General features: G+C 58.8%; 163 protein-coding genes, 5 tRNA genes and 1 riboswitch. Of the genes, 97 read left to right on the forward strand and 71 right to left on the reverse strand.

Features of this window, described 5'->3' with window-relative positions; all coding sequences use genetic code 11:
• Nucleotides 1-286 precede the first annotated feature (286 nt).
• From AB4Y89_RS16380 to plsX, 3 genes are all read left to right on the forward strand, one after another.
• Nucleotides 287-853 (forward strand): YceD family protein, encoded by a 567-nt coding sequence (locus AB4Y89_RS16380; RefSeq protein WP_442302014.1) that lies wholly within the window; start codon nucleotides 287-289, stop codon nucleotides 851-853.
• 79 nt (nucleotides 854-932) lie between these two features.
• On the forward strand, nucleotides 933-1,118 hold the full coding sequence (gene rpmF / locus AB4Y89_RS16385; protein ID WP_147646345.1) for a 50S ribosomal protein L32: 186 nt from the start codon (nucleotides 933-935) through the stop codon (nucleotides 1,116-1,118).
• Between the two features lie 32 nt (nucleotides 1,119-1,150).
• Nucleotides 1,151-2,179, forward strand: coding sequence for a phosphate acyltransferase PlsX (gene plsX / locus AB4Y89_RS16390; RefSeq protein WP_442302015.1), 1,029 nt, complete (start codon nucleotides 1,151-1,153; stop codon nucleotides 2,177-2,179).
• A 120-nt stretch (nucleotides 2,180-2,299) separates the two neighbouring features.
• Here plsX and AB4Y89_RS16395 read toward each other — a convergent pair whose 3' ends face one another.
• Entirely contained in the window at nucleotides 2,300-3,595 is a 1,296-nt protein-coding gene (locus tag AB4Y89_RS16395) for a diguanylate cyclase domain-containing protein (RefSeq protein ID WP_442302016.1), read from the reverse strand.
• A gap of 374 nt (nucleotides 3,596-3,969) precedes the next feature.
• Between AB4Y89_RS16395 and AB4Y89_RS16400 the strand changes: the two genes are divergently transcribed.
• From AB4Y89_RS16400 to AB4Y89_RS16415, 4 genes are all read left to right on the forward strand, one after another.
• Nucleotides 3,970-5,250 (forward strand): NAD(P)/FAD-dependent oxidoreductase, encoded by a 1,281-nt coding sequence (locus AB4Y89_RS16400; protein WP_442302017.1) that lies wholly within the window; start codon nucleotides 3,970-3,972, stop codon nucleotides 5,248-5,250.
• A gap of 11 nt (nucleotides 5,251-5,261) precedes the next feature.
• Entirely contained in the window at nucleotides 5,262-6,665 is a 1,404-nt protein-coding gene (locus AB4Y89_RS16405) for a serine hydrolase domain-containing protein (protein WP_442302018.1), read from the forward strand.
• Between the two features lie 244 nt (nucleotides 6,666-6,909).
• Entirely contained in the window at nucleotides 6,910-7,971 is a 1,062-nt protein-coding gene (gene mltG, locus AB4Y89_RS16410) for an endolytic transglycosylase MltG (protein WP_442302019.1), read from the forward strand.
• Nucleotides 7,972-8,086: 115 nt separating this feature from the next.
• A complete protein-coding gene (locus AB4Y89_RS16415; protein ID WP_442302020.1) occupies nucleotides 8,087-8,974 on the forward strand; it encodes a hypothetical protein in 888 nt (295 codons plus the stop codon).
• Between the two features lie 54 nt (nucleotides 8,975-9,028).
• Here AB4Y89_RS16415 and AB4Y89_RS16420 read toward each other — a convergent pair whose 3' ends face one another.
• Entirely contained in the window at nucleotides 9,029-10,003 is a 975-nt protein-coding gene (locus AB4Y89_RS16420) for a Gfo/Idh/MocA family protein (protein WP_442302021.1), read from the reverse strand.
• Between the two features lie 6 nt (nucleotides 10,004-10,009).
• Nucleotides 10,010-10,210 carry a hypothetical protein gene (locus AB4Y89_RS16425; RefSeq protein ID WP_442302171.1) on the reverse strand — a complete coding sequence of 67 codons (201 nt, stop codon included), beginning with the start codon at nucleotides 10,208-10,210 and terminating at the stop codon, nucleotides 10,010-10,012.
• 131 nt (nucleotides 10,211-10,341) lie between these two features.
• On the opposite strand from AB4Y89_RS16425, the gene AB4Y89_RS16430 reads away from it, so the two are divergent.
• From AB4Y89_RS16430 to AB4Y89_RS16455, 6 genes are all read left to right on the forward strand, one after another.
• Nucleotides 10,342-11,163 (forward strand): HipA family kinase, encoded by an 822-nt coding sequence (locus AB4Y89_RS16430; RefSeq protein WP_442302022.1) that lies wholly within the window; start codon nucleotides 10,342-10,344, stop codon nucleotides 11,161-11,163.
• Nucleotides 11,164-11,320: 157 nt separating this feature from the next.
• A complete protein-coding gene (locus tag AB4Y89_RS16435) occupies nucleotides 11,321-12,151 on the forward strand; it encodes a DUF3037 domain-containing protein (protein ID WP_442302023.1) in 831 nt (276 codons plus the stop codon).
• A 16-nt stretch (nucleotides 12,152-12,167) separates the two neighbouring features.
• Entirely contained in the window at nucleotides 12,168-12,398 is a 231-nt protein-coding gene (locus AB4Y89_RS16440; RefSeq protein ID WP_442302024.1) for a hypothetical protein, read from the forward strand.
• A gap of 120 nt (nucleotides 12,399-12,518) precedes the next feature.
• On the forward strand, nucleotides 12,519-13,016 hold the full coding sequence (gene purE, locus AB4Y89_RS16445) for a 5-(carboxyamino)imidazole ribonucleotide mutase (protein WP_442302025.1): 498 nt from the start codon (nucleotides 12,519-12,521) through the stop codon (nucleotides 13,014-13,016).
• The gene (gene purK / locus AB4Y89_RS16450) at nucleotides 13,013-14,167 is read left to right on the forward strand and encodes a 5-(carboxyamino)imidazole ribonucleotide synthase (RefSeq protein WP_442302026.1); all 1,155 of its coding nucleotides are present in this window, start codon (nucleotides 13,013-13,015) and stop codon (nucleotides 14,165-14,167) included. Before purE ends, purK begins: the two co-directional genes overlap by 4 nt.
• Before the next feature lie 30 nt (nucleotides 14,168-14,197).
• Nucleotides 14,198-14,395 carry a hypothetical protein gene (locus tag AB4Y89_RS16455; RefSeq protein ID WP_442302027.1) on the forward strand — a complete coding sequence of 66 codons (198 nt, stop codon included), beginning with the start codon at nucleotides 14,198-14,200 and terminating at the stop codon, nucleotides 14,393-14,395.
• A 146-nt stretch (nucleotides 14,396-14,541) separates the two neighbouring features.
• Here AB4Y89_RS16455 and AB4Y89_RS16460 read toward each other — a convergent pair whose 3' ends face one another.
• On the reverse strand, nucleotides 14,542-15,255 hold the full coding sequence (locus AB4Y89_RS16460) for a hypothetical protein (protein WP_442302028.1): 714 nt from the start codon (nucleotides 15,253-15,255) through the stop codon (nucleotides 14,542-14,544).
• Nucleotides 15,256-15,777: 522 nt separating this feature from the next.
• Between AB4Y89_RS16460 and AB4Y89_RS16465 the strand changes: the two genes are divergently transcribed.
• The 3 genes from AB4Y89_RS16465 (at nucleotide 15,778) to AB4Y89_RS16475 (ending at nucleotide 19,067) form a co-directional block, all read left to right on the forward strand.
• Nucleotides 15,778-16,173, forward strand: coding sequence for a putative quinol monooxygenase (locus AB4Y89_RS16465; protein ID WP_442302029.1), 396 nt, complete (start codon nucleotides 15,778-15,780; stop codon nucleotides 16,171-16,173).
• Nucleotides 16,174-16,428: 255 nt separating this feature from the next.
• Complete coding sequence (locus AB4Y89_RS16470; RefSeq protein ID WP_442302030.1) at nucleotides 16,429-17,538, forward strand: serine hydrolase domain-containing protein; 1,110 nt, start codon at nucleotides 16,429-16,431, stop codon at nucleotides 17,536-17,538.
• 167 nt (nucleotides 17,539-17,705) lie between these two features.
• Complete coding sequence (locus AB4Y89_RS16475) at nucleotides 17,706-19,067, forward strand: hypothetical protein (RefSeq protein ID WP_442302031.1); 1,362 nt, start codon at nucleotides 17,706-17,708, stop codon at nucleotides 19,065-19,067.
• Nucleotides 19,068-19,129: 62 nt separating this feature from the next.
• On the opposite strand, the gene AB4Y89_RS16480 is transcribed toward AB4Y89_RS16475, so the two are convergent.
• Complete coding sequence (locus AB4Y89_RS16480; protein WP_442302032.1) at nucleotides 19,130-19,954, reverse strand: abortive infection family protein; 825 nt, start codon at nucleotides 19,952-19,954, stop codon at nucleotides 19,130-19,132.
• Between the two features lie 130 nt (nucleotides 19,955-20,084).
• Between AB4Y89_RS16480 and AB4Y89_RS16485 the strand changes: the two genes are divergently transcribed.
• From AB4Y89_RS16485 to AB4Y89_RS16525, 9 genes are all read left to right on the forward strand, one after another.
• The gene (locus AB4Y89_RS16485; protein WP_442302033.1) at nucleotides 20,085-20,807 is read left to right on the forward strand and encodes an Abi-alpha family protein; all 723 of its coding nucleotides are present in this window, start codon (nucleotides 20,085-20,087) and stop codon (nucleotides 20,805-20,807) included.
• Nucleotides 20,808-20,951: 144 nt separating this feature from the next.
• Entirely contained in the window at nucleotides 20,952-21,470 is a 519-nt protein-coding gene (locus tag AB4Y89_RS16490; RefSeq protein WP_442302034.1) for a cupin domain-containing protein, read from the forward strand.
• 407 nt (nucleotides 21,471-21,877) lie between these two features.
• The gene (locus AB4Y89_RS16495) at nucleotides 21,878-22,975 is read left to right on the forward strand and encodes a LacI family DNA-binding transcriptional regulator (protein ID WP_442302035.1); all 1,098 of its coding nucleotides are present in this window, start codon (nucleotides 21,878-21,880) and stop codon (nucleotides 22,973-22,975) included.
• Nucleotides 22,976-23,120: 145 nt separating this feature from the next.
• Nucleotides 23,121-26,483, forward strand: coding sequence for a carboxypeptidase regulatory-like domain-containing protein (locus AB4Y89_RS16500; RefSeq protein ID WP_442302036.1), 3,363 nt, complete (start codon nucleotides 23,121-23,123; stop codon nucleotides 26,481-26,483).
• Between the two features lie 369 nt (nucleotides 26,484-26,852).
• Nucleotides 26,853-28,256 carry a glycoside hydrolase family 30 protein gene (locus tag AB4Y89_RS16505; RefSeq protein WP_442302037.1) on the forward strand — a complete coding sequence of 468 codons (1,404 nt, stop codon included), beginning with the start codon at nucleotides 26,853-26,855 and terminating at the stop codon, nucleotides 28,254-28,256.
• Between the two features lie 128 nt (nucleotides 28,257-28,384).
• Entirely contained in the window at nucleotides 28,385-29,905 is a 1,521-nt protein-coding gene (locus AB4Y89_RS16510) for a carboxylesterase/lipase family protein (RefSeq protein WP_442302038.1), read from the forward strand.
• 28 nt (nucleotides 29,906-29,933) lie between these two features.
• Nucleotides 29,934-32,219, forward strand: coding sequence for a beta-glucosidase BglX (gene bglX / locus AB4Y89_RS16515; protein ID WP_442302039.1), 2,286 nt, complete (start codon nucleotides 29,934-29,936; stop codon nucleotides 32,217-32,219).
• A gap of 13 nt (nucleotides 32,220-32,232) precedes the next feature.
• Nucleotides 32,233-33,987, forward strand: a complete 1,755-nt coding sequence (locus AB4Y89_RS16520; RefSeq protein WP_442302040.1) for a coagulation factor 5/8 type domain-containing protein — start codon at nucleotides 32,233-32,235, stop codon at nucleotides 33,985-33,987.
• Between the two features lie 631 nt (nucleotides 33,988-34,618).
• Nucleotides 34,619-35,728 carry an MFS transporter gene (locus tag AB4Y89_RS16525; RefSeq protein ID WP_442302041.1) on the forward strand — a complete coding sequence of 370 codons (1,110 nt, stop codon included), beginning with the start codon at nucleotides 34,619-34,621 and terminating at the stop codon, nucleotides 35,726-35,728.
• Here the strand turns inward: AB4Y89_RS16525 and AB4Y89_RS16530 are convergent.
• Nucleotides 35,725-36,705: a DUF2971 domain-containing protein gene (locus tag AB4Y89_RS16530; protein ID WP_442302042.1), complete on the reverse strand. Its 981-nt coding sequence runs from the start codon at nucleotides 36,703-36,705 to the stop codon at nucleotides 35,725-35,727. The two genes, AB4Y89_RS16525 and AB4Y89_RS16530, sit on opposite strands and share 4 nt — an antisense overlap.
• A 178-nt stretch (nucleotides 36,706-36,883) precedes the next feature.
• Here AB4Y89_RS16530 and AB4Y89_RS16535 point away from each other — a divergent pair, with 178 nt between their 5' ends.
• The gene (locus AB4Y89_RS16535; RefSeq protein WP_442302043.1) at nucleotides 36,884-37,756 is read left to right on the forward strand and encodes a hypothetical protein; all 873 of its coding nucleotides are present in this window, start codon (nucleotides 36,884-36,886) and stop codon (nucleotides 37,754-37,756) included.
• A 39-nt stretch (nucleotides 37,757-37,795) separates the two neighbouring features.
• On the opposite strand, the gene AB4Y89_RS16540 is transcribed toward AB4Y89_RS16535, so the two are convergent.
• Both AB4Y89_RS16540 and AB4Y89_RS16545 read right to left on the reverse strand, forming a co-directional pair.
• Nucleotides 37,796-37,872 (reverse strand) — tRNA-Pro (locus AB4Y89_RS16540).
• Between the two features lie 102 nt (nucleotides 37,873-37,974).
• Entirely contained in the window at nucleotides 37,975-38,247 is a 273-nt protein-coding gene (locus AB4Y89_RS16545; protein ID WP_147646369.1) for an oxidative damage protection protein, read from the reverse strand.
• A gap of 213 nt (nucleotides 38,248-38,460) precedes the next feature.
• On the opposite strand from AB4Y89_RS16545, the gene AB4Y89_RS16550 reads away from it, so the two are divergent.
• Nucleotides 38,461-38,661: a DUF3565 domain-containing protein gene (locus AB4Y89_RS16550; RefSeq protein ID WP_442302044.1), complete on the forward strand. Its 201-nt coding sequence runs from the start codon at nucleotides 38,461-38,463 to the stop codon at nucleotides 38,659-38,661.
• Nucleotides 38,662-38,928: 267 nt separating this feature from the next.
• Here AB4Y89_RS16550 and AB4Y89_RS16555 read toward each other — a convergent pair whose 3' ends face one another.
• From AB4Y89_RS16555 to AB4Y89_RS16580, 6 genes are all read right to left on the reverse strand, one after another.
• Nucleotides 38,929-40,818, reverse strand: coding sequence for a M61 family metallopeptidase (locus tag AB4Y89_RS16555; RefSeq protein WP_442302045.1), 1,890 nt, complete (start codon nucleotides 40,816-40,818; stop codon nucleotides 38,929-38,931).
• Between the two features lie 216 nt (nucleotides 40,819-41,034).
• Complete coding sequence (locus tag AB4Y89_RS16560; protein WP_442302046.1) at nucleotides 41,035-42,636, reverse strand: hypothetical protein; 1,602 nt, start codon at nucleotides 42,634-42,636, stop codon at nucleotides 41,035-41,037.
• 76 nt (nucleotides 42,637-42,712) lie between these two features.
• Nucleotides 42,713-43,834: a sensor domain-containing diguanylate cyclase gene (locus AB4Y89_RS16565; protein WP_442302047.1), complete on the reverse strand. Its 1,122-nt coding sequence runs from the start codon at nucleotides 43,832-43,834 to the stop codon at nucleotides 42,713-42,715.
• A gap of 196 nt (nucleotides 43,835-44,030) precedes the next feature.
• Nucleotides 44,031-45,092, reverse strand: coding sequence for a GTP 3',8-cyclase MoaA (gene moaA / locus AB4Y89_RS16570; protein WP_442302048.1), 1,062 nt, complete (start codon nucleotides 45,090-45,092; stop codon nucleotides 44,031-44,033).
• Nucleotides 45,093-45,161: 69 nt separating this feature from the next.
• Entirely contained in the window at nucleotides 45,162-45,446 is a 285-nt protein-coding gene (locus tag AB4Y89_RS16575) for a hypothetical protein (RefSeq protein WP_442302049.1), read from the reverse strand.
• Nucleotides 45,447-45,565: 119 nt separating this feature from the next.
• Nucleotides 45,566-45,841, reverse strand: a complete 276-nt coding sequence (locus AB4Y89_RS16580) for a hypothetical protein (protein WP_147646374.1) — start codon at nucleotides 45,839-45,841, stop codon at nucleotides 45,566-45,568.
• A gap of 74 nt (nucleotides 45,842-45,915) precedes the next feature.
• Between AB4Y89_RS16580 and AB4Y89_RS16585 the strand changes: the two genes are divergently transcribed.
• The 11 genes from AB4Y89_RS16585 to AB4Y89_RS16635 all read left to right on the forward strand — a co-directional run bounded on the left by AB4Y89_RS16585 (nucleotide 45,916) and on the right by AB4Y89_RS16635 (nucleotide 64,330).
• Nucleotides 45,916-46,101, forward strand: a complete 186-nt coding sequence (locus tag AB4Y89_RS16585; RefSeq protein WP_442302050.1) for a hypothetical protein — start codon at nucleotides 45,916-45,918, stop codon at nucleotides 46,099-46,101.
• Nucleotides 46,102-46,134: 33 nt separating this feature from the next.
• Complete coding sequence (locus AB4Y89_RS16590; RefSeq protein WP_442302051.1) at nucleotides 46,135-46,863, forward strand: SIMPL domain-containing protein; 729 nt, start codon at nucleotides 46,135-46,137, stop codon at nucleotides 46,861-46,863.
• A 54-nt stretch (nucleotides 46,864-46,917) separates the two neighbouring features.
• The gene (locus AB4Y89_RS16595; RefSeq protein WP_442302052.1) at nucleotides 46,918-47,463 is read left to right on the forward strand and encodes a hypothetical protein; all 546 of its coding nucleotides are present in this window, start codon (nucleotides 46,918-46,920) and stop codon (nucleotides 47,461-47,463) included.
• A 227-nt stretch (nucleotides 47,464-47,690) separates the two neighbouring features.
• On the forward strand, nucleotides 47,691-48,389 hold the full coding sequence (locus AB4Y89_RS16600; RefSeq protein WP_442302053.1) for a site-2 protease family protein: 699 nt from the start codon (nucleotides 47,691-47,693) through the stop codon (nucleotides 48,387-48,389).
• Nucleotides 48,390-48,530: 141 nt separating this feature from the next.
• Nucleotides 48,531-49,622, forward strand: coding sequence for a tryptophan--tRNA ligase (trpS, locus tag AB4Y89_RS16605; protein WP_442302054.1), 1,092 nt, complete (start codon nucleotides 48,531-48,533; stop codon nucleotides 49,620-49,622).
• Nucleotides 49,623-50,601: 979 nt separating this feature from the next.
• On the forward strand, nucleotides 50,602-51,546 hold the full coding sequence (locus AB4Y89_RS16610) for a hypothetical protein (protein ID WP_442302055.1): 945 nt from the start codon (nucleotides 50,602-50,604) through the stop codon (nucleotides 51,544-51,546).
• Nucleotides 51,547-51,595: 49 nt separating this feature from the next.
• Nucleotides 51,596-53,083: a pilus assembly protein TadG-related protein gene (locus AB4Y89_RS16615; protein WP_442302056.1), complete on the forward strand. Its 1,488-nt coding sequence runs from the start codon at nucleotides 51,596-51,598 to the stop codon at nucleotides 53,081-53,083.
• Nucleotides 53,084-53,347: 264 nt separating this feature from the next.
• Complete coding sequence (locus AB4Y89_RS16620) at nucleotides 53,348-56,887, forward strand: carboxypeptidase regulatory-like domain-containing protein (RefSeq protein WP_442302057.1); 3,540 nt, start codon at nucleotides 53,348-53,350, stop codon at nucleotides 56,885-56,887.
• Nucleotides 56,888-57,827: 940 nt separating this feature from the next.
• On the forward strand, nucleotides 57,828-59,432 hold the full coding sequence (locus AB4Y89_RS16625; RefSeq protein WP_442302058.1) for an ABC-F family ATP-binding cassette domain-containing protein: 1,605 nt from the start codon (nucleotides 57,828-57,830) through the stop codon (nucleotides 59,430-59,432).
• A 261-nt stretch (nucleotides 59,433-59,693) separates the two neighbouring features.
• Nucleotides 59,694-62,951 (forward strand): carboxypeptidase regulatory-like domain-containing protein, encoded by a 3,258-nt coding sequence (locus tag AB4Y89_RS16630; RefSeq protein WP_442302059.1) that lies wholly within the window; start codon nucleotides 59,694-59,696, stop codon nucleotides 62,949-62,951.
• Between the two features lie 176 nt (nucleotides 62,952-63,127).
• Nucleotides 63,128-64,330: a ComEC/Rec2 family competence protein gene (locus tag AB4Y89_RS16635; protein WP_442302060.1), complete on the forward strand. Its 1,203-nt coding sequence runs from the start codon at nucleotides 63,128-63,130 to the stop codon at nucleotides 64,328-64,330.
• Nucleotides 64,331-64,794: 464 nt separating this feature from the next.
• Here the strand turns inward: AB4Y89_RS16635 and AB4Y89_RS16640 are convergent.
• The 7 genes from AB4Y89_RS16640 to AB4Y89_RS16670 all read right to left on the reverse strand — a co-directional run bounded on the left by AB4Y89_RS16640 (nucleotide 64,795) and on the right by AB4Y89_RS16670 (nucleotide 70,413).
• A tRNA-Arg gene (locus tag AB4Y89_RS16640) sits at nucleotides 64,795-64,871 on the reverse strand.
• 153 nt (nucleotides 64,872-65,024) lie between these two features.
• Nucleotides 65,025-65,288, reverse strand: a complete 264-nt coding sequence (locus tag AB4Y89_RS16645) for a hypothetical protein (RefSeq protein ID WP_442302061.1) — start codon at nucleotides 65,286-65,288, stop codon at nucleotides 65,025-65,027.
• A gap of 1 nt (nucleotide 65,289) precedes the next feature.
• Nucleotides 65,290-66,834, reverse strand: a complete 1,545-nt coding sequence (gcvPB, locus tag AB4Y89_RS16650) for an aminomethyl-transferring glycine dehydrogenase subunit GcvPB (protein ID WP_442302062.1) — start codon at nucleotides 66,832-66,834, stop codon at nucleotides 65,290-65,292.
• Entirely contained in the window at nucleotides 66,834-68,159 is a 1,326-nt protein-coding gene (gene gcvPA, locus AB4Y89_RS16655) for an aminomethyl-transferring glycine dehydrogenase subunit GcvPA (RefSeq protein ID WP_442302063.1), read from the reverse strand. The genes gcvPB and gcvPA overlap by 1 nt, the downstream gene beginning before the upstream one ends.
• A complete protein-coding gene (gene gcvH, locus AB4Y89_RS16660) occupies nucleotides 68,159-68,536 on the reverse strand; it encodes a glycine cleavage system protein GcvH (protein WP_442302064.1) in 378 nt (125 codons plus the stop codon). Before gcvH ends, gcvPA begins: the two co-directional genes overlap by 1 nt.
• Nucleotides 68,537-68,590: 54 nt before the next feature.
• A complete protein-coding gene (gene gcvT, locus AB4Y89_RS16665; protein ID WP_442302065.1) occupies nucleotides 68,591-69,730 on the reverse strand; it encodes a glycine cleavage system aminomethyltransferase GcvT in 1,140 nt (379 codons plus the stop codon).
• 284 nt (nucleotides 69,731-70,014) lie between these two features.
• Nucleotides 70,015-70,413, reverse strand: a complete 399-nt coding sequence (locus tag AB4Y89_RS16670; RefSeq protein WP_442302066.1) for a hypothetical protein — start codon at nucleotides 70,411-70,413, stop codon at nucleotides 70,015-70,017.
• Between the two features lie 93 nt (nucleotides 70,414-70,506).
• On the opposite strand from AB4Y89_RS16670, the gene AB4Y89_RS16675 reads away from it, so the two are divergent.
• The 3 genes from AB4Y89_RS16675 (at nucleotide 70,507) to glgC (ending at nucleotide 72,779) form a co-directional block, all read left to right on the forward strand.
• Nucleotides 70,507-70,695 carry a hypothetical protein gene (locus tag AB4Y89_RS16675; RefSeq protein WP_442302067.1) on the forward strand — a complete coding sequence of 63 codons (189 nt, stop codon included), beginning with the start codon at nucleotides 70,507-70,509 and terminating at the stop codon, nucleotides 70,693-70,695.
• A gap of 294 nt (nucleotides 70,696-70,989) precedes the next feature.
• A complete protein-coding gene (locus AB4Y89_RS16680) occupies nucleotides 70,990-71,277 on the forward strand; it encodes a hypothetical protein (RefSeq protein ID WP_442302068.1) in 288 nt (95 codons plus the stop codon).
• A gap of 236 nt (nucleotides 71,278-71,513) precedes the next feature.
• A complete protein-coding gene (gene glgC, locus AB4Y89_RS16685) occupies nucleotides 71,514-72,779 on the forward strand; it encodes a glucose-1-phosphate adenylyltransferase (protein ID WP_442302069.1) in 1,266 nt (421 codons plus the stop codon).
• Between the two features lie 109 nt (nucleotides 72,780-72,888).
• Here the strand turns inward: glgC and AB4Y89_RS16690 are convergent, their stop codons facing one another.
• Nucleotides 72,889-73,656 (reverse strand): hypothetical protein, encoded by a 768-nt coding sequence (locus tag AB4Y89_RS16690; protein ID WP_442302070.1) that lies wholly within the window; start codon nucleotides 73,654-73,656, stop codon nucleotides 72,889-72,891.
• 110 nt (nucleotides 73,657-73,766) lie between these two features.
• On the opposite strand from AB4Y89_RS16690, the gene AB4Y89_RS16695 reads away from it, so the two are divergent.
• Nucleotides 73,767-73,964 carry a Sec-independent protein translocase subunit TatA/TatB gene (locus tag AB4Y89_RS16695; protein ID WP_442302071.1) on the forward strand — a complete coding sequence of 66 codons (198 nt, stop codon included), beginning with the start codon at nucleotides 73,767-73,769 and terminating at the stop codon, nucleotides 73,962-73,964.
• Nucleotides 73,965-74,119: 155 nt separating this feature from the next.
• Here the strand turns inward: AB4Y89_RS16695 and AB4Y89_RS16700 are convergent, their stop codons facing one another.
• The 3 genes from AB4Y89_RS16700 to AB4Y89_RS16710 all read right to left on the reverse strand — a co-directional run bounded on the left by AB4Y89_RS16700 (nucleotide 74,120) and on the right by AB4Y89_RS16710 (nucleotide 75,673).
• Nucleotides 74,120-74,590 carry a DUF6644 family protein gene (locus AB4Y89_RS16700; RefSeq protein ID WP_442302072.1) on the reverse strand — a complete coding sequence of 157 codons (471 nt, stop codon included), beginning with the start codon at nucleotides 74,588-74,590 and terminating at the stop codon, nucleotides 74,120-74,122.
• A gap of 125 nt (nucleotides 74,591-74,715) precedes the next feature.
• Nucleotides 74,716-75,207, reverse strand: coding sequence for a DUF6644 family protein (locus tag AB4Y89_RS16705; protein WP_442302073.1), 492 nt, complete (start codon nucleotides 75,205-75,207; stop codon nucleotides 74,716-74,718).
• 16 nt (nucleotides 75,208-75,223) lie between these two features.
• Complete coding sequence (locus AB4Y89_RS16710) at nucleotides 75,224-75,673, reverse strand: DUF6152 family protein (protein WP_442302074.1); 450 nt, start codon at nucleotides 75,671-75,673, stop codon at nucleotides 75,224-75,226.
• A 480-nt stretch (nucleotides 75,674-76,153) separates the two neighbouring features.
• On the opposite strand from AB4Y89_RS16710, the gene AB4Y89_RS16715 reads away from it, so the two are divergent.
• Together AB4Y89_RS16715 and AB4Y89_RS16720 are read left to right on the forward strand one after the other, a co-directional pair.
• Nucleotides 76,154-77,053, forward strand: a complete 900-nt coding sequence (locus AB4Y89_RS16715) for a hypothetical protein (protein WP_442302075.1) — start codon at nucleotides 76,154-76,156, stop codon at nucleotides 77,051-77,053.
• A gap of 15 nt (nucleotides 77,054-77,068) precedes the next feature.
• On the forward strand, nucleotides 77,069-77,458 hold the full coding sequence (locus tag AB4Y89_RS16720; protein ID WP_442302076.1) for a hypothetical protein: 390 nt from the start codon (nucleotides 77,069-77,071) through the stop codon (nucleotides 77,456-77,458).
• 185 nt (nucleotides 77,459-77,643) lie between these two features.
• On the opposite strand, the gene AB4Y89_RS16725 is transcribed toward AB4Y89_RS16720, so the two are convergent.
• Nucleotides 77,644-78,612 carry a threonine dehydratase gene (locus tag AB4Y89_RS16725; RefSeq protein ID WP_442302077.1) on the reverse strand — a complete coding sequence of 323 codons (969 nt, stop codon included), beginning with the start codon at nucleotides 78,610-78,612 and terminating at the stop codon, nucleotides 77,644-77,646.
• A gap of 127 nt (nucleotides 78,613-78,739) precedes the next feature.
• Nucleotides 78,740-81,073, reverse strand: coding sequence for a choice-of-anchor D domain-containing protein (locus AB4Y89_RS16730; RefSeq protein WP_442302078.1), 2,334 nt, complete (start codon nucleotides 81,071-81,073; stop codon nucleotides 78,740-78,742).
• A gap of 380 nt (nucleotides 81,074-81,453) precedes the next feature.
• Between AB4Y89_RS16730 and AB4Y89_RS16735 the strand changes: the two genes are divergently transcribed.
• From AB4Y89_RS16735 to AB4Y89_RS16745, 3 genes are read left to right on the forward strand one after another with little or no spacing between them, the layout of a single operon-like run.
• Entirely contained in the window at nucleotides 81,454-84,570 is a 3,117-nt protein-coding gene (locus tag AB4Y89_RS16735) for a response regulator (RefSeq protein ID WP_442302079.1), read from the forward strand.
• Nucleotides 84,567-85,526: a GGDEF domain-containing response regulator gene (locus AB4Y89_RS16740; protein ID WP_442302080.1), complete on the forward strand. Its 960-nt coding sequence runs from the start codon at nucleotides 84,567-84,569 to the stop codon at nucleotides 85,524-85,526. Before AB4Y89_RS16735 ends, AB4Y89_RS16740 begins: the two co-directional genes overlap by 4 nt.
• Before the next feature lie 21 nt (nucleotides 85,527-85,547).
• Entirely contained in the window at nucleotides 85,548-86,672 is a 1,125-nt protein-coding gene (locus tag AB4Y89_RS16745; RefSeq protein WP_442302081.1) for a sialidase family protein, read from the forward strand.
• 186 nt (nucleotides 86,673-86,858) lie between these two features.
• On the opposite strand, the gene AB4Y89_RS16750 is transcribed toward AB4Y89_RS16745, so the two are convergent.
• Both AB4Y89_RS16750 and AB4Y89_RS16755 read right to left on the reverse strand, forming a co-directional pair.
• Nucleotides 86,859-87,731: a hypothetical protein gene (locus AB4Y89_RS16750; RefSeq protein ID WP_442302082.1), complete on the reverse strand. Its 873-nt coding sequence runs from the start codon at nucleotides 87,729-87,731 to the stop codon at nucleotides 86,859-86,861.
• Between the two features lie 155 nt (nucleotides 87,732-87,886).
• Entirely contained in the window at nucleotides 87,887-91,201 is a 3,315-nt protein-coding gene (locus AB4Y89_RS16755; protein ID WP_442302083.1) for a choice-of-anchor D domain-containing protein, read from the reverse strand.
• 551 nt (nucleotides 91,202-91,752) lie between these two features.
• Between AB4Y89_RS16755 and AB4Y89_RS16760 the strand changes: the two genes are divergently transcribed.
• The 4 genes from AB4Y89_RS16760 (at nucleotide 91,753) to AB4Y89_RS16775 (ending at nucleotide 96,188) form a co-directional block, all read left to right on the forward strand.
• A complete protein-coding gene (locus AB4Y89_RS16760; protein WP_442302084.1) occupies nucleotides 91,753-92,520 on the forward strand; it encodes a prolipoprotein diacylglyceryl transferase family protein in 768 nt (255 codons plus the stop codon).
• Entirely contained in the window at nucleotides 92,510-93,682 is a 1,173-nt protein-coding gene (locus AB4Y89_RS16765; protein ID WP_442302085.1) for an RluA family pseudouridine synthase, read from the forward strand. The genes AB4Y89_RS16760 and AB4Y89_RS16765 overlap by 11 nt, the downstream gene beginning before the upstream one ends.
• 72 nt (nucleotides 93,683-93,754) lie before the next feature.
• Nucleotides 93,755-94,840 carry a VWA domain-containing protein gene (locus AB4Y89_RS16770; protein ID WP_442302086.1) on the forward strand — a complete coding sequence of 362 codons (1,086 nt, stop codon included), beginning with the start codon at nucleotides 93,755-93,757 and terminating at the stop codon, nucleotides 94,838-94,840.
• Between the two features lie 21 nt (nucleotides 94,841-94,861).
• Nucleotides 94,862-94,938, forward strand: a riboswitch (Fluoride riboswitch).
• A gap of 17 nt (nucleotides 94,939-94,955) precedes the next feature.
• Nucleotides 94,956-96,188 (forward strand): chloride channel protein, encoded by a 1,233-nt coding sequence (locus AB4Y89_RS16775; protein WP_442302087.1) that lies wholly within the window; start codon nucleotides 94,956-94,958, stop codon nucleotides 96,186-96,188.
• 310 nt (nucleotides 96,189-96,498) lie between these two features.
• Here AB4Y89_RS16775 and fdhF read toward each other — a convergent pair whose 3' ends face one another.
• Nucleotides 96,499-99,510, reverse strand: coding sequence for a formate dehydrogenase subunit alpha (gene fdhF, locus AB4Y89_RS16780; protein ID WP_442302088.1), 3,012 nt, complete (start codon nucleotides 99,508-99,510; stop codon nucleotides 96,499-96,501).
• A 216-nt stretch (nucleotides 99,511-99,726) separates the two neighbouring features.
• Here fdhF and AB4Y89_RS16785 point away from each other — a divergent pair, with 216 nt between their 5' ends.
• Nucleotides 99,727-100,653: a DUF72 domain-containing protein gene (locus tag AB4Y89_RS16785; protein WP_442302089.1), complete on the forward strand. Its 927-nt coding sequence runs from the start codon at nucleotides 99,727-99,729 to the stop codon at nucleotides 100,651-100,653.
• On the opposite strand, the gene AB4Y89_RS16790 is transcribed toward AB4Y89_RS16785, so the two are convergent.
• The 3 genes from AB4Y89_RS16790 to AB4Y89_RS16800 form a co-directional block, all read right to left on the reverse strand.
• Nucleotides 100,650-102,005, reverse strand: a complete 1,356-nt coding sequence (locus AB4Y89_RS16790; protein WP_442302090.1) for a flavin monoamine oxidase family protein — start codon at nucleotides 102,003-102,005, stop codon at nucleotides 100,650-100,652. The genes AB4Y89_RS16785 and AB4Y89_RS16790 overlap by 4 nt on opposite strands.
• Nucleotides 101,966-103,279, reverse strand: a complete 1,314-nt coding sequence (pelA, locus tag AB4Y89_RS16795; protein ID WP_442302091.1) for a pectate lyase — start codon at nucleotides 103,277-103,279, stop codon at nucleotides 101,966-101,968. The genes AB4Y89_RS16790 and pelA overlap by 40 nt, the downstream gene beginning before the upstream one ends.
• A gap of 333 nt (nucleotides 103,280-103,612) precedes the next feature.
• Nucleotides 103,613-104,992, reverse strand: a complete 1,380-nt coding sequence (locus AB4Y89_RS16800; protein WP_442302092.1) for a CCA tRNA nucleotidyltransferase — start codon at nucleotides 104,990-104,992, stop codon at nucleotides 103,613-103,615.
• Nucleotides 104,993-105,170: 178 nt separating this feature from the next.
• On the opposite strand from AB4Y89_RS16800, the gene tsaD reads away from it, so the two are divergent.
• Both tsaD and cysS read left to right on the forward strand, forming a co-directional pair.
• Nucleotides 105,171-106,307, forward strand: a complete 1,137-nt coding sequence (gene tsaD / locus AB4Y89_RS16805; RefSeq protein ID WP_442302093.1) for a tRNA (adenosine(37)-N6)-threonylcarbamoyltransferase complex transferase subunit TsaD — start codon at nucleotides 105,171-105,173, stop codon at nucleotides 106,305-106,307.
• Between the two features lie 50 nt (nucleotides 106,308-106,357).
• Nucleotides 106,358-107,839: a cysteine--tRNA ligase gene (gene cysS, locus AB4Y89_RS16810; protein ID WP_442302094.1), complete on the forward strand. Its 1,482-nt coding sequence runs from the start codon at nucleotides 106,358-106,360 to the stop codon at nucleotides 107,837-107,839.
• Nucleotides 107,840-107,888: 49 nt separating this feature from the next.
• Here the strand turns inward: cysS and AB4Y89_RS16815 are convergent, their stop codons facing one another.
• The gene (locus AB4Y89_RS16815) at nucleotides 107,889-108,515 is read right to left on the reverse strand and encodes an HAD family hydrolase (protein WP_442302095.1); all 627 of its coding nucleotides are present in this window, start codon (nucleotides 108,513-108,515) and stop codon (nucleotides 107,889-107,891) included.
• Nucleotides 108,516-108,692: 177 nt separating this feature from the next.
• On the opposite strand from AB4Y89_RS16815, the gene AB4Y89_RS16820 reads away from it, so the two are divergent.
• Nucleotides 108,693-109,739, forward strand: a complete 1,047-nt coding sequence (locus tag AB4Y89_RS16820; protein ID WP_442302096.1) for a 6-phosphofructokinase — start codon at nucleotides 108,693-108,695, stop codon at nucleotides 109,737-109,739.
• Between the two features lie 374 nt (nucleotides 109,740-110,113).
• Here AB4Y89_RS16820 and AB4Y89_RS16825 read toward each other — a convergent pair whose 3' ends face one another.
• The gene (locus AB4Y89_RS16825; protein WP_442302097.1) at nucleotides 110,114-111,451 is read right to left on the reverse strand and encodes an MFS transporter; all 1,338 of its coding nucleotides are present in this window, start codon (nucleotides 111,449-111,451) and stop codon (nucleotides 110,114-110,116) included.
• A 238-nt stretch (nucleotides 111,452-111,689) separates the two neighbouring features.
• On the opposite strand from AB4Y89_RS16825, the gene AB4Y89_RS16830 reads away from it, so the two are divergent.
• Both AB4Y89_RS16830 and AB4Y89_RS16835 read left to right on the forward strand, forming a co-directional pair.
• Nucleotides 111,690-112,091, forward strand: a complete 402-nt coding sequence (locus AB4Y89_RS16830) for a hypothetical protein (RefSeq protein ID WP_442302098.1) — start codon at nucleotides 111,690-111,692, stop codon at nucleotides 112,089-112,091.
• A gap of 288 nt (nucleotides 112,092-112,379) precedes the next feature.
• Nucleotides 112,380-112,658 carry a hypothetical protein gene (locus AB4Y89_RS16835; RefSeq protein WP_442302099.1) on the forward strand — a complete coding sequence of 93 codons (279 nt, stop codon included), beginning with the start codon at nucleotides 112,380-112,382 and terminating at the stop codon, nucleotides 112,656-112,658.
• 270 nt (nucleotides 112,659-112,928) lie between these two features.
• Here AB4Y89_RS16835 and AB4Y89_RS16840 read toward each other — a convergent pair.
• A tRNA-Ser gene (locus tag AB4Y89_RS16840) sits at nucleotides 112,929-113,021 on the reverse strand.
• 66 nt (nucleotides 113,022-113,087) lie between these two features.
• Here AB4Y89_RS16840 and AB4Y89_RS16845 point away from each other — a divergent pair.
• Together AB4Y89_RS16845 and AB4Y89_RS16850 are read left to right on the forward strand one after the other, a co-directional pair.
• Nucleotides 113,088-114,428, forward strand: coding sequence for an APC family permease (locus AB4Y89_RS16845; protein WP_442302100.1), 1,341 nt, complete (start codon nucleotides 113,088-113,090; stop codon nucleotides 114,426-114,428).
• A 107-nt stretch (nucleotides 114,429-114,535) separates the two neighbouring features.
• A complete protein-coding gene (locus AB4Y89_RS16850; protein WP_442302101.1) occupies nucleotides 114,536-115,402 on the forward strand; it encodes a dienelactone hydrolase family protein in 867 nt (288 codons plus the stop codon).
• Nucleotides 115,403-115,570: 168 nt separating this feature from the next.
• Here the strand turns inward: AB4Y89_RS16850 and AB4Y89_RS16855 are convergent, their stop codons facing one another.
• On the reverse strand, nucleotides 115,571-116,098 hold the full coding sequence (locus AB4Y89_RS16855) for an inorganic diphosphatase (RefSeq protein WP_442302102.1): 528 nt from the start codon (nucleotides 116,096-116,098) through the stop codon (nucleotides 115,571-115,573).
• 107 nt (nucleotides 116,099-116,205) lie between these two features.
• Between AB4Y89_RS16855 and purS the strand changes: the two genes are divergently transcribed.
• From purS to AB4Y89_RS16880, 5 genes are all read left to right on the forward strand, one after another.
• Nucleotides 116,206-116,451, forward strand: coding sequence for a phosphoribosylformylglycinamidine synthase subunit PurS (gene purS, locus AB4Y89_RS16860; RefSeq protein ID WP_442302103.1), 246 nt, complete (start codon nucleotides 116,206-116,208; stop codon nucleotides 116,449-116,451).
• Nucleotides 116,452-116,498: 47 nt separating this feature from the next.
• Nucleotides 116,499-116,864, forward strand: a complete 366-nt coding sequence (locus AB4Y89_RS16865) for a hypothetical protein (RefSeq protein ID WP_147646424.1) — start codon at nucleotides 116,499-116,501, stop codon at nucleotides 116,862-116,864.
• Nucleotides 116,865-117,124: 260 nt separating this feature from the next.
• Nucleotides 117,125-118,564: a hypothetical protein gene (locus AB4Y89_RS16870; RefSeq protein ID WP_442302104.1), complete on the forward strand. Its 1,440-nt coding sequence runs from the start codon at nucleotides 117,125-117,127 to the stop codon at nucleotides 118,562-118,564.
• A 35-nt stretch (nucleotides 118,565-118,599) separates the two neighbouring features.
• On the forward strand, nucleotides 118,600-120,102 hold the full coding sequence (locus AB4Y89_RS16875) for a hypothetical protein (protein WP_442302105.1): 1,503 nt from the start codon (nucleotides 118,600-118,602) through the stop codon (nucleotides 120,100-120,102).
• A gap of 470 nt (nucleotides 120,103-120,572) precedes the next feature.
• On the forward strand, nucleotides 120,573-121,172 hold the full coding sequence (locus AB4Y89_RS16880; RefSeq protein WP_442302106.1) for a histidine phosphatase family protein: 600 nt from the start codon (nucleotides 120,573-120,575) through the stop codon (nucleotides 121,170-121,172).
• A 61-nt stretch (nucleotides 121,173-121,233) separates the two neighbouring features.
• Here the strand turns inward: AB4Y89_RS16880 and AB4Y89_RS16885 are convergent, their stop codons facing one another.
• Nucleotides 121,234-124,920 carry a TonB-dependent receptor gene (locus tag AB4Y89_RS16885; protein ID WP_442302107.1) on the reverse strand — a complete coding sequence of 1,229 codons (3,687 nt, stop codon included), beginning with the start codon at nucleotides 124,918-124,920 and terminating at the stop codon, nucleotides 121,234-121,236.
• 244 nt (nucleotides 124,921-125,164) lie between these two features.
• Between AB4Y89_RS16885 and glmS the strand changes: the two genes are divergently transcribed.
• Together glmS and AB4Y89_RS16895 are read left to right on the forward strand one after the other, a co-directional pair.
• A complete protein-coding gene (glmS, locus tag AB4Y89_RS16890; protein WP_442302108.1) occupies nucleotides 125,165-127,042 on the forward strand; it encodes a glutamine--fructose-6-phosphate transaminase (isomerizing) in 1,878 nt (625 codons plus the stop codon).
• Nucleotides 127,043-127,388: 346 nt separating this feature from the next.
• Entirely contained in the window at nucleotides 127,389-128,723 is a 1,335-nt protein-coding gene (locus AB4Y89_RS16895) for a deoxyguanosinetriphosphate triphosphohydrolase family protein (RefSeq protein ID WP_442302109.1), read from the forward strand.
• Between the two features lie 9 nt (nucleotides 128,724-128,732).
• Here the strand turns inward: AB4Y89_RS16895 and thpR are convergent, their stop codons facing one another.
• The 4 genes from thpR to AB4Y89_RS16915 form a co-directional block, all read right to left on the reverse strand.
• Complete coding sequence (gene thpR, locus AB4Y89_RS16900) at nucleotides 128,733-129,269, reverse strand: RNA 2',3'-cyclic phosphodiesterase (RefSeq protein WP_442302110.1); 537 nt, start codon at nucleotides 129,267-129,269, stop codon at nucleotides 128,733-128,735.
• Nucleotides 129,270-129,274: 5 nt separating this feature from the next.
• Nucleotides 129,275-129,829 (reverse strand): HdeD family acid-resistance protein, encoded by a 555-nt coding sequence (locus tag AB4Y89_RS16905; protein WP_442302111.1) that lies wholly within the window; start codon nucleotides 129,827-129,829, stop codon nucleotides 129,275-129,277.
• A 63-nt stretch (nucleotides 129,830-129,892) separates the two neighbouring features.
• Nucleotides 129,893-130,186: a hypothetical protein gene (locus tag AB4Y89_RS16910; RefSeq protein ID WP_442302112.1), complete on the reverse strand. Its 294-nt coding sequence runs from the start codon at nucleotides 130,184-130,186 to the stop codon at nucleotides 129,893-129,895.
• A 249-nt stretch (nucleotides 130,187-130,435) separates the two neighbouring features.
• The gene (locus AB4Y89_RS16915; protein ID WP_442302113.1) at nucleotides 130,436-130,789 is read right to left on the reverse strand and encodes a DUF3175 domain-containing protein; all 354 of its coding nucleotides are present in this window, start codon (nucleotides 130,787-130,789) and stop codon (nucleotides 130,436-130,438) included.
• A 169-nt stretch (nucleotides 130,790-130,958) separates the two neighbouring features.
• Between AB4Y89_RS16915 and AB4Y89_RS16920 the strand changes: the two genes are divergently transcribed.
• Together AB4Y89_RS16920 and AB4Y89_RS16925 are read left to right on the forward strand one after the other, a co-directional pair.
• Nucleotides 130,959-132,032 (forward strand): glycosyltransferase family 87 protein, encoded by a 1,074-nt coding sequence (locus AB4Y89_RS16920; protein WP_442302114.1) that lies wholly within the window; start codon nucleotides 130,959-130,961, stop codon nucleotides 132,030-132,032.
• A gap of 72 nt (nucleotides 132,033-132,104) precedes the next feature.
• Nucleotides 132,105-132,180: transfer RNA gene (locus tag AB4Y89_RS16925), tRNA-Ile, on the forward strand.
• A 325-nt stretch (nucleotides 132,181-132,505) separates the two neighbouring features.
• On the opposite strand, the gene AB4Y89_RS16930 is transcribed toward AB4Y89_RS16925, so the two are convergent.
• The 3 genes from AB4Y89_RS16930 to AB4Y89_RS16940 form a co-directional block, all read right to left on the reverse strand.
• Complete coding sequence (locus AB4Y89_RS16930) at nucleotides 132,506-134,029, reverse strand: alkaline phosphatase family protein (RefSeq protein ID WP_442302115.1); 1,524 nt, start codon at nucleotides 134,027-134,029, stop codon at nucleotides 132,506-132,508.
• A 513-nt stretch (nucleotides 134,030-134,542) separates the two neighbouring features.
• Nucleotides 134,543-135,646 (reverse strand): fascin domain-containing protein, encoded by a 1,104-nt coding sequence (locus tag AB4Y89_RS16935; protein WP_442302116.1) that lies wholly within the window; start codon nucleotides 135,644-135,646, stop codon nucleotides 134,543-134,545.
• Between the two features lie 562 nt (nucleotides 135,647-136,208).
• Nucleotides 136,209-136,613, reverse strand: coding sequence for a hypothetical protein (locus AB4Y89_RS16940; RefSeq protein WP_442302117.1), 405 nt, complete (start codon nucleotides 136,611-136,613; stop codon nucleotides 136,209-136,211).
• Nucleotides 136,614-136,858: 245 nt separating this feature from the next.
• Here AB4Y89_RS16940 and AB4Y89_RS16945 point away from each other — a divergent pair, with 245 nt between their 5' ends.
• Together AB4Y89_RS16945 and AB4Y89_RS16950 are read left to right on the forward strand one after the other, a co-directional pair.
• Nucleotides 136,859-137,659 carry an SDR family NAD(P)-dependent oxidoreductase gene (locus AB4Y89_RS16945; RefSeq protein WP_442302118.1) on the forward strand — a complete coding sequence of 267 codons (801 nt, stop codon included), beginning with the start codon at nucleotides 136,859-136,861 and terminating at the stop codon, nucleotides 137,657-137,659.
• A 345-nt stretch (nucleotides 137,660-138,004) separates the two neighbouring features.
• Nucleotides 138,005-138,571 carry a DUF3011 domain-containing protein gene (locus AB4Y89_RS16950; protein ID WP_442302119.1) on the forward strand — a complete coding sequence of 189 codons (567 nt, stop codon included), beginning with the start codon at nucleotides 138,005-138,007 and terminating at the stop codon, nucleotides 138,569-138,571.
• Between the two features lie 164 nt (nucleotides 138,572-138,735).
• Here AB4Y89_RS16950 and AB4Y89_RS16955 read toward each other — a convergent pair whose 3' ends face one another.
• The 5 genes from AB4Y89_RS16955 to AB4Y89_RS16975 all read right to left on the reverse strand — a co-directional run bounded on the left by AB4Y89_RS16955 (nucleotide 138,736) and on the right by AB4Y89_RS16975 (nucleotide 144,451).
• Entirely contained in the window at nucleotides 138,736-141,489 is a 2,754-nt protein-coding gene (locus AB4Y89_RS16955) for a bifunctional YncE family protein/alkaline phosphatase family protein (RefSeq protein ID WP_442302120.1), read from the reverse strand.
• 437 nt (nucleotides 141,490-141,926) lie between these two features.
• Nucleotides 141,927-142,658: a YcbK family protein gene (locus tag AB4Y89_RS16960; protein WP_442302121.1), complete on the reverse strand. Its 732-nt coding sequence runs from the start codon at nucleotides 142,656-142,658 to the stop codon at nucleotides 141,927-141,929.
• 324 nt (nucleotides 142,659-142,982) lie between these two features.
• Entirely contained in the window at nucleotides 142,983-143,474 is a 492-nt protein-coding gene (locus AB4Y89_RS16965; RefSeq protein ID WP_442302122.1) for a hypothetical protein, read from the reverse strand.
• Between the two features lie 53 nt (nucleotides 143,475-143,527).
• Entirely contained in the window at nucleotides 143,528-144,010 is a 483-nt protein-coding gene (locus AB4Y89_RS16970; RefSeq protein WP_442302123.1) for a DinB family protein, read from the reverse strand.
• Nucleotides 144,011-144,013: 3 nt separating this feature from the next.
• Complete coding sequence (locus AB4Y89_RS16975) at nucleotides 144,014-144,451, reverse strand: YraN family protein (protein WP_442302124.1); 438 nt, start codon at nucleotides 144,449-144,451, stop codon at nucleotides 144,014-144,016.
• A 46-nt stretch (nucleotides 144,452-144,497) separates the two neighbouring features.
• Between AB4Y89_RS16975 and AB4Y89_RS16980 the strand changes: the two genes are divergently transcribed.
• Nucleotides 144,498-145,388, forward strand: a complete 891-nt coding sequence (locus tag AB4Y89_RS16980) for an EamA family transporter (RefSeq protein WP_442302125.1) — start codon at nucleotides 144,498-144,500, stop codon at nucleotides 145,386-145,388.
• 144 nt (nucleotides 145,389-145,532) lie between these two features.
• On the opposite strand, the gene AB4Y89_RS16985 is transcribed toward AB4Y89_RS16980, so the two are convergent.
• From AB4Y89_RS16985 to AB4Y89_RS16995, 3 genes are all read right to left on the reverse strand, one after another.
• Nucleotides 145,533-148,115, reverse strand: a complete 2,583-nt coding sequence (locus tag AB4Y89_RS16985; protein WP_442302126.1) for a glycoside hydrolase family 2 TIM barrel-domain containing protein — start codon at nucleotides 148,113-148,115, stop codon at nucleotides 145,533-145,535.
• The gene (locus tag AB4Y89_RS16990; protein ID WP_442302127.1) at nucleotides 148,112-148,819 is read right to left on the reverse strand and encodes a TetR/AcrR family transcriptional regulator; all 708 of its coding nucleotides are present in this window, start codon (nucleotides 148,817-148,819) and stop codon (nucleotides 148,112-148,114) included. Before AB4Y89_RS16990 ends, AB4Y89_RS16985 begins: the two co-directional genes overlap by 4 nt.
• A gap of 253 nt (nucleotides 148,820-149,072) precedes the next feature.
• Nucleotides 149,073-150,248: an acyltransferase family protein gene (locus AB4Y89_RS16995; protein ID WP_442302128.1), complete on the reverse strand. Its 1,176-nt coding sequence runs from the start codon at nucleotides 150,246-150,248 to the stop codon at nucleotides 149,073-149,075.
• 184 nt (nucleotides 150,249-150,432) lie between these two features.
• On the opposite strand from AB4Y89_RS16995, the gene AB4Y89_RS17000 reads away from it, so the two are divergent.
• The 5 genes from AB4Y89_RS17000 (at nucleotide 150,433) to AB4Y89_RS17020 (ending at nucleotide 158,712) form a co-directional block, all read left to right on the forward strand.
• Nucleotides 150,433-151,755 (forward strand): hypothetical protein, encoded by a 1,323-nt coding sequence (locus tag AB4Y89_RS17000; RefSeq protein ID WP_442302129.1) that lies wholly within the window; start codon nucleotides 150,433-150,435, stop codon nucleotides 151,753-151,755.
• A gap of 437 nt (nucleotides 151,756-152,192) precedes the next feature.
• Nucleotides 152,193-155,558, forward strand: coding sequence for a carboxypeptidase regulatory-like domain-containing protein (locus tag AB4Y89_RS17005; RefSeq protein ID WP_442302130.1), 3,366 nt, complete (start codon nucleotides 152,193-152,195; stop codon nucleotides 155,556-155,558).
• Nucleotides 155,559-155,638: 80 nt separating this feature from the next.
• Nucleotides 155,639-157,195, forward strand: a complete 1,557-nt coding sequence (locus AB4Y89_RS17010; protein WP_442302131.1) for a hypothetical protein — start codon at nucleotides 155,639-155,641, stop codon at nucleotides 157,193-157,195.
• A 114-nt stretch (nucleotides 157,196-157,309) separates the two neighbouring features.
• The gene (locus AB4Y89_RS17015) at nucleotides 157,310-157,405 is read left to right on the forward strand and encodes a translocated intimin receptor Tir (protein ID WP_442302132.1); all 96 of its coding nucleotides are present in this window, start codon (nucleotides 157,310-157,312) and stop codon (nucleotides 157,403-157,405) included.
• A gap of 20 nt (nucleotides 157,406-157,425) precedes the next feature.
• Nucleotides 157,426-158,712 (forward strand): GRP family sugar transporter, encoded by a 1,287-nt coding sequence (locus AB4Y89_RS17020; RefSeq protein ID WP_442302133.1) that lies wholly within the window; start codon nucleotides 157,426-157,428, stop codon nucleotides 158,710-158,712.
• 340 nt (nucleotides 158,713-159,052) lie between these two features.
• On the opposite strand, the gene AB4Y89_RS17025 is transcribed toward AB4Y89_RS17020, so the two are convergent.
• Nucleotides 159,053-159,955: a sigma-70 family RNA polymerase sigma factor gene (locus tag AB4Y89_RS17025; protein ID WP_442302134.1), complete on the reverse strand. Its 903-nt coding sequence runs from the start codon at nucleotides 159,953-159,955 to the stop codon at nucleotides 159,053-159,055.
• Nucleotides 159,956-160,068: 113 nt separating this feature from the next.
• Here AB4Y89_RS17025 and AB4Y89_RS17030 point away from each other — a divergent pair, with 113 nt between their 5' ends.
• Nucleotides 160,069-160,575: a carboxymuconolactone decarboxylase family protein gene (locus AB4Y89_RS17030; RefSeq protein WP_442302135.1), complete on the forward strand. Its 507-nt coding sequence runs from the start codon at nucleotides 160,069-160,071 to the stop codon at nucleotides 160,573-160,575.
• A 46-nt stretch (nucleotides 160,576-160,621) separates the two neighbouring features.
• Here AB4Y89_RS17030 and AB4Y89_RS17035 read toward each other — a convergent pair whose 3' ends face one another.
• Entirely contained in the window at nucleotides 160,622-163,177 is a 2,556-nt protein-coding gene (locus AB4Y89_RS17035; protein ID WP_442302136.1) for a polynucleotide kinase-phosphatase, read from the reverse strand.
• On the reverse strand, nucleotides 163,174-164,589 hold the full coding sequence (locus AB4Y89_RS17040; RefSeq protein WP_442302137.1) for a 3' terminal RNA ribose 2'-O-methyltransferase Hen1: 1,416 nt from the start codon (nucleotides 164,587-164,589) through the stop codon (nucleotides 163,174-163,176). The genes AB4Y89_RS17035 and AB4Y89_RS17040 overlap by 4 nt, the downstream gene beginning before the upstream one ends.
• An 85-nt stretch (nucleotides 164,590-164,674) precedes the next feature.
• Here AB4Y89_RS17040 and AB4Y89_RS17045 point away from each other — a divergent pair, with 85 nt between their 5' ends.
• From AB4Y89_RS17045 to AB4Y89_RS17095, 11 genes are all read left to right on the forward strand, one after another.
• On the forward strand, nucleotides 164,675-165,289 hold the full coding sequence (locus tag AB4Y89_RS17045; RefSeq protein ID WP_442302138.1) for a hypothetical protein: 615 nt from the start codon (nucleotides 164,675-164,677) through the stop codon (nucleotides 165,287-165,289).
• Nucleotides 165,279-165,662: a transcriptional regulator gene (locus AB4Y89_RS17050; protein WP_442302139.1), complete on the forward strand. Its 384-nt coding sequence runs from the start codon at nucleotides 165,279-165,281 to the stop codon at nucleotides 165,660-165,662. Before AB4Y89_RS17045 ends, AB4Y89_RS17050 begins: the two co-directional genes overlap by 11 nt.
• 63 nt (nucleotides 165,663-165,725) lie before the next feature.
• Complete coding sequence (gene creD, locus AB4Y89_RS17055) at nucleotides 165,726-167,120, forward strand: cell envelope integrity protein CreD (protein ID WP_442302140.1); 1,395 nt, start codon at nucleotides 165,726-165,728, stop codon at nucleotides 167,118-167,120.
• On the forward strand, nucleotides 167,117-167,833 hold the full coding sequence (locus AB4Y89_RS17060; protein WP_442302141.1) for a di-trans,poly-cis-decaprenylcistransferase: 717 nt from the start codon (nucleotides 167,117-167,119) through the stop codon (nucleotides 167,831-167,833). Before creD ends, AB4Y89_RS17060 begins: the two co-directional genes overlap by 4 nt.
• 29 nt (nucleotides 167,834-167,862) lie before the next feature.
• Complete coding sequence (locus tag AB4Y89_RS17065; protein WP_442302142.1) at nucleotides 167,863-168,360, forward strand: hypothetical protein; 498 nt, start codon at nucleotides 167,863-167,865, stop codon at nucleotides 168,358-168,360.
• Between the two features lie 103 nt (nucleotides 168,361-168,463).
• Complete coding sequence (locus tag AB4Y89_RS17070) at nucleotides 168,464-170,728, forward strand: winged helix-turn-helix domain-containing protein (protein WP_442302143.1); 2,265 nt, start codon at nucleotides 168,464-168,466, stop codon at nucleotides 170,726-170,728.
• 286 nt (nucleotides 170,729-171,014) lie between these two features.
• On the forward strand, nucleotides 171,015-172,538 hold the full coding sequence (locus tag AB4Y89_RS17075; protein WP_442302144.1) for a hypothetical protein: 1,524 nt from the start codon (nucleotides 171,015-171,017) through the stop codon (nucleotides 172,536-172,538).
• 103 nt (nucleotides 172,539-172,641) lie between these two features.
• A complete protein-coding gene (locus AB4Y89_RS17080) occupies nucleotides 172,642-174,051 on the forward strand; it encodes a hypothetical protein (RefSeq protein WP_442302145.1) in 1,410 nt (469 codons plus the stop codon).
• Nucleotides 174,052-174,063: 12 nt separating this feature from the next.
• A complete protein-coding gene (locus AB4Y89_RS17085) occupies nucleotides 174,064-174,321 on the forward strand; it encodes a hypothetical protein (protein ID WP_442302146.1) in 258 nt (85 codons plus the stop codon).
• 327 nt (nucleotides 174,322-174,648) lie between these two features.
• Nucleotides 174,649-175,365: a DUF305 domain-containing protein gene (locus AB4Y89_RS17090; protein ID WP_442302147.1), complete on the forward strand. Its 717-nt coding sequence runs from the start codon at nucleotides 174,649-174,651 to the stop codon at nucleotides 175,363-175,365.
• Nucleotides 175,362-177,380, forward strand: coding sequence for an LVIVD repeat-containing protein (locus tag AB4Y89_RS17095; protein ID WP_442302148.1), 2,019 nt, complete (start codon nucleotides 175,362-175,364; stop codon nucleotides 177,378-177,380). Before AB4Y89_RS17090 ends, AB4Y89_RS17095 begins: the two co-directional genes overlap by 4 nt.
• Before the next feature lie 272 nt (nucleotides 177,381-177,652).
• Here the strand turns inward: AB4Y89_RS17095 and AB4Y89_RS17100 are convergent, their stop codons facing one another.
• The 4 genes from AB4Y89_RS17100 to AB4Y89_RS17115 form a co-directional block, all read right to left on the reverse strand.
• The gene (locus tag AB4Y89_RS17100) at nucleotides 177,653-179,227 is read right to left on the reverse strand and encodes a hypothetical protein (RefSeq protein WP_442302149.1); all 1,575 of its coding nucleotides are present in this window, start codon (nucleotides 179,225-179,227) and stop codon (nucleotides 177,653-177,655) included.
• A 21-nt stretch (nucleotides 179,228-179,248) separates the two neighbouring features.
• Entirely contained in the window at nucleotides 179,249-180,706 is a 1,458-nt protein-coding gene (locus tag AB4Y89_RS17105) for a hypothetical protein (protein WP_442302150.1), read from the reverse strand.
• A gap of 328 nt (nucleotides 180,707-181,034) precedes the next feature.
• Nucleotides 181,035-181,838, reverse strand: coding sequence for a family 1 encapsulin nanocompartment shell protein (locus tag AB4Y89_RS17110; protein WP_442302151.1), 804 nt, complete (start codon nucleotides 181,836-181,838; stop codon nucleotides 181,035-181,037).
• Entirely contained in the window at nucleotides 181,831-182,916 is a 1,086-nt protein-coding gene (locus AB4Y89_RS17115) for a Dyp-type peroxidase (RefSeq protein WP_442302152.1), read from the reverse strand. The genes AB4Y89_RS17110 and AB4Y89_RS17115 overlap by 8 nt, the downstream gene beginning before the upstream one ends.
• Nucleotides 182,917-183,328: 412 nt before the next feature.
• Between AB4Y89_RS17115 and AB4Y89_RS17120 the strand changes: the two genes are divergently transcribed.
• Together AB4Y89_RS17120 and AB4Y89_RS17125 are read left to right on the forward strand one after the other, a co-directional pair.
• Nucleotides 183,329-184,582, forward strand: a complete 1,254-nt coding sequence (locus AB4Y89_RS17120) for a dipeptidase (protein ID WP_442302153.1) — start codon at nucleotides 183,329-183,331, stop codon at nucleotides 184,580-184,582.
• A gap of 440 nt (nucleotides 184,583-185,022) precedes the next feature.
• The gene (locus AB4Y89_RS17125) at nucleotides 185,023-185,661 is read left to right on the forward strand and encodes a class I SAM-dependent methyltransferase (RefSeq protein ID WP_442302154.1); all 639 of its coding nucleotides are present in this window, start codon (nucleotides 185,023-185,025) and stop codon (nucleotides 185,659-185,661) included.
• Nucleotides 185,662-185,719: 58 nt separating this feature from the next.
• Here the strand turns inward: AB4Y89_RS17125 and AB4Y89_RS17130 are convergent, their stop codons facing one another.
• Entirely contained in the window at nucleotides 185,720-186,169 is a 450-nt protein-coding gene (locus tag AB4Y89_RS17130; RefSeq protein ID WP_442302155.1) for an ester cyclase, read from the reverse strand.
• A 206-nt stretch (nucleotides 186,170-186,375) separates the two neighbouring features.
• Between AB4Y89_RS17130 and AB4Y89_RS17135 the strand changes: the two genes are divergently transcribed.
• From AB4Y89_RS17135 to AB4Y89_RS17150, 4 genes are all read left to right on the forward strand, one after another.
• Complete coding sequence (locus AB4Y89_RS17135; protein WP_442302156.1) at nucleotides 186,376-187,149, forward strand: 2OG-Fe(II) oxygenase; 774 nt, start codon at nucleotides 186,376-186,378, stop codon at nucleotides 187,147-187,149.
• 9 nt (nucleotides 187,150-187,158) lie between these two features.
• Nucleotides 187,159-187,812 carry a DNA oxidative demethylase AlkB gene (alkB, locus tag AB4Y89_RS17140; RefSeq protein WP_442302157.1) on the forward strand — a complete coding sequence of 218 codons (654 nt, stop codon included), beginning with the start codon at nucleotides 187,159-187,161 and terminating at the stop codon, nucleotides 187,810-187,812.
• Nucleotides 187,813-188,548: 736 nt separating this feature from the next.
• Nucleotides 188,549-189,016 carry an ester cyclase gene (locus tag AB4Y89_RS17145; RefSeq protein ID WP_442302158.1) on the forward strand — a complete coding sequence of 156 codons (468 nt, stop codon included), beginning with the start codon at nucleotides 188,549-188,551 and terminating at the stop codon, nucleotides 189,014-189,016.
• A 222-nt stretch (nucleotides 189,017-189,238) separates the two neighbouring features.
• A complete protein-coding gene (locus AB4Y89_RS17150) occupies nucleotides 189,239-189,970 on the forward strand; it encodes a hypothetical protein (RefSeq protein ID WP_442302159.1) in 732 nt (243 codons plus the stop codon).
• 81 nt (nucleotides 189,971-190,051) lie between these two features.
• On the opposite strand, the gene AB4Y89_RS17155 is transcribed toward AB4Y89_RS17150, so the two are convergent.
• The 7 genes from AB4Y89_RS17155 to AB4Y89_RS17185 form a co-directional block, all read right to left on the reverse strand.
• Nucleotides 190,052-190,128: transfer RNA gene (locus tag AB4Y89_RS17155), tRNA-Pro, on the reverse strand.
• Between the two features lie 340 nt (nucleotides 190,129-190,468).
• Nucleotides 190,469-191,002, reverse strand: a complete 534-nt coding sequence (locus tag AB4Y89_RS17160) for a DUF4112 domain-containing protein (protein ID WP_442302160.1) — start codon at nucleotides 191,000-191,002, stop codon at nucleotides 190,469-190,471.
• Nucleotides 190,999-191,868 (reverse strand): hypothetical protein, encoded by an 870-nt coding sequence (locus AB4Y89_RS17165; RefSeq protein ID WP_442302161.1) that lies wholly within the window; start codon nucleotides 191,866-191,868, stop codon nucleotides 190,999-191,001. Before AB4Y89_RS17165 ends, AB4Y89_RS17160 begins: the two co-directional genes overlap by 4 nt.
• Before the next feature lie 263 nt (nucleotides 191,869-192,131).
• Nucleotides 192,132-193,568: an Asp-tRNA(Asn)/Glu-tRNA(Gln) amidotransferase subunit GatA gene (gene gatA, locus AB4Y89_RS17170; protein WP_442302162.1), complete on the reverse strand. Its 1,437-nt coding sequence runs from the start codon at nucleotides 193,566-193,568 to the stop codon at nucleotides 192,132-192,134.
• Nucleotides 193,569-193,584: 16 nt separating this feature from the next.
• On the reverse strand, nucleotides 193,585-193,905 hold the full coding sequence (gene gatC / locus AB4Y89_RS17175) for an Asp-tRNA(Asn)/Glu-tRNA(Gln) amidotransferase subunit GatC (RefSeq protein WP_442302163.1): 321 nt from the start codon (nucleotides 193,903-193,905) through the stop codon (nucleotides 193,585-193,587).
• Entirely contained in the window at nucleotides 193,905-194,207 is a 303-nt protein-coding gene (locus AB4Y89_RS17180) for a DUF721 domain-containing protein (RefSeq protein WP_442302164.1), read from the reverse strand. The genes gatC and AB4Y89_RS17180 overlap by 1 nt, the downstream gene beginning before the upstream one ends.
• A gap of 3 nt (nucleotides 194,208-194,210) precedes the next feature.
• Nucleotides 194,211-194,768 carry a D-glycero-alpha-D-manno-heptose-1,7-bisphosphate 7-phosphatase gene (locus AB4Y89_RS17185; RefSeq protein WP_442302165.1) on the reverse strand — a complete coding sequence of 186 codons (558 nt, stop codon included), beginning with the start codon at nucleotides 194,766-194,768 and terminating at the stop codon, nucleotides 194,211-194,213.
• 52 nt (nucleotides 194,769-194,820) lie between these two features.
• On the opposite strand from AB4Y89_RS17185, the gene AB4Y89_RS17190 reads away from it, so the two are divergent.
• Nucleotides 194,821-195,018: a hypothetical protein gene (locus tag AB4Y89_RS17190; RefSeq protein ID WP_442302166.1), complete on the forward strand. Its 198-nt coding sequence runs from the start codon at nucleotides 194,821-194,823 to the stop codon at nucleotides 195,016-195,018.
• Between the two features lie 160 nt (nucleotides 195,019-195,178).
• Here the strand turns inward: AB4Y89_RS17190 and AB4Y89_RS17195 are convergent, their stop codons facing one another.
• Together AB4Y89_RS17195 and rpe are read right to left on the reverse strand one after the other, a co-directional pair.
• A complete protein-coding gene (locus tag AB4Y89_RS17195; protein WP_442302167.1) occupies nucleotides 195,179-196,921 on the reverse strand; it encodes an outer membrane protein assembly factor BamD in 1,743 nt (580 codons plus the stop codon).
• 135 nt (nucleotides 196,922-197,056) lie between these two features.
• Nucleotides 197,057-197,755 (reverse strand): ribulose-phosphate 3-epimerase, encoded by a 699-nt coding sequence (gene rpe, locus AB4Y89_RS17200; protein WP_442302168.1) that lies wholly within the window; start codon nucleotides 197,753-197,755, stop codon nucleotides 197,057-197,059.
• Nucleotides 197,756-197,942: 187 nt separating this feature from the next.
• On the opposite strand from rpe, the gene AB4Y89_RS17205 reads away from it, so the two are divergent.
• Together AB4Y89_RS17205 and AB4Y89_RS17210 are read left to right on the forward strand one after the other, a co-directional pair.
• On the forward strand, nucleotides 197,943-198,893 hold the full coding sequence (locus AB4Y89_RS17205) for a catalase family peroxidase (protein WP_442302169.1): 951 nt from the start codon (nucleotides 197,943-197,945) through the stop codon (nucleotides 198,891-198,893).
• Between the two features lie 303 nt (nucleotides 198,894-199,196).
• Entirely contained in the window at nucleotides 199,197-201,347 is a 2,151-nt protein-coding gene (locus tag AB4Y89_RS17210; RefSeq protein WP_442302170.1) for a putative bifunctional diguanylate cyclase/phosphodiesterase, read from the forward strand.
• A gap of 50 nt (nucleotides 201,348-201,397) precedes the next feature.
• Here the strand turns inward: AB4Y89_RS17210 and AB4Y89_RS17215 are convergent.
• A partial coding sequence (locus AB4Y89_RS17215; RefSeq protein WP_442301167.1) for an integrase core domain-containing protein occupies nucleotides 201,398-201,528 on the reverse strand: 131 nt, incomplete at its 5' end.

Raw genomic sequence — 201,528 nt, forward strand, 5'->3', positions numbered from 1 at the left:
ACAACGATGAAATTGGCGACGGTAAGCACCAAAGGTGCGCTCTATACCAGCCTAGGGTGAAGCCCTAGGTCTTCGGCCCATTGAAAAATAAGGGCTGAAAGCCCGCTCTATAGATCTTCAAACGCATCGAATTTGTCGATACACCCTAGTTGCTAGTTGCTAGTTGCTAGTTTCTAGTTGCTGGTTACTAGTTCCGAAACATCGTCGATGAGTGCGAGGCGTCGCGCTTACCCCCGCTGCCGAGCAACCAGGAACTAGCAACCAGTAACCAGCAACTAGGTGGATAATGGAAAAGGGAGAAACGCTGGTGCTCATTACGCCGCTGTTATTGGAAAAAGAGCCACTGGAACTGGACGAGAAGCTTCCCACCCTGGACTATGCTCCGGATGTCCGCCAGGTGGGTGTTCTGGCCGTAAACGGCCGGGCAGAGCTGCTGGCGGAGCACCGTGGCCCTCGCGAGATTGTGCAGGATATCCGCCTGCGGGCTAAATATTCCGGCGACTTCGAGGTACTCTGTGCCCGGTGTGTCGACCCGGTTCCGCAGCACATCGAGGGCGAGTTTGACCTCCTCTTCCGCCCGTCAGGGGTGGATGGCGAGCAGGGAGAACGATCCATTTCGGAGGCGGAGACCGAAATCGGGTATTATGAAGAGAGCGGCCTCGTGCTGGGGGACGTCGTGCGGGAACAGGTGTTGCTTTCCCTGCCCGGACGGACGCTCTGTCGCGAAGACTGCAAAGGACTTTGCCCGCGTTGTGGACAGAATCTGAACCAGGGAAGCTGTGACTGCGAGGACCGCACGGTCGATCCGCGGTGGAACGCTCTCGCAGATCTGGCCAGCCGGATGAAATCTTGAAAATCTCAAGGATTGTGCCGTAGAAGCGTGCGGAGAACTGATAAGCGCGCCACTGCGGTGATGTGAAAGGAACACTGCCATGCCGAATCCGAAACGGCGTCACTCCAAGCAGCGCACAGCGAAGCGCCGCAGCCACGACTTCCTCGTTCCCACGGGCGTTTCCGAGTGCCCGAACTGCCATGAGCGTAAGCTGCCCCACCGTGCGTGCCCCAAGTGCGGCACCTACAAGGGCCGCGAAGTTCTCGCAGTGAAGAGCGAAGCTTAACTCTGACATCTGAAAGAGACCCCTGGCGCTGAATGTTGATTGATATCGTTCTGGACGCGATGGGCTCTGATAAGGCCCCCGAGCCCGAGCTTCGTGGGGCCATCCTTGCCTGCCGTCATCTGCCGGTCAGGGTCCACCTCGTTGGGCCCGAGGATGTTCTGCGCCCTGCTCTTCACCAGCATCTGCGTGGCGAGAAGCTTCCGATCGAGATTGTCCACGCCAGTGAATGGATCAGCATGGAGGACAAGGCGGCGCAGGCCGTCCGCTCCAAGCGCGACTCCTCCATGCGTGTCGGTCTGAAGATGGTCCGCGAAGGCCGCGCCGCCGGTTTCTTTACCGCCGGCAATACCGGCGCCGCCATGGCGACCGCCAAGATGGTGCTGGGCAGCCTGCAAGGTGTCGACCGTCCGGCTCTGGCGACCATTCTGCCTACGCAGACCGGGCTCCCCTGCCTTCTGCTCGATGTCGGAGCGAATGTCGATTCGGAACCGAGAAATCTGCTGGACTTCGCCATCATGGGCAAGGTCTACAGCGAACAGGTGCTGAAGACCAGAGACACCTCCGTCGGCTTGCTGTCGATCGGCGAAGAGGACTCCAAGGGCAACTCGCTGACCCGCGAAACCCTGCCGCTGCTGCGCGATCTGCTGGGACGGAACTTCATCGGCAACGTGGAAGGCCGCGACCTCTACAACGGCCGCACCGACGTTGTGGTCTGCGACGGCTTTACCGGCAACGTAGCCCTCAAGACCAGCGAGGGCCTTGCCAAGCTGGTCTCGTCATCGCTCAAGAACGCATTGAAATCGACCGTAACCTCACAGGTCGGGGCTTTGCTCTCCCGTAAGGCCTTCAACACCTTCAAGCGCAAGCTCGACTACTCCGAGTACGGCGGGGCTCCGCTTCTGGGTGTACGCGGTGTCTGCACCATCGGCCACGGCAGCTCCAATGAGCGCGCGATCATGAACGGCATTCGTGTCACCGCCGAGGTCGCCCAGGCCAACGTCAATGCTCAGATCGAAGCGGCGCTCCGAAATAGCAATGACACCAGCGATATGACGCTGTAGCCGGTCCGTAGATTTCGCGGGGATCTAGACAAAGCGCACCCAGAAAGTCTGCTTTCTCCCAAATGCCGCATCATGGGTGCCATCGTTCTGAGCGCGCCTTCAGCGCTTTTTCCGAGTGCGCTATTTCGCGATCGGGATGCCCAGATCCCTGGAGCTTATGCCCCCTGTGATCGGCCGCAACGGCTTATCGCGATACATACGGTCATCGGCGATGCGCAAAAGCTCGGCTACCGTATCAGCGTCCTCGGGGAATACCGCCGCTCCCATCGCGGCTTCGACCGAAAACGTATGTCCCTGTACCTCATAGTTCCCGGCTCCGGCTCGCCGCATTGCCTCCACTAACCGGTCAGCAGGCTGGCCCCGGACGATATCGCCGACGACCACCACGAATTCGTCCCCGCCATACCGCGCCAGCGTATCGGCGGCCCGTACCGCCTTCTTCAGCTCCTCCACAAACTGACACAGGATCCGGTCGCCGGCGGCATGGCCGAGGGTATCGTTGACTCGCTTGAAGCCGTTCAGATCCAGCATGACGACAGCCGCGCTGCTTCCGTTTCTCTCAGCCCTCGCCATCGCCTGGGCCAGTCTGTCTTCCAGCAGGCGGCGATTGGGCAGACCGGTCAGGTCATCATGCAGTGCCAGCGAATGATTGCGGGCGATCTGTTCATCGAGCAGCACCATCAGCATGCCGACCATGATGATGAACTTCTGCAGATCCCAGAACCGGCTCATGATCGGCCCCCAGAACCCGGTGTCACTCACAAACGGATGCGTTCCGAAGCAGAAGGCCCACAGGGTGAATCCCGCCACGATGGCGAGTTTGCCGGCTCCGCTGCGCTCCAGCATCTGGTGCATGCTGATACCGGCGGCAAGAAAGAGCGTGGCCAGCAGCCAGTACACGGCTGCACGAACCTGTTGCGTATACAGAAAGCCGACCGCCGGTCCCCAGATGAGGATGCGGAAGACGAGATACGTTCCCAGCCGGCTGGACAGGCTGCTGCGAAAGACCGTCGCCATCAGGGCGCCCGTTACCAGCGCAAATGCGCAGCATACGTAATAGGGAGCCATGCTACCGCGATACTCGGCGCCGTACAGCGTTGCGATGACTGCCATTGGAAGTACGTTGACCGCGTGCACCACAAACCGGGTGATCCAGGGAATCGCGTTCCGGTGCGCGCTATAGACGAAGATCGTCCCGGCAATCACATACGAATCCAGCGCAACGACGTGAAGGAACCGGTGGTAGGGAGCGTGGCGCTCATAGAACATCCGTGCCACGCATTCAACGAAGATCCACAGCATGCCGATCAGCCACAGCCGCACCCGGTCCGCGGGATGGCGACGCCGAAAGACCTCCAGCAACGCGATCAGCGTTACCAGGGCAACCGTATCCGGAATGAGCTGGGCATTCAGCATCAGCACTGTGCTCAGCAGGTTGGTCCTGCTGTGCCATACCCGAAAAGCTTACCTCAGGCCGCATAGCCCAATCTTGCACTCCGCGGAAGCAATCTGGATCTCAATCCCCTTTAGGGAAGACAGGCTACGCTCAATCCCTTTTTCCAATGGGTCGTGTCGAGGGATTCATGCGCGGTCAACCTCGGCGCAATGGTACACGCCACCAAGAACGAACAAAGGACTGCGGTACTATGGGGCGGCTCTAGAGCAGTTCTCCTAAAGGTGTAGAGCGAAGCGTTTGCAGTTTGCGCCGTTTTCCTTCGAAGAAAACGGCATTCGCAGATTTCTCCAACACAGTATTAGGAGAATTGCTCTAGTAAGCTGGGAGCGCATTTATGAACAACATTGACGTGATTGTGGTGGGCGCCGGTCCGTCCGGATCCACAGCTGCCAAACGGCTTGGTGAGGCCGGCGTGCGTGTGCTCGTGCTGGAAAAAGCCGAAGTCTTCCCTCGTGAAAAACCCTGCGGAGGCGGCCTCTCCGCCCGCATGCTGACACGCTTCCCCTATGTCAGAGACGTCCTCTCCGAGATCGGCACCAATCCCGTCCGGCGCGTCTACCTGCAGTCGCCCGACGGCACCGGCGTGACTTGGCAGCAGGCCGATCCCATCATGTACCTGATCCGCCGCTGGGAGTTCGATGCCGCTCTCTTCCGCCGTGCCCAGGCAGTCGCCCCGGTGGAGCTGGGAGTCACTGTCCGCGCATTGCGCGTTTTGCCCGATGGCGTAGAGCTCGAAGCCACGGACGGACGCACCTTCCGCGCGAAGATGGTCATCGGCTGCGACTCAGCCAACTCCGTTATCGCCCGTCACAGCGGCCTGCGCGTCGGAGATATCCGCTCCGAATACGCCGTCGACATGATGGAGGAGACGCCGGTTGCCCGGCTGCAGGCAGCGCGGCCCGATACGGTTTCGCTCTTCCTCACGCTGACCAAAACCTTCGGCTACGGCTACATCTTCCCCAAGACCGACCACTGCAACCTCGGCTTCGGGTGCAAGCTCGATTACTACCTGGAAGAACTGCGCGGCAAGGGCAAAGAACATCATGCCGCCTGGGTGGAGGAGATGAAGCAGAAAGGTTTCGTCACCGGCGAGACACAGAAGGACGGCTATAAAGCATTCCCCATTCCCGTCGGCGGCCCGCTTGCGAAGACCTATACAGACCGGGTTCTGCTGGCCGGCGATGCCGGCGGATTCGTCAACGCCTTCACCGCCGAAGGCATCTTCTACGCCATGAGCTCGGGCTCGCTGGCTGCCGAAGCAGCAATCGCCGCCATCCAGGCAGGCGATTTCTCTGAGGAGCAGTTGAAGAGCTACGAGCGAGCATGGAAGGCGGAGATCGGCGGAGACCTCGAACACTCGGTCGATATTCAGCGCCGCCTCTTCAACGACTCCGGCCGCATCGACCAGATCGTGCGCGCCGCCGCACGCGATCAAGGCCTGCTGCGGCTCCTGATCGGCTACAGCATGGGCGCGGTCCGCTACGAAGAGCTGCGGAACTACATGGCAGCCTCGGCACTACCCAAGTGGGTGATGAGTAAGGTCATCTCGGTCTTTCGCTTCGGTTCGAAAGGTAAGGCAGCTCCTCAGGGCGCATCATCCAATTCCAGCGTCTAATGGAAAAACCGATGCGGATACAGACAAGAACCTACGGAACTCTCGCCGCTGTTGCGGCACTGTGGACATTCTGGGCGGCACTGCCCGCACAGGAGATCTCGCCGGAGCTCAAGCAGAAGGTCGACGAGACCGCGCAGAAGGTGCTGAAGGATACCGGCGTCCCTTCCGCCTCGGTTGGCATCGTGAAAGACGGAGCGATCGTCTACACGACTGCCTTCGGCAAATCGCGCCTCGATATCAGCGCCGACGCCATGCCGGAGATGGCCTACGCCATCGGCTCCATCAGCAAGCAGTTCACCGCGGCCTGCATCCTGCTGCTGCAGGAGGAGGGCAAGCTCAAACTCGATGATCCGGTGGCGAAGTGGTTTCCGGAGCTCACCCGCGCCAAGGACATCACCCTGCGCAACCTGCTGACCCATACCTCCGGTTACTCCGACTACGCTCCGCAGGACTACACCATTCCCGAATGGACCAAGCCCGGCGACCCACTCAAGCTGGTCCACACCTGGGCCGGCAAGCCGCTGGACTTCGAGCCGGGAACGAAGTGGCAGTACTCCAACACCAACTTCGTCCTCGCCGGTCTGATCGTGGAAAAGGCAAGCGGGATGAAGTTCGCCGACTTCCGCCGCCAGCGCATCCTGGAGCAGCTGCACATGCAGCATGTTCTGGATCTGAATACGGATCAAGCTCGGCTGCAGGTAGCCGGCTACTTCCGCAACGCCCTCGGCCCGCTGCGCAAGGCTACCCTGGAGGCTCCCGGCTGGTACTTCGCCGACGGCGACCTGGCGATGCCGGTGGAAGACCTGCTCACCTGGGATCTCAGCGTGATGAACCAGACGCTGCTCAAGCCGGAGAGCTATCGCGAGCTGATGACCAGCTTCAAGCTGAAGGACGGCGCCGACACCCACTACGGCCTCGGCATCGGTGTCGGCGACCGCAACGGACATCACGTCGTCTCGCACACCGGCGAGGTCGGCGGCTTCGTCGCCTCCAACAGCGTCTTCCCGGATGAGAAGGTCGCTATTGCCGTCCTCACGAACCAGGAGGCGAGCTCAGCCGCCGGTGCGATTGCGCGCGGTATCGCCGGCGCCATGCTGCCGCCGGGACCCAACGCCGCCGCCAGCCCCGAAACCCAGGCGAAGACCATCCTCACCGGCCTGCAGCAGGCCAAGATCGACCGCTCGCTCTTTACCGGCAACGCCAACTTCTACTTCAACCAGGAGGCGCTGGACGACTTCTCCTCCAGCCTGCAGCCCCTGGGTGAGGTGAAGTCCGTCGTCAAGCAGGATGAAAGCCTGCGCGGAGGCATGACCCTGCGCAGCTTCGCCGTGACCTTTGCCGGGGGCAAAGAGGTCAGGCTCTCTACCTTCACGACAACCGACGGCAAGCTGGAACAGTTCCTGATTGTTCCCTGATGCCGCCATCGATCTTTTACTGGATGGGAAGCATCAGGCAGGGAACGCCGGCCTGTGATCTTGAATCCAACATGTTGGAGCATTCTCCTTTGGAGCATTTCTCATAAAGTATCGCGCGGAGTATCGGGGTCCCCAGCGAACTCGTTCGCTGGGGTGAAGTGTTGGCTGTTTGCGCCGGAGAAAACGGCATTCGCAGATTTTTCCAAAGCTACAGTATTAGGAGAATTGCTCTAGAAGGAGCGGCGTGAAGGTACTCGGAGTCCTGATTCTTATTCTGTTGTTGGTCGCGGCCGCGGGAGCGTATCTCCTGCTGACGCCCTTCGGTCCTTCCACCGAGACCTTCGTCGATATCCCCGCCGGTACCGGCGTTCGCGGCATCGCCGGTTCCCTGGAACGCGCCGGCATGGTTCGCAGCCGCTACGCCTTCGAGGCCTGGCACACCTATCAGCACGGTACGCTGAAGGCCGGCGAGTACCGCTTCGACCATCCGGTGACCGTCCGCGAGATCTACGACCGCATGGCCCGCGGCGATGTCTACACCATCTCCGTCACCGTTCCCGAGGGCTACAACCTCTTCGATATCGCAACCACTGTGCAACACGCCGGGCTGGGCACAGCCGATGCCTTCCTCGCCGCCGCGCGTTCGAACACCGCCCTGATCAGCGACCTCTCGCCCGATGCCAAGTCACTGGAAGGCTATCTCTTCCCGGAGACCTACAAGTTCTCCCGCCATGCAACGCCGGAACAGATGCAGGCGGCGATGGTGAAACGCTTCCGGCGCGAGGCCACCTCCCTGGGTCTGACTACCGACGTCGCCCGCACCGTCACCATGGCTTCGCTGGTCGAAAAAGAGGTACGTGTCGATACCGAACGCCCCCTGGTTGCCGGGGTCTTCGTCAACCGGCTGGCCAAAGGCATTCCGTTGGCCACCGATCCCACGGTGATCTACGCCGCGCTTCTTGATAATCGTTGGCGGGGCACGATCTACCGGTCCGATCTGGACTACGACTCGCCCTACAACACCTATCGGCACACCGGTCTGCCGCCGGGGCCGATCGCCAGCCCAGGGGTCGCGGCGCTAAAGGCCGCGATGCATCCCGCCGAGACGAATTACCTTTATTTTGTTGCAGATGCAGCCGGTCATAGCGTCTTCTCCGCCGACCTGAAGGAGCACGCCGAACAGGTGCAGGCTTACCGCCGCGCCAGCGGTGAGGCTCCGGCGGCGCCCGCTCCGTCCAAGCAGGAAAGCAGATCGCCGAAACACGCCGTACCTGGCAGCGCTTCTGGCAGGAAACGACAGAAATAACGAATCTGCGCACCCTTGGCCGTGGATGGAACATCCAAGAGAAGTCTGCGTAAATTCAAGAACATGCGTTCGGGCGCCCAAAGTGCGACCCGATATACTTGGCAGGTTGGGTAGGATGACGAGAGTACGATGGCAAGCTGGAGTATTGCTGGCGGCAGTGTTGCTGACCAGCGGATGTTTCCGGCATACCTACCGCGTCCAGAAGGCACCGCCGGTCGCCAACGTCAAATCCGCCACGCTGGATGAGCTGATTAAACAGATTCAGGGCCGCTTCGACGCCGTCAAGACGATGAATGCGTCAGTGGATATCATTGCCAGCACCGGCGGCACTAAGCAGGGCAAGGTGACGGTCTATACGGCCTTCAGCGGTTACATCCTGCTCCGCAAGCCGGAAGACCTGCGGGTGCTTCTGCTGTTACCCCTGCTTCACACGACCGCTCTTGACATGGTTACGGACGGCAGAACCTTCAAGATGCGGATTCCACCGCAGGGCCGTGCGATCACGGGCAGCAATGAGCTGGCAACCCCGTCCAAGAACCCGCTCGAGAACCTTCGTCCGGGGGTCTTTTACGACTCACTGCTGATCAAGGGTGTGCAGCCGGGAGAGCTGGTTGCTATCACTTCGGACGAGCGCGTGATCCAGGTCGACGCCAAAAAGAAAGAGATGGTCTCGGAGCCGGACTACGACGTCAGCCTCTACGCCCAGAAGAACGGCGGCGTGGAGCTCGCGACCCACCGCGTGATCCACATAGGCCGCAGCACCCTGCTGCCCTACGCGCAGGACATCTACGACGGCGGGGGCCGGGTCGTCACCCGCGCCACCTACGATGGCTACCAGAAGTTCGGGGATATCGATTTTCCCACGCGCATCAACATCGAACGCCCACTTGACCAGCTCAAGATCGCGATGACCATCACCAAGCTTACCCCCAACCAGGAGATGGAGAACGACCAGTTCGAGCTGACCATCCCGCCGGGGACACAGGTTCAGCAGCTTCCCTGATCAACCACGAATCTGGGTGCCCCATCCATCGCATCGCGATGGGTGGGATATTCGCTACAACAATCCCGCCCGCATGGCATGCTGGGCGATCATCCGGTTAATCTCCAGGGCCAGCTCCAGTGCCTCGCGTCCCTGCTTCCCGGTCACACGCGGTTCCTGCCGTGTCTGTACCGAGGTCAGGAACGATTCGATCTCCAGCTTCAGCGGCTCACCATTCTCGACCGGCAGTTTGCTCAGCGAAAGCCCCGCGGAGGGATGCTGCAACCCGGCACCCTGAGTAAAGGCGGCAATGGCGGCTGCAGGGTCAGCGACATCGATCACCAGCAGGTCCTGCCGCGCGAAGTCGAGTGAGACATACTGGCGCGGCTGGAAGTAGCGCAGCTTACGCACGCGCTCCGTCGAGACGCGGCTGGCGGTAAAGTTCGCGACGCATCCGGTAGCAAACTCCAGACGGACGTTCGCGATATCGACCTTCGGCGACAGCACCGGCAGGCCGACGGCACGCACCTCCGTTACCGGCGAATTCACCATCGTCAGAACAATGTCGAGATCGTGGATCATCAGGTCCAGCACCACATCCACGTCCAGCGACCGCGGCGTAAAGATGCTCAGACGGTGCGACTCAAAGAACATGGGCTTGGTCAGGATCGGCATCGTCGCGGTTACCGCCGGGTTGAACCGCTCCAGATGACCGATTTGCACGATGCGGCCATGCTGCTCGGCGAGCGCCAGCACCTGGTCTGCCTCCGCGAGGGATGCGGCAAAAGGTTTTTCAATCAGGCAGTCGATGCCTGCGCGCAGAAGCTGCGATGCCACCTGCGCATGCGCCACGGTGGGGACACAGACCGACGCACAGTCGATGGGAATGCCGCTGGCCAGCAGCTCATCCACGCTGGCGAAGACAGGATTGTCTTCCAGGGTGACGGCCGGGTCAACCACGGCGGCGAGGTGAACCCCGGGAAGCTCGCGATAGATACGGATGTGGTTCTTGCCGAAGACGCCGGCGCCTATGACTGCGACCTGAAGCACGTGCTCTTAGCCTTCCACAGCCTTCTTGCAGCGGGCGTACAGCTCGAGAATCTGGTTGACCTGCTCGTCGATCTTATGCGGTGCTCCGGAGGCTCCGAAGCCGGTGGAGGCGGTAGCGGGCTTGGCGATTTGCACGGTGTTCGCGATGAACTTCATGAGGTCCAACGCGATGTCTTCGTTACGGCGGGCTCCAAGACTCTGTTCCATAGAAGTCAAGTGTAGAACTCCAAAAAGGAAATGCAAACCCGCTAGGGCGTGTCATTTATGTATGCTGGCGAAACACCTACGAGGGAGAGCGGATCGGGTTGGCGGTTCTGGCGGTGCAGGCGATACGACGAATGCGCGGAGGCGCCCAGAGCCAGCTCATGCTCGGCGCAGACGGCCGGCTCTGGGTCGTGAAGTTCCGCAACAACGCCCAGCACCTCCGCGTCCTGGTCAACGAGTTCCTCGCCACAAGGCTGGCCGCCCATGCCGGCCTCAGTGTTCCCACGTGCGAGGTCATCGAGGTCACGCCCTGGCTGGTCGAGAACTCGCCGCAGATGTGGATCGAGCTCGGCAGGAACAGACAGGAACGCTGCTGCGCCGGCCTGAACTTCGGCTCGCAGTTCGTCGGCGGCCTTCTGCCCGGGCAGGTCGTGGACTATCTGCCGGAGGAGCAGCTCCGCGAGGTGCGAAACCTCGACGAGTTTGCCGGCATGCTCGCCATCGACAAGTGGACCGGCAACATCAACGGACGCCAGGCCGTCTTTCATCGCAAACCCCGGGAGCGCAAGTACCGCGCCACCTTCATCGATCAGGGCTTCTGCTTCGGCGCCGGCGACTGGGTCTATCGCGATCCGCCGCTGCGAGGCGTCTATCTGCGCAACACCGTCTACGAAGGCGTGACCGGATGGCAGAGCTTCGAGCCCTGGCTGCATCGCATTGAGACCATGGACCCCAACACGGCCTGGAAGATCGCCGAAGAGATTCCGCCGGAATGGTACGCGGGCGACACCGATGCCCTGGAGGAGTTGATCGCCGCCTTGCTGGCACGGCGGGGACGGGTGCGAGAGTTGATCGTGCAGTTTCGGGAATCAGATCGGAAACCCTTCCCGAACTGGATCGAAGGCGTGAAGGTTCCCGTACCGAGACAGTTCTCGGAGTCCGGTTATGTCATGTGAGTTTTGTTCAGCAATGATGCGGGGATATCGAATGGCGCACACAGGCAGATGTCCCCGCGGGAATGATTTGGTCTTGCAGATGCAAAGGTTCAGTGCAAAAGGTTCAGAAGAGGACTGAAAAGGTTCTGACGAGGGCTGGAAAGTTCAGAAGAGGTAGATGATGGAGCGGGTTCCCTGCGAGTTCTTTCTGCTGCGCTATGTACCGGATGCGGTGAAGGACGAGTTCGTGAACATCGGTGTGTTGCTGCGTGAGGCCGCCCGGCCGGACGAAGCGGTGGTGCGTTTCACGCGCGACTGGAGCCGCGTGCGCTGCATCGATCCGGACGCCGATACCGCGATGCTGGAGGCGATGGAGGCTGAGATCGCACTTCGCCTGCGCACCAGCGCCACCGATCCCAAGCCGGTGATGACCGTTCTGGAGGACACCTTCTCCAACAGCATCCGCATCACCGAGGCCCGGGCGACGCTGGCCGAGAGTGTGCCTGCGGAGCTGGAGCAGTTGATGCAGCTCTACGTCGAGTCCCGCAAGCTTCCGGCAGCCCGCCGCCGCACCGGCCGAGCCGCCATTGCCGCGGCGATGCGCAGTGAGTTCGAGCGCGCCGGCGTCTGGGAGCTGATGCGCAAACGCATCGCCGCCTCCGCTTACACCCGCCCGGGCGATCCCCTGAAGCTCGACTGCGGCTACCGTCCCAACAGCATCGTCCGCATCTTCCACGCCGTCTCTCTCGAAGGTGACCTCGAAGCCGCCAAGGTGCTGGCCTTCTCCTCAGCCTCACTGCGTGAAGGTGTGCAACGCGTGGAAAACGCCGGTCTGGAGCTGACCGCCGTCGTCGAGCCGCTACGCCAGGTGGACGAAACCACCGAAGGCGAGGCCGCGGAACGCTACCGCTTCGGCGTCGAAACCATGGAACGCGAGGCGATTCGTGTACTGACTACGAATGACCTGCCGCGTCTGGCCGAGACGGCCAGACGAGAGTTGAATGGTTGAATAGTTGAATAGTTGAATGGTGTTTTTCCGCCAGGGTGACGGATCGACTCACCTCATTCAATCGACAATTCTGAACGTTGCATCGCGTGGCGGCCACATCATTTCGGCCAGCCGGGAAAACCATTCAACAATTCAACCATTCAACCATTCAACCCAAGGCCTTCCTGTGGAAGGCTTTGGCACGCTGCTGCGCGATACAGCAATGCAACAGCGCACGTATTCAAAATCACCCACTATAGAGCGGTGAGTCGATCGGCCATCCCGGCGGAAAAACACCATTCAACGATTCAACAATTCCACCATTCAACCCCCAAAGCCTTCCTGTGGAAGGCTTTGGGGCGCCCCTCCCGCTGATATCATCAGGCCCATGAGCACCTCGCCGCTGGTTGGAGTGGTGATGGGCAGCCGCAGTGACTACAAGGTCATGAAGGCTGCCGTTACTGTGTTGCAGGAGTTTGGCGTTCCCTGTGAGGCACGCGTCGTCTCCGCCCATCGAACGCCGGATCTCCTGATGGAGTACGCCGCGACCGCCGAAGCGCGGGGCCTGCGCGTCATCGTCGCCGGCGCCGGCGGCGCCGCGCATCTGCCCGGCATGCTGGCGGCCAAGACCGTCGTTCCTGTGCTCGGAGTTCCCGTGCCTGCCACCATGCTGCAGGGCACCGATTCGCTGCTCTCCATCGTCCAGATGCCCAAGGGCGTCCCCGTCGGCACGCTCGCTATCGGCGAAGCCGGAGCCATGAACGCTGGGCTGCTGGCGGTCGCTATCCTGGCCACCACCGACGATGCTCTGCGCGAGAAGCTCAAGGCATGGCGTGCCGCACGCACCGCCGCCGTCCTGGCTGAGTCCCTGGAGGACGAGGCGTGAGCGCAATTCTTCCCGGTAAGACCGTCGGCATCTTCGGCGGTGGACAGCTCGGCCGCATGATGGCCATGGCCGCTCGCTCCTTCGGCTACAAGATTCACGTCCTCGATCCCGATCCTGCCTGCCCCGCCGCCTATGTCGTCGACAAGGTCATCGAAGCAAGCTGGCGCGATGACTGGGAGGCCGGCAACCTCGCCCGCGGATGCGATGTGGTCACGCTCGAGATCGAACAGATCTCACCCGAGAGCATGGCCATGGCCTCGCGCTTTGCGCCGGTGCGCCCCGGAGCGCCGATGCTTGCCATCATCCAGGACAAGGTTGAGCAGAAGACCTGGCTGCAGAAGATGGGTTTCCCCGTCGGTCCCTTCCGCGGCGTCCGTAGCCTGGAAGAGTTGTCCAGCGCGGTGATGGAGCTGGGCGGCGACTGTTTCATCAAGAGCGCCCGTGGCGGCTACGACGGCCGCGGACAGGCCCGCATGTATCCCGAAGAGGTCTCCGATGGATCGATCCGCGATGCCTGGCTCGCCGTCGGCGAGACCGATTGCGTCGTCGAAAAGGCGGTCGATCTCGAACAGGAGATCTCGGTGATGGTCTCGCGTTCGCCCAGCGGCGAGGTCAAGGTCTTTCCCGCTGCCGGCAACGTGCACGAGAACCAGATCCTGGTCTGGAGCGTGATCCCCGCCCCGATACCGCATGAGCTCGACCGCCAGGCGCGCCAGATCGGCGAAGCGCTGGCCGATACCTTCCAGCTCGAAGGCCTGCTGGCGGTGGAGATGTTCGTCACCAAAGACGGCAAGCTGCTGATCAACGAGCTCGCTCCGCGTCCCCACAACAGCTACCACCAAAGCGAGCGCGCCTGTGTGACCGGCCAGTTCGAACAGGCGATCCGGGCCGTCTGCGATCTGCCTCTCGGCGATGTCTCGCTGGTGCAGCCTGCGGCGATCGTCAATCTGCTGGGCGAGGTCTGGCTCGATGAGCAAGGCAATGAGCGTCAGCCGCGCTTTGATGCCGCCTTGGCGGTTCCGGGGGTGAGGCTACATCTCTACGAGAAGCTGAAGCCGCGCCGCGGCCGCAAGATGGGCCACTTCTCCGCTGTGGGAGCAACCGGCGACGAGGCGATTGCACGGGTACGGGAGGCGAAGTCGCTGCTGTGATCACTGCCGCCCCGGTGTACGATCTTCCCTATGAGTAATGATCTTGTTCCCAAAGCGCCCGTTCGGAAGACGGGCCTAAGCCCCAAAGAGCAGAAGTTGCAGGCGATGCTTGAGAAGATGAAAGGCAAGGCCGCGGGCGCCAAGCCCGGCAGCAACGGCGCTACCGGCGGTTTCAAAGCAAAGGGCAACGTCGCCAAGAAGACCTCGTTCCAGCGCAAGGCAACGTAGAGTGCGCGCGAACTCTACCGATACGCCGATCCGAAACCTATACACCGGGTGCCCCATATCTGCGGAGCAGATGTGGGAGTATCGGGGTCCCCAGCGAACTTGTTCGCTGGGGTGAAGTATCGAGCGAAGCTCGATCCATCTTCCTGTCACTTCACCTCCATCCCCGGATGCGCCGCCTCAACCCCACGCAAACTAAAACTAGCAACACTCGCCGGATTCGACCCAGCCCGCACCTGCAACGTCCCCAACACCTCAAACGCCGGCGGCCTCTGGCTCTGAAGCCGAAAGACCAGCACCCCCGGCTGCACCTCTTTCGCCGACAGAAGAGCAAACCCACCCGTCTGCTCCCGCAGATCCATCTGCGCGGCAACCACCTCTTCGCTCGCCAGCGTGGGCACAGCCTCAACCAACGCCGGCGCACTCGCCTGGTTGAAAGCCGCAAGCCACTTATAAAGCAGATGACCTGATGGAGTATCAGGAATAAGCCCGGTCTGATTCCCATAACGGGGCAGATGCACCAACAGGGTGGGATGAACCGGGCTCACATGATCTCCCTTGCGCGCCGGCACCGGAGCATCCGCCGGATCGGAAAGCGCAATGGTATCGATCTGGTTCGGATCGTCGTTATCGTCGTCGTGCGACCTCGCCGACGCACCACTGCTGGACGAACGTGAGACCTCATCATCATCCTGACTGAAACGAATGTGCCCGTTGTGACGCAGCGCATACGCAACCGCGAAGAGCACGACAACCGCCATCACCATCGCGAGCAACACAGCGGAACGCCGTATCGGCTGCCGCTCACTGACATAGAACCGCGGAGCATTCGGAATCGCGTGTCTCTCGGGAAGGGGCTGCATAAGACTTGGGTCCTCTGCACGTTCCACAGCGGCGTGCACTTAAGAGCAATAAGAGCCGCCATCAACAGTCTAGTCGCGCCACGGTTCCGAGCGCTGAAGGCCGGAGTCCCCGACGAAGCCGGTTTCCAATAAGCGCTGAAGGCGCGCTCTATATCAGCCTGGGGCAACGCCCCAGGTTTCCGGCAACAAAAGAAAAAGAGGGCTGAAGGCCCGATCTATAGTCCTCCATTGAAAGCGAATTTGCCGCTAGTGGCGCCTTCATAAATGTTGTCATCCTAAGCTCCGAACTGGGTGCCCCAGGTCCCCCGGGACCTGGGTATTCGCGCTAGGCGCGAAATGTTTTGCTTAATGGGACGGCTTTCAGCCGTCCCATACCAACAGCCAAATGAAAGAGGCGTTCAACCGCTGAGGGCAAAGCCTCCGAGTCTACCAACAAACACGCAGTCGCGATCAATTGCAGAACAACCCGCTATCATGATCCCGCCATAACTCCAGCGGATGCCCAAAACCTCGGAGAGAAAAATGAAAGCAAAGACACTTGCAGTTCTAGCCGGCGCCGTATTCGCCGGGATACTGATCTCAGGCTCACGTTCCCAAGCCGCAGAGATTCCTCCGGAACGCCTGGTGCGGCTCGCGGAACTGGAGATCGATCCGGCACAGTTGGCCGCCTATCGAGCAGCTCTGCGCGAAGAGATTGAGACATCTGTCCGTGTTGAGCCAGGGGTTCTCGCCTTATATGCGGTTACGGTGAAGGATCACCCAAACCAGATCAGGCTGTTCGAGATGTACGCGAGCCCAGCGGCATATCAGGCACATCTGCAATCCGCGCATTTCAAGAAGTACAAAAGCGCAACCGCTGAGATGGTGAAGTCCCTGCGTCTCATCGAGACAGAGCCCTTGCTGCTCGAGTCGAAGTGATGAACTCCGCAACTCCCCCAACCTCTAGGCCTGTCATCCTGAGCCATAGGCGAAGGACCCGCTTCTTCCGCTGCACACAGTGCAGCCAGTTCGCACCAGAGGTGCGAATGTACTGTTTAAGGGCATGGCTTTAGCCATGCCATATAAAGCCCGAAAGAAAGCGGTTTTAACCGCTGAGGGCAATCGTCCCAGCGCCATCAACAGTCGCTATCCCACCCGCTATCATTATCCCGCCACAACTCCAGCGGAGGCCCAATGAACCGAAGAACCTTCCTCCGCCTCCTGCCGGCAGCATCTCTTTCTCCCACCCAATCGCAATCCCAACTCAAAGACCTCGAAACCCAGATCCCCGCGCTCCTGAGGTCCACCAACGTCCCAGGCCTCTCCCTCGCAGTCTTCAAAAACAGCCGAATCATCTGGCTCCAGGGCTTCGGCGTCACCGATCGCGCATCCGGCACTCCCGTTGACAGCAACACACTCTTCGAAGCCGCCTCGATGAGCAAACCTGTCTTCGCCTACCTGGTTCTAAAGCTATGCGAACAGGGCATGCTCTCACTCGACACTCCACTCACCACCTACACCAACCGGCGTCTCCTCGAAGACGATCCCCGTATCAACCGCATCACCGCACGACACATCCTCTCGCACTCCAGCGGCCTCGTCCCCGACTGGCGTTCATCGGACGACCCGTTGCGAATCGCATCCGACCCCGGCGAGCGGTGGTCCTACTCCGGCGAGGGATACTACTACCTTCAATCGGTCGTAAACGACCTCATCGGCCACACCGACCCGAAGCAGTGCGGCCAGTTCGAAGCCGGAGTAAAGGTCTGCGCAACCGACTTCGGCGAATCCATGCAATCCCGGGTCATCACTCCTCTCGGCATGACCTCCAGCGGCTACGTGTTGAACCCGGACTTCGCCAAACGCCGCGCACGTCCGCATGACGCAAACGGAAACCCATTACCCTATGGAACCAGCCGAGCCATCGATCTCGCACGCTACGGCGCCGCTGGCGGACTCCTAACTACTCCCGCCGACTACGCAAAGTTCCTGATGCAGATCATCGATCCCAGACCACAGGACGATCATCACCTCAGCGCAGACAGCCTGCGAGAGATGACGACCCCGCAGATCGAAGTCAGCAAGGCGGCCGATTACACCATCGCTTGGGGACTCGGCTGGCGAATCGCACGCACACCGAAACACATCTACTTCGGACACGACGGCGCAAACCCCGGCTTCCAATGCATCGCAGAGGCCTGCGCCGCAGACCACTCAGGCTTCGTCCTGATGACCAACAGCGACAATGGCATGAAGGTGCTGGAAAAACTAGCTCCCGAAATATCGAAGCGACTGCACTCTTAGCGTTAGTGAAGTCGCCAATTTTTATCCCTCCGCCACAATAGCGAGCTGTATTCTCTGTTTGAAGAGATGCTGAGGCGTCACGCAGGCCGGTTTCGTTTCGTAGAAGCAGGGTCGGAGACAATGATTGCGACAATTAGGATGATGGCCAAACACAGATCGATTAAATAATGAAAGTAGCCACTCCCAATCCACTTCGCGGTACTCTCGGGTTCTTCTTCCAAGGCATTCCTGTTGTCTTCATCAAGAACGACGTTTTGTTCCGCAGAGCCGACTCCGAGGATCATTATTTCAAGCTCATTGGTGAGGATGGAGAGGGGAAAACAGGCATAGTCTTTGGCGACGATGCGGCGTTAGCCTTCAATCGCTTCGCCACATTGCTCCATGAGCTCCGGCACTTCCATGATGCTCTTCTTTGCCGCCCTCTATTCGAACAGTTCCTGCGACAGCACAAGATTACCTTGGCTGTAATGCAAATACTCAGCCGGCTTACCAAACACCGTTATCTCCCGGCGGGGGTGAATGACCCGATCTGGCATTCTGATCCTGAGATGGCATTCCTCAAGCAGTTGATCGATGATATCGACGAGGACGCGTTCAATCGCAGCCAGGGCTTGTATGCGGACGGCATGATTGAGTCCGACTCCATTTCTCTGGAACACTTGCTCGAAGCCAGCGCGATCACAACTGAGCTGCTTCATCTCCACGCGATCCATGGTGTCGAATCGATGGAGCACTATTACAGGACGGTGATCCTCAATGCCGGCAAACTCTATAAAGGTTTGGTTGAGCGATTCGTTACGCTTTATAGTGGCAACATTCTTTACGGAATTGACGCCCTCTATTGCGCGCTCGGCATCTCTCTCTACAGCTCTGATAACCCGATTGCACGCTTTGTCTTGATTTATGAAGAACTGCGGAGGGACACAGGTACCCTTCGTGTGGAGGTCGAGCGCTGGCTCTCGAATCCGGTCCCGGATGAGGACGATCTCGCCCAACGAGTCTACGGAGAGTGGCTCATTGACTATGCATCGAGACAGCCTATCGGACCTGAGAGCTTTGCGGGCCACGAGTTCCCGATGGAGGAATTTGCCTGTCTACATCAGACTCTATACGAGGCACGCCGCACACTGATCCGGCGCTACATACGACTGGCCGGGTACCGATCAGACTTCTACGTCGATCATCTTCATGAGTTCGCCTCGCCTGCCGTCCTTTTCTATCCGGTAGAAGCCGATAGTTCCGCGACCGTAGTCCCCGCCATCCTAAAGAGCGATCTTCAGGCGGACGGTATCGAGCACTATCCTATTGCCGACGCCGAGGAAGAAAGAATCGTCTTGGCTGGTTTACGGAACTTTCCGTCAACCCGATCTTGCATAAGCTTTGAAGTAACGGACCACATCCTGTTTGTAAACTTCTGCTATCGGTATCTCTTTATGGAAACAGAGCGATCATATTCGCGAGGTGTGGACGACACTTATCTTCACACTCTGAGGAGCCTAGTCCTCGCCCGTTGTGAGGGCGAGATATGAGCAAGCGGAGCGCTGGGACGCCTAATAACGTCGGCGCTGGTAGATGAACCCGGAGGTGTCTCCTAAAAGGGGATGTCGTCGTCCGGGTCGGGAGCCGCGTGAATGTTCCTTTGAGCGGCGATCTCTTCAACTTCTTCAATGAAGCGCACGAGGGCTATAACATGAGAGAAGACAAAGCGGGCCTCATGCTTATTAAGCACGCTGTCGTTTGGATGTGCGAGGCTGCTGTTATTGCGGATTGAATTGAATGCCTCAAGCGTAGAGATCGAAGAGCGCAGGATGCGCACAGCCATCTCTGTGGGACTGGAATCCTTCTGGATAAACTTAGCGTATGTCCCCATGAGGGAGTGGAGCGGCACGCCTTCGTCGGGCGCTCCTCCATTGCGCTTTGCGATTAGTAACCGTAGGTACTGTGTCAGAAATGTATGCAGCCGGTCGATTCCGACCTCGAAGCGACCTTCTTCGTTATAACGCTTTACCTCGTCTCGAACCTGGACAAAGGTCACGTGCGTATTGCCGACGTTGACCAGTGGCAGGGGATCTGTTTCGGCAGCGGAACGCAATCTGCTCACAATGTCTTGGCAATCAGCACGGTCGCGATCGTTGATCGGTGGCGTGCGGTACACCTCTGGATGGCGCGCTTCACGACGAAGCAAAGCTTCGAGAACAATTGCTACGGTATGGGAATCTTCCTTCGACCAAAGCTCACGAAGCCTGTTTGCCTTGGAGTTGCCGCGTCCTTCGTATGTTCGCGTGTAAATATCTATTGCTACAGTATCGAAAATGAGTTGACTGAATTCAGAGTTGCTGAGATCAAGCACGTAGCCGCTCTTCATGCCGAGAACATGCTCTAGTGTCTGCCTCTCATCAAACCGTAGGTTTGCCATCTCAATGATTTTGCCAGATTGCTGGCACTGGGATTCTTAGCTCATATCGATGAATGAGTCACCGTCGAGCGTATTCCTAAGTTGTGCGGGGCGTGATTGTGGTTTCAACTGAGCAGGCTGCATTGTTATCATGTCAGGCACTATGGACGGCGCAGGAGAAATTCTCAAATCTGGAGCAGCTGCAAATCTTACCGATCTTCTAAAGAAGCTTGCCGGGCCCGCTTTTGAGGAACTTGGGGCTATTCTCGCTGACAATGTAAAGGTTTATCGCGTCAAGAATTTTCTAAAAACAACCGAGAAGACCAGGCGCATTCTCCAGGAGGCAGGTCTGCCTCCCAAACCAATCCCAACTCGATTGCTCCTTCCGATTCTGGATACTTGTTCTGTTGAAGATAATGAAGATCTGCAAGAGCGTTGGGCGGGTCTGCTCGCCTCTGCGTCTCAAGAGGCCGATTCGCTTTCTCCATCGTTTATCGAAACACTCAAGCAGTTAACTCCCAAGGAAGCAAAGCATCTCGATCACATTGTCATTGAGGTATCTAAGCTTCAAAAACGCCCCTTGGCGGGCGGCCATGCGATCCCATACCAAGCGTTCACTGGAAGTTGGGGCGCTCCCACAGGAGCACGCGAAACATACGAGCGCCTAGGTTTAATTGAACGGGAGTTCAATGTGAAGATGGAAACCAGTGCATGGAGAATCAGTTACGACGCCAAGAACATGGAAAATACTGTGCATGATATCGAGAGCGCGTTCGACGATATCGACGCAGAGGTTGAATACCAATACATCCTTACTGCCTATGCCGAGTGCTTCCTTCAAGCCTGTCGCGGCCCTCGAAAGAATACTGACTAGTTTCGCTAGTTACACCTGGCTGTTCGGATCGAAGTGGTGAGAGCCGTTTGATTGCTGGGCAATTCAAGGCAGCATCTGTCCGATCCCCAATGCGCATCATTTCCCCAACCTGATACTCTGATGCTCGAAAAGAGGCTTTCACGTATGAAGACACGTTCGTCCCGCCGTTCGTTCCTCGGTTCCGCGTCTGCTGCTGCGCTTGGATTGGGCGCTGCTGCCCTGTCCTCCAAAGACGCCGCTGCGCAGGCTGCTCCTTCCGGTCCTCCGGTTGCCTTCCAGCCGATCACCGCGGAGAAGCTCGCGGAGCTGCTGCAGGCTGTCCATCAGAAGCCGGGCAACAAGGACCTGGTCGATGGCAAGGGAACTGCCGTGACCATGGTGCTGACCAACGAGGTCGCCAAGGCCGCTCCCGAGTTTGAGTATCACCAGACCCGCGACCATGTCTTCCAGATCCTCGATGGCGAGGCGACGTACTATGTCGGCGGAACCCCGAAGAATCCCCGTCAGACCAAGCCGGGTGAGTTTCTCTGCCCCGACTCCGAAGGCGCGACCGCAGTCACACTCAAGAAGGGCGACTACTTCTTCATCCCCCGCATGACTCCGCATAAGCGCGTCACCAAGACCAGCGTGAGCTTTGTACTGATCAACGCGACCACCGCGTAGGGCGTCTCGAGAGATTCGATTTGAGTTTTGTTGAAAATCTTGGGTGTTCCGAACCCACCCTAGCGTTGCGAGGGCGGGGCACCCTGCGGGGTAAGCGGCTGAGCGCTGAAAGCCGGGGTCCCCAATGAACTTGTTCATTGGGGTGGAAAGGCGCGCTCTATACCAGCCTAGGGCAACGCCCCAGGTTTGGTGCCCACAAGATTCTTAAAGGGCTGAAGGCCCGCTCTATAGTTCTTCAGCAAAGGCGAATTTGTAGCTACGCCCTAAGTCATGTAACCCGATCCGCACGAGAGCCCGTCCAAAAGAGATGTGCCGTGCACGGCAATAAATTCTGCATACTGAGAACGGGCCGGTTGTCACCCAACCGGCCCGCTACTTTTTGAAAGTGTTTCCTGGTCTAGTCAAGAGTGTCCGAATCGACAAAAGGTCGTGGTCGCAAGCAGGCGCCGGCAAAGCCGTCCATCGCGGGAAAACGCATCAGCCTCAAGGAGCTTGCCGCTTACCTGAAGGTCGACCCCTCCACCGTCTCCGTCGTGCTGAACGATGTACCCGGCCGCTCCATCTCGCCGGCCACACGCCAGCGCATCAAGGACGCCGCCAAAGAGTTCAACTACAGCCCCAGCCTCCTCGCCCGCTCGCTGCGCCAGCAGGACACCCGCACCTTCGGTATCCTTCTCCCCCTGGTCGGTGAGGAGTACCACGCCCAGGTGCTCAGCGGCGTCGCCAGCGAGCTGGAGCGCAACCAGTACTCCTACCTCATCGCGCAGCATCGCCACAGTGAGGAAAAGACCGAAGGCTACATCGAGATGCTGATCTCGCGCGGTGTTCAGGGCTTCATCGCGATCGATACGCATCTGACCAGGTCGCTGCAGGTGCCCTGTGTCGCCGTCGCCGGTCATGCGCATATTCCCGGCATCACCAACGTGATGCTGAACCACGAGCACGCCGCCGAGCTGACCATGCGCCACCTCCGCGACCTTGGCCACAAGCGCATCGCCTTCATCCGCGGACAGGCCTTCAGCTCCGACTCCGAAAGCCGCTGGAAGGCCATGTCGGATGCTGCCAAGCGCTTCAAGATCTCCATCCCCGAAGGTCTGGTCATGCAGCTCGATCGCGACATCACCTCGCCGGAGCTGGGCTACACCGTGGTGCAGAAGCTGATGAAGCAGTCGCGCGACTTCACCGCCATCGTCTGCTTCAACGACATCGCCGCCCTGGGCGCCATTCGTGCGGTAGGCGACGCTGGTCTGCGCGTGCCGGAAGATGTCTCGATCATCGGCTTCGACGACATCCGCGTCTCGGTCTTTGCCCGGCCATCGATCACCACCATCCGCCAGCCGCTGCAGGCGATGGGCGAGACCGCCGCCAAAGTCCTTCTTACTCGTCTCAAAGGCGAGCGTGACGGCGATGACATTGCAGTAGAGCCGGAGCTGATCTTCCGCGAGTCGACCGGACGGGCTCCGTACCGTTACCCGGTTGGGCGCGCCTCTGCAAAAAGCTCTTGACAGCATTGTCGGCCAAAGCCTCTAATGACTGCCGGCAGACCCGCGTCTATCACAAACAATCGATTGTCTTCATGAGTGGAGAAATAGGCATTTTCAAAACAATCGATTGTTCATGGCGCGAAGGCTGCTCATTTGGAGGCACAATATGTCAATCTCTCGCAAGCAGCTTGCTGCAGCGGGCGTTCTTGTACTTTCTCTGGCGACCTGGTCGGCAGAGGCTCAGAATGCGAATGCAGGCGATATCCGCGGCGTGGTCACCGATCCGACAGGAGCCGTGATCGCCGGAGCAACCGTCACCGTTCTCGATAAGGACAAGGGCGTCACCACTACCTACACCACAGACACATCCGGTCTGTACGACACCGGCCCGATCGTGACCGACAACTACCAGGTCACCATCGTGAAGGAAGGCTTCTCCAGCTACGTCCGTTCGCAGATTACGCTGCAGGTCGGCGTCATCACCGTGAACGCTCAACTGAAGGTGGGCGCCACCGAGACCTCGGTCGTTGTGGCCGAAGATGTGCCGCTCATTCAGACCGAGACCGGCGAACAGTCCACCACTCTGGAAGCCAAGGTCCTGTCCAAGCTGCCGAACCCTACTCCGGACTGGCAGAACTTCATCAAGCTGATTCCGGGTGCGACCGCGACCTCGACCTCCGGAACCACCAACACCGGCCAGGCCTACTCGGTAAACGGCAACCTGCCTTACAACGCTGTGTTGGCTGACGGCGCCTCGTCCGCTCTGTCGCACTCCGGCAATGCCGATGTGTCGACCTTCGAGACGGTGCAGGAGGTGCAGGTCAATACCTCAGCCTTCTCCGCGCAGTTCGGTACCGGCGGCGTGATCATGAACCAGATCAGCAAGGGCGGAAGCTCTACCTTCCACGGAGCGGCGTACGAGTACTTCCAGAACGATGCGCTGAATGCGCGCAGCTTCTATCAGACCTCGAAGCCCTATCGCCGTTACCACGACTTCGGTGGATCGATCGGCGGACCGATATGGCTGCCGCAGTCGCTGGGCGGAAAGAACCGCCTGTTCTTCTACTTCAACTACGACCGCACCATCAGCCTCAGCGCGAGCACCGGCTACCAGACGGTACCCACCGATGCGATGCGCCGCGGAGACTTCTCCGGCATGGCCCCGGTCTATGACCCCAACACCACGTCGCAGGTGACCGTCAGCGGAAAGACGTACATCAAGCGCAACCAGTTCGCGAACAACCAGGTGCCGATCTCGCCGGCGGCGGCAAAGGTCCTGGCGCTGTTCCCGAAGGCGAACTATAACGGATCGAACTCGTCCACCAGCCCTACGACCGGCGTTACGGCGAACAACTACTACTACAACCTGCGTTCCACCAATCCCTACAGCCGCTACTTCGGCCGTTTCGACTATGACATCTCGCCGTCGAACCGTCTGACCGGCTCAGTGAGCGAGCGTGACAACCCGGCCCGTTACGTCAATGGCCTGGGATGCCCCCTCGTCTGTATGACCGGCGATGTCAGCAGCTATAACTCGCAGATCACCGACGTGTGGAACATCAGCTCGCACACCATCAACGAAGCGCGCCTGGGCTATACCAACCAGCTCAACTTCTTCATTCCGGATTCGCAGGGAACCGGTCTTGGGCCGTCGCTGGGTCTGCCGTACCTGAAGTTCGACATTATCCCGACCTTCAATATCTCGTCTTATTCGGGCGTCAACCAGCCGCTCTCGCCCTTCACCTACAAGGAGCACAACTACGATCCTTCGGACGTGGTGACGATGATCCGCGGCAAGCACATCCTGCACGTCGGCGGCGAGTACATGATCTTCCAGGACAACTCGACCGCATACGGCAATATCAACGGATCGACGCTCGGCTTCACCGGTGTCTATACGCAGTGCACCTACTGCCAGACGGCGGCAGGCGGCAATCAGGCGTCTACGGGCAATGCCTGGGCCGATCTCTACACCGAGCAGATCAACAGCTGGTCGGCACAGGTCACGCCTGAATATGCCGGCCGTCAGAAGGCTCCGCAGATGTTCGTCCAGGATGACTGGAAGCTGACGCCGAACCTTACCGTCAACCTCGGCCTGCGCTACCAGATCATGGAAGGCTGGTCTGACACCAAGGGCAACCAGCGTACCTTCGATCCCACCGTAACCAACAGCGTGACCAACACCCTGGGCGGCATGTGGTATGCCACCACCAAGACGAACGGTCGCTCGCAGTTGCAGAACAACGTCTACGACACCGTGCTCCCGCGCGTGGGCTTTGCCTGGCAGTACCGTCCGGGCTTTGTGATCCGCGGCGGCTACGGTCTGTATGCCTACCTCTGGAGCCTGGATACGTACGGCGGCGACGAGGGTGCGGCCTTCGGCTTCAAGGGGTCGCTGTCAGATACCAGCAACGGCCAAACCGCGATCGGCAAGCTGTCAGCCGCGAATCCGCAGTTCCCGTACATCGGGCCGACGACGGACTCGGGTGCGTACAACGGACAGGGTGTCTCGTTCACCAACCAGCACACGCCGGTGACCAAGATCCACCAGTACAATCTCACGGTTGAGAAGCAGATCGGCAGCGACATGAAAGCGAGCCTCGCGTTCGTTGGCAGCCGCTCGGTCAACCTCACCTTCAGCCGCGATATCAACCAGGTGCCGGTCGACAAGCTGGCCGTCGTCGACCAGCAGTTCCGTCCGTTCCCGCAGTTCACCTCGATCAGCGGCAGCACCTTCAACGCCGATGCCAACTACAACTCGCTGCAGGCTGCCTTCCAGAAGCGCCTGACACACAGCCTGTCCTTCGATGCCAGCTATGTATGGTCGAAGTTCCTCAGCGAGTTCGACTCGTCGGCGTGGGGCAGCCGCAACGGCACCACCACCTATCAGAACTCGTATGACGTGGGAGCCAACTACGGTCCCTCGAACTTCGACGTGCGCAACGCCTTCAAGGGAGACGCGATCTATGTGCTTCCCTTCGGCAAGGGACAGCGTTTCCTGAACAATAACTACCTGCTTGACCAGGCAGTGGGCGGATGGCAGCTTTCAACCACCTACCAGCTGCAGTCGGGTAATCCGATGACCATCACCATTCCGTCAACGCTGGCGCAGACCTATGCCGGTTCGGGCAACATGTATCCGAACTGGGCCAGCAGTCCTACGCTCGGTGACCGCACTCGCGACCACTGGTTCAACACCACCTACATCAGCCAGAGCGGCCAGAAGGTAGGCCCCGACACCAACGCCGCATTCATCATCCCTGCGAACGGAACCTTCGGCAACTTCCATCGCAACAACGTCTACGGCCCCGGCATCGTGAGCTTCAACACCTCGCTCGGCAAGACCTTCAACCTCTATAAGGAGCAGTACAAGTTTGAGCTGCGTGCCGACGCAACCAACGTACTGAACCACCCGGTCTTCGCAAACCCGAACAGCTCCATCACCAACGGAAACTTCGGAAAGATCACCTCAACCAACCTGTTCGTAGGCGGGCGAGCAATCCAGCTCATGGGTCGCTTCTCGTTCTAATCTCCTGGCCTGAGAGGCGGGTGCAACTACCCGCCTCTCATTTTTTCTGGTGTAACTACAAATTCGATTTTTGTTCCTTGTTACGGATTTTGGTATTCCTAACCCACCCTAGCGTTGCGAAGGTGGGGCACCCGGGCAATATAAGCTTCGGGTGAAAAGCGCTGAAGGCGCGCTCTATACCAGCCTGGGGCAACGCCCCAGGTTTGCTGCCAAATAGAAGTTAAAGGGCTGAAAGCCCGCTCTATAGTGCGGCAGTCACATTTGGGACCTCATGCACTGGGTGCCCCATCCATATCGCGAATCGGGGTCCCCGACGAACTTGTTCGTTGGGGTGATAACGCGATGGGTGGGATATTGGCGACAAACTATATGCAATCGAAAATCACGCAAAAACTATCGATCGGAATCCTCGCACTTTCGCTCAACGCGGCTATAGCCCAAAAACCAGCCCAGGTATGGCTCACCACCAACGACGGCGCAAAGCTCCTGCATCGCGAAACCGATCTGAAATGGAGCAAGACCCCCGCCACCGGCGCCACAATCTCGGTTGATGATGCAAAACGTTTCCAAACCATCGACGGCTTCGGCCACGCCCTGACCGGCGGCTCCGCACAGCTCCTGATGAAGATGACGCCCGCGGCCCGCAGCAACCTGCTGCACGAGCTCTTCGGCAACGGCGACGGACAGATCGGGATGTCGTATCTCCGTGTCTCCGTTGGCGCCTCCGATATGAACGCCTACGTCTACACCTACGACGACATGCCCACCGGTGAGACCGATCCCGAGCTGAAGCACTTCACGCTCGCCGAGGATGAGAAGGATGTCATCCCGGTACTGAAAGAGATTCTGACGACTAACCCCAGGCTCAAAATCCTCGCCTCTCCATGGACCGCACCCTCCTGGATGAAGACCAATGAAAACGTAAAAGGCGGAGCCCTCAAGAAAGAGTATTACCCGGCCTACGCGCAGTACTGGGTGAAGTATCTCCAGGGCATGAAGGCGCACGGCATCACCATCGATGCGCTGACCGTGCAGAACGAGCCGGAGAACCCGAAGAACACGCCCAGCCTGGTGATGACCGCCGATGAAGAGGCCGAGTTCATCGGTCAGCACCTTGGCCCTGCATTGCACACAGCCGGGCTGCAGACCAGGATCATCGCCTTCGATCACAACTGCGATCATCCCAACTATCCGGAGACGGTATTGAAGGATGCAAAGTCCGGCCCCGTGGCCGACGGCTCCGGCTTCCATCTCTACCTCGGTGACATCAGCGCCATGACAGCCGTCCACGATGCCTATCCGCAAAAGAACATCTACTTCACCGAGCAGATGGTGGTTGCTTACAAAACCAAGGAACCGATGCCGATCGCGCGCCCCTTCTCGCGCGTCGTGATCGGAGCGCTGAATAACTGGAGCCGCAATGTGCTGCTCTGGAATCTCGCCGCCGATCCGCAGAACGGGCCGCACACCAACAATGGCGGCTGCCCCATGTGCTCAGGCTCGCTGACACTGGATGGCGACAAGGTCGCACGTCTGGTGGCGCACTACACCGCCGCCCACGCCTCGAAGTTTGTTCCTCCCGGCTCGGTACGTATCGGATCGACATGCGACGGAACCTGCCCCTCCGAGGTAGTCCTACGCACGCCCAAGGGAAAGTATGTTCTGCTGGTCAGCAACCCGGATGCGGAGGCGCGTGAGTTCAGCGTACGGTTCCATGGAAAGACCTTCCATACCTCGCTGGCCGCCGGCGCCGTCGCAACCTACGTCTGGTGAGACATTTTTTCTGTAGGTGTAGTGTAGGGATTCCGCATCTATGGGCGTTTTCCGTAATGAAAACGCCGCTGCACTTACCTTCGGGATACGCAGCAACAGGAAAAATGCTCTGAGGAAAGGTTTTTGCGATGCTGACACGGAGAGAGTTTGTCCAACAGGCCACGCTGGCGATCAGCGGCTTGCGCTATGCGGCTGCACAAGGTGCAAACGAGGTCGTCGTCAAGACACCCTCAGGCCCGCTGCGTGGTTTGCAGATCGAGGGAGTTCGCGTCTTCCGCGGCGTTCCCTTTGCGCAGCCTCCTGTGGGCGATCTCCGTTTCCGTGCGCCGCAGCCAGTCACTCCGTGGAAGCAGATCCGTAACGCGACTGAGTTTGCCGCCTCTGCGTATCAGCAGGATAAAAGTCACCCTCAGAGCGAAGACTGCCTCTATCTCAACATCTGGGCTCCCCAGGGTGCTGGACCATTCCCGGTCTATGTCTGGATCCACGGCGGCGGCTTCACCGGCGGCCGCTCCTTCGATCCCATGTTCGATGGAACGAACTTCGCCCGGAATGGCAATAGCGGGAGCGGCATCATCGTCATCACCGTGGCATATCGTCTCGGCGTCTTCGGCTTCCTCGATCTGGAGCCGCTGCTCGGCAGCAGCTATCGCGGCTCGGCCAACAATGCTCTACGCGATCTCATCGCATCGCTCACCTGGGTCAAGCAGAATGTAGCCGCCTTCGGCGGCGATCCAAATAAGGTGACCATCGGCGGCGAATCCGCAGGCGCAAAGCTGACCTGCCTGCTGATGGGTGTTCCCTCCGCAACCGGCCTCTTCCATCAGATGATCTCCGAAAGCGGCGGCGCCGAACGCATCTGGCCAAAGAACCGTGCAGACCAGATCGCCGACGAGTTCGGCGCAGTATGGAAGTCCGTCGGCGGCGGAGTAGCGCTCACCAAGGCCGCGCCCGGCGAGCTGATCGTCGCGCAGGAGCGGATGATCCGCACCTCGCCCGTGCACTTCCCACTGCGTGTGGAGATCGATGGCGACCTCATCCAGCAGACACCGCTCGCAGCCATCCGCGGCGGCTCGACACGCGGCAAACGCCTGCTCATCGGCACCAACCGCGATGAGAGTGCCTCGTTCATCGGCACGCATCCGGCAAAGGATGCCGGCAGTCAGGACCTCGGCAATCTGACGGTAGAAAAGTTCCATCCCATCGACGAGGCCTACAAGAAGCTCTACCCCAATCTCTCGCCGGAGATGCGCCGCATCCGCAGCGTCACCGCGGAAGAGTACTGGGTGCCCACTATGCGTGTTGCCGAAGCGCATGCCGGCGGTGGGAATGAGACGTACCTCTACCGCCTCGACTTCCCCGGCGAAGGAAACTACGCAGGGCTGGCCTTCCACTCCTACGACCTGCGCTTCGCCTGGAACCATCTCCCGCCGGAAGCAGCCGCGAATGCGAAGACATTAGCGGGCACCATGCACGCGGCCTGGACTGCCTTCCTTAAGGGCGAAGCCATGCCAGTACCGGGTACGCCCGCATGGCCTACCTTCGATACCGGCAAACAGACAACCATGATCCTCGACGTACCCAGCCACGTCGCGCAGCGTCCACAGGCCGACGAGCTGGCCTTGTGGAACGGCCTGCTCACGCAGTGAACCCTAACCGAGATACGAAAGTGAGCTCATGCTGAACCGTCTTCCCAATCGCCTTCCCCGCGCCGTCGCCGGTGCTCTTCTGTTCTCCCTTGCGGCCTGCCTGCCCGGACAAACCGCAAAGGACGACGCGGCGATCCAGAAGAAGGTCGATGCGCTGCTAAGGCAGATGACGCTGGAAGAAAAGGTTGAGCAAATGGAGCAGGCCGCCGGCCAGCCCATGTACACGCCCAAAGAGAAGGCCGATGCCCTGGCAAAGAACGGCATCGGCAGCTTCCTCTTCTTCACCGATCCCGAACGCATCAATAGTCTCCAGCGGATCGCCATGACGGAGTCGCGGCTGCATATCCCCATCCTCTTCGGCTATGACGTCATCCACGGCTTCCGCACCATCATGCCGGTGCCGCTGGCGATGGCCTCGTCGTGGGATCCCGCGCTGGTCGAACGCACGCAGTCGATGGCCGCGCGTGAGGCGCGTGCCGCCGGCGTGCACTGGGCCTTTGCTCCGATGGTCGACATCGCCCGCGACGCACGCTGGGGACGCATCATGGAAGGCGCAGGCGAAGACCCCTATCTCGGCGAGCAGATGGCCGCAGCGCAGGTGCGCGGCTTTCAGGGTAAGTACGCCGGCGCTCCCGATCACATCCTGGTGTCGGTCAAGCACTTCGCAGGCTACGGTGCAGCCGAGGGAGGACGCGACTACGACAGCACCAACATCTCCGATGAGCAGTTGCAGAACGTCTACCTGCGCCCCTACAAGGCCGGAGTCGATGCAGGCGCGGCCACCGTGATGTCTGCCTATCAGAACCTCAACGGCGTTCCAGCCACCGGCAACCGCTGGCTGCTGACGGATGTGCTGCGGCACGAGTGGGGATTCAAAGGCTTCGTCGTCAGCGACTGGGAGTCGGTCGGCAGCATGAAGACCCACGGTTTCGCGAAGGACGAAGAAGACGCTGCGATCCGAGGGGTGCAGGCCGGCGTAAACATGGAGATGACCGGCTCAACCTATCGCAAGTGGATTCCCGCAGCCGTAAAGTCGGGCCGGATTCCTGAGTCGGAGATCGATGCCCTGGTGCGTCCCATCCTAACGATCAAGTACCGCATGGGCCTCTTCGAGAATCCGTACGTCGACCTCAAGAACTTCCAGCAGGTGACGCTCTCCGCAGAAGAGCGCACCGCATCGCGCACCGCAGCGGAACAGACCGCCGTCCTGCTCAAGAACGAGAATCATCTCTTACCGCTGAGCGGGAGCCTGCACAGCTTGGCCGTCATCGGCCCGCTTGCTGACAGCAAGCTCGACACCATGGGCTCGTGGGCCATCCACGGCGACCGCCGCGATACCGTGACGGTTGTTGAAGCTCTGCGCGAATCTCTGCCGCAGACCAGGATCGACGCAGCCGTCGGCGTCGAGATCGAGCGCGGCTCCGCCACCATCTTCGACGAGCAGGTTGTTCCGGAGAAGCCCACGCTCACCACCGATGCAGCCAAAGCCGAAGCCTTCGCGCACGCAATCGAGCTTGCCCGCAATGCTGAAACAACGGTGCTGGTCTTAGGCGAAGCGCAGACCATGAGCGGCGAGGCAGCATCGCGCGCTCGGCTGAACCTTCCCGGCGAGCAACAAAAATTACTCGAAGCAGTTGTGGCCCTCGGTAGGCCAGTTGTGCTGGTGCTGATGACCGGCCGCCCGCTCGACATCACCTGGGCACAGCAGCACGTGCCCGCAATCCTGAACATCTGGTATCCCGGCACCGAAGGCGGACACGCAGCGGCAAACCTGCTGCTCGGCAAGGTCAACCCCAGCGGACATCTGCCCGCAACCTGGCCGCGCGAGTCCGGACAGGAGCCGCTGTACTACTACCAGTCGATCCCACAAAACCCCGACAACACAGAGCACCGCTACTGGGACACCTCCAGCGCTCCGCTCTATCCCTTCGGCTATGGACTCAGCTACGCGGAGATCCGCATGAAGGGCATGACACTCGACGCGGAGACGATCAACGCAGACGGAACCATCTGCGCTCGCGTCACGGTAGAGAACACCTCCAAGGTCGCAGGCGCACAGGTGGTGCAGGTCTATACCCATCAGCGCGCAGGCAGTGCAGCACGTCCGGTGCGCGAGCTCAAGGCCTTCCAGAAGGTATGGCTGGCTGCGGGCGAAACCAAAACCGTCGAGCTACAGATCCCAGTCAAAGAGCTCTCCTACTGGAGCCCGGTGGTAAAGAAGGTCGTACTCGAACCCGGTGACTTCGATCTCTGGGCAGGCTTCGACGCCACCGCGACGGAGCACAAGAGCTTCCACGTAACAGCAGGCAAGTAAGGACGAATTGCAGATGAAGATGCGAGTGGTTGCAGGTGTCGTACTAAGTTTTGTCTCTGCTGTAGCAATAGCGCAAAAGTCCCCACGCCTCAACCCGGAAAACCTGGATTGGGGGCCCAACGTAAAGCTTTTTCGTCCTGGGATGAACCATGACGAGATGCAGCAGGCCATCGACAAGGTCTACACCGAACAACAACACGCCGAGTTCGGCAGCTCGCGCTATGCGTTCCTGCTCATGCCCGGCAAGTACAACCTCGACATCCCCGTCGGTTTCTACACACAGGTCCTCGGCCTCGGCGCAGGCCGTGACGATGTCCGAGTAGCCGGCGACGTGCATGCCGACGCAGCCTCCAAAAACAACAACGCCACCACCACCTTCTGGCGCGGCGTCGAAGGCTTCTCGGTTGTCCCGACGAGCGGCACCATGCAGTGGGCAGTCTCGCAGGCGATCGCTGCGCGCCGCATGCATGTACTGGGCAACATGGTGCTGCATCAGAAGCGCGGCTGGGCTAGCGGCGGCTGGCTCTCAGACTCGCTGGTCGATGGCACCGTCGACTCCGGCACGCAGCAGCAATGGATCTCGCGTAACACCGAGTGGCAGCAGTGGACCGGCGCAAACTGGAACATGGTCTTCGTCGGCGCCGAGCACGCTCCCGAAGGCGAGTGGCCCAAGCCTCCCTTCACCAAAGTGGCGACTGTACCCGTCGTCCGCGAGAAGCCCTTCCTGCAGGTCGATGCCAAGGGCAACTTCAGCGTGCGCGTCCCCGCCATCCGCGAGAACTCCTCGGGTATTACCTGGAAGAAGGGTTCAACCGCAGGACGGTCCGTACCTCTCTCGCACTTCTACATCGCCCGTCCCGACCGCGATACCGACGTCACCATCAACGCCGCGCTCGACAAGGGCAAAGACCTGCTACTGCTTCCCGGCAACTACGATCTGAACGCCCCCATCAAGATCCGCAAAGCCAACACCATCGTGCTCGGCATCGGCTTCGCCACACTGCGCCCGGTGCACGGGACTGAAGCGATGACGGTAGCCGATGTCGACGGCGTCACGGTCTCGGGCCTGTTGTTCGATGCGGGCACCGTCATCTCCCCCTCGCTGCTGCATGTGGGCACGCAAGGCAGCAAGCTGCGGCATAAGACCAACCCCATCTCACTGCACGACGTCTTCTTCCGCGTCGGCGGAGCAGGCGAAGGCCGGACGGATGCCAATCTGGTGATCGACAGCAACGACACCATCGTCGACCACACCTGGATCTGGCGCGCCGACCACGGCCACAACGTCGGCTGGGACAAGAACCAGAGCAACTACGGCCTGGTTGTCCACGGCAACGACGTCACCATCTACGGTCTCTTCGTCGAGCACCACCAGAAGTACCAGGTGCTCTGGGCAGGCGAGCGCGGCCGCACCTACTTCTACCAATCCGAGATTCCCTACGACCCGCCAACACAGGCCCAGTGGACAGACGAGAAAGGCGCGAAGGGCTGGGCCTCGTACAAAGTAGCCGACAACGTCCGCGAACACGAAGCCTGGGGCCTGGGCATCTACAGCGTCTTCCGCTTTCCGGATGTCGTGATGGACCGCGCCATCGAAGTCCCCGACACCCCCGGCGTAAAGTTCCACCACATGATCACAGTAGCCTTGCTCGACAAAGGCGCAATCCTGAACGTAATCAACCAAACCGGCGGCAGCACCAGAACCAGCTCCGCAGGCCAACCACCCCGCATCGAACCCAAGGTCACGGACTACCCAGAGGCAAAGTAGGATCTCGTTGCCCCATTCTTTGTCGAAGACAAAGGGTGGTATTCGCGCTCCGCGCGAAACGTCTTCATTTGTTCCCACCCGGGTGCCCCACCCTCACAACGTTAGGGTGGGCAAAGAAGGCTCTAAGCGCTGAAGGCGCGCTCTATACCAGCCTGGGGCAACGCCCCAGGTTTCGATACCCGCAAGATGTTAAAGGGCTGAAGGCCCGCTCTATAATTCCGCAGCCGGGCGCACGTTCGCGCGCAACAAGCCGATACATTACTTTGGTTTGTTATGTCCTGTCGTCTCCTTAAGCTCAAACGCGATCATGACGATGGAGACAATAAGTAGTCACCTATTCACCTTCAGAGAAGCACATCCTTCCAAAAGCTACACAGGATGTGCTTCTCTTTGTTGTTTTAGACAAGCTGACGAAATTTCGGATTACCGATACACCGGGTGCCCCAGGTCCCTGGGGGACCTGGGTATTCGCGCTTCGCGCGAACGCGCCTTCAGCGCTTAGAGCGCAGCCTGCCCAAGACAACAAAAAACGATTCGCGCAACGCGCGAATCCCCACATCTGCTCCGCAGATATGGGGCACCCAGTTCATGGGCTCACAAAACCCCACCCCAACCGCATACACTTCCCCAGGTGACACTCCGCAACAAACTCTGGACCTATCTCGGCTTCTGGGCAACCGGCGTAAGCCTCATCATGCCCGGCGCCATGCTGCCCGCCATCACACACGCCTGGCATCTCACCGACCGCGGAGCAGGCGCCATGCTCTTCTGCGTCTACTTCGGCTCATCCCTCGGAGCGCTCTTAGTCCGCGGCACGCTGCAACGTCTGATCGCCACCTACTCATTGCTGTTATGCGTGGCGGCAGCACTATGGGCATCGACAACAACCTGGCCGCAACTCCCCGCACTGCTCTGGGGCATAGGCCTCGGCACCGTCATGACCTCGACCAGCATCCTCTTCAAACAACAACAAGCCTCCGCGGTGGCACTGGTACGTCTGAACTTCGTCTGGGCCGTAGGAGCACTCCTGGCCCCCACGGTAGTCACCCAGGCACTCCGCACCGGCAGCCCCCGCACCGTCCTGCTGGCCTTCGCCATCTTCTGGGCCATCTACGCAGCAGGCACCTGGCTGATGACCGGCAGCAGCACATCCCAACTCACTGCGCCCAGGCTGGACGCGAACGCATCGCTGCTGCAAGGCCTCCGCGGAGTCCCCACGGCACTGATCATCGCCACCATCCTCGCCCCCGGCATCGAAGCCGCCTGCTCAGGCTGGCTCTCCACCTACGCCGACCGCTACGCCATGCGCCTGGCCATCACGATCGCCGCCCCCTCATGCTTCTGGGCCGGACTACTACTAAGCCGCGCCATGGCCTTCCTCCCCGGCGCAGACCGTTACCTCGAAACCCGCTGGCGCTGGCTACCCCTCCTGGTCCTCGCCGGCACCGGAGGCCTGCTGCTACCCCTGCAAAGCGCCTGGATGCTAACCTGCGCCTTCTGCACCGGCTTCGGCCTCGGCCCTCTCTACCCAGCCCTGCTCTCAAAGGTCCTGGACCGCCGCCAGAACAACACCATCTTCTTCCTGGCAGGAGCAGCCTCCTCCGCCCTGCCATGGCTAACCGGCCAAGTCTCAGCCTTCAGTCATTCACTGCGGTGGGGAATGATGGTGCCGGTGCTCGGTGCTTTGACGATGTTGATGGTCATCCTGCAAGAAGTTGGTTCCGAATATTCGGAATCTTAGATTGTGTCCCGATAGGGAATCTCTGACCGTTGAATATCAATATCAAGATCGCATTGCCCAAAAAATTCATTCAGAGCATTTGTTGACAGATCTGAATGCGGCGAGGGGCCTACAACTATCTCATGTATGAAATACGGATTCTTTAGGCGTCCGACAGCATTCAAACCGGAATGAAGTGAAGCTGTCGGGTGGGGAAGATTTACCTCTGCATAAGGGATAAGCGTGAATCGGGATGGCTTGAAATGAATGCGACCGCCTATGTAAGGATTCGTCAGAATGAGACGGAACTCTTCCTCGGTCGCGAACGAAATATCTTTTGTGTAAGACGCCAATTCGGCGATTCGCCACCACACGCTGTCGGGCAAATGAAGTTCAAACCCCTCATGCTCGCGCTCTACGTCTGCCTTATCATCTTTTGCTTGAGCGATGGCGTCAGATAGCATCTGATCTATCAAGGGTGCTTCTGACTTGCTCAGGTAGTTGACCTTTTTGAATGAGACAACGGGTCTCAATTGCCAATGCTCGCCCCCACCCTTCTGCTCACCCCCAAATGCATTGATGAGGGATTCTGTTCTTATTCCAATGGCGACTCCATTTCCGTTGGAGCAATAGGCGCGCCATTGAGGCAGCGAATCTCTATTACCTGAAAAAGAAGATACAAACGGCAGATCTCGGATCATTGCGTTTGGTTCTTCCATTTCTTCGAAAAATTTCGATAGTTCAAACTGGCTGACGCTGAATTTTCCCCACGCATCGGGCTGTTGTAGGCGGCCCGAGATGGCTTCTAAGAAGAATGTTCGTTCGGTAATATCGTTTAAATAATTCACGCTGGTTGCGTGAAAAACGGGAAGCTTTGCACCTGACCCGATCGTAGGCCTTACGATTTTAAGAAGCGTATCCATCGAGGTGTAGTGATAAACCACCTCGGGTATTATTTTGTTTTCCTTCAGATTTTTCTGCGCTTCCATCTCGTTCATGTGTCGCTCTCAACTTTTATCCAGTGGCGAGTAGAAACATCTTATTCAGCCTGCACAGAACCCCTAATAGGATTCTTGTACAAGCGTCAATTTCTAAAGCTGTAATGCCACTATACGGTCGGTAGACGTAGGCCGGAACTATTGTCTTTTCAGAAAAGACGAGGTGTAATTCATTGCGATGGCGAATCCTGAATCTCGTCTCGAAGCTGTCGAATTAGCAAGTTTCCTTGCTTCTACCCCGCCTTACGCCACCGTTAAGATCTTGACACGCGGGCTGACGGTTCAACAGGACGGCAGGTTAGGGACGGCATACCTGAACCTCCCCGAAATCAACATATATTGCGACTTTTGCGATGGTTCTCGCTACTTTTCCTCTTCTGAAGACACAATAAATTTCCACGCACGGTTACCTGCTCACCGCTTCCTTTACTACACATGCAAGAATTGTTCGATGGACCACAAGGCCTTCGCTCTATCCCTGAGTACTAATGAGAATGGCGACGATCTTGAGGCGTTCAAGTTTGGTGAGATGCCGCCATTTGGTCCACCTACTCCAACTCGCCTTTTGAGGCTTTTGGGGCGAGATAAAGAGCTTTTCCTAAAAGGCCGGCGTTGTGAATCACAGTCACTTGGAATAGCGGCCTTCAGCTACTATCGTCGGATCGTTGAACTTCGCAAAAATGATTTGCTAGACGAGGTGATCAGGGTATGCGAGCGCCTCGGGAAGCACGAAATTCTGGTAGGCGAGCTTCGGACAGCGAAGGATGAAACTCAGTTTGAAAAAGCTGTCAAATCGATACATCATGCCCTGCCAGATAGCCTGCTACTGAACGGTCGTAACCCTTTTACGTTATTGCACGGAGCGCTCAGCAAGGGTCTACATGCTGAGGATGATGAGACATGTCTGGACTTGGCCCAGAGCGTACGAGTCGTTCTGTCCGCCTTTATTGAACGGCTCAACTTCGCCCTACAAGACGAAAATGAGTTGACTATCGCCGTGAATAAATTAATCGCGTCCCGAAACTCCAAAGTTGGGAACGAACGCGAATGAAGTATCCGCTCGCGTTAATAAGTAAATGAGGAGAAGAAATGGTCGGGACGACTAGATTCGAACTAGCGACCTCACCCACCCCAAGGGTGCGCTCTACCAGGCTGAGCCACGTCCCGACTCTTACGTAAACAGCGGGTTGCGCCGGGCGGCGCTGGGGCTATTGCCCGCTGTCTTTTAAGTTTACTACACCCATAGCAGGGTGGCCTTGCGGCCTCCCCCTAGTGCTCTGGAGCGACGTATTCCTTGGGCAGCTCGCCGCCCGAGCCGTAGAAGAAGTCGTTCATCTGCTCGACCAGGAACTCCTGCGCCTGCGGCGTCCAGGGCTGCAGCCGATACTCGTTCAGCAGCATCTTCTGGCGCTCAAGCCACTCATTCCAGGCCTTCTTGGAGACAGTCTTGTAGACCTTCTGCCCCAGTTCAGAATCGAACGGAGGCTCATCAAGACCCTCCATCTCCTGCTTGTACTTCGCGCAAAAAACTGTGTTTGCCATCGGTTCTATCTTACTGCGGGCCGAGCCGGGTCGGCCCGCAGGTTGAATGGTGGAATTGTTGAATGGTTGAATAGTAGGCCCTAGAGCATTTTCCCTGTAGGTGGAGAGTAGGGCTTCTGTATCTATGGGCGTTTTCCGCAATGAAAACGCCGCTGCACCCTCCTTCCGGGATACCCAGCAACAGGGAAAATGCTCTAGTTGGGGGTGGAGCGTATGGGCGTGCATCGGGCGATTGTCGGGTTTCATCAGGATGATGAGGGGCATTGGGTCGCCGATCTCGAATGCGGTCATACCCGGCATGTGCGGCACGATCCGCCCTGGCAGACGCGGGAGTGGGTAGTGACCGAGGATGGACGGGCCGAGTGGATCGGGAAGTCCTTCGAGTGCCTGAAGTGTGGTGAAGTTCCCAAGTGAGCCACGACACTGGGTGCCCCGGGTCCCCTTAGGGACCTGGGTATTCGCGCGGGAGCGCGAATTGTCTTGCTTAAGGGGACGGCTTTCAGCCGTCCCGTACCAACAGCCAAAAGAAAGGGGCTTTCAGCCCCTGAGGGCAAAGTCGCAAGGCCCATGCAGTGACCTCAGCGGCTGAAGCCGCTTGCCTTGTTGTACCCTCGTACGGCACGGCTGAAAGCCGTGCCCTTAAGCAAAGCGGATCGCGCGTAGCGCGATACACCCAGACCGTTAATTCACCATCGGCTTGATGATCTCGTCCAGATACGCCGGCGATCCCTCCGCCCGCACCAGATGCGGATACTTCTCCCCATCGTGATAATTCAGCGAGATCGTCTTCAGATCATTCCCGATCGCCACCAGCAGATCGATCGTCTTATCCGTCCCCTTCGCCGCCTTGATCGCTCCATACAGCGCATCGCCGGAGAACGCCGTGCTGTTCACACCCACAATCTTGATCCCCGGTCCCAGCCCTGCCTTATACGCGACTGAGTCCATATAGACATCGCTGATCACGCCCTCACGATTCGCCCGGAAGCCCAGCGAGTACAGCGCATCCACCGTGCCGCGACGGGCGAGGCCGCTGCGCTGATAAGACGACATCGTGTCCGTGTAGACCAGCGTGTAGCCAGCCTGCGCCAGGCCTTCGATCGACGGATCGCCGGGGCCGTGCGACAGAATGCGATCCTTCAGGAACTTCGCCCAGTCATACGCGACGACCTGATTGAGATCCTTCACCAGCTCGTCGAACTCATACGGCAGCACCTTCGCAGGCGTATCGCCGCCCGCCCCGAGGAAGAGCGCCGCAAAGTCATTCAGCGACTTCTGATCGTTGGTCAGCTTGCGGATGGTCGTATCGGCATCCAGCCAGATCAGCTCACCCTCCTGGTAGTAATCCTGCGAGCGCCGCCAGCTCACCCACGCCTGCGATCCGCCGCGGATCGACTGTGCCGCGATCGCCGTGTCCTCCGCATTACGCCACAGGCGCCCCGGCCGCGTATCCAGCGACGCAGCAGACGAGGCCAGAGCATCGCGATAGTTCTCCGCCGTCCAGAAGCCCGCCCGCGCCGACAGCACATTGCCCCAGTACTGCGTCATGCCCTCGTACACCCACAGCAGGTCACCCTGCTGCGGCGTAGCGTAGTCAGGCTGATACAGCCGTGCCGGCCGGCGATACTTGCCGTTCCACGAGTGCGTAAACTCATGCGGCAGCAAATCTGCATTGCTCACAGCCATCGCCGGGCTGCTATAGCCATCCAGCTCCACGCCGTTATCCGACGACTGATGATGCTCCAACCCCTCACCGCGAATCTTGTCCGACAGCGAAAGCACGAAGTGATAGTCGCGATAATGCGAGCTCTTATAGAGAGGCCGAGTCTCGCGCACCAGCTTGCTGGCCGCCTCGATCGTAGCCTTAGGCAGATTCGCAGCCTCTTCCGTGTCGGCAGCAACATCAAGGAAGTGCTTCGGCGTGCACTCCGGCGCGAGCGCAATCTCGTGGAAGTACTTGCCGGCGATATAAGGCGAGTCGACCAGCGTCTCTACATCGGTGGTCTCAAACGTAGTGGTGTTGCCGTTGGTGTTTGTGGGCACAAGAGCTCCACCACCATGCCAGCCCGCAGGCAGCGTGATCGACGGAGTCACCTTGATCTTCGCTACAGGAATCTTCGCCGGATACAGCACAGCCGAGTTCCACTCCAGCACCGCAAGGTTGTTACTGGTAAAGGACCGCTGATCGGTGGAATCCAGATAGTCGAACTTCGCTTCAATCTCACTGACACCTGCAGGAATCTCCAGGTGGAAGGCGTACATATCGACATCATCACGACGCCATCCCAGCGGCTTGCCATTCGCGGTAAAGAAGATACCGGCAAACTGCGCAATCGGCCCCGCAGGCATATGCGTGCCGGGAATCCACTCCGGATACTCAAGCGTAAGTTGTCCAGCGACGACGGGAATAATCTCCGTGCCATGCACGAGATGACGATAAGAGTCCGTCAGATCAACCGAAAGCCGGATCGGCGCAGACGGCGCCTCCGGAGTCTTTGCGACGGTCTTTTTATCAGCGGCCAGGGCGGCGAGAGGAAGGGCGAGGAGCGCCAGAGCGCAGCGAAGATGCATGGAGGAATTCTAGATCGGCGGGGCCTTCGGCCCCGATAGTTGAATGGTTGAATTGTTGAATGGTGAGTCACGGGCCTTTGGTGGGGCACGACAGGGTGCCCCACATACGCGCCGCGGGGTCCCCGACGAACTTTGTTCGCTGGGGTGCAAGCTTATGTGGGAAGTTCGCGCGGAAGCGCGAATGTTTTTTGTTTGTCATCCCCTAGGGATCTGCTCTTACACCTTCGGCGAATGCTTCCGAAACGTCACCCGAATCTCCGTCCGCCAATGCTCATCAAGAGCAATCAAATGCCACTCCACCTCCGGCTTCAAATGCCGCAACACCACCTCCGTCGCGGGATGAATTCTCAGCGCCGGAGCCACCAGGTACATCAGCGGAACATCCTGCGAGAGCCCAATGCCGGGAAAATATCCATGCTGCTGCAGCGGATTCACCGTCTCATGCGGAGCAAGCCTCGCATGCCAACGCACTCGGATCCAGTAATCAAGCGCCTGCAACGCAAGATGGAGATCCTCATCCGCCTTCAGCTCCAGCACGGCAAGCCGCCCGCCGTTGGTGACCCCGAGCAGATCGAGCATGCCGCGATCCGTAGCGGCAAAAGCCGGCACCTGCGTATAGACAGGCGCTGCCCGCAGAGCTTCATCCATCTCCGGCAGGCTGGTTCTCAAACGCGACTCCATCCAGCGTTCCGGTTGCATCCTGAAGAGCGGATCGTTGCTGTCGCCCTCAGGCCGGCGTCGCTGAAAGAGCTCGCTGACCAACGCACGAAGCGCATCGCGGTCCGCGTCATTGAGCAAGGTCTCATTCGCACCCGCGCCCACCGTGATCTCCAGCGTGTGCGCAAAGGAGTTCGCTGCGCTCCGCAACACAATACGGGCGAACTCCAGCCCATGCAGCAGAAACGCCAGCTCCGTCGCAGACCGCAGCCGCTGCTCCACAAGCCCACGCGACGCAGCCGGAACCAGCTCCATCACCTTCGCGATCGCAACATCAAAACGCGTAGTATCCGGATTCGGAGCATGGATCAGCCGTGTCTTCAGATTGCCATGATCCGCAGGCTCGCGTTGCGTCAGCTCTTCCGCTCGAGGATCAAGCTCATACAGCTCCCACTGCGCAATCCGCGGATTCAGCCACGCCATGCGCGCCAGCGTCAGCGCCGCCGTGCCTGCTGGAACAACGATGCGTAGTCCCGCAAAGAGATGCTTCCCCATCGCCCGCTCGCGGCAGAGCTGCAGCCACAAAATGCCCAGTGTGAGCACACCATCGACGGTCTGCGCCGACTCCTCCGGCCCAACCCCAAGCACCGCCCACGCCTGCTGCCCACGCGTGATCACACCCCGCGCATACGCCGGTCCAAAACTGCGCTCCAGATCCATGGCAGTACTGAAACCCGCCGGCTTCCACTCCGGATAGTTCCGGACAAGCACACGCTCCAGCGTTCGCAGATACTGCCTGCGAGCAGCATCACGAGTCGAAGGCAGCCGCCGCTCCTGCTTCGAGACCAGATCCAGCGTCGTAGGTTTCGGCTGGCCAAACCGCTGCACGCTCAACCGCAAGCCGCTGCTGCGAGCCTCCGCAGACAAGACACGCCGCGTAAGATTCCGCTCCTCACTCCAAAGATGAAGCGTGCAGCGATTGTGATCGGTATTCAAACTCCACTGCGCCGAGCGCATATCGAAAAGCAGCGCCCCGTGCTCGAGGATGGCCGCGTGGGGATAGGCCTGAAAGAAGTCGGTGATGAGCGCAGCCGTTTGCTGCGCAGTTGCTAGTTGCTGGTTCCTGGTTGCTAGTTGGTCTGGAGCGTCGGGATTCCTCATGAGGAAGAGCAAGTTTCTCTGCTAGGCTACACGTCACACAAACGAGGCTCTGCCTCAACTAGGAACCAGCAACTAGCTATGTAACCATCGACTGCCCAATCGCCGTTCCCCGCGCTTCGCGTTGTTCGGGGGTCTGCATCGGGCGATCGTAGAGCAGGCCCATGCCCACCACAGCAAGATTGTTACGAGTAGTGTTCTTCACCTCGTACATCATGGTGTCGGCCGCACGGATGATGGAGTGCACGGTGTCGCCGTCCTCGGGGAAGGTGGCCAGGCCAAGACTTCCCTGCACGCGCAGTGAAAGGCCTTCGCCGGTCAGGAAGCGGGACTCGCCCAACGTGTCATAGATAGTGCGGGCCAGTGTGACGGCGCGTTCTTTTTCAACGCCGGGCATCAGTACGACAAACTCATCGCCGCCGTAGCGGAAGGCCGGGTTCGCGGTGCCGAAGACACGCCGCAGCAGGTTGCCAACCTCAGCGAGCAGGCGGCTGCCGACCAGGTGGCCATGGGTGTCATTCACTTCCTTGAAGTGATCCATGTCCATGAACATCAGGCTGAAGTGGTTGCGGCGGCCCTTGCGGACCTCTTCCTCGATCGCCTTGTAGAGATACCGCGCATTGAATAGGCCGGTCACGTCATCCGTGATGGTCAGCTCCTGGATCAGCTCCATGCGGCGCGAGTTCTGAATGGCGATAGCGGCGTAGTCGCAAAGAATGCGCAGGAAGGTGACCGAGTACTCGCTCATCAGGTCGAGCTTGGAGTTCATCAACTGGATGACTCCCAGCACCTTGCCGTCCGCCTGAATCGGCACGCACGCCAGCGACTGCATGTTGAGCTCCGGATGGCGGCGGGCATAGGCCGACCACTGCGGGTCGGTGGTCACACTGGGCACGATCAGCGCCTGGTTGCTCTGAGCCACCCAGCCGGCAACACCCTCGCCCATCTTCAGGCGCAGCGTGCGCAGGTATTCGGTCTCTTCGCCGACCGCGATCTCGTAGTAGAGCTCGTTGGCCTTTTCATCGACCATCAGCAGCGACCAGCGCTCCGGTGCGAAAAACTGCGCCATCTTGTCCATGATGGTCCGCAGAATGACGCCGAGCTCCAGTTGCGACGTGAGCGCACGCGCCACATCGTGGAAGACGCGGACCTGATCCATCTGCCCGCCTTCAATGGCTTCGAACTGTCGCCGTCGAATCACCTAAGAGAGTCCGCCGAAGCTAACGTACAGCAAATACAGCACAAATGTTACAAAACGAAAGTAATCGCAACCTGGAGCATTTTCCCTGTAGGTGCAGTGTAGAGCTTCAGCATCTATGGGCGTTTTCCGCAAAGAAAACGCCGCTTCACTCCACTTCCGGGATACCCAGCAACAGGGAAAATGCTCTAATCTGCGGTCAGCCACCGATCTGCACCATTGCGCGTACTGGCTTGATAAACCCGGTGTCGCCGATGTGATGCCGCTCTTCTTTCCGGTCAACGATATGCCTGATATACGAAGACATCTCCTCGTCAGTTCCACCGCGCCGCATGATTGCGTGCAGATCGTGGTCGAGATGCGAGAAGAGGCAGGTGCGAATCTTACCGTCCGACGTAAGCCGGACGCGGCTGCAGTGGCCGCAGAAGGGATGTGAGACAGGGGCGATAATGCCAATCTCGCCGCGGCGATCGCTAAAGCCGTAACGGCGGGCGGTTTCGCTAACGGAATTGGGGGCAAGCTCCACCAGGTCGCCGACGTTGCTCAGACGATTGACGATCTCTTCCAGAGGAATCACCAGATCGCGGGACCAGACCTTGTCCTCTTCCAGCGGCATGAACTCGATGAAGCGGACGATGACATCCTCGGTGCGCGCAAACTCGGCGAAGCGCTCGATCTGGTCGTCGTTCCAGCCCCTCATGAGCACGCAGTTCACCTTCACCGGGGCCAGGCCGGCTGCCTTTGCGGCGCGAATGCCCTCGAGAACGCGCTCATAACTGCGCGGCACCCGGGTAATGCGGGCAAAGGTCTCGGCATCGACCGCATCCATGCTGACGGTAATGCGGCTTAGCCCGGTGCGGCGAAGAGGCTCGGCAAGCTCGGCAAGCAGGTGGCCGTTGGTGGTCAGGGCGATATCGGGACGGTCGCCATCGAGAGTGCGCATCTGGGCCAGCTCGGCGATCAACTCCAGAAGATCGTGACGCAGCAGCGGCTCGCCGCCGGTCAGCCGGATCTTCTCGATACCCATTCCCAGAAAGACGCGGGCGATACGGGCGTAGTCGGCCATGGGCAGCTCGTGCACCGGGGTTGCACCCTGGCCGCTGCGGCAGTAGACACAGCGGAAGTTGCAGCGGTCGGTGATGGAGAGCCGCAGGTCGGTAATAGCGCGGTCGAACTTATCACGCAGCCGTACCGTGCTGCCCATCGGGGTATTACCAGTGGGCATTTGCTCTTCCACCACGGCCATGGAGGGAAAAGACATGTGGAGACTCAAGTATAGGACGCAAAAGGCCACCCTGCCGGGTGGCCTTGGTAAATCGTTTGCCTACCCTTAGTAGCTCTGGAACTCGTTGGTTCCCTTGCGCAGACGCAGGCCGTTGATCAGGAAAGTCAGGGCAAAGATGCCCGTAATCGCGCACCAGTAAACCATGGGGTGGATCACGCCGGGAGAGTAGGTGGCATCCTGGCCGGCCCAAAGGGTCAGCACGATGCAGACGATCAGGCACTGCCCGCCCATCACCAGCAGCAACTGTCCGCGGCGGCGACGAGCGTCAAGAATCTCCACCTCTTCCGGGGTAAGGTTGCGTTCCGCGGCTGGGATCAGCTTGTTTGCCATCGTTCCTGTCTCCTGAAAATCTTGCTTGTCTGCTATTAAACCACAGCCGGACGAGCGGCGTGATTGAGGGCGTGTCATCAAACTCCCGACGCCAACTGGCAGGAGTTTGACGGCATGCCCTAGTCCAGAAAGGCCATGGTTTTGATGCCGGTGACCTCGAACCTCTTCCGGCAACGGATATTTTTGCAGCCGACCAGGTCATCGCGCAGCACCATGTAGCTCTGGGCCTTAGCGAAGCGGGCGCGGTCACGTTCGTCGGCGCGGCCCTGCAGCGCAGGCTTTTTGCGGCGGACCAGCCAATTAAGCTGGTATTCCTGGGCCTGGCCGCAGTGGGGACAGGTAAGTGTATGGTTGCGGGACTCTGCCCGCTCATTGAAAAAATCGCGCTCTTCCATGGGCACTGCACCTCAATCAGCGACCCAAAGTATTGCATAATCGGCAGGGGAATTTCCCGTGATAGTAGGAGTTGATGGCACGTCCTAAGGCAAAAAAACAGGTATTCTCGGCAACCAAGGCAGTCAAAGCCAATGCGCGCGAGCGTGTCGGCACGCCGCCGCCATCGCAAACGCTGCCCGACACCAAGGCAAAGGCCGAAAGCCGCAAGGCGAAACATAAAGAAACCCTGGCCGACCTGCTCTCTGAGAAGGAAGCGTAGACGTCCAAGGGCAGGTAAGGAGTCTTGACCCAAATGAAGTCCCCCCTCTTCGCTGTTGTCCTGTTATCCGCCGCCACCATCGCCGCGCTGGCCCAGACGCCAACGCTGCAGATCAATAAAGAGAACCGTACGATCTCGGTCTCCGCCTCTGACTCGGTGACCACCGACGCAGATCTGGCCGTCGTGCATGTCGGCTACCAGGTGCTGGGCCGCGATGAGCAGGGCACCTATGCCGAGGGATCGCGCATCTCCAACGCCATCATGGGAGCGCTGACCGCTGCCGGTGTAGAGAAGGCAAGCATCGAGAGCGAGAACCAGAACCTCTCGCCATTGAACGACTTTGAGATCAAGCAGCTTCCCCCGGACCGCGCCGCGAACCGCTTCCGCCTGGTCCAATCCTGGAGCGTGAAGACCTCGCCCGAAAGCGCCGCCAAGGTGCTGGATACAGCCGTGAAGGCCGGGGCGAACCAGAGCGGAGCCATCGACTGGCAGTTGAAGGACGAGGCAGCGCTGGAGGCACAGGCTGCCGCCAAGGCGCTGGCCCACGCACAGCGTATCGCCGAACAGATGGCCGCCGGCCTGCATTCGAAGCTGGGATCGCTGGTCTACGCCAGCAACGAGGCTCCGCAGATTCCAAGACCTATACCCATGGCGCGCATGACCATGGCTGCGGTTCCCAGGGCTGAGGTCCAGCCGCTGGCAATCAACAGCCGCAAGGTGGAGCGTTCGGCCACCGTGACTGCCATCTTCGCGATCGAATAGAGCACGCCCCTTCCGGGATACCAAGCTGCAGGGAAAATGCTCTAAACTTCCGCCATGCCAGCGACCGACCTCAGACCCACGCCCGAAGCCGAGATCATCTTCAAGAAGTGGATTGCTCACCTGAACGACGAGTTCACCCGGCACGAGGGCTATGACCGCCGCGCTGAGATCGTCCGCGATGAGCTGCACCAGATCGTTCTCGGCCGTCCGCACGGCGGTCGCCTGAACTCCACGCTCGTGACCGAGCTGCCGATGAATGTGCTGATCGAGTCACTCGACCCGCGCAACCTCACCTTCGAGGCAGAGCTGCTGCCGGAGGTAGATGCGGCACGCTTCTACCCGCGCAAGCCGCTGCTCTTCTTCTGGGAGGCCTTCGACCGCTCGCCGCTGGGGCTGAATCACTGGCTGGGAAAAAGGTTCCGCTGCATGCTGGCGCGTCACATCTTCGCCTCGGCCGGCAAAGGCCTGGAGCTCTGCTCGGGCATCCGAATGACCTTCGGCTACAACATCACGGCGGAGGAGAACACCCTAATCCGCCGCGGTGTCATACTGGACGACCGCCAGCCAATAACCCTGCGCGGCGAAGTTTTAGCCAAATAACTGAAATAACCCAGGTCCCCGGGGTGCCCCAGGTATCGGGGTCCCCGGCGAACTTGTTTCGCTGGGGTGGTGTCCCATGGGGACCTGGGCATTCGCGCTTCGCGCGAATTGTCTTGCTTAAGGGGACGGCTTTTAGCCGTCCCGTTCCAGCTATCCATTGGAAAGGGGCTTTCAGCCTCTGAGGGCGGGATTGCGAAGCACTGCTACCATCACAGTAAGAGCCATCCATGAATCAAGAAGTCATTCTGATCCTGTTCGAATTTGTCGTTCTTGTGTTTGCCTTCAGCATCCATGAGGCCGCGCATGCATGGATGGCGAACCGCCTTGGCGATCCCACAGCGCGGATGCTGGGACGTGTCACGCTGAACCCGGTCAAGCACATCGATCCGTTTGGTTCGGTCATCATGCCGCTGATCGCGATGTTCTATCACATGCCGCTCATCGGCTGGGCCAAGCCCACACCGGTCACGCCACGCAACTTCAAGAAATACAAGCGCGACGACATCCTGGTTACGCTCGCCGGCCCGGCCTCAAATCTGTTTGTAGCGACGGCAAGCCTGTTGCTGCTGCTGATCATCAAGCATGGAACGGCTGATGGCGGACGATCGGTACTTACCGCGGTGATGGTGGCGTTCCGCATTCCCCAGGCATCGACCGAAGGACTGCCGACGCTGTTTCCCATCGCGCTGCTGCTCTACTTCGGCGTACTGATCAATCTGTCGCTGTTTGTCTTCAACCTGATTCCGCTGCCTCCGCTCGACGGCAGCAAAGTGCTGCGGCACTTTCTCCCCTACTCTGTGTTGGAGACCTACGACCGCATCGGTATGTTCTCCATCCTGATCCTGATGTTCCTCGGCGGGCGCCTTATCTCCATCGGCCTCAGCCCGCTGCTGGGCACCTTCAACAGCCTGCTGCTGGGCATGTAAAGCATTTTCCCTGTTGCCGGATATTCTGGAAGGGGCGCGAAGCGGCGTTTTCATTGCGGAAAACGCCCATAGATGCGGACGCCCTACGCCACACCTACAGGAAAAATGCTCTGGCGCTGATTTACCATCATCTTTTCAATCATGGCCGAAACCTCTGTCAGCAATTCGCGCCGCCGCGTCCTCTCCGGCATGCGGCCTACGGGCAAGCTCCACCTGGGCAACTACATGGGGGCGCTCTATAACTGGGTCCGCCTGCAGGATCAGTACGACTGCTTCTTCTTCATCGCCGACTGGCATGCTCTGACGACCGACTATGCCAATCCAGGCAACGTGAAGGAGAAGTGCTTCGAAGTAGCGTTGGACTTCCTCGCCGGCGGTCTCGATCCGGAGAAATGCGTCATCTTCCGGCAGTCGCATGTACCGGAGCACGCTTCGCTGCACCTGCTCTTCAGCATGTTTACCCCGCTGGGCTGGCTGGAGCGCGTGCCCACCTACAAAGACCAGCAGGAGCAGCTTCGCGAGAAGGACCTGGCAACCTACGGCTTCCTGGGCTATCCGCTGCTGCAGGCCGCAGATATCCTGCTCTACAAGCCGGACTTCGTCCCGGTCGGTCAGGACCAGGTAGCGCACGTGGAACTCACGCGCGAGGTTGCGCGGCGTTTCAACCAGTTGTACGACTCCCGTTGGAGCGAGGCGATCGCACAGGCAGAGTCCGACAAGGAACGGATCAAAGCCGAGGTCTCGGCCAACAGCCTGATCGAGCTGACCTTCCCGGAGCCGCAGGCGCTGCTCACACCCTCGCCAAAGCTCCCGGGCCTGGACGGCCGCAAGATGTCCAAGAGCTACGGCAACACGCTCATGCTGAACGAGCCGGAAGCGGACATCCGCGCCAAGCTGAAGACCATGGTTACCGACCCTGCGCGGGTGCGGCGCACCGATCCGGGCAATCCGGACGTCTGCCCGGTCTTCGACCTGCATAAGGTCTTCTCGCCGGTAGAGAAGCAGGCTGAGGTGCGCGAAGGCTGCACCACAGCCGGCATCGGCTGCATCCAGTGCAAGGGCTGGCTGGCGGACAACGTGGTCGCCGAGCTGGCCCCCATCCGGGAACGCCGGGCAAAGTATGAAGCAAATCCCCACCTGGTAACGGAGATCCTGGAAGCAGGCGCCGCCCGGGCCCACGCCAAGGCCGCCGCCTCCATGAAAGACGCCCTGGCAGCCCTCGGAATGGAGTAGCAGGAGCGGCCAGATTTCAACGATTCATGAAGCCCCTTTCGCTCTTGCGGAGGGGCTTTCCTTCTTCTTCCTGGATCTGATCGAAAGCTAGAGCATTTCTCCTGTAGGTGTAGTGTAGGGATTCGTTATCTATGGGCGTTTTCCATAATGAAAACGCCGCTGCACTCCACTTCCGGGCTACCCAGCAACAGGAGAAATGCTCTAGAGAATCATCGAATTCGATATCGCTGGTCCATTCGGGCCCGTTCGCGCGCAGCGCGAATGTATTTGCTTAAGGGGGCTGTAGCTGTTCAGCCTCCAGACATCCTTTTACAGTCGATTTGCTCGAAATTCCTATAACTAGTGGTCGTAGTGGCTGGGGAAAGTGGGAAAAGGCCTTTCTTTTCCTAGGTTGCGCAGCAACCGCCTTTTCCTGCCTCTGTTGACCTCAAAGGACGACACGGAAGATGCCGACGCTCCAGCGATTGCCATCGGGACACTATTTCGTTTTTTGCCAGGTAACGGGATCCCGTTCTTATCGGTCGTGATATTCCGACTTCATCGCAACAGTCAGAAACATTGCTCGCAGCGGGAAACGGCCAGCGAGCACTGACAGATTCAGTTAAGACTTCCGGCACCCTTGGAGGAACTGTGACATCTGTTGCACACATTTCACCATTGCTGTCACAACGGCAGCTGGTCGTCGCATAGGGTTGCTGTTGCATGTCATGAGAAAGAAAGGTATTCGGCCACTCTGCTTGAGGGGGAGGACATGAACCTTTGATTCGCAAACGGAAAGATTGGAGACCTACGTGCGAAGGCTATAGGTAGCAGTTCGCCTATGAGGCATTGGAGCGATATGGAAAAGACGTATTGCGTCTATAACCTAACGCGAGAAAGTTTCCTGAGCCTGAATGTGAAGGCGGCTGGCAGCATCTTGATGCGCCTGAAAAGATCGATCAGAAGACTGAGGCTCCGCTCCGATGAGGGAACATGGGTCGTGCCTTCTCAAGGCGTTCATGCCCTGAGACCTTTTTTCCCACTCGACCTGATCTATCTGGATGACCAAAACCGGGTCATTAACCTGATTGAATCCATTGTTCCTCTCGCCTTTGGACCGATAAGGACTCGGGCCGGAAGTGTTCTTGAACTGCCGAGTCATACGATCTATTCCACGAATACGCAGATCGGAGATCAGATGATGATCTGCGTTGCCGAGGAGATGAGCGGACATCTGGCTCCGGCGAAAGAAAAAGCGCATCACGGCGCTCGCTGGGAGTGGGGCAAGAGACGCCCGGAGTACGGGCGAAGTATGAGAGCGATTTTGGAAGGGCTAACGTCGTCGAGATCGCGAAAAAAGCGGAGGAAGGATCTGGGGGACAATCCTCCGCTGGTAGCTCACTACTGGGACGGAGGCGCCCCGCTGGCGCACAAGGTGCAGAAGATCAGTTCTGACAGGCTCTATCTGGTGACCGATCAACGCTGGTATCCCGGCACGCTCGTCATGCTATCTCTACAACGCGAGGACGTCCCGGCAACAGATCCGAACCGCGCGATTACGGTCAAAGGACAGGTGGTGGGGGCAGACGAGAATGGAGTCTTCTTCCTGCTTGTACTACCCGAGAAGAAAGGGCGCGACTTCAGCAGAGAGGTTCTTCCCGGCGGCGCGGACAAGAAAACCTTCCGCGCCTTCCTGAAGCGTCTCCAGGAGAACCGCGGGCAGGCATTGATCGCGTATGCCCTGATCCTGCCTTTGGTTTTTCTGCTCATCGTCAAACTGATTAATTTGGGCGGCTTCTTCTTTGCATGGATTAGGGCAACGAACGCCCGCGAGGGCTGGGGGCCGATTGGCACACGATATGCCACTGTTACGGCGGAGAGCGGACAGGATCTGACATCGATGGTCCCAGGGGGGACCGGGGCCACTGAGCACAATTCTGAATAAAACAATGGGGAGCCCAGTCAGAGATTATTACCTCCTGAGGAGTTAGGCTATGCGCTTTTTTGAAGAGGAAGATGGCCAGGCGGTAATCATCGTCGCGCTTGCAATGAGCATCTTTTTGATCGGCGCTGTTGGGCTGGGAATAGATGGATCCCACCTGTATTCGCAACGCCAGATGGCGCAGACGGCAGCAGATGCAGCTGCTACTGCGGGTATGATGAGTGTCTTCAACAGCACCAATACATCAGGTACGGCCGCATTTTCGACATCAGGATCATTTACTTGCGGCACCAGCGACGCTAAAACACCTTGCGTCTATGCGCGCAATAATGGCTTCGGTGGAACCGCCAGCGATACCGTGACGATCGACTACCCGGGCAGCAGCGGGGCGCCGGGAGTGAGCCTGGCGACAGGCTATCCGGTAAACGTTGTTCGCGCCACTGTGAGCCGAAGCGTGAACACATTCCTGATAGGCCTGATCGGTCAGTCAGCAACAACGGTGAGCGCTACGGCCACAGCCGCCATCGTCAGCGTCGTTGCTCCGGTTCCCATCCTCGTGACGCATCCAACAAAGACAAGCTCTCTGTCCCTGCAAGGCACGCCTTCGATCAAGATCTGCGGTGGCCCCAGCCGTAGCATTCAGGTCAACTCCACCTCTACGACGGCAGCCTCCACCGGAGGCAATTCCTCCATCGATCTGTCCCACGCCGGCCCGGCCGACACGAGCGGAAACTGCACCACGGGAACAGGCGCCGACCTCGGAGTAACAGGCGGGCCGAGCACATCGCCCAGCGTAAGCTACGGAACTACCGGGCACTATGTGGAACCAGATTCCTGGATGCAGGATCCTCTGGCCGGTGTCTCACCCCCCAATGTGGCGGCTCTTCCAACTGCACCGGCTCCGGCAGCGCTTGCGAATAGCACCAGCGGATGTCCGGCATCTCCCAAGAAGGGCTGCATGCTCTATTCGCCTGGCATCTACCCGACCGGAATTGATGGAAAGAATTCAACTCCCGTGATGAAACCGGGAATCTACTACATTCAGAGCAAAGGCCTGTCGTGTTCGGCGAACTGCGACATGCTCATGGCGACCGGGTTTACTGACGGATCTACCGGTACCAATACAGGTTGGAATGGGACGGCTGCCGGTGGCGGCATCATGGTCTACAACACAGGAGGCGGCAACTTCGACCTTGGCGCCAATGGCACCATCAACCTGATCGGCTCACCATCGGGTTCGGCCTATAAAGGCATTCTCTTTTTTCAGGACCGTACCGCGGCCGCAACGAGTCATAACCTGGGTGGTGGCGGAGCCATGACGCTGGTTGGGACCATCTACCTGACCAATACCCGCACTACCATGCTGGGTAACGCAGCTCAGTTTCAGCAGCTCAATCTACAGGGCGGGTCGGGAAGCGGCACTCTGGTTCAAGGAGAGATCATCGTTGGAGCCTTGCAACTAGGTGGCAATGGCACCATTACTATGAACCTCAACTCCGCCGCAATTTTCAACGTCAATGAGGTTGCACTGGTGCAATAGCCTCGCGGCTGCATGTAACCGCAAAGACCGTACGACGTGGCGCCATTACTGGTCGTTCCGGACGCGACCATCAGTATCAGGCCAGCGTCCCGAACCATTCCCATTGCCTCTCCCAGACCTCCCTCCCAAGGTCCTTCCGCTTTTTCCAGTTGACAAAATTTGTAACAAACCTCGATACTCGCTGACCGAAGTGGACTGACCAATTAGTCTGTTTCCCAAAACACCCAAAACAGCACAAACAAGAGTTTCTATTCAGAGGCCCTTATGTATCGAGCAATAAAAACGTTTCTTACGACCTTCGTTCTTCTGGCTTCCACCCTCTCAGTTGTCGCCCAAAGTGAACGCGGCGCAATTACTGGTCGGATCACTGATAACACCGGGAGCATTCTTCCGGATGCCACCATCACGCTGCGCAATGAGGCGACTGGCGTTCAGCAAACCACCAAGACGAACAACGACGGTGTCTACACCTTTCCCAGCCTGAACCCGGGCAGCTACACCCTGACGGTGAACCGCATCGGCTTCAAGCGGCTGGAACGTATCCACACCATGGTCGACGTCAACGCCACCAACCAGCAGGACGCCGCGCTGGAGATCGGCGAGACCTCCGAAGTGATCGAGGTGCGCGCCGGCGTGCAGCAGCTGCAGGAGACCACGGGCTCCATGGGCATGATCGTGGAAGAGCGGTCGATCCAGGAACTGCCCTCCATCTACGGCAACCCGTTCACGCTGCAGAACCTGGCGCCGGGCATTATCCCCTCGGGCGTAAATCCGAATATCCATACCTACGACAGCGGCACTGCCAACGTGTCGGTAAATGGCTCGGTGCTGAACTCGCTGGAGTACCGCCTGGACGGCGCCCCGGACAACCGTATCCGCCTCTCCGCATACACCCCATCAACCGAGTTCATCAACCAGTACAAGGTGGAGACGTCGTCGTACGACGCGTCGCAGGGACACTCCGCCGGCGGCTTTGTGAATGTCGCTCTTAAGTCGGGTACGAATGCATTTCATGGATCGGCCTTTGGCTATTACCAGAACCCAACGATGAATGCGAACTACTGGCATCTGGGAAGCCAGCCCGCGGCGAAGGCAGTCTGGCTGCGCGAGGGCGGATCGGTAGGCGGCCCGGTGTGGCGCGACCATGCATTCTTCTTCACTGGATGGGAGCACTCGCGGGCAGCGACACCGAACGTGCTGACGTTTGGCGTACCTCCCAGCGCCTTCCGTAACGGAGACTTCTCGGCGCTGCTGCCGAAGTACCAGCTTTACGATCCGTACTCCAGCCGCACGGTGAACAGCAAAGTGGTTCGCGATCCGTTCCCTGGAAACATCATCCCCAGCTCACGCATTAGCCCCATTGCAGCGGCGGCGTTGAAGTATTACCCGACGCCGAATACAGCCAGCAGCGATCCGGCGGGAGCCAGCAACTATTCCTATGCAGGCGCCGAACCGGATTATTACTACGCCTACGTCGTGCGCAGCGATGTGGCGATCTCGAACCGGCAGTCGATCTATGGCCATTATGTGCAGAGCCGTCGTCTGCAACCGGGCAAAAACGCCTACTTCGGCCAGGTCTCCGGAACAACGCTGACCTACCGCAACAAGGGCGCGGCGGTAGGGTATACCTTCGTGCTCTCACCGACGACGGTGCTCGAAGCTCGTCTCTCGTGGACGCGTTTTGTGAACCAGAACGTCGTGCCGTCGCAGGGCATCCTGAATGCGACCTCGATCGGTATGCCCGGCTATCTGATTAACGGTCTCGGACCGAATGCGCAGGCCTTTCCGCGCCTGGACATTACGGGTTATCAATCGCTGAACTCAGATAACGGCGTGATCTCACACAACGACATCACCATGGGGTCGGTGCAGATCTCGCGCACGCTGGGACGCCACTTCCTGCGTACCGGCTACGAGTACCGCATGTACAACGTCAACGCCGGTATCACGGCGCAGTCGAACGGCCGCTATCAGCACGATGGCCGTTACACGCAGTCGACCAGCGGCGGCTCGGCGAGCATTGACTACTCGCTGGCGCAGTTTGAGATGGGTCTGCCGAATACCTCGGCCATCACCATCAACTCTGACCTGGCGGTGCGGTCGAACTACATGGCCGGTTGGTTCCACGACGACTTCAAGGCGTTGCCGAACCTCACCATCAACCTTGGTCTGCGCTATGAGTACGAAGGTCCGAACAGTGAACGTAACCAGAAGGCGAACACCTACTTCGACTTCAATACAGCAAATCCCATCGCAGCGGCGGCACAGGCAAAGTACGCCACCATTGCGAGCTCGAACTCGACTCTTCCGGCGGCTTCAGCCTGGACGGTCAACGGCGGCCTTCGCTTCCTGGGAGACCAGGGTCTCGACCGCAAGGACTTCGACGCGCAGAAGCTGATGCTGCTGCCGCGTATCGGCTTCTCCTGGCGCTTCATGGACAACACGGTGATGCGTGGCGGTTACGGCCTCTTTGCCGATTCGCTGAGCACCTTCTATCTGTCGGGTGGAAACGGCGGATCGACCTCGACCTTCCTGCTGCCACAGCAGGGCTTCACGGCGACCACCTCGCAGTCGGCGAGTACGGACAACGTGACCTTCACCGCGCCGATCTCCAATCCGTTCCCGTCCGGCATTGCGCAGCCAACCGGAAACTCGCTTGGCATGCAGACCTTCCTCGGCAACTCGATCACCTTCCAGCCGAGGAATCCGCAGGTGCCCTACAACCAGCGCTGGAGCGTCGGTTTCCAGCGTGCCTTCGGCTCGTGGCTGGCCGCGGTGGACTACGTGGGCAACCACGGCGTGCATCTGCCGGTAAACAAGGAGTTCGATCCAGTGCCGAAGCAGTATCTCTCGACCGCGACCAATGGCTATGACGTGGATGCGACGACCAAGATGTCGGCGACGGTGACCAATCCGTTCCTGAACATCGTTCCCTCGACCGTCTCTCTGGGCTCCGGAAAGACGGTTGCGGTCTCGCAGCTGGTGCGTCCCTATCCGGAGTTCACCGGCGTGACGGCGTACATGACCAACGGCATGTCGATGTATCACTCGCTGCAGGCGCAACTGCTGCGGCGCTTCTCGAACGGAGCGTCCTTCACCTCGGCCTTTACATGGTCGAAATCGCTGGACGCAACCCAGTACCTGAACAATTCGGATTACGGCCTGTGGTACGGAACCTCCAGCAACGACCGCACCTTCCGCTTCGCCACCTCGGGCATCTACCAGTTGCCCTTCGGCCGCGGACGCCAGTACCTGCACGACAACGCTTTCGTCTCCGCCCTGGTCGGCGGATGGCAGATGCAGGGTGTCTACCAGGTACAGAGCGGACAGCCCTTGTCGTTCACCCCGGCCAGCACCAGCCCGTTGTACAAGGGGACTAACCCGGTGGATGCGGCCTGGGGTCGCAACGGATATAAGTCTTCGGCAGCGGCGCAGGCGGCCGGTGTGGCCGGCTACTGGTTCAACATCAACAGCTTCGTGACCAAGACGACCAGCACGCAAACCAGCGGCATCGACACCAGCGCGACTCCGAACCAGTACCAGGTCCGCACTTTCCCAATTCGTTTCAGTGGTTTGCGGGCCGACTTCCTGAACCAGTGGGACATGGCCCTGCAGCGGAACTTCTCGCTGGCACGGTTCTATGAACCGCTCCAGCTTCAGTTCCGTGCAGAGGCGACCAACCTGCTGAACCATCCGGTCTACTCGACTCCAAGTACCGATTGGACCAACGCGGCCTTCGGCCAGGTAACCTCGCAGGCCAACCAGCCGCGTGTCTGGCAGTGGGTAGCAATCGTCCGTTTCTAACGGATAAACAACCCACGCACTGGGTGCCCATCCGACGAACTTCGTTCGTTGGGGTGAGACCGCGATGGATGAGATTCTCGTCAGATTAACCAGTGCTCCCCAACCCACAATTCACCAGAGAGGGGCGGCAAATGTCGCCCCTTTGCCTTGGCCAGGAGGCATTGAATGGCTCCGATCGCGACCAAAGAAGGACTAGACGCGATAGAGTTCGTATTACAGAGCTCTCTGCTCGGAGCGAAAGAAAAGCACCAAAGGTGCGCTCTATATGAGCCTGGGGCAACGCCCCAGGTACGCTAGCTGATAGAAAATGAAGGGCTGAAGGCCCGCTCCATAGAGCTACAACGAAGGTCGATACGCAGCAGAAAAGCAGCACGAAAAAGAAGAAGAAAAGGAGTTGCTCATGCTACACCCTGACCCCAATCTAACCAGGCATGCTGAACGATCCACTGATGCATCGAGCAAGTCCAAGCGCGCAAGCAAAAATTCGGACAGAATGGAGTCGCTCCGATCGGTTTCCAAAGAAGGATTCGATGCGATAGAACAGGGCAATTACACCGCTCTGAGTTCAGACGAAGAGATTTCGGCGTTCCTGCAGGAAATTCATGAAGACATTGCACCGAAGTAGAGCCTGTCATTCGAGTCGGTTCCTTCCATTCTGTTCCGTCCTGTTCGCGCATAGCGCGAATGTCGTGCTTAAGGGGCCGGCTTCAGCCGGCCCGTATCCACCAGTAAAAGAAAGCGGTTTTAACCGCTGAGGTCGATGCCTGGTGTGCCAACAACCTTGACATAACCCCGCCCTTGCCATTCCTCCCTGAAAGGAATCGCGAAACGCCCCGGCCCGTCGGACAAAATCCGTCCGTCCCCTAACGCACAATTCATCAAACAGGGGCGGAATTTGCCGCACTTAACGCTGGACAACGCATGAGAAAATAGAAGACGAATGATCTCCGTTTCCAATGTCTCTATGCGTTACGGCTCGAAGGTTCTCTTTGAGGACGTAAGCACCACTTTTATCTCGGGCCGCCGGTATGGCCTCACCGGTCCGAACGGCGCCGGTAAGTCCACCTTTATGAAGGTGCTTACGGGCGAGCTCGATGCCCAGAAGGGCAACGTTGTGCGCCCCAAGAAGCTGGGCGTGCTGCGTCAGGACCAATACGCGTTCGACGCCTACCGTGTCATCGACACCGTCATCATGGGTAACAAAGCCCTCTGGTCTGCCCTGGAAGAGCGCGACCACCTCTATGAGAAGGCAGAGCTGACGGACGACGACGGCATCCGCCTGGGTGAGTTGGAAGGCGTGATCGGCGAAGAAGACGGTTACGAGGCCGAGTCGAATGCGGCGGTGCTGCTGCAGGGTCTGGATATCGCAGACGACCTGCATGAGCGCAAGATGGGCGAGCTGCAGGGCGGCCAGAAGGTTCGCGTGCTGCTGGCACAGGCTCTCTTCGGCAATCCGCAGGCGCTGCTGCTGGACGAACCTACGAACTATCTCGATCTTGAGTCCATCCACTGGCTGCAGGACTTCCTGGTCCGTTTCGATGGCACCCTGATCACCATCTCGCACGACCGCCACTTTCTGAACTCGGTCTGCACTCACATCGCCGATATCGACTATCAGACGATCATTACCTACACCGGCGGCTACGACGAGATGGTGCTGCAGAAGACGCAGGTCCGCCAGCGTATCGAATCGCAGAACGAGCAGCGCGAGAAGAAGATCGCTCAGTTGAATGACTTCATCGCCCGCTTCTCGGCCGGTACGCGTTCGTCGCAGGTGAACTCACGTAAGAAAGAAGTTGAGCGCCTTCAGACCACGGACCTCGCTCGGTCGAACATCCAACGCCCGTATATCCGCTTCGACCAGCTTCGCCCTTCGGGCAAGCACATTCTGGAGATCGAGCACGTCTCGAAGTCGTATGACCAGACGGTCTTCAAGAACTTCACCTCTGCGGTCATGCGAGGCGACAAGGTTGTGCTGATCGGCCGTAACGGAACCGGCAAGACAACGATGCTGAAGTCGCTTCTGGCCGGCATGCCGGAAACCGACGACAAGGAATTCACCCGCGACGGCGGTACGGTGAAGTGGGGGCACGAGGCTAACATCGGCTACTTCGCACAGGACCACACCGGCACCGTGACCAAGGGCATGACGGTCGCCGACTGGCTGCACCAGTTCGATGAGAAGGCTACGGAAGAAGATATCCGCGGCATTCTGGGGCAGATGCTCTTCCGCGGCGAAGAGGGCCTGAAGAAGACTGAAGCTCTGTCAGGCGGCGAGCAGGCCCGCCTGATCTTCTGCAAACTGATGCTGCAGAAGCCCAACATCCTGATCTTTGACGAGCCCACCAACCACCTCGACCTGGAATCGATCAACGCCCTGAACCAGGCGCTGCAGAAGTATGAGGGTACGGTGCTGCTGGTAACACACGATGAGGACCTGATCGACGAGGTCGCGACCCGCATCTGGCACTTCCAGGACGGCAAGGTCGAAGACTTCAAGGGACCGTACGCCGAGTATCAACAGGTCCTGGCCGCCGCAAAGTAACTTCCCGCAAAACTTCACCGTTTGTATTGCACTGGGACACGCCCTGGCATGCGGACGGTGAGGTTTGCACGTAAGAATCCTTGTGATTCTTTTACTTGACAACCCGTCTGCGGTCACTGACCGTAGATCTAACACCTGAAATAGGTTTTCGGGCGCAGCCGTGCCCAAACGAGCGCGCCACGAGTTCCCGGGATTTCTTAACCGATAGAACCGCTTCGAAACCTTTGATTTTTGTTTCGCCCTTTTGAGGAGTGACGTTTCATGAAGATTGCAAAGATCTGTAGCACGCGTGTATTCGCGGCTGTGCTGACTGCCGGTATGTTAGTTGTTCCGGCGTATCTAGCCACGCCGCGCGCTCTGGCACAAACCGCTGCGACTGGTACTATCTCCGGAACTATTACGGACGCCTCCGGCGCCGCAGTTCCGAATACCACCGTCGTCATCACGAACACCGACACGGGCGCAAGCCGTACGGTGACCACCAACAACGACGGCGACTATAGCACGACCTTCCTGCAGCCTGGCCATTATGAAGTTGTGGCCGGTGGCACCGGCAACTTCGGTAAGGTCACGCGCAAGAACCTTGTTCTGACGGTAGGTCAGACTCTGAGCGTAGATGAAAAGCTCCCCGCAGCCTCGGTCGCCCAGGACGTTACCGTCTCCGACGTTTCTCCGCTGATTGATAGCGAAAAGACTGAGATCTCGCAGACAGTAGATCAGCAGCTTGTCTCGAACCTGCCCGTAAACGGTCGCCGCTGGGATAACTTCGTGCTGCTCACCACCAACGTGGTGCCGGACGGTAACAGCGGCCTGATCTCCTATCGCGGTATCTCCGGTCTGTACAACACGAACCTGGTCGACGGCGCCAACAACCAGCAGGCCTTCTTCTCGGAAGCCCGTGGCCGCGCAATCGGCTCTCCGTATGTCTTCTCGCAGGACTCCATCAAGGAGTTCGCCTCTTCCGCTTCCGGTTACTCCGCGGAGTTCGGACAGGCGGCCGGCGGACAGGTCAACGCCATCACCAAGAGCGGTACCAACCTGATTCATGGCGACCTGTTCTACTACCTGCGCTATCCGACTCTGAACGCACTTGACCCCTTTGCGAAGTTCACTGGACGCAGCAGCAATCAGCCCTTCCTGCTGACGCCGACGGTTCGTCAGCAGCAGCAGTTCGGTGGCTCGGTGGGCGGTCCCATCATCAAGGACAAGCTCTTCTACTTCTTCACCTATGACGGCTTCCGCAAGGTGAATCCGCTGCTCTACACCAGCTCGATCTCTGCGTCGTCTCTGGCAGGCTACAGCTGCCCAACGCCGGTCAGCCAGACCCAGTGCGATGCCGCCAAGGCATATATCCTCAGCGGTCAGACGGCTGTTTCGCGTAACGTCACGCAGGATATCTTCTTCCCGCGTCTTGACTATCAGCTCAACGGCAAGAACCACATTTCGGTGAACTTCAACTGGCAGGACTACAAGCAGCCGAATGGTTACACCACCTCTGCTACTGCCAATAACAGCTCGGCGACAACCAACGGACGCGCGGACTTCCACGAGCGCTTCCTGGTGGCCAACTGGGAGAGCGTCGTCTCCTCCAAGTCCGCGAACACGGTGCGTTTCCAGTGGTCGCGCGATCTTGAGACGACCGGAGCGAATGCCCCCGGACCGAGCGTGACCATTAGCGGTCTGTTTGCCTACGGTATGCCGAATGCTCTGCCTCGCGGAGCATTCCCGGATGAGCATCGCTGGCAGTTTGCCGATATCTTCTCAACCGTGCATGGTAAGCATTCGCTGAAGTTCGGCGCGGATATCAACCTGATCCACGAGCAGCTCTCGAACCTGTTCCAGGGCGGCGGTATCTACAGCTACTCCCAGGCAACTACGCCGCTCTCGTTCCAGGCATGGGTACAGGACGTCTATGGCCTGAACGGTGGACGTCACTACACCACCTTTACCCAGGTGAACGATCCCATTACCCATGTAGGTGCGGATGACTTCTGGAACAAGAACATTGCCGGCTTCGCCGAAGATGCCTGGAAGCTCCGCAACGACTTCACGCTGACGGTGGGCGTTCGTTACGACGTGCAGTTGATTCCTGCGCCTCCGCGTCCCTACACCAACAGCTACAACGGCGTTCCCAGCCCTCTCGGCAACTACTACACCAACACGATTAAGAACAACATGAAGATGGTGCAGCCGCGTGTCGGTTTTGCGTGGTCACCGGTTGACGGCATGGTGGTTCGAGGCGGTTACGGTATGTTCTATGGCCTGACCTCCGGTTCAACCCTGTATTGCACCCGCGTAGAGAACGGTGTCTTCCAGCAGCAGTACACGGTGGCCCCATCGGCCGCAGGTGCGCCGCAGAACATGGGTGTTCTGTTCACGCCTCCGGGACCGGCCTTGGCGGCCCCATTTGCCGGTGCTGTCACCCCGACCGTACAGAACACGGGCGCGGGAGCGATTCCGCTCTCGTTCCGCGGCCAGGACCCGAACTTCACCAATCCCTATACCCACTCTGTCGATCTGGCAGTCGAGCAGCGTCTGCCGGGAAACGTTAGCCTCTCGCTCTCGTATATCGGCACCCGCGGCATGCGTCTGCCGTACTTCATCGATGCCAACCTGCCCCAGTCGGCCTCTTCGAAGACCTGGGACATTGTCAACACGGCGGGTGCCACCCAGTCGACGATCACCGTGCCGTTCTACTCGGGTACGCGTCCTTCACCGAACGATGGCATCATCCTGGTGGGCTTCAGCGGCATCAACTCCTGGTATCACTCCGGAGCCTTCTCGGTCCGTAAGCCTTTCAGCCACGGTGTTGAGCTGCTTGCCAACTACACCTGGGCGAAGGCCATCGACGGATCGCAGGTCTCCGGTCAGAACGGTACCTTCAACGGAACCAACGCGATCTCCGATCCGCACAATCTGAAGAGCCCCGGAACTCTGAATGAGTACGGACGTTCGGATCTGGATATGCGCGGACGCTTTGTCGGCAGCATCGTCTACGCTCCAACCTTCGGTCTCTCGAACTCCATCTTGCGCTACGCGGCAAACGGCTGGACGGTCTCCGGAACGGCGACCGAGCAGACCGGTCTTCCGCTGACGCAGTTCATGTCGAACTTCCTGTCGGCTTCCGCCGGCGGCGGTATCGACGGTGGTGTGACGGGCGGCGTGGTCAGTCTCTTCGCTTCCAGTACGGGTGGTCGTGCTCCGCAGTACCGCCGCAACAATCTTCCCGGACCGGGTATCCGCAATGTCGACGCTCGCGTCTCGCGTTCGTTCCCGATCCACGAGAGCGTCAAGTTCGAAGTCTTCGCAGAGGTCTTCAACCTGGCAAACCGTCGCCACATCATTGGGCAGAGCACCAGCGCATTCTCGGCTGTGCAAAATGGAACGGCAGCGTGTGCGGGACACAGCAACTCGTGCATCGCCCCGTTCACGTCAACCGCATTCGGTACGCCAACCACAACCAGCTCGGTTCTCTTTGGACCGCGCCAGGTTCAGGTGGCAGCCAAGCTGTGGTTCTAAAAAAAAGACGAACAACAAAGCCCCGGCTTCGGCCGGGGCTTTGTCATTTTTGGCTCGGCCCATACTCTGGGTGCCCCATATCTGCGCAGCAGATGTGGGAATTCGAGCGCAAGCTCGATTCGTTTTTGTCACACTGAGCGAACACTTCCGGGCTACTCTCAACTCTGTCGACATCTATGCTCACTCGCCGCTCCGTTCTCCGTCTTCTTGCCGCCTCAGCCGTCTCCCCATCTGCCTTTGCTCAGAGCTCGGCCACGCTCCCCGCGAAGCGCCCAGGCGAACTCGACATCCATCACATCGATACTGGGAGAGGCAACAGCACCCTCATCCTCGGACCGGACGGACGTTCCTTCCTGATCGACGCGGGCTCCTCCACCAGTTCTCTGGAGACATCCTCTTCCCCCAGACCCAACGGCACCCGTCGCCCCGGACAATGGATCGCTGAGTACGCCCGCCGCAACAGCGTCAGCCGCATCGACTACTCCCTGGCGACCCACATTCATCCCGATCACGTAGGTGATCTCGAAGCAAACTGTCCAGCCTCTCCCGACGGTAGCTACAAACTCACCGGTCTAAGCGATGTCGATGCGCTGCTCCCGATCGAGACCCACATCGACCGCGCCTATCCCAACTTCGGCGATGCCAAGCCACTGGACGCACCCTTCGCGGCCAACTATCTCGCCTATCTGCAATCGCGCGTTCGTAACCACAAGCGCGTTGAAGCTGCGAAGCTCGGCTCCAGCCACCAGATCGTTCTCAAAGGCGCGGAGATCCGTATCCTCTCCGCCAACGGCCGCATCTGGACGGGCCAGGGAGAGACATCCCGCAGCGTAATACCGACAGACGCACTGAGCGCAGAAGAACAACCCAACGAGAACTTCTACTCCATCTCGTTGCGCATGACCTTCGGCAAGTTCAGCTACTACACCGGCGGAGACCTCTACTGCGACACCCACGACGGCCGCATACCGTGGCTCGATCTGGAATCACCGGTGGCACGACTTGCAGGCAGAACTGACGTAGCCACCGCCAACCATCACGGCTACTTCGACGCCACCGGCGGCGAGTTCGTCCGTGCCCTCGACGCACAGGCCTACATCATCCAGGCATGGGACGTAGGCCACCCCGGTCCAGCCCAGGCCCAACGCATGCTGGGCGAGTGGCCAGGAGCAGCAAGGCACGACGTCTACGCTACAGAATCCCTGCCCGCCAACCGGCTCCTGAACAACCGGTTCACCCCGCACTTCCGCAGCCGCCAGGGACACATCGTAATCCGCGTCTCCGCCAACACCGAAACCTTCCAGATCTTCGTCCTCGACTCCACCCGCGAAGACGCACCCATCCTCTTCACCTCCCAGCCCTACCGCACCCGCGGCTAGATCCGGGTAGAGCGGTCGGGTACCGGGCTGGGTGCCCCATATCTGCGAAGCAGATGTGGGCATTCGAGCGAAGCTCGAACCGCTTTTGCTTTGTCATCCTGAGCACCGCGAAGGACCCGCTTCATCGGTGTGGCAGAGAAATATCCCAGCCACGACGACCGTTGCCCCATTCTTTGCGAAGCAAAAGGGTGGGTATCGCGCTCCGCGCGACCGCTTTAACAACTTTGTCCCAGCCCGGTGCCCCTCCCTCGCAACGCTAGAGCCTTTTCCCTGTAGGCTGTAGGGCCTCTGCATCTATGGGCGTTTTCCGCAATGAAAACGCCGCTGCACACCCCTTCCGGGATACCCAGCTACAGGGAAAATGCTCTAGGGTGGGTGAGGACGTCACAACATCTCAAGCAAGCAAAACAACCAACAACGAAAAGGCCCCGACATAGTCGGAGCCTTTTTCAATCTTAAGGAAGTGGTGCACCCGAGAAGATTCGAACTTCTGACCTACAGCTTCGGAGGCTGCCGCTCTATCCAGCTGAGCTACGGGTGCCCTTGGAATACAAACCCTGTCCACTAGCCTAGCACGGATATCAGGGCCGCTTGTGATGATGGGAGCACTCGGAAACTTCCGCCCCTAGCATGCTTACCTTGCCGGGGTGCCCCACCCTCGCAACGCTAGGGTGGGCAAGGAAGGCAAGAACTCCTATGGCTGCTTCTGGCTCTCCAGCTCCTGCATCACCGACTGAATCAGCTCCTTCGCCCCGGTAATCTGCGAGAGAACAAACTGCAGATCGAGCGCCGGAACCGCCGGATTACGGTTCGAGGTGCAGTAGACGCCATGCTGTCCAACCATAGCCAGGGCATCTGTCAGCACATCGAGCGACACGGCGAGTCTTCCACGAGCAACGCCCATCATGAACTCGTGTTTCTCGAGTTCCTCGCGCCGGTCGTGGAAGACATTCGCCAAACTACCACTCCTTCGCTGCGGTATCGGGAGTCAACGGGGTGCTCGCAACCGGAGCCTTCCAGCGAAGGACCGGCTTACGCGCAGCCGTGGTCTCATCCAGGCGCCGCAGGCGGGTTGTATGCGGAGCAGTCTTCACCAGCTCCGGATTTTCTTCAGCTTCACGTGCGATCTGGCGAAGAGCATCGACCAGCAGGTCCAGCTCCTCACGGCTCTCGCTCTCGGTCGGCTCAATCATCATCGCGCCGGCAACGATGAGCGGGAAGCTCACCGTATAGGCGTGGAAGCCGTAGTCGAGCAGACGCTTGCCCATGTCGCCGGTCTTCACGCCATTCTTCGCCTGCAGCTTATCGCTGAAGACGACCTCGTGCATCGACGCCGTCTTGAAGGGCAGGTCGAAGACATCTTCCAGCTTGGCGCGTAGATAGTTGGCGTTGAGAACAGCGTCTTCCGTCGTCTGGCGCAGGCCATCCGGACCGTTGGCCAAAATGTAGGCCAGGGCGCGGATAAACATACCGAAGTTACCGTACCAGGCGCGCACACGGCCGACGCTCTGCGGACGGTTGTAGTCCAGTGTGAGCATACCGTCGCTCTTGGTCGCGAGCACGGGTGTCGGAAGGAAGGGCTCCAGAATCTTCTTGCAGGCCACCGGACCGGAACCTGGGCCGCCGCCACCGTGCGGCGTGGAGAAGGTCTTGTGCAGGTTCAGGTGCATCACGTCCACACCGAAGTCGCCGGGACGAACCTTGCCAACCAGAGCGTTCATATTAGCGCCGTCCATGTACAGCAACGCGCCCTTGGCGTGGAGAATGTCGGCGATCTTATGGATCTCGCTCTCGAAGACACCGATCGTTGAAGGATTGGTCAGCATCAGCGCTGCTGTATCCTCATCGACCAGCTTCTCCAACTCGGCGAGATCGACCATGCCCTCGGCATTCGACTTCAGGTTCTGCACCTGGTAGCCGACTACCGCAGCCGTAGCGGGATTCGTCCCGTGAGCCGAGTCCGGAATCAGGATCTTCTTCCGCGGATTGCCCTTGCTCTCGTGATACGCACGCACCAGCAGAATGCCGGTGAACTCTCCATGCGCGCCCGCAGCGGGCTGCAGTGTGATGGAGTCCATGCCGGTGATATCCAGCAGCGAATCCGTGAGCACCTGCATGATCTCCAGTACACCCTGCGACAACGACTCCGGCTGATAGGGATGCGCCTCGGCCAGGCCTTCCAGGCGGGCGACCAGCTCATTCACGCGGCCGTTGTACTTCATCGTGCAGCTTCCCAGCGGGAACATGCCGAGATCGATCGCATAGTTCCAGGTGGAGAGGCGCGTAAAGTGACGAACGATTTCGATCTCTGAGAGCTCCGGCATCACGCCGAGGTCGGTGCGGACAGCATCGCCCAGCAGCGCGGCGGCGTCCACAGCCGGAACGTCCAGCTCGCTCAGGCGGTAAGCCTTCTTGCCCGGCGACGACTTCTCAAAGATCAGGTCCTCGTTCTGATTAACGTGGACTGAGGCCTTCTTCGGGGTTCCTACAAACTTATCTCCCATTACTTCAGCACCTCCGCCGCAGCATCAATCTGTGCCCTGGTCGTGAGCTCGGTAGCGCACCAGAGCGAAGCGTTCGGTCCGAGCTCGGGATAGAACTTCTCCAGCGGCAGGCCGCCGACGATCTTGGATTGGAGCAATGCGGCATTGCCCTTTTCGGATGTCTGTGAGCCCTGATACACGAACTCGTTGAAGCGCGGCGCTCCACCGAACAGCACTTTGCCGGTGCCGCCGATGGTCTGTGCCGCGTAGTGAGCCTTCGCCAGGTTCTGCTCGCCTAGCTCCTTCAGACCCTTACCGTAGACCGTCAGGAAGACCGTCACCATCAGCGCCACCAGCGACTGGTTGGTGCAGATGTTCGAGGTCGCCTTCTCGCGGCGGATATGCTGCTCGCGAGTGGACAGCGTCAATACGAAGCCGCGCTTGCCGTCCATATCCTTGGTCTCGCCGGCCAGGCGTCCGGGCATCTGCCGCAGGAACTTCTCCTTGCAGGCAATGACGCCGCAGTACGGCCCACCATAGCCCACGGGAACACCGAAGGACTGCGCTTCCATCGCGACAATATCGGCCTCAGCCGGTGGCTTAACGATGCCGAGCGAAACCGCCTCGGCGATCGAGACAATCAACAGAGCGCCCTTCTTATGCGCGATATCCGCAATCGCGGCCACATCTTCAATCGTTCCGAAGAAGTTCGGCGACTGGATCAGGACGCAGGCGGTGTCATCGGTGATAGCGGCATCGAGCTTGGCCAGATCCACACGTCCGGTCGCGGGGTCATAGTCGACCTCGGTCTTCGGGATGGACTGATGCTGCGCATAGGTCGTCAGCACCTCGCGATACTCCGGGTGCACCGTGCGCGCAACGACAGCTCCGTTACGTCCGGTAACCCGAACCGCCATCATCACAGCCTCGGCAGCACCGGTTGAGCCGTCGTACATGGAGGCATTCGAGATCTCCATGCCGGTCAGCTCGCAGATCATCGTCTGGAACTCGAAGAGCGCCTGCAGGGTTCCCTGCGCGATCTCCGGCTGGTACGGCGTATAGCTGGTCAGAAACTCACCACGCGAGACCACCGTGTCGATCAGAACGGGACGATAGTGACGATAGGCGCCCGCGCCCAGGAAGCTGGCATAGCCAAGAGCGTTCTTCTCGGCAAATGCCTTGAAGTGCTCGATGACCTCCTGCTCGCCATGTTGCCGCGGAACATTCAGGTCGCGGCTCAGGCGATACTCCGCCGGAACCGTCGCGAACAGATCGTCGATGGACTTCGCGCCGATATCGGCGAGCATCGCCTCACGGTCGCTGGGACTCTTTGGTAGATAACGCATCAGTGGCCCGTCTCTTCGCTGATGAACTTCTCATAGGCCTCGGCGGTCAGCAGGCTCTCGAGCTGTGAGGCATCGAACTCGGACTTGATCATCCAGGTCGCATTGGCATCGGCATTCACCGATTCCGGAGCGGAGTTCAGGGCTTCATTGATTTCGAGGACCTTACCGTTCACCGGCGAGTACAGATCGCTGACGGCCTTTACGGACTCGACGGTGCCAAAGCTCTCACCGGCCTTCAGCTCAGCGCCCACGGCAGGCAGCTCGACAAAGACAATATCGCCCAGCGTCGACTGCGCGTAGTCGGTGATGCCGATTCTGCCATCGGCTGCGATCCACTCATGTTCTTTCGTGTAGCGGTACTCGGTCGGGTAAGCCATTGCGGGTGCGCTCTCCAGTCTTTAGAAAAATCGGATGCAACGGAAACTGCAAAACTACGTGGTCTTCTTAGGCTTTTTGTAGAAGGGCAACGGAACTACCTTCGATTTCACCATGGTGGAGCGGACCTGTACGGCCAGCTCTGTATCTACGGCACTCAGCTCTACAGGAACGTAGGCCATGGCAATGTTCTTCTTCAGGAAAGGCGAAGGCGAGCCGGAGGTAACGACCCCGATCTCTTTGCCATCGAGCGTGAAGACCGGATATCCATCGCGGGCGATGCCGCGGTCAATGGTCTCAAGGCCTACCAGCTTGCGCTTCGGTCCACCCTCCGCCTGCACGGCGAGCAGCGTCTGCTTGCCGACGAAGTCGGCGTCCTTATCAAGCTTGCAGTAGCGGCCCAGGCCGGCCTCGAAGACGTTGATGGTGTCAGAGATCTCGTGACCGTAGAGGGCCATAGCGCTCTCCAGGCGAAGCGTGTTGCGCGCGCCCAGACCGCAAGGCAGAATGCCGAACTCCTTGCCGGCCTCCATAACCTCATTCCAGACGCGAGCGCTGGTGGCTTCGTCGGAGGGGACATAGATCTCGAAGCCGTCTTCGCCGGTGTAGCCGGTGCGGGCGACCAGGACGTTATACAAACCACAGACCTTGCCCCAGGTGAACCAGTAGTTCTTGATGGCGTCCAGGTCAACATCGGTCAGCTTGCGCAGCACATCGATGGCCTTCGGGCCCTGGATGGCAAGCTGCGTGTACATATCGCTGAAGTCGTTGATATGAACACTCGGCATCATGCCGATGGTCTTGCGGACCCAATGCACATCCTTCTCGCGCGTGCCGGCGTTGATGACGATCAGGTAGTCGTTCTCGCTGAGCTTGTGCAGCACCACGTCGTCGACGAAGGTGCCTTCGGGGGTCAGCATGGCGGAGTAGTGCGCCTGTCCTATCTGCAGCTTGCTGGCGTCGTTCATCAACAGCTTCTGCACGGCATCCAGCGAACCCGGCCCGCGGAGCTGGATGTCACCCATATGCGAGACATCGAAGAGACCCACACCCGTGCGGACAGCCAGGTGCTCGGCGATCAGGCCCGAGTACTCGACCGGCATATCCCATCCGCCGAAGTCGACCATCTTGGCCTTCAGGGCGCGGTGGGTGGCATTCAATGCGGTTTTACGAAGCACGGAGCCAGAGTCAGACACGGTTACGACCACCTTTGTTTGAGCTTGGATTGTGGTGCGAAGGGCAAGGATTGATTTTAATTCAGGGGGCCGGATGTGTCACACATGTGCGCTAACCGCGCAAAGGAGATAAGAGAGATTTGGCCCTTTTTTGTCATTTCGCAGCGACCGGTACCCCCGGCTGCCACGCCGCCCGGGATGGGCGAAGATCCAGGTCGCATTAGCAAATTCCGGCTATCCCATGCATTGGGTGCCCCATCCATCGCATCGCGATGGGTGGGATAGATCGAACTTGCCGATACGCCCTAACGGGGCTTCTTTGCCGCCCGGACAAAGCTGGTGACAGCAAACCACGTAAAAAGCAGGGCAATCGCCGCGCTCATGTACCACTGCTGCCGATGGACTCCGCCTTCGCGGTAGGAGGCGAAATGGGTAATCGTCGCCTGCACAAAATACAGGGCAAAGAAGGCGAAGAGCGTGCCCATCACCTGCAGCCAGACGGCTCGGCCGGCGTGTTTGACGGTGCCGAAGAAGCCCCGGCTGGCGCCCTGCGCGGCACGGCGCACATCGATGTGCTGGCGCGCACTCTGCCGTGGAGCCGGCGTTGGATCGGGGGCGGCAGCCGCCTTGCTGGCTTCAATGGCGGTGCGCGCGGCGTGTCGAACGCCCGCACCCAGCACCTTTCCCAGCCGCACCTTATCCATGTCTCCAGTTTACGCGTTGGGAAGTTTTTCCCTGAAACACGTGTTGCAAGACCAACCCCGCAGGATCGACCTGTAATCCAACCAGGCATGAGAATGCTTATTCTTTCGGCTGCTTTTGTGGGCGCCGCTGCTGCCGCGTTTCTGATCTCCAGGCCAGGTGCTGAGCCGGAGAAGAAGAGAGAGAAAGAAGAGGAGAAACCAATCGAAAAGGGAAAAACAATTGGGGATCTTGCCCACCAACTCGAAGACGCATGGAGCGACCACCATACCCTGGTGGCATAAAAGCCAGTTGCCCGTTGGATGAAGGCACTGCGGCAGGTTGCCCCGAAGTGTCTTTTTATAGGTGTGTTGAGGCTGACTCGCTAACCCTGCCGTACCTCGTCAACTGGAAACCGTTTACTGGCAACTGCCATTAGGCAACTGTCCTCAAAAATGGTATCCAGAACCCATTGCGAGTCGTCCAATACAGCAGTAATGTAAGAGTCAACAGGCGGTGCCCAACACCCCGCAATGCCGTTCCCGCCGCTGCGAAGGCTGGGAATACCCGATGCGCGGCGAAGTGGCTATTCGACGGAGGTGTCATTGAACCAAAAAGTGAAGGACCTGATCCAGCAGCTTGGCGAAGCCATTCACGAGTCGGTCTCTGAGTCGGAGCACATTGCAGGCGTAGTGCGCGACATCCGGGAGCAGGGCTTCGACGTGCTGCTCATGCTTGAGGCGACCATCGGCCTGAACGAGGTCCACGAAGAAGAAGCGGCGGGAGCCGTAGAGGGGGAGGAGACGATGAACGGACCCTTCACCTCAAACGACGTCAATTTTTTGAAGTCGCTTCGGATCTCTGTAGAAGACACCGAGAATCAGTAAGCCTCGCTCCATCAGGATGAAAGATGCAGCGGGGTGGTGCGTGCCCGGTTTCTGTCCGATGGCGACCCCTTAAATCTTTGTAAGAGAACAACAAACGGGGATGGCAAATGCCATCCCCGTTTATTATCGCTTCATCCTCGACGGGATATTCTTATCCGTCGGGAACGCGGAGACGTAAAGTTGCGTCTTACCCAGAAGTCTGACCTCAGCAAGTAAAGGGTGTTTGGGTGCCATCAATGAAAGATACGTTGGGAGTCCTGCTTGCCGGTGGCGCTGGAGAGCGCCTCTTTCCTCTAACCCGTGACCGCGCCAAGCCCGCCGTTCCATTCGGCGGCCAATACCGCATCATCGATATCACCCTCTCCAACTGCATCAACTCTGACCTGCGCAAGGTCTACATCCTTACGCAATACAAGGCGCTCTCGCTCAATCGCCATATCCGCGAGGGGTGGGGACCTGTAGTCGCCAATGAACTGGGTGAGTTCATCGAGATTCTGCCGCCGATGCAGCGTGTCAGCGTCAACTGGTACATGGGCACAGCGGACGCGGTCTATCAGAACATCTATTCGATTGGTTCAGAACAGCCTAAGTACGTCATCATTCTGTCGGGCGATCACATCTACAAGATGAACTACCAGCTCATGCTGGATCAGCACATCCAGTCCGGAGCGCATGTGACGCTGGCGACGCTGCCGATCAAGCCGGAAGAAGTTCCGCGTTTTGGCGTAGTGGATGTTGCCCGCAACGGTGAGATCAACGGCTTCCTCGAAAAGCCGAAGGAGACCAAGCTGCGGTCGCCCTTCAATCCGGAGAGGGTCGATGCCTCCATGGGCATCTACATCTTCAATACGGATGTCCTGCTGCCGGAGCTGATCAAGGACGCGGAAGACCCAAACTCGAAGCACGATTTTGGCCACAACATCCTGCCCAATCTGCTTGGCCGCTTCAAGATGATGGCCTACAACTTTGTCGACGAGAACAAGCAGGAGGCGCTGTACTGGCGCGATGTGGGCACGCTGGAGGCCTACTACGAGGCCAATCTTGACCTCGCTTCGGTCTCGCCGGTCTTCAATCTGTACGACAAGTCCTGGCCGATGCGTACGCGGTCCTATCAGTATCCGCCGGCGAAGTTCGTCTTCGGCGAGCCCGGACGTACGGGGATGGCGATCAACTCGGTGATCTCAGGCGGCTGCATTATCTCGGGCGCGGTGGTGCGCAATTCGGTTTTGTCACACGATGTTCGCGTGAACTCGTATGCCGACGTCGACTCGAGCATCATCTTCTCGCATGTCAATGTAGGTCGGCACTCGCGGATTCGCCATGCCATCATCGATCGCGACGTTCATATTCCCGACGGAGCGGTGATCGGGTACGACCCGGCCGAAGACAAGCGCAATTACTTCGTCACGCCGAGCGGCCTGACCGTAGTCACGCGCGATTACTCCGTCTATGAAAATCCGGTAAGCCAGACCTTTATGCAGCCCGGACAGCCCGGGAAGTAGGCTGTTTGTTTTGTGCAAAATCGCCCGCCTTCTGGCGGGCGATTTGTTTGTGCGGCTTAAATGCAAAAGGCGTCCCGGTCTTGGACCGCGACGCCTGAAGAGTGTCTTGCTACTGGCGATGGCCGAAGCGCCACACCACACCGCCCGAGATGGAGACGAACTCGCGGTACTCGGTGCCGTAGTGCTCCACGATCAGGTCCGGCTGCAGGCGGATGGCCCAGCGATAGCTACCGTTGATGTCCAGCGAGCCGCCGAAGGCGCCTACGGGCTTCACGCGGTTGGAGTAAAGGCCGACGGCAACGGCATTGGCGGCAGCGTTGTGGCTGGGAGCGTTGATGCCGCCCAGAGTACCGCCGTCAAACTTGCCGGCGCCGACGCCAACCAGACCGTGGTACTGGATCGCAAAGCGCTGATTCTTCCATCCCCGGTACTGCACGCCGCCCATGCCGATGATCTGGCGAACGACCGGACGGTTGATCTGAAAGGTATTCGGGAAGACCGGGGTGGTGCCGTAGTCGACGCGAAGGTCGACTGCCGGTCCAATGCGATCGGTCAGCCAATAGGTGGCCTGGCCTTCGACTCCGCCCATGTTGTAGCGCTTGGGCAGGTTCTGGCCGGCCTGGCCGTTCATGAAGTTGAGGCCGCCGTAGACCTCCCAGCGGTTGTCATAGGTGACGGGAATGCGACGGGCGAACTGAACGTTGCGCTTCGGAGCTGTTCCGGGCTGCGGCTGAGAGGGCTGGGCCGGGGCTGCCGATCCACTCGTCTGGCCACTGGTTGAGGCCGGAGTCTGGGCTGCCATGGTGGCGGAGAGCAGGGTGGTGGCAATCAGGGCGGTCATCCCGGCAAGCGCGCGCCGGGTCACTTCGTGTCGCATGGTCCTCCAGACAGCAAAGCTGCAACTTCAAAGATATAACGGTTGGACGCCGCTGCGCCCGTCCGGCTGCGGTTTATGCGACAATAGAGCAAGGATTCCTGGAGACAGTTATGGGCGAGCTATTCACACCTACCCACCTCATCGTTATCGCGGTCGTCGCGCTTGTTCTTTTTGGCGGCAAGAAGCTGCCGGAACTGGGTAAGGGGCTTGGCGAAGGTCTCCGTGGCTTCAAGGACGGTATGAAGGGTGTTACCGAAGACACCAAGGACTCACACACCGTCACGCCGAAGCCCGAAGAGACGAAGTAACCCGGCCCGCGCGCAGGCGCACTGAAGATTGAAAACGAGCACAGGGGAGTGGTTCTTTAACCACTCCCCTGTCGCCTTTTTGGGTCAATTCCTTTTGCGTCATACCCGTTTTGCGTCAGCCTTTTGTGTCAGGTTTTGTGCCACGTCTTTGGGGTTCAGATTAGCCCGATGGCGCGTCCGGCAATTCCCACCCCCAGCCATAGTGAGAGCGAGATCACCGCGGTAACGCGGGAGGTCAGGGTGGCGGCGCTGCCCAGGCTAAGAACGACTCTGCGGTAGAGCGTGAAATAAAAAAGGACGGCTGCGGCGAGCAGCGCCATCTTCCAGCGGAAGGCTGCGTTGTAATAGCACTTCAATGCCTCCTCCGAGACCAATGCGATTCCGGTCAGCACCAGGATGGCGAGACTACTGAGCAGGACGCGGCTGAGATCGCGGTTCAGCGTGCGTGGAGATTCGCGCCGCAGAATCAGGCCCAGCAGGCGAAGATCCAGCACCAGGACGGAGCCTCCGAGCAGCGTAAGCGCCAGCAGGTGCACGGCTTCGACCGCGGCAAAGCCCCAGCGCGAGTTCTGCATGAACTGGCCGAGCGAAGAATGGGCGAGAGCGACAAACCAGAGGCGAAGCATTGGCGAGAGCATTTCTCCTGTTGCTGGGTATACCGTGAGTAGCGTGCAGCTGCGTTTTCATTGAGGAAAACGCCCATAGATGCATAAGCCCTGCACTACACCTACAGGAGAAATGCTCGAGCCTTTCAGAAGTAGGCAATCGCCCGGCCGGCAACGATGATGCCGCACCAGAGCGTAAGCGACGCAAATGCGGCAGCGCGCGCACGCCAGGGCGAGAAGCGAGCCATCTCCCATTCCTGCACGCGGCGATAGACCGTGGTGTGAAAGATCAGTGGGTTCAGGCCCACGAGAGCGAGCAGCACGAGTTTGATACGGAAGGCGGGATTTGTATAGTTCTTTGCCGCCTCTGCCCAGAAGAGCAGGAGGCCGCTGACAAACATCACGCCGAAGCCGGACCACGTGAGTGGAAACACAGCGCGCGCAATGCGCGTGACTGAGACATCGCGCAACACGACACCAAGCATGCGCAGATCGAGTAGGGCGATGGTGCCGACCAGCAATGTAATGGCGAGTACATGGACGGATTCGATGATGGAGAACAGGTACTCTGACTCGCGGATCGAGGTTCCGATCTGCGAGTCATAGATCACCTGACAGATGTGCTGCAGCAGAGGCATGGCCATGCTTTCCGAATTACTTCGTGGGCTTCACGGTGTTGGGCAAGGCTCCCTGAACAGAGCCGTCATCGCCGGGGCCGCCGTCGCCGGGCGTTCCACCGTAGATGCTGCGGCCATCGGGCAGTGTGACGCGGCGTGCGTCAATGAGGTGCGAACCATCCTTGGCGCGATAGCCATCCACGACGATGGTGTCACCGACCTTCAGGTCGCCTTTCTTGAAGCCGCGACGGCTGAGTGCGCCTGGGCCGGCGCCTTCGCATCCCCAGTTGGTGACTGCGCCCTTAGCGTCGGTGATGTCGACGTAGAAGTACGAGTGCGGATTAGTCCACTCGACACGCGTGAGTTTGCCGACCAGGCGAACGGGCTTGTTGCCGTCGAACTCGGCGGAGAAGGAGTGATGGGCGTACGCACTGGCCGATGCGAGCGCCAATGCACCAAGAGATGAGAGAAGCAATCTGCTCTTCATGGTGTCTTTCCTGTGTTGTTGGGAGGTGGCTTAAAACGAAAAACCCGTTTCCGAGAGGCACGGGCTTCTAAACCTTGCGATGTGAGGAGATGCGGAATCCCTGGTGAAATTCAGCATATTCCTACGCGCCGATGCGTGCGTCGCCCGTCCACTTAGCGATGGAGGTAGCAACAACAACGAAGCATGGCGCGGAGCGGATGCATAGCTGCACTCTATGTTGCGCCCGGCATGGTGTCAAGCATGAGCGCTTGACTCGTTGGAGAAATTGCTCTACGGTTTGCACATGTTCAGCCGCCAATCGCTCGAACTGATGCGTTGTTGTTGCGCCTGTCGCTAGACAGTTGCGCCCACGTGTCTGCCGGTAGTATCCGGTTCACTTCTCTCACGAATTCCATCCGCAATAACGAAAGAACTTGTGCGAGCCCTCGTCTGTACCTGCGAAGGCGCATCGTTTCAGGTTGACTGGAAAGGGTTTCCCTGATGAAAGCTATTGTGCGCTTAAGTGCCGCAGTGTCTCTGGCAGCGTGCCTCTCCGGCACTGCCGGCCTGTGGGCTCAACAGAAAAAAGAGAAGGCTGCGGATGTCACCGGCCGCGAGAACTCTCCGTTTTCGCGCAATGAAGCGGATCTGCCGAAAGGACCGGCGCCGCGATTGAATGGTCATCCGGATCTTTCCGGGTACTGGATTCCGTCAAAGAAAGACAAGCCCACGGGGAATCTTGGAAAAGACTATCCGGGATACAAGCTTCCTTTCACGCCTGCCGGTGAAGCCGCGTTGAAGTACAACCTGGAACACACGGTGGACCCAGAGGCAGTGTGCATCGTCGGAGGCCTGCCGCGGCACAATGCCAGCGGGCTTCCCTTTCAATTGCTGCAGGGTGCGGATCACGCGGTCTTTCTCTACTGGTACACAACCTATCGCCTGGTTCCTTTTGATGGCCGCAAACATGCGGAGGATCCCGATCCGTCATTCTTTGGTGAGGAGATCGGATCCTGGGACGGCGATACATTTGTGATCGACTCCACATCGTTCAAAGAGCAACGGACGTGGGCGGATGAGAATGCCAATCCACACAGCGATCAGCAGCATGTGATGGAACGCTGGACGCGGCCTGACATCGGCCACATCCATGTCGACATGACGGTGACCGATCCGAAGTTCTACACCGAGCCGGTTCACTATCAGCGCACGTGGCTCCTGGGTAAGCCGGGCGATGAGGTGAAGGAGTACTCCTGCGCCGAAGACAACGTAGACGCGCCGCACCTTGGACCTGGGCCTGGGCCGATTGGGCCCGATGGGCAGCGCGGTTACGGAAAGCTGGCGCCGCTTCCACCTCCGCCGGATAAGAATCATCCGGCGGTAACCTCGATCCCTGATTAGTAACGGAGGAACGCGATGCGGCGTTTACTGATACTCACGCTGATGGCGGCCTCCACGCTGGGGGCTGCTGTAACAGCGGATAGGTTTGCGGAGCTGCGGGCGCGTATGGATACGCTGCAGGATACGCGTGACGATCTGCGCGATGCGCTGGATGCGAAAGATGGTGCGAAGACAGCAGCGTTGAGCGGCGAGATCGTGCGGTTGCTGCAGCAGGATCAGGCTCTCTGGAAGGAGCAGGGTTTTGATGATGTGCAGAAGATCAACCAGGGGACGATTGAGCTTGCGGAGAAGATTGGTTCACAGGCAAAGAGTGAGGAGATACCGCACGCATTGCAGAGTTATCTGGCGCTGCAGAAGAGCTGCGCGTCGTGTCATGATCTGCATCCGGAGAAGCGAGGGCGTTGAGGCGGAGAGAACTTGTTCGCTGGAGGTAGCGTGAGTGTCGCGCTTCGCGCAACCGTATGCCGATAACGATATGTCTCTTCAGAAGAGATTGAATCGAGTGCTTAGGAAAGCGAAGGCCGGGCCCAGGTCCCTAAGGGGACCCGGGGCACCCCGTGCATGGGCGAAATCGAATTTGTCGATACGTCTTAGCTCGAAGACGCGGTCAGAGCACCGATAAAGCGTTCCTGATCGACGTTGCCGCCTGTGAGGACCACACCTATGCGAAGGCCGCGGAGAGAGGCGACTTCCTGCAGGACGGCTGCTAATCCGGCTGCCGCTGCGCCTTCTGCGACGTTGTGAGTGTCCTGGTAGTACGCGCGCATGGCCGCAGCGATCTCCTCTTCACCGACTTCGACGATGTGATCGACATTCGCCAGGGCGGTTTCCAAGGCCTCTGCGTCAGGTAAACGGCACGACAGGCCATCGGCCAGAGGCGAGTTCGCCAAAGCAGGAACTACTTTCTTCTCGCGGAAGGAGAGAGCAAACGCCGGCGCATTGCTGGCGACCACGCCGATAATTTTTGTCTTCAATCCGAGAGCGTTGCGAACAGCGATCATTCCGCAGATCGAAGATCCCATCCCAATCGGCACATAGACCGCGTCGAGCTCAGGCACAGCAGTCAAAAACTCGAAGGCATACGTGCTGGTTCCGTGTACCAGCAACGGGTGAAACGATGGTACGAAATGGAGATGCCGGGTTTCTGCCAGATGCATGGCGTATTCCAACGCCGCCTGGAAATCATCGCCGTGTTCGATCAGCTCGGCACCCAGGGCCTCCATCGCCCGATTCTTTTCACGGCTGTTGCCGTGCGGAACGACGATCACAGCCGTTAGTCCCAGACGAGTCGCGGCGAGTGCTACACCTTGTCCATGATTTCCCCGCGTTGCGGCAATGACTCCTGTGACGGAGGGCTGGGTGTGTTTTAGCCAGTCCATATAGACGGCTGCTCCGCGGAGTTTGAAGGCTCCGACTGGAGAGTGATTCTCATGCTTGACCCACAGCTCCGTTCCGGTGCGTGCATTGAGCAGCGGCCAGGTGTACTGGGGCGTGGGCGGCATCACGGAGCGGACGATCTGTGTCGCTTTGTTAATTGCTGCGAGATCGGGCAGTTGCATACGGATTCGATGAAAGGTCTTCTTGATGCGTTACAGATTCTTGTTGGGTTGGTGCTCCCATCCGATTCGAGCTTCCGTCGCCGACTCACCACTTCAAAGCGAGTTCCATCAAGCTCCAACACCGCACTTACTTAGCAGTAATGTGCAGGCTGTAGGTCGCTGTGTGGGTCAGGAAGCCATCCGTAACGGTGACCGTGTAGGTATAGTCTCCCGGACCGGTATAGTTAGCGTTCTGCGCGGGTGCTTTTCCGCCACAACCGGAAGCTCCTACGCCGAGTGTTGCCAGGACGACGAGCATCAACGAAACCCGCATGACCTGTCCCGCACGGCGACGGCAGACCAGAAGCAAGAGCCCTGAACCCAGTCCGACAAGCCAAAGGTACCGGCCTCCGCCGAGGCCATAACCGATGACCTTATACTGCGATGTCGTCGCAATCGTAAGCTGCGCTGTTGTGGCCGCGGTTGGGATAAATGTTGCTTTGGATGAGCTGCACGTCGAACCAGCCACCGAATCAGTGCAACTCAACGTAACAGGATTGGCGAACCCTGCCGTCGGCGTCACGGTCGCGACCGTAGAGATATCAATACCCGCGACCGTTGAGCCGCTGGTCGGAGCCAGCGCGAGTGTAAAGTCCACGCCCGTCCCACTCAGTGCCGCAGTCAGCCCGGAGTAGACCGGAGCCGTCGACGCGGAGGCCCATGTGCCGGTGCGGCTTCCCGTTCCCGTGGGACGGAAGGTTATCGTCACCAGGCAGCTTGCTCCTGCCGGAATCGAGGCGCCACAATTGGAGGTTGCGGCATAGTCACCGGAGACGGTAAACGGCGGGGTCGCAATGGCTCCCGAGGCGACGTTCGTAATCGTGATGGTCTGGGTTGCCGAGGCGCCGACGTCCAGGCTGCCGAAGGTCAGCGATGCGGGCGCAGAGGTCAGGCCCGGGGTCCCTGTGCCGGTCAACGTGGCCGTCAGCGCCTTGCCGCTGGCCTGCACCGACAACGTTCCAGTGGCAGCTCCGAGGACGGTCGGCGTGAAGGTCGCAGCGATCTGGCAGGAAGCTCCGGAGGCTATATTGGTGCAGTTGATCGGATTGGCTGCAAAAGGACCGGTCACGGTCGCGGACGTCACCGAACCGTTAAAGCTCGAATGATTGGTCCACATGAAGTACTTCGTAGCGCTGGTAAAGCCGAGCGGCTGGTTGCCGAAGTCATACGACGAAGGATCGAGAGTCGGAGCTCCGCCATCACTGGTCAGCGAGAAGAGCGAATACTCCAACAGCTGCTCCTGCGGTGTCATCGCCGTATTGGGGCACTCGTTCGGAAAGATCACATTGGCGTTTTGGATCGTCGGATTTTCCACGTGATATTCGTCAAACAACACACGGCCGCATTGGTTGCTGCTACTGATCGGGGTATCGAAGGTAAACTGCATCACCGGATTCCCGGCAGTCGGATTGTTGAGCGTCAGCCATGTCTTGGTCGGCGAATTCACCGTCGTGAAGTCGCTGCGCAGCGTGGAGATATTCATCTGCCCCAGCGTGGTCGACGCTCCCACAAGTTGCAGCCACTGCGCCAGGGTCTGCCCTTCTCCCAGGTTCTGATTGACAGTGGCGGTGCCGCTCACTCCGGAAAAGCGGTTAGGTTGCCAGTTCACGACACCGTTGAACGGTGCGTTGTGGTACATCCAGACATAGCTGTAATGGCTTGCGTAGACTCGCCCGCCCGCGTTGGCAAAGGCCTGGAAGGCGGCCAGTTGGGCCGCGGAGCGGTCATACGGACTTCCCTGACACGGCAGCATCAGTACGTCATAAGCATTCAACGTAGAAGAGCTGACATCGAGCGCCGTCTCATTGGGAGTGGTGGTGGTGATACGGGCGCCAGGAGCCGCGCTAGCCGAATAAAAGTTAATGCGGCCGGCTCCGGAAGGATCGGTAAACTCCGAATCCTTGATTCCAACCTTCCGCAAAACGCATTCCACAGAATCCTGATTGCCTGTCACAATGGCGATCTTCGGGATATCGCCTTCGGTGTGATCTTTTGGCATGTTTGCGTCAAAGCTTGTGTTGGCACACGCCGTTGTCCCCGGCACCGTTAACTGGCGGCGCCAGCGCCCGGAGACGATGACCAAGGGGATATTCGCTCCAACGGGAGCATCGGTCAGCGTGAACGACCCATCCACGTCGGTCACGGTTCCCACGAGTGGAGAGCCGGAGGGCGGCGTACCCACCACGGGACAGGAGACACCCGCGGTAAAGGCATCGACCGGAGCGTTGGGAATATAGACCGTCACATTCGGCAGCGGATCTGTCCCGTTGGGGGCATAGACCTTTCCGCTGATTGAGGTTGTCTGTCCGGAAGGACAGGTCACCTGCTGCAGGCAGAGGCCGGTGCAGGTCGACGAGCCTTGGGCATGGCTCCAAAGTGTCGTAACAGACAAAAGCAGGGCGGAAACAACGCGGCGGCTCATAGCTCAGGCTGAAAGTCCTCTTGAGGCTACGTACCCCCCGGCCTTACAGCAAGCAAAATTATCGTCAACCCGCGATTTCACTCATCTGTTAGTACCAGTTGCCACAGAAGGCAATACCAGTCGTCACAAAAGGCCAGTACACCCACATTGCCGGACGGATCGCCGCGACAAGTACCGTGTTGGGAAAATGGATTGGGAGAAGTCCTCCCAATGATTCCCGAAGTGGCACAGCTGCATATAGCATGGAAATCGCAACCCCTCCCCTCGCCAGCGTCTGCCCCGCCGGCGGCTTTGTCTTCGTTAGTTGAGAGTTCTGCTGTTTTCACAGTTCTGCTGTTCAACGTGTGGGAGAGGTGCAAGAGGAAACATCCCCAATGAATATGTCGACAGTTGTGTCCGGTCACTATGACCTGAGTCTGGTCGTCCTCTCTGTCTTTATCGCGATTCTCTCTGCTGGCGCTGCCCTGGATCTCTCCGGCCGAGTCAGTTCCTCACGGGGCGCAGTACGCCAGATCTGGCTGCTGGGCGGCGCCATCGCCATGGGAACCGGCATCTGGGCCATGCACTACATCGGCATGCTGTCCTTCACCCTGCCGTTCAGGGTGCTGTATGACTGGCCCACGGTCGGGCTTTCGTGGACCGCCGCGGTTGTTGCCTCGTTGATTGCACTCTTCATCGTCAGCAGGGAAAAGATCGGCGTACTCCAAGTCGCTATCGGCAGCATTCTGATGGGAGGCGGCATCGCCTCCATGCACTACATCGGCATGGAAGCGATGCGCATGCCGGCCATGTGCCACTATCATCTGGGTCTGCTCGCACTCTCCGTTGTCATCGCCATCGTGATCGCCTGTGTTGCCATCTGCATGGGCTATGTTTTTCGCGGAGCAACGGCCAGCGGCTGGGGATGGCGCAAGGTTCTCACCGCTGTGGTCATGGGCGGGGCGATTCCGGTCATGCATTACACCGGTATGGCTGCCGCCAGATTTATGCCCATACCGATGGCAGAGGTTGATCTTCGCCATGCCATCAACATCTCCGATCTCGGCGTTTTCACCATTACCCTGACGGCCGTCCTGCTGCTTGGGCTGGTCTTTCTGACCGCCACGGTGGACCGCCGGTTTGCCCAGCAAGCGTTGCAGTTGGAGAGCAGCGAACAACGGTATCGCCTGATCGTCGAGTCTGCATTCGATGCCTTCCTCGAGATTGACCCAAACGAAACTGTTACCGACTGGAACGAACAGGCACAGCGTACCTTCGGTTGGACTCGCGAAGAAGCCCTGGGCAAGACCATCGGCGACCTTATCGTTCATGACGACCACCGAACCGGAGCGTTGCGCGAGCTTCTCGCCGAACGCGAGCAACGCGGTATCCAGGCGCGCCTGGAAGTGAGCGCCCGGCATCGCGACGGACATATCTTTCCGGCCGAAATGACGCTCTCTGAGATTGCATGGGGCGACTCGAAGCTGCTTGCAGCTTTTGTTCGCGACGTTACGGAGAGAAAGCAGGTCGAGCAGGAACGCGAAGCCTCCAAGGCACAGGCAGAGGCTGCCAACCGCGCCAAGAGTGAGTTTCTCGCCAACATGAGCCACGAGATCCGCACGCCGCTCAACGGCGTCATCGGTATGACTGAACTCGCGCTCGAGACGGAGCTCACCGGCGAACAGCGCGAATATCTTGAGACGGTCAAACTCTCCGCCGATGCCCTGTTGCACGTCATCAACGACATCCTCGATTTCTCAAAGATCGAAGCAGGCAAAGTCGATCTGGAAGAGATCGACTTCGATCTGCGGGATTGCATGGAAGGGGCCCTCAAGACACTCGCCCTCCGTGCCGACGAAAAGGGCCTTGAGCTGCTGTGCGATGTCGATGCCAACGCTCCTGAAAGCGTTCACGGCGACCCCGGAAGACTGCGGCAGATCCTGATCAATCTCCTCGGCAACGCCATCAAGTTCACCCATGAGGGTGAAATCGCGCTCCACGTCGAGGCGCTCGGCGCGGACGAGGACCACGTCCGCCTGCACTTCATCGTTGCGGATACCGGCATCGGAATTCCTCCTGAAAAACAGAAGGCTATCTTCGATAGCTTTACCCAGGCTGACACCTCCACTACGCGAGAGTACGGCGGTACCGGCCTCGGTCTGACCATCTCACGCCGCCTTACCCGGATGATGGGTGGCGATATGTGGGTTGAGAGCGAGGCCGGGGTGGGCTCCAGGTTCCACTTCCGCATCGTGCTGCGTCTGGCAAAGGACCTTCCGCAGGCTCCAGCGGTCCCGGTTACAGACGACACCCTGCCCCCCGCCCGCACTCTTGTCGTCGACGACAACCGGACCAACCGCCGCATTCTGGAAGGCATGTTGCTGCGCTGGGGCATGCATCCGCGCTCCGCAGCCAGCGGCGAAGAAGCGCTGCGCATGATCGATGAAGCGAACCAGGCGCAGCTTCCTTATGAGCTTCTGCTGACCGATATGCACATGCCGAAGATGGATGGCTTCGACCTTGCCCAACGGCTGCAATTAAACCCTGGCAGCGCGGCAACCATCATGATGTTGAGCTCCGGCGGACAGAAGGGCGACGCAGTACGCTGCGAACAACTGGGGATCTCGGCGTATCTGTTGAAGCCCATCCGTCAGAGCGAGTTGCGCGCGGCCATCGCACGCGTGTTACATGATGGTATCCGCGGAAAGGAGACACCGATGATTACACGCACCTCGCTGCTGGAAGAGCTTGATCCCGCCCGCACTCTGGATATCCTGCTGGCTGAAGATAACCAGGTCAACCAGATGCTGGCGACACGTCTGCTGCAGAAGCGCGGTCATCGAGTCGTTGTTGTCGGCAACGGCCGCGAAGCCCTGGCGGCTCTGAGCCGTGGAAAGTTCGATCTCGTGCTGATGGACGTACAGATGCCCGAGATGGATGGCCTGGAGGCGACCCGCGAGCTTCGCCGGCGTGAGGCCGCGACCGGAGCACATCAGACCATCGTTGCCATGACCGCGCTTGTCATGAAGGGCGATAAAGAGCGCTGCCTTGAGGCAGGCATGGATGGCTATCTCTCCAAGCCGCTGCGTCAGCAGGAGCTGGATGAAGTTCTGGATAATTTTGTCTCTGTCAGAGATGTCGAAATGGAAGATGACTCGGCGAGCACATTTCCAGCCTCTGTGCATGAAGAAGAGCTGATGGAACGTATCGATAACGATCGGGCGTTTCTGGCTGAACTTCTTGCCATCTTCCGCGATACATGGCCGGGCCAGCTTGCAGCCGTGAGAAGCGCCCTTGCCCTGAGCGATCACGAAGAGGTAAAGCGCACCGGACACGCCCTCAAGAGCGCGCTGGGTAACCTTTCCGCCATGCAGGCCTATCACTTTGCTTCGGGCATCGAGATCGCCGGCGGCACAGGGGACATGGCGCGCGCCACTGTAATGACCGATCAACTTGAAGCCGAGCTGCCACGCGTAGAGATTGCGCTCGAAGGAATGTGCCAGGAGGCAGCACGTTGAGAATTTTGGTCGCTGATGACGATGCGGTATCGCGTCGTCTGATGGAAAAGATTCTGACGCGGAGTGGGTATGAGGTGATGACCGTAGCCGATGGCCGCGACGCGCTCGATGCCCTCACGCATAAGGATGGACCTCGCATGGCGCTGCTGGACTGGATGATGCCCGGCATCGACGGTCCCGAGGTCTGCAGGCAGCTTCGCGCTCGCCAGGAAGGGTCGTACGTTTACCTGACACTGCTTACCTCGCGCCAGGACCGCACCGACGTCATTCAGGGCCTGGAGGCGGGCGCGGATGACTACCTGACAAAGCCATGCAACTCAGACGAGCTGAAGGCTCGCCTGCGCACCGGCCTGCGGATTCTTATGCTCGAAGATAAGCTCGTCGAGGCCCGGGAAGAGATGCGCATGCGAGCCACACACGATGCCCTGACCGGTTTGCTGAACCGCGGGGCGGTGTTGAACTTCATGAAAGCCGAAATGGCCCGCTGCCGGCGCGAGCGCACACCGCTCTCGGTTCTGCTTTGCGATGTCGACCATTTCAAACAGGTCAACGACGCCCATGGACACCTGGTAGGCGATCAGGTCCTTCGTGAGCTGGCTCATCGCCTTAAGGAGGCTATCCGTCCGTTTGATGGAGTGGGCCGCTACGGCGGTGAGGAGTTTGTTGTGGTTCTGAGCGGCTGCGGAAGTGAGCAGCTTCGTCACCGCTCCGGCCACATTCTGGATGCGGTACGGTCAAAGCCGATCGAGACCTCCGCGGGGCCTCTGCACATCACCATCAGCATCGGTGCATTCACCATGGACAGCCCGGAATGGAGCGGCGACGTGGAGTTCCCCCTGGGCCGTGCGGATAGCGCTCTTTACCGGGCGAAGATGAACGGGCGCAACTGCGTTCATTTTGCCGATCATTTGTCGACAAATGATAGTGAACATGTAAGCCTTCCGACTGTATCCTGATACGCGGAGGTTTTAACTGCCTTGCGTCTGCGTCATCTGCTTTCCGCTGCCGTTCTTGTCGCCTCGTTTCTTCCAGCTGCTGCCCAAACCATTGGCGAGTTCATCTTTCAGCCGGGCTCGACCAGTTTTCCTGAGAGCCACGCCTCAACCATCGTGGAATTGAAAGACCACACGCTGATGGCCGCGTGGTTCGGCGGAGCCAGAGAGGGAGCGAACGACGTTGCCATCTGGGGAGCAGTCCGCAGCGCCTCCGGCTGGTCCAAACCCGTCGAACTGGCACGTGAGCCCAATACTCCCTGCTGGAACCCGGTGCTCTTTCATACGAAAGATGGAACACTCTGGCTCTACTACAAGTACGGCAAAGCGCCTGCGGAATGGGCAGCAGCGCGTATGTCCAGCAACGATGAAGGTAAGACCTGGTCAACGGTGGAGAAGCTGCCCGCCGGCCTGATCGGCCCGGTGCGCGCCAAGCCTCTCATCCTGGCCGATGGAACCATCGTCGCCGGCAGCTCGATTGAGAGCGCCGCGGGCTGGGCTGCGTGGATTGAACGCTCGACCGACAACGGCAAAACGTGGGCAAAGATCGGTCCTATTACCGTCCCGGACTCGCTCGACCTGCCGACTGCGGAGTCGAAGGCGGCGCAAGCGCTTGGGAATGTCGCCAAAGGAGAAGGCGTCGACGGAGCCGACGAAAAGCTCTATCCGCCGCCATCCACCAACATTGGCATCATCCAGCCGGCGATTGTGGATATGGGGAAGAAGCATCTTCGCCTGTACGCGCGCAGTCACAGCCAGGCGGCCCGCATCGCAGTAGCCGATTCGATGGATAACGGTGTTACCTGGACACAGGCGCGCTATATCGATCTGCCGAACCCCAGCTCCGGCATCGACGCCGTACGCCTGAGCGACGGCCGCATCGTAATGATCTACAACCACAGCTATAACCGCAGGTCGCCTATCAACCTGGCGGTGAGCACGGACGGCGAACACTTCCGGATGTTCAAGGTACTGGAACAGGGACCATCCCAATACAGTTACCCCGCCATGATTGTGGACTCCAACGGCGACCTGCAGATCACTTACACCTGGCGCCGCCTCACGATTCGTTACATGAAGGTTCCGGCAAGCGAGATCCCGAAGGAATAGGTGGGGTATCGATAAATTCGTTTGTATTTTGGTAGGAATTTAGGGTAATCCCCCGCCCACCCTAGCGTTGCGAGCGTTCACCCCAGAGAACAAGTTCTCTGGGGACCCCGAGATGGGGCATCCGGCGAAGAAAAATGAGAGAAGCAGATTTCTCCGCTTCGCTGCGAAATGACAAACAAAAAAGCGCTACGCCGTGCGGCGCACACGCTTCACAGCGTCGGCCGAAGGCCGGCCAAGCTCCAGCACGGATTCCCTGAAGCACTCTTCCGCGATGCGGCAGAGCAGCAGCGATTGCTGCCAGCGATCGAACTCCTCACGTGCCTCTGCAACAATGCCTCGCGGAGGCAGCAATTCCGGCGCAAAGGTCAGGAAGGGCTGACGTGTTGTCTCTGATGTCAGGAACCCTCGAAACACGCGTCTCCAGAGAGCGCGGAAGTGTGCGATGCCGGGATGAATATCGATGTCGCCGCTTCCGAGGTTGACCTGCATCGTCTCAGAATCGCCGATACGGCCATGAAGAAAACGCACACTGCCGAGAAGATGCTGCAGAAACGCGACCTTCTCTTCAAAACCGCCAAAGACCATCTCCTGGCCGGTGTACCAGTGCGAGAAGTCTCCGTTGAACTCCAGCATCGGAAAGCGGCGGTGAAATGTCACGGCTCGCCACATATCCTGAAAGAGCGTTGCGCGCCGCGTCTCCACATAGAGCGGCACACTGTACTTGACGGAGGCGTTCAGCACAGCTTCAATCAGGCGCACAGCCACATCATCCTCTTCCAAACCTGTGCCGAGACCGACCGTAACACTTTCCAGACCGGCCAGCCGCGCCTCTGAGGCGAGACGAATGGCGTCGTGCGCACTTTTGATGTGGCCGGTACCGGCTGCTCCGAGACCAAGATTCAGCGCCTGTTCGAGCTCAGGCCCCTGCAGCGGATCGTGAAACTGCACGCCTTCGTAGCCCGCATCGCGAATAGCCTGCATGGCTCCATAGGGGAAGGGACCCATGCCGGGAAGTGCATAGACGGGGAAGTAGCAGCGGAGATGGCGTTGCGGGGTCAAAAGCGCATCCCTCCGGGAAGCGGTTGAGCGGGAATAGTACATCAGCCCGGTGACGGTTGCCTACGGAGAAGGGAGGAATTTTTCCTCATCGGAAAAAGAAAAAGGTGCGCCGGAAAGGCGCACCTTTTTTGATGATTCCGGCCTAATAAATTTTGTTATTGCACATTGAGGGTTACAACGACCGAGTGTGAAAGCGAGCCACTGGTTGAAGTCACCGTATAGGTGTAAGCCCCTGCGGGTGTTCCGAGAGGGTTGGCAGATGGCTTGTTGTCACCGCATCCGATCGCTGCGAAGGTTACGCCGAGCAGTACCAGCAACAGACCAGCCTGCCGCGCGAAGCGGCGTGTGCGTCCAGCAAACACCATCACGATGGCGCCAAATGTGATGCTCAGTGCTATGCCGATCCCAGAGCGGGAGCCAATCGCCACACCGCTCGCGACATTGCGCGTCGTCGTGGTGAAGGTCACGTTCTGTGTTGTCGTGCCGGTCAATGGGAAGTTGGCCGGCGTGTTGCACACCACACCCGGAGCGGGCTTCGTCAGCGCACAGCTAATACTGACCGTTCCGCTGAATCCGCCCATCGCTGTAAAGGTCAGCGGCAGCGTCGCCGTATCGCCAGCCGAAACCGTAAGCGAGACCGATGTACCAGAGCTTCCGGTGGAGGTGAAGTCGGTACCCGCGCCGCTGAGCTGGATCGTGAAGGTCTGTCCTCCATTGGTCTTCAACGTCAACGTTCCGGTACGCGTTCCAACTCCAGTCGGTGTAAAGGTCACGTTCACACCGCAGGTGCTGTTGATGGCCGCACCTGTGGTGTTGCAGGTGGTGGAGTAGGCAAAGTCTCCGGTGATGGTTCCGCTGGTCACCAGCAACGCCCCCTCACCGGTGTTGGTAAGAACGAGATTTTGACCAGCCGATGTCGACCCAAGATTGACTGCTCCAAAGCTCACCGAAGCAGGCGTGATGGTACCGCTCAGCACCGCCGATGGAAGCGTGAAGTAGCCGTTGACTGGATCGTGATCCGAGGCGCGGAAGGCAGTGGTCCCGTCCGCATAGTTCACCAGCGGCTGATCGGCATTGATATGAGCTACCTCAACGCGAGCTCCGCCGACCAGGTCCTGCGTTGCAACGATATGATCCAGCACCTGCGCGCTGCCGAACTCACTGTACGTCCAGCGCTCAGAGGCAGGACGCAACGTGATCAGATCCGTAGCAAACGGGTTGGTGATTGCTGTACCGGGCTGTACGACATGGTCCGGGGGAAGGATGCGTCCGGTCACCGTACCCAGCGTGTCCGTGTATGCATCGGAGAACTCGAAGGCGTTGTAGTCGCCCACCGAGATCACGTGCTCTCCGTTGACCTGCGCTGCCTGGATGATCTTCGCCAGCGACTCGGCCTGTAGCTCTTTCTTATAGCGGGTGTAGTTGCTCGCGTCCGAAATGCCAGAGAGCGAACGCAGATGATTGACGATCACCGTCACCGGGTAGTCCTTCACACCCGTGCCACGGCTGATGCCAGCCTTCAGTAGGAATGCAGGACGGTCATTCAGCGTCGTGGTGGAGTTATCGTCCGGGTTCTGGAAGGTCTCGTTCTGGCCCATCTGCTGCGTGCTGGTCACATGGACCTTGCTCGCCTTCACCAGGAAGCCGGTGGAGATGCCACCGATGTCCGAGGTGTAGGTGCTGGCGCTCGCCGAGACACCATAGCCAACATAACCGGGGTCGGCGATATTTAGCGTGGACGCCAGCGTCGAGATCTTCGCCGCGATAGCCTGAGCCACACCCTGGTTTTCGATCTCTTCCAGACCGACGATATCGGGCGTCTTCAGGTTCTGCAGAACACCCATCGCGATCTTGGTAATGCGCTTGTCGAAGGCGGTGGAGCTCAGGTTCACAGCCGATGAGGTCTTCACCGACTGCGAGACCGGATCGTAGTACTTGTTGTCGCTCGCGTCCGTATCGAACATGCGCTCGACGTTGTAGGTGGCCACCGTAAACTCGCTGGAACCCTGCGCGGAGACGGTGTAGGTCTTCGATGGAGCCGTGAGTGAAGGCGTATAGCTCTTGTCGACGAGAATGCGTGCCGGATCGTAGTACGAATCCGAGCTGTACGTCATATCGACAACCCCGGTCACATTGCTAACCACGGTGCCGGTCTCGAGATTGATCGCGCTTCCTCCCAGGAAGGTCGAATCCATCAACAGGCGCTCAGGGTTGTCATCGAAATGCGCAACGTTCGCTGGAGTGTTCGGCACAGCAGCATCGCGAATGTCGATGCCCGGCTCACGGAACGGACGAGGGTAATCCGGAAGAACTGCATAGAATTGGCCATTCGAACTTACCGTCGCTGAAGCCTCGGTAATGCTGCCGTCAGTGCCCGTGATCGCATTCAGCGTTGAGATAGCGATGCGCATGCCCTCATAGCGCGCCATCTGATAGATGCCGCCGCTGGGTGTGAGCATGGAAGCCGTCAGCGTGATCGGAGTCGGCAAAGCCTGTGAGGATGAAACCAGGGTAGCGGTCGATCCAGTAATTTCAGTAGCTGGAGTGTGGCTCGCGGTTGCGGCCGGATAGGTTGCAACTGTGCCCGTCACTGAAACCAGATTGCCGATGACTGCAACGGACGGTACTTTGCCAGAGCCGGTGAAGATGTAAACACCTTCCGGAGTAGATGGATCGTTATCAGCGGAAGAGTCAGGCGCCTGAATGAAGTAGCCTGCCGATCCCACTCCCGTCACAATGCCTGAGAGAATCACCTGCTGTCCGACATACGGTGAGACCGTCGTCGCATTCAGCGGCTTGCTCCCTTGCAGCGTATGAATCGCAACTGAGACAGGCGCCGGAGGTGGCGCGGTATTTCCTGAGTTATGCGGATTCGGCGCGCCGGACTGAAAATCAGCGCCGTTATTATCTGAGTCGTTTCTGATGTCGGTGCGAAGCGCCGCAGACGTATTTGACAGGGTTGGCGCAGCACCGGCGCCCTCATAACACACCGCCAAATTGCCGGTGGTGTTGCCATATCCAACGAGATCCAGAGATGAAGTGGGGCAGGCTCCACGCGCAGGGGCGGAAGCTGTCTTGGGAATAAGGGCGATGATACCTGCGCTGGATCCAAGTGAAGCGGAAGAGGTGGCATCTGGTGTCGGAAGTGAAGCGGTTCCACCGGAGCCCGCAGCGCCCTGAATCAGAAAATAGGAACCTGATGCAACCGTAAGGTTCGATCCTGTGAAGCTATAAACCGTCCACGTCGCGCCGGCTGAACCATAAAGCAGGTTGTAATTCGACAGATCGACACTGTTCGCTGTCGGGTTGAAAAGCTCGACAAAGTCGTTCTTCAACGTTGCGCCCGAATTGCCGCCGCCACCATAGACCTGGGAGATGACAACGTGGTTTGCCTGCGCCAGCAGGCTTGTCGCGGCAAACAAACACACAAAGACAGCGATGAATCGAGACAGAAGTTTCTTCAATGCCATAGACCTCTACGAAAATTGTTGGCAACAGGCGTGGGAAAATCCGGGCCTCCGTACGGCCCGGTAGAGTTTGGGGGAATTTCTTACTTTCGTGAAGTGTCTGTTCTAACGCCGCCCACGCAACTGGGCAAGAGAAATTTCCATAAAACCTGGAGAAGAGTTCTCCACTGTTAGTCAACTTGCCAACAGCCGGGCTGGGCGATAGCATCCAAGAATGAGACCGGCCTGCTAAGCAGGTGCGGCGATCTACGCTGGTTGAACCAACATTCATTGAACCAGGGGTTCGGCTCGTATATATGGCTCGGTGCGCTAAGTCCGCCAGTCCGGAAAGCCTAAAGAGCCACGGCTGATCTCCGAACGTCTTAGGACGGGTTCACCGGCGCCTCGCTGCACGGCCACGTGGGTCGGTTTTCATTTTAAAAGCATTTTTCCTGTTGCTGGGTATCCCGGTAGAGGAGTGCCGCGGCGTTTCATTGCGGAAAAACGCCCATAGATGCTCTCTTTCCTGTCTCTACGAGAAACAGCCATGTTCGCAGTGCATTAAACTGTTAATCATGCACCCGTGGCTGTTTCGGTGGGGAAGATTCGGTCTGCCGACACGCGGCGCGTGCGCGGCCATTGGCATCATTGCCGCCATGGCGCTGGGACATCGTGTCGCGCGCCGCTCAGGTGTCGATCCTGAAAAGTTCTGGGACCTCGGTTTCTTTGCCGTTATCACGGTCTTCGTGCTCTCGCGCCTGGAACTGGTGCTGGTGAACTGGAAGGTCTTTCTGCAATCGCCTGCAATCGTTCTCGCGCTTCCGACGGTCAGCACCCTCGGTCTTCTGCTCACCGCTCTAATCTGCCTGTTGTACATGCGCCGCGACGGCATGCCGGTGCTCAAGACACTCGACGCCGCGGGCATCTGCGCGACATTGCTTCTGGTCTTTGTGCATCTCGGCGACCTGTTCTCCGGTGACGACGTCGGCCTCGCCACCTTGAGCCTTCCCGGCCGCCTGCAGCGCGGTCAGGGCATCTTCGCTCACGTTGGTCTGCATCCGGTCGCGTTGTATGCGGCGCTGGCATCGCTGCTGATCTTTTTCACGCTACTGTGGTTTCTTCCACGGCGCGGACAGGCGGGAGAGGTCTTCGGCCTCGCTCTTGGTCTGGGCGCCATTGCACGCTTCTGGGTGGACTGCTACCGCATGGAGACCATCTTCGAGATCGCAACGCCCTTCGGCCTCGATCCCGACCAGGTTGTCATGATCGTTATCACGGTTGCAGCGGCAGCCTTCTGGCTGAAGTGGCCCACAAAGAAGCAGGAGAACGCGCATGCCCTCTAAACACATGCTGCCCAAAGGTCAGCGCCGCCGGACCGTAAAGCACGACTACCGCATCGCCCGTGATGCCGCCCGTGCTGCCGGCCTGGAAGAGGGCATTGACCCGGAACATGTCATTGCCCCCGAACCAGAGATTCCCGTTGCAGAACGCGTGATTCCGCAACTTGACGAGGAAGACCTCGAAGCCGAGGATGGCGTGCGCAGCTTCGCCGCCGATGCGGCCGCCAACGGCATGCGCCTGGACGCATACCTGGCCAAAGCAATTCCGGATATCTCACGCTCCCGTATTCAGCTTCTTGCCGACAACGGCCAGATTTCCGTCAACGGACAGAAGGCCAAAAGCAGTCTGAAGCTTAAGGGCGGCGATCAGATCTCCATCGAAGGACAGCCTCGGCCGGAGCCGCTGCGCGCCTTCGCGGAAGATATTCCGCTCACCATCGTCTACGAGGACAAAGACATCGCCGTCATCGACAAGCCTGCCGGCATGATGGTGCATGCCGGTGCAGGCGCTACCGATGACGCACGTAACCGCGGCACGCTGGTGAATGCTCTTCTCGCCCACTTCGGTAAGTTGAGCGGTGTTGGCGGTGAGGAGCGGCCTGGCATCGTCCACCGTCTGGATAAGATGACCAGCGGCCTGATCGTCGTAGCGAAGAACGACGCCATGCATCGCAAGCTGGCACAGCTCTTCGTCGACCGCAAACTGGACAAGACCTATCTCGCTCTCGTTCAGGGCTGGCTGAAGAAAGATGCAGTCACCCTCGAACTGCCTATCGCCCGTGACCTGGTACACCGCACCCGCATGACCACGCTACGTGCCGATGGCAGGTCCGCAGTCAGCCACATCAAGGTGGTGGAGCGTATCGAAGGCCGCTTCGGCAAGTTCACTCTGGTCGAGGTCAAGATCGAAACCGGCCGCACCCACCAGATTCGTGTGCACCTGCAGGCCCTGGGACATCCCGTCGTTGGTGACACACTCTACGGCGCTGCCGGCTCATTGCGCGACGGCGAAGAGCGCGTTCCCCTGGAGCGGAACTTCCTGCACGCCTGGAAGCTGCACTTCTCTCATCCCTCCACGAGGAAAAAACTGGAACTCACGGCGGAGTTGCCTGACAAACTGACACAAATCCTGAATATGGTGAAGGAACCGGTAAAAAGACCATAACAGGACCAGAGGGCAGACATATTGGCGTGTTTCAGCGTCCAATCTTGTAGGTCTCCGGTAGAATTTGGGCCAGTGACTCCGACGATGTTCAAAAATATTCAACGCGGTACTTCGATTGCGTTTCTTTTGCTCGCTTGCGGCTCCTTTGTCGCCGCCCAGCAGACTTCTCCTACCCCCGCGCAGCCCCAACAGCAGACGACGCAACCTCAGCAGCAAACGCCGGCCCAGCAGCAGCCTGCGCAGCCGCAACCTGCCGCGCAACAGCAACCTGCGGTGCAACAGCAACCTGCAGTGCCCGGCCAGCCGGGGCAGGAGTCGCCGCTCGATGTAACCACTATCAAGGGTATCGGCGCGCGCGAGGTTAACCAGATCTTTACCGTCACCGACAAGAGAGGGAAGTTCATCACCGGCCTGCGGCAGCAGGACTTCGGTCTTCTTGACGACGGAAAGCGGCCGGAGCGCGTCATCCGCTTCACGCAGCAGACCAACCTTCCGTTGCGCGTCGGCATCATGCTGGACACGTCGAGCTCCATCCGCCAGCGCTTCGAGTTCGAGCAGCAGGCAGCCGTAGAGTTCCTGCTGCAGGTATTGCATCGCCAGGACATGGCCTTCGTGGAAGGTTTCGATGTGCAGCTCGATCTGGAGCAGGGCTTTAGTAACAACGTCGATCTGCTGAACCAGGGCATTCACAAGCTGCGCCCCGGCGGCGGTACCGCGCTGTTCGATGCGCTGTACAGCACCTGCAAGGATCAGATGCTGATGCAGGGCTCTGGATACCGCAAAGCCATCATCATGGTCACTGACGGCGATGATAACTACAGCCATGCCCTCATGACTGACGCCATCAAGATGTGCCAGCGCGCGGAAACTATGGTGTACGGCATCAGCACCAACGTCAGTCCCACCAAGGACAAGGGCGACGACATCCTGAAGGCCATCTGCGAAGCGACCGGCGGGCGAGCCTTCTACCCGACACGCATTGAAGAGGTTTCCAACGGATTCCGCTCCATCGAAGAAGAGCTGCGCAGCCAGTATTCGCTGGAGTACGTGCCTTCGGACTTCAAGGCAGACGGATCGTTTCGTACAATCTATCTACAGGCCCTCGATCCGCGATACAAGGTGCGCGCCCGTAAAGGATACTTCGCTCCGCGTCAGTAGAGCATTTTCGAGGTTCTCAACAAGCTGGAAGGCGATGGGGTTCCGCCTGAACCGCCCCCGGACGATAAGTCCGGCGAGCTGATGACTCCTACGAGATCGACCCGTAGGAGAACGTGTGTCCCGAGCTCGAAAGGCGACCGCCAAAAAACCACTCACCTGGATTTTGTTGTCCGCCGGCATCGGTGTTGTTGCCGGCGCCGCATCGGCTCTTCTGATTGCCGCCCTGAACTGGGCCAATACGACGCGCGAGCATCATCGCTGGCTGCTGGCGTTGCTGCCGCTCTCCGGCTTTGCCGTGGGCTGGGTGTACTGGCGTTATGGCGGCCGCGCTGCCGATGGCAATAACCTCCTGCTCGAAGAGATCCACGACCCTCAAGAGACCGTACCGCTGCGTATGGCTCCGCTGGTCCTGCTCGGTACCGTGTTGACGCATCTCTTCGGCGGCAGCGCAGGCCGCGAAGGCACTGCGGTGCAGATGGGCGCGTCGCTGGCGGAGTGGCTTGCCGAGCTCTTCGCCGAACATCAGATCCGCCGGGCCGTGCTGATGGCTGGTATCGCCGGCGGCTTCGGCGGCGTCTTTGGAACGCCATGGGCAGGCGCTGTCTTCGGCATCGAGGTGTTGGCTGTGGGCTGGGTAGGCTGGTCCTCTGTCCTCGAAGGCATAGGCCCGTGCCTCATTGCTTCCTTTGCAGGCGATCTCACCGTGCGCCTGATCGGCGTGCATCACACGCAATATCCCGTAGGCGCTCAGCCATCGCTCCAACCCATGAACTGGGTATGGGCAGCGCTGGCAGGCGTAGTCTTTGGCTTGATCGCCCGCGTCTTCTCCACGCTCGAACATGGTCTGACGGACTGGTTCAAGCGTATGTTTGCCTATCCACCTCTGCGGCCGCTCGCAGGCGGAGTCCTGGTTGCTTTGCTGACCTGGAGTCTGCATGCATGGCAGTTCGCCGGCCTCGGCGTTCCCGGTATCGTGGCGTCCTTCACCACGCAGCAGTCATGGTGGGTCTGGGCAGCGAAACTTGGCCTGACTGCGTTGACCCTGGGGGCCGGGTTCAAAGGCGGCGAAGTGACACCGCTGTTCTTCATCGGCGCAGCTGCCGGCAGCGCCATGGCCCCGGTGATTCCCCTCAGCACCGGCGTGCTTGCAGCCATGGGATTTGCCGCGGTCTTCGCGGCTGCTGCCAACACTCCGATTGCCGGCCTGATCATGGCGATGGAGCTCTTCGGAACACACGCCGGCCTGCTTGCCGGCGCCGCCTGTGCCGTTGCATACCTCTGTTCAGGCCCTGTCGGTATCTACTCCGCACAGCAGCCAATGGAGATGCGATGGAAGCCTCGTCTCTAGAAGTAGATAGAGCGTATGCACTGGGTGCCCCATGTCCCTCGGGGACATGGGCCCGGCCTTCACTTTCCTGAGCACCTCATATCGAGCTCTTCTTGGATCATCGCCAGGTCGTATCGGCAAATTCGATTTCGCTGCTGAGTTATAGAGCGGGCCTTCAGCCCTTGATCATTCAATATGCCGAAGACCTGGGGCGTTGCCCCAGGCTGGTATAGAACGCGCGTTTCCACCCCAATCAACAAGTTCATTGGGGACCCCGGCCTGCAGCGCTTATCTATGCATGGGCAATCTCGAATTTGTCGGCACAACACCTCTATACCGTAGTCGTCTTGATCTGAACCAGACTGCTTCCCGGCAACGTGTAATCCAGGCGGGCCCACTTGCGTTCCACCTCGACACCTGGCTGGGGCGTACGGTGTCCATGACGGAAGTTTCCAGGCGGCAGCGGATTCGGTCCTTGCTCCCCAAGCTTGGTCAGGCTAACCGCAATCTCCTTGTATGCCGGTGTATGTGTCGCGCGGTCTACATGAGTGCCGGTCAGGCGATTGACCGGCTGGTCGATAGAGTTCAGAGGCATATAGAGCTCATGTCCCTGCACGCGGCTGGTCACCACAACAGGCACTCTTGCCTTCCCATAGGGACTACGCAGCTCCACCAGGGTGCCGTCCGACAATCCATATTCCGCTGCCAGCTCCGGCGAGACCTCCACAAAGTTCGTCGGCGTCAGGGCGCGGATTCCCTCGGACTGATACGTCATCGCTCCCTGTTCAAAGTGTTCCAGCAGCCGTCCATTGTTCAGGTGCAGGGTGAATTCGCCGTTGCGCTGCTCTTCGCTTGGCTCAATCCAATCGACGGGGTGGAAACGCGCTTTGCCGTCGGGAAAGGGGAAGCCGTCCTTGAAGAGGTATGGCGAATCAGTACCGTCCTTGGCCACCGGCCATTGCAACGACTTGTATCCCTCAAGCCGCTCGTAGCTGACACCGGCAAAGAGCGGCGTCAACGCCGCGACTTCATCCATCACCTCCGACGGATGCTTGTACTTCCACTTTCCACCCATGCGGTTCGCAATCAGCTGGATGATCTCCCAATCGGGTTTCGAAAATCCGAGCGGCTTAATCGCACGATACAGGCGCTGGATCCGGCGTTCGGTATTGGTGAAGGTGCCCTCCTTCTCCAGCGAAGGAGATGCCGGCAACACCACGTGCGCGAACTTCGCCGTCTCGGAAAGGGAGATATCCTGGACGATCAGAAAATCAACCTGCTCGAGCGCAACCTTAACATCGTTGGCATTGGCATCGGAGGTGATGGTGTCTTCGCCCTTGAGGTAAAGACACTTCAACGTGCCATCGTGAATGGCGCGGATCATCTCGTGGTTATCCAGGCCGTCCTTCACCGGCAGCGTGCATTGCCAGGCTGCTTCAAACTTGGCACGCACCTGCTCGTCGGCCACCTTCTGATAGCCGGAGTAGACGTTGGGTATGGACCCAAAGTCAGAGGCTCCCTGCACATTGTTATGTCCACGCAATGGATACGCCCCTGTGGCCGGGCGCATATAGTTGCCGGTCAGCAGCAGCAGATTGGAGATAGCGGTCGAAGTATCGGAGCCGCCACAGTGCTGCGTCACGCCCATTGCCCACAGGATGCAGACCGTTTTCGACTGCGCGATCCAGTTAGCAACCTGAATCAGTGTGTCTCGTGAAATCCCCGTGCGCTGTTCGGCAAACTCCAGCGTGTACTGCGCCAGCGACTCACGTTGCGCATCGAAGTTATCGACCCAGCGGTCGATGAACTCCTGCTTGTGCCAACCCTGCTGCAGGATGTAGTTCGCGACAGCGTTGATCCAGATTGGATCGGTCGAAGGCTTCGGATGCAGGAAGAGATCGGCGCGCTCAGCCATCTCGTGTCTGCGAAGGTCAGCGACGATCACCTTCTGTCCGCGATGCTTCTGGCTTCGCTTAATGCGCGTCGCCAACACCGGATGCGATTCGCAGGTATTCGAACCGACGATGATCACAAGCTCAGCCTGCTCGATATCGGCGATCGATCCCGAATCTCCACCGTAGCCGACCGTGCGGCTCAGGCCCATGGTCGCCGGCGTCTGGCAGTAGCGCGAGCAGTTGTCGATGTTGTTCGTGCCGATCACCTGACGCGCCAGCTTCTGCATCAGGTAACTCTCTTCATTGGTGCACTTCGACGACGCAATAAAGGCAAAGGCATCCGGTCCGTGATTCTGCTTGATCTGCTTGAATCTCCGCTCGATCAGGTCCAGCGCCTCTTTCCACGTGGTCTTGCGGAACTCGTTGGTCCTCTCGTCGCGGATCATGGGATGGCGAATACGTTCTTTCGAGTTCACGAAGTCCCAGCCGAACTTGCCCTTCACACATGTCGAGATACCGTTCGCCGGGCCGTCTGCCGGCTCGATCTTCAGGATGTGACGTCCCTGCGTCCAGACATCGAAGCTGCAGCCGACACCGCAGTAGGTGCAGACGGTCTTCGTACGCTTGTTCCGCAGATCGCGCGCGGCGGCCTCTCCATTCGAGATCGCCATAATCGGCGGAAATCCTGTCGCAGGTTCCACAGCCTTGACCGCCGCAATCATGCCATTGAGCACCGGCTGTGGAAGCGCCGTCAGATATCCCGCGCGCCCGAGCATGGACTTCTCCATGAGTGCATTGCAGGGACACACGGTCACGCAATGTCCGCAGGAGACGCAGGACGAACCCGCAATCTGCATTCCCCCGTCCCACAGAACCCGCGGATGTTCCGACTCCCAGTTGATGGTCAGCGTCTCGTTCACCTGCACGTTCTGGCAAGCCTCGACGCAGCGTCCGCAGAGAATGCACTGCGACGGGTCATAGCGATAAAAGGGATTGGAGTGATCCTGCTGATAAGGCTTGGGTGTGAACGGCCGCTCCTGATGCCTCACATCCAGATTCATCGCCGTGTTGTGCACCGTGCAGTTGTGGTTGGAGTTATCGCAGACCGTGCAGTAAAGATCGTGGTTCTTGAGGATACGATCGAAGGCATCGCGTTGCGCCGCATCGGCTCTCGGAGAACGGGTAGCAACTTCCATCCCCGGCGTGACCGGCGTTGCGCAAGCGCGCACCATTCTTCCATTGACTTCGACCATGCAGGTGTCACAGGTCTCGATCGGGCCCATGGAATGGTGATAGCAGACCTGCGCCAGCCTGCGATCTGGGAGCGCATGGTTGATGCGCTCCACCAGTAGCTCGCCTGTGGCAGCGGGAACCTGAGCGCCGTCCAGGTGGATGGTAGTGTCGAGGGGCAGAACGGTTTCGGTATTGAGCAGGCGCTTGTCAGGCATTCTCCTTAGGATGATACCGGCGGCAGGTTGGTGGCTCTCATGCGCAAGAGAGAAGCAGCCCCTTGCGTCAATTCCTGCATCTAGAGCATTTCTCCTGTTGCTGGGTAGCCCGGAAGGGGAGTGCAGCGGCGTTTTCATTGCGGAAAACGCCCATAGATACGGAATCCCTACACTACACCTACAGGAGAAAATGCTCTAGCGTCCCGGAGGATCAAGATGGCAGGCGATATACGAATCGGCATCTCCGGTTGGAGATACGCCGGCTGGCGCGGCGTCTTCTATCCGCCGAAGCTGCCGCAGCGGCGCGAGCTGGAGTTCGCCGCCGGGCGCTTTCGTTCCATCGAAATCAACGGCACCCACTACTCGCTACAGCGCCCAAAGAGCTTCCTGCAGTGGGCCTCCGAGACTCCAGACGACTTTATCTTCTCCATCAAAGGGTCACGCTTCATCACCCATATGAAGAAGCTGCGCGATATTGAAGATGCGATGGCAAACTTCTTCGCGCAAGGAATGCTGGCGTTTGGTCCCAAGCTCGGGCCTATTCTTTGGCAATTTCCTCCGCAATTCCAATTCGATCCCGCTCGTTTCGAAAGCTTCTTCAGGGTTCTGCCGCGCACCCTTGGACAGGCCGCAAAGCTGGCCTGCTTCCATGGACCCCGGCTTCAGGGCCGTGCCATCACCCAAGCGCCACGGGGAACGACAAGGATGCCGCTTCGCCACTGCGTCGAAATTCGCCATGAAAGCTTTGCCGTACCTGCGTTCGTCGATCTGCTCCGCAGACACAAAATCGGTCTGGTCGTTGCCGACACGGTCGAGTGGCCGCTGTTGATGGACGTCACCAGTGACTTCGTCTACTGCCGCCTGCATGGCGCAGAACAGTTGTACGCCAGCGGCTATGAAGAGAAAGCCATCGCGCAATGGGCCGACCGGGTGGTGCGCTGGGCTACGGGACAGGAATCCCACAACGGCCGCTTTGCCTGCACGGACCGTGCGCCGAAGCTGCCGCAGCGGGATGTCTACGTCTACTTCGACAATGACATGAAAGTGCGCGCCCCATTCGATGCCATGGCGCTTCAGGAGCGCGTCAACCACCTACTGCCGGAGTGCCTCCATCGCAATGACGCTCAGCAACAGGTGGCCTAGATAACGTCGCGACGATCCTCAAGTACCTGCTGTGCCGCACGCAGACCGCTACGGATTGCAGCATGGACCGTACCCCAATGACCGGTGGTGTCTGTATGCTCACCTGCGAAGAAGAGCGTGCCCAGCGCCGGTTCACTCATCCGCCGGGAAGATTCAACTCCGCCCACAGCGACATAGCTGTACGCTCCTAACGCGCACGAATCCTTCTGCCAGTTATGGGTCAGGCACTGCAGCAGTTGCGAGCGAATCTCTTCAACCGGCCRAGAGAAGATCGTGGCGAGCTCCACACAGGCGAGCTCAGCGATGTTGGCCGCAGTCAATCCGGCCAGATGCTCGGCGCGAGGGCCACCGATCCAGCCGGTCAGAGTATGCATCGATGCCGGATGCGGTGTCCACCATACCGGCGGTATGGCTTCAAAAGCAAAAAGAAAGCTCAGTTTTTCCAACTCAGCATCGCTCGCCCAGAAACGATCTCGAAAAATAAGGGTGAAGCGACGCGCCTGCCCCATGCAAAGACCTTGTGCGTATCGCAATGCTGGAGGCTGTGGCGAGAAAACGATGCGTCCCGTCTGCAGCACTCCTAATGGAACCGCCACGATGACACGCCGGGCGACGAACTGCACAGGCCGGCCATCCTGCTGTGCTTGCACGCGAACCTGGTGGCTACTCCAATCTACATTCTCGACCAGGGTATTGAGGAAGAGATGGGCTCCCGCGGACCGGGCACGGGCGAGTTGATGTTGCGGCAACAGGTCGTATCCAGCGCGAACCCGGAAGGCGCGATCGCCTTCGATCTCTTCTTCTGCTTTCTGCTGGATCCCCAGCGATGCCACCGAGATCTTCTGGTGATCGGCGGCATTGAAACCCTCTACAAAATTGACGAGATGTCCGCGTGCTTCCCGGCTAAGCTCAGGATGCTGTTCGAGCAATGAGGCAAAGGAGATATCGGGCTGCTGCCACCCTTCACACTTCTCCAGGAAAGCGAACCCTTCGCCCGGCTCATCACTCTTGCGAAGATGTTTGTCCTCGAAGGTGTAGTTGTCACCGTCAATCTCGTAGGTCGCCAGGCCGGCCTCTTCGATCAGATGCCAGAGCTCGGGCGCCTTACCGTGGATGAACTCCGCCCCCAGCTCCACGATCTCGTCACCTTCGCGAACAGTCAGCATACGGCCGCCGACACGGGACGCAGCTTCCAGCAACGTAACCTGTACGCCGGCCTCCGCCAGGGTGCGGGCTGCGGTTAGCCCAGCCATTCCGGCGCCCAGGATTAGCACATCAGTCTCCACAGCAGATGGTGGATGTTGCCGATCGCCTAATGGTTTGCCCGCGGCATTAGGTGTTTTTGCTTCCATGATGCAAAGGCTACCAGCGTCTGGTTGGCAGCGGTGTTGTACCAGCCATATCCGTTCCGTCGCTCGTCGGAAATCTCGGACAACTCATCGTGGATGGTGCGGTCACGGTCGCCGAAGATCGGCTTCTCCCCATTCGGAGGCAAGCCGAGAGAATAGTAGCGGGACCACACCGGCGGCGCCCCCGGCTTTTCGAAGAGACGACGGCCACCGGGAGTCTCCTTGCCGCCGGTATAGATGAAGCCGGAGATCGCGTGCTGCTGAAACCAGGCAGCGGCAGCATAGACAGACCGTACCACCGCGGGCGAGGGTGATGGCAGAGTCATCAGGTAATTCACCAGAGCCGCTGACTCCGAGCTCGAAAGCGAGATCATCTCGTAGTTGCGTGCACCCGCCGGGGCCAGTGTCAGTGCATCGACCTGCTGCGGCCAGATGGTGAGCCGGCCGCCGATCGTTACCTGCGACTTCAAAATGCACTCCAATCCGTGAGCGATCGCCTGCGCTGCGTGTTGCCTGAGCGCCGACGGAAGAAAGCTGTAGTTCTGGTTGGTTACGGCGAGGTTCAACGTCTCGATGGCGTTGATCATCGCGTTGTCGTTGAAGGTGATGGCATCGTGATATCCACCTTCCAGCGGCCAGACCTGCGGCCAACCGCCATTCGGATATTGCGCACTCAGGATGTAACGGATGCCGCGCTCCATAGACTGCTGATAGCGCGTACGATCGGCGGCCGATGCATGTGGCAGCACCAGAGCGAGAAAACGGATCTCAGTGGTGGTGGCGTCATTGTCCAGCGTACCGACATAGTTCCATGTCGGCTCCATCGGCCTGTCTGCGTCATCGGGAGCAAGGTGCTGCGAGGTATTATCCGGAGCGTAGTCTTCACCCGGCTGGCGGTGATGTTTATCGATCTCGATGTTCTTGCTCCATCCACCGGCCGGAGTCTGAAAGCTGACGATGTTTTCGGCGGTGGTGTGCGCCTCGGCCGAGGCGTAAAAACCTGCCTCACGATTCAATGGCATGGAGTTCGCGCCGTGGCCGGTCTTGGAGTGAATCGACTCCGTCCGTCCCGCCGCCTTCAACTCCGCCGCCAGGGCGGCCTTGTCTGCCAGGCGCTGTTTCTGTGAACGGGCAAGATAATCCAGCCACACCGGCTGCTCCGCGACGGGAAGCGTGTGTATGCGAGCCTCCGTCAAAGGTTCGGCCGGCTGCATGTGGCCAAGCACAGCGGCATGAAGCGTGACAGCAAAGGCGGGGGCAAGCAGAAGGCGACGCATGATGTGATGGAAGGCTACATCGGGAAAGACACCTGAACACTGCGCGCGGTTGCGGAGGAAAGTTAACAAACAAGAGAGGTCGGATCGACTCCACGATCGCTTTTCTGCTTCTGCTTCTGCTTCTGCTTTTGTCTTCGTCTTTCGTCTTTCGTCTTGCTTAAGGGCACGGCTTCAGCCGTGCCGAAATAGCTGCAAAAATATCGCGGCTTTAGCCGCTGAGGTACCTGTGATAGCAATGCCCTCAGGGGCTAAAAAGCCCTGCCCTTAAGCAAACCCTGACGAAACAACCACGCCATTTACGTATCGTCCTAGCCCCAGATGCGGATTGTTCTCCTACTCCGGCAAGCCGAACTCTTCCGCAACCAATGTCAGACCTTCTTCCGTGGAATGAATCTGCCCTTCGAGCTGTGCATCTTCCGCCGCGCGCAACATCTCCGTAAATTTCGGCCCGGGTTTGTAGCCGGCGTCGATCAGTGTTCTGCCGTTCACCAGCAGCTCCGGCTTGATCGCGTCTTCAGGAGTCTCTTCGTAGTGCTTCTTCGTAAACTCATAGAGCTCCAAATTTCCGCTCGCCGACGACGCGTCCAGATAGTGAAGTTCCAGATGCTCCTCAAAGCGAGGCATGCGCAGAAAACGCTTCAGCGTCGACTGCTTCATATGCATCACATCCGCAAACTTCATGTGGTTATGAATCAGCGCCAGAATCTGTTCTTTGTCTTCGTTAGAAAAGCGAAGGCGGTTCAGGATCTCTACGGCGATCCGTTCGCCCACTTCCACATGACCATCGAAGCGGATACGATCGGGCGCGCGGCGAAAGGTCGCGGGCTTGCCGATGTCATGCAGCAGCGCTCCCCACGCCAGGGTCGCCGGCGGCCTGGGTGGAAGCTTCTTGAGTAGCAGCAGTGTGTGAACCCACACATCGCCCTCGGGGTGATACTGTGGTGGCTGCTCCACGCCCTGCAGCTTCTTCGCCTCCGGCAATACCTCGGCAAGCAGACCGGTCTCGTCCAACAATTTCAATGCCACGTGGGCGTTCCCCTCCGTCAGCATGCGCGTCAACTCATCACGCACCCGCTCCGGAGAAACCTGGTGGATCTGCGAAGCCAGCTCACGGATGGCTGCATGTGTCGATGGCTCGATGTTGTATCCGAGCCGTGCCGCGAAACGCACCGCCCGCAGCATGCGCAGCTTGTCTTCCGTAAAGCGCAGCCGCGCGTCGCCAATAGCACGCACCAGCTGCGCACGCAGATCCTCGCGGCCGCCGACGAAGTCGAGTGTTGCCGCTTCGGCTGTAGCTCCACCTGCGAACCTCGCCGGATCAAGCAGCATGCCGTTGATGGTGAAGTCGCGGCGCCGGACATCCTCCTGCGGCGAGGTCGAGAAGGTCACCTGGTCGGGCCGGCGTCCATCGGAGTACGAGCCGTCGTTGCGGAAGGTCGCCACCTCGGTGGCGATATCCGCCGCCTCAGGCCCGGGATACTCCGGTCCCGGCGTCATCACGAGGATCACGCCGAAGTGCGCCCCTACCGCCGCGGTCTTCGGAAAGATAGCCTGCACCTGCTGCGGCGTCGCTGAGGTGGCCACGTCATAATCCTTCGGGGTGAGCCCCAGCAGCAGATCACGCACGCACCCTCCAGCAAAGTACGCCTGGTGCCCCGCGGCATGAAGAGCCTGGGCAATCTGAAGAGCGGCCTGAAGCTTCGCGTCTTGCATCGTCTTCGATGGTAGATGGTGGAGCGAGGTCTGCGTGTCTCCCAGAGAAGGCGATACTTGTAAAGGATGTCTGGAGACAAGTTGTAAAGGATCTCATGAGAACGGAACACCTGAAGCCGTCCCCTTAAGCACGACGAGGGATAGAACCCTCAGTCCACGAGCTATCTACAATAAAGAGATGGCTTCGGGTTTGATTCTTGGCATTGAGAGCTCCTGTGACGAGACGGCAGCCGCTGTCGTCCGCAGTGGCCGCGAAGTGCTCTCCAATGTCGTCGCCTCACAGATCGCCACCCACGCCCTTTACGGCGGTGTGGTGCCGGAGCTGGCCTCGCGCGAACACCTGACCAACATCGTCCCGGTAGTCCGCACAGCCGTCGCCGAAGCCGGCATCACGCTCGCCGATGTCGATGCTGTCGCCGTCACCGAAGGCCCCGGACTCGCCGGAGCGCTCCTGGTCGGCATCACCTACGCCAAAGCGCTGGCCTACGGTCTCGGCAAGCCGCTCATTGCGGTCAACCACCTGGAAGGCCACATTCACGCCGTCCTGATGGAGGCGAAAGAGACCCTTTCGCTCACCTCCGGCGATCCTGTCCTGGCCCTGGTCGTCTCCGGCGGACACACTCATCTCTACCTTGCCGAAGAACGGGCTGGCCTGTGGAGCTATCGCAACGTAGGCCGCACCATCGATGACGCCGCCGGCGAGGCCTACGACAAGAGCGCCAAACTGCTCGGTCTGGGCTATCCCGGGGGTCCGTTGATGGACTTCCTCGCCGGCCACGGCGATCCCAATGCCGTGGAGTTCAAGCTGGGCGGCATCAAGCCCAAGCTGCACCGCGACGGAGCCTCTCGCGGCGGTGAATTCGACTTCTCCTTCAGCGGCATCAAGACCGCCGTCCTCCGCTATACCGAGCTGCACAACATGCGTGAGCGTGCTGCCGTCCGCCACGATGCCCTGATGCAGGTGGAGGGCAACCGCCGCGAAGCCGCCCTTGCTCTCTGCGATCGCGAGACCCTGGACTTGATCGCCTCATTCCAGAAGGCGGTCGTCGGCTACCTGGTCAAACAGACCATGCGCGCGGCCGAGGAGTTCGGGGCCTGCAGCATCGTCGTCTCCGGCGGCGTTGCCGCCAATCGGGCCCTGCGTGAGCGGATGTCCGCCGAAGCCGCCGCCCGCCACCTCCAGATTGCCTTCCCCTCGCTGGCGCTGGCCACGGACAACGCCGCCATGATCGCCGCCGCTGCCTGGCCAAAGTTCGCTGCCGGGATCTTCGCCTCGGACGAACTGAACGCCGTACCCCAGTTGCGGCTGGGGTAGGACATCCGTTGGCCGGACGGGTAGAATCTACAAGGAAAGTGCCCTCCGGAATGCCTGAGATCAAGCTCTTTAATACCCTGACCACCACTGTTGAACCCCTGACGCCCCAGCGGGACAACACCCTGCGGATGTATGCCTGCGGACCCACGGTGTATGACTACGGGCACATCGGCAACTTCCGCACCTTCCTGCATGTCGACGCGCTGCGCCGCTTTGCCCGCCAATCGGGCATGAAGGTGGAACATGTCATGAACGTGACGGACGTGGACGACAAGATCATCCGCAACGCCGCGGCTGCGCAGATGCCCATCCAGGACTACACCGCCAAGTTCACCCAGGCCTTCTTTGAAGATCTGGAGGCGCTGGGTATCGAGAAGCCGGAGTTCGTCGCCAAAGCAACCGAGAACATTCCGGAGATGGTGTCGCTGATCGAGAAGCTGGCCAGCGAAGACATCGCCTACAAGGCCGAGGACGGAAGCTGGTACTTCCGCATCGCCCGCTTCCCGGCCTACGGCAAGCTGTCGAAAAAAGACTTTGACGGCATTGAAGACGGAGCCCGTGTCGACGTCGACGAGTATGAGAAGGACGCTGCCCGCGACTTCGCTCTCTGGAAGGCTCCAAAACCGGGCGAAGCGCAGTGGAATACAGCGATCGGCTGCGGCCGTCCCGGCTGGCACATTGAGTGTTCGGCCATGGCGATGAAGTACCTTGGCGAGACCCTCGACCTGCACGCCGGCGGCGAAGATCTGATGTTCCCCCACCACGAAAATGAAATAGCTCAGAGCGAAGCTGCCACCGGCAAGCCGTTCGCCCAGCACTGGATGCACGTCCGCTTCCTTCTGGTGGAAGGCAAGAAGATGTCCAAGAGTGAAGGAAACTTCTTCACCCTGCGCGACCTCTTGCTGAAGGGCTACCGCGCCTCGGCCATCCGCTTCCTGCTGCTCAGCGTCCCCTACCGCAACCAGATGAACTTCACCTTCGATGGCTTGACGGAGTCGACCAACGCCATCGACCGCCTGCGCACCTTCGTCGATCGCCTGCGCAAAGGAAGCTTCGCTGAAGGCGTCAACGAAGAGATCTCTGCTGCTACGAAGAAGGCCGCTGAAGGTTTTACCGCAGCCATGGCCGACGATCTGAACACTGCCGTAGCCCGTGCCGCTGTCTTTGACCTGATCCGCGCCACCAACTCCGCCATGGATAGCGGCAAGCTGCTCGCAGGCAACGTTCCGGAGATCGAAGCCGTCCTCGCCTCCTTCGACAGCATCTTCGCCGTCCTCACCGACCGTGATGCCGAGCTCACCAAGGCCGCGCTCGCCTGGGCAGAAAAAGAAGGCAAGCTCGATCAGGCCTCTCCCGAGCTGCTCGCCACCATGTCTCTCAGCGATGAGGTGGTGGACAAACTCGTCGCAGAACGCACACTGGCCAAGAAACAACGCAACTTCGCCCGCGCCGACGCCATCCGCAATGAGCTCCTGGAGAAGGGCATCATCATCGAAGATTCAAAAGAAGGCGTCCGCTGGAAGCGTAAGTAGAGCTAGAGCGCGCGACGAGAGTGGTGATTCGCGAACTACGTGAGTCAGCTTAGTGACCTGCTTGCTGCCAGGCGGGTTGGTAGTACTCGCGGATGTCGATGACTTTGGCGCCGGCGGCGCGGCCGGCTGCCAGGCCGGTCTCTGAGTCTTCGAAGACGAGGCAGCGATTGGGAGCGGCTTTGAGGCGGCGGGCGGCTTCAAGATAGACGTCGGGTTCGGGCTTGCCGTGAAGGACATCTTCCCTGGCGACGACCGCATCGAAATATTGCAGGAGGTCTACAGCTTCGAGGCTGACCTCAACGTTCACACGATTTCCATTCGAGGCGACGGCCATGGGGAGTTTCCCCTTGTACTCGCGGGCAATCGACGCGATGACCGATACCTCTTCGAGCATGTGCAGGCTCTCGCGAAAGAGAATGTCATGCTTCGCCAGAACTGCCTTGGGATCCTCAATCTGTCCAAGACCGTCATCCTGGAACTTCTGCAGCAGTGCATCCGCTGTAAGCGAGTGGTTCTGATGAAACCATTCGGCGGGGAACGTGAGGCCGATGCGTTCAAACCCAACCTGGAGTGCATGCAGGTGAGCCGGGATGGTATCGACCAGCGTTCCATCGCAGTCGAAGATCAGTGCATCGGCTTGCAGTGCGGCTTCAGAGAGTGTGTTCAAAGAGCGCATGAAGACAAGTATAGGAGTGGCTCTGGATTCCGTTGGAGAACTGAATTCAAAGGAGGAACTTCAACGGAAACGTCTCGCTTGGATCTGCCGGGTCTCGCTTGGATCTGCCGGGAAGAGGTGTGCGGTGCTATTCTTGAGCCGCATCAGAGAACGGCTTTCTTCTGATGGGAAAAAGCAATGCGTATAGGCATCGTAACTGCGGGTGGTGATTGTCCCGGTCTGAATGCAGTGATCCGGGCAGCGGTGAGGAAGGGCGTTCTGCACTATGGGAACGAGTTTGTCGGCTTCACTGAAGGCTGGCGTGGACTGATCGAAGACCTTTCGATGCCGCTGAATCTTCAGACAACCGACGAGATTCTTTCACGCGGAGGAACCATTCTGCGCTCCTCGCGTCTTGATATCCGGCAGGTGCATGGTGGGTATGTGAAATGCATGCAGACCATGGCTCGTCATGGTGTTGAAGCCCTGATTGCGATCGGTGGTAACGGAACACAGGCTGCCAGCCTGTCCCTGACCGAGGTAGGTGTGAACGTCGTCGGTGTTCCGAAGACGATCGATAACGATCTCAGCGGAACGGATATGTGTTTCGGATTCGATACCGCAGTAAACGTAGCCACCGAAGCGATTGACCGCCTGCATACGACGGCTGAGGCTCACAATCGCGTCATCATATGCGAGGTGATGGGGCGGCATACGGGCTGGATCGCTGCCTGTGCCGGGCTTGCCGGTGGCGCTCACGTCATCGTGATTCCTGAGAGACCGATTGACCTGGACGAGATCTGCGCACAGGTGCAGTACGAGTGGCAGGAAGGACGGCAGTACGCCATCATCGTTGCAGCAGAAGGTGCGCACTTGCCGAACACAGAGTGGACCTCTCCGGCCAGAAAGCTGGGCGGCATTGGTGTTGCGCTGGCCAAGGTGATTGAAGAGCGGACCGGGTATGAGACGCGCAGCATCAGCCTTGGCCATGTGCAGCGTGGCGGCACGCCGACTGCCTATGACCGCCAGCTCGCAACGCGTTATGGCGTCGCGGCTGTCGATGTCGTGAATGAGCGCCGGTACGGCAGGATGGTGGCGCTGAAGAACTCCGTGATCGTCGATATCCCGTTGGAAGAGGCCGTGGCTCCGCCGCGCGGTGTCGATGCCCAGTTGATGGGAGTGATTACGGCACTGCGTCCGCCGGCCCTCAAATTCTCGAGCCTCAGCGCAGAGTCCAGCGGCTGATACACAAAGTACACGGCGGCGTCCGGGTTGAAGACGAGCACTTGTCCTTGGGGCCTTATAAGAAGGTCTAGGGTGTATCGAAAAATTCGCCTTGACTGAAGAACTATAGGGCGGGCCTTCAGCCCTTTATCTTCAATGTGCCGGAGACCTGGGGCGTTGCCCCAGGCTGGTATAGAACGCGCCTTCAGCGCTTATTGCCACTGCACCTTTGTTTGTCATTTCGGAGCGCAGCGGAGAAATCTGCTTGTCATATCTGCCCGGCTGCCCCACCCTAGCGCAACGCTAGGGTGGGTTAGGAATACCCTAGCTCCTGACAAACACAAAGCGAATTTATCCATAACTGTCCAGGTAAGGAGATGCTGCTTTTAGAGCGTTTACTCCACAATGGCGTGCTCTGTCGGTATGGGTGCTTCAGCGCTTCGAACCTCTGCCTTGAGCGGGAGGATGAGCAGACCCGCGAGAGTAAGAGCGATCGACATCAGCAGATAGCCCGCTTTGGAGCTGCCGGTGTATCCCTGCAGCCACCCGACCAGGTAGCTGCCGGTGAAAGAGCCTAGAGCGCCAAGGCTGTTGACCAGAGCCGTAACCTCTCCTGAGACGTTGCTTGGCAGCATCTCTGGAATGATGGCGAAGAACGGGCCGTATGGAGCGTACATGGCTCCGCCGGCGACGATGAGGAAGGCGAAGGAGGCCCAGAAGCTCTGGCCGGCGGTGAGGTATGAGCCGAAGAAGGCAGCACCGGCGAGGATGAGGAAGGGCCATACATACCGCGTGCGTTTGGCAGTGCGATCAGAGAAGTAGCTGACCAGCAGCATAAGGATGATGGCGCAGGCGTATGGGATGGCGCTCATCAGGCCGGTCATGCCGATTCCCTGCGAGGAGCCGCCCTTGATCATGACCGGCAGCCAGAGGACGAAGCCATACACACCAACGCTCCAGAGGAAGTACTGGATGCAGAGCAGAATGACGTTGGGATTGCGATAGGCGCTGGTCAGGCTTGCGACTTTGGGAAGTGTGGCTTGTTCCTTCGCCAGCACCTCGCTGAGTTTCGTAGTGCTTTCCGTTGAGACCCAGGAGGTCTTCTCGGGGCTGTCGCGGATGACGAGGAACCAGATGATCCCCCAGAGGACGGAGGGAAGGCCCTCGATCACGAAGGTCATCTGCCAGCCGAAGGCGTTGATGATGTAGCCGGTAACGGCCGACATCCAGAGGACGGTGACCGGGTTGCCGAGGATCAGCAGGGTGTTGGTGCGGGATCGTTCCGACTTGCTGAACCACTTGGTCAGCAGGATGAGCATGCCCGGCAGGATGAAGCTCTCGGCTGCTCCCAGCAGAAAGCGGTCGATGGCCAGAACCCAGTATTGAGTGATGACACCGGTCAGCGAGGCGAGGATGCCCCAGCTTGCCAGGGCAAGACCGATGAGCAGCCGGGCGGAGCGTTTGCGGGCATAGGCCGCGCCGGGAATCTGAAAGACGAAGTAACCGAGAAAGAAGAGCGACCCCAGCAGAGCAGACTGGGCGGAGCTGATCTTCAAGGAGTCTGCCAGGCCCGCGGCGGCGCCGAATCCATAGTTCGCCCGGTCGACATAGGCCAGGCTATAGGTAACGAAGACGACCGGCATGATGTAGAGCCAGCGCTTCTTCAAGTCCGGGTAACCGGAAAACTGGTCCGCTGTGGAGCGGGACCCGGAATCAGAGGGTTCAAAGGCCATACGGAGTCCTGTAAGTTGGTGCGCGCAGTTCGAGGGAACAGACGTTTTTACTATTTTCGGATGGAGGAGAGACTAACACCTCGGGCTAATGTCCTGCTTTTTCCTCGGGCAAGCGACAGAAGTTCACCTGAGGTTGAAATTAACGGCGTGTTAACCGTTATCCCCTGCCCTCCGAGACGAGATCCTGTACGTCTGCGCAGAAGAGCGGAAAGCATCTGCGCGAGACGAATATCAGCGCATGGCGCAGAACGGTTTCGGGCGATCTGTCATCGGTCTTCCGGCCATAAACGGCGAGAAGGTCGATCTGACGTTTCTGCAGCGCAATAAGGTGCTTGAGAAGATCCAGTCGGCGAAGTTCAAAGAGATTCCATCGAACTTCAAAAAGCTCAGTTCGGAAGAGATTGTGAGTGAGGGGCGTGCATGGGCGTTTTCATTGCGGAAAACGCCCGCAGATACGAAATCCCTACACTACACCTACAGGGAAAAGGCTCTAGAGCATTTCTCCTGTTGCTGGGTAGCCCGGAAGTGGAGTGCAGCGGCGCTTTCATTATGGAAAACGCCCATAGATAACGAATCCCTACACTACACCTACAGGAGAAAGGCTCTAGCGCTCGAATTTCCCACTCATGCTTTCGCATGAATGGGGCACCCAGATCTTACTTGCCCCAAAATTGGGTGCCCCATCCATCGCATCGCGATGGGTGGGATGGGCACTCCCGGATGTCAGCACTCCTGGATGTCAATAGTTCCGATAAAAGCTGAGGATCGAAATGCGAACAAAGGTGCGGAGGTCACGGAACCGGTGTGACAGTGGTGAAAATCGGTGCGACGTGAAAATCGTCTTTGTAAATTGTGACCAGGTACAAAGACGACAATTTTCTTGCGGGGCCTGAAACTCCTGCACGCGGTCGCCGCATCCTAAGGTGCCATGAAAGCGACGGCCATGGTCTGCGACCGCCTGGAATGCGTCCGCGTCACAGTAGTCAGTATCGATCTGCCTTTGAACTGTTGGCTATGCGAGTTTGAGACCGCTGAGGATGCCTGTGTGGTCCTTGAGGAGGTTGGCATTCTCCCGGTCGGCGAGACGTCGTATGCCGTTAGAAACAACTTCGACAACGGTGTTCTTCTTGCGCAAGGTGAGTTGCAGCATGAAGATACGCTTCTGGCGGCCGGTTTCTGGTCTGAAGAATTGTGGGTTGTGAATTAGGGCGTGAATCTAAAGTTCATGCCAAATCCTGAGGTGCGTTTGCGTCCGAAGCAGGATGGCAGTATTTCTGATACGAACTCCAGACTCATCACATCAAGGCGTACCGATAATTTAATGAAGAGTTATAGAGCGGGCCTTCAGCCCTTTATTCTCAATGGGCAGGAAACCTGGGGCGCTGCCCCAGGCTGGTATAGAACGCGCCTTCAGCGCTCTGGTTTCTATCGAGCTGCTGCGGCTATTTTGTAAGTGGATCAGCGCTTTTGGGGGAACTGGCGGAGAGAGGGGGATTCGAACCCCCGATAGAGCTTTTGGCCCTATAACGGTTTAGCAAACCGCCGCCTTCAGCCACTCGGCCATCTCTCCAGCGCACGATGTAGATCAGTATACCGGAACGCCGCAAATTCCCGTACATTCAAAGCCATCGCTGCAATGCAAAAATCTGTCCGCAAGCTTCGTCTGCTGCCGTTGCTGGCAGGCGCCTATTACATGGTCTCGGGCGGGCCGTATGGCCTGGAGGACATTATCGGCATGGCCGGTTACGGCCGTGCCCTGTTGTTACTGGTGCTTTTGCCCTTTGTTTGGAGCCTGCCAACGGCGCTGATGATCGGCGAACTGGCCTCGGCCATTCCGCTTGAGGGCGGGTTTTACGCCTGGGTACGGCGAGCTCTGGGGCCCTTCTGGGGGTTCCAGGAGGCATGGCTTTCTCTGGCCGCGTCGGTCTTCGATATGGCCATCTACCCCACGATCTTTACCGAGTACCTGGGCCGAGTGGCTCCGTTTATGACCGCAGGGCATCGCGGAACCATGCTGCAGTTGCTGGTGATTCTGCTGGCAGTGCTGTGGAATCTGCGTGGCGCGGCGGCAGTGGGCGAAGGCTCGGTCTGGATGATGATCGTCTCGCTCTCGCCGTTTGCGATTCTGGTGCTGATCGCGCTTGGCTACGCCGTGCGGCATCCGGCGGCGCATGCGTATGCAGGCTTGCCGGTGCAGCACACGCTGTCCGGAGCGTTGCTGGTCGCCATGTGGAACTACATGGGATGGGATAACGCCACCACCATTGCGGCGGAGGTGGAAGAGCCGCAGCGCAACTATCCGCGCGCGATGATCCGGGCAGCGGTGATGGTGATGTTTGTTTATTGTCTGCCGCTGTTGGCGGTGTGGCTGGGCGGCCTTTCGCCGGATCGCTTCACGACCGGCGCCTGGGTGGACGCGGCGAAGGTCTTCGGTGGTCCGTTGCTGGCGGCGTCGATTGTCTTTGTCGGATCGATCGACGGCGTGGGAACCTTCACGGCGTTGACAATGTCGTACACGCGGCTTCCCTTCGCTATGGCAATGGATGGTCTGCTGCCGAAGGTCTTTACCCGCGTAAATCGTGCGGGCGTGCCGTGGGTTTGCATCGTAACTTGTGCAACTGCGTGGGCTTTGGCGCTGGGACTGACCTTTGAGCGGCTGATCTCGATCGATCTTGTGCTCTACGGAGCGTCGCTGATGCTGGAGGATGTGGCGCTGGTGGTGCTGCGGCTGCGCGAGCCGGAGATGAAGCGTCCCTTCCGCATTCCGGGTGGACTGTTCACGGCGATTGCGGTTGGAATTGGGCCGGCGGTGCTGATCTTCTTTGCGCTGTGGGCATCGCGCGAGGAGCGTACGTATGGCATGTCGGCGATGCTGTTTTCTTTGTTGATCGCGGCGGTGGGGCCGGTGTTGTACCTGTTCTGCCGGAATTGCTCGCCGGTCGCCGCCCGGGAGGGAGTTGCCGCGGATGAGTCTTAGGCGTTGACCGCGACGTCCTATGACAAGCAGCATTGAATCCTGCTCATGTAGACGACAGCCACACGTTCTCTCAGCAATCCTGCAATTCAAGAAAAGGAGTGCCAGTCATGTGCGATGAACATATTCATCAGGGACTGATTCACGATCCCACGCTTACCCGCCGGGCCTTTGGCCTGGGTGCTGCTGCAACCGTTGTGCTTACCTCCGCGGCTGCCGGGGCGCAGTCGAAGGTTGTTGAAAAAGATGTGAATGTGCCGATGGCCTCGGGAGTCTCCGATTCGGCGCTGTTCTATCCCGAGGGCAAAGGCCCCTGGCCTGCGGTATTGGTCTGGACCGATATCCTGGGCCTGCGCCCGGTCTTCCGGGATATGGGGCGTCGTCTTGCCGCCGAGGGCTACGTGGTGCTGGTGCCCAATCCGTTTTATCGGAACGCCAAGGCTCCGGTGGTCGATGGCTCGTTCGATTTCAGCAAGCCTGAAGACCGCGCCAAGGTGATGCCGCTGGCGGCGGCTTTGACGGCCGATGCCAACATCAGCGACGCCAAGGCTTACATGGCGTTTCTGGATGCGCAGCCGCAGACTGACAAGAAGAAAAAGATGGGTGTGCAGGGCTACTGCATGGGCGGTCCGCTGACCTACCGCACGGCGGCGACGGTGGCGGATCGTGTGGGAGCGGCCGCGACCTTCCATGGTGGAGGTCTGGTGACTGACAAGCCGGACAGCCCGCATCTGATGATTTCGAAGATGAAGGCCGAGGTGTACTCCGCTGTGGCTGATAACGACGATCAGCGCGATCCGGCGGCTAAGGACAAGCTCAAGGAGGCTTTTGCCGCAGCCAAGGTGCCGGCGAAGGTGGAGGTGTATCCGGGGTGTGCTCACGGCTGGACGGTGAAGGGCAGCCAGGTCTACAACGAGCCCGGGGCTGAGAAGGCCTGGGCGGAGTTGCTTGGGTTGTATAAGCGGCGGCTGGCGTAACGCTTTCTCTCGATCGCGATAGGGGCGAAGGACGACAAACAGAAAAGCGGTTCGCGCGTAGCGCGAATGCCCAGGTCCCCGAGGGACCCGGGGCACCCGGTGTATCGACTACGGAAATAACAAGGCCGTCCCTTGGGACGGCCTTTGTTCTTGTGCGGTGCGTGCGGTTTACTTCTTGCCGGTCTTGAAGGCTTCGGCGGCTTCCAGGATCTTCTTCCTGGCGTCGGCGGCGCCCTTCCATCCCTTGATCTCAACGCGCTTGCCTTCCAGATCCTTGTAGATGGAGAAGAAGTGCGTGATCTCTTTCAGGATGTGGGGATAGATCTGCGAGAAGTCGGAGACATCGGTGTAGCGCGGATTTCCCTCGCCCACGGCGAGGATCTTCTCATCGCCTTCGCCGCCGTCAATCATCTCGAGCATGCCGATCGGGCGAGCGTCCATGACGCAGCCGGGGAAGCTGGGAGTATCGACCAGCACCAGGATGTCCAGCGCATCGCCATCGTCGCCCAGCGTGCTGGGGATGAACCCGTAGTCTCCCGGATAGTGCACGGGCGAGTACAGATTGCGGTCCAGACGGAAGACGTGCAGCTTCTTGTCGTACTCGTACTTCTTGATTCCTTCGAGGGGAATCTCAATGACAGCCGTCACACTCTCAGGCGACTTGTCGCCAATGGGCAAGCCAAGATAATCAACCATTGCGGAGTTATTAATCCTCGTGATGGGAATGGGTACTGCGGAACCTTATCACAGTTATGCCGGTCACTGCCCTCAGGCGGTCCGGCCCTGCCACTATAATCAAGCAGATGAAGGCGCATGTCTACGTTACGCTGAAAACCACTGTCCTGGACGCCCAGGGCCAGACCATTGCAAACGCCTTGCGCCGTCTTTCCCTGACCGGCGTAACGGCCGTCCGGCAGGGCAAATATTTCGTTCTGACGCTTGATCCGAGCCTGGATAAGGCGGCCGCCGAGGCCCAGGTGGACAAGATCGCCCGTGAGGTGTTGACCAATCCGGTGATCGAAGAATACAGCTTCCGCATAGAGGAGTAACCGGGCGCGCCAATCATGGCATAATCCCATTGGCACGCCTCCCGGCCATGAAAAATTTCCGTATCTTCCTCGGCGCCATTGCCGGCTCGTTGTTCGCGCTGGCCGGATATCTCGTCTGGTTCTTCTCCATCACCAAGCATGATCCCTGGCTGCCGGCCTCGACCGGCTACATGGTGGAAACTGCGCTGGCGGGAATTCTGGTTGCCCTGATCGGCGGCCTGCTGGCGACGCTGATCGCGGCCAACACCTCAGCTGGATCGGCAGCTTCGGCGATCATCTTCATTCTTTCCGCCTGGAATATCTGGCAGACCTGGCGCCAGTTCTCTACCTTCTGGGCTCCGATTATCGCCATCCTGGTGATGACGCCGGCAGCGTATATTGGTGGCCACCTGCCGCGGAAGCATCACGTCTAGCCGGTAGAAATTCGTCGCGTAATGGCGTGGGGACAGCTATGCTGTGCTCATCCATGGACCGCCGCCGCTTCCTTGTGAGCTCTGCTGCTGTTGTGTCTAGAGCATTTTCCCTGTTGCTGGGTGTCCCGGCAGAGGAGTGCAGCGGCGTTTTCATTGCGGAAAACGCCCATCGATTCGGGAGCTCTACTTTACACCTACAGGAAAAATACTCTACTGCCTCTGCGCACCGCATTGCGTTTGCGGCTGCGCCGACATCGGCAATGCTGATTGTTGCGCCGGAGAAGGTGGGGCCGACGGTTCCCGCCGATTTTCTCGGGCTGTCGTACGAAAAAATGCAGCTTGCCGATCCCGCGTTCTTTTCTCCAAACAACAAGGGACTGGTGGGGCTGTTTAAGACGCTCGCGCCAGCAAGTCTCCGTCTGGGAGGCCGGACGAGCGAGTTCTCATGGTGGAAGGCGACAGCGGAGACAGCGCAGCCGGCGCGTCCGATAACACCGCGTTCCGCCACGAGTGAGCCTGTCCCGGAGCTTCAGTATGCCGTAACACCACAGGCCATTCAGTCTTTGGCCGGATTTCTGGACGCGACACGATGGAGCTGTATCTACGGTTTGAATCTGGGGACGGGGACCGTAGAGGAGAACGTGGCAGAGGCGGAGTATGTGGCGTTCAAGCTCGGGAAGCATCTGGATTTCTTCCAGCTTGGCAATGAAGTGGATCTGTACGGCCGTCACTTGCGTGACGGGAATGCATGGACGGTGGAGGCGTTTGTCGAGGAGTGGATACAGCAGGCGCGGGCGATCCATCGGCGTGTGCCGGCGGCACGGTTCGGGCTCCCGGATATTGCGTGGAACCCAGAGTGGTTTCACCGGATTGCGGAGTTGCTCTCTGCGGAGAAAGACCTCCCGAAGATTGCCGCTCTTACGCATCACTACTACTTTGTCGGCCCGCCTTCTAATCCGAACGCAACCATCCCACAGATGCTTAGTCCGGATCTGAGAATCGAGACGACAGCGGAGGCAGTGCATGATGCCGCGATGTCGTTAAAAACTCGCTATCGCATGACCGAGGGAAACAGTTGTTACGACGGCGGCAAGCCCGGCCTTTCTGACACCTTCGCCTCGGCGTTGTGGGTGGCGGACTATCTGTTGAAGCTAGCGTTGCTGGGATATAGCGGAGCAAATATTCACGGTGGCAACAGCTCAGCGATTGCCGTCGCGCTCGGCGGCAAACTTCCGGGAGAGGAGCTTGTTTCAGAGAACGAGCCTCACCCGCGGCCGTTCTACACGCCGATTGCCGAGAACAATGGGACATATGCAGCGCAGCCGGTCTTCGATGGCATGCTGTTGGCCGCTACATTGACCAACTGCACGTTGTGCGAGTGCCACTTCGATATCGACCTGCCGGAGTGTTCGGCGTATGCCGCATTTGGGTCGTGGAATTCGGTGCGGGTTGTGCTGATTAACAAGAGTGACCGGGACCTGAGTCTTCGCATCAAGGGATGCAGCGGCGTATATGTTTTTCGCCTGACTGGTGCTTCCTTATCGGCAACCGCAACTCAGCGCAAAAAGCCGTGGGAGCCCGGGCTCGCTGAGCATTACACGACGTCCAATGGAATTCCACCGACCTTTCTTCTTCCACGTCACAGCGCTGTATTTGTAAATACCAATCTTGTCGGACCGTTCAAAGCGACCGCGGGCTGACAATGCCGTCTGCCGACGCATATGCTGAGAAAGTCATGGACCGCCGTCGATTTCTTCGCACCTCTGCAGCTACGCTTGCTGCCACATCGTTATCGCACCCTATCTTTGCCCAGGCCGGAGAGGCTGCTGTTGCCGTCGGCATCGATGCGGAGCACCCGATCCACACGATTCCTCTGAACTTCATCGGACTGTCGTATGAGCGTCAGCAGCTCAGCAAGCCGGAGGTCTTTACCGCAGCGAACAAAAATCTGATTGCTGAGTTCAAGGCGCTGTCGCCGCACGGTGTTCTGCGCCTGGGTGGCAACACAGGCGAGTTTTCCTGGTGGCAGGCAAAGCCGGGAACGAAGCCTCCGGAGAGGCCGCACACGGAGACGGTGGTTGGCGAGCCGAATGCCAACCTGAGTTACATCATCTCGTCCGAGCGTGTGCGGAATCTTGCGGCGTTCCTGAAGGCCACGGGATGGACCTGTATTTATGGTCTGAACCTGGGCACAGCGCGTCCTGAGGACAACGCCGATGAGGCAGCCTTCGTCATTAAGACACTCGGCGATCGCCTGGAGTATCTGCAGGTCGGCAATGAGGTCGATATCTTCGGACGCCATCTGCGCGACTCGAAGACGTGGGGTGTGGAGGCCTATCTGAAGGATTGGCTGACGCATGCCAACGCTATTCGCGCCAAGGCGCCGAGTGCGAAGTTCGGCATTCCGGATGTCGCCGCCGATGTGACCTGGCTGCCGAAGATTGCGGCTCTTTGGCCTGCGGTGGAGAACAAGCCGCAGCTGGTCTCGCTGTCGCACCACTACTATTTCACCGGTCCGCCGTCGAATCCGAAGGCTACGATCGAGCGCCTGCTGATGACGGATCCGGCGGCAGTCTCGAAGGCGAAGCTGGCGCGCGAGGCGGGTGAGGCGTTGAAGCTTCCCTATCGTATGACCGAGGGCAATACGTGCTATCGCGGCGGCAAGCCGGGCTTCTCGGATGTCTTTGCGGCTTCGTTGTGGGCAGCAGATTATTTGCTGACATTGGCGAGCTATGGCTACTCGGGTGTGAATCTGCATGGCGGCGGAGGTAAGGAAGTGGCTGACTCGCTTGGCGGAACGCTGCCCGGCGAAGAGCTTATGCCTGACCGCACCGTGCCGCATCCGCGGCCGTTCTATACGCCGATCAATGAAGAGCCGAATGGCCGTTACACCGCAGAGCCGGTGAACTTCGGTATGCGCTTTGCTGGTCTGCTGGCGGGGGCTACGTTGCTGCCGGTGAAGGCAGAGCCGGGTAACGTGGATGTCAGCATCTATGCGGCGAAGCTGCCGAGCGGCAAGCTTGCTGTGGCGGTGATCAATAAGGATGCGACGCAATCCATTACGGTGAATGTGACGGCGAAAGGGATTACGGATATCCGCACGCTGACCGCATCATCGCTTGAGGCGCATGAGGCGAAGTTGGGCAGTGAGATGCACACGATGATGATCCGCGAGACGCCTGGGCCGATTCCGGTGACCGTGCCGGCAGCTTCGGCGAAGCTGGTCACGTTTGTTTAGACGAAGTCTCGTTGCCCATTCTTCGCGGTTTCATCGCGAAGAATGGGGCAATGCACGTCCGGTGAAGTAGGAGAAAACGTTGTACCTCAGCGGCTGAAGCCGCGTCTCATCCAGAGCTAGAGCATTTCTCCTGTAGGTGTAGTGCAGGGTGTCTGCATCTATGGGCGTTTTCCGCAATGAAAACGCCCCTGCACGCCTCTCCCGGGATACCCAGCAACAGGAGAAATGCTCTAATACGGCACAGCTAAAGCTGTGCCCTTAAGCAAGGCATTCGCGCTCTGCGCGAACAAGTGGCAAGGCTGAAACGCAGAGGATGCGCGCTTTTGTTTTGCTTAAGGGCATGGCTTCAGCCATGCCGCACTGTCGCCGGACTAAATGCGGCTTCAGCCGCAGAGGTACATTTCGCGATGGGGCTGACTTTCAGTCCTCCTTTTCGTAACCTGCTAACGTCTCTCTTCTACACTGACTTCATGAGTTCCAAGCCTAGTCTCTTTCTCGTCCGCCATGGTGAAACTGAGTGGTCGCTTTCCGGCCAGCACACTGGCGTTACCGATATTCCTCTCACGGAGAATGGCCGGGAGAAGGCCCGTACTGTTGGAACTCTACTGAACCAGCGGCACTTCGCCCTGGTGCAGACCAGCCCTATGCAGCGCGCGCGAGAGACCTGCACGCTGCTTGGCTATGGGCCATACGCGGTGGTGAATCCTGATCTGTGCGAGTGGAATTACGGCATCTTCGAAGGGCTGACGACGCCGCAGATTCGTGAACAGCGCAACGATCCGCACTGGAATATCTTCGACTCCGAGATTCCGAATGGCGAGACGATCGAAGAAGTCGCTGTCCGTGCCCAGCGAGTGATTGACACCGCGCTTGCGGCCGCACCTGAGGGTGACATTTTGCTGGTGGCTCACGGTCATATTCTGCGCATCCTGGCGGCTACATGGCTGGGACTGCCGCCGCGTGGTGCACGCCTGCTTTCACTGGTCCCGGCATCGCTGTCGATTCTTGGCTATGAGCACGACCAGCAGGTGCTGCAGACGTGGAACCGCACGCCGGGCGACAAGATTTAGTCTGCATGGAATAAGAAAGCCCGGGCGATTGCCCGGGCTTTTTGTTGTTGTGTTGCTCACGTTAGAACTCCAGCCGCAAAGCGAACTGTGCAACGCGGTAGGAGGTTTGATTCCAAGCCTGCATTGAGGTGAGCGTACCAAACGTGGAGGCGAAGATGTTCTGGTTGGCTGCTGTCGGAGCAGAGAAGTTGGGGTGATTGAAGACGTTGAAGGCATCGGCCCGGAACTTCATGCTGACCTTGTCCGGAACAATCTTGAACGTTTTGGCAAGGCCGGCATCGAAGCCCCAGACATGCGGCATACGTAGAACATTACGATCGCCAATCCTCAGGCCGATTGGGCCGACGAAAGAGTTCTGTGCCTTGACGGGGTCGTCGAAGAGGGTGACTGAACCGTTGCTGGCCTTGTGTAAGCGAGGGCGAATTGCGGCCCTATCTCCATTGAAGATCGCCGGGGAGTTATTGGCGTAGCCGGCCACAAAGGCGTTCGTGTTGGTGTTGAGGGCCTGGCCAGAGCGCCACCCAGGAATTCCCGAAAGCGTCCATCCACCGATGAGCTCGTCAAGCCAGATCGGAGTGTTCGCACCGAAGGCACGTCCACGGCCGAAAGGTAGATCGAAGATGAAGTTCGACGTGATCACATGCGTGATGTCGAAATCGGAGTTGGCACGGCATGCGCGGGGTTGGGTTGCGTCGCAGATGAAGCCATAACCCTGACTGGAAGCGATAAAGTTCGCCACGGCCGAGGTGTTATCGATCGAGTGAGACCATGTGTAATTGAGGTCAAAACGAACGGTCTTAGCATTGCCCTTCGAAAGAGTGGCCAGGAAGCCGTTGTAGCTGGAGAAGCCCTTGTTGGTCATGAAAGTATTGCCGGCGAACTGCGTTGGCATACCAACGTTAGGAGCGACAAGGCCGTTGGCGGCCAGGGCCTGCATGAAGTCGGCGAAGTCGCCCGCCAGCACCAGAGATCCCAAGGCGCTGTAAAGGCACTGTGTTCTGCATGAAGACTGGTTTTCAAACCACGGCTGATTGGTGACGGTGCCGCTCGCGCGGCTCTGGATCACCATGTTGGAGAACGCCTGATTGAGCGTTTGTCCAGAACGGCTATCTGGAAAATCGATAACTTGCGAGGCATCTGCCTGAGCAAGCAGGCGACGTCCTTGACGGCCTACGTAGTTCAACCGCATGACGAAGTTCGCGGGGAACTCATGCTGGATACCGAAGTTGTACATGATCGAGTACGGATCTTTCAGCTTCGGATCGATGATGGTGTTGAATTGGTTGTCCGCCAAACCGCTTCCGACACCGCCGGTCACATAGGGAGTGTAGGGCTTTGAGAGGGCGGGTGCAGTGGGGGCCGCTGGGACGGAGAGGTTGCTACCGATGCGAGGATCATTGAGCAACGCCGAGTTCGCATTCGAGCTTCCATACTGACGGTTGGCAGTGTTCTGGAAGAGATATGAGCTCTGGTCCTGGACGAAGTTCACCGCGTTGATGACGGTACGATCAAAGACGATCCCGATGGAGCCGTTGAAGACCGTTTTTGGGTCGAAGCCGGGGTTGTAGGCGAAGGCAAAACGAGGAGCGAAGTCCTTATAGTTGGGCGAGTAGAGCGCCGGCCCATTATTCGCTTTGCCGCCAAGCTGATAGGTAATGAACGGGACTGCCCCGTCGCCAAAGACGCCGCTGCGGCTCTGTGCCACGCGTGCGCCGAAGTAGCTGTCGAAGTTGGTGTTCTGCACTGACTGGAAACCATTCGCCTCGAACGGAACCGAGTAGAGCTGGTAACGAACACCGTAATCAAGCGTCAGGTGCGGCGTGACCTTCCAGATGTCGCCGAAATAGAGCTCGGTCTGGTAGTAGCGGTAACGGCGGACGGCACCGTTGCCTTGAGGAGTGACATTACCACTAGCAGTGTAGTTATAGTTGCTGCTGATGGCGCCGACACGTCCAAGAGACAGTGCAAACGCGCTGTCATACGTGGTGGCGGCGGTTGTGCCTCCGCGGATATCTGAAGGGCGCAGGCTCGAGTTGAGCGTTAGTGTGTTGCCGCCAAGGCCAAGCGTATAGGTGTTGAAGTCGCCTACCAGCAGGCTGTTGGTTTTGATGAACTTGAAGGTTCCACCAAAGGAGAGGCTGTGCCTTCCGATGGTCCAGTTGAAGTCATCGCGAACGACAGGAATCGGAATGCGGCGTCGCTGGGAGCTGGGCGATGCGTATGCTCCATTGAGGAAGGTGGTCGTGCCTCCTCCAAATGTGAAGGTGTTGATTCCGGTCGGGTTGAAGTTGGTTGGGAAGTTATAGACGGTGATGTTATCGCCGTACTCGAACGAGTTGACCTTGTTGCTGCCGATGATCCAGTTGTGGCCGATAACGTAGCCGTAGGAACGGTCCTGGAAGGGGAAGGTCAGCGGGTCTGTCGGGTACTGCGGTGCAGCGTATACGCGGTCTTCGCGGGTCACGGTGGCGCGTGCCCAGATACGCTGCGATTGTGTCAGATTGAAGTCGATCTTGCCGACATAGATGTTGTGGTTATCCGGTTGAGGGAAGGTAAAGCGGTAGACGCCTGTATTTACACCGTCACCCTGCGTCAGCAGGTTGGCACGCGGATAGCGATTGGCAATGACGGCGAGCATGTTGGAATTGAAGCCCTGGCCCTGGGGATCCAGCGACTTAGCGTTGGCGACCCCGATGCACTGCGGGGTGGTGTTCTGGCGGCTGGTTGAGGCGCAGGCCGTGCCGCCGCTGCTTGCCTTGATATAGGAGACGTTCCCGGCGCGATAAGAGTCCAGCGGAACGATGCGATTCTGGGTTCCGGACTGAACAATACGCGAACCGGAATAGTTGAAAAAGAAGAAGAGGCGATCCTTTAGGATGGGGCCGCCGATGTTGCCGCCAAACTGATTACGGATATAGTTTGGGCGTCGAACTCCAGCCTGATTGTTGAACCAGTCGTTGGCCACCGTGGAGACATCGCGATGGTATTCGTTGATATTTCCATGGAAGTTATTCGTGCCGCTCTTGGTGATGAGTTGGAACTGACCACCGCCTCCGGTACCGCTACCGGCCATGTTGCCGGCTACGGTGCCACGGAACTCCTGGATGGAGTCGACCGGCGCGTTACCGACGATGGTAGTGCTGCCGCCGGCTGCAATGTCATTGACGTCCAGACCGTCAATGGTCATGGTGTTCTGGTCGGTGCGGGCACCCGCAGCCGAGATGGTCAAACCGTTGACGCTGCTCACTCCTGGCTGGAGCGTGAATAAGCTGGCGGGTGAGAGGCGACTCAGAGTCGGGAGTTCGTCAACTGCCCGAATGTCGAGGTTATTGCCGATGGTGGCATCGATGGTATTGATGGTGTTCCGTTGGCCCTCGACTGAAACCTCAATGGCGACGGCTTCGCCGGCCTTCAACTGGGCGTTCTGGGTGCGCGAGGAGGCGACCAGAAGCGGTACGTTGGTGAAACGCGCATCGGAGAAGCCGGTGGCGGTGAAGGTTACCTCATAGGTCTGGGCGGGGACTACGGCCGGAATGCGGTAGAAGCCTTCCTTATTGGTGGTTGCCGTATAGACAACTCCAGTGAGTGGGTTCTTCAGCGTCACGGCGACTCCGGGGATGACGGCGCCGGAAGCGTCAGTGACTACGCCGGCCAGAGAGGCCAGATCCTGACCCTGCTGGGCGCGGAGGCCTCCGCAGATAAATGAAACCAAGGCTAAAAGCACGAGGCATCGTGTGATTCGCAACATAGATGGACTCCTTAAAAACGAAAGGGGACGGCTCCCGGGTGAGAGCCAAAGGGGATACGGATATGGAAGGCGTATTGTTCGCCTGATCCAGAGGATATTTTCTCAGGTGAGGAAGAGGTTCTCGCGGGTTATTAGCTGAAATGGTTCCAGCCTGGACATCTGGAAATCCGTGCATAGAGGGAAATCTCAGGGCGGTACTTGTTCTTGATCTTCAACCGGAGCGTCCCATCTTACACTGGTGGACATGTGTGGCATCGTTGGATACATCGGACCCAAGCCTGTTGTTCCCGTCATCATTGAAGGTCTTCGCCGCCTGGAGTACCGCGGCTATGACTCAGCCGGAATCGCTGTTGCCGGTTCCGCCTCCGGGTTGGAGCTTCGCCGGGCTCCGGGGAAGCTGCGCAATCTGGAGTCGGTGATCGCCGGCCAGCCGCTGCACGGCAACTACGGTATTGGCCACACGCGCTGGGCGACTCATGGGCGCCCCACGGAGGAGAATGCCCATCCTCACCGCGACTGCAGCGGAACGCTGGTGGTGGTGCACAACGGCATCGTTGAGAACTACCTGCAGCTCAAGCAGGAGCTCACGGCCAAAGGGCACGGCTTTGTCACCGAGACCGATACCGAGATCATCGCCCACCTGATCGAAGAGGAACTGAAGGCTGGATCGGATACGGGTGCCGAGGCGCTGGAGGCTGCCGTGCGGCGGGCGGTGAAGCGCCTGACCGGAGCCTTTGCTATCGGCGTGCTCTCGGCTAATGCTCCGAACACGCTGATTGCGGCGCGCAACGGACCTCCGGCAGTGATCGGTATTGGCGATGGGGAGTACTTCCTCGCCTCGGATGTGCCCGGCATTCTGCATCACACGCGTGACATTGTGTATCTGGCTGATGGTGACCTGGCGGTGCTTACGCCCGCTGGCGCGCGGTTTACCGACTTTGACGGCAACCTGGTGCATCGCACGCCGCAGCGCATTCTGTGGGACCCCATCCAGGCAGAGAAGGGTGGCTACAAGCACTTCATGCTGAAGGAGATCAACGAGCAGCCGCGCGCCATCCGTGACACCACGCTGGGGCGCGTCTCGCTCGACAGCGGACAGGTCTTCCTGCCCGATCTAAAGCTGGGGCCGGAGGAGTTCCGCCGGGCGACTCAGCTTACGATCGCGGCCTGCGGAACCTCGTGGCATGCGGCGCTTGCGGGTAAGTTCATGATCGAGCGGCTGGCGCGTCTGCCAGTCGAGGTGGATTACGCCAGCGAGTATCGCTACCGCTCGCCGATCGCCAGCCCGAATGAGATCGGTCTGCTGATCACGCAGTCGGGCGAGACGGCCGATACCATTGCGGCACAGCGCGAGATGATGTCACTTGGAATCCCGACGCTGGCTATCTGCAATGTGGTGGGCGCGGCGATTACGCGCGAGGCGCATGGGACGATCTCGACGAATGCGGGGCCGGAGATTGGTGTGGCGTCCACGAAGGCCTTCACCGCGCAGCTCACTGCCTTGTTCACGCTGGCTCTATACCTGGCGCAACAGCGCGGCACGGCGGCGGCGGAGCAGAGTTTGCACCTGGTGACGGAGCTCTCGAAGATTCCGGGCAAGGTAGAGGAGGTGCTGCGCTCGGTGGATGACGCGTGCGCGAACCTGGCGAAGTCATTCTCCAATGCCCGCGACTTCCTCTTCCTTGGCCGCGGCATTCATTACCCCATCGCTCTCGAAGGCGCTCTGAAGCTGAAAGAGATCTCTTACATCCACGCCGAGGGCTATCCGGCGGGTGAGATGAAGCATGGGCCCAATGCGTTGATCGATGAGAGCCTGCCGGTGGTGGTGATTGCAACACAGGATCCGACGGACCCGCAGTCGGTACTGAAGTATGAGAAGACGCTCTCGAATATTCAGGAGGTCACGGCACGCTCAGGCCGCGTGATTGCGATTGCGACGGAAGGTGACCACGAGATCAGCAAGCTGGTGGAACATACGCTGCATGTTCCCGCGGCTCCGGAGCTGTTGTTGCCGATTCTGGAGACAGTGCCACTGCAGTTGCTGGCGTATCACATTGCTGTCAGGAGAGGATGCGATGTGGATCAGCCGAGGAATCTGGCGAAGAGTGTGACGGTGGAGTAGTTGAGTCTTGACAAACTTTCTTATAGCGTTAAAATGCATCTAGATATAGTTTCTAGACGGATATGCCTTTCAGCAGGCTGGAGACTAGTCTCCAGCCTGCTGAAAGGCATATCCATCAATGAACTACAGAGAGGGACTACGATGCCGCCTAAGAAAATTTCCAATTTGGTTTTAAGCACCCTCTCTTCTGATAAGGAGTACAGTTCGGCCGAGTTCTTGGAGAAGATGAGGAAACAGGGCGTTAATGATGCCGATGCTCGAGAGGCAGTGGCATTCTTGCTCTCCGATCATCAAATAAAAATGACCTCCAAACGAAAGCTGACTAAAATGACTGCGTAGCAGAAGGTTGTTTGTTACGCTTGGTGGCGTGCCAAAGAAACCGTCCAGATTAGATAGAGAGTTTCAATCGCAGTCTTCTCCAAATGATGGCCGATCTCCTGCTCAGCACGACAGGGATCGGCTTCTCTATTCTTCGGCGTTTCGCCGCCTTGCCGAGGTTACCCAAGTTGTTACCGCTAATAGCGGCTATGTCTTCCACAACCGCTTAACTCACTCTCTGCAAGTGGCTCAAGTCGGGAGACGAATGGCGGAAAATTTGATTCGCCAATATGACAAACATCTCGATATATCGAAACACCTCGACCCAGACGTAGTTGAGGCGGCAGCTCTTGCACATGACTTAGGTCATCCCCCTTTCGGTCACGTAATAGAGGAAGAGCTGAATGACCTCGCGAAAGATATTGGGGGATTTGAAGGCAATGCCCAAAGTTTCCGGGTGATAACCAAACTGGCCTTCCATTCACCTAAATATGATGGTTTGAACCTCACGCGCGCTACGCTTGCGGGAACCATCAAATACCCATGGGCTGAGGGGAAGAATGCAGAGAAACCTAAAAAATGGGGCTATTATTCATCGGAGAGAAAAAGATTCCAATTTGCGAGGCCAGATGCTGCCCGCAACCCTATTGAGCCAACCATAGAAGCCAGGCTGATGGATTGGGCCGACGATATTACATATTGCGTGCACGATCTCGAAGATTTCTATCGGGCAGGAAGAATTCCTTTGCATCTAATGGTTTCTCAGCAAGATGGAGCAGAAAGAAACTATTTTTTTGAAAGCGTACAGCGACGGAACAAATCCCTAAAAAATAATAAGGTGCTGAAGCGTAGAAAGGAGCTCGAGACGGCTTTTACTGAGCTGTTGTCGCAAATATTGTCTCCAACTCAGCCATATAAAGGGACACAAAAGCAGAGGGGTAGCCTAAGATCTTTTACGTCCGCTCTCATCGGGCGATACGCTTCGGCTATCTCGATCGAATTGTCCAAGGGGAAACCAGTTTTGCAGATAGACCCAGACTTAAAGGACGAGGTCTTTATGCTTAAGGAATTGACATGGACATACGTCATTGAAGATCCGAGTTTGGCTACTGAACAAGCTGGCCAAAGAAATATGGTTCGAAAACTCTTTCAGATTTATGTGGACGAAGCGCTTACTCGGAAGCGCACCACGATGTTGCCCGTATATTTTCAAGAACGTTTAGATGAAGCATCCAATGATTCTGCGCGTAAGCGAATTTGCGTTGATTTGATAGCAAGCATGACTGAACTCCAGGTACAAAGGACTTATTCACGGCTTATGGGTTTTGCCACCGACGGAAGTCTGCTTGACCCTCTCCGTTAGAAAATATTTCTACTGACCTGGAAAACGCGTACGTACCTGGTATTGCGGGCCATTGTCCCCTGACACGCTTTCATAGAGACAAAAATTCTCTGCGAGATACGCAGAGGAGTTTGACCTCATGAGCTGTTGGGGCGGAATTCTCGTTCCTCTCGGTGTTCGCGCCAGTGTGATGTGCGGATGATAGGGCCGGTCATCAGAGGCGAAGCCGCAGGTAGCTGTTTCCCTTACGATTTGATGTTGAAGTCTGGCGAGGTTTTCATCCAATCGCACTCCTGCAAACAGGACCCCGGCGCGTTCGAAGGTGTCCAGGCCATCGACTGCGACCTGAAAAGGATGCATCGGTACGAAACGTAGTGCCCGTACCAGGCAGTCGCACTGCTGCTCATTGCAGTTGCCAAGGAACTGTAGAGTGATGTGCCAGCCTTCGGGATCGGTCCAGCGGATCTTTCCTATCCGCGGATCAATCGTTGCGCGTAGCCTGTCAACCACCGAGCGCAGTGCTTCCCTGGTCTCGTCTGCAACGGGTAGGCCGATGAACAGGCGCATTGCAGTTATGGCAGAGCGGCCACGACTCGCCGGGCGGCGAGTGAGAGCAGCAGGCGGGAGAAGCCGCTGAAGAGGATGGCGATGCCCACCAGCGTTCCCGGAACCCAGGCGGCTGCGCTGGGCAGATGCGCCCAGATCATCAGTGCCACCACGATCGAGAAGACGCCGTCGAGCAGCATCCAGCCGCTGCCCGGCATGCCGCGCAGGCCGAAGCCTCCGACAAGCTCCACGATGCCTTTGATCAACAGATAGGCGGAGAGGATCAGTGTCAGGCTGACGAGGCCGGCGAGCGGATGGAGCAGCAGGTAGATGCCGCCGAAGAAGTAGGCCAGCGCCACGAGTGCTTCCCATACGACGGCTCCGGCGCTGCGCACATGCCAGGCAAACCAGACATGCGTGGCTCCGCTGAGCAGCAGAAGCCAGCCGATAACGGTGGTGACGGCCACGCCCGCAGCCAGCGGGGCGATGATGGCGAAGAGGCCGACGAGGATCATCAGGACGCTCAGGGCGATCGACCAGCCGATGGACTCCCGGGCAATGCTGCGAACGGACAGGGTCATGCGGTTCACCTCGATTGCGATGTTAGGGCTCGGGCGGAATGAAGATTAGTGTCCGCCGTCACATCAGTAGCGTTTGATGACCTCGCGATGGCGTTCGATCCACCAGCAGGCGCCTTCGCCGGCCTGCGGGAAGATGGACCGGCTGCAGGCGGCCATCCATTGGCCGCCATAGTAGTACTCCAGTTTGTTGCCCTTTAAGGAAGCGATCTGAACTTCGGTGCGCTGCACCTGGTCCATCCCACCGCCTCGTACAACGCGGATACGCCACACGGCCCAGTCACCCATATACAACGCCATGGTGGCGACGGCTCCGATGCCCAACGCCCAGGCCAGTTTGTGCAGCAGCCACGCACCCATGCAGACGAGCCTAGCAGAGGCGTCGATTCGGTAGGGGACAGCTGCTCTCGTGTTCTTTTAGAGCTTTTCCAGTAAAAAGTGCTTAAAAAGATTAGTAAGGAAACAAAAAAAATAATTAAACCAGTTGCTTAAAAAGTTCAGCGCAATCAGTTCACCAGTCAGATTGGAACCTTCAATGCGTATGAAGTCGCCAAGCCCAGGAATATTACCTTCCAGGAAGCATTCGTTTTCTGGATTGTGAATCTGAAGCTAGGCGGCGCGTTTCTTGCGGGCTTCGACGACCTTTTCGTGCAGCAGCTCCTTGGCATGTTCCAGCACTTTGCGGCGTGTGGGTGAGAGGGATTTGCCGGCGCGGTTTTCGAAGAAGACCAGCATGCGCATGCCGGAGGCCGGGCCCTTGGGCGAGACCTTCTTTGAGGCCAGCTGCCGCGCGATGGTGGCGGCACCCTGTTTGAAGAGCCCCTCTTCAGGGTAGGTGGATTCGGTGTTCACCTTGGCCGACCACCGGCGGGATGTGCCCTTTGCGTGCGAGCCGTTAGCGTGCGAGCCGTTTGCATGAGAGCCGCTGGCGCTCATCTTTGCCTGTTTTTTTGTTGTGGCCATAGCGGGAACCTCCTTCGGTAGCAAGGTCTGATGCACAGTCAGCAAAGAAGGTCGCCGATCGTGGTGAAACGCGGCGCCCGTAGTATGACCCCGCGGCAGTTCAGGAAGCGCTAGAAGATTCGCAGCGAGTTATGTTACCGTGGGTCCCTCCCTCGGGAGCTTGATCACGATGAAGAAGCTTCTACGGCTGAGCATCGCTGCTTTAATACTGGCGATTGGCGTTGCATTCCTCTCCTTCGCCATGTCGTCGGGCAATGCGGCTAATAAAGACTTCATCTCCTATTGGGCTGCGGGTAAGCAGCTGCTGCATAAGCAAAATCCTTATGGTCCGGGGATCCTGGCTGTCGAGAAGCAGGCCGGTTTCATCGACAATCGTCCGTTCTACATGCGCAACCCGCCGACGGCGTTTCCGCTGGCTGTGCTTGCGGCATTGTTCAGCCACAAGGTGTCTGCCATCCTCTGGTCGCTGGGCCTGGTGCTCTCATTGATGGCCTCTGTCCGGATCATCTGGGAGATGCATGGGAGACCACCTGACCGGCTGCATCTTATCGGTTACTTGTTTCCGCCCGCCCTGGCCTGTCTGACGGCGGGGCAGATGGGGATCTTCCTGCTGCTCGGCGTCGTTGTGTTCCTGCGCTGGAAAGACTCGAGGCCTTTCCTCGCCGGGATGGCTCTGGTGGTCTGCGGCATTAAGCCGCATCTCTTCCTGCCCTTTGTCGTTCTGCTGCTGTTTCACCGCCGTGCTCTGCTCGGGGCCGCGACAGCGGTTGGGGCGACGGTTCTGTTCTCCCTCGTCGTGGATCCGCAAGCCTGGCAGCAATACCTGCAGATGGTGAGGAGTTCAGAACTTCAGAATGAGTTCATTCCCACCCTGAGCCTGGTGTTGCGCATGGTTCATCGCTCCTGGCCCTGGCTCCAGCTTGTGCCTGCCGCCATTGCTTGTGTCTGGGTTTACTTCAAACGTCCCGAATGGAACCTTGTGCTGCTCGTCTCCGTGTTGGTCGCACCCTATGCGTGGGTGACAGATGAGTGCATCGTGTTGCCGGCATTTATGGCTGCACTCTATCAAGCGAAGTCGTTGACGCCCTTCGCCTGCGTGCTGGTGGTCGGGTTGCTGGAAGTCCTGGTCGGCGCCGGGATGACGTCGCCGTTTTACCTGTGGACTCCGCTGGCCTGGTTGGGCCTTTATCTGTATGGCACACGTTCCGTGAAGGTTGCCGTGCCTGTTCCTATGGGCTCGTAAGCGGGGCCTTCAATCCCCGTCCGAAACTTGCAGTAAACTGCCAAGAGCGGTGCTTCCACCCACCTTCCATCTGGGCCTGTAGCTCAACGGTTAGAGCAGGGGACTCATAATCCCTTGGCTGCAGGTTCGAATCCTGCCGGGCCCACCACACTGAAATGCCTTCGAAGTAAAAAATGGAAAGGCGCGCTCCGTCTGCAGGAGAGCGTTCGCCACTCTCCTGCAGACGGAGCGGTACGGTTCTCTGAACTCATGTCGTTAAATGGGCTCTCACTTGCGAGAGTGTCACCTTGACAACACGGTGTTCGGGATCCTGCTGGGTAAGGTTGACTTCCAGAACGACAATTCAGAATCAGCCGCGCCTAGAGCATTTCTCCCGTTGCTGGGTATCCCGAGAGTAGCTAGCAGTGGCGTTTTCATTGAGGAAAACGCCCATAGATGCACAAGCCCTGCACTACACCTACAGGAGAAATGCTCTAGCAGGAGGAGTTGGGGCGAGTCGCGGTGCCGGATTCCTGGGTGGGAAGGGTTTGCGGGTTGGGGATCGGGTAGGGTGTGGTACCGGTGAGGGCGGAGATGCAGCCGTTGATGAGAGTGGTATCGGCGGCATTAAGCGTGGGGAGCACGGGCACGGAAAGGTCGGGTTTGGAGAAGTTGAAGGCGGAGGTCATGTCGCCCACGGTGGCCCGACGCCACGCGGAGAGATTAGGAACTTCGGCGCCGAAGCGGGTTTCGAGAAAGCGCAGCACGGAGGTGTGGTCGAAGGTGTCGGATGAGATGAAGCCACCGCGGGTGAACGGCGAAATCACAAGCATAGGCACACGAAAGCCGAGTCCGATCGGCCCGCTTATGCCGCGGAGTACTGATGCGTCCGGAACGGGTGCGACGGTGATGTATTCGCCAGGCGTGCCCGGAGGCGCTGTAGGCGGCGCAACATGGTCGAAGAAGCCACCGTTTTCGTCGTAGGTCACGAAGAGAACGGTCTTGGCCCACTGCGCTGAATTGGCAGTGAGAGCGTTGATGATAGTCGCAAGCGTGAGTTCACCCAAAAGAGATGGTGAAGGTGGATGGTCTGACTCGACCACAGAGGGAATGATCCAGGAAACCTGCGGCAGATTGCCGGAGGCGGCGTCAGCGACGAAGTCTGTGGGGAACTGTGGGCCAAAAGCGTTCTTATACAGCGGGGTCGTGGAGTCCTGATAGTTCTTGAAAAAGGGAAGAACGTTGTCGGACGATAGAAGGCCATTGCCGATACTGCTGTCGGCTGAGCTGTAGATCTTCCACGAGATCCCGCGCGACTGGAGCTGCTCCGGCATAGTCGTGTAAGTGAGCTTCCCGTACATGCTGCTCTGATTTGTGATGAGAGTCTGGATGAGTGGACCACCATTCTTCCCATCGGGGTCGATCGAGGCGGCCATCGTGTAAAGGCGATTGGGATGGGTGGGGCCGATCACGGAACAGTAGTAGTTATCGCAGAGCGTGAAGGCGTCAGCCAAGGCGTAGTAGTAGGGCAGGTCAGCGCGCGTGTAATAGCCCATGGTGAGGATTGCATCGTTCGCGTTGATGGGAATATGCGAGGTGACGAAACCATCGTTGGCGCCGTTGTTCCAACTCTGATGCTGCGCGAGCCAGCTGTGGTCAATGTCGTGGGTGCAGGCCGCGTTCCACTTCGAGGTGTCGAGGTGGAAGGGATAGAGCAGGCCGGTGGGAGTGGCGGTGGCATTGCTGGGAAAGGGCTGTTTGTATGCGTTGGAAATTTCGGAGAAGCCGCGTGCGCCTTTATAGCTGCCGAAGTAGTGGTCGAAGGAGCGATTCTCCTGGATGACGATGACGACATTCTCGATATCGGTGAGCTTGGCGCAGGTTGACGCGCCAGTCCCTCCGCCAGACACGGTGGAAGCAGCTTTATTGATCGCGCCGCAGCCCGGGATGAGCGAGGACGCACCGGCAGCAGCAGCAATTTTCAGGAGGTCACGGCGCGAGATGTACTTGGGGCCCATCTTCGGTTGAGCGACACCTCTCAACCTCTTAGATGCGCGATCTGCACGAAACATTTCGGCCTGGGTCCCACGAAACTTGCTGATTGCCGGTGACATGACTACATCGAAAGGTTAGTGTCGGAAAATTGGCAATCTTACCGGTGGCTTTCATGTTCAAGTAGATAGAAAAGGTGATTTTCGAGTTACAGCAGCGGTACACACATCAGCTTGGGTCACGTACCATAAATTGCCCTAAATTGGGGTCGAGCAACTACTTAGGACTACCTTCAACTGCTTTCCGATTTCCTGTATTATCATTGACTTACAAAGATATCCGGAAACTCATAATCCCTTGGCTGCAGGTTCGAACCCTGGCGGGCCCACCACACTGAAATGCCTTCGAAGTAAAAATTGAAAGGCGCGTTCTGTCAGCAGTAGAGTGCTTGTCACTCTACTGCCTGACAGAACGGTACGGTTCTCTGAATCCCTCAAATCAAGGGAAAATGCTCTAAGTCGATGCCGACGGTCTGGCCGTTACAGACTATCGAAAGTGAAGGTCTCCCATTGGCCGCGCTCGGTTCGATTGGTGGCGATCGGCTGCCCAGCACCATCCTGCATACCTCCACCATTAATGGCGGTAAGGAAAAAGCGCGATGTCGTGGCTATCGCATACGTGCCGTCTGTCTGTTGGATGAGCACCAGGCTTTCCCAGCTACCTACTTGTGTGCGATTGGTCGCGATCGGCTGCCCAGGAGGATTTTGGACACCGCCGCCATTGACCGCGGTTACATAATTGCCGGTCATAGTTTGCAGAGCAAAGGTCTTGTTCGATACGTCGAGCGGGACCAGCGTGTACTTTTCCCAAGAACCGACCTGCGTTCGATTGGTTGCCATTACATCCCCTGAGGTGCCTGGCATTCCTCCGTTATTAACCGCGGTTATGTAATTGCCACTGTAGGTGCGGATCGCGATGCTCGGCAAGTAGGGTTCGCCAGGTTGCGGAGTCGGTCCGGATGGCGGCGTTGTCGGAGTCAACCCGCAGGCGTTGATCGCTGCGATTGTATCGCTCGCCAGAAAACCGGCGGTAGCCAGCAAGATTACTATCTCCGCGGCCAACGCGAGTCCATCGGTCGCGAATGCGGCTGTAATTGTTGCTATGCCGGTGACTCCATAAAGAATCATGTTCCACCAGGTGAGGCTGCCGGTGAAGGCATTGAACACTGCCCCCAGCGAGCCACCCGTATATATCGTTTTGAGGATTTGGAAGACTCCCCATGCGCGGTCAGTCACGCTTGCAGTCGATGCGCCCATTTGGGCGATGATCGTTTCGATCTTCGACAAGGACGGGGCAGCGGCGGCGGCCACTGCCTCGATCGTCGATGCCCTCACCGTGGTTCGTAATCCAACCGCGCCGACAGCGAGACAAATCACGTCGAAGATCACGAAACCGACTGCTTTCTGACATGCCGTGATTGCGGCCGTTGAGATCGGCGCAAAATCCGCCGGCGTGACGGAGTTCCAATCGACTGGCTTGCCACCGGCGATTCTTGTTGCGTCGTCCAGTGTCAAAGCCTGGACATGCTCAATGTTGGGATAGTAGCTCTTAAACGTTGCTAACTGCTCTGCTGCGGTCGCCATCGCTCATCCTCGTGATTTAGATTTGGGTAACTAAGTATGATCAGCCGGTTGCAATATCGCGAGCTACAATCGTGCCGATCGCCACAACTATAAAGACTTAAACATCAGGAATTGGTGAATGGATCTTCTGTAGGTCTCAAAGAGGATCTTGGGGTTGCGCGCTGAAGACGGTCAGGGGTTCGCTCCCAGACCATACTTATCCGACTATCCAGGGCGATGGTTGATTGGGATTGGAAGATACATGGTCGATCCAGTCACAAAGGCTCTGCGCAAGCTGCGAGCCTTGAGGGAGACTGGAAATAGAAGCCTGCTGTTTTTCAGATGTCGTTGCAAAGGTTCCTCTCGTTGAATGGGACATGGAGTTCCTGAATTCAGCCGAGACCTAAGCGAAGAAGTTTGTAGGTAGAAAGAAGGCAGATGGGGTACTTCAAGAGGGTCCAGATGTAGTTGCTCCGCTGGATCTCGGAGCTCCGTAGCCATACATGCAGATGTGGCTATGGAGGTGCATCCGACAGCTTCGGCCTTTTTTCAGGCGCTGTCAAGACTAGTGAAAGTTCTGTTGTTACTTCGCTGCTGCGGCCGCTCCAATGAGGGCTCCCAATACCCCTACCAAGACCAGGGCGATCATGAGGCCTTTGGATCGATCGGTATGTCTGCCCTGGATGGAGTTGTATCCTCCATATCCGTCTTTGATCTTCTTTACTTCGTCGTACCTGAGCGTCACGTCCTGCTTCTGGTCGACATCGTAAAACGTAAAACCATCCTGGCTATGTGAGATGAAGTCGCCAAACTCTTCAGGAGCACCTGTGCGTATTACGGTGATGTGTGCCTGAGCAGTGAGGCCTTCGACCTTTTCTTTTACAGCGGTAGCGGTCTTCGAGGTAGCCGGAGCGTGCTGAGCGACGCTCGTTAAGGTCATGCCAGTGATGAGGATGCAGACAATGAGGGTACGGCCGAAATCGCACATAATTCTCCTCCGCTAGTACCATCTTCCACATCAGAGGTGAAGATGAAGAGGCTGTTCGTTGGAACGGTTGTCAGCAGTCTTATCAGACTGCGGGGATGACTTCTACACAGACGGCCAAGTATAAGGGCTTAGAGTGGAACTCAGGCCTGACCCTCTACTTGTTTTCACACAGCGCCTCATAAAGAGCAGTTGCGCCTTTTATAGGGTCTCGGTCAATGATAGAAATCAACCCAAAGGATCGCGGCATGCAGACCGGCCTGGAAGGCAAGACCGTACTCATTACCGGAGCAGCAAATGGAATTGGTAGAGCTGCGGCAGTTGCGTTTGCGAGTGAGGGGGCGCACGTCGCGGCAGTGGATCACGACAAAACCGGGCTCGAGCATACGCTTGAGCTGGTTCGTGCACAGGGCGTGAAGGCCTATGCTTCTGTCGCGGATCTGAGCACGGGCGCAGGCATGAAGAGCGGTCTAGATGCACTGGTGAGCCAGATCAGCGGCCTCGATGTGTTAATCAACAATGTTGGCTATGCCGATCCGAAGCCGTTTATGGAGACGACGGACGAGCAATGGGAGCGGACGTTCCAGTTGAACTTCATGTCGGCCGTGCGCGCGACCCGGCAACTGCTGCCTCTGCTGCGAGAGAGAGAGGGCGCTTCGATTGTGAACAATGCGTCCGATCTCGCGCGGCAGCCTGAAGCGGTTCCGGCCGACTATGGTGCGCTCAAAGCCGCAATGCTTTCCCTCACCAAAAGTCTTGCGCGCGCGGAGGCGCCCCGGGTTCGCATCAATGCGGTTGCCCCGGGACCAATCTGGAGCACCTTCTGGTCTCGCCCTGGTGGGTTTGCCGACGGCATGGCGGCGATCCACAATATGCCCCCGCGGGAGGCCGTCGACCACGAGATGAAGCTGCGGCAGCTTCCGCTGGAGCGGCTCGGCGAGCCAGAAGAGGTCGCGAACATCATGGTGTTTCTGGCCAGCAATCGCGCTTCTTACGTCACCGGCGCAGTTTGGGGTGTGGATGGTGGCAGCATCCGCAGCCTTATCTGAGTCAGTAGCCCATATATTTGCGCAAAAATAAAGGCCGGGTCCATATCCCCGAGGGCTATCTGCTGAGTTTCCGGCCCAATTCCCCGGACCCAGGCCCTCATGTGCTTTCCCTGAAATCGGGACGGCCAAGTCGCCATATGTGATCTCATTTCGCAGGTTTTTATTGGGTTCGATGATTGAGGTGTAGCAGCAGCAAGGGAGTTGTTCTGCATCTAACTCCCCGCGACATACGACAGGCAGCCATCCAAGTTCTTGGCTCGGCTGAGCTGACTCACCGCTTCACGGGCCGTTGGTTGGTATGTAGGGGCTGCCGAAGTATCGTTCTGACGAATCGGGAGGTTCAACATGAAGCAACTTCGACTCTTACTGTTTATCTTTGGTTTCATTGCCGTCGGCACAGCGTCTCTCAAGGCGCAGAGTGGAACGACGGATCGTGAAGGCGCGAAACTTACCTGCGCCTCCGATGATGGCAAGCGGCACTACTGCCAGGCAGACACGTCGCGTGGAGTCAGGATGCTGAATCAGCGTAGTGGGTCACCCTGCATACAGGGCGACACCTGGGGATATGATCGTCGCGGTGTCTGGGTGGATCGTGGCTGCCGTGCCGATTTCCTGGTGAGAGCAGACGCATTCCAGGGCGGCGGTGGTCCGGGCGTTCCGCCGTATCCGGGCGATAACAGACCTCCGGATACAAGGCCCTCGGATAATGGGTGGTCCGGTCCATCGAACGGTGTCATCCGGTGTGAGTCCAACGACATGGGAAGGAACTTCTGCCGCGTGGCCATCAGGAGAGGTGTGCGGCTAATCAAGCAGCGCAGTGGGTCGCCCTGCAGGGAAGGCGAAACCTGGGGATATGACCGCGGTGGCATCTGGGTGGACCGGGGATGCCGTGCTGACTTTGCTGTTCGTTGAGTTTGTGTTGCAGAGTCGAAAATAGAGCGGCCTCCCGTGATGGGAGGCCGTTCTGTTGTGATCGGTGAACGACGTTCGGCGATCACAACATGACGAGAACGTCAGGGATTAGGGAGCGTCATCCAACTTCCAGGCTGGTATAGAGGGCGCCTTCAGCGCTTGCACTAGTCATCTGCATCGCGGCGACGTGGTTTGGTTGATTTCCTATGGATCTCTCTGTCCAGTTCTACCGGGTCGTCGCAGTCGAGCAGCTCGGCCTTTTCCGCGGCGGTCTTTGGGTGTGCGGTGCGTGCGCGGCGAGGATCGAAGATGTGTGTATTCGATGGGACGAACGTGTACGGCGTCAGGTCGGGAGTGCTGGTGAAGCTGTCGCTTAAGTCGGCGGAGAGCGCGTCTTCAAGGTTGAGCGGCCCGAGGTTCAGCAGCTCATAGATCGTCTTCTGCACACTGGCCATGCTGGTGTGGCGATGTGAGATGTAGCCGCGTTTTGTATAAGGGCTGATGACGAGCACAGGACTGCGATGCGCGTCCACGTGGTCCACGCCGCCCTGTGCGTCGTCTTCGACGACAAAGATCGCGGTGTCTTTCCAGATGGCGCTGTGCGAGATGGTGTCTACGATCTTGCCGAGGGCGAGGTCGTTGTCGGCGACGAAGGAGCTGCGATAGGGATAGCCGTCTGCCGGACGCGGCTTGGACATATGGTCATTGGGCAAGCGGATCACAGTCAGTGCAGGTTGATATCCGGTCTTGCTGCGCGCGGTGAAGTCGCGCTGAAACTCGTTGTAGCGGTACTGATCGGGAATGCCCATGTTGAAGGTTGGGAATTGGCGATCGCTTGAGACGAAGACAGGTTGGGGTACGGGCGAGTTGAGATAGAGGCGCTGCCCTTCGGGTTCCGTGCCTTCGCGCTCATCGCCACCTTCCAGTTCGAGGCCCTCGCCGTAGTTGAGCAGCGGCAGCTTTGCGCCGGCAACGTGCTCCCAGAGCGAGCCGAACTCCGGCTCATCTTCCGGCATGGGCGCATCGGCGCCGCCACTCAGAGCTCGCCTGCCTGGAGCTTCGCTGGCAACATTTCCCTTACGACGGCCGCCGTAGCCCGTGGACCAGGCAACATCCATCCAGGGAGCAGGCGCGATGCCGACGACCCAGCGATGGCCGTCAGCGGAGGCTTCGCTGTTGACGTAGAAGTTGTCGCTGGTGGCGAAGCGTCCGGCCAGAGCATGGGCATTCGGTGTGACAGGTATGTCATGGAAACCGTGGTTCTCCTCCGCTTCCCATCCATGCATGCCAAGGCGCGCCAGCTTCGGCTCTCCGTTGGAGTTGGGGAGATCGCCAAAGACCTCATCGTAGGTCCGGTTTTCGCGAATGATGAAGAACACATGACGCAGGTGAGGAAGGGGAGAGGATTCCTTGAGGGCCGCCTCGTTCGCTTTCACGACGGCAGCGGTCAAACGTGGGAACTGGTCTTCCGCGATCGGCAGTGGAATGGTGGAGATGCTGCCGAACTCCAGCTCATGAATGGAGTGGCGGCTTTCGGCCGAGAGGTCGGCCGCAATGCTTGGTCCGGTTCCCTGCCCCCTGTTGTTGGCAACGTAGAGCGTCTTCTGGTCCGGTGAGAATGCTACGGCGGCGGGATACCAACCCACGGGGATGTGCGTGAGGACCTGGTTTGTATTGGTATCGATGACGGCGATGGAGTTTGTCCCTGCCTCAGCGACAAAGAGCTGTCCGCCGGAGAGACCTACACCGAAGGGCATGACTCCACGCAACGGACGCCCGGTTTTGTCGTTGTACTCAGCACCACTGAAGGGCGTAAGGGGAATCTCGCGCTCGAGTTTCGCTCCGTCCGGCGAAACGACGGCGATCGAGTCCTCGTGCGCCAGCGAGACATAGATGCGTTCTTTGCCGGCGACTACACCGGAGGGCGATGCGCCTCCTACGACAGTGTTGTGGCCTTCGGTGATGCGGTGGCCGAGGCGAAGCTTCGACAAAAGATGTGTGGCGCCAGCCGAGGAGACATCGTAGGTCCACAAGGAGCTGCCGCGAGGACTGTTTTCATCACCGAGTCCGGGCACGTCATGCCCTTCCGCGTTCACTCCTTTGCGCGCAGCCGCAGACGGATATCCGAAGGGAGAAAAGTGCAGACCGGTGTGCAGAGGGTCCGCCAGCTTTACGCCCGGAACGAGTTGATATTCGAAGAGACCGGAGTTGGTGACGTAGAGGCGGTTGCCGTCCGGCGAAAGCGCCATGGCGAGCGGGTTTGAGCCGGTGGGTAGGCCTGCAATCAGTTGCTTGGTGCTTAGATCTACGATCACAACGCGCCAGTTTCCCTGGTCCAGAACGTACAGCGTTCTGCCATCCGGAGAGAGTAGAGCAACTGCCGCAAAGCTCTCCTTGTAGGTCTTGCCGTTCAGCTTGCCGTCGAGTTCAATACGACCCACATGCTGCCAGGTTTTGCTGTCGTAGATGTCGACCGCGCCGGAGTCGCCTGTGGGGTCATACAACAGCGAGCCGTCGGGCGAATAGGCGACGCCCATATGGACCTGGGTGTTGGGGTCGTTCGTCGAGGAGACGCGCAGGTGCGGATCGTTCGACGGCAGAATTGTGGTTCCACTCTCTGCCTTGATCTCCGGAAAGCGACGGTACCGTGGCGAGCTGCCGCCGAGATCGTCGATGATGTTCAGTGCAAATGGCCAGCCGATCGAGGGCGCGACGAGGTGTTTGCCGTCAGGGCTGACAGCAAGGGCGAATGGCATGGGAGCGATCGGTGTCCATGTACCCGCCGGATCAATGGCGCGGCCATTGGGCAGGATGGCGCCTTTGGGTGGATCGCTGACCACGACCTGTGCCTGGCCGGCGCAGAGGGAAAAGGCAATGGAGAGTGAAACCAGAGGAGCGGTGTACGTCTTGCGGATCACGGATCTTTCCTCCCTGCCCATCTGCAGAGTTTGATTGTTTGGATTTGTGTTTGGGGTCGACAGGCCGCAGATCGATTGCGTACAAATCGTAACAAGTAAAGGTTGCTGCAGGGTTACGTCTTTGAGTGCGAATGGATGCGATACGGTGAGCGAAGCGTCCGGCGTTCGACATGGATCATTCCAACAGCCCAGACATTGGTGGTTAGACGTGCCATCAAACCCGCCCCTTCACGGCGAGCTATGGAGCGGGCCTTCAGCCCTTTAATCTCTATAGGGCCGGATACCTGGGGCGTTGCCCCAGGCTGGTATAGAACGCGCCTTCAGCGCTTATCTTGCCTGGGTGCCCCACCCTCGCAACGCTAGGGTGGGCAAGGAGATACCCGAAACTCACGCTCGAGTTACCTGGTGCTCTGTTGAGCGTGGGAATTCTCTGGTAGCTACGAGCGCTTTGTTTTGCGGGTGCGTTTGTGGTGGGCGTGCGCAGTGTAGGTCCACTGGCGCGTGGGGCCCACGTCGACGTGCACGAACTGGGAGCGGGGGTAGTAGCCAACGCCACCGGCTTCGAGCGACAGCGCTGCATCACGGAGCTGCTTTGCGGAGACACCGGAGACGCGAAGGTCGATCGCCTTAGCTTCGATGTGCTGCGAGTGCTCGGCGGCGTTGGTGGTGCCGCTGGCGCGCAGTGCGTCGTTGGTCTCTTTCGAGCGGTAGCCGGAGAGGATGTCGATGACGCCATCGGGCTTGTTCAGCTTGGCCAGCATGGTGTGCAGCACGTCGAAGGTGCGCGGATCGATGGGCGTGACCTGCTGATTGTGGCTGTCGCACAGGAAGTGGTTCAGCTGGTCGAGCGCCTCGGGAATGTAGGTGTCGCCGATGCGATAGACCACGTTGATCATCTCGCCGGTATAGGGATGGGCGAGCTTCAACTCATACTTCTGGCCGTCAGTGGGAACATTGTCTTCTTCGTCCGGAAGAAGGCCGACTCCCGGCAGGGCCACATTGGCAAAGGCGTGGGCCAGGGCATGAAGGCGCGGATGCCGGTGGGATGACGACGCCTTGCCTGCGTTTGCAAATGGAGTCGAGATGCCCAGAAGGGTGATGGCGGCGAGGGCTGTCAGTTTGCGAGCCGAGACGAGGAACTGAAGAGGCGCAGGCATGTACAGGGGCAAATTAACTGATCTCCAACTGTAGGTTGCGCGGTACTGAGTCGGAAGCCAGGGACTCAGAGACCCAAATGCGGCTTGCCAATCGTCATTCGCTGTCGTCAATTGTAATTGCCAGGAGGGGTGTGTCCAGAGGGGAAGCGGGGGAAAAGTTCGGAGTGTGGAAAAAGGGTTCCGAATGAGGGGCTCTTTCGCCCAACGAAACAAGTTCGTTGGGGACCCAGTACGCTTCGAAATGACAAACAAAAAGCGGTTCGAGCTTCGCTCGAATGCCCACATAAGCTTCGCGTATGTGGGGCACCCGGTGCATGGGTAATTTCAGATTGTGCGCTAGTACTGGATGATGTGTGGGGTTGGGTAGGTCAAGGTGCCGTCGCTGCGTTGGACCCAGAGGAAGAGGCGCTTCTTGCCGTTGATGGTCGAGCCGACGATGGTGCCCGATCCCCAGAAGCCTTCTCCATCGGTGCGCGAGATGTCGACGTGATGGCTATGGATTTCGCCCACGGGTGAGAACTGCGTCCAGTCTTCGGTGAACCGCTTCACGGGATAGCCGGTGTACTTGCCGGGATTCGCCTTCCAGTTGTCGTCGTTGACGTAGACGCCGTAGGCGGTGTCGAAGTCTTTCTTCTCAATCGCGGTCAAAAAGCGGTCGACCTTGTGCTCGGCGGGGAGATTGGTGAAGAACCAGCCGTGTCCGGCGATGAAGCCGGCGACGAAGAGGATGGCCAGCAGCACTACCAGCACACCCGCCGCGATCAGCAGGGCTGTCTTGCGCCTTTCTCTCTGCTCATCGTAGACCGGTGCATCCATCAATCCGCTCATGCTCAAATCCCTTTCGCTCTCACTAGATTAGACACCCGCAGCGGTAAATTTGTTCACTCTGGAAGAATCTGCAGGAGATGGTGGCCCATGTGAGCGATGTAGTCCTCGATCAGGAAGCCGAGGGTCCAGGCCCGGTCCGGCGTGATCCACTCATGGGCGAGGTGAGGCTTCTGGGTATGCGCGATAACGTGCACGAGATGCCGGTTGAGTCCCTCCCAGAGGTTCAGAAGATCCTTCCACGGGCGGTCCGCATAGTGCTGCACGGCGACCCATTCCACCTGCTTGTAGCCGGGCAGATGGATCTCGCGCTCGATCTGCAGGCGGACGAAGCGCTGGTGGTTGTTGCAGGCGGAGTCGATCAGGTGTCCGATGATCTGGCGCGGCGACCATTTACCTGACTCACGCGGACGCTGCGACTCCAGGTCAGTTATCTGGCGCAGACGCGGCAGGGCGCTGTCGAGAACCTGGGCAAGATCGTCGGCCAGCCTTTCGGGCTGCAGCAGCATGACGTCGGTGGGTTGCGTGTAGGTGGACATGGGTCAGAAGGCTCCTTCCATCAGCTCGCAGGCGGTTTCGTTAAGGTACACCGAGACGACGTCGAAGCGGATGACGATGCTGTCGCGTACTTTGTCCGGGAAATGCCGTACGTAGGCCGATGCCAGGCGGCGCAGCATTCGTTGCTTGGTGTCATCGACTGCGAACTCCGCAGGTACCAGGTCGCGCTTGCTGCGTGTCTTCACCTCGATGAAGCAGAGTGTTGGACCATGCCAGGCGATGAGGTCGACGTCGCCGCCGGGAACACCGGCCCAGCGCCATCGCCGGGCGACGACCGTGTAGCCATGCCGCCGCAGATGCCAGAAGGCAGCGTCTTCGCCGCGCTCACCAACACGCAGATGCTTCGGCTGGGAGGGCCGCCGTCCCAGCATCGAGGCAAGCTGTTCCAGCCAGAGCAACGTATGTTCCTGAAGTCCGGGCATCGTGTGAAATCATAAGGGATCGCCGATGCATACCTCCCGGAAATTCATGGCACAGATCATCCTGTGTTTTGCGTGCATTTATCTGATCTGGGGATCGACGTTTCTGGCCATTCACTACGCGGTGATCGATCTGGCTCCGCCGATCATCAGCGGCCTGCGGTACTTCCTGTCGGCTCCGTTCATCTTTCTGCTGTGCTTCTTCAACCGGCAATCGATCCGGATCACCTCGGGCGAGATCTGGCGCTGCGCGATTCTGGGCGCGTTCATGCTGGTGGGCAATAACTGTCTGCTGGTGTGGGCAGAGAAGACGGTGGACTCCGGCTTTGCGGCTATGGTGCTGGCTGCGATTCCGATCTTTATCGCATTGCTGGATTCTCTGGTCCCCGGCGGTGACGGACTTACCAGGCGTGGCTGGGCGGGGCTCTTGCTTGGATTCGGCGGTTTGATGACGCTGCTGTGGCCGACGGTCCGTCACATCTCGTTCAGCGGTACGGGTAAGGTCTTCGGCAGTGTCCTGCTGCTGGGTGCGGCGTTGAGCTGGGCGATTGGCTCGGTGATGTCGAAGCGGTTCAAGATGCAGCGCGATCCTATGGTGCTGGCCGGCTGGCAGTTGTTGCTTGGCGGCGGATTGAACCTGCTGATCGCTACGGCGATGGGCTCATGGGCAGAGGCTCGGTGGACGCGGCCCGCAGTATTGGGGCTGGCGTATCTGACGGTCTTCGGTGCGTTGATCGGGTTTACGGCGTATGTGTGGTTGCTGCATCACGTCTCGGTGACGAAGGTGGCGACGTATGCGTATGTGAATCCGATTGTGGCGTCGATCCTTGGGATCTGGCTGCTGCATGAGGGGATGGGCGTGTATGAGTGGACGGGCATGTTTGTGATTCTGGCTGCGGTGTCGCTGGTGAATCTGTCGAAGGTGAAGCAGGCGGGATAGGCGGCTGTGGATGATAGGTTCTGTTGCGCGTAGAGCATTTTCCCCGTTGCTGGGTATCCCGGGGAGAGGCGTGCAGCGGCGTTTTCATTGCGGAAAACGCCCATAGATACGGAAGCCCTACACTCCACCTGCAGGGAAAATGCTCTATTGGAGCTCCGCCTGCGACGGAGCTGCCTTTGCGTCAATCATTGCAGTGCTATCAGTCAGTCCAGCGCTCGCAGCGGTCAGCTTGATGGCTCCTGCTTTCCTGGAGGTGCGAATCACTACCAGAGCCCGGCCCTGGTACAGCTTTCTCCGCTCAGCGTGATATGAGTCCGCATCCTGTCCGTCTCCGTTTCCAACGGCGGCAATGGCGCCTGGGCCGCTGATAGAGAACTGGACTTCCTGTTCGGCATGGGGCTGAAAACGTCCTTGATCGTCAACCGCTTCTACTGTCACAAACGAAAGGTCTTCTCCATCGGCCTGTAGTATCGCCCGGTCTGCTGTGAGCCGTAGTTTGGTTGCATTGCCTGCGGTGGTGAGGATGCTTTGGGCGACTTCGCGGTCACCCCGCACACCCACGGCCTTCAGCGTTCCCGGGGCATAGGGTACGGAGAAGACAGCTTTGAACTCCTGTTCGCGCCCCGTCGGTTTTTCTCCGATCAGCTTGTCGTTCAGGAACAGCCGCACCTTCTCTGCGCCGGAGTAGACCTCAACCTGCATCTCTTTGCCTTCCTGGCCCGGCCAGCTCCAGGTGGGAAGTGTAGGATAGGTCGCCCACATGATGGCGATGATCTTTTTGCCTTCCGGCTCAGGCAGGCGGACGGTCGCGTAGACACGATCGCCGCCGTTCCAAAGAATGTCGCGATAGTAGGACTGCGGCTTACGGAAGCCGGTCATGTCGAGATCGCCGCAGACTGCGGCGTGCCATGGGTACGGGTGGAAGAAGAACTGCATGGCTGCTTTTGCCATTGGGTCGGACGAACCTTTAGCCATCTCAGCCATAACGTCGACACCCTTCGCCATCCCTGCGAAGAGTTGGTCGACCATGCTGGTGTTCGCCATCATGCCGCCCGCCTGCTCGGCCATCTTGGCCTGTTCGGGAGTGCCATACTGCCACGCACCGATGCCCGACTCGCCAAGGTAGTCCATGGCGGTCCAGGTGAGGTCGCCGAGAACGTAGGGATTGTCGTGTGTGATTGCCCATAGCGGAAAGGCCTTCGCCGGCCACGATTCGGTGGTCAGCATGAGACGCGAGGGCAACTGTTCGTGGTCTTTGGCGTAGGTAGGGATCAGGTTGTAGTTGTAGCCGGTGATGTCGAGCTGCGAGAAGACCGCCTGGGCGGTGGGCATGGTGGTTGTTCCAGGAAATGCGAGTGTGAGCGGGCGGGTGTTATCGAGCGCACGGACCTGGTCCGCAAGCTGTTTAGCGAGCGGAGCGCCTCGATCGACTTCGAGCTCGGGAATCTCATTGCCGATGCCCCAGATCACGATCGAGGGATGATTGCGGTCGCGAAGCACCATGGACGAGATGTCCTGCTTCCACCACTCATCGAAGTTGCTGCCGTAGTCGAACTTCACCTTATGCGCCTGCCACACATCGAAGGGCTCATCCAGCACCAGGAGGCCGAGGCGGTCGCACGCATCGAGAAACGCAGGCGACGGAGGGTTATGGGCGGTGCGCACCGCATTCATCCCTGCGGCCTTCATGAGTTGAACCCTGCGCTCCTCCGCACGATCGAAGGCAGCCGCGCCTAGCGGACCGTTGTCATGATGCACACTGCCGCCGGTAAGTTTGATGGATCTGCCGTTGAGCAGCAGGCCCTTCTCTGCTGACCACGTGAGGGAGCGGATGCCGAAGGAGGTCGTGACCTGATCGACGACCTTGCCATCTTTGCGAATTGTGGAAACGGCCCGGTACAGCGTCGGTGTCTCGGGTGTCCATAACGCAGGATTGGCTACGGCAACCTCCTGCGCTGTCTCGTCCTCTTTGCCGGAGGCAAGGTTCAGATTGGAGTGCGCCGTGCCAATGGTTTTGCCGGTCTTGTCGAGCAGCGTGGTCTCGACGGTGGCTCCGGCTGTCTGTGCGGATTCATTCGTGACGCGCGTCCTGATGGAGACCTTGGCAGAGGTGGTCGATACCTCTGGCGTCGTCACGAAGACACCCCAGTGCGCCACATGCGTCGGTTCGGTCGCGATGACATGAACATGCCGGTAGATTCCCGATCCGCTGTACCACCGGCTGTTTGGCTGCGCTGAGTTGTCGACGCGCACGGCCAGTACGTTCGTCCCGGAGAGCTTCAGGTCGGGGGTGAGGTCGAAGGTGAAGGAGGTGTAGCCGTAGGGATGTATCCCCAGCTTGTGGCCGTTCAGATAGACCGTGGCGTCGCGGTAGACGCCGTCGAACTGAACCGTTACCCGTTTGCCATTCCACTCGCGAGGTGCGGTGAAGGTCTTGCGATACCAGCCGATTCCGTTGGGGAAAAAGCCGCCGCCTGTACCGCTGAGGTTGTCCTTGTCCGGCTTGCTCTCGATGCTCCAGTCATGGGGTAGATCGACGGTGCGCCAAGATGAGTCGGCAAAGGATGGATTCTCCGCGCCGGCGGCGTCGCCAAGCTGGAACTTCCACCCCGCGTCGGCAGCGAGATCCTGACGCGGCGTCTTTGGAGTTGCGGCGGCGGCTGCCGCAGGAACGAGGACAGCAAGGATAGCCGCGAGACCGATCTGACAGCGTGACAGGTGATTCATGACGACCTCTTTCTGGCGGTGCGTTTCCGTGTATTCGAGGAACTTGTGACTGGAGCTTCCGGGGCGCGCAAACCGAGCAGGAGAATGCGGAGCGTCTCCCGGAAGAGACGATCGATCGGCTGGCCGTACTCGATCTCGACCTTTCTGCCGAGCGAAGCCAGCCTGCGCTGCGCTCCGATGACCGCGTTCATCACGGCGTGCATGGTCAGCTCCGGATCGAGATCGGCGCGCAGTGAGCCGTCGGCGATCCCGCTACGAATGAGGTCCGTGAAGAACCGGAATGGCTGGGGAGCGATCTGCGACTCAAGCGTAAGCAGCCGGTCCACCGGCCAGTCATGCGCATACCGGGCATCGAACTCCGCCAGAAAGCGAACCGCCGCCTGGTTGCCGGAGAGCTCATCGGCCATGAACTCCAGAAACGCGGTGATCACGGCAAGTGCATTCGGAGCGCCTTCGATGCGCTGCTTCACCTGGATGGCCGCTCCTGCCAGCAATTCGCTGACGAGCTCCCAGGCGATGTCGTCCTTGCTGGAGAAGTACTGATACATGGTTGAAGGCTGCAGACCGCTGGCCAACGTGATCTCGGCCATGGTGACCCGCTCGATGCCCTGTTCAATAAACAGGGACTGGGCCGCATCCAGAATCCGGCGGCGCTGACGCTCACGATGAGCGTGGTAGGTGCGGGGTTTTGCCTTCTTTTGCATCGTCTCCCTGAGGTTTTAAATTCGAACATATATTTCGAATTTCAAGTAGGGCTACGAATTTATAGGAGAGGAAGGTCTGGAGGCAAGATCGGATTTAAGGGGCGGATCGACCGATCCGAGAGCCCATACCATGGGAATGTTCATACGGGACAATGTTCGCTGTGAAATGACAAACGAAAAACGGTTCGAGCTTTGCTCGAATTTCCCACCCATCGCTTCGCGATAGATGGGGCACCCAGTTTCGTGAGGTTCCTCAGATCTTGATAAAGATCCGTTTCCGATAGAGCAGCAGCATGGGCAGGTAGCAGACGCCGACGAACAGAAGAGCGTACGCCAGCGCCGCGACATAGAGGTTCGGGAAGACCAGAGTGAGCGGGTGGAAGAGCCACTGTTGCACGGTCCGATGGCTGGGCAGGCGGATGGAATCCAGGGTTCCGGCGAAGAACTCTGAGAAGGCGTACACCGCCAAAGAGTTGGTGCCGAAGACCAGCGCCGGTTCGAGGAAGCGTTTCTTTCCGGGCCGGAGATCGATCAGCCAGAAGAAGAACCACAACGCCAGCAAGCCGAGACCGGCGTTGAAGAGCACGAAGGAGCTGGTCCAGAGCCGTTTGTTCAGCGGGAACCAGATGCTCCACAAGCCGCTCAGCGCCAGAAACGAAACTGCGGCGGTCAGCAGGCCGCGGGCGGTGGCGGAGGTCACTCCGTGACGGGTGATCCAGATGCCGGTCAGTACGCCGAGCAGGGCGGTAGCGAGCGAGGGAACCGAGCTGAGCAGTCCTTCTGGGTCGTAGAAGCCTGCGCGGTAAAGGTGGCTGGCGGGCAACAGGTGGCGGTCCAGCCATGCCGGGAAGTTGCCGACCGGGTCGAGGAAGGGCACATCGACGCCCGGCATGCCGAAGCCGGGAACGGGAACCCAGCGCAGCAGGATCCAGTAGCCAAGCAGGATCGAGACCGTTACGACGATCAATGTCTTTGGCTTCGCCTTGAGATAGAGAAGCGTGGCGACGAAGAAGCAGATGGCGATTCGCTGCAGCACACCGAAGACCCGGAAGGTATGCAAGGTGTAGTGCGGGAACGAGCTCACCGCCAACCCGATGGCAAACAGAACCAGCGTTCGCTTCGCGGCCTGCAGGAGGATCGTCGAGGAGGGGACGCCCTTCCGCAGCTTGCCGCGAAGGGAAAAGACGATGGAGATGCCCACCATGAACAGAAAGCAGGGGAAGACGACGTCTGCCAGGGTGCAACCGTTCCAGGGGGCATGGGAGAGGAAGGGGAAGGTGTGAGCTCCGTCGCCGCTGGTGTTCACCATGATCATCAGGGCGATGGTGAGTCCGCGCAGTACATCAAGGGAGGCGAGCCGGGGAGAGGAAGAGGGCGCCTGGCTCTCACCGCTGACTTCGGGACGGGGTATCGAGGAGGAAAGCGTCATCCGTAACTCTTCCGACGGGATTTTCTGTAACGGACCGTACCGTGCCGTGTACACAAGCGTCGCCAGCACCCGTCAATCTCGTTACAATGTATCTGTCGCCTCTTGCCTTTGGCCAAACGCGTTCACGGATGTCCGTTAATTTCACGGTGAATTGCAGGTGAATAAGGCATTGAGGGGAGTAGGTATGTCTACCGCGAAGCCTGTTACCGACCCTCCATCGATAGAACAGCAGCGGCTTCTTGTCTCCCGTATCCTCTCTTCCGCCCTCTTTCGCAAGTCGCGCAAGCTCGCGACCTTCCTCCAGTTCATCTGCGAGCAGCAGCAGATGGGGAAGGCTGATTCGATTAATGAGCAGCGTATCGGCACGGAGGTCTTCGGCCGGAACGAGGGATACCACATGGGAGAGGACTCGATCGTCCGCTCCCAGGCGCGCTTCCTGCGGCTTCGCCTGCAGGAGTACTTTGCGACCGAGGGCAAGGATGAGCCGATCGTCCTGACGATTCCCAAAGGGAGCTATGTGCCCGAGTTTCACCATCGGGAGCTTCCCATGGGAACGGTACAGGAGACGGTTAACTCGGTTCCCCCGGCTCCTTCTTCGGCCGGCTATCCGCCGTCAGCCGTTGGCGACGGAGATGCGGCGGATGCTCCCCCGAAGATGTCCTTCTTCTGGATCTATGTTGCGGTGGGTATCGGCGTCGTCGTATGCCTGGCTCTGGGCATCGGCTGGTGGCTTCGGGGAGAGGAGCACCGGCACGCCGGGGTTCCAGTGGAGGTGCGTTTCTGGGCCAGCATCTTCGATTCGCAGCGGACGACCATCCTTGTTCCTGCCGATAGCAGCCTGGTGCTGATGGATGAGTTGATCGGCAACGAGATTACGTTGTCGGACTACATGAACCGGAAGTACCGCAACACCATTCCCCCGCCGGAAACGAGCCGGATCTGGAACCAACTGCTGACGAGTCAATATACGAACGTGGTGGACCTGAGATTGGTCTCGGCACTGGAGCGTCTGCCTCAGGTTGACCACAGCAAAACGCAGGTCCGTTTTGCGCGGGACGTCAGCCTAAGCGAGCTGAAGCAGAATAACGTCATCCTGATTGGCAGCACACGCGCCAACCCATGGGTCGACCTCTTCTCTTCCGCAGGGCGCTTCCGCGTGGGCTACGATTCGAAGACCCACACCAACCTGGTGGAGAACCGCAATCCTGGAAAGGGTGAGCAAGCGCGTTACGACGAGGCTGCCAACAGCGCTGACCACCTGGCCTATGGCGTGATCTCCTATCTTCCGAGCCTGGATGGAGAGAGTTCTTCGCTTCTGATTGGCGGAACCAGCAAGGCGGGGACGGAAACAGCCTCGGAGTTTCTGCTGAGCCCGCGGTTTATTGCCTTCCTTCGCACTCTGGATACTAAGGGTGGAGCGTTGCCTCACTTCGAGATCCTGCTCTCGGCGCAGAACCTGAACGGTAATTCCTATCAGCGTAGTGTCGTCTGCTACCACGTTTTGTAGGGTGGGAGCAGCGGGCTTCAGCCCGCTGAATAGAGCGTAAAAGTAAATGGGCTTTAAGCCGCTGATAAAAGCGCGCCTTCAGCGCTTATCGTGCCTGCCCGAAAGACCGCTGAACACCCAGCCAGCAAAGGTGGCCGGGACCCTGCTGCACCCACCCCATTGGAGCTTGGCTCGGACATCCCACCCATCGCTTTGCGATGGATGGGGCACCCAGTTCATGGTTATCTCGAATTTCTGCCTGCCTTTTGAGCCTTTCACGCACGCCATGTTTCGCGGACTTCACGTGAAACCTAAGTGGTTTTATTTGAATGACTTGTGGCTTATTCACGGTGAAACAGGGCTATCACAGTGAAATACTTTGCCAATCATTTTTCGCGCCTTCGATACTCCCGACACTCGTCTGCTGTAGTTTGCGGCAGACATGGAGGCCGTAATCAATGAACGAAAAAAAGATAAATCTGATGAAGCAGATCTTCGGGCGCATGACACATGCCTCGTTGAGTCTGTGTTTTGTGCTGAGTCTGGCATTTTTGAGCGGAGAGCGTTTGCTTGCGCAAGGTATTACCGGCACGATCGCCGGAAATGTGACGGACGCCAGTGGGGCAACCATTGCAGACGCGACTGTAACCGTCACACAGACCGAGACCAACACGATCCGCAAAGTCACCACTTCCGATACCGGAAGCTTCACCGTCACCCAGCTCGCTCCCGGGCACTACACCGTCCAGGTTGACCACGCCGGATTCCAGACCTTCCGCCAGGTCGGAATTACGCTGGTGATCGACCAGACGATTCAGCTGAATCCCGTTCTCCCCAATGGAGAGGTCACGCAGACGGTCGAGGTGACCGGCGCGGGCAACACTATCCAGACACAGGACTCGTCGATCGGAACTGTGGTGGAGAGCCAGGCAATCCAGAACACGCCACTCAACGGCCGCCTTGGCCTGATGGGACTGATCTCGCTTGCGCCTGGTATTCAGGGCGTGGGAGCGCAGGATCAGCTTGCGACCCGCGGCATTACATTTGCAGCCGGTACCGGCTCTCGTAGCTCCTACGGTGGACTCACGTCCACTCTGGACGGCGTTACCAATCAGGAGGTGACGCTGCAGCGCGCCGAACCTGAGGTACCGTCGCTCGACGCAATCTCGCAGTTCAAGGTGCTCTCGAACGGCGCGCCGGCTGAGTTCGGCCAGCCCGCTGCTCTGATCGTGGTTTCCGCCAGCGGCACCAACCAGTTCCATGGCGGTGCGCTCGAGTACAACCGCTCCAAAGGTATGGGCGCCAAGGCGTACTTCAGCGGGGCGAATCCGCGGCCGCCGTATCAGCGCAACGAGTTCGGTGCAAACCTTTCGGGTCCGATCCTGATTCCTCATGTCTATAACGGCCGCAACAAGAGTTTCTTCTTTGTGGCATATGAGGGCTTCCGCCTGACGCAGTCGTACGCTGACAATACACAACAGCCCACAGCGCTGATGCGGCAGGGTGTCTTTACGGAGTTCTCTGGCAACATCACCAATCCGTCGACCGGAACGGCCTTTGCGAATAAGACCATTCCTACGGCGAATCAGAATGCTGTCTCGCTGAAGCTGCTGAGCCTTCTCTATCCCAATCCGACGACCTCGGGTACGGGTGTCAACACCTACGAGCAGGTGCAGACAACCTCCACCGCGAGCCGTGTCTCGGTACGTCTGGATCACCAGCTCACCGCGAACGACCAGCTGCGCTTTACTTTCCTGCGTGCGTTCTACGGCCCCAGCCCGACGAATGGCACTACCAGCCTGCAGGGTGGTAATGCACAGGATGGCGAGCACAACATGAACATCATCCTGGGATGGACGCACGTGTTCTCTCCCAACCTGCTGCTCGACACCTACGGTTCGTTCTTCCACCTTCCGATCTATCGCACACCGCAGAACTACAAGACTGATTTCTCCAGCATCATTCCTGGCCTGGGAACGGGTTTGATTCAGGGTGCGCCGCAGATCACGATCACGAACATCGCGAATGTCGCGGAGTCCGGATCGAAGGATCTGGAGCAGGTCGGCCAGATCGGTACATCGCTGACCAAGATCGCGGGGAGCCACACCATCAAGGGCGGTTTCTCGTATCTATATGACAACCACTGGAACATCTCGGCGACGAGCCCGCAGCGCGGTTCCTTCCGGTTCACTGGCCAGTACTCCGGCAATGCCTTTGCAGACTTCCTGCTCGGCTATCCGGTTACGGCAGTCAAGCCGGTGCCGAACGACTATGTGAAGCGCGATATCTCCGCCCAGTACGCGGCTTATATCCAGGACGACTGGAAGATCCTGCGGAACCTCACCATCAACGCCGGTCTGCGCTATGACCTGCAGTTGTTCAGCGACAACCTCTATCGCAATACCGCTCTCTATATTCCCAACCTGAAGCAGGTCGTAGTCTTCGGCAATTCGTATCCGTCGGCGGCTATCCCCAGCTTCCTGAGCTCTATTCCGATCACGCTGTCGAGCACGGCCAATCTGCCGAACAACGTCTTCAGCTATCTGGGCCAGAACAAGAAGAACTTCGCTCCACGTCTCGGCTTTGCGTATGAGGTAAAGCCGAATACAGTGCTGCGCGGCGCCTTCGGTATCTACTACAACCTGCTGCCGGCCTCGTATATCACCACGGCGCCGTTTGCCAATCTGCCGTTCTCGGGCTCGCAGACCTTCAACAACTCTTCGGGTTCCACACCGTCGTTCTCGATGTCGAATGCGTTCTCGGGAACCGGAAGCTTCGCGGCGAATCCGTCTGTGCTGGCGCAGGCTTCGACGACGACACCCTACACCGAACAGTACAACCTCGCCCTGGAACATCAGTTCGCCGGTAACTGGACGGTCCGCGTCGGTTATGCCGGACAGCACAATCTCAAGCAGAACAACTATGGCGGATCGGGTAACTACGCTCCGAATATCAACCTGCCGTCTAACCCGGTGCTGATCAAGAACGGTTCGGTGACGGCGCAGAGCCTGAACCTGGTGCAGCCGTTCTCGACCATCAGTCTGAACATGGCCCCCATCTTCCACAGCACGATGAATGCGTTGCAGGTTGGTGCTCATCGTCAGTATCACAATGGCGTCTCCTTCGGTGCTGAGTATCAGTGGACTCGCGTGATCGGTACGGAGAACCTCGAGAACCCATCAGGAGCGACACCGAACGACTCCTACGGCAACGTCGGCGGCATTACGCCGCAGGCGCTGACGGTCAACTACTCTTACCTGCTGCCCTTCGGCAAAGGAAAGGCGTTCCTGGGAACAGCCGGTAATGTCATGGATAAGATCGTGAGCGGATGGCAGGTCTCCGGTATCTCGGTCTTCCAGACGGGACAGCCCTTCTCGGTCACGTATACGGCGCCGGGCACCTACACCGATGGCAGCGGCACCAAGTGGACGAATCTTGTCAGCGGACGTGCCAGCCGGGTTGCAGGCGCTTCTCTGTATCCCACAACGAAAAACAAAACACAGTGGTTCAATCCAGCGGCCTTTACTGCACCGACGGATGCAAACGGCATCCCCGGTGGAGCTTACGGCAACTCCGGCTACAACATGCTGCGGGGACCCCGGTATCAGAACTGGGATATCAATCTGCAGAAGAACATCGTCTTCAAGGAACGGTATCGCGTGCAGTTGCGTGCCGATTCCTTCAACGTCTTCAACCATCCCAACTTTGGAACTCCCAACGCGAACATCAGCAACACGTCTACGATTGGGACCATTACATCCACGAGCAGCACGCCCACGTACCAACAGCGTACGGTGGAGTTCGCGGCTAAGTTCAACTTCTAAAAAACAAGTTAGAGGTTGAGTTCTTACCGGGCGGTGTTCTCTTATGAGGACACCGCCCGTACGGATGCATGGAGGTGTTTGTGGTACGCAAGCTTGTCGCAGTGATGGCGCTTTGTGGAGCAATGTCGTTTCTCTATGGCCAGAGCCTGCCACAACATGCCCGGCATGTCTCTCCCGCTTCTCTCAATCGAAATACAGGTGAGCTCTTCCAGGAGTCCATGCACTGGAATGAGTACTTCTATGACGATGCGGTTTCCCTGGTGAAAAGCCCGTCGGGCGGCTCTGCGCACGGAACCCAGGGTGAGGGTGGACGGTACATGGTTCGTGAATCAAGCTGGTATGCGCTGGGTCTGCTCTTTCGCGATCAGTCCGGCGATCGCGAACGCGCCGCCAAAATTCTGAATGCCGTGCTGAAGCAGCAGTACACCGATCCCAGTGTTCGCTGGTACGGAACCTACAAACGCACCCCCGCTGAGCCGACGCCGCCCAGCAAGAGTGAGCTGTGGCGTGACTATGACCCGAACTGGCGCGTCTTTATCGGGACGACCTTTGCGATGATCCTGATTGAGTATCCTGATCGTATTCCGGCCGAGTTGCGGCAACGGATGTACAAGGCGATCGACCTGGGCATTCTTGGAGAGATGCGTGAGGGCCGCCTGGCTCCGGCGTATACCAACATTGCCCTGATGTACGGCTTCCTGTGGGACTTCGCCGCCATTCACGATCACAATGCGGCTTGGAAGAAAAAGTCGGTGGTGTGGAATGAGGAGGTCTATCGGCTGTTTGAGAAATACGGCACCTTCCCGGAGTACAACTCACCCACCTATAGCGGTGTCGATATCTACGGCCTGGCGCTGTGGCGCGATTATGGTTCCTCGGCGCATATGCGTGAGTTGGGTGCGGTGATGGAAACCAGCCTGTGGCGCGAGCTTGCCAACTACTACCAGCCTGACCTGAGAAACCTCAGCGGTCCCTTTGACCGTGCCTACGGCATGGATATGACGCACTACGTCAGCGTGGTGGGTGTGTGGATGAGGACTGTGCTGGATGCATCGTCTGCTCCGTTGCCGCCGATCTCCGCGACGACCGATCATCTGGCGGATATTTGGTTTGCCTCGCATATCGCCGTCCTGGGGACTGCGATCCCGCCGGATGCGCTTGCGAAGATGCAGCACTTCGCCGGAGCCCATGCCATCCGCCAGAACATCAGCGCGGAACGGACCGCAACGGCGTGGATCGGCGACCACGTGCTCCTCGGCGGAGAGCTGACCACGAAGACTAAAGACGCCGGTGGACCGAGTTCGCAGTTTCATCCGGCGACCGTTCACTGGCGCACACCTTCGGGCGAGATCGGATGGGTGCAACTGGTGGCGTGTCCTCTGGTCGATGCCAGTGCCGATCAAAATGGACTGGATATCGACACGAAAGGCGCCATCCGCTTGCGGGTTCATGCCGCCGGTTTGAAGAAGGAGCAGATCAAAGAGCAGATTAAGGCAGCGGCCTGGCGGCTGCCGGGATTACAAGTAGGTATCACGACGGATGCTTCCGGGTTTAGTATCGACGACGGAGCAGATTCGGTGGATCTGGTCTATTCCGGTTTGAGTCACATGCGACTCGATATCAAGCCAGCGGAATGATGCCGAAACAGAGCCCGTACCGGCATCGTCGCCGGTCTTCCTGTGCCGTTGACTGTGCAGGGGTTCTGTACAGATTTTGATGCAACGTCGGAAGGACCTAAACGAATGCCCTTGATGCGAACCGCGAAAGCCATCGTCACCGATATTCACTTCCTGATCCCGCTCATTGTTCTTTGCCTGGGGATCATTCTGCTGATTCAAATTCACTAATTGAGAAAAGTATTCTGCCGATGGCATCTCACGACAAACCACATGCTCTGGAAGAAGCCAGCCGTCTGCACTGGGCCGGCGTAATCTGCGGTCTTAGCGCCGGTGTCTGGCTGGGCGCGGCTGAGGCTCCTACGAAACTTGTCAACGCCGGGCTGTCACCGTTTGCGGTGTCGCTCTGCATGGTCTCGGGTGTCTTTGCTGCGCGGTGGACCGTTCCCACGCTGCTGAAGGGCACAACCCAGGTCACCAAAGACCTGATGCGGAAGAAGTACCTGATCCTTTGGGCACTGCTTGCCGGCATGCTGTGGGCGGTTGCCAATACGCTGACCGTCTTTGCTATCCGCGATGTTGGACTGACCATCGCCTTTCCTCTCTGGAATACGAACTCGCTGATCGGTCTTCTATGGGGACGGCTGCTCTTTGGTGAACTGAATAACGCCAGCCGGTCGAACATTCTCAAGGTGGTAGTGGGCACTATCGCTATCGTCTCGGCCGCGACTCTGCTTGGCTTTAGCACGATGCATGCCGATGGGGGACACAGTCCTCGTGCGGTGCAGGGCATTCTGGCAGCGCTCGGCGCCAGCCTGCTGTGGGGCACGATGTATATCCCCTACCGTAAGGCTTACATCAGTGGTATGAATCCGCTGTCGTTCGTTACGGCGTTTACCTTCGGTGAGCTCGGCACTGTCTTTGCGCTGGTTTGGTACTTCGACGGTGGAGCGCAGGCGCCGATCTTCCACAAGGAAGGTCTGAGCCACCTGCTCTTCTGGCTCTTCCTGGGCGGGTTCGTCTGGGTGATCGGCGATATCTTCCAGCAGTTTGCGACTAAGTATCTGGGTATCGGCCGCGGCATTCCGCTCTCCAACACGAATCAGTTGTGGGGGCTGGCATGGGGTGCGTTGGTCTTTGGCGAGCTGGCGAATGCCACCTCCAGCCAGCGCGTGATGGTTATTACCGGATCGCTGATCATGATCGGCGGAGCGATTGCTATCAGCAGCGCGGTTGCAACACAGCGCGAGCATATTTCCATGAACGATGCGCTGCAGCGTGAATGCGATCGATATGATCTCGATATCTCAGAGGTGCTGCGCGACTATGCGACTCCGGAGATTGACCGTACAAACCCGCGGAATTGGTGGGATTATGCGATCATCGCCGCTGCCGTTGGGGTCTTTGTCTATCTGGGATGGAAGGCTAGAGTGCCGCAGCTTGTTATGAACCTGGAGTGGGCTGGGCTGCTGGTGTGTCTGATGATCGCGGCTGCGGTGGGGGGGCTGTTCGCGCTGCGTCGATTGTCGAAGACGTAGATCCTTCGGGTCCCTGGCGAATGTTCGCTGGGGACCTGAATGCTTCCACTATGACTCCGTTCGCACCTACGGTGCGAATGTTTTGCTTAAGGGCATGGCTTCAGCCATGCCGTGTAATGCTCGCATAGTTTGCGGCTTTAGCCGCTGAGGTCATATCGAATCTCAATATCCCACCCGAATTTTTTTGTAGCAAAGCGAAGAAATCTGCTTCTTACACATTGCCCTCAGCGGCTGAAGCCGCTTTCTATGCGGCGTGCAACGGGACGGCTGAAGCCGTCCCCTTAACAAGACATTCGCACTGCGTGCGAAATGGCTTCGCGGGGCGGATCCCCCTTTTCATTCAGCCGTCAGACCCCTCCAGCATTCCAATCTCAAGCTGCCGCAGCCGTTCCGGATCTGCAATCACGTCGAGGTGCGTGATTCTGCCGTCTGTAAAGGTAAATCGCAGCACTCGGGTCAGACGGCCTCGCGGGGCCAGAAGAATGCCGACTGTTCCATCCACCAGCGCCGGCTGAAAGAAACGCATGTGCCGAGCGAAGGCAACGGCATTACCTGCCCAGTTGCGTGCTCCGTGGATCTCGGCCGGAACTCCGGTGGCTGCTGCACTCTTGTCGATGTGGACGACAAGATCGGGATCGAGCACCTGAACCAGACCTTCGATGTCACCGGCACGTAAGGCAGTGAGAAAGCTGCTTACGATCTCTCGCTGTTGTGCAAACTCCGCACCTGCCTCATGGCTGATGCCACGGACCTGGCGACGGGCACGGCTTGCAAGCTGCCGTGTGGCGGTGGAGGTGCGTCCGAGAATCGGCGCGATCTCATCGAAAGGGAGATCCATCAGGTCGTGCAGCACAAAGGCAAAGCGTTCTGCGGGGTTGAGCCGGTTCAATAGCACCATCAGCGCAATGCCGACAGACTCCGCCAGAATCGCTTCCTGTTCCGGGTCAATGCTGGTGTCGTCTTTTGCCGGGATCTCGATGGGATTGTCTTCGATGGAGTCTTCCCGCCGTGAACTGCGGGAGCGCAGCATATCCAGGCAGACGCGCGACACAACGGTGGTGAGCCAGCCGCCAAGATTATCGATGCTGTTGGCATCGGAGCGGTTGAGACGCACCCACGTTTCCTGAACAGCATCTTCGGCCTCGCTCAGTGAGCCCAGCATCCGGTAGGCGACGCCACGCAGATGCCCGCGGTTCTGCTCGAACTGTTTTGCCAGCCAATCTTTTTCCACCACCTCTGTCACATTCCTCCTGTTGCTTCCGTCATGGTTGTGACGAGCGAAACCCAGGCAATGTGACAAGGGTACTCGTCGGGCAGCACACCCGCAGACAGCGGGAAAGGAAAAGGAGAAACACGATGCAGGCAAGAATGATGAATCCGGCGATGGTTGTTCCCGAAGCCATGCAGGCGCTGATGGCGCTTGGCGCAGCCACCAAGAATGGAGCGGTCCCGGAGAAGACGCTGGGCCTGATGCATCTGCGCGCCAGCCAGATTAACGGCTGCGGCGTCTGCCTCGACATGCATGCCCGCATGGCCAGGCACGAGGGCGAGACGGACGAGCGCATGTTCGCCGTGGCGGCATGGAGAGAAGCTCCGTACTTTACCGACGCCGAGCGCGCGGCACTGGCGCTGACGGAAGCGGCGACTCGTCTGAGCGACCGTTCCGATCCGGTTCCAGATGATGTTTGGAATGAGGCAGCGAAGCACTATGACGAGAAGGCACTGGCGGTCCTGGTCCTCCAGATCGCTCTGATCAATGTGTGGAACCGGGTGAACGTCACCACCAAACAGATTGCCGGCGAGTGGATGAGGTCGGAAGAGGCGAAGAAGTGGGTGCCGGAAGTGGTGCAGAAGGCCTCGTAGACCAAAAGATCCAGCCGCCTGCTTCTAGCGGCTGGATCTTTGTTTTCTAGAGCCTGGGATCGATGGGTTCACTCTCCAACGCCAGGACACCAAAAACGCATTCGTGTGTGCGGCGAAGCGGTTCGTATCGCACGAAACGATCCAGGGCCTCAACGCCCAGGGCGAACTCACGGGTGGCCAGAGAGCGTTTTGCGCCGACTGCTCTTGAACGCAAACGCTCAAGATTGTCCGGCAGCAGATACTCTGGCCCATAGATGATGCGCAAGTACTCCGGGCCGCGGCATTTGATGGCTGGTTGTACCATTCCCCGTCGCCCCTTGCTGATGAAATCCAGCGGTTTGACGACCATGCCTTCGCGCCCTGTGTTCGTGAGATCCGTCCACCACGCAATGGCAGCATCGCAGCTTGTGCTGTCATTCAGGTCTACAACCTGAAAGGGCGTGGCGACCAGCAGATGGTTATCGGCTTCGCAGAGCCTGGCGATCAACTCCATATGCCAGGTGTGCCGCTTATTGGTGTGCACGTTCCCTTCGCTGGCAAGTATGTGGAATGGGGCCAGGCGATAGTCGTCCAGAGATGTGGCAGGCCAGCAGTATTGCCGATACTCGCGGACATATTGCTGCAATGCATTGAGGCGTTGTGATGTACGTGTTGCCAGTTCCTCAAGCTCGGGTAAGCGAGCCTGAGCCTGGGCAAGAGCGTGCTGTTCCGCGGTCAATGTGCGGATCCCGGCGTTGCCCGCTGGAGCATACTGCTGGCGAAGAAGCTCCTGCGCCTTGGCCGACCATGGCATCAGTTCACAGTCGAGGCAGATCCAATCAGTACCAAGTTCTGTCCACAGACCCGCTTTTCCCGCCGCATCGCGTAGACGAGTAAGAAATGCAGCCTCAAGCGCCTCATTGCTGAAGAAACGGCGTCCGGTACGTGTATAGACCATGCCGAGTGCTGGTGTTGTTACACCGAAGCGCTGCTCCGCTGTCTCTTTTTCGCGGCAAAGAATGACAACGGCACGAGAGCCCATGTGCTTCTGCTCGCAGACAACGGCCGGAATACCTTCATTGCGGTAGTAGGCGAAGGCCTCTTGCGGGTGCTCCAGAAGAGCCGGGTGCTGGCTCGTCTCCGACGGAGACATGGTTGGAGGAAGATAGATGAGCCATTTGGGATCGACGGCGAAACGGCTCATTACCTCCAGTGCGGCAATGGCATTCTCCTCGCGGATGGTGATGCGGGGGACAAGCCGAGTGTCAATCAGGCGCTTACCGATGACGTCTTCGAGATCGAGTGTGTCATCGAGCGCCTGTTGCATGCTCCGTGCAGATACCTGGTCTCCTGCGAGGAATGGGCGTTTCGGTTCCGCGTAGGTTGCATGGGCGCGAACTGAAACGATCTCTCGTTCCGGATAGCGGAGGGCAGAAAGGCTGCCACCGAAGACACAACCGGTGTCGATGTTGGCGGTGTTATTGAGCCAGAGAGGTTCCGGCACAGGAGTGTGGCCGTAGACCACCAGTGCTTTGCCGCGGTACTCCGCTGCCCAGTTATGACGTACGGGCAGGCCGAATTCATCGGTCTCTCCGGTGGTCTCGCCATAAAGAGCAAACTCGCGGACGGCGCCGGAGCCACGCCCCTGCATCGACTCCTTCAAGCCTGCGTGAGCGACCACCAGATTGCCGTCGTCGAAGACATAGTGACTGACAAGCCCATCGATAAAGTCAGCCATCTGCCGCCGGAACTCCGGTGTTTCTTTTCCGAGCTGCTCCAGCGATGTGTCGAGTCCGTGCGTGATCTGTACGTTGCGTCCGCGCAATGCCTTGACCAGCTTGATATCGTGATTCCCGGGAACACAGATGGCGTGTCCCGCCTGGACCATGCCATGAACCAGGTGCAAGACCTGAGGAGTGCCGGGGCCACGATCGACAAGGTCACCGACGAAAACAAGCTTCCGACCTTCCGGCGGTGTGACGACGTACGACGCCGCCTCTGCGGAAACGGAGTAACCGAGCTGCTGCAGTAGCTCCAGTAGTTCGTCGAGACAGCCGTGGACATCACCCACGATGTCAAAGGGGCCGTGGTCTGTCCTCCTGTTATTCCAGAGCGGTTGCCGTTCGATGTTGGCCGCCTCGACCTCTTCCGATGAAGAGAACTTAAAGACGTACCGGACACCTTCACGCTCCAGGCCTCGAAGGCTGCGGCGAAGCTGCTGACACTGGTTCCTGACAACATGGGGTCCAAACTGGCGATCAGGACGCAACGAGTTGCGCTCCTGGCAGAGCTTTTCCGGGAGATCGAAGACGATTGCAACCGTCATGACGTGGTACTCGCGGGCAAGCTCGATCAGCGACTTGCGCGATTCCGGCTGAACATTGGTCGCGTCAATTACTGTCAGTTTGCCGCGCGCGAGGCGTTTCCGAACGATGGTGCGGAGAACATCAAAGGCGTCCGAGGTCGATACCTGATCGTTCTCGTCGTCGGATACAAGTCCGCGGCAGAAATCGGATGAGACCACCTCTGTGGGAAGGAAATGTTTCCGCCCGAAGGACGACTTTCCTGACCCTGATGGGCCGACGAGAAGGACAAGCGAGAGTTCGGGAAAGGCGAGTTTCATGCCGCACCTCCCACGCGCGAGAAGATTCCCATCTGTGTCGGTGCGCCGAGCATCTGGTCCTGCGGCCCCACGGCTTGAAAGCGAACCTCATAGCCATACTGGTCCGCGATGCGTTTTGCCCAGGTCTCGAACTCCGCCCGGCTCCATTCGAAGCGATGATCGCGATGGCGCAACTGCCCGGCAGGCAGAGTCTCGAAGACTGAGTTGTACTCTACGTTCGGTGTGGTGAGAACCACGTGGGTGGGGCGTGCAAACGCAAAGAGAACACGCTCGAAGGCTTCCAGACGCGGAGCATCGAGATGCTCGATCACCTCAACAACCGTGGCGGCATCGAATCCCGAGAGTCGTTGGTCGCGATACATCAGCGAGCCCTGCACAAGCTGGATACGGGTTTTCTGCCGTTCTGGAAGGCGATCCAGGTGAAGCCGTTCTTTAGCGACTTCAAGCGACTTCCACGAGACATCCATACCAAGCATGAACTCGAACTGAGGATCAGCCAGAAGGTAACGAAGCAGCTTGCCTTCGCCACATCCGAGGTCGACGACCCGTCTCGCACCGAGGCTCCGAAGTACAGACAATACTGTGCCCATACGCTGTTCATGCAGCCCGAGAGGGCGCTCCACTTTCTGTTCTTCTTCGTTCCTAACCTCTTCCTCGTCCTCTTTTGTATCGGGCGCCTCTTCGGCGAGGCGATCGAGGGCCTCGCGCGTCAGACCATGCTGGCGCTTGAGGTAGCGTGAGACGATCAGATCTTTTTCCGGGTGTGTGGCAAGCCATCCCTCGCCACGTTTCAGCAGCTTTTCGACTTCGTCGTCGCCGACCCAGTAATGTTTCTCGTTGTCCAGAACCGGAATCAGCACATAGAGGTGAGTTAACAGATCCCGCAACCGCGTCGTGGCGGCGATCTCTACAGAGGCATATCTTGACTCTCCCCAATCCGGGAAGTTGGCGTCCAGCAGGCCGCTTTCGGTCGAGATGCGATATCCGAGCGGCTCGAAGAGTCGCCGCACCAGCTCTGACCTAGCACCTGCCGCAATGGCCGGCAGCTTTACGCTCAGGGGGAGAGGTGTATCCACGAGTTCCTGACGTTCTTTGCTTCGGCCACTGAGGGCGGTCCCAAACAGTCTGCCCAGCGCGACACTCATAAAGGAGTTGGCTGCATATGGCCGGTCGTTCACGTATTGCTGTAACTGTCCGCCTTCCCCGGCAGGACCACCGCGTCCACGCACAAGTCCGATGGGATCGACCTCCAGCAGGACCGCTACAGTGCAGCGATCGACGTCGGCCTCTGGATAAAACACATGTGCCTTGCCAAACGAAAGTTCTTCGGTCTGAAGGCGGGCTGGATTCTTGTGAAGGAGATATCCCAGATCCGTTGCAGGAACGTGGGTGGTGGAGATGGTCAGCAGCATGGAGGTTTTAGTCTACGCGACCGCATTTATTTTGCGTATTGACAGCCCCTCGGGAAAGGATTACTTTGCAATGTAAAGTGAAGCGATGAGCGACCTGCACAAAGCGCTTGGCGATATCAGCAGCATTCGTAAGCAGCTGGCGAATACCACGGAGTTTCGTGGCTATGGTCCGGCGACGCTGGCTGCCACCGGGGGTTTTGCGGTCCTTGCTGCTGTTGCGCAGGCGTATTGGGTGCCCGATCCTGTGCATCATCTGCCGGCGTATCTGGCGGTATGGGTTGCGACGGCGATGGTTTGTGCTGCGCTTACTGGAGTCCAAATGTATACGCGGACACGCCGCATGCACTCCGGCCTGTCGGACGAGATGCTTCGCATGGCGGTGGTGCAGTTCCTGCCTTCGGCCGGTGCGGGTCTGTTGCTGACCGGCGTGCTGGTGTACTTCGCACCTACGGTCACGTGGATGCTTCCCGGGCTGTGGCAGGTGATCTTCAGCATCGGTATCTTCTCTTCCTGCCGGTTTCTACCGCGTGCGATGAGCGCGGCGGGCGCCTGGTATCTCGCCACTGGACTTGGCTGCCTTTCCCTGGCAGGAAGCCGTGCGTTGTCGCCGTGGACGATGGGCGTCGCCTATGGAGTCGGCCAGTTCCTTGTCGCCGGTGTCCTGTTTCTGAATGCGGAAGGAGAGGGAGATGAAGTCTAAGTCTGTCTCTGACGGAGGCCGCTTTGCCTATGAGGGGTTGGACCGCGTGATTCACGAGCGGGCACGTCTCAGCATTCTTACGTCGCTGGTGACGAATCCCAAGGGGCTGACCTTCAACGACCTCAAGCAGATGTGCGCTCTGACTGACGGCAATCTGAGCCGGCACTTGAGTGTGCTGGAGAAGGAGAAGATGGTCGAGATCCTGAAAGGACACGATCAGAACCGCCCGCTTACCGTGTGCCGTATGACACCTTCGGGGCGAAAGCGCTATCTCGAATATCTCTCCACGCTGGAGCAGGTGATTCGCGATGCTGCCGAAGACACAAAGCCCGTGGGAGCCCAGGTGCGTGGCTTGACACCGTCACGTGCCTAAAAAATTTGTTCAATAACTTTGCAATACAAAGTTCTTTGCGGTGGAGAAAAAGGAGAGAAATCGATGGCTGAATACTCAATCTTGCAGGTACCCGTGCGAGGGATCTTTCGCTCGTTATCGATGGGCGTAAAGCTGATCCTGATCTGTTTTCTGGCGTTGTTTATGACCATACCTTCGTTCTTTGTCTATGGGCTTGTAAACGAACGGACGAATCGTGCGAAGGAGGTGGCCAACGAGATCGGCAGAGGCGTTGGTGGCCCGCAGACTTTCCTCGGACCGACGCTTGCGATTCCTTATAGTGCTCCAGGTTCGTCGCCATCGGCTCCGCTGGAGCGAGGGACGTACTTTGTTTTCCCCGCGGATGGAAACGCGGCGATTAAGACGGCAACCGAGGAGCGTCATCGTTCTTTGTTCCGGGTGCCGGTCTTTCAGGCGGACCTGGTCTTCGACGCGAACTTCGATCTGACTGGCATTCCGGCGGCTTTGCCGAAAGATGCCACGCTGAACTGGGACCGCGCAGAGATCCTTGTCGGTGTAAGCGATGCGCGTGGGGCGTTGGCTGACGCAGTGCTTACCTCTGACGCCGGAACCGTGACGCTCACGCCTGCAAAGGCGATCGATAGTGCCGTCATCGGGGAGCAGAAACTGCAACAGAGACTCTCGCTCATTGGGGCGCAGGTCAGCGAGGCGAAGCCTGGAAACAAGTTCCATGTGAAATCTGTACTTCGATTCTCCGGCGCAAACCGGATTGCCGTTCTCGCTTATGGCAAGACAACTCACCTCACAGCGCAGGGCGATTGGCGTACTCCTGGCTTCGACGGTGGTATTCCGCCAGCCACCAGAAACCTTAACGAGCAGGGATACACCGCTACCTGGACTGTCCCTTTCATCGCCCGCAATGTCCGTTCTGAGGGCGCAGGAAGCATCCTGACTTCGCTCGATACGACGAGCCTGGGAATCTCGTTTGTGGAAGTTGCGGACCCGTATCAGTCGGTTGAACGATCACTGAAATACGCGCTTCTTTTCCTTGGCATGGTCTTTCTCTCCTACTTCGTCTTTGAAGCAACGACTCGAAAGAGTGTGCACCCGGCGCAATATGTGCTGGTTGGCATCGCACAGCTCATCTTCTACCTGCTTCTGCTCTCGTTCGCGGAACGTATCGGCTTCAACTACGGATTCCTGATTGCGGGCGGCGCAACGGTGGGGCTGTTGTCCATCAATGCCGCATGGATCTTCGAAAGCCGGATGCAGGGGGTGCGAGCCTTCGCGATCTTCTCGTTGTTGTACACGATGATCTATCTGCTGCTTACGCTGGAGGACAATGCGCTCCTGGTCGGCTCGGTCGCCAGCTTCCTCGTCGTAGCCGCTGCAATGTACTTCACGCGGACGATTGACTGGTCTGGATCGGTATCCGGTACATCGAGCCCCGTAGCGGCCAATCAGGAAGGCATGCGATGACACATAGGGGACTGCATGTAGCCATCATTATGGATGGCAACGGCCGGTGGGCGACGCGGCGCGGGTTACCCCGCGCTGCCGGCCACCGCGCCGGGGTGGCATCGATCCGCCGTATTGTCGATCGCGCTCTGGATCATGGGATTGGACGCCTTACGCTGTATGCCTTCTCGTCAGATAACTGGCGCCGGCCAACTGCGGAGGTGCAGGGTATCTTCTGGCTGTTGCGTGCGTTTCTGCGGCTCGAAACTAACCGGCTCCGCCATCGAAGTGTGCGGTTGCAGGCAATTGGCCGGAGAGACCGTTTAGCTCCGGCGGTTCGCAATGCGATCGAAAAGGCCGAGCTGTTGACGGCAGCAGGAGAGCGCCTCGACCTCTGTGTCGCGATCGATTACTCCTCCAGGGAGACGATCGCGCGAGCTGCGGCAGGGATGGCTTTGTCTGCGGGCGAAACCTTGTGCCAGCCGATACTGTTGCAGCGCTTCATGGGCAACAACAGCGACGTGGATCTGCTGATTCGTACCGGAGGCGAAAAGCGCCTCTCCGATTTTCTGCTGTGGGAGTCTGCCTATGCGGAGCTGTACTTTACCGACTGCATGTGGCCTGACTTCGACGAGGTCGAATTTGATGCTGCTCTGGAGGAGTTCTATGGCAGGGAGCGCCGCTTTGGCGGCCTGTCTGCGCCGGCGCCGGAGGCAGCACTATCGACGGTTTAGATCTCTGCCCTTAGTCTGGACAGGAGTTTATGACGCACGCTGACGCTCTTCGCCGCATCCGATTCTGGATCGTTCTCTTCATCATTGGATTGGTTCTCAGCGGAGTGACTGCCTTCCCACTGAAGACCGAGCTGGACTGGCTAGCTGCTGGCCTGCATCATTCGTGGATGCAACCAGCTGCGACATCCGCGCATTTGTTGCCCTGGATCGAGCGTGTGCAGCAGGCATTGACGGTCACAAGTGTCAGCTATCCGTTCCTGGCCTACGGTACGGACTGGTTGGCATTCGCGCACCTCGTCATCGCCATTGCCTTTGTCGGTCCGTACGTCGATCCCGTCCGCAACAAATGGGTCGTCACCTTCGGCCTGATCGCCTGCGTGGCAGTGATTCCTCTCGCGCTGATCGCCGGACAGGTGCGAGATATTCCTTTTGGCTGGAGGATGATCGACTGCAGCTTCGGCGTCGTTGGGGCAATCCCACTCCTGCGCTGCAAACAACTCATCGAAGTTATTGAGCGTCCGCAGTAGTGTCTCCCGCCCGACGACGATCGCGGTACTATCGATCAGTGCGGAGGGGGACGGTCGCGAAATTCTCCTGGAGGCCGTTACACTTCTTCTTTCAACCTCCATCATGGCTCGCGAAATCACTGCCTTTCAGTTCGGACCTTTTGTCCTGGACCTCAAACGACATGAATTGATGCGAGGGGCAGCCCGTGTTCATCTCTCTGTCTCGCAGATGAAGCTGCTGGAGCTCTTCGTGGAGCGTGCCGGAGAGCTGGTTACGAGAAATGACATTGCGGTGGTCCTTTGGGAGGAGCCGGAGGCGGTCGATGTAGCCAACGGCATCAACACAGCGTTGAACCGGCTCCGTGCGCAGCTCGGTGACGACCGTACATCGCCGATGTATATCGAGACCGTCATCGGCCTGGGTTATCGATTCATTGCCAAAGTTGAATCGATTCAAGCTGTGCGGGAGACCTCTACGGCCGCAGAGGCAGAGAATGGGCCTGAGCTCGCCATTGCGGTATCGGCGACGATCCTGGAACCTCATCAGGAGCAGGTTTTGCCGACCGTACTGAGCGTTCCGCGCCGGTGGTCTTCTCTGCGGATTGTTCTCCTGATCATTGCCGGCGCCATTCTCGCGGGGACTTGTCTCGTTCTCTGGAAACATCAGAGAATCGCGGCTCGTGTGTCGTCCACATCGGTCGTCATGCCCGTCATGGATGGTCCCCTAAGGCCTGTGACTTTTAATGATGACGACAATGCGGTAACCACCGAAGCGGTGTCGCCGAGTGGAAAGATGATGGCTTACAGCGATCTCTCCGGCGTCTCTGTTCGCTGGCTGGCTTCCGGCGCGGAGCGGCTCCTGCTCGCGTCCACGACATTTCATGGAACCCGGATTGCGTGGGCCCCGGACGAGCAGAGCCTTCTATTGAGCGGCAGCCGGCTGGACACCCGAACCTCAGAGGTCTGGTCGATTTCACTGCAGCGGGTTGCTCCTCAAAAACTTGTTGACGATGCCGATCTCGCGGTGATCAGCCCGGATGGCCGCCGCGTCGCATTCGTCAGAGATCGGAAGGAGATATGGATCGCCGCAGCCGATGGACAGGCCGCACGAAAGCTGGTGTCAGTCGATGAACATGAGAGCATTCCATTCGTCTTCTGGCTTCCGGGTGGCCGGGGTGTCGCGTACGAGCGCTATAGTCTCAACCGGGTCTCGCCGTCTGCTTCAACTCAGGAGGAAGATCAGTGGACCTATGAAGTCGTGGACGCCGATACCGGCCGGCAACTCGCCAAAGAAGAGGATGTCCGCTTCGAGTCTGCTTATATGCTGCGGGACGGCAGGCTTTTCTTTCCCATCAATGAACGTATCGGCGCGCCGCGGCGAACGAGACTCATGATTGCTGCCACGGACCCGCAGACGGGGAGGTTTCTGACTGCGCCGCAGAAGGTCTTTACCCTGGACGGTGACTTCGCGACATGTCTCACCRCATCCTTGAGCGGAATGGAGATGGGTGTGGTCTTGCAGAGCCACAAGTCCGATGTCTTTGTCGGGGATCTGAACCTCGCGGGCTCCACGCTGCAAAACGTTATCCGGATTACCCATCATTCCGCGAACAACTATCCGCACGCATGGCTGCCGGACGGCAGCGCGGTCTTGATGGAGAGCAATATGATCGGGCGGGATGCGATCTACCAACAGCGGCTTGCCCGACAGACGCCTGAACTGCTGGCGCAGGTGCCGGGCCGGGCGGTGATGGAGGAAGTCACGCCGGATGGAAAGTGGATTCTCTTTGTCGAGTTCTCCGGAGCGCCGGCGAAGGCGATCGCAATCTACAGAGTTCCGTTGCGAGGAGGTAAACCGGAAGAGGTGTTGACGACCGGTCCGCTAGGCGAGTTCCATTGCCCGTTACACAACGGAGGCTGTATCCTGCGCGAGCACGTCGGCAACCAGCTAATCTATTTCGCGCTCGATCCCATCGCAGGCATGGGGAAGGAACTCGGAAGAACGGCGTGGGAGCGCGATCTGCTGGGAGACTGGTCCGTCTCTCCTGACGGAACCACCATCGCCGCCGCGAATCACGATGTCGTTCATCCCGGTGTTCGGTTCATCACCTTTTCATCATCTGGACCGCGCATTCGGGAGTTACCGATCGAGGGCTTCGGCACCATCCTTGGGTCTGTCTGGGCCGCCGATGGGAAAGGCGTCTTTGTAGAGGCCAAGAACGAGTCTGCCTATGACCTGCTATTCGCAGACATGTCGGGTCATATCAAGGTCTTGCGGGAAGCTATCCATCCTATCTGGGCTTCCCCTTCGCGAGACGGCAAAAAGATCGCTTTTCCATCCCTAATCATTAACAACAATGTCTGGCTCGGAAGCGTCGCCCATATGTAGGGAACGCCGTAGCGAGAGATTGCAAGGCTGCCTTAGATAGGGATGCATCATGCTGGCGGCGGCTAAGTGACACAGCAGTAAGGGGTTCCGCCGTTAGGTGGATTTTAGATCGATTTTAGGCCAATTCCATGGCCTTCCATAGCTCTCTCGCCTAGGGTGATCGAAAAACAAGAGCAGTATCCCCTTCTGTGCCTCTTCCCACTCCTGTGTGCATGTAGTCGATGGTTCACCCCCATACGCTTTTTTGCCATTTCAAGAAAGTGCGCTTCTTGCGCTGGAGTTCTTTATGAAGCCTTGCCGTTTCCACCGTTCCATCCTGCTGTCAATCGCATTCCTATCCTCTGCCGGAGCCATTGTTTCTGTTGATGCTCATGGTCAAGGTATCCACTATCCCATCAACCAGCCCTTACGTCATAGCTCCGGAGCCGAGATCGATTCCGTGGATCTAGAGGGCGCGGATAAGGACAACTCGGCCGTGCAGGCATCGCTTGATAACGTCCTGCGTAATCTCGGCCGCGGCTATAACAGCTTCACCAAACGTTTCACTGGAGACTGCGTTACCGGTACCATTGTCGGTCCCAAGCCGACGTCGTTTGCACCCAGTTACAGTATTCAGGTCATTCGTTCCTACGAACAGTTCGCCTCTGAGATGTCCGTCGAGGCCAGCCTCTCCTCTGACTTCGCCAGCTTCAGCGGGAAGGTTCATAGCAAGTTCACGCAATCTGGTTCCTCAAATGCGACCAGGGAGTTTCTCCTGGTGCGGGAGAGAATTGTGGCCGCGCCTGACATTAATGTCCATGGGGCCAAGCTTGCTGTGGCCGCGCCAGTTGCCGGGAATGCGGCCTCGCAGCGCGCCTTTTATCTTCGTTGTGGCGATCAGTTCGTCTCACAGATGCAGATGGGCGGAGAGTTCATTGCCATGCTCTCGTTCAGCAAGAGCGAATCGGAGTTAAAGAGCGAACTCGAAGTTGACGCCAGCGCCAGCGGATGGGGCGTGAGTGCGTCGGCCGAGTTCAATTCCAAGATGAGCTCACTCAAGCAGGAGAGCTCCCTACAGATCGATGCCACGCAGATCGGAGGCAAGGTAAGCTCCCTGCCCGAATTCGACCTGGACTCTCTGATTAAGTACACGCGTGAGTTCCCCGGCCAGATTACCGCGGAGACGGTTGCGCCCATCGGTGTTGGCGCACCTGAGCCATATACCAATCTTGGTATAGACACGATCGACCTAGCCAGCGCACATGAGAACTTCGATACGGTCACCGCTTCTTCGATGCGCGCGGCCGCACGGATCGGGCAGGCGAAAGATCTAAAACTTCTGCTTGCCCGATACACGGTTCCTGCAGCGCGGTCCAATGGCGACATTATCGACCGCACCGACACGCAAATGCGATCGGCTCAGGATGATCTGGCTAAAATGAACGCCGCTCTCAAAAACTGTGCCACGTACTTCTGGCAGGACGCCGACTGCAAGTTTGATCCCCGTTTCCTCGACTACAAGCCTGCAATCCCAGGCCCGATCCGCGTCGCGAAGATCGACACAACTCATCCTAATTCGCCGACGAATCTCGATATTCCTCAGAACATGACACTGGAGCTTCGCGGCCAGTACTGCTGGAGAGGTGACGATAACTGCGACGCCGACGGCAGGTGGTCCGGAGATCAAATCGGCTATGTCCGTGTTCAATCGTCTACTGTGAATACTCCCTATCGAGGGTTGATGCCTGTTGCGAAGGGGCGTGTGCTCGTCCAGGCGATGGATACCGAGTACGGAGATAACAAGGGCGATCTCTACGTCATCGTCTACTAGCAGCAACTCAGCAGTGACAACAGGCAGAAAGCATGATGACTCCGGCACCGGAGTCATCATGCACACGAACGCGTGTATCCCAAGCACGGAATGGAGACTCTCGATGTGCGATCACTTACAGGATGTTGGTAATGACCTTACGCTGCTCGACAAGAAGTCGCGGCGCGAATTTATACGGCTTTCCACTGCAGCTGGACTTGGTGTGGCTGCCGGTCCGGCATTCTTTCCGCGGAGAGGATATGGAGAGCCGGTCGGCTCTTCATTCCGCACAACCCGCGGAATCGTCAGCGATACCGCTGATTCCGACCCAGGCAAAGAGGCGGACGTCATGATGACGGCCGTGACTCTGGGTCTTGCGGCCTCTTACATCGCGGAGACCGGCAAAGGGATGCGATTCGATGCGGAGCCGAAGGCCGATAACTCGGATCTCAATGCGCTCAATGCGACAGTGACAAAGATGGATAGGGCCATCAAGGCCTATTTCCTTAAGAAAGGAAAGATCGCTTCTCAAACCGTAGCAGGGGAAGCCCCGCGCTATGACAAAGGCGCGGTCATCATGGGTGTTTACAAGATGGCGGGCCAGACCGCTCCGAACCAGGTGTTTGCGCCGGTGCTTTCTGACCAAGGAAAGAGGCTCTGGCAGCGCATCTACGCAAAAAAGGTGGACTACCTGTATGTCGGCCGCGGCGCCTATACGGGGTTTGTCGATAATCCAGCGGGTGATCCCATCGGTCCACTTTCGACCGTTCGCACCAGCGTCCAGACGGCATCGTATGGCGTACCGCCAACGGTGGCGCCGATGTCACGCTGGAAGCCTCCGATGACAGTAAAAGACCGCGGAGGAAAAGATACGATGAATCCGTTGTGGCAAAGCCGCCTTATCACGACGGGTAAATATGTCCCATGGGGCATGATCATGCCAAAGGGAAGTACCGCGGCTGCCGACTGGTCCAATTTTTCAGTTGCTATGCAGGTGGCAGGCATGAGGTTTGTCCCCTCGGTGGTCAACTCCGACGATATTGCGATGTATACGCACGGGATGATCCAGGCGATCTACAAGGCCTATAACCTCGGACCGAAATGTGAGCCATACGAGATAGCAACGGGTGATGAAACAACGAAGATGGCCTCCTGTCTGACGTGCACGTTGTTTATGTATGCGAATGGCTATCCGCCAAACTCGATTCACCTTGGACGAGGGGAATCGTGGGCTCCGCTGTATGCAGCGTACAGTCCCGATATGAGCAAGCCTGCGCGTGGGGAGGATGCAACGGTACGAGACCTGAATCATCAGTGGTATCGGAAGTGTACCGAGTGGATGACGCTTGGTCTGGAGATTCTTGAAGATTCCCAGATCGTTCCCGAATACAAGAAGAGCCGGGATGCGGTAAAAGTCTTTCTCGCTGCCAATCGCAATAACCCGACGGTTGGAGGGGGTCTCGTGCTGGATGCGGTGACGATCCACGAAAGTGAAACTGTCCGCATCGGGCGCACCTTGAAGCAGACCACTTGAGGATTCCCGAAGGTGGCCGGTTTCAAAGTGACGGCCAACACCGCTGGCGCAACGATGAACCTGTTCAACAGCAGTGCCTTCGGCAATACCGTAGCCGGAATACAGGTAACGGGTACGGGGTCGGTAACAGCGACTGCTCGGATTAGCGGTGTTTCTGCGGCCTCGAATGGCGTAGCGATCTCCACGTCAGGACCGTCGGCTGTGGTGAGCTTCCAGAACAATCCGATCGTTGGAGCTGGTGTCCCGACAGGAACTATCTCACTCCAGTAGCTGTTTTCGTGGCCGCGCGTCTTGCTGCTCTCAGATGAGAGAGGGGTCAGGCGCGCGGCTTTTTGCGCGATTCAGCGAAGGGTGTGTCCCGGGCGCAATATCCGTATTAATACGGATATTGCGCCCGGGCATGGGTCCATTTATAGTTGGCCACACACTGTCCATAAGGGCTGCGACAAAGTCTTTTGTCCGCTTTTGCTGTTGTACGTCCCATCTCCCTGGCAGGCTTTATATCCTCGCCTGCTCAGGTTTGCGGCATTTTCCAGGAAGTTCTCAGGTCAAAGCGTTGTCGTGGTCTTCCACGGTATTGGAGGAATGTTGTCTTCTGTGGCATATGTATCGCGCCAATCCGGCATTGCAGTTGCGTTTGCATTATGCGCAACGGCGGCCTTGTCGCAGCAATCTGTATCCGCCCCCGATTCCCCGCCGGCGATCGTTCAGCCGGGAGCTCCGGGTTCTGCGAACAAAACCCTGTCCACGGCTACTGCAACTGCCAGCGAGGCGCCGAAGCCGCCCTCCAAGCCGGATGTGGAGTTCATGCAGGGCATGATCATGCATCACAACCAGGCGGTCGAGATGACTGAACTGCTCAAGAGCCGTACCAAGGATCCGGCGATCCGGGAGCTGGGCAACAAGATCGATGTCTCGCAGACCGATGAGATGCGTTGGATGAAACAGTGGCTTACGGAGCGTGGCCTTCCCACCACGATGGATTCGATGGACGGCATGGATATGTCGGGCATGGATGCCAAAGAGAAGGAAGAGCACATGAAGATGATGGCGATGAGCATGCCGGCTATGCCCGGTATGCTGACGCCGGCGCAGATGGACGAGCTGCGCAAGGCCAGTGGAGCTAAGTTCGACCATCTGTTTCTGACGGGGATGATCCAGCACCACACGGGCGCCCTGCAGATGGTGAAAGAGCTGTTTGCAAATCCGGGAGCCGGCCAGGACCCGCAGTTGTTTGACTTCGCCAATGATGTCGACAACACCCAACAGGCCGAGATCGACATCATGCGTCACATGTTGAAGGAGAGAGAATGAGCTGGAAGAATTCCCTGCGCGTTATGCCCAAGACTTTGGCACTGACGGTTGCGTTGTACGCAACCGGTCTGGCTGTTGCCCAAACCACCACCGCGTCGTCAGCTACTCCCACCAAAACGCCGCCGAAGCCGCCCAGCGTCTTCGTCAATCAGCGGGCTACCGATGATCCGCGTATCGGCCTCAAGGGCGGGCTCTACGATGCGGGCCAGGCAGCCAGTGGTCTGCAACTGCTGAACTCAACGCCAAAGCCTGCGGGCTTTGCTCCGGATCTTGACTCCATCAAGGCTATCGATGCGACGCCGCCTCCGCCTCCCGTTGATCCTGATGCGCCACGCCAGCCTGGCGCTGCTCGTCCTACAGGTCCGCGTGCGAACTACGGAGGAACGAACTCTGACCTCGCCTTCAATTCGAAGTACCTGTTCAACGGCAACTACAACGGCATCAACATCTATGACATTGCCGATCCGGCGCACCTGAAGCTGGTGACGTCGATCGTCTGCCCCGGTGGCCAGGGTGATGTATCGGTTTATGGACATCTGATGTTCATGTCAGTGGAGGCGGCGAACGGCCGCATGGACTGCGGAACGCAGGGCTTCGCCACTGCAGGCCCTGAGCCTACCCCGCCTGCACCTACGGGGGATGCGGAGAAGGATGCCGCCGCGATGCGTACCTTCCGCATGCGTCAGCCGCCCCCGAGTGCTGATCGTGTGAAGGGCGTTCGTATCTTCGACATCTCTGACATCCGCAGCCCGAAGCAGATCGTCGACGTACAGACCTGCCGTGGATCGCATACGCATACGCTGGTTGTCGATCCGAAGGACAAGGACAATGTCTACGTCTATGTCTCCGGTTCGGCCGGCGTTCGTCCTTCGGAAGAGCTCTCCGGCTGCTCCGGCGGTGATCCCGATAAGGATCCGACTACAGCGGTCTTCACCATCGTCGTCATCAAGGTTCCGCTGGCGCATCCTGAGCTGGCCAAGGTCATCAACAGCCCTCGCATCTTCTCTGACCCGCAGAGCGGTAAGCTCGATGCCCTATGGCACGGCGGCAACCATGGCGATGGCACGCAGACAACCTCTGCGACGCGCGGCTGCCATGACATCACCGTTTACTCGTGGCTTGGTCTCGCGGGCGGCGCCTGCTCGGGCAACGGCATCCTGATTGACATCAAGGATCCTGCCAATCCCAAGCGCATCGATGCCGTCACTGATCCGAACTATGCCTTCTGGCACTCGGCTAACTTCTCGAACGACGGTAAGACGGTGCTCTTTACCGATGAGTGGGGCGGTGGCGGACAGCCACGCTGCCGCGCTACTGACCCCATGGCGTGGGGCGCCGATGCTATCTTCACCATCACTCCGGACAAGAAGCTGAAGCTTGCTTCGTACTACAAGATGCCTGCTGCGCAGACCGATAAGGAGAACTGCGTCGCGCACAACGGCTCTATGATTCCGGTGCCTGGACGCAACATCGAGGTTCAGTCCTGGTATCAGGGCGGTATCTCGATTGTGGACTACACCGATCCCACGCACCCCTTCGAGATCGGCTACTTCGATCGCGGTCCGGTCGATGACAGTCGTCCGGCGATGGGTGGCCAGTGGTCAACCTACTACTACAACGGCTATATCTACGGATCTGAGATCGCTCGCGGCACCGATGTTCTAAAGCTGCTTCCAACCAAATACCTGACGCAGAATGAAATCGATGCAGCAGCGCAGATCAATCTGCCTGAATTGAATGTGCAGGACCAGCCCCATATCGACTATCCGATGACGTTTGTCACGGCGAAGGCCTACCTCGATCAGCTTGCACGCGGAACCAGCCTGCCTGCTGAAAGGATCAAGGCGATCGCCGCCGACATCGACGCGAAGAATGCGAAGAAGCTGGCAGCTGATGCCAAGGCAGCGGAGAAGGCTGCGGCGGCTGCGAAGACATCGGCAGATGCGGACCGTTTGCATGGATTGGCAAAGATCCTTGCGGGTGGCGGGTCTGCTACAGACAAAGCGGGAATGTAGTTGATTCGGAGATACAAGCGAAAGGGCGAGCCGCAAGGCTCGCCCTTTGTGTTTATTGGGCGTCTTTGTGGCTTATCAGGAACTATCGGTATCCCTCGCCCACCCTAACTCCGTGAGGGTGGGGCACCCGGCGGGGGAAGCGCCAGGGGGCATTCTGTGCCTGCTACATTGCATTCTTCTTTGGATCGTAGCGGGGAAATCTGTTTTCCTCTCCTTTGCCCGGGTGCCCACCCTCGCAACGCTAGGGTGGGCTGGATCACCACAATCTCGACCTAATAGCCGATGTTGTGTAGAGCCTGTGCTCCCAGGCGTTGTTTCAGTTGTTCGAGATAGAGGCTTTCAGGTGCTACAGGTGTTTCCTGGGAATCGATGATTCCCTGCGGCAGCATGGGAAGTTCAGGGCCGGGATCGAAGGTTGGCAGCTTACCGAGAATCTGTTCGCCACGATTGCCGATGGCCCAGTTCGCTGCGCCCGGAGGCATCTGGACAAGGTAGGACTTGGCAACGTTATTCCAAAGCACACCCCAGCCCATCGTCCAGCCATGTCCGGAGCCCATTGCGCCGCGGTTCATCAGGTCGATGCCGCCTTCCGGGACCTGGCAGCTGTCGATCAATATTCCGGTAGACCAGCGTTGGTGCGGCTGGATGTGCCCGTTTCCGTGAAAGACGCAGTGCAGCACAACATTCGGGCCTTGCATGCCAGGACCGACGGCGATGTAGAAGACGCTGTCGCCAGTGGCACTGCATCGATCGAAGAGGACCTGCGTTCCATTGGCAGAGAAGTCCGCAGGTTTTGCATTGCCGACGATTGGCTTGCTCTGCGTGACGTCTACCTGTTGCACGGTGATCCGGCGTGCATCCTTGCCGATGCCAACCGCCTCAGTCGTATCGAAGATGCGCAGATTACGGACCCAGCCGTCGACCACGTTGTTCATCTGCAGGCCGTTGAAGTGCTTGTCGTTGAGCGTCACGCTGCGTGCAGGAGCGACCAGCCGCAGGTTTTCCACGCCGACCTGTGAGATCTGCCCGGTGTGTTCCACCCTGGTGATGCTTGCCCCATTGGGGCCAAGATAGTGCACGTCATAGGAGTCGGCCAGAGGAACATCGAAGGTGAGCTTCTTGCCGCTGATTGCGGCGATGGTGCGTTCTGTCTTGAGGTCGCCGGCGATCCATGTCTGCTTTTTGCCGTTGCGGACCAGCGTGTCCATGCCCATCTGGTGCAGCCATTCGGGTGTAACCGGGCGTGTAATCTGCACCCTGTCACCGACATGGAAGAGCGTGGCGTCACGAACGCTCAGTGAGGCGGAGCCGGATGGCACATAGGCATCAGAGATGGTCGTGGAAGGGCCGTCAGCCTTGATGCTATTTTGTCCCGCAACGGAGATCGCAAGATGAGGATCGCCAGTCATCTCAATCACGGTACCGCCTTCGTCCATTCCGCTTCCGCGAAAGACCACCCCGTCGGCCTGAATGTTCAATGTAGCCTGGCAATGGAAGTGTCCCTTTGCGAGAACCACCGCTCCGCGTACACCATGCGCCAGAGGCAGCTTCGATACGGTGTCGATTGCTGCTTGAATCGCAGGAGTGTCGTCCTCTCCAGAAGGAGCAACGGTCGCCTTCACGGGTAACGAGGGAATGGCAACGCCGCCGCCACCATAGCCGGCATAGGAGAAGTCGAGGATTCGGTCGCCGGATTCAAGCGTTCGATAGATCAGTTTTCCGGAGGTATCCGGATAGACCCACTGACTGTGTGGCGCGGATGGCGGCGCCGCATTCGTCGAAGCAGTCAGAGCCAGGGCAGCGATGCCCAGGCGCCGGGAAAATTGTGTATACCGCAGTGAGATCAAGGGCCCTGTTCCTCGTTTCCGTCAGCCTTTGCCTGTTTCTACGCTTACCGTTCCTCCAGCCCCGACGGTGACACGAACCGAAGAGAGGGAGCGCCCACGATCATCGGCCTCAACGGCAGCCTTAACCGGCTGCCCATTTACCAGTAGCGATTGGTGTTGTCCATCGAAGAAGGCTCGCCAGATCAGGGCAGGGCCACGTTGGTTCGTAAAGGTAGTGCGGCTGTTGCCATCATGGCGGATGCTGACCTCGCAGGCGCGGATGGGAAGGTTGCGTATCTCGGCCCAGTCAATGGTGCTTCCCAGGCCAGAGAGTGTCTTCACCGTCACTTCCACCCAGTTGCCTTCTACGGAAGAGAGTAGCGGCGAAGTGAACTGCAGGTTGACTCCGATGATGTCGCTGACTATATCGCCGACCCTGGCGAACGAGATCTCGGGATACTCCAGGCGGGCATGACTCAGATCGAGCAGGCGGGAGACGACAGCATTCGTGTCGTCAGCGCGTGGGAAGCCCGCTGTGTCGGAGGTTCCCTCTGCATTCCAGTCCAGGGTCTGGGTTGCGCCGGAGCCACGTCCACTGCGGCCTTCGAGCTGATGATCCTTGTTGAGCCGCGCATAGAAACACTGGTCGGTCTTGTTCCACCATGTCTCTCGCAGCAGCTTTTCAACGGCCGCGGCTTTGCCTAGGAATGTTGCTGCCAGTGTGGCGTTCTGACGCACTTGCTGGATATGCGCATAGGCAAGATAGGCGGCGCGCTGCGAGGCAAGCACGTCGAAGCCAAGTACATAGCTGTGGTCGCCCTCGTTATAGCCAGGGATACCGCGGTTCTTCGGAAACTTCTTCTTCGTATCGAAGATGCCCCGGACGTTCAGCAAACGCGGCCGCGTCATGATGTGGTCGATATCCAGGCCCCAGCGCTCGACGTAGTCGTTCACGGTGCGGTCGTAGAGGTTGAGAAGCATCGGATCTTCGATGTAAGCCGGATCGCCGGTCCAGACATACATGCGGTAGCAGCAGTCGACGAGATCGAAGTTCGAGGGCAGGTTGTACCAGAACTCCGCGTCGTCCTTGTAGTCCACGGGAGCCGGCCGGTTGAAGCGATCAATCTCCCAGTAGCTGCACCAGTCTTTGGAGTCGGAGAGGTGCTCGGCGAATCTGCGCAGCATGTTGAGATTGCATCGCGCCAGCCCGAGCATGTGTGCTCCAAGCGTCTGGTGGCAGGTATCGCGAATACAGAAAGCCTCGCGCCCGGGCTCAACGGCCTCATACCAGGGGCCGACAGGATCATTCTGGTCAAAGGTGTAGGCCATGGCCTGCGTCCTGGCCCACTCAAAGACTTCGACGAGCTTTGCGTTGGAGGAGGTGATCTCAAGTTTCGACTGTAGTTGCCCAGCGCCGGCTTTTACTTTGCTCGCTCCCGTCACTAACTGGGCGAGGGCGGAGTGCGAGGCGGGACCAAGCAGGCCTATCGCGGTAAGCATTCGACCCAGCTCGCGGCGCGTGAGGCGTTTGTGATCGGAAATCGGTTCTTTTGGCATGGATGACACTGGAAATCTCGCAGTTTGGAGAGCGCGATCATCATACATGTATCCGTATACATTCAGCATGCAGGCACGCGGGAAATGCCCCGCATGGGTATATTTTTTGCGGAGCATTCAAAGGCGGTGTGTCAGGAAATTTTGTATAAAGGCAGTGCTAGAGCATTTTCCCTGTTGCTGGGTATCCCGGCAAGGGAGTGCAGCGGCGTTTTCACTGAGGAAAACGCCCATAGATGCAAACGCCCTGTACTGCACCTACAGGAGAAATTCTCTATCGAGACGGCGACAGCGCCACCGCCGCTTCCGTGGTGAGCACGCGGAAGACGAAGGTCTCCTGAAGGTACAGCTTGACCGTGGACTCGGTGTGGCTGAGATAGCCGATCGAGACATCCTGTCCGATGGTGAGTTCGAAGTCGCCGCCGCGTGTCGTCATAACAAAGGCGCCTTCGATCGCCGGAGCCCAGATCAGGTTGCCGTCCACGATGCGCTTCACATGTTCGAGGACGGGATATCCGTGATCGCGAGTCTCGGCTAGCGCGGTGTATTCGTTTGCTCCCAGCAGGACGGAGTAGGGTCCGTTGACACCGACCAGCCGCAACTGGCTTAGCGCGCGCGCCACTGCATCCGGATAATCCCGAACATCGGCGGGCAGTATATCGATGGGATTGCTGGTAGCTTCGCGAACGCCCTGAATGCCCGCATCTTGATAGCCGTTGAAGATGGCGCGATCTTCGGCGAATGCCAGCTTCTTCGCGGCGTCCTTCGCGGGCTGCCAGTCGGAGTTGTTGGAGCCGCGCTCCACATCGTCGATGTCCTGACGCGATAGTTCAAAGGGGACCCGCAGCTCGACCAGCGGCTTCACTTCGCGCTGGTTTGCGAAGATACCTTCCGCGGGAGCAGAGATCTGCTTCAGGTGTCCTGTTCCTACACCGGGGAAAGCGATTCCTCCTGAACCTGGAACATCCACAACCCGCCGGCCGGCCAGATAGCGCTTCAGCGTTCTTGTCGTCTCTTCTTCAATCTGATCCCATGCTGCCTCGGAGATGGGTGCAAGTTCGCGGTGAAGGTTATTCATTTCGTTCTCCCTTCAGTGATCCTATCTTGAGTGAGGTGTCGTTTATGGCAATGGAAGCAGGCGCCGGCACGGGCACGGGCGGTTCGCTAACCGGCGCCGCTGTGTTCTCTGCCGCTGCTGGTGCGTCGGCCGTGACATCGTCGAGGAACGACATTGTCGGAACGAAGAACAGGCTGCCCGTTGCAGGCTGGCTGAAGTCGAGCAGCCGGTCGTAATTTCCAGGTGGGCGGCCGATGAACATGTTCTCCAGCATCATTTCGGTGATGCGCGGCGTGCGGCTGTAGCCGATAAAGTATGTCCCGAATTCACCGTGCCCCGGACGTCCGAATGGCATGTTGTCTCGCAGAATCTGTAACTGGCGGCCGTTCTCTTCAATATTGGTAAGCGCATTGTGCGCATAGGCGGGCTTGTCGGTGTCGCTTAGCTCTATATCGGAGAGCTTGCGGCGGCCGATGATGCGTTCCTGCATCTCGGTCGGAAGAGCGTTCCATGCCTTCATGTCGTGAAGGTACTTCTGCACGATCACGTAGCTTCCGCCTGTAAATGCCGGATCTTCGCTGCCGATGATCGCCGCATCGCGTGCGGTGTCCCCACGGGGATTTTCCGTGCCGTCAACAAAGCCCATCACGTCGCGATYGTCGAGGTAGCGGAAGCCGTGTACTTCATCGGCGACAGAAACCACATCCCCAATGCTCTCCATGATCTGCGTTGCCAGCTCGAAGCACAGGTCCATACGCCTGGCGCGGATATGGAACAGCAGGTCGCCCGGTGTGGAGACGGCGTGACGGTTGCCCGAGCGGATCTCGCGAAAGGGGTGCAGCTCGGCTGGACGGGGCGCTCCGAAGAGCTTGTCCCAGGCATCGGAACCGAATCCGGCGACGCAGGTCAGGCCTGCCTCGACATCGCGAAACTCCACCGCGCGAACCAGGCCGGAGAGACCGGCACAGAACTCGCGAATACGGGTGTAAGCGTCGTCATCCTGGTGGATACACAACACTAGAAAGATCGCCGATCGCGTCAGCGGGCCAACTACGTTTTGGGGGAGAACAACCTCGTTCAGCTCGCTGGGGGTATTCATTGTCGATCTCGATCTGCTTTTTGCAGTATCGCATTTTTGCGGTGGGGCCTCATGTGGAACGACGCTGAGAGGGTTGGATGGGGGGCATCAATAATGGGGCCTATGCTCTGGGTGCCCCATCCATTGCGCCCAGCAATGGGTGGGATATTCGAGCGAAGCTCGAATCGGCGGGAGCCGTGGCCTTCAGGCCACGGTCTATAGGCTCAACATGGAAATGGGCTTTAGCCTTGGGCCTTTTCTTGTCAGACAAAGAAGGCCCAAGGCTAAAGCCCATTTACTTTTAAACCTTTACCAGCGGGCTGAAGCCCGCTGCTCCCACCGCTTAACTACTCTATGTGTTTCGTGCCGTAGGAGCATTGCTCAAGGTATGATTCCCCTTGTTTCAAGGTGCGCGCCGTGTGTAGCAATGCCTTTGCGGGTTGTATCTACGGCAATCGACCTAAGGAGAACTGCCCTGCTGTCCCGACGCCAGTTTCTGAAGTCTGCCTCGCTTGCCTCTCTTACCGGCAGTGCGATGACATGGGCCGAGCCGCTCACGGAGCGCGCGAGAGCGATGCATCAGCAGATGCTGATCTTCGATGGTCACGTCCACGCGCTCGACCGCGAGTTCTATCACGGTGGCAGTATGGGAGAGCGTTCGAACGAGGGGCAGTGGGACCTTGTCCGTGCCAAGGAAGGCGGAGAGAAGGCCTTCTTCCTCTCTATCTTTGTGCCGGAGGAGTACTATCCCGGCCGCTTCGAGACCAAGCAGACGCTGCGGCGTATCGATCACGCATACCGCCAACTGGCGCTGAATCGAGACAAGGTCGTGCTGGCGCGCAAAGCCTCCGAGGTTCAAGCCGCAGCGGCATCGGGCAGGCTGGCGGCGGTCCTTGATATTGAGGGCAGTTACGATCTCGACGGTGACCTTGGCGTGCTTCGTGAGCTGCATGCCAGGGGGCTGAGCTCGGCACAGCTCTCTGCTCATAACTGGAACCAGCATTACGCGGATGCCTGCTGTTCTCCGGCAAAGGCGAATGGACTTACAGACAACGGGCGCAAGCTGATCCGGGAGATGAACCGGTTGGGCATGGTCATCAATGTCTCGCACTCGGCGGATACGACGATGCAGCAGGCCATCGAGGTGAGCGATCATCCGGTGGTCGCTACGCATCACGGGCTGCGCAGCGTGAATGATATTCCCAGAAATATCCCGGACAGCCTGTTGCAGAAGCTGACGGCGAAGGGTGGCGTGCTCGGCATTCAGATCGGCAGCGAGTTCGCCTATCCAAAGGAGTATGCATGGATCACGGAGCATCGCCGCAAGACCTTCTGGGACACCACCGATGTTCCGACGCGCGTTCGGGGGAAGTCGATCTACGAGGTCGATGAACTTGTGGCGCCGGGATATCCCATGCTGGGCGCTGAAGTTCCCGCAGAAGTCCAGATGAGCGTGGACAACTGGGTCGATGTGGTTGACCGCGTGATCCGGCTGGTGGGAGAAGATCACGTCGCGCTAGGCAGCGATTTCGATGGTGGGCCAACGCTGGCGCGCGGCATGCGGGACGTCCGCGATCTGCCGATGATTACGGAGAGTATGTTGCGGCGAGGCTATTCGGAAGAGCGCATCAGGAAGTTCTGGGGTGGGAATTTGTTGAGAGTCTTTGGCCAGATTGCTGGAGGTTGAGTTTTTTTGTCATTTCGTAGCGAAGGAATTTGGGTGTTCCCACCTAGGGCGTGTCGACATATAGGGTGTATTTTTTTGTCATTTCGCAGCGATAGCGGAGAATCTGCTGTTCGACCGATTCTTCCCAGCCCGGGTGCCCCACCCTCACAAAGTTAGGGTGGGCAGGAAGCCACCGAACTATAGAGCGGGCCTTCAGCCCTTTACATTTCTTTGGGTCGGATACCTGGGGCGTTGCCCCAGGCTGGTATAGAGCGCGCCTTCAGCGCTTACCCTACCGAGGGATGGGACACCTGGACAGGGGATCTATAGAAGCCGACCTACAGATTCGTACTAGAGATTCATGCCATCTTCAAAGATAGATTCTTGCCATAGTCGCGGAATTTTCCGGTTGCTATGATCACCGCACTATGCTCCGTCAGGCGATTCGCAAAATCCCGGGCGTGCCGCAGCTGATCAAACTCAACACTGATTTTGAGGACTGGTGGTTTGACTGGCGTCATGGCACGGATACTTCGGCTGACCGTGCCGACCAGGCTCGCAAGGGCTGGGAAACCGATACCACCAACCATACCTATGTCCCGATCCGTCCCAAATGTGCGCGGCGTGTGCTGCAGGCTCTGCCGGTGACGAATCCTCAGGAGTACACCTTCATCGACGTCGGTTGCGGCAAAGGACGCATGCTTCTTATGGCTCTGGAGGAGTATTCCTTCCGTACCGCCATCGGGGTGGAGTTGCGCAAGGAGCTGAGCGATCTCGCGAAGTTGAATCTTCACAACGACGATCGCGCACGCCTGTGCTCCGCAACGTGCATGAACGTGAATGCGATGGAATTCCGGTTTCCAGACGAAAAGCTGGTCGTGTACCTGTTCAATCCGTTCGGCGAAGAGGTGATGCGGACTGTTCTGGAGAACCTGGGACGGTCTCTGGAGTCGTCCTTCCGCGATGTCTGGGTCATTATGGATTTCCCCGTCTATGCAAACGTCGCGGACAGTATGCCGTATCTTTCCTTCGTCACAGAGGGTTACGACTATCGCATCTATCGTTCTAAGAATCCACAGTCTGTGGCTGTTGCGGCCTAGGACACACCCTAGCGTTCACCGAAGAGGGCGGCAGCCGAATTATGGCTGCCGCTTCTCTTTAAGCGGTTCGAATCAGTCCGAGTTGCGTGAGCGCGGTGACGCCATCGTCCAGACCAACCTCCTCGGCGATCTTTCCATCCTTGATGCGGAGAACGGTGGTCCCGGTGAAGTGCATCTTGCGGCCGCTGTTCATGGGCAATGATCCGGCCAGGAAATCGCTGAAGGCCGGTCCGGTGTGTGTACCGCCACCCTCCCAGCGTCCGACGACGTAGTCACCTTCAGCGATGAGATCCGCCGCTCCCCAGAAGTTGAGGTTGGGGAAGGCCTGGCGGAATCCCGTCATAAATGCCTTGATATCTTCGTGGCCGCGGCGTGGCTCGTGCAGTGAATACTGCAGCAACATGTCCGGGGCCGCAAGTTCATCAACGACGTTGAGGTTGACCGTTGGTCCCCAGAACTCGGTGAACCAGCGTCCGACGAGAGCCTTGTTCTGTGCTTCCTTCGACATACTTGTGTTCCTTTGGGTTGAGATAGCAGAGACAAGATGTCGCTCTGCAGGTCAAAACCTAACCGGACAGAGTGCCGATCACATCCCGGATCTTGCCGCCAAAGTGCTTTGCCCCACGCATCGCAGACGGCCCAAGTTTGAAAGCAAGAATCGGAGTGTCCTATTCCACACATCTCAATAACGTTGGTTCTGGAAGAGAGACACATATGAAAGCGGAGATCGAAAACGTAGAGCTTGCCTCACAGCAGGGCGGCTTGCCACTGTCACACGCAACACGCGCGGTATCGCGCATCGCGTCGCTGGACTGGAAGCTCATTGCAGACGAGCTCAACGACGCAGGCAATGCTCTGCTGAAGAACATCTTCACAGCGCAGGAGTGCCAAGCCCTGGCAAGTCAGTACGGGAGCGATGAGTTGTTTCGCAGCCGTGTCGTTATGTCGCGGCATGGTTTCGGCCGCGGCGAGTACAAGTACTTCCGTTATCCGCTGCCTGCGTTGCTGCAGGGGCTGCGCACGTCGCTTTACGAGAGACTGGCTCCGATTGCGAATCGTTGGAACGAACAGATGGGCATCGACATCCGCTATCCGGCCGAACACGCTGCGTTCATCGAGCGCTGTCATCAGGCAGGGCAATTGAGGCCTACACCGCTGCTGTTGCAGTATGGCGCTGGAGACTATAACTGCCTGCACCAGGACCTCTATGGCGAGCATGTCTTTCCCGTTCAGGTAGCGTTTCTTCTGTCGGAGCCGGGGAAGGATTTTACCGGCGGCGAGTTTGTCCTGACTGAACAGCGCCCAAGAATGCAGAGCCGGGCTGAAGTTGTGCCGCTGCGCCAGGGAGATGCTGTCGCTTTTGCGGTTCACCACCGCCCGGTGCAAGGCGCGCGCGGCAGTTATCGGGTGAATCTTCGTCATGGCGTCAGTCGTCTGCGGTCGGGACAACGTTATACCGTTGGCGTTATCTTTCATGACGCCACATAGTGGAGAACTATGACCCAGCGGCTCTTCCAAACTCAGGCGCCGTCACCGCTACCAAAGGATCTTCTCGGTCCAGGCACGGCAGTTCTCGCCGGCTTCGCGCTTGCTGTGGAGCACGATTTACTTTCCGCTCTGAAGCGCGTCACCGAACAGTCGCCATTTCGCAATATGGTGACGCCGAGCGGATTCCGTATGTCAGTCGCGATGTCGAACTGCGGCGAGCTGGGATGGGTGACAGATCGAACCGGTTATCGCTATGACCACATCGATCCGCAGACGAATGAGCCCTGGCCCGAGATGCCGGCGGCGTTCAAAGAGCTGGCGACTGGCGCTGCGAAACAGGCAGGCTTCCTAGGGTTCGCCCCGGACGCATGCCTCATCAACCGGTACGAACCGGGCTCGAAACTGTCATTGCATCAGGACAAGGATGAGCGTGACTATACGCAGCCGATCGTCTCGGTCTCGTTAGGCCTGCCTGCGACCTTTCTCTTTGGTGGACTGAAGCGAACAGACCCGATTCAACGCATCCAGGTAATCCATGGCGACGTGCTTGTGTGGGGAGGGCCTGCGCGGTTGCGTTATCACGGCATTGCGCCACTGCGAGACGGCATGCATTCGCAGCTTGGAGCCGTTCGCTACAACCTCACCTTTCGGAAGGCCGGCTGAAGAGGCTGTATCGACAACTTCGCACCTCACTGCAGAGTTATAGAGCGGGCCTTCGGCTCTCGATCATTCAATGTGCCGAAGACCTGGAGCGTTGCCCCAGGCCGGTATAGAACACGCTTTTCCACCCCAATGAACGCGTTCATTGGGGACCCCGGCCTTCAGCGCTCAGAGCTCTAGTAGATGTAAAACGGATTGCTCCGGCCCGAGTAGAGCAATCTGGTACGCTTTCGGATTGAATGTGACATGGAAGGGACCGAATGGTGAGAAGGATTGCAATAGTTTGTCTCCTGCTTACTCTGAGTTCTGAAGCTCAAACAACTGAATCCTGCAGAGTGATTCACGGCCGTGCACACGAGTATTGTGGGGATGGCCAGCTTCGCATCTGGCACATCGGAACACACCGCGACTTCGAGCCGGACGAGTCCTCCTGGCAGAGGGTTGAAGCATGGCTCCGGGCTGGAGCGAAGCCAACTGGTGCTTGTCAGCTTAACGCTGATCTTTTTGCCGACTTTCTGATTTGTCCAACGGAACCCTATAAGAAAGGGGCGGTGCAGGAAGCAAAGGTAAAAGCCGCCTATCATCGGCGTTATGTCCTGTGGAATTAGTCGATCATAGCGATATTGCCGGGTTTCTGGGTGTTTTGTCAGTAATCCGGCAGTTTTATCCCAGGCGCGGGCTGCCGATTTCAAGTCCTTACAAGAGGGGTCTATAATCCCGGCCCAGAAAGGGGACTGCGATGGCCACAGATACCAAGCAAATCGCACGTAGGTTCATGGACGAGTGTTGGAGCCAGGGGAAGCTGGAATCGATCGGTGAACTGGTTTCGGATAACTGTCGTATCCATGATCCTGTCTTTCCCGCCCTCACCTCGGGAGCGGACAACCTCAAACGTCATATAGGTATGTGCAAGAAGGGCTTTCCTGACCTCAAGTTTTCGATCGACGATACCATCGCCGAACGCAATGAAGTCGTGCACCACTGGACAGCCCAGGGCACTCACAAAGCCGAATTTCTCGGCATGCAACCCACCAACCGCAAGGCAACGGTCACAGGGACATCGATCTACCGTATCGAAGGCGGCAAGATCGTTGAACAATGGGCCGATTGGAACCTTATGTCGCTGATGGAACAACTCGGAGTCAGTAAGGCTCCCTCGATGGAAGGGCAAGCACGCGACTCAGCCGTTAAACAATCACGAGCCTGACGAGCACTTCCACGCCCGTGTTTTAGTTCCTACTGAAAACCGAGAACACATTCGCGCTGCCTTCAGCGATGGGGGCAGCGCCTTTAGTGCGGTCTTCTGACTTGGCAGGTTCTGGGAAATGGTTGATTTCGATGGTCGGGGCGGCATCACACTTGACCTGATCACGCCTACTCCACCTCCGGCATCTTGCGATGTCTTCACAGTGCAGCATGGAGAACAACAGTGTGCAACGGTAATCGATCGCGGTATAGCATCACCCTCTGCCTAGCGTTCGTCTTCACATCATGCGGCGCCCATGCACAGCTTTCGGTTCCCGGAAGCTCACCGGACCTGGATACAAAGCTGGCCTCTTACTTCAACGATTTCTCCAGCCGATTGACGTTCAAGCAGCGAATAGAAGAATTCGCTGCGAAGAACCAGGGCCATACTCCGACCGAGCTGGTCATTGAAGAGCACAACGTTGAGGCGTTTGTTGATCACGGCGTTCACCCTCCTCAGGGCGTCTCTCCTTTGGTGGTGTCGGCTCTCGCGAATTCTGATGTAGTAGTGCAGGGAATTCCGTACATCTCGCGTTCGCTGCCGGTTCAGGATGAAACATTTTTGTTTACTCAATATGCGGTTCGCGTGCAGCGGGTGTTTTCCGACCCTTCAGGTCGCGTGCGCCCCGGCGACACTATTATTGTTTCTCGTCAAGGTGGAGTCCTTGTTGTTCAGGGCATACCTGTCAGGGCAGTCGAGACCGCATTCGATCAGTTCACCCTGAATGTGCCCTATGTTTTTGCCCTCAAAAGGGTGCCACACACCGAGACATATCTCGCCATCGCATCCTGGACCTTTGTCCTATCCAACGGAGTTGTCACTTCGGCTTCAAAACTCGATGCAAAGACGCTACGCGCGAAATCATCGGAACAATTCGTCAATGATCTTCAAGAAGTCCTGAAGTCGAGAAGGTAGGAGGGGCTGGCGTGAAGAGATTCCTAAGCATACTTGTGTGTTTTCGGGAATGCGCCAATTAGCACTAAATGGTTGATTCGATGGTCGGGGCGGAGGGATTCGAACCCCCGACCCTCTGCTCCCAAAGCAGATGCGCTACCAGACTGCGCTACGCCCCGACTTGATAATTTCTGCGAGCCAGCCGGAGAGGTCTCCGACGCGCCGCGCTGTTTGATTTTACCTTAGCTGGCCGGGGTAGGGTCTGGCGCGTCGATGAATTGGGTTGCTCTGATAGCGCCCAGGGCTCCCTAAGTTGAGAACTATAGAGCGGGCCTTCAGCCCTTGGTTTCTCAATATGCCCAAGACCTGGGGCGTTGCCCCAGGCTGATATAGGGCGCGCCTTTCCACCCCAATGAACAAGTTCATTGGGGACCCCGGCCTTCAGCGCTTATATCGTCTGGTCCTCGGATTTCTGCATCACCCTGATTCTGAGTTTCCCGGATTTGTCGATACTGCTCTCTAACGCTGCCAGACCGGGTGCATCGGGATGCCGAGGAGCCAGCCCAGCAGCCAGATGGTCACCATGACCGGAACCGCAAGCAACGCCAGGAACATAGCTCCCAGAAGGAACAGGAAGATCCAGTCCTTCCAGGTATGCCGGCGAGGCTCGGTAATGTGGCGGGTTAGCAGCTCATAATTGCGGCGGTTGGCCTTCCAGGCGATATCGAAGGCGTCGCCGACGAATGGAATTGCACCGACCACTACGTCGATGCCGATGTTGGCCATCATGCGCAGCAGGCCCGCAATGGGCACGCCGCGAGCCCAGGCGGCGATGACGATGACGGAGCTGGCGAGGCCGCTCAACAGGTCTCCGATGCCGGGGACTAGGCCGATGATGCCGTCGATGCCAAAGCGGATTGAGGTGCCGGGAATGCGGAACCAGTCGTCGAGCACCCGGGCGAGGAACTCCAGGTTCTCATCCGAGAACGCACCCGAGCGGCCGATGCCGCGCGGGCGAAGCACTTCTCCGTAGGTTGTGGGACGCGAGTTCATTGCTTCGGGGGATTGGATGCCGGCGGAGGCGTCTTCTGCTGCTCCTCCTGCTTGCGCTTGTCGGCTCCCTCGGTCACGTCCTGACCTTCATAGATCAGGCGGATCGTCGAGCGGAAGCGCTTGTAGTTGGTGTAGCGCACATACGAGCGGACATGCACGTCCTCGCCGATAGAACCGTCCTGCGCGGCAAAGTGCAGAATGCCCTCGCCCTTGGTGTAGGTGGGGAACCAGTACTTGCCGTCGATCTGCTCGTAATAGGTGGTGTAGGGAATGTGCAAATCTTCGTGTCCGCGACGCAGGTCATCGGGAACGGTCTTGCCGTTTACCAGCACGATCTGGAAGTCCTGCTGATCGACGTAGACCTTGCCCTGGAAGTAGCGCTGGTTCTTCTCGATCGTCTTCGGCTCGGCGGAGAGCACGTAGGTGTCAAGCTCGTCGATCTTCTGCTTGCCGATGTATTTGATGTTGTACTGCGGCAGATCTTCGGCGGTGAGCACAAAGGGCAGCTTGCGTTCGATGTCCTGCACGTCCGAGGGGGACATGATGATGCGCTCCAGCGTGTTCTGCGGAGCGAAGACGACGTTCTCTACCTGCCGGCCCTCTTTGCTGAAGGTGATGTCGGCCACCATCTGGTACTCGCCGTCGATCTTGTTCACATCGTTCAGGGTCTGGATCTTCACCGTGCGCCGGAAGCCGTAGTCTTCACGCACCTTGGCGAACTCACTCTCGCGGGCGCCCATCTTCTTGACGATGTCGTCGGGCGTCAGGCCGGCGGGAGCCGTGGTGTCTAGCGGGCCAAAGCCTGAGTTCTGCGCAAAGGCGGCCGAAGCGCAGAGAAGAACGAGGGCGGGGAGAAGGCGTTTCATAGGGACTATAAGGATAGACGCTAAAGGCAGTTCCTAGTTGCTGGTTCCTGGTTGCTGGTTCCTGGTTGCTGGATAGTTGGAAGTTGAAAGTTCACCCCAACGAACAAGTTCGTTGGGGACCCGTTGAAACCGTACTGTGTAGGCAGTTTGTGCCTATGCGACCCGGCTGGCGCTTAAAAAGCATGGGTGGGGCTCCGTTCGTTGCCCCACCCACGCCGTACGTCTTCAACTTTCAACCTACAACTTTCAACGAAAATGCGCAGCTATCGCTGCGCATTTTCAACGGCTTGCGCGACGCGCAACGCCATGCCTTCGTCGAAGTGTTTGCCCAGGATCTGGACACCGATCGGCAGGCCGTCCTTCGTGTTTCCGCAGGGGACGGAGACGCCGCAGATACCCGCCAGCGATGCCGCGACCGTGTAGACGTCGGCCAGGTACATGGCGACCGGGTCGTCTGTCTTCTCGCCCAGCTTGAAGGCCGGGGTCGGCGTCATGGGAGTGACGATGGCGTCCACGTCGGCGAAGGCTGACAGAAAGTCGCGGGTCAGCAGGGTGCGGACCTGTTGGGCCTTCTTGTAGTACGCGTCGTAGTATCCGGCGGAAAGAGCGTAGGTTCCCAGCAGGATACGGCGCTTGACCTCGGCGCCGAAGCCGGCGTCGCGGGTCTGGCGATACATTCCGGTCAGCGTGGGCGCGGACTTGTCGCGCAGGCCGAAGCGTACACCGTCGAAGCGCGAGAGATTGCTCGAAGCCTCTGCCGTGGCGATGACGTAGTAGGTCGGAATCGCGTAGCGGGTGTGCGGCAGGCTGATCTTCCTGATCTCGCAGCCGGCGGCCTTGAGGTCGGCGATGGACTTCTCGACTGCCGCACGGATCTCGGGATCCAGACCCTCGCCGAAGTACTCCTCCGGAACGCCGATCTTCAGGCCGGCGACCGGTTTCTGGCTCTCCGCGACGTAGTCGTTGACCGGAGTGTGCGATGCGGTCGCGTCCATCACGTCTGAACCTGCCATCACGCCGAGCAGTGTGGCGGCGTCCTTCACATTCCTGGTGAACGGTCCGATACGGTCGAGCGAGGAGGCAAAGGCAATCAGACCGTATCGGGAGACGCGGCCCCAGGTGGGCAGCAGACCGGTCACGCCGCAGAAAGCTGCGGGCTGGCGGATCGATCCCCCGGTATCGGTACCCAGGCTGGCGACACAGAAGCCTGCGGCAACCGCTGCGGCCGAGCCACCCGAGCTGCCGCCGGGAACACGGTCCAGAGCGCGGGGATTATGTACCGGGCCGTACGCGGAGTTCTCGTTCGAGCTGCCCATGGCGAACTCGTCGCAGTTCAGCTTGCCCAGCAGCACAGCGCCAGCAGCTTCCAGCTTCGCGACGGCGGTGCAGTCATAGGGCGGATGGTAGCCTTCGAGGATCTTCGATCCGGCGGTCGCGGGCGAGCCGACCATGGTCAGCACGTCTTTGATCCCGAGCGGGATACCGGCCAGCGGCGGCAGTGGATCGCCGGCCTTGGCCAGAGCGTCGATCTTTGATGCTTGAGCGAGGGCGCGATCCTTCGCCAGCGAGAGATAGCTGTTGATCTTGCCGTCCTCTTGCGCGATACGCGCATAGTGGGCTTCGGCGAGAGCGGTGGCGGTGGTCTCACCGCTGGTCAGCGCAACGCGCGCCTGGTCAATGCTCAGGGTCTCAAGATTCATTAGCGTTCAATCACCTTCAGCGTTCAATCACCTTCGGGACCTTGAAGAAGCGGTGGTCCGCTTCGGGTGCTTCCCGCAGCACCGCGGTCCGGTCAATCGAGGGGCGCACGACGTCTTCCCGCAGCGCCTCGGCGGAGGCTTCGATCTGTCCGCCAAGAATCTCGCTGACCTGCGCCATCGGCGGAACTCCAGCCGTATCCAGCTCATTCAACTGGTCGATGTGGCCAAGAATGGCGTTCAGGTCTTTTTGCATGCGGGCGACTTCGTCGTCTTTCAGCTCGAGCAGGGCCAGCTCGGCCACGCGGCGTACGACGTCAAGGGTTACCGTCTCACTCATCACTTCTGAGTATAGCGAGGCCGCTCCTGGCCCGACACAAAGCGCAGCCCGGTCACGGAGACACCGGCGACTTTCTTCAGGTCGCCCACCAGGCGTCCGCACATGGCCTCAAGCTGAGGCCGCCATGCTGGGTCGTCCACGTAGAGGATGACGGTGCCTTCTTCGAACGCAGTCACCTGGCTGTGCGCGGCAATGGCAGAGCCGGCGACGACCGGCCATGCGGCCGCCAGCCGGTCGGTCTCGCTGAGCGTGCGTAGCGACTTACTCAGCGTGTTGCGCAGCACATCCCTCATCCGTTCCATTGGTTACACCTTCTGATAGCGCTCTGCGATCCAGCGTTCGACTTCGGCCAGCGACTCGATGGCCGTGTGCGGTTCGCCGCAGCCGGCCTCTTCCGTTCCCCGAATGAGGAAGACCTGTTCTATGCCTGCAGCATGACCGGCGGCAAGGTCGGAGCAGCGGTCGCCCACCAGAATACTGGTAGCAAGGTCGATGCCGAGCTCGCGCTCGCCCTTCAGCAGCATGCCGGGGCCGGGCTTGCGTTCTTCGCACTCACGCTTGTATTCGCCGACACCATGCACCGGGTGATGGCAGCAGTAGTAGACCGCATCGACGTCGGCCTGCTCGCGGTCGAGTTCGGCACGCATCCAGACCATCAGCTCATGGAACTGCTCTTCGGTGTACATGCCGCGGGCGATGCCGGCCTGGTTGGTAACGATGGCCACCTTCATGCCGTGCGCGCGGGCTGTGCGGATGAGCGACATAATGCCGGGCATCCACTGGACATCTGGAATCTTATGCAGGTAGCCAATTTCGACGTTTACTACGCCGTCACGATCAAGAAATAAACAGGGAGGAGCCACACGTTAAGGATACAAGGCATCCGCGGTCGCGCTTGTGCACTCTTACCCGCGCATGGCGACGACACAACAACACGAACGCGATGCGAAGGTAACTCCCTCGGGCCCGAAGGGTGACAACCCGGCAACCGCCGGTCCGGGACAGACGAAGGTGAACTCCCGCACGCCGGAGAACAAGGCCGGAGAGATCGATCCGGCAGCGCCGGGGCAGACTGGAACGACACCGGGGTCGACGAGGGTGCCTGGAGAGTAGTTGTCTTCGGAAGCGTTGAAAAGCAGGTCCTTCACTAATCACCGCAGCGAATAAGTTCGCCGGGGACCCCGACCGTTCAGGAACATTTATAAAGAAAACTTGAGACCCCCCAACGAAAAGCCCCGGCGGGCCGGGGCTTTTTCGTGAGTCGTAGAGGTATTTAGAACGGGTTGATCTTGCCCAGACCCTTCTTCTTCTTGTTCTTGGAGGAGCTCTCCTCGCTCTTATCGATCGAAGGCTTCGGAGCTTTCTTGCCGTTGGCGGGTGCCTGCTGGGCTGCAGGAGTCTTCTGACCAGGGGCGATATCGTTCACGGTGTCTTCCGCCGCGGCGGGCTTTTCAACCGGGGGGACTGCCTGATTGTTCTCAGCGCCACCGACGGCCTTCAGACCGAACGTCCGTGGCGTCTCGCCAGCCTTGGGTGTCACGATCTCGATACCGACGCCGTTTCCGCCCGCCGGCGCGGCTGCCGGAGCCGTCATATTGACCGCTCCCGCGTTCGGAGCCGAGCCATCCGCCGGGTTGTTGATGTCGTTGAAGCCGAGCGGAGTCGCGGGCGCCGCCGGGGCACCAGGCTGTGCTGCCGCCGGCGTTTCAGAGGCTGCGGCTGCGGGAGCTGCCTTGACTGCCTTGGGAGCGGCCGCGGCCGAAGTGCCGGGGTTGAGCGCCTCTCGGAAGGAGTCTTCGACAAACTTTGCTACTTCGGGCGCCAGGGTCGGACGCGGATCAGCCATGGTGGGCTCACCAACCGTGGCGGTCTGGACGACGTCCGGGTGGCGCAGGAACATGATCTTGGCGATATCGAGCAGCTTGTACTGCGAGCGGCTGTTTTCCAGCGCCTGGCTGGCTGCGGTCTGTTCCTGGCTGGCCTCAGGCTGCGGGCGGTTCAGAGCAGCGATACGGTCGCGGGCATCCTCAACATGGTTGGAAGCAGAGTGCTCGGTCACAGCCCTGGTATAGGCGGCCATCGCACGGTCATCGAACTCCTGCTCCAGCTTGGCCTTCGGACCTTCGGGAAGATTGGTTCCACGTACGAAACGCGCCTGCGCGGCATAACCGTCACCGATACCAATTAGCACCTGGTCCATGCCGCTGTAGAGCGGATAGGTGTCGGCCACTGTCTGATAGCGGGCGATGGCGGCGGCCCAGTTCTCGTGGGAGGCGTAGAACGAAGCGACCTCGGCTTCACGGGTGGCCAGTACTTCCTGCACCTCACGCAGACGCTGCTTGGCCTGCGGCACCAGCGTGGACTGCGGGAACTGCTGAATCATGTTCCGGTACTCTTCCTGCGCGTGCATCGCCTTGGTGTAGTCGCGGTCAGGCTTATCCATCTGGCGGAAGTAGATGTCGCCGACGCGCATCTGAGCTTCGGCAGCTTCGGGCACGTTGGGGAAGAAGGTGATGAAGTCCTTGTACTCGGCCTCGGCCTGGGCCAGGGCGGCGGAGCCGCCTTCCTTGTACCAGCTATCGGCGACGGCCAGCTTGGCGCGCATCTGGTACTGCGAGTCCGGATAGGTATTGAGCATGGTCTGCAGGTCCAGACGGGCGACGTCGAAGTGGCCCTTGTTCAAGGCCTCGAGCGCCTTGTCGTAGAGCTGCTTGTCGGGCAGGTTCTTGTCCACGTCGGCCAGTGGGTTCCGCTTCAGGCGCTTCTTCTCGGCGGCCTTGGTGTCTTTGGACTGCTGAACCTTCTGGTCCTTCTTGGATTCCTTGGGTTCCTTCGGTTCATCCCCTTTGCGCTTCTTTGCCTGCTTGCCCGTGGAGAGCGTGACGCTCTCAGACTGCGAACCGTCAGGATTCGTGCCGGCCGTCTGTGCGTGCAGGCTCAGTGAACCAGCCAGAAGGGCCGCAGCCACGGCGGCGGAAAGCGGTGCGAAACGGGTCGAGAAAACAAAACGGCGCATGCAACCTCACTGCTCTCTGGATGAGAGAGCGCAACCTTCCCCCGGCTTAGCGGGCACGGCAGGAAGGTGTGTTTATTTTAGACGGTCAGATGGCGAGATGGGGTATGGTCCCGATGCTTTTACAGGCACCCCGAATTATCTCCCTGATGTGGCTAGTTCAGTCTTTCGCGCCAGTTCAGCCTTCCGTGCCAGATCCAGCAGGCTGCGGGCATCTTCGACTGCCTGTCCGCGGCCAAAGACCGAGGTACCGGCGACCAGCAGCTCGGCTCCGGCCTTCACCACGCTCTCCACTGTCGTGTGGTCGATGCCGCCGTCGACCTGAATGCGAAAGTCCAGGTCGCGCTCCTGCCGCATCTGGGCAAGGCGCTCGATCTTTTTCAGGGTGCTGGGAATGAACGCCTGCCCCCCGAAGCCGGGGTTTACGGTCATCACCAGTACGTGATCCACAATGTCCAACACATCGGTGAGAAACTCCACCGGAGTCGCCGGATTAATGACCACACCGGGCTTCATGCCGTGGCTCCGGATCAGCTCCAGCGTGCGGTTCAGGTGACGGCACGCCTCCCACTGCACGCTCACCCAGTCGGCGCCGTTGTCGGCAAAGGCGGGGATGTAGGCATCGGGGTTGGCGATCATCAGGTGGCAGTCGATGGGCAGCGTCGTCGCCTTGCGCAGACTATTCAGTACCGGCGGCCCGATGCTGATGTTGGGTACAAACACGCCATCCATCACATCGAAATGGACCACCGTGCCACCGCCTTCGGTAGCTTTAGCGACGTCCTCAGCGAGGTGGGCAAAGTCGGCCGCGAGGATGGAAAAGCAGAGCTCGGTCACAGGTTCGAGTGTACCAAGCGTCGGCCCTATATCTGTGCACGTTTTATGCCCGCAGTGCACGTTTACGCCTGTGCGCGGGCAGATGGAGTAAGCTGCGTCTACCCACTTCAAACGGAATGGCTCCGGCCAAAACCAAGTGGCTTCGGCCAAAACCAAGTGGCTTCGGCCAAGGAGATCGATCCCCCCTATGCCTCTTCCGAACGATGAACGCGTCGTCGACCTCGCCAACCGTATTCTTGCCCAGTTTGACACGCTCTTCGGTCTTCATCCGGGTTTCCGCGCTGCTCATGCCAAGGGGCTGATGCTGACCGGCACCTTTACAGCGGCGTCTGAGGCTCTGTCCCTGACCAGCGCGCCGCATGTCTCCCGTCCGTCGACGCCGATAACGGCTCGTTTCTCGAACTCCACCGGTCTGCCGATGATGCCGGATAGCGTGGCGGATGCTAATCCGCGCGGCCTGGCGATCCGTTTCAACCTGGCCGAGCACGTCCATACCGACATCGTCAGCCATTCCATCGATGCCTTCCCGACGCGTACCGGCGATGAATTTATCGAGCTGCTGAAAGCCATCGGCGCCAGCGGGCCGGATGTCCCTTCGCCTAAGCCGGTTGAGGTCTTTCTCGGCTCGCATCCGGCGGCGCTGGCGTTTGTCCAGGCTCCCAAGCCCTTCCCGATCAGCCTGGCGACCGAAAGCTACTTCGGCGTCACCGCGTTTGCGTTTACCAATGCGCAGGGCGAGACAAAGTTTGGCCGCTATCGCATCGTTCCGGAGGCGGGCAAGCAGTTCTTCACCGACGAGGAAGGGGCGAAGCTTGCCCAGAACTACCACTACGACGAGATCGCCGAGCGCGTCGCCAAGGCGCCGATCAGGTTCCGGATTCTGGTACAGGTTGCCGGCTCGGAGGACACAGTCGATGACGCCACGGTGCACTGGCCGGAGTCGCGGCCGCTGGTGGAGCTGGGTGTGGTGGAGTTGAACGCTGTCATGCCGGACTCCCTGGCACAGCAGAAGCACATCATCTTCGATCCCATTCCGCGCTGCGAAGGGATTGAAGCGTCTGCCGATCCGTTGCTGGAGCTGCGGGCGGCCATCTATCTGTTGAGCGGCCGCCGCCGCCGTGCGGCGCAGCCGGCGTAGAGCATTTTTCCTGTGGGCGTAGTGGAGGGGCTTGTGCATCTGTGGGCGTTTTCCTCAATGAAAACGCCGCTGCACGCTCCTCGCGGGATACAGCAATAGGAAAATGCTCTAGAAAAAAAGCTTTGCGCTCGCCTGGGGCTTACTAAAGATACGCTTGCAACCCGTCCGGAAGCTGGTTATGGTGTTTGTCGCTGTTTGTACAACGCAATTACTTGCGCCATTCTCAAACTAAGTTTGGGTTTTGAAACGAGGCAGCGGGAGACTCTCCCGCTGCCTCAGGACAAGACGGCCGGGAGGTCTTTGATGCGCTGCCCCTCCACCATGGTCGACGAGTCTGGACGATTGCGGGCGCTGGAGGAGTACGCTCTGAGCGAGCGGCTCGGCCTTCCTGCGCTGGCGCCGGTTGTCCGGCTCGCGGCTGAGATGTTCCAGATGCCGATGTCGGCGGTCAATTTGATCGGCGAACAGCACGTCTTCTTCGCCGCCCGTTACGGCATTGATGGTTGTGACATGTCGCGCGATGTATCGTTTTGCGCGCATGCCATCCTGCAAAACGATGTCATGGTGGTGCCTGACGCTACTCATGACGTCCGCTTCCACGACAATCCGCTGGTGACCGGTGAGCCGGGAATCCGGTTCTACGCCGGGATGCCTCTGCGTTCTCCTTCCGGACATGCCATCGGCGCGCTCTCTGTCATTGACCGGTCGCCGCATGCGACCTTCTCGGAACGTGACCAGGAACGGCTTCGCGACTTTGCAGCACTGGTCAGCGACAAGCTGGAGTTGCGCAGGCTGGAGGTGGCGCAACAGATGAGCCGGTTCCAGCAGATCGCGGCGACATCTCCGGGGCCTTTGCTTGGCTTCAATCGAAAACTTGAGCTGACCTTCTGTAATGGTGCCGCGGCAGCTGTCCTGGGAGCTTCGCGTGAGACGTTACTCGGTCGCCTTATTGGCGAGATTCTGCCGCGTCTGGACGAGCGGCGGATTCTGGAGTTCATCGGCAATGTTATTGCCACCGGAGTCTCGCAGCATGTCCCCATCGAAACCCTTGCCTTGCGTTCTGAAGGCGCAATGCTGCCGGTCGAGGTCGTGTTCTTCACCTGGAAGGAAGAGGGAGAAGATCGTTACGGCCTGATGCTGACCGATATTACCGAGCGGCGGAACCATGAGCAGGAGCTCTTCCGGCTGGAGAACTTCGACAAGCTGACCGGCCTGGCTAATCGCAAGGTTCTGCGCCATGAGGTTGCCGGGGCGTTGGAAGAGCACGTTGCCCTGGCGCTGCTAGTGATCGATCTGGACAGCTTCAAAGACATGAACGACACGCTCGGATACAAGGCGGGCGATGAACTGCTGCATGCGTTGTCAGAGCGGATGAACTGCCTGCTGAAGCCGGGCGACATGCTGGCCCGCATGGGGGGCGATGAGTTTGCCGTGCTTCTACGCGGGTGCGAGCTTCCGGCCGTCCGTGCCTTTGCGAACACGCTGTTGACCAATATCGGCAAGCAGCTCGACGTTGCTGACCATAGCATCCGTGTAACGGCGAGTTGCGGCATCGCGCTCGCTACAGAGCAGCAGAGCGACGCGGAAGAGTTGTTGGGAAATGCGGACCTTGCCCTGTACCAGGCCAAAAGTCTCGGCCGTGGTCATGTGTCGGTCTATCTGCCGGCGCTTCGCCAGGAGGCCATCGAGCGGCGGCAGTTCGATGCCGAGCTCCATCATGCCGTCGAGAATGAGGAGTTCGAGCTCTTCTATCAGCCACAGATCCACCTGCAGAGCGGCACCCTGGTGGGAGCCGAGGCGTTGATTCGCTGGAGGCATCCCCAGAAGGGATACCTGGCTCCGGCGGCGTTTCTTCCCTTGTTGGAGGTTAGCTCCCTGGCGGGAACCGTCGGGACATGGGTGTTACGGAAGGCGTGTGAACAGGCGGCTCTCTGGCGCCAGAGGGACGAAGGCCGCTTCCGCATGGGAATCAATCTCTTTGCCGCCCAGTTCCTTACCGGCGATCTGGTGGAACAGGTGCTGCAGAGTCTCGACGACTATCGTCTGCTGCCGCGGAACGTGGAGCTGGAGATCACCGAAAACATCATTCTGCACCAGGATGCCGTGATTCTGGACACATTGAGGCAGTTGCGGGAGGCCGGAGTCTGCATCGCCTTCGACGACTTCGGCACCGGCTTTGCTTCGTTGAGCCTGCTTCGCGATTACCCCGTCACGCAGATCAAGATCGATCGGAGCTTTACCAGCAACATGTGCTGCTCCACGCGGGACGAGGCAACGGTTGCGGCGACGATTGGCCTGGCACGGAACTATGACCTGGATGTCATTGCCGAGGGCATCGAGACCGAAGAGCAGTTACAGAAGCTCAAGCGGATCGGATGTGATGAGGGCCAGGGATATCTCTTCGGGAAACCGATGCCTGCGGCGGAGTTTGAGAAGAAGTTCTTGGCGTCGTAGAGGTGTGGCAACAAATTTGATTAACCCATACACCGGGTGCCTGTAGGAGGTCAAGAGGTTGTTGACATCTGGAGCCTGCTGATGGGCGGGCGTAGGTTGAGGCTAGCATGAGGTCTTTGTTGGTTGTAGAAGTCTGTCCAAGGGGCGAGTTGGGTGTCTCTTTGTTCTGAGTTTTCCCAGT

The organism is Terriglobus sp. 2YAB30_2, assembly GCF_052114765.1.
Taxonomy (GTDB): Bacteria; Acidobacteriota; Terriglobia; order Terriglobales; family Acidobacteriaceae; genus Terriglobus.

Bases quoted from the DNA above. Each gene is read 5' to 3' on its own strand.
- AB4Y89_RS16910 (WP_442302112.1), bottom strand. From the start codon at position 130,186: ATGGGTGCGTGGCTGCTGCACAAACTGGCCTGGGCGTTGGGCATCGGA.
- gatC (WP_442302163.1), bottom strand. From the start codon at position 193,905: ATGAGTGAGACGGTAACCCTTGACGTCGTACGCCGCGTGGCCGAGCTG.
- AB4Y89_RS16765 (WP_442302085.1), top strand. From the start codon at position 92,510: ATGCCCTCTAAACACATGCTGCCCAAAGGTCAGCGCCGCCGGACCGTA.
- moaA (WP_442302048.1), bottom strand. From the start codon at position 45,092: ATGTCTTTTCCCTCCATGGCCGTGGTGGAAGAGCAAATGCCCACTGGT.
- AB4Y89_RS16835 (WP_442302099.1), top strand. From the start codon at position 112,380: ATGAAAGCGACGGCCATGGTCTGCGACCGCCTGGAATGCGTCCGCGTC.
- AB4Y89_RS16380 (WP_442302014.1), top strand. From the start codon at position 287: ATGGAAAAGGGAGAAACGCTGGTGCTCATTACGCCGCTGTTATTGGAA.
- AB4Y89_RS16920 (WP_442302114.1), top strand. From the start codon at position 130,959: ATGAAGAAGCTTCTACGGCTGAGCATCGCTGCTTTAATACTGGCGATT.
- pelA (WP_442302091.1), bottom strand. From the start codon at position 103,279: ATGCGTCGCCTTCTGCTTGCCCCCGCCTTTGCTGTCACGCTTCATGCC.
- AB4Y89_RS17205 (WP_442302169.1), top strand. From the start codon at position 197,943: ATGCCTCTTCCGAACGATGAACGCGTCGTCGACCTCGCCAACCGTATT.
- AB4Y89_RS17050 (WP_442302139.1), top strand. From the start codon at position 165,279: ATGAAGTCTAAGTCTGTCTCTGACGGAGGCCGCTTTGCCTATGAGGGG.
- gatA (WP_442302162.1), bottom strand. From the start codon at position 193,568: ATGAATCTTGAGACCCTGAGCATTGACCAGGCGCGCGTTGCGCTGACC.
- AB4Y89_RS16700 (WP_442302072.1), bottom strand. From the start codon at position 74,590: ATGCTTCGCCTCTGGTTTGTCGCTCTCGCCCATTCTTCGCTCGGCCAG.
- fdhF (WP_442302088.1), bottom strand. From the start codon at position 99,510: ATGCCTGACAAGCGCCTGCTCAATACCGAAACCGTTCTGCCCCTCGAC.
- AB4Y89_RS16885 (WP_442302107.1), bottom strand. From the start codon at position 124,920: ATGTTGCGAATCACACGATGCCTCGTGCTTTTAGCCTTGGTTTCATTT.
- AB4Y89_RS16395 (WP_442302016.1), bottom strand. From the start codon at position 3,595: ATGCTGAATGCCCAGCTCATTCCGGATACGGTTGCCCTGGTAACGCTG.
- AB4Y89_RS17045 (WP_442302138.1), top strand. From the start codon at position 164,675: ATGAGCGACCTGCACAAAGCGCTTGGCGATATCAGCAGCATTCGTAAG.
- AB4Y89_RS16970 (WP_442302123.1), bottom strand. From the start codon at position 144,010: ATGTCCACCTACACGCAACCCACCGACGTCATGCTGCTGCAGCCCGAA.
- AB4Y89_RS17180 (WP_442302164.1), bottom strand. From the start codon at position 194,207: ATGGAACGGATGAGGGATGTGCTGCGCAACACGCTGAGTAAGTCGCTA.
- AB4Y89_RS16730 (WP_442302078.1), bottom strand. From the start codon at position 81,073: ATGAGCCGCCGCGTTGTTTCCGCCCTGCTTTTGTCTGTTACGACACTT.
- AB4Y89_RS16490 (WP_442302034.1), top strand. From the start codon at position 20,952: ATGAAGACACGTTCGTCCCGCCGTTCGTTCCTCGGTTCCGCGTCTGCT.
- AB4Y89_RS16735 (WP_442302079.1), top strand. From the start codon at position 81,454: ATGTCGACAGTTGTGTCCGGTCACTATGACCTGAGTCTGGTCGTCCTC.
- bglX (WP_442302039.1), top strand. From the start codon at position 29,934: ATGCTGAACCGTCTTCCCAATCGCCTTCCCCGCGCCGTCGCCGGTGCT.
- AB4Y89_RS16555 (WP_442302045.1), bottom strand. From the start codon at position 40,818: ATGCATCTTCGCTGCGCTCTGGCGCTCCTCGCCCTTCCTCTCGCCGCC.
- AB4Y89_RS16440 (WP_442302024.1), top strand. From the start codon at position 12,168: ATGGTGTTTTTCCGCCAGGGTGACGGATCGACTCACCTCATTCAATCG.
- creD (WP_442302140.1), top strand. From the start codon at position 165,726: ATGGCTGAATACTCAATCTTGCAGGTACCCGTGCGAGGGATCTTTCGC.
- purS (WP_442302103.1), top strand. From the start codon at position 116,206: ATGAAGGCGCATGTCTACGTTACGCTGAAAACCACTGTCCTGGACGCC.
- AB4Y89_RS17130 (WP_442302155.1), bottom strand. From the start codon at position 186,169: ATGTCGAAGGAAGCACAGAACAAGGCTCTCGTCGGACGCTGGTTCACC.
- AB4Y89_RS17190 (WP_442302166.1), top strand. From the start codon at position 194,821: ATGGCGACGACACAACAACACGAACGCGATGCGAAGGTAACTCCCTCG.
- AB4Y89_RS17020 (WP_442302133.1), top strand. From the start codon at position 157,426: ATGGCATCTCACGACAAACCACATGCTCTGGAAGAAGCCAGCCGTCTG.
- AB4Y89_RS16430 (WP_442302022.1), top strand. From the start codon at position 10,342: ATGCGCGGAGGCGCCCAGAGCCAGCTCATGCTCGGCGCAGACGGCCGG.
- AB4Y89_RS16620 (WP_442302057.1), top strand. From the start codon at position 53,348: ATGTATCGAGCAATAAAAACGTTTCTTACGACCTTCGTTCTTCTGGCT.
- AB4Y89_RS16465 (WP_442302029.1), top strand. From the start codon at position 15,778: ATGAAAGCAAAGACACTTGCAGTTCTAGCCGGCGCCGTATTCGCCGGG.
- AB4Y89_RS16990 (WP_442302127.1), bottom strand. From the start codon at position 148,819: ATGCAAAAGAAGGCAAAACCCCGCACCTACCACGCTCATCGTGAGCGT.
- AB4Y89_RS16930 (WP_442302115.1), bottom strand. From the start codon at position 134,029: ATGGGCCCCAAGTACATCTCGCGCCGTGACCTCCTGAAAATTGCTGCT.
- AB4Y89_RS16485 (WP_442302033.1), top strand. From the start codon at position 20,085: ATGTCAGGCACTATGGACGGCGCAGGAGAAATTCTCAAATCTGGAGCA.
- cysS (WP_442302094.1), top strand. From the start codon at position 106,358: ATGCCTGAGATCAAGCTCTTTAATACCCTGACCACCACTGTTGAACCC.
- AB4Y89_RS16715 (WP_442302075.1), top strand. From the start codon at position 76,154: ATGAAAGCTATTGTGCGCTTAAGTGCCGCAGTGTCTCTGGCAGCGTGC.
- AB4Y89_RS16815 (WP_442302095.1), bottom strand. From the start codon at position 108,515: ATGCGCTCTTTGAACACACTCTCTGAAGCCGCACTGCAAGCCGATGCA.
- AB4Y89_RS16950 (WP_442302119.1), top strand. From the start codon at position 138,005: ATGAAGCAACTTCGACTCTTACTGTTTATCTTTGGTTTCATTGCCGTC.
- AB4Y89_RS16785 (WP_442302089.1), top strand. From the start codon at position 99,727: ATGGCAGGCGATATACGAATCGGCATCTCCGGTTGGAGATACGCCGGC.
- AB4Y89_RS16615 (WP_442302056.1), top strand. From the start codon at position 51,596: ATGCGCTTTTTTGAAGAGGAAGATGGCCAGGCGGTAATCATCGTCGCG.
- AB4Y89_RS16425 (WP_442302171.1), bottom strand. From the start codon at position 10,210: ATGGAACAGAGTCTTGGAGCCCGCCGTAACGAAGACATCGCGTTGGAC.
- AB4Y89_RS16435 (WP_442302023.1), top strand. From the start codon at position 11,321: ATGATGGAGCGGGTTCCCTGCGAGTTCTTTCTGCTGCGCTATGTACCG.
- AB4Y89_RS17160 (WP_442302160.1), bottom strand. From the start codon at position 191,002: ATGAACTCGCGTCCCACAACCTACGGAGAAGTGCTTCGCCCGCGCGGC.
- AB4Y89_RS16535 (WP_442302043.1), top strand. From the start codon at position 36,884: ATGGCGAATCCTGAATCTCGTCTCGAAGCTGTCGAATTAGCAAGTTTC.
- AB4Y89_RS16510 (WP_442302038.1), top strand. From the start codon at position 28,385: ATGCTGACACGGAGAGAGTTTGTCCAACAGGCCACGCTGGCGATCAGC.
- AB4Y89_RS16865 (WP_147646424.1), top strand. From the start codon at position 116,499: ATGAAAAATTTCCGTATCTTCCTCGGCGCCATTGCCGGCTCGTTGTTC.
- AB4Y89_RS16600 (WP_442302053.1), top strand. From the start codon at position 47,691: ATGAATCAAGAAGTCATTCTGATCCTGTTCGAATTTGTCGTTCTTGTG.
- AB4Y89_RS16505 (WP_442302037.1), top strand. From the start codon at position 26,853: ATGCAATCGAAAATCACGCAAAAACTATCGATCGGAATCCTCGCACTT.
- AB4Y89_RS16850 (WP_442302101.1), top strand. From the start codon at position 114,536: ATGTGCGATGAACATATTCATCAGGGACTGATTCACGATCCCACGCTT.
- AB4Y89_RS16980 (WP_442302125.1), top strand. From the start codon at position 144,498: ATGGCACAGATCATCCTGTGTTTTGCGTGCATTTATCTGATCTGGGGA.
- AB4Y89_RS17000 (WP_442302129.1), top strand. From the start codon at position 150,433: ATGTCTACCGCGAAGCCTGTTACCGACCCTCCATCGATAGAACAGCAG.
- AB4Y89_RS16590 (WP_442302051.1), top strand. From the start codon at position 46,135: ATGAAGTCCCCCCTCTTCGCTGTTGTCCTGTTATCCGCCGCCACCATC.
- glgC (WP_442302069.1), top strand. From the start codon at position 71,514: ATGAAAGATACGTTGGGAGTCCTGCTTGCCGGTGGCGCTGGAGAGCGC.
- AB4Y89_RS17195 (WP_442302167.1), bottom strand. From the start codon at position 196,921: ATGCGCCGTTTTGTTTTCTCGACCCGTTTCGCACCGCTTTCCGCCGCC.
- AB4Y89_RS16825 (WP_442302097.1), bottom strand. From the start codon at position 111,451: ATGGCCTTTGAACCCTCTGATTCCGGGTCCCGCTCCACAGCGGACCAG.
- AB4Y89_RS17065 (WP_442302142.1), top strand. From the start codon at position 167,863: ATGACGCACGCTGACGCTCTTCGCCGCATCCGATTCTGGATCGTTCTC.
- AB4Y89_RS16400 (WP_442302017.1), top strand. From the start codon at position 3,970: ATGAACAACATTGACGTGATTGTGGTGGGCGCCGGTCCGTCCGGATCC.
- gcvH (WP_442302064.1), bottom strand. From the start codon at position 68,536: ATGGCTTACCCGACCGAGTACCGCTACACGAAAGAACATGAGTGGATC.
- AB4Y89_RS16520 (WP_442302040.1), top strand. From the start codon at position 32,233: ATGAAGATGCGAGTGGTTGCAGGTGTCGTACTAAGTTTTGTCTCTGCT.
- AB4Y89_RS16710 (WP_442302074.1), bottom strand. From the start codon at position 75,673: ATGAAGAGCAGATTGCTTCTCTCATCTCTTGGTGCATTGGCGCTCGCA.
- AB4Y89_RS17095 (WP_442302148.1), top strand. From the start codon at position 175,362: ATGAGCTGGAAGAATTCCCTGCGCGTTATGCCCAAGACTTTGGCACTG.
- AB4Y89_RS16670 (WP_442302066.1), bottom strand. From the start codon at position 70,413: ATGGATAAGGTGCGGCTGGGAAAGGTGCTGGGTGCGGGCGTTCGACAC.
- AB4Y89_RS17080 (WP_442302145.1), top strand. From the start codon at position 172,642: ATGTGCGATCACTTACAGGATGTTGGTAATGACCTTACGCTGCTCGAC.
- rpmF (WP_147646345.1), top strand. From the start codon at position 933: ATGCCGAATCCGAAACGGCGTCACTCCAAGCAGCGCACAGCGAAGCGC.
- AB4Y89_RS16965 (WP_442302122.1), bottom strand. From the start codon at position 143,474: ATGAGCGGATTGATGGATGCACCGGTCTACGATGAGCAGAGAGAAAGG.
- AB4Y89_RS16630 (WP_442302059.1), top strand. From the start codon at position 59,694: ATGAAGATTGCAAAGATCTGTAGCACGCGTGTATTCGCGGCTGTGCTG.
- thpR (WP_442302110.1), bottom strand. From the start codon at position 129,269: ATGCGCCTGTTCATCGGCCTACCCGTTGCAGACGAGACCAGGGAAGCA.
- AB4Y89_RS16855 (WP_442302102.1), bottom strand. From the start codon at position 116,098: ATGGTTGATTATCTTGGCTTGCCCATTGGCGACAAGTCGCCTGAGAGT.
- AB4Y89_RS17060 (WP_442302141.1), top strand. From the start codon at position 167,117: ATGACACATAGGGGACTGCATGTAGCCATCATTATGGATGGCAACGGC.
- AB4Y89_RS16720 (WP_442302076.1), top strand. From the start codon at position 77,069: ATGCGGCGTTTACTGATACTCACGCTGATGGCGGCCTCCACGCTGGGG.
- AB4Y89_RS16675 (WP_442302067.1), top strand. From the start codon at position 70,507: ATGCTTATTCTTTCGGCTGCTTTTGTGGGCGCCGCTGCTGCCGCGTTT.
- AB4Y89_RS17110 (WP_442302151.1), bottom strand. From the start codon at position 181,838: ATGAATAACCTTCACCGCGAACTTGCACCCATCTCCGAGGCAGCATGG.
- AB4Y89_RS17040 (WP_442302137.1), bottom strand. From the start codon at position 164,589: ATGCTGCTGACCATCTCCACCACCCACGTTCCTGCAACGGATCTGGGA.
- AB4Y89_RS16995 (WP_442302128.1), bottom strand. From the start codon at position 150,248: ATGACGCTTTCCTCCTCGATACCCCGTCCCGAAGTCAGCGGTGAGAGC.
- purE (WP_442302025.1), top strand. From the start codon at position 12,519: ATGAGCACCTCGCCGCTGGTTGGAGTGGTGATGGGCAGCCGCAGTGAC.
- AB4Y89_RS16545 (WP_147646369.1), bottom strand. From the start codon at position 38,247: ATGGCAAACACAGTTTTTTGCGCGAAGTACAAGCAGGAGATGGAGGGT.
- AB4Y89_RS16915 (WP_442302113.1), bottom strand. From the start codon at position 130,789: ATGGCCACAACAAAAAAACAGGCAAAGATGAGCGCCAGCGGCTCTCAT.
- AB4Y89_RS16560 (WP_442302046.1), bottom strand. From the start codon at position 42,636: ATGAGGAATCCCGACGCTCCAGACCAACTAGCAACCAGGAACCAGCAA.
- AB4Y89_RS16705 (WP_442302073.1), bottom strand. From the start codon at position 75,207: ATGCCTCTGCTGCAGCACATCTGTCAGGTGATCTATGACTCGCAGATC.
- AB4Y89_RS16550 (WP_442302044.1), top strand. From the start codon at position 38,461: ATGGGCGTGCATCGGGCGATTGTCGGGTTTCATCAGGATGATGAGGGG.
- AB4Y89_RS17135 (WP_442302156.1), top strand. From the start codon at position 186,376: ATGAAAGCGGAGATCGAAAACGTAGAGCTTGCCTCACAGCAGGGCGGC.
- AB4Y89_RS16455 (WP_442302027.1), top strand. From the start codon at position 14,198: ATGAGTAATGATCTTGTTCCCAAAGCGCCCGTTCGGAAGACGGGCCTA.
- AB4Y89_RS16635 (WP_442302060.1), top strand. From the start codon at position 63,128: ATGCTCACTCGCCGCTCCGTTCTCCGTCTTCTTGCCGCCTCAGCCGTC.
- AB4Y89_RS16725 (WP_442302077.1), bottom strand. From the start codon at position 78,612: ATGCAACTGCCCGATCTCGCAGCAATTAACAAAGCGACACAGATCGTC.
- AB4Y89_RS16985 (WP_442302126.1), bottom strand. From the start codon at position 148,115: ATGAATCACCTGTCACGCTGTCAGATCGGTCTCGCGGCTATCCTTGCT.
- AB4Y89_RS17030 (WP_442302135.1), top strand. From the start codon at position 160,069: ATGCAGGCAAGAATGATGAATCCGGCGATGGTTGTTCCCGAAGCCATG.
- AB4Y89_RS16475 (WP_442302031.1), top strand. From the start codon at position 17,706: ATGAAAGTAGCCACTCCCAATCCACTTCGCGGTACTCTCGGGTTCTTC.
- AB4Y89_RS16460 (WP_442302028.1), bottom strand. From the start codon at position 15,255: ATGCAGCCCCTTCCCGAGAGACACGCGATTCCGAATGCTCCGCGGTTC.
- alkB (WP_442302157.1), top strand. From the start codon at position 187,159: ATGACCCAGCGGCTCTTCCAAACTCAGGCGCCGTCACCGCTACCAAAG.
- AB4Y89_RS16500 (WP_442302036.1), top strand. From the start codon at position 23,121: ATGTCAATCTCTCGCAAGCAGCTTGCTGCAGCGGGCGTTCTTGTACTT.
- AB4Y89_RS17035 (WP_442302136.1), bottom strand. From the start codon at position 163,177: ATGAAACTCGCCTTTCCCGAACTCTCGCTTGTCCTTCTCGTCGGCCCA.
- AB4Y89_RS16415 (WP_442302020.1), top strand. From the start codon at position 8,087: ATGACGAGAGTACGATGGCAAGCTGGAGTATTGCTGGCGGCAGTGTTG.
- AB4Y89_RS16470 (WP_442302030.1), top strand. From the start codon at position 16,429: ATGAACCGAAGAACCTTCCTCCGCCTCCTGCCGGCAGCATCTCTTTCT.
- AB4Y89_RS16940 (WP_442302117.1), bottom strand. From the start codon at position 136,613: ATGTGCGATTTCGGCCGTACCCTCATTGTCTGCATCCTCATCACTGGC.
- AB4Y89_RS16880 (WP_442302106.1), top strand. From the start codon at position 120,573: ATGAGTTCCAAGCCTAGTCTCTTTCTCGTCCGCCATGGTGAAACTGAG.
- AB4Y89_RS16690 (WP_442302070.1), bottom strand. From the start codon at position 73,656: ATGCGACACGAAGTGACCCGGCGCGCGCTTGCCGGGATGACCGCCCTG.
- AB4Y89_RS16905 (WP_442302111.1), bottom strand. From the start codon at position 129,829: ATGACCCTGTCCGTTCGCAGCATTGCCCGGGAGTCCATCGGCTGGTCG.
- AB4Y89_RS16695 (WP_442302071.1), top strand. From the start codon at position 73,767: ATGGGCGAGCTATTCACACCTACCCACCTCATCGTTATCGCGGTCGTC.
- AB4Y89_RS17075 (WP_442302144.1), top strand. From the start codon at position 171,015: ATGAAGCCTTGCCGTTTCCACCGTTCCATCCTGCTGTCAATCGCATTC.
- AB4Y89_RS17165 (WP_442302161.1), bottom strand. From the start codon at position 191,868: ATGAAACGCCTTCTCCCCGCCCTCGTTCTTCTCTGCGCTTCGGCCGCC.
- gcvPA (WP_442302063.1), bottom strand. From the start codon at position 68,159: ATGCGTTATCTACCAAAGAGTCCCAGCGACCGTGAGGCGATGCTCGCC.
- AB4Y89_RS16480 (WP_442302032.1), bottom strand. From the start codon at position 19,954: ATGGCAAACCTACGGTTTGATGAGAGGCAGACACTAGAGCATGTTCTC.
- AB4Y89_RS17105 (WP_442302150.1), bottom strand. From the start codon at position 180,706: ATGCTTACCGCGATAGGCCTGCTTGGTCCCGCCTCGCACTCCGCCCTC.
- AB4Y89_RS17005 (WP_442302130.1), top strand. From the start codon at position 152,193: ATGAACGAAAAAAAGATAAATCTGATGAAGCAGATCTTCGGGCGCATG.
- AB4Y89_RS16975 (WP_442302124.1), bottom strand. From the start codon at position 144,451: ATGCCCGGACTTCAGGAACATACGTTGCTCTGGCTGGAACAGCTTGCC.
- AB4Y89_RS16405 (WP_442302018.1), top strand. From the start codon at position 5,262: ATGCGGATACAGACAAGAACCTACGGAACTCTCGCCGCTGTTGCGGCA.
- glmS (WP_442302108.1), top strand. From the start codon at position 125,165: ATGTGTGGCATCGTTGGATACATCGGACCCAAGCCTGTTGTTCCCGTC.
- AB4Y89_RS16625 (WP_442302058.1), top strand. From the start codon at position 57,828: ATGATCTCCGTTTCCAATGTCTCTATGCGTTACGGCTCGAAGGTTCTC.
- gcvPB (WP_442302062.1), bottom strand. From the start codon at position 66,834: ATGGGAGATAAGTTTGTAGGAACCCCGAAGAAGGCCTCAGTCCACGTT.
- AB4Y89_RS16585 (WP_442302050.1), top strand. From the start codon at position 45,916: ATGGCACGTCCTAAGGCAAAAAAACAGGTATTCTCGGCAACCAAGGCA.
- AB4Y89_RS17015 (WP_442302132.1), top strand. From the start codon at position 157,310: ATGCGAACCGCGAAAGCCATCGTCACCGATATTCACTTCCTGATCCCG.
- AB4Y89_RS16820 (WP_442302096.1), top strand. From the start codon at position 108,693: ATGCGTATAGGCATCGTAACTGCGGGTGGTGATTGTCCCGGTCTGAAT.
- trpS (WP_442302054.1), top strand. From the start codon at position 48,531: ATGGCCGAAACCTCTGTCAGCAATTCGCGCCGCCGCGTCCTCTCCGGC.
- AB4Y89_RS16845 (WP_442302100.1), top strand. From the start codon at position 113,088: ATGCAAAAATCTGTCCGCAAGCTTCGTCTGCTGCCGTTGCTGGCAGGC.
- AB4Y89_RS16945 (WP_442302118.1), top strand. From the start codon at position 136,859: ATGCAGACCGGCCTGGAAGGCAAGACCGTACTCATTACCGGAGCAGCA.
- AB4Y89_RS16830 (WP_442302098.1), top strand. From the start codon at position 111,690: ATGGCGCAGAACGGTTTCGGGCGATCTGTCATCGGTCTTCCGGCCATA.
- AB4Y89_RS16870 (WP_442302104.1), top strand. From the start codon at position 117,125: ATGCTGATTGTTGCGCCGGAGAAGGTGGGGCCGACGGTTCCCGCCGAT.
- AB4Y89_RS16875 (WP_442302105.1), top strand. From the start codon at position 118,600: ATGGACCGCCGTCGATTTCTTCGCACCTCTGCAGCTACGCTTGCTGCC.
- AB4Y89_RS17210 (WP_442302170.1), top strand. From the start codon at position 199,197: ATGCGCTGCCCCTCCACCATGGTCGACGAGTCTGGACGATTGCGGGCG.
- AB4Y89_RS16580 (WP_147646374.1), bottom strand. From the start codon at position 45,841: ATGGAAGAGCGCGATTTTTTCAATGAGCGGGCAGAGTCCCGCAACCAT.
- AB4Y89_RS16595 (WP_442302052.1), top strand. From the start codon at position 46,918: ATGCCAGCGACCGACCTCAGACCCACGCCCGAAGCCGAGATCATCTTC.
- AB4Y89_RS16760 (WP_442302084.1), top strand. From the start codon at position 91,753: ATGCACCCGTGGCTGTTTCGGTGGGGAAGATTCGGTCTGCCGACACGC.
- AB4Y89_RS16575 (WP_442302049.1), bottom strand. From the start codon at position 45,446: ATGGCAAACAAGCTGATCCCAGCCGCGGAACGCAACCTTACCCCGGAA.
- AB4Y89_RS16530 (WP_442302042.1), bottom strand. From the start codon at position 36,705: ATGAACGAGATGGAAGCGCAGAAAAATCTGAAGGAAAACAAAATAATA.
- plsX (WP_442302015.1), top strand. From the start codon at position 1,151: ATGTTGATTGATATCGTTCTGGACGCGATGGGCTCTGATAAGGCCCCC.
- AB4Y89_RS16800 (WP_442302092.1), bottom strand. From the start codon at position 104,992: ATGCAAGACGCGAAGCTTCAGGCCGCTCTTCAGATTGCCCAGGCTCTT.
- AB4Y89_RS17145 (WP_442302158.1), top strand. From the start codon at position 188,549: ATGGCCACAGATACCAAGCAAATCGCACGTAGGTTCATGGACGAGTGT.
- tsaD (WP_442302093.1), top strand. From the start codon at position 105,171: ATGGCTTCGGGTTTGATTCTTGGCATTGAGAGCTCCTGTGACGAGACG.
- AB4Y89_RS16935 (WP_442302116.1), bottom strand. From the start codon at position 135,646: ATGGCGACCGCAGCAGAGCAGTTAGCAACGTTTAAGAGCTACTATCCC.
- AB4Y89_RS16755 (WP_442302083.1), bottom strand. From the start codon at position 91,201: ATGGCATTGAAGAAACTTCTGTCTCGATTCATCGCTGTCTTTGTGTGT.